Annotated in this window: 108 protein-coding genes and 1 pseudogene (2 of these 109 only partly in view); 38 read left to right on the top strand and 71 right to left on the bottom strand. The window is 46.1% G+C overall.

Annotated elements, in window-relative coordinates; translation table 11 throughout:
- The 3 genes in view from ACH59B_RS12095 to ACH59B_RS12085 are tightly spaced (at most 28 nt apart) and all read left to right on the top strand, a layout consistent with a single transcriptional unit that may run on beyond the window.
- Positions 1-1,184, top strand: partial view of a spore germination protein gene (locus ACH59B_RS12095; protein ID WP_404303854.1) — the 3' portion only. The gene continues 436 nt to the left of window position 1, outside the view; the window shows 1,184 of its 1,620 coding nt (coding positions 437-1,620); its start codon lies off the left edge, out of view; the stop codon is at positions 1,182-1,184.
- A gap of 9 nt (positions 1,185-1,193) precedes the next feature.
- Positions 1,194-2,396, top strand: a complete 1,203-nt coding sequence (locus ACH59B_RS12090) for a Ger(x)C family spore germination protein (protein ID WP_404303852.1) — start codon at positions 1,194-1,196, stop codon at positions 2,394-2,396.
- A gap of 28 nt (positions 2,397-2,424) precedes the next feature.
- Positions 2,425-3,531, top strand: coding sequence for a GerAB/ArcD/ProY family transporter (locus ACH59B_RS12085; protein ID WP_039277267.1), 1,107 nt, complete (start codon positions 2,425-2,427; stop codon positions 3,529-3,531).
- Between the two features lie 125 nt (positions 3,532-3,656).
- On the opposite strand, the gene ACH59B_RS12080 is transcribed toward ACH59B_RS12085, so the two are convergent.
- The 15 genes from ACH59B_RS12080 to ACH59B_RS12010 form a co-directional block, all read right to left on the bottom strand.
- Positions 3,657-4,337 (bottom strand): DUF421 domain-containing protein, encoded by a 681-nt coding sequence (locus ACH59B_RS12080; RefSeq protein WP_039277265.1) that lies wholly within the window; start codon positions 4,335-4,337, stop codon positions 3,657-3,659.
- A gap of 181 nt (positions 4,338-4,518) precedes the next feature.
- A complete protein-coding gene (locus ACH59B_RS12075; protein WP_016819043.1) occupies positions 4,519-4,785 on the bottom strand; it encodes a metal-sensitive transcriptional regulator in 267 nt (88 codons plus the stop codon).
- 76 nt (positions 4,786-4,861) lie between these two features.
- Positions 4,862-5,377 carry a DsrE/DsrF/DrsH-like family protein gene (locus ACH59B_RS12070; RefSeq protein ID WP_031463503.1) on the bottom strand — a complete coding sequence of 172 codons (516 nt, stop codon included), beginning with the start codon at positions 5,375-5,377 and terminating at the stop codon, positions 4,862-4,864.
- Positions 5,374-5,964 (bottom strand): sulfurtransferase TusA family protein, encoded by a 591-nt coding sequence (locus tag ACH59B_RS12065; protein ID WP_102997278.1) that lies wholly within the window; start codon positions 5,962-5,964, stop codon positions 5,374-5,376. Before ACH59B_RS12065 ends, ACH59B_RS12070 begins: the two co-directional genes overlap by 4 nt.
- A gap of 210 nt (positions 5,965-6,174) precedes the next feature.
- The gene (locus ACH59B_RS12060) at positions 6,175-6,702 is read right to left on the bottom strand and encodes a TetR/AcrR family transcriptional regulator (protein WP_016819040.1); all 528 of its coding nucleotides are present in this window, start codon (positions 6,700-6,702) and stop codon (positions 6,175-6,177) included.
- 144 nt (positions 6,703-6,846) lie between these two features.
- Positions 6,847-7,635 carry a DUF4309 domain-containing protein gene (locus tag ACH59B_RS12055; protein WP_102997279.1) on the bottom strand — a complete coding sequence of 263 codons (789 nt, stop codon included), beginning with the start codon at positions 7,633-7,635 and terminating at the stop codon, positions 6,847-6,849.
- Positions 7,636-7,754: 119 nt separating this feature from the next.
- Positions 7,755-8,381 carry an HXXEE domain-containing protein gene (locus ACH59B_RS12050; RefSeq protein WP_016819038.1) on the bottom strand — a complete coding sequence of 209 codons (627 nt, stop codon included), beginning with the start codon at positions 8,379-8,381 and terminating at the stop codon, positions 7,755-7,757.
- An 18-nt stretch (positions 8,382-8,399) separates the two neighbouring features.
- Entirely contained in the window at positions 8,400-8,990 is a 591-nt protein-coding gene (locus ACH59B_RS12045) for a TetR/AcrR family transcriptional regulator (protein WP_285695538.1), read from the bottom strand.
- A 246-nt stretch (positions 8,991-9,236) separates the two neighbouring features.
- A complete protein-coding gene (locus ACH59B_RS12040) occupies positions 9,237-10,469 on the bottom strand; it encodes an aminopeptidase (RefSeq protein WP_029514312.1) in 1,233 nt (410 codons plus the stop codon).
- A gap of 47 nt (positions 10,470-10,516) precedes the next feature.
- Entirely contained in the window at positions 10,517-12,106 is a 1,590-nt protein-coding gene (locus ACH59B_RS12035; RefSeq protein WP_016819035.1) for an acyl-CoA synthetase, read from the bottom strand.
- Between the two features lie 177 nt (positions 12,107-12,283).
- Positions 12,284-13,387 carry a hypothetical protein gene (locus ACH59B_RS12030; protein WP_016819034.1) on the bottom strand — a complete coding sequence of 368 codons (1,104 nt, stop codon included), beginning with the start codon at positions 13,385-13,387 and terminating at the stop codon, positions 12,284-12,286.
- A gap of 197 nt (positions 13,388-13,584) precedes the next feature.
- Positions 13,585-15,612 (bottom strand): S9 family peptidase, encoded by a 2,028-nt coding sequence (locus tag ACH59B_RS12025; protein WP_045245173.1) that lies wholly within the window; start codon positions 15,610-15,612, stop codon positions 13,585-13,587.
- A gap of 319 nt (positions 15,613-15,931) precedes the next feature.
- Positions 15,932-16,480 carry a GNAT family N-acetyltransferase gene (locus tag ACH59B_RS12020; RefSeq protein WP_031463500.1) on the bottom strand — a complete coding sequence of 183 codons (549 nt, stop codon included), beginning with the start codon at positions 16,478-16,480 and terminating at the stop codon, positions 15,932-15,934.
- A gap of 285 nt (positions 16,481-16,765) precedes the next feature.
- Positions 16,766-17,269 carry a ferritin gene (locus tag ACH59B_RS12015; RefSeq protein ID WP_013371107.1) on the bottom strand — a complete coding sequence of 168 codons (504 nt, stop codon included), beginning with the start codon at positions 17,267-17,269 and terminating at the stop codon, positions 16,766-16,768.
- 136 nt (positions 17,270-17,405) lie between these two features.
- A complete protein-coding gene (locus tag ACH59B_RS12010; RefSeq protein ID WP_123797186.1) occupies positions 17,406-20,393 on the bottom strand; it encodes a glycoside hydrolase family 48 protein in 2,988 nt (995 codons plus the stop codon).
- A 277-nt stretch (positions 20,394-20,670) separates the two neighbouring features.
- On the opposite strand from ACH59B_RS12010, the gene ACH59B_RS12005 reads away from it, so the two are divergent.
- The gene (locus ACH59B_RS12005) at positions 20,671-21,039 is read left to right on the top strand and encodes a DUF423 domain-containing protein (RefSeq protein ID WP_045245174.1); all 369 of its coding nucleotides are present in this window, start codon (positions 20,671-20,673) and stop codon (positions 21,037-21,039) included.
- 81 nt (positions 21,040-21,120) lie between these two features.
- On the opposite strand, the gene ACH59B_RS12000 is transcribed toward ACH59B_RS12005, so the two are convergent.
- Both ACH59B_RS12000 and ACH59B_RS11995 read right to left on the bottom strand, forming a co-directional pair.
- Complete coding sequence (locus ACH59B_RS12000; RefSeq protein WP_290410490.1) at positions 21,121-21,978, bottom strand: sugar phosphate isomerase/epimerase; 858 nt, start codon at positions 21,976-21,978, stop codon at positions 21,121-21,123.
- 16 nt (positions 21,979-21,994) lie between these two features.
- Positions 21,995-22,729 (bottom strand): thioesterase II family protein, encoded by a 735-nt coding sequence (locus ACH59B_RS11995; RefSeq protein WP_404303844.1) that lies wholly within the window; start codon positions 22,727-22,729, stop codon positions 21,995-21,997.
- A gap of 224 nt (positions 22,730-22,953) precedes the next feature.
- Here ACH59B_RS11995 and ACH59B_RS11990 point away from each other — a divergent pair, with 224 nt between their 5' ends.
- The 3 genes from ACH59B_RS11990 (at position 22,954) to ACH59B_RS11980 (ending at position 27,296) form a co-directional block, all read left to right on the top strand.
- Positions 22,954-25,389, top strand: a complete 2,436-nt coding sequence (locus tag ACH59B_RS11990; protein ID WP_318301100.1) for a GH36-type glycosyl hydrolase domain-containing protein — start codon at positions 22,954-22,956, stop codon at positions 25,387-25,389.
- Between the two features lie 95 nt (positions 25,390-25,484).
- Positions 25,485-26,609 (top strand): GGDEF domain-containing protein, encoded by a 1,125-nt coding sequence (locus ACH59B_RS11985; RefSeq protein ID WP_017428555.1) that lies wholly within the window; start codon positions 25,485-25,487, stop codon positions 26,607-26,609.
- A 183-nt stretch (positions 26,610-26,792) separates the two neighbouring features.
- Positions 26,793-27,296 carry an NAD(P)H-dependent oxidoreductase gene (locus ACH59B_RS11980; protein ID WP_404303953.1) on the top strand — a complete coding sequence of 168 codons (504 nt, stop codon included), beginning with the start codon at positions 26,793-26,795 and terminating at the stop codon, positions 27,294-27,296.
- Positions 27,297-27,389: 93 nt separating this feature from the next.
- On the opposite strand, the gene ectB is transcribed toward ACH59B_RS11980, so the two are convergent.
- The gene (gene ectB / locus ACH59B_RS11975; RefSeq protein WP_017428553.1) at positions 27,390-28,652 is read right to left on the bottom strand and encodes a diaminobutyrate--2-oxoglutarate transaminase; all 1,263 of its coding nucleotides are present in this window, start codon (positions 28,650-28,652) and stop codon (positions 27,390-27,392) included.
- A 546-nt stretch (positions 28,653-29,198) separates the two neighbouring features.
- Here ectB and ACH59B_RS11970 point away from each other — a divergent pair.
- Positions 29,199-29,891, top strand: coding sequence for a response regulator transcription factor (locus ACH59B_RS11970; protein WP_045245179.1), 693 nt, complete (start codon positions 29,199-29,201; stop codon positions 29,889-29,891).
- A gap of 5 nt (positions 29,892-29,896) precedes the next feature.
- Here the strand turns inward: ACH59B_RS11970 and ACH59B_RS11965 are convergent, their stop codons facing one another.
- The 5 genes from ACH59B_RS11965 to ACH59B_RS11945 all read right to left on the bottom strand — a co-directional run bounded on the left by ACH59B_RS11965 (position 29,897) and on the right by ACH59B_RS11945 (position 38,981).
- On the bottom strand, positions 29,897-32,461 hold the full coding sequence (locus ACH59B_RS11965; protein ID WP_404303841.1) for a response regulator: 2,565 nt from the start codon (positions 32,459-32,461) through the stop codon (positions 29,897-29,899).
- A gap of 149 nt (positions 32,462-32,610) precedes the next feature.
- On the bottom strand, positions 32,611-34,611 hold the full coding sequence (locus ACH59B_RS11960) for a methyl-accepting chemotaxis protein (RefSeq protein WP_404303839.1): 2,001 nt from the start codon (positions 34,609-34,611) through the stop codon (positions 32,611-32,613).
- A 417-nt stretch (positions 34,612-35,028) separates the two neighbouring features.
- Positions 35,029-37,104 (bottom strand): thioredoxin domain-containing protein, encoded by a 2,076-nt coding sequence (locus ACH59B_RS11955; RefSeq protein WP_404303837.1) that lies wholly within the window; start codon positions 37,102-37,104, stop codon positions 35,029-35,031.
- 202 nt (positions 37,105-37,306) lie between these two features.
- Positions 37,307-38,311 (bottom strand): alpha/beta hydrolase, encoded by a 1,005-nt coding sequence (locus tag ACH59B_RS11950; protein ID WP_045245183.1) that lies wholly within the window; start codon positions 38,309-38,311, stop codon positions 37,307-37,309.
- Between the two features lie 400 nt (positions 38,312-38,711).
- Positions 38,712-38,981 carry a CD3324 family protein gene (locus ACH59B_RS11945; protein WP_025364821.1) on the bottom strand — a complete coding sequence of 90 codons (270 nt, stop codon included), beginning with the start codon at positions 38,979-38,981 and terminating at the stop codon, positions 38,712-38,714.
- Positions 38,982-39,323: 342 nt separating this feature from the next.
- Between ACH59B_RS11945 and ACH59B_RS11940 the strand changes: the two genes are divergently transcribed.
- Both ACH59B_RS11940 and map read left to right on the top strand, forming a co-directional pair.
- On the top strand, positions 39,324-40,046 hold the full coding sequence (locus tag ACH59B_RS11940) for a TetR/AcrR family transcriptional regulator (protein ID WP_404303835.1): 723 nt from the start codon (positions 39,324-39,326) through the stop codon (positions 40,044-40,046).
- 26 nt (positions 40,047-40,072) lie between these two features.
- Positions 40,073-40,819 (top strand): type I methionyl aminopeptidase, encoded by a 747-nt coding sequence (gene map / locus ACH59B_RS11935; RefSeq protein WP_404303833.1) that lies wholly within the window; start codon positions 40,073-40,075, stop codon positions 40,817-40,819.
- A gap of 218 nt (positions 40,820-41,037) precedes the next feature.
- On the opposite strand, the gene ACH59B_RS11930 is transcribed toward map, so the two are convergent.
- Positions 41,038-41,541 (bottom strand): hypothetical protein, encoded by a 504-nt coding sequence (locus ACH59B_RS11930; protein WP_404303831.1) that lies wholly within the window; start codon positions 41,539-41,541, stop codon positions 41,038-41,040.
- A gap of 295 nt (positions 41,542-41,836) precedes the next feature.
- Here ACH59B_RS11930 and ACH59B_RS11925 point away from each other — a divergent pair, with 295 nt between their 5' ends.
- Entirely contained in the window at positions 41,837-42,226 is a 390-nt protein-coding gene (locus ACH59B_RS11925) for a DUF4303 domain-containing protein (protein WP_404303829.1), read from the top strand.
- A 100-nt stretch (positions 42,227-42,326) separates the two neighbouring features.
- Here the strand turns inward: ACH59B_RS11925 and ACH59B_RS11920 are convergent.
- Positions 42,327-42,770, bottom strand: a pseudogene (locus ACH59B_RS11920) (alpha/beta hydrolase); the annotation flags it as partial.
- Between the two features lie 149 nt (positions 42,771-42,919).
- Positions 42,920-43,645: an RNA polymerase sigma factor gene (locus ACH59B_RS11915; RefSeq protein ID WP_404303827.1), complete on the bottom strand. Its 726-nt coding sequence runs from the start codon at positions 43,643-43,645 to the stop codon at positions 42,920-42,922.
- Positions 43,646-43,844: 199 nt separating this feature from the next.
- Here ACH59B_RS11915 and clpP point away from each other — a divergent pair, with 199 nt between their 5' ends.
- The 4 genes from clpP to ACH59B_RS11895 all read left to right on the top strand — a co-directional run bounded on the left by clpP (position 43,845) and on the right by ACH59B_RS11895 (position 46,457).
- The gene (gene clpP / locus ACH59B_RS11910; RefSeq protein WP_126666718.1) at positions 43,845-44,429 is read left to right on the top strand and encodes an ATP-dependent Clp endopeptidase proteolytic subunit ClpP; all 585 of its coding nucleotides are present in this window, start codon (positions 43,845-43,847) and stop codon (positions 44,427-44,429) included.
- 68 nt (positions 44,430-44,497) lie between these two features.
- The gene (locus ACH59B_RS11905) at positions 44,498-44,704 is read left to right on the top strand and encodes a hypothetical protein (RefSeq protein ID WP_044786524.1); all 207 of its coding nucleotides are present in this window, start codon (positions 44,498-44,500) and stop codon (positions 44,702-44,704) included.
- 116 nt (positions 44,705-44,820) lie between these two features.
- The gene (locus ACH59B_RS11900) at positions 44,821-45,486 is read left to right on the top strand and encodes an MBL fold metallo-hydrolase (protein WP_045245189.1); all 666 of its coding nucleotides are present in this window, start codon (positions 44,821-44,823) and stop codon (positions 45,484-45,486) included.
- 530 nt (positions 45,487-46,016) lie between these two features.
- On the top strand, positions 46,017-46,457 hold the full coding sequence (locus ACH59B_RS11895) for a hypothetical protein (protein WP_017428547.1): 441 nt from the start codon (positions 46,017-46,019) through the stop codon (positions 46,455-46,457).
- Between the two features lie 153 nt (positions 46,458-46,610).
- Here ACH59B_RS11895 and ACH59B_RS11890 read toward each other — a convergent pair whose 3' ends face one another.
- The 4 genes from ACH59B_RS11890 to ACH59B_RS11875 form a co-directional block, all read right to left on the bottom strand.
- Complete coding sequence (locus ACH59B_RS11890; protein WP_017428546.1) at positions 46,611-46,943, bottom strand: hypothetical protein; 333 nt, start codon at positions 46,941-46,943, stop codon at positions 46,611-46,613.
- 15 nt (positions 46,944-46,958) lie between these two features.
- Positions 46,959-48,179, bottom strand: coding sequence for a WXG100 family type VII secretion target (locus ACH59B_RS11885; protein WP_045245190.1), 1,221 nt, complete (start codon positions 48,177-48,179; stop codon positions 46,959-46,961).
- Between the two features lie 226 nt (positions 48,180-48,405).
- Positions 48,406-48,684, bottom strand: a complete 279-nt coding sequence (locus ACH59B_RS11880; protein ID WP_017428544.1) for a DUF6809 family protein — start codon at positions 48,682-48,684, stop codon at positions 48,406-48,408.
- 242 nt (positions 48,685-48,926) lie between these two features.
- A complete protein-coding gene (locus ACH59B_RS11875) occupies positions 48,927-49,769 on the bottom strand; it encodes an alpha/beta fold hydrolase (protein ID WP_025364815.1) in 843 nt (280 codons plus the stop codon).
- 790 nt (positions 49,770-50,559) lie between these two features.
- Between ACH59B_RS11875 and ACH59B_RS11870 the strand changes: the two genes are divergently transcribed.
- From ACH59B_RS11870 to ACH59B_RS11855, 4 genes are read left to right on the top strand one after another with little or no spacing between them, the layout of a single operon-like run.
- Positions 50,560-51,987, top strand: coding sequence for a spore germination protein (locus ACH59B_RS11870; RefSeq protein ID WP_045245191.1), 1,428 nt, complete (start codon positions 50,560-50,562; stop codon positions 51,985-51,987).
- 14 nt (positions 51,988-52,001) lie between these two features.
- The gene (locus tag ACH59B_RS11865; RefSeq protein ID WP_404303822.1) at positions 52,002-53,210 is read left to right on the top strand and encodes a Ger(x)C family spore germination protein; all 1,209 of its coding nucleotides are present in this window, start codon (positions 52,002-52,004) and stop codon (positions 53,208-53,210) included.
- Positions 53,211-53,216: 6 nt separating this feature from the next.
- Complete coding sequence (locus ACH59B_RS11860; RefSeq protein ID WP_045245193.1) at positions 53,217-53,444, top strand: hypothetical protein; 228 nt, start codon at positions 53,217-53,219, stop codon at positions 53,442-53,444.
- Positions 53,445-53,456: 12 nt separating this feature from the next.
- A complete protein-coding gene (locus ACH59B_RS11855) occupies positions 53,457-54,560 on the top strand; it encodes an endospore germination permease (RefSeq protein WP_045245194.1) in 1,104 nt (367 codons plus the stop codon).
- Positions 54,561-54,614: 54 nt separating this feature from the next.
- On the opposite strand, the gene ACH59B_RS11850 is transcribed toward ACH59B_RS11855, so the two are convergent.
- Both ACH59B_RS11850 and ACH59B_RS11845 read right to left on the bottom strand, forming a co-directional pair.
- Positions 54,615-55,307, bottom strand: coding sequence for a pseudouridine synthase (locus tag ACH59B_RS11850; RefSeq protein WP_249507453.1), 693 nt, complete (start codon positions 55,305-55,307; stop codon positions 54,615-54,617).
- Positions 55,308-55,447: 140 nt separating this feature from the next.
- Complete coding sequence (locus ACH59B_RS11845) at positions 55,448-55,639, bottom strand: DUF3934 family protein (RefSeq protein ID WP_045245195.1); 192 nt, start codon at positions 55,637-55,639, stop codon at positions 55,448-55,450.
- A gap of 358 nt (positions 55,640-55,997) precedes the next feature.
- On the opposite strand from ACH59B_RS11845, the gene ACH59B_RS11840 reads away from it, so the two are divergent.
- From ACH59B_RS11840 to ACH59B_RS11830, 3 genes are all read left to right on the top strand, one after another.
- Positions 55,998-56,486, top strand: a complete 489-nt coding sequence (locus ACH59B_RS11840) for a histidine phosphatase family protein (RefSeq protein WP_249507452.1) — start codon at positions 55,998-56,000, stop codon at positions 56,484-56,486.
- 28 nt (positions 56,487-56,514) lie between these two features.
- Positions 56,515-57,927: a hypothetical protein gene (locus tag ACH59B_RS11835; RefSeq protein WP_016818997.1), complete on the top strand. Its 1,413-nt coding sequence runs from the start codon at positions 56,515-56,517 to the stop codon at positions 57,925-57,927.
- Positions 57,928-58,126: 199 nt separating this feature from the next.
- A complete protein-coding gene (locus ACH59B_RS11830) occupies positions 58,127-58,555 on the top strand; it encodes a VOC family protein (RefSeq protein WP_090891185.1) in 429 nt (142 codons plus the stop codon).
- A 73-nt stretch (positions 58,556-58,628) separates the two neighbouring features.
- Here the strand turns inward: ACH59B_RS11830 and ACH59B_RS11825 are convergent, their stop codons facing one another.
- On the bottom strand, positions 58,629-59,012 hold the full coding sequence (locus ACH59B_RS11825) for a helix-turn-helix domain-containing protein (protein WP_017428532.1): 384 nt from the start codon (positions 59,010-59,012) through the stop codon (positions 58,629-58,631).
- A 231-nt stretch (positions 59,013-59,243) separates the two neighbouring features.
- On the opposite strand from ACH59B_RS11825, the gene ACH59B_RS11820 reads away from it, so the two are divergent.
- Positions 59,244-59,819, top strand: a complete 576-nt coding sequence (locus tag ACH59B_RS11820; RefSeq protein WP_044786541.1) for an NAD(P)H oxidoreductase — start codon at positions 59,244-59,246, stop codon at positions 59,817-59,819.
- 74 nt (positions 59,820-59,893) lie between these two features.
- Here the strand turns inward: ACH59B_RS11820 and ACH59B_RS11815 are convergent, their stop codons facing one another.
- The 4 genes from ACH59B_RS11815 to ACH59B_RS11800 all read right to left on the bottom strand — a co-directional run bounded on the left by ACH59B_RS11815 (position 59,894) and on the right by ACH59B_RS11800 (position 63,521).
- Positions 59,894-60,901 carry an iron ABC transporter permease gene (locus tag ACH59B_RS11815; RefSeq protein ID WP_126666726.1) on the bottom strand — a complete coding sequence of 336 codons (1,008 nt, stop codon included), beginning with the start codon at positions 60,899-60,901 and terminating at the stop codon, positions 59,894-59,896.
- A complete protein-coding gene (locus tag ACH59B_RS11810; RefSeq protein WP_016818992.1) occupies positions 60,898-61,923 on the bottom strand; it encodes an iron ABC transporter permease in 1,026 nt (341 codons plus the stop codon). Before ACH59B_RS11810 ends, ACH59B_RS11815 begins: the two co-directional genes overlap by 4 nt.
- A 33-nt stretch (positions 61,924-61,956) precedes the next feature.
- Positions 61,957-62,940 carry an ABC transporter substrate-binding protein gene (locus ACH59B_RS11805; RefSeq protein ID WP_404303817.1) on the bottom strand — a complete coding sequence of 328 codons (984 nt, stop codon included), beginning with the start codon at positions 62,938-62,940 and terminating at the stop codon, positions 61,957-61,959.
- A gap of 131 nt (positions 62,941-63,071) precedes the next feature.
- Positions 63,072-63,521: an immunity 63 family protein gene (locus tag ACH59B_RS11800; protein WP_016818990.1), complete on the bottom strand. Its 450-nt coding sequence runs from the start codon at positions 63,519-63,521 to the stop codon at positions 63,072-63,074.
- Positions 63,522-63,696: 175 nt separating this feature from the next.
- Between ACH59B_RS11800 and ACH59B_RS11795 the strand changes: the two genes are divergently transcribed.
- A complete protein-coding gene (locus ACH59B_RS11795) occupies positions 63,697-64,131 on the top strand; it encodes a hypothetical protein (RefSeq protein WP_044786547.1) in 435 nt (144 codons plus the stop codon).
- Between the two features lie 47 nt (positions 64,132-64,178).
- On the opposite strand, the gene ACH59B_RS11790 is transcribed toward ACH59B_RS11795, so the two are convergent.
- The 9 genes from ACH59B_RS11790 to ACH59B_RS11750 all read right to left on the bottom strand — a co-directional run bounded on the left by ACH59B_RS11790 (position 64,179) and on the right by ACH59B_RS11750 (position 74,380).
- Positions 64,179-65,099, bottom strand: coding sequence for an aminoglycoside phosphotransferase family protein (locus ACH59B_RS11790; protein ID WP_404303814.1), 921 nt, complete (start codon positions 65,097-65,099; stop codon positions 64,179-64,181).
- A 201-nt stretch (positions 65,100-65,300) separates the two neighbouring features.
- Complete coding sequence (locus tag ACH59B_RS11785) at positions 65,301-67,322, bottom strand: FAD-dependent oxidoreductase (RefSeq protein WP_123797176.1); 2,022 nt, start codon at positions 67,320-67,322, stop codon at positions 65,301-65,303.
- 288 nt (positions 67,323-67,610) lie between these two features.
- Positions 67,611-68,141: a hypothetical protein gene (locus ACH59B_RS11780; protein WP_123797175.1), complete on the bottom strand. Its 531-nt coding sequence runs from the start codon at positions 68,139-68,141 to the stop codon at positions 67,611-67,613.
- A 140-nt stretch (positions 68,142-68,281) separates the two neighbouring features.
- Positions 68,282-69,157 (bottom strand): N-carbamoylputrescine amidase, encoded by an 876-nt coding sequence (aguB, locus tag ACH59B_RS11775; protein WP_025364806.1) that lies wholly within the window; start codon positions 69,155-69,157, stop codon positions 68,282-68,284.
- 29 nt (positions 69,158-69,186) lie between these two features.
- On the bottom strand, positions 69,187-70,218 hold the full coding sequence (locus ACH59B_RS11770; protein WP_123797174.1) for an agmatine/peptidylarginine deiminase: 1,032 nt from the start codon (positions 70,216-70,218) through the stop codon (positions 69,187-69,189).
- Between the two features lie 116 nt (positions 70,219-70,334).
- The gene (gene yfcE / locus ACH59B_RS11765; RefSeq protein WP_025364804.1) at positions 70,335-70,886 is read right to left on the bottom strand and encodes a phosphodiesterase; all 552 of its coding nucleotides are present in this window, start codon (positions 70,884-70,886) and stop codon (positions 70,335-70,337) included.
- A gap of 166 nt (positions 70,887-71,052) precedes the next feature.
- Positions 71,053-71,640: a sugar O-acetyltransferase gene (locus ACH59B_RS11760; protein WP_025364803.1), complete on the bottom strand. Its 588-nt coding sequence runs from the start codon at positions 71,638-71,640 to the stop codon at positions 71,053-71,055.
- A gap of 156 nt (positions 71,641-71,796) precedes the next feature.
- The gene (locus ACH59B_RS11755; protein ID WP_025364802.1) at positions 71,797-73,212 is read right to left on the bottom strand and encodes a glycoside hydrolase family 1 protein; all 1,416 of its coding nucleotides are present in this window, start codon (positions 73,210-73,212) and stop codon (positions 71,797-71,799) included.
- 259 nt (positions 73,213-73,471) lie between these two features.
- Entirely contained in the window at positions 73,472-74,380 is a 909-nt protein-coding gene (locus tag ACH59B_RS11750) for an ROK family protein (protein WP_103042404.1), read from the bottom strand.
- A 319-nt stretch (positions 74,381-74,699) separates the two neighbouring features.
- On the opposite strand from ACH59B_RS11750, the gene ACH59B_RS11745 reads away from it, so the two are divergent.
- The 3 genes from ACH59B_RS11745 (at position 74,700) to ACH59B_RS11735 (ending at position 76,811) form a co-directional block, all read left to right on the top strand.
- Positions 74,700-75,035 carry a ribosomal protein L7/L12 gene (locus ACH59B_RS11745; RefSeq protein WP_103042656.1) on the top strand — a complete coding sequence of 112 codons (336 nt, stop codon included), beginning with the start codon at positions 74,700-74,702 and terminating at the stop codon, positions 75,033-75,035.
- A 16-nt stretch (positions 75,036-75,051) separates the two neighbouring features.
- On the top strand, positions 75,052-75,531 hold the full coding sequence (gene ybaK, locus ACH59B_RS11740) for a Cys-tRNA(Pro) deacylase (protein WP_016818974.1): 480 nt from the start codon (positions 75,052-75,054) through the stop codon (positions 75,529-75,531).
- Positions 75,532-75,620: 89 nt separating this feature from the next.
- Complete coding sequence (locus ACH59B_RS11735; protein WP_017428515.1) at positions 75,621-76,811, top strand: oxalate decarboxylase family bicupin; 1,191 nt, start codon at positions 75,621-75,623, stop codon at positions 76,809-76,811.
- 13 nt (positions 76,812-76,824) lie between these two features.
- Here the strand turns inward: ACH59B_RS11735 and ACH59B_RS11730 are convergent, their stop codons facing one another.
- The 4 genes from ACH59B_RS11730 to ACH59B_RS11715 form a co-directional block, all read right to left on the bottom strand.
- A complete protein-coding gene (locus tag ACH59B_RS11730; RefSeq protein WP_103042403.1) occupies positions 76,825-77,685 on the bottom strand; it encodes an NmrA family NAD(P)-binding protein in 861 nt (286 codons plus the stop codon).
- A 74-nt stretch (positions 77,686-77,759) separates the two neighbouring features.
- Entirely contained in the window at positions 77,760-78,188 is a 429-nt protein-coding gene (locus ACH59B_RS11725; RefSeq protein WP_090891206.1) for a nuclear transport factor 2 family protein, read from the bottom strand.
- A gap of 162 nt (positions 78,189-78,350) precedes the next feature.
- Complete coding sequence (locus tag ACH59B_RS11720) at positions 78,351-78,935, bottom strand: TetR/AcrR family transcriptional regulator (RefSeq protein WP_025364796.1); 585 nt, start codon at positions 78,933-78,935, stop codon at positions 78,351-78,353.
- A 169-nt stretch (positions 78,936-79,104) separates the two neighbouring features.
- Positions 79,105-79,824, bottom strand: coding sequence for a YebC/PmpR family DNA-binding transcriptional regulator (locus ACH59B_RS11715; protein WP_025364795.1), 720 nt, complete (start codon positions 79,822-79,824; stop codon positions 79,105-79,107).
- A 189-nt stretch (positions 79,825-80,013) separates the two neighbouring features.
- On the opposite strand from ACH59B_RS11715, the gene ACH59B_RS11710 reads away from it, so the two are divergent.
- A complete protein-coding gene (locus tag ACH59B_RS11710) occupies positions 80,014-80,778 on the top strand; it encodes a spermidine synthase (RefSeq protein ID WP_103042402.1) in 765 nt (254 codons plus the stop codon).
- Here ACH59B_RS11710 and ACH59B_RS11705 read toward each other — a convergent pair.
- The 4 genes from ACH59B_RS11705 to ACH59B_RS11690 form a co-directional block, all read right to left on the bottom strand.
- Positions 80,775-82,520: a proline--tRNA ligase gene (locus tag ACH59B_RS11705; protein ID WP_103042401.1), complete on the bottom strand. Its 1,746-nt coding sequence runs from the start codon at positions 82,518-82,520 to the stop codon at positions 80,775-80,777. The genes ACH59B_RS11710 and ACH59B_RS11705 overlap by 4 nt on opposite strands.
- A 323-nt stretch (positions 82,521-82,843) precedes the next feature.
- Positions 82,844-83,539, bottom strand: a complete 696-nt coding sequence (locus tag ACH59B_RS11700; RefSeq protein ID WP_025364793.1) for an adenylate kinase — start codon at positions 83,537-83,539, stop codon at positions 82,844-82,846.
- Positions 83,540-83,637: 98 nt separating this feature from the next.
- Positions 83,638-84,681, bottom strand: a complete 1,044-nt coding sequence (locus ACH59B_RS11695) for a carbohydrate kinase family protein (protein WP_277376350.1) — start codon at positions 84,679-84,681, stop codon at positions 83,638-83,640.
- A 238-nt stretch (positions 84,682-84,919) separates the two neighbouring features.
- On the bottom strand, positions 84,920-86,209 hold the full coding sequence (locus tag ACH59B_RS11690) for a glycoside hydrolase family 27 protein (protein ID WP_031463461.1): 1,290 nt from the start codon (positions 86,207-86,209) through the stop codon (positions 84,920-84,922).
- Positions 86,210-86,419: 210 nt separating this feature from the next.
- Here ACH59B_RS11690 and ACH59B_RS11685 point away from each other — a divergent pair, with 210 nt between their 5' ends.
- On the top strand, positions 86,420-87,313 hold the full coding sequence (locus ACH59B_RS11685; RefSeq protein WP_017428505.1) for a rhodanese-related sulfurtransferase: 894 nt from the start codon (positions 86,420-86,422) through the stop codon (positions 87,311-87,313).
- A 207-nt stretch (positions 87,314-87,520) separates the two neighbouring features.
- Positions 87,521-88,447: an AEC family transporter gene (locus ACH59B_RS11680; RefSeq protein WP_045245201.1), complete on the top strand. Its 927-nt coding sequence runs from the start codon at positions 87,521-87,523 to the stop codon at positions 88,445-88,447.
- A 16-nt stretch (positions 88,448-88,463) separates the two neighbouring features.
- Here the strand turns inward: ACH59B_RS11680 and ACH59B_RS11675 are convergent, their stop codons facing one another.
- The 3 genes from ACH59B_RS11675 to ACH59B_RS11665 all read right to left on the bottom strand — a co-directional run bounded on the left by ACH59B_RS11675 (position 88,464) and on the right by ACH59B_RS11665 (position 91,596).
- Positions 88,464-89,243: an ABC transporter ATP-binding protein gene (locus ACH59B_RS11675; protein WP_045245202.1), complete on the bottom strand. Its 780-nt coding sequence runs from the start codon at positions 89,241-89,243 to the stop codon at positions 88,464-88,466.
- A gap of 252 nt (positions 89,244-89,495) precedes the next feature.
- Positions 89,496-90,521: a cupin domain-containing protein gene (locus ACH59B_RS11670; RefSeq protein WP_045245203.1), complete on the bottom strand. Its 1,026-nt coding sequence runs from the start codon at positions 90,519-90,521 to the stop codon at positions 89,496-89,498.
- Between the two features lie 193 nt (positions 90,522-90,714).
- Complete coding sequence (locus ACH59B_RS11665; protein ID WP_016818959.1) at positions 90,715-91,596, bottom strand: YheC/YheD family protein; 882 nt, start codon at positions 91,594-91,596, stop codon at positions 90,715-90,717.
- 209 nt (positions 91,597-91,805) lie between these two features.
- On the opposite strand from ACH59B_RS11665, the gene ACH59B_RS11660 reads away from it, so the two are divergent.
- Both ACH59B_RS11660 and ACH59B_RS11655 read left to right on the top strand, forming a co-directional pair.
- Complete coding sequence (locus tag ACH59B_RS11660; RefSeq protein WP_016818958.1) at positions 91,806-92,642, top strand: DUF6492 family protein; 837 nt, start codon at positions 91,806-91,808, stop codon at positions 92,640-92,642.
- Between the two features lie 69 nt (positions 92,643-92,711).
- Positions 92,712-94,070, top strand: coding sequence for a sugar phosphate nucleotidyltransferase (locus tag ACH59B_RS11655; RefSeq protein WP_016818957.1), 1,359 nt, complete (start codon positions 92,712-92,714; stop codon positions 94,068-94,070).
- Between the two features lie 112 nt (positions 94,071-94,182).
- Here ACH59B_RS11655 and ACH59B_RS11650 read toward each other — a convergent pair whose 3' ends face one another.
- The gene (locus tag ACH59B_RS11650) at positions 94,183-94,908 is read right to left on the bottom strand and encodes a succinylglutamate desuccinylase/aspartoacylase family protein (RefSeq protein WP_016818956.1); all 726 of its coding nucleotides are present in this window, start codon (positions 94,906-94,908) and stop codon (positions 94,183-94,185) included.
- Between the two features lie 5 nt (positions 94,909-94,913).
- Positions 94,914-95,948: a glycosyltransferase gene (locus ACH59B_RS11645; protein WP_016818955.1), complete on the bottom strand. Its 1,035-nt coding sequence runs from the start codon at positions 95,946-95,948 to the stop codon at positions 94,914-94,916.
- Positions 95,949-96,301: 353 nt separating this feature from the next.
- On the opposite strand from ACH59B_RS11645, the gene ACH59B_RS11640 reads away from it, so the two are divergent.
- Positions 96,302-96,775 (top strand): C40 family peptidase, encoded by a 474-nt coding sequence (locus tag ACH59B_RS11640; RefSeq protein WP_016818954.1) that lies wholly within the window; start codon positions 96,302-96,304, stop codon positions 96,773-96,775.
- An 82-nt stretch (positions 96,776-96,857) separates the two neighbouring features.
- Here ACH59B_RS11640 and ACH59B_RS11635 read toward each other — a convergent pair whose 3' ends face one another.
- Complete coding sequence (locus tag ACH59B_RS11635) at positions 96,858-98,234, bottom strand: cell wall metabolism sensor histidine kinase WalK (protein ID WP_016818953.1); 1,377 nt, start codon at positions 98,232-98,234, stop codon at positions 96,858-96,860.
- Positions 98,231-98,944, bottom strand: coding sequence for a response regulator transcription factor (locus ACH59B_RS11630; protein WP_016818952.1), 714 nt, complete (start codon positions 98,942-98,944; stop codon positions 98,231-98,233). Before ACH59B_RS11630 ends, ACH59B_RS11635 begins: the two co-directional genes overlap by 4 nt.
- Before the next feature lie 147 nt (positions 98,945-99,091).
- On the opposite strand from ACH59B_RS11630, the gene ACH59B_RS11625 reads away from it, so the two are divergent.
- Positions 99,092-99,742, top strand: a complete 651-nt coding sequence (locus ACH59B_RS11625) for an undecaprenyl-diphosphatase (RefSeq protein ID WP_016818951.1) — start codon at positions 99,092-99,094, stop codon at positions 99,740-99,742.
- 37 nt (positions 99,743-99,779) lie between these two features.
- On the opposite strand, the gene ACH59B_RS11620 is transcribed toward ACH59B_RS11625, so the two are convergent.
- From ACH59B_RS11620 to nadA, 5 genes are all read right to left on the bottom strand, one after another.
- Positions 99,780-100,451 carry a phosphatase PAP2 family protein gene (locus tag ACH59B_RS11620; RefSeq protein WP_016818950.1) on the bottom strand — a complete coding sequence of 224 codons (672 nt, stop codon included), beginning with the start codon at positions 100,449-100,451 and terminating at the stop codon, positions 99,780-99,782.
- Between the two features lie 108 nt (positions 100,452-100,559).
- Positions 100,560-101,333, bottom strand: a complete 774-nt coding sequence (locus ACH59B_RS11615; protein ID WP_016818949.1) for a GNAT family N-acetyltransferase — start codon at positions 101,331-101,333, stop codon at positions 100,560-100,562.
- A gap of 190 nt (positions 101,334-101,523) precedes the next feature.
- A complete protein-coding gene (gene yidC / locus ACH59B_RS11610; RefSeq protein WP_016818947.1) occupies positions 101,524-102,357 on the bottom strand; it encodes a membrane protein insertase YidC in 834 nt (277 codons plus the stop codon).
- Positions 102,323-102,652, bottom strand: a complete 330-nt coding sequence (locus ACH59B_RS11605) for a hypothetical protein (RefSeq protein WP_228552613.1) — start codon at positions 102,650-102,652, stop codon at positions 102,323-102,325. The genes yidC and ACH59B_RS11605 overlap by 35 nt, the downstream gene beginning before the upstream one ends.
- 113 nt (positions 102,653-102,765) lie before the next feature.
- Positions 102,766-103,872, bottom strand: coding sequence for a quinolinate synthase NadA (nadA, locus tag ACH59B_RS11600; RefSeq protein WP_016818945.1), 1,107 nt, complete (start codon positions 103,870-103,872; stop codon positions 102,766-102,768).
- Between the two features lie 167 nt (positions 103,873-104,039).
- Between nadA and ACH59B_RS11595 the strand changes: the two genes are divergently transcribed.
- Together ACH59B_RS11595 and ACH59B_RS11590 are read left to right on the top strand one after the other, a co-directional pair.
- Positions 104,040-105,194, top strand: coding sequence for an IscS subfamily cysteine desulfurase (locus ACH59B_RS11595; RefSeq protein WP_016818944.1), 1,155 nt, complete (start codon positions 104,040-104,042; stop codon positions 105,192-105,194).
- Positions 105,191-105,730: a transcription repressor NadR gene (locus ACH59B_RS11590; RefSeq protein ID WP_016818943.1), complete on the top strand. Its 540-nt coding sequence runs from the start codon at positions 105,191-105,193 to the stop codon at positions 105,728-105,730. The genes ACH59B_RS11595 and ACH59B_RS11590 overlap by 4 nt, the downstream gene beginning before the upstream one ends.
- A gap of 130 nt (positions 105,731-105,860) precedes the next feature.
- On the opposite strand, the gene greA is transcribed toward ACH59B_RS11590, so the two are convergent.
- Positions 105,861-106,340 carry a transcription elongation factor GreA gene (gene greA / locus ACH59B_RS11585; RefSeq protein WP_016818942.1) on the bottom strand — a complete coding sequence of 160 codons (480 nt, stop codon included), beginning with the start codon at positions 106,338-106,340 and terminating at the stop codon, positions 105,861-105,863.
- Positions 106,341-106,709: 369 nt separating this feature from the next.
- On the opposite strand from greA, the gene ACH59B_RS11580 reads away from it, so the two are divergent.
- Complete coding sequence (locus ACH59B_RS11580; protein ID WP_025364774.1) at positions 106,710-107,057, top strand: hypothetical protein; 348 nt, start codon at positions 106,710-106,712, stop codon at positions 107,055-107,057.
- Positions 107,058-107,288: 231 nt separating this feature from the next.
- Here the strand turns inward: ACH59B_RS11580 and ACH59B_RS11575 are convergent, their stop codons facing one another.
- Both ACH59B_RS11575 and ACH59B_RS11570 read right to left on the bottom strand, forming a co-directional pair.
- Complete coding sequence (locus ACH59B_RS11575; RefSeq protein ID WP_404303800.1) at positions 107,289-110,324, bottom strand: chitinase N-terminal domain-containing protein; 3,036 nt, start codon at positions 110,322-110,324, stop codon at positions 107,289-107,291.
- Positions 110,325-110,425: 101 nt separating this feature from the next.
- Positions 110,426-112,327, bottom strand: coding sequence for a serine hydrolase (locus ACH59B_RS11570; RefSeq protein ID WP_039277231.1), 1,902 nt, complete (start codon positions 112,325-112,327; stop codon positions 110,426-110,428).
- Between the two features lie 102 nt (positions 112,328-112,429).
- Between ACH59B_RS11570 and ACH59B_RS11565 the strand changes: the two genes are divergently transcribed.
- Positions 112,430-112,570 (top strand): hypothetical protein, encoded by a 141-nt coding sequence (locus ACH59B_RS11565; protein ID WP_016818937.1) that lies wholly within the window; start codon positions 112,430-112,432, stop codon positions 112,568-112,570.
- A 22-nt stretch (positions 112,571-112,592) separates the two neighbouring features.
- Here ACH59B_RS11565 and ACH59B_RS11560 read toward each other — a convergent pair whose 3' ends face one another.
- Positions 112,593-123,773 carry an amino acid adenylation domain-containing protein gene (locus ACH59B_RS11560; RefSeq protein ID WP_404303797.1) on the bottom strand — a complete coding sequence of 3,727 codons (11,181 nt, stop codon included), beginning with the start codon at positions 123,771-123,773 and terminating at the stop codon, positions 112,593-112,595.
- A 165-nt stretch (positions 123,774-123,938) separates the two neighbouring features.
- Positions 123,939-162,329, bottom strand: the 3' portion of a protein-coding gene (locus tag ACH59B_RS11555) for a non-ribosomal peptide synthase/polyketide synthase (protein ID WP_404303795.1). 3,975 nt of this gene lie beyond the right edge of the window; the window shows 38,391 of its 42,366 coding nt (coding positions 3,976-42,366); the start codon falls outside the window, past its right edge; it ends in the stop codon at positions 123,939-123,941.

Below are 162,329 nucleotides of genomic sequence, written 5' to 3'. Positions count from 1 at the left end.
ATGCCCTGGCAGTTTCCATCGGCGGCGGAGTAAGACGAGCTATTCAGGAACCCAGTACTCAAACCGTAGTGCGGGGTCCTAAAGAAGGATTTACGGAGGATATCTCAACCAACATCACACTGATCAGAAGAAAATTGCGGACACCTGACCTTAAATTTGATAGTCATATTATTGGGCGATATACACAAACCAAAGTCATGTTAGCTTACATTGAAAATGTCGCTAATCCAGAAGTAATACAGGAAATTACAAAACGGCTTCAAATTATTGATACAGACAGCATACTTGAAAGTGGCTATATCGAAGAATTTATACAGGATGAACCACTTAGTCTCTTTCCCACCATGCTAAACTCAGAGCGTCCGGATGCAGTCGCAGGTAGCCTTTTAGACGGACAAGTAGCTGTTCTGGTTGATGGGACACCATTCGCTCTGATTGCACCTGTAACCTTCTTTAATTTCTTTCAAACGGCCGAAGACTACTACCAGAGATATGACATTTCAACTTTTTTAAGGGCTCTTCGTGTGGTATCTTTTCTAGTCTCATTGTTGCTTCCCTCTCTATTTATAGCCTTGACGACTTTCCAACAGGAAATGATCCCCACCACGCTGTTAATTACGCTGATGGCTCAACGGGAAGGAACTCCTTTTCCTGCATTATTGGAAGCTTTAATGATGGAATTGATGTTTGAAGTGATTCGTGAAGCAGGTGTGCGAATGCCACGGGTCATCGGACCAGCCGTCTCCATTGTAGGAGCTTTGGTTATCGGGCAGGCAGCGGTGCAAGCCGGACTGGTCTCAGGTGCAATGGTTATCGTTGTAGCCTTCACTGCTATATCGAACTTTGTCATCCCGTATTTTGGTATGGCTTCAGCAGTCAGGTTGTTGCGTTTTGCACTTATGCTACTGGCAGGGGCTCTGGGCTTATTCGGTATTTTGATAGGAATTATCCCCCTTCTTGTTCATCTTGTATCTCTCAAATCATTCGGAGTTGATTATTTTGTGCCCTACAGCCCCACCTTTAAATCTAATATGAAGGACCTTATCATCAGAGCTCCGTGGTGGGCTATGAAAACCAGACCTAGCGAAAAAACAGGACATAACCAGACAAGACAGGCAGCTCACCAATACCCTGCTAGTTCGGATGAAATCAAAAATAATGACAAGTCTGATACCCAAAAATAGGAGAGATCAATGGTGCGGCAATTAAGAGTTAGTTATGTTCTGTTTATTGCAGGATTATTACTTACAGGGTGCGTAGATCGTACAGAATTGAACGAATTAGCCATCACAACAGCAACTGGAATTGATGGACATAAAGGCGACTGGATCAATACCTATCAAATTATAATTCCATCAGCCATGACGACTGGATCAGGTGGTTCTTCCACCGGGGCATCGCAAAGCGCTGTACATACCTTTTCTACACATGGAAAAACATTGAGAGAGACCGTTATGAAGAGTAGCCTGGAATACCCACGTAAACTATATTTCGCCCAAAATAATATACTCGTTATTGGAAAAAAAGCAGCAGAACAAGGCATTGAAGAGATTATTGATATTTACCTCCGCAACCTTGATTCACGAGAAACTGTAAAAGTATTCATTGCCAACGGAGAGGCTCGTGATTTTTTGAGAAAGCTTGTACCACCAGAGAAAATTCCTGGTCAAGCTTTAGAAAAGATTATAGAAAGAGATAGCAAATTAGGATCGATTTACCCCGCAATATCCATGTATGAATTTATTTCGAAAATTAGCTCCGATAGTGGTGCAGCCGGAGTTCCAGAAATATCTCTTGAGGGTTCCGAGCCGGAGAAACTAGACTCTGTTGATGTTTTCAAGGAAACCTCCGCTAAAAGTAAACTCAAGTTATCAGGCTTAAGCCTTTTTCAGAAAGACAAGAGAGTCGGCTTCCTAAATGAAAAGGAAAGTATAGGGGTTTCATGGTTAAACAACCAGATTAAAAATACCACTGTAAACTATGTGGATGGGAATGTTACGTCCGCTTTCCTCATCCGGAAAGCCAAGGTTAAGGTTACGCCAATCAAGAATTTAAATCATTATTACCTAAACGTTGACGTTAAAGCTACCGGTGATCTTCTGTCAGCCTCTTCGCAAAGAGAAATGAAAGATATGCAAAGTATACATCAATTGCAGATGCAAGCAGCGGAAATAATCAAATTGCAAATTCAGGAAAGCTGGAAAGCCTTACAGCAAAAGAATATCGACCTTATTGGTATTGGAAATAAAATTCATCACAAGTATCCAAAAGACTGGAAAAAGATAAAAGAGACGTGGCCTAGGGAGTTAGCAAACATGGATATAAAAATAGATGTAAAAATGAAGCTTGCGCGTCCAGGATTATTCGAAAAATCTTTTAACGAACTGTTGAAATGAAATAAACAGGGAGAGGTGAATTGAAGTAATGCGTCAAAATACAATTCGAGTATCCGAGCTGATTATTTGTATGTCTTTGTTTGAAGTTGGAAGTACAACTTTGTTTTTAATGGGGGCTGAAGCAAAGCAAGATGCTTGGTTAGTTATGTTGATAGGAGCATTAGCAGGACTACTTCTGCTAATGCTCCATCTTGCAATTCACCATCAATATCCTGAATTAGATTTGTTCATGTTGTTTCGCCGTTACACTGGGAAATATGTGGGTACACTCATCAACTTACTCTTTGTGATGTATTTTACATATGAAGCTTCTCGGAACATACGCGATTTAGGCGAGGTGACAGTAATGACTTTGCTCCGTCAAACACCCTTGTGGATCATCATCTTGATCACAATCGTGGTTGTATCCAACACTGTTCGTTACGGCTACAAAGCATTGTTCTTATTTTGCTTGTTTCTTTTCCCTTTTTTTGTACTTGGATACGCCATAATTAGTATATTAATTCCGACAACTGGTCTCTTTCACTTGGAAAATTCCCTTCCGGTTTTAGAGGAAGGATGGAAACCCATATTTAAAGCCGCTATTCCTGAGGTGATCTCCTTTCCATTCGGACAAACTGTGTTATTTCTTGTATTTTATCCGCTTGCACATAAAGGGCGGAATCTCACAAAACCCGTTTCCTTTGCCTATATCATGACCGCACTTGCTCTAACATTTGTTAATCAATTGGAAATTTTTGTTCTCGGACCCAAGATCGCCGCAAATAGCACACTTCCTCTTTTGGAAGCCGTTCAGTTGATTGAATTAGCAGACGTGTTCGAACGAATGGATGCCCTTTTCACCTTGCTTCTTTTTCTTGGCTTGATCATCAAAATGTCTTTATTTTTTAATGGTGCTGTGATAGGACTAGAAAAAATAACCGGAGTCGGATTTAAAAAATGGATTCTTCCCCTTGCAGCACTTATTTATGGTCTTTCTTTTTTGTCCCCTAACTATACGCATCACATGGTAATCGGTCGAAAAATTATAATTAATTCCTGGTTTCCTATTTTTCAAATCTTCCTCCCTTTGTTACTATTTGTGGTTATTGTCATCAAAAAAAGAAAAAAGACAAATAAACAGTCCTCTTCATAAGGATACGGTAGTTCAATACTCCGAAGTTATGCCTCTATCTCAGCAGCTACACCATACACGGTAAGAAGCGCTGAACTATAGTATGTCTATCATTCAAGTATTCAGCCTCTTTTATTGTGCTTTTTCTATTTCATCGGCACGATGTGAAGTGTCCCATCCCCGCTGAACTCTGCATAGGCAATCTCGTCGATACTATCATATCCCTGCTCTCGCACCTTTACTTTAATCTGTTCAATATCGATTGACTTCCCACGCATAGATTCATTTAGCAACCTTCCCTTATCAATGACAGTAACAGAAAAAAGGTCAGGCTGTGCAACTATTCCCATATCCTGAGCAGCAGGTGGCTCGTATTCGGGTTTGCGCATGACTGACAATGAGCCGTTCGTCTCTAGAGTGGCGTACCAGACCTCACGCAGAGAAAAAATATTTTGCTGGCGTAGCATGGAGAGTAGCTGTGTAAATTCTATATCATATTTCTCCAGCATTTTTTGATTAACCTGCCCTTTATCTACGAGCAGCACTGTTCGACCTTCTGCCATATATCCAAATTTCACAAAATGGGTCGTCGCTTTCTCGAAAAAGTAGGCCAGCGCGCACCATAGTGCTAGAGCAAACAAAAGATGCCAGATCGTCACCTTATCGTCATATAACGTATTCCCTACAATTTCGCTTAATACCAATGAGGTCAGAAAATCGAGCGGTGTTAACTGGCTGAGTGTTTTTCGACCTGTAATAAAAGTAATAAGCCATAGGCCAAAAAAGCTGATGATCAATTTGACACCAATTGTGACAAATACCTCCATACATATACCCTCCGAAAGAAGTTATTTCTCTTATGGGTTATTTACACTCGTATACTTCTGTATAAACAGAGGCTTATTCCATTCCTAAAGTTGTCCGAAAAAAAGCCCGCCGCCAGATATAGGCAGCGAACTTTTTTAATTACGGCTATTATATATTCTTTGTTTTCGTGTATTCACATAATTATCTACTTTTCACCAGCAGCTGAATTGCTTCTTTAACCAGCTTATCTGTATCTCCTCCAGCTTCTCGCTCTTCCAATATACAACGTTGCAGATTTTCTGCTACAATTTGGGCTATTGCTTTATCTGATGCGTTGCGTACAGCTGATAGCTGGCTGACTACATCCTTGCACGACTTTCCCTCATCCATTAAACGAAGCACCCCACGCACCTGGCCCTCAATCCTCCTCAAGCGCGTTTTCAGTTCATCACTGTAATTGTAATCCATAAGTAATGCACTCCTTTTCTGACTTACCATATACACGTATAGGTATATTATAAACCAAAAAAGTAAATAGAATACCCTAAATAAATAGATTCACCTTCCCCTGTGAAGCATCCCCCAAGTAGGCGGCCACTCCAGCATACTCCAGACCATCTATTAGCTCTGCTTGCTGCAGTCCTAATAGATCCATTGTCATGGTACAAGCAACGAGCTTGATGCCCTGCTCTCGTGCCAACTCTATAAGCTGCGGCAAGGAAAGCGCATTGTGCTTTTTCATGACATGCTTGATCATCTGTGGACCGAGTCCGGCAAAATTCATTTTGGATAGCCCAAGCTTTTTGGGTCCACGAGGCATGATCCAGCCAAAGGCTTTTTCGAGCATTCCTTTATTGGAGCGTATGAGTTCATCCTTACGCAATATATTTAGTCCCCAAAATGTAAAGAAAATAGTTACTTCATGATCATATGCCGCCGCTCCATTCGCAATAATGAATGCAGCAAGTGCCTTATCCAGCTCGCCGCTGAATAATATAATCGTTGTTTTGGGCTGAGCTTGCTCTTGATTCTCTGCATAAGTTTCTGCTGCTGTACTCATATAGAATCGCTCCCCATTGTTTCTCCTGCCCAGTCGGATATGCCTGAAAGCACAGATTTGACGTTTTTAGCTCCTTTGTCTGCCAACAAGCGGCAGGCCCTTTCACTGCGTGCTCCAGCTTGGCAGATCACTGCGATTTCATCTTCCAGATTCAGCTCAGCGAGTCTGCTCTCCAGTTCGCCAAGAGGGATATGTTTAGATCCAGGGATCTGTTTAAGCGCGAATTCGGCGGGTTCACGAACATCGAGCAAAATGAAGTTCTCTTTTAAAGAACATTTTGCTTGTAGCTCTTCATGGCTTATCGTAGAAGAAAATATTTGCTCCTTCTTCACTTCAGCCGGATTTGCTTTGCGTAAATAATGTCGCATGACATCTCCTTCTTGGAGAGTGCCCAAATATTGATGTCCAGTGTTTTTAGCCCAGCTCTGAAAATCGGCTAATGAACCTTTGTCAGTCGCTTGAACCTCCATAATCTTTCCGGGAACGAGGTCATTCATAGCCTTTTTTGTTTTTACAATAGGCATAGGACAAGCTAGCCCTTTGCAATCAAGAATATGATCTGCTTGGATATTGTTAGTTGATGACATTCTATAACCTCCGCCTGTTTTTTGAGGGGGATTAGTTTAGCAAAATCCCCTAATACATATACCCCTATGGGTATTAGAATAACGAGACTCACTTCCCTTGTCAACCTAGTTAGCTTCTTTCGCTCAGAAACTAACGAATTTATGCCTTGTACTAACTAAAAGCAAACAAAAAAAGCCGCACAAAAGCGCGACTCTACTGCATACATAAAATTAATCGTCTATTTTCATCAGTTCTGGTAGATCCAGCGACATCGAAATATTACATAGCATTCCTCTGGCCAGAAAAAGCATCGTTTTTTCCATCGCATGTTCGATATCTGCCTGCCGGAAAGCGTTATAAACTGTCGTATGAATTTCACGAAATCCTTGCTGCATAACACTTACAATTACATCCTCACGGATCGTCTGCGCCTGCATTTGTAAGAGTATTTCATTGCGATAGTCCATCATAATTTGCGAATAGGCTGCAATCAGTTCTTGCTCTAACTGCTCAGACGAAGCCGAATGAATAACCTGGTGAAAAGAGTCTATGATGCGTGCAAATGAAACCTTCAACGCTTCAATAAGCAAAGCTTCCTTGGTAGCAAAAAAGCGGAAAACATAGGGCTGAGAAATATTCGCCCGTTCCGCAACTTTGGCTGTTGTAGCTCGGTAGTAACCCATTTCCGCAAAGACTTCGATAGCAGCAGATATGATTTCCTTTTGGCGATTTATTGATGTTGATGTAGCTTTAGCCATATTTTCTCATCCTTTGTTTATCACATTTTCCTAGTAGTGATTAATCAATTACTAAATAGTATAAATGTCACACTCTAAAAATGCAATGAACCAGAAAAGTCGCCTCCCTAATCATGATGGAAACGACTCTTTTGGCACACTCCATTATGGCGTCATCGTGTTAAAGTAAAACCGAACATAATTGACCTTTTGCGTTTTGGTTTGATAAGAAAATACTAAATAATAACTAAGATCTGACGTGTTGTTGATCGTATAATTAGCTTCTGCTGTGCCGGATGTGTCTTTAGAGGTGTCAATTGTTTCTGTGGGCTGGCCTAGTTCGCTAATAACATGTTTAATAAGCAACTTCTTATATTGTGGATCGTAAGAAGTAATTTCTGTAACTTTGTCACTTCCATCCAGTATGAGATCTGTATGATATTTAGCGTAACTTCTCATAGGGCCTGTAGAACCAGAATCGGATTCCCCCCATAGCTCGAACAACAGATCGCTGCTCGTTCCTAGACCAAGACCTTTAGGCAGATGAGGCAACGTCCCCTGCTTGGCTACGCTCATTATAGCAGTCGCGGAGCCGTGTTTACTGTCAGGTGTGGCTGTACTACTAGCAGGTTTCTGCTGTGTCGAGGTTAAACCTTGATCAGACTTTTTTCCAGTATTCTTGGAATTTTCTGCATCCGCACTAGGCTTACTGATATCTGTATTCGTCTTGTTATTGGGAGTATCTTGCTCATTTGCATTGATGTCTGTATTCTGATCTGTTGAATTACTGGCAGATGGTGTGGCTGATTTTGTTGTAGATGGAGCAATTGAGCTTGCTTCTCCACTATTGCCGCATCCTGTCATTACAGCAAAACCGATTGCTAATAAAGCGCTGGTAGTGACTAGCTTGCAAGCTAACTTTTTACGATTGCGAGATTGATGTATAGGTTTCATTATGAGATCACTCTTTCCTTGTTCTTGAGTACAAACCAAGTGTAACTGAACCTCGTTTCGAGAATACCTCTACTTGTATCCAACTTGTAAACAATAGCGTTATAAATTTCTAATACATCCTACCTGCGATCGTAAGCGCCTAGCTGTTGTTTAGAAAAGGCGTAAGGGGAGTCACTCTTCTTCAACCATATATTCCCTTTCACAATAAAAATGTATATAGCAAAAACAAAGTAGATTGTGCCTGCAATCCAGTCTATTGCCGTAGGAATGTCTCGCTTTACAATTTCATGGATATACCAGATTCCGACAGGGACATGCAGGAGAACTGCCGTACACAAACCGGGATTATATACAGTTTTTGCTTTGAGATTGACAACAATTCCGTGCCAGATGACCTGAAAAAATCCCATCAAAACAGGTGCGAGTCCAAGCCAGATTACGTGGGGAAACCAGACGGGGAGTAGATAAAATACATAGGCAATTGCCACATTAATGATCATCGCTGATTGAGTGTTCAAGGGGTAATGATCCGGGGCTTCACTTTTAAACAAAACATTGTTAAATAAACCCGCAAAATATCCGGGCCAGCGGTATTCTTCAAATTGGTGAAACAAAATAGCCACAAAGCTTAACCACAGTATGCCTGATAGATCCGATAAGATGGCTGAATTCATAAGCAAAACAATACATACAGCCACTCCAATGATGCCTCCTGCATCTTGCCAATATTTTCTCAAAAAATCCATGGCATTCACCCCTAAGGTTTATTTTTGATCAAAATATCTTTCAAACAGCAGGTTTAATTGTTCCTCTATTGTAGGCATTTCCACAACTGCTCCAGATTCAAGAATCGGACTCATCAGTGCAGGCAGAAAAATGGCTCCGAATATTTGCAGCATCATAGCTAACAACCGCTCTGGCTGTTGCTCACCTGTTAGCTCCTTGATTGTGTTCTGGACCTTTGGAAACCCCATTATGTTTAAAAATCTTCCGTATTCCTGTTGAGATGTAAAGGGCGTGCTGCCCATCACAATAATTCGTGACAGTAGCTCTGGATATTGGCGAATGACCTGTAAATAGTTAAGTAAAAATTGTTTCAGTCTATCTTGCGGGGACATCGCTGTATTGTCCAAAACAGAAAATGTGTGCTGAAAGCTGTTTAGGATCACTTCAATAGCTTCGCTGAGCAAATTTTCTTTGGAGCCAAAATAATAATTAACTAGAGAAATATTAGTACCAGACAGGTCAGCAATTTTTCGGATTGTAACCGCCTCGAAACCTTTCTTTTGGATAAACTCCAGCGTAGACTGTAGAATTTTTTCTTTGGTCTGTTGTTTTTTGTCTGGGTGACTCATCTTTTTCCTCCTCCTGTTTAGTTTAATCCTAAAGGACAAATGAAACGGACTACTTTAAGCAAAACAACAATTTAAGCAAAAATTAAAACGATATTTAAAACAATGTTTAAATTATTGTTTGAACTTAGCTTAGCACTTTACATTTCACAAAACAAGTAAAGATATGAGAATTAGGCTATGAAAAAACCCGCAAAACGAATCAGGTCGTTTGCGGGTTGAGTGAAGTGAGATTAAGAAAAGACTAAACTAAATTGCCCAATTTCCTTTACGGAACACAGCCTCTGTGCTTCCGTCTTGCAGTTCACCATCAATATCCAGCTCGGCTGAGCCGATCATAAAGTCAACATGAGTCAGGCTGACATTGGCACCGTTCTGGAGTAACTCCTCCCGGTTCATTTGTGTCCCATTTTCGATATTAAATGGATACGCACTGCCTAGGGCCAAGTGACAGGAGGCATTTTCGTCGATACCTGTATTATAAAAGATGCGATTGAGATTGGAAATCGGTGAATCGTGCGGCACCAGGGCAACTTCTCCCAGATAGCAGGCCCCTTCATCTGTAGCGAGCAAATGAGTGAGATGCTGCTCGCCGGATTCTGCTGTATATTCGGTGACCTTACCGTCCTTAAAGGTAAACGTAATGCGATCTACCAGTTGCCCATTTAAATTAAGCGGCATGGTACTTGTGATGTGGCCATTGACACCTGTACGCTTAGGCATTGTGAACACTTCTTCTGTCGGCATATTTGCCACAGTATAAATTCCTTGGGCGTTTTCGCCGCCACCACCACGCCAAATATGTCTTTCGGCCAATTCAATTTTCAAATCTGTTCCTGGTGCACGATAATGGAGGCTTTTATAGTTTTTATGATTCAGCTTGTTTTGTAGCTGTTCGAGATTGTTTAAATGTCCCTGCCAATTTTGAATTGGATCGGAGCCGTCTACACGATTCATTTGGAAAATCGTATCCCACATGACACGAATTCGGTCCTCTTCTGCTATATCGGCAAATACTTTATCTGCCCAAGCCTTCGTCGGCGCTTTAATCAGGCACCAGCTAATCTTAGCATTCCGCGTATAGTGAGCATAACCTTCTCTCGCCGTAGCCGCCGCCTTTGTTGCGCGTGAAACGTGTTCCGGGTCAATACCTTGATATAAATCCGGGTTCGGCACTTTAATCGTTAGCGTAGCTCCACCCTCTTCGGCGAATTTCTCCATCATGTCTGCCTTCCAAGCAGGGTAGTAATCAAAGCTGGCTTCGTCACCATGTTCAAAACGACTGCGTGTAATGGAATCGTCCTCAAACTCTACTTGCACATATTTAGCGCCTGCTTCATAGGCTTTGCTGACAATCAGGCGTGTAAACTCAACAGTTTCCAGTGGTGCAGTTACCAACAACGCCTGTCCTGGCTGAATGTTGACCCCTACTCTTACGACCAGTTCTGCGTATTGCTCCAACAATGATTCAAATGTACTCATTTTTCCACGCTCCTGTTTCGTTTTAATAATATTGAATGGCTTCATCACTACAGTGCAGATTGCTTCTCCAAATCACGCAGCTCCACTCTCCGTATTTTTCCTGAGCTGGTTTTAGGGAGTTCCTGAATAAATTCTATTTTTCGTGGATATTTGTAAGGTGCCGTCCATGTTTTCACATGATGTTGCAGTTCCTTTACTAACTCCGGTGATCCTTCTACCCCGGCTTTGAGCACGATGAAAGCTTTCACAACATGTCCACGGATTTCATCCGGGCTGGCTACCGCTGCACATTCCTGCACAGAATCATGCTTCATCAGCGCTTCTTCTACTTCAAAAGGACCAATGGTATATCCAGAACTGATAATGATATCATCACCGCGTCCTTCAAACCAAAAATATCCATCCTCGTCCTTTCGAGCCCGGTCTCCTGTAACAAAATAATCTCCATGCACACTAGCTAATTTGCGTTCTGGATCATGATAATACGTATGAAACAATGCCGGCAGATCAGCACGCACTGCAATATCGCCCACTTGCCCTGGAGCCAGCGGAATACCATCCTCGTCTACGACCTCAACAAGTCCCGGTGCAATGGATTTGCCCATCGAGCCTGTGCGCAGAGGTGTGTCTCTTAGATTTCCAATAATTAACGTACTCTCGGTTTGGCCGTAGCCATCACGAATCGTAATGTTGAACTGCTCCTGAAACTTGTTGATAACCTCCTGATTGAGCGGCTCCCCCGCAGAAACTGCGCTGCGCAATAGGGATAGATCGTATTGATCCAAACCATCCATTTTTGCCATAATTCGATATTCAGTTGGCGTACAACATAACACTTGGACTCCGTATTGCTGCAGCAACTGCAAATAACGACCCGGACGGAACGAACCATTATATACGAATCCAGTCGCCCCATTTCCCAGTACCGATAAAAACGGACTCCAAATCCATTTTTGCCAGCCAGGTGCGGCTGTGGCCCATACTATGTCTGAAGCTTGAATGTCCAACCATGGTGATGTTATCCGCAGATGGGCATATCCCCAGCCATGGCTATGTACAACAGCTTTAGGATTTCCTGTGGTACCCGAAGTATAGGCCAGAATGGCCATGTCGTCACGGTGTGTCTTCACAGCTTCAAAAATATCTTCTTGTCCTTCCATCAGCTCATCCAGCACAAGCCAACCAGGTGCATTTGCTGTGTGGTCCCCGGGGACTACAATGCGGTGAGCCAAAGCAGGCAAATCATCACTTATTTTATCTACTTCACCTGTTACTCCGGTCCAGGCAATGACTGCACGCGCTTCCGAATGGCGAAGGCGATATGCAATATCCTTGGCCCGCAGCATTTCTGAAGATGGGATGACAGCAAGCCCCAGCTTCAAGCATGCCAGATAAATGACATATGCAATAATACGCCGTGGTACTACGACCAGAACTCTATCTCCTTTGTTAAATCCCAGACTTGCAAGTCCACCAGCCAGCCGATTTGCCTTTTTCAACAGCTCTCCGTAGGTGATTTCTTCGTATTCCCCTGTCTCACTTAACCACTTGAGTGCGGTCTTACCAGCCTCATGGTGTTCCATTTCCGAAGTCATATTGTAATATTCAGGCGCAAGCCATTGTTGCTGATCAGTCAAGTTATACCTTCCCCTTTATACATAAGATAAGAGCAACTTCCTTTATGTAGTATAACACGTCTTAGTACCAGGTTCTAATACCAGAATTAATTTATTTGGAAAAAAATAAAATTTGTAAAACAAACGACAAAAAGAAAGAGCCTGAATACAGACTCTTTTCTTTACTATTATTGTAATCTACAACTCAATGTCTACCACTGTAGAAGCCGCTTCCTGCCCGTTTACGAGCAGCACAATTCGGTGCGCTCCCGCATAATGACGACGAGTTGTCAGGTCTGCGAACCGGTGTGTTCGTGTACCCGTTAGACGGGTTCCTCCAGGAACCGTTTTGTCAGAAAGCAAAAACAGTTTGCGTGAAACTTGTCCTCTCGCCTTTACAAAGTCGATGCCATATTCGATGCGAACTCGTACAGGTTCACCTTCTCGAAGCTGAAGCACATAGCTCAGTTCACTGTGATCCCCGATCTTTAATACGGCAGGGTCTGTGGTGAAAGAGGCTGCTGTGACCAGCGGCACCCCATCCGTATCATCCGCATAGCCGAACATGGCCATCACTTCAGGGATGGATTTGCGAATCAGGGATCGACAGCCATGACGCACAATCCAGTCGGTATCAGGATGTGCGCCCTTCCACCGTTGAGCCGTTGCGATGACAATATCGGGATGATCCTTGGCAATATCGTTCAGGTTGTTGGCTACACTTTTACGTACATACAATGATGGATCGGTCTTCAGCAGTTCTAATACAGCCAATACCGGAGCAGGATCACGTTTGAAGACAGGCAGCGCCTGTCCCCAAGGCAGCCGTGGACGACAACCTTCGCTGGCAAGACGGCGGACGTGTTCACTGGGGTGTCCCGCCCAGGTCATCATCTGCCGCATCATCCGTTCTGGTTCACGCAGGAGGAAGGATCTCACAGCGAACTCCGCAGAGGATTTTGATGTAAATCGCTCCAGTGCATTCATGGACAGGTCCCAATGCTCTTCTCCCTGCCCATATACCTCTACGAAATCAGGGAAAAACAAGTACGGAAATCCGCTACAGTACTCATCAATGGCAAATAATATAGAAAGAGCTTCTTCATAACTACTGGGCAAAAACGCCCCTAATGTTAACGAAATACGCCGTATTCGTTCTTTTAGCTCCAGTTCTCCCCATTTTTTATCCATAACTTGATGGATAAATCCGTCAATGTCGAACGGACTGTATGCAGCCTGTACTCTTTCACCGAATAGACGAAGGAATTCCTCCGTGTACATATTTTTTAAGGGTTCAGCCATTGTATATCTCCTTTTAAATATGAATGTAAGCAAGAAGCGATGAACGAACAATATCTTCGTATATGATAACCATAAATCGTGACCCAGCACCAGCACTAAATGGGGTTAAGAGAATGGATATAAGACACATTAAAAAATGCCAAGTCCTAAGATTAGGACCTGACATTTTTCCATAAACACTACAAATCGAATGAGACTTATATTTTGTGTTGGACAAACCAGTCGGTAATGCGTTGCAGTCGTTCCACGCGAAGCTGTGGGTGCCCTTTACGTGAAAGCTCGTGACTCGAAGCTGGGAAACGGACAAATTGGGTGGGCTTTCCCAAACGACGCAATGCTGTAAACAACTGCTCTCCCTGCTCAATAGGGCAACGTAGATCCTGTTCTCCATGTAATATGAGCAGCGGTGTATTGATTTGCTGTACATAAGCCAACGGGGACTGCCTCCACAAAAGCTCGAAATCATCCCATGGATTCCCGCCAACTTCATCTTCCGTAAACGAGTATCCTATGTCACTCACCCCATACATTGACAGCCAGTTAGATATGGAACGCTGGGTCACAGCTGCGCGGAAACGATCCGTATGCCCGACAATCCAGTTTGTCATAAAGCCACCATAGCTGCCTCCCGTGACACCCAGTCTTTCTGGATCGATGAATGGGAATTTGCGTATAGCCTCGTCCACGGCGCTCAGTAGATCGGTGTAATCACGTCCGCCGTAATCTCCAAGGACAACATTGGTAAAAGACTGTCCATACCCTCGACTTCCTCCCGGGTTCGTATAGATGACTACATACCCCCGAGCCGCCAGCAACTGAAACTCATGAAAAAAGGAATTGGAATACATGGCATGGGGACCGCCGTGAATTTCCAAAATGGCAGGACAAGCCTCCCCCTCCTTAAAACCAGCAGGCTTCATCACCCATCCCTGCACGCGTCGACCATCCTCGACCTCCGTCCAGAAGCTCTCAGGCGCACTGATCTCAATCTCATCAAGCAGAGCATCATTCACTCGTGTTAGCCGTTCCTCGGTCCCTGAATGGATCGCAATCCGAAACAAATCGCCTGGTAAAGCGACATTGGTGGAAGCAGCAATGATATGCTGCTCATCCGAAGTAAACTCGAATTGGTAAATTTCCCGTTCTCCTTGGGTTAAAATTTTAAAAGTTCCATCAAGCGAAAACTGATATACGTGCACATTTCCTTCAATGGTTACCAGCGTATACAGGGATTGACTGTCCGCACTGAAGCGTGGTGGTCCTACATGAAGATGTGAACGCATGTCGCTCATACCCGCATTACCGAGGTGAGCATCAAGCGTCTCACTAACACATACTGCCGTCCCGCCACTGGAGGGAACCGTATACAGTCGAGTCTGAGTAGCGCCTTTGGCATGACGATCATGACCGTAAAAGGCAATCAATGTACCATCGGGAGAGAATGCAGCGCTCTCGATTTGAAGCTCGGAATGAGTCAGCTTAAACGGTACTGTCGCATTGCTATTAGAAGTCGCAGGAGCTACCGTAAACAAATCACTTTGCTTGCGTAAATCCGTATCCTCTTTGGAATGCTCCGCTATTCTAGCGACAAATAAAATCTGTTGGCCATTCGGTGACCAGACAGGCTCCGCGACATCATAAGCGCCGGATGTCAATTGAACCGTGTGCCCTGAAGTCACATCAGTTACATACAAGTGATCACGAGTATCATCCCACAGCCCATAGCCGTCGGATTTAGCTTTTGTTCGATTAACCACTCGTCCCTCAAGCTGTGTCTCCTGCTTTCCTGCGTCGCATGTAGGAGTTGACTGGTTCTCAGCAGTTTTAGCTACAAACGATATGTAGGCTCCATCCGGCGACCAGGCTAATGAACGAACATTGTTCCCTACGTGCGTAAGTTGTCGAGCTTCCCCCCCGCGTGCTGGAATAATCCATACCTGACGCTTGCCGTCTGTCGAACGGAGAAAAGCAAGTTGTGACCCGTCCGGTGACCAGACAGGTGTTTCATCTTTCGGTCCATATGTAAAGGGTATTGGAGTTTTACCTTCGAACGGCAACAGCCAAATAGCCGAGTTGTAGTCTGTCCGTTCTTTATTAATATACTGCTCTACGTAAGCAATTTCGCCACTCGTGGGATGAACAGCTGGATCGCTAACCCAGTGAAATCGATATAAATCCTCAGCTGTTATACGGCGTTTGGTTGTGCCAGATTGCGAGTTGCTCAAATAAATTCCTCCTTAATATTGTAGATTTGTACAACTTCACATTCAATTAATCCGATTAATTTTATATGAATTTAATAAATATACAATTACGTTACTCTTTTTATGTATCTCTGTCAATTTGTCCAAAACTCAAAGAACCCTCTCTCAGTCATAATGACTCGAAAACACCGCTGCTTCGGTTGCTTTCTTGAGAGAAGGTCATATCTGTTATCGTTCTTCTGTACCGTACGCATTAAAGCCAAGTTCCTCTGCAGGCACAGCCTGCCTGACGATATTTTGGAATTTCTGCTGTGAACTCAGGCTTCTCCAGTGATCGTGTCTAATTTCGGTTAGCAGTCTCGGCTTCATTCTTTTCATGGATGTAGGTGGAGAATAATTCAGGATTCACTACTTTACGCAGTAAATGCATCGTCCCGTCTCCTGTTCCATGGTCAAAAGCATGGATACGTTCATATCCCCAACGCTCGTACATGGATAATAAATAGGGATGTTTTTCCGCAGTGGCTAATGTCACTGCAGGAGCTCCAACCTGATCACGAATAATCGTTTGTTCTACCCAGTTCAGCAGTTTTTTTCCATATCCTTTGCCCTGAGCAGCCGGATCTACGGCAAACCACATCACAAACGGAAGATCGGTTATAAAATTAAGGGCTCTATTTTTTAAATGACTAACGGTAGCCTGGATGACACCATCGACTTCCAGCACATAGCAATCATTATTTTTAATGTTTTCTTGAATGAGAGCGACGTCTGCCTGAGCGGCAGGCCATTTAAGCTCCAACTGCCGAATTGTTTCATACGCCTCATACGTTATATACTGCAATCTTTCTGCATCCTCTTGACGTGCCAGACGATAGATCTCGCTCATAGTTCCCCGCCTCCCTATAGTATTGTAATAATGTGCATAATTTTTTTCAACTAATCCTATATTTTTAATCAGAAATGAAAGTTAACATAACTGTAGCATGCTCACCATTCAGCGACAAATTAATTTTTTCTATACCTTCATTTAAAATAACAATATCCCTTGAGGGTTGGAAAGTCCGCAATTCAAATAAAAGCAAAAAAGCCCGAAAGCCGGGCTCCTTTACTTTCTAGACCAATAGAATGCTGTCCCTGACTCTGGGGCATTCAAACCAACCTGTACGCTGTGTTATTCCGCAGGGGCAACAAAGCTGCGTTTGGCAAACTCGCTGTCCAGCATATAAAAGGCATTGCTGTCTCTTTCAATGCGCTTAAGCTTCTGGATAACACTATCGAACAGAGCTTCCTCTTCGACTTGCTCATCAATAAACCATTTCAAGAAATGGATCGTTGCATGCTCTCGTGCATCGAGGGCCAAGTCAGCCAAATGATAAAATTTTTGTGTGTTTTGCTGCTCATGCTTGTAGCCATGCTCAAATACGTCCAGCATGGAATCGTAGCTATTTTTGGGCTCCGGTAATGCTGCCAATGTAGCGCGTCCTCGACGGTCGTTAATGTATCTATACAGTTTCATGGCATGAAACCGTTCCTCCTCTGCTTGTACCAGGAAGAAGTTTGCAAACCCATCCAGACTTTCACTAGAGCAATATGCAGCCATCGCGAGATATACGTGAGCGGAGTAAAATTCAAAGTTCATTTGCTCATTCAGAGCCTGTGCCAAATTGTCATTCATGTCTTAGGTCACCTCGGTCAGATATGTAATGATGTAACGTTCTTAGTGTACCATGAATTTGATCACAAAAAAACGGACGGAAGTGAATTCAGACACACTCACGTTCCGCCCGCCTTGCTCAACATTTAGTTCACAATCAAGGCTCCAGACCCCAGACACGTTTGTCGTTTATATACAAAGGTGTTTTGTCCCAATCTGTATAAGAGGTCTTGGTTGCATCATAGGAAAAATCGTCACTTTCGTTATAGTTGCTCCAATCCGTCTTGTTCATGCGAATCTGAATATCCCCCGTGTTTTCCCCTGCTGCCAGACTTCCCGCACCGGCTCCAAAGGAGATCTCCAAATAATAATCTGCCCCAGTTACGGCCTTATCCAGTTTCACAAACCGTCCCTGAACATTGCCGCTGCCCAATTGTGCATAATCACAGTGAAACTCCTGCCCCTTATCGCCATCTACAGTATAGTAGTATCTCAGCTTGACGTTTTTCAGATCAAGAGCCTCTTTACCCTTGTTTACGACACGGAAGAGTGGTCGAATCTGGTTATCTCCCGGGTTGGTGTCGCCCACACGGTATTGGGCAATTACATCTCCCTTCGCCGGAATCGGGGCTGCTGTTGGCTTGGCGCTGACCTCAGCAGAATCCGGGCTGGTTCCTAAGGAATTTGTTGCACTTGTTACATAATAATAAGTGGTTTCATTCACCACCCCTGTATCCTTGTAAGTGGCGTCAGTTACCGTTGCTACCGTGGTATACGGGCCACCACTGGTTGTGGAGCGCTTAACCGTGTAGCTATCAGCACCTGTCGCTTTGCTCCAGGTTAGTGTAACTTGTGCATCTCCTGCACTCGCCTTTACATTTGCCGGAGCTTTGGGAGCTGTAGGTTCGGCTGGTCCACTACCATTAATCAGACGGTCATACTCTGCATAAGCAGTTGCCATATCTACTTGGGACCAGAAACGGTGATACGTAAATTCTGGCGCACCTTTATCCCATTTTTTGGTCTGTTTGTTCCATGAAGTCGTGTATTTGTCTTTAAGATAGGACCATTGCGGATCTTTAGTGATATTAGGGCGGATGTCGCTATAGCTGGAATACGTACCATTCCCGCCCTTGGACGGATCAGACGGTGTAGCGTCTGTGCCTGGGATCGTGTTGCCTTGCCCAGTCTTACCACTCCATCCGCTCGGGATATATACTTCTTTAGTAAAATAACGATAATAATCCTCACGCGCTTCCTTCGTTGTAATTCCTATGCCGTCGTTATAGCCCCATGCTGCATCAAGCAAGGCTTTGGACAGATCTTTGGCTTCCTTGCCTAACTCGGTGTAGTCTCCTTTTTCAGCTTTTGTTCCGGCAGCGAAGAAGGTTAGCGCTTTCACATAACTGCCCAGCACTCCTGCATCCTGTCCTGGACTTTTGGTTACGACATGAAGATTGGCATTTCCTTTATGATTGGCAAATCCGCTCCAGGTTTCAGGCTTTCCACTCCATTCCAGATTGCTCGGCAGCCAGAACTCACCTTTAGCCGCTGTAGTGGCTACCTTCGGATTTTTGCCACCCAGAATACGCTTGCCTTGTGCATCCAAATAGTAACCCTGCGCATCAGTTACAGGCCGTTCGTTGGCAAATACATAACTCTTGGACCAAGCGATCCAGTTTTCCGTCACTTGTTTAGCCATTTTAAACTGCTCCGACGAAGTGTCACCTTTCTTGGCCAAAATATAGTACAGCTCCGCTATCCGCTCGACAGGCCAAGCCTGCATGCCAAACCAGTTGTTGGACGGTGGATCTTGATATACAGGAGCCCCTGTATAAGCCATGCCATAAAAAGTGCTCGTACCAGATGGATACGCCTTGTAGGCACCATCCCAGCTATTCGTTGCTCCACCTGCAATGGCCCCCTCATCAGATTGCAGCCAAGTGTAAAATTCCAATTGGCGCTTGAGCGAGGTCGCCCAATCCTGTCCTGCCGTAGGTGAATTTGGGATCAATCCGCTATCCTTATCCGATAATGCATATGCAGCAACGACATTCTGGTAGCCCTGATGCGCATGGCTGGCACCAATCCGCCAAGCCCAGTTGCCGCTTTGGCCCAGTCCGCCGCCCCAAGCCGTATACCATGCCATTAGATAAAGACTGGCATCCTTGCCCGTGCCAGCAATCGGACTTCCATTGGAAGCGCTCCCTACTTTCTGGAAGTATTTATCGTACATGCCGTAACGCAAGAAGTCTCCCATCTTTTTCGCTTTGTCCAAATATACCTGGTTGTCATAACCGAGTTCTTTTGCCCAGTACATGGCTTGAACCGCCCGTGCGTCCGCATCCGTGGCATTCGTGTAGCGCCATTGCTGTGCAGGAGCATTATTTTCCTTGGTGAACAGGCTCATGAAGCCTTCATTAGGCTTGCCAAACTTGTGATTATCCTGCGATGGATGCGGTACAGCCTCCCAGACCGATTCCTGTTCCCCGCGCTGGAAGGTGTTCACATAGGTCGCCGTATGTGACGGATTCAGCAGATTGCCAAAACCGTACCAATTGTCTACATCCAGCAGCCAATGCATCAGGTAGGTCTGATTGTTGCCATAGGTTGCCTTCAGCTCAGAGTTCAGCGGGTCCTTGCCAGCACCATACTGACCACTCAGACGGCTTGGGTACTGATCCGGCTGTGGATATTCTGCAGCATAAGTGGCAGGGCTGTTCGGATTATAGTTACTCATTGTAGGCTGCTCTTCCTTACCGTCACCCTCATTAACAGGAATGATATATTTCTCCATGTTGTCCCATGCCGATTCCAAATGACCCCAATCCCCGGTATAATGACCATAGAGAACTTCTAGCCACATCCAATAGCTGTATGCTTCCGAGGTCGTTAAGTGTCCATAGTCAGGCGCCTCACTCATAAGTGTTTCAACGGAATGATAAGGGATACCTTCTTTAGAAAAGTAACCGCTAGCTGGGTCCTTCAGTTGTTTATACATTTGCAAAAAGCGTGTTGATTCAGGGGTTGCGGCTGATGCACGGTCGGGTTCGGCCTGAAATAAACCCAAGCTTAACGGAAGTACCAAAATGGCTGACATGACCATAGAGACAGATTTTCTGAACACAGATTTTCTACTGATCACTTTTGCATTCATCCTCTCCATTATCAATATTGGCTTTACTCAAAATTTGGTTCCAAAAAACGACAGCACAAAAAGACAGCGCCATCACCTCACTTTCCCGTTATAAAGGTGGAGGACACGCTGTCCATAGCTCCAAATGCTTCACATTGGCCCTGGCAAGAATATACCACACTAGTCGCCAAATGAGAGTCGAAAAATTCTATATGTTTAGAGTTGCACAAGGAAAATTGACGAAATCGATAGGAATCGGTACTATTTCACAAGGAGGCGTTAAAACATGAAAGTGTTGCTGTTGCTTGGCTGTATTGTGATGTTTTTAGCTGTAGCTCTGGGAGCATTCGGGGCGCATGCGTTGAAAAAAAGACTTTCCGCAGACATGATGAGCATATTCCAGACAGGAATTCAATATCAAATTGCTCACGGTTTGGGTTTGTTGCTGCTGGGAGTTCTTGCAGGCAACATTGCCCATTCTTCTCTTATTGTAACCGCAGGTTGGGTTATGCTGGTGGGCATTCTTCTGTTTTCCGGCAGTCTGTATGTTCTTAGTGTGTCTGGTGTGAAAAAGCTTGGAGCCGTCACCCCGATTGGCGGGCTGGCTTTTTTGGCAAGCTGGGTCATTGTGATTGTGGCGGTAATACAAGGCTAAACAAATAAACAGAGACTTGGAAAAGTAGGCGCTTCCAAGTCTCCTGAATCATGGTCGAATTATTGATGAATATGAACGCGTCTATGATTTCATTTGCACTTGCTGTGCTTTCTGAGCCGCGATCCGATGACCTTCGATATAGCGTTTGGATTGAGCCATTTCATGCTCCTGAGCAGCTTCCATAATAATATGGACCCCTGGCTTGTACTGCTCCAGCAGTTCCATATATAGAGCATAGTTCATGTCACCAAAACCCGGCGGTACGGTCTCGATCTCACCTGATGATGACAAACGTCGGTCTTTGGCATGTGCTGCGATAATCCGAGGTCCTAGCAGCTGAAAAGCTTCGCGGATGATCTCATCCTGTCGCGCCAGGTTTTCCGTTTTTAGCAAATTACCCGGATCAATCACAACACCAATGTGTGAAGACGGTACTTCCTCCAGAAAGGTAGCTAGCTCTGCTGCTGTTCCGACCAAATGATCGTTAGCAGCCTCTAATCCTACAAATACGCCCCACTTCTCCGCCTCATCTGCTAATTCTCGCACAACTTCTTTTACAACTCTCCAGTCTCGCTCCGAATAAGGGGTCCCATCCTCATTGCGTCCGACTTCAGCTGCAACCATTGGTGCTCCTAACAGACTTGCGTATCGGATCAGCTCTTTGAAACGCTCTACATTTTCACGTAACAATTCCTCATCCTGTACAAAAAAATGCAAATAGCACCCGAGCACTGATATGGATACTCCGTACTTACGAAATTCCTCAGCGATAGACAATGCTAATCCCGGATTGAACTTGCCAGGTTTATTAAAATCGACATCACTGATCGCTCTCCACGGAGCGAGCTGAACATGAGTAAAGCCCGCTTCACCTACCTTTGCAGCCAACTCGCGATAAGGCAACTTGCCAAACAAATGTGCCAATACACCTACTGTCACTAAAAATCACCTCTTTTTATTTTTGTATTCTACTAATCGCCGTACTCAGCTCCAAGGACTCATTGATGATTTCTGTAATTCGTTCTACTTCATCATGAATAAAGAAGTGTCCTTCCTCAAAGGTAAACACACGAAATTGCTGATCCGTATGCTGTGCCCACGCCTCTGCATCTTGTAGGGCCACCGTGTTATCAGTCAGTCCTGTCAAGGCGGTGATAGGGCAATGTAAAGGCGTGGCTTTGCTCATATACTTATACATCTCGACTGCTTTGAAATCTGCTCTTAATACTGGCATAAAATAGTCATACAATTCCTGATTGTCAAAAATGGCTTCCGAAAGTTGCCCATACCTCTGCAAATGCGTTCTGAATTGATCTGCAGGCAGATCATGTAACCACGGGAGATTTCTTGGGATATGCGGTGCCCGTCCACCCGAAACAAATAGATGAGCCGGCTGGCCATATCCTCCAGCCACCAGCTTATAATACAGCTCGAATGCAATCATCGTACCCATGCTGTGACCGTATATGGCATAAGAATCACCAGGGGCTAACTCATGGCTGATTTGATGCAGCAGATCCTCGCTCATCTCCTCAATACTATCCTTAAGCGGTTCCCCAGAACGAATACCTCTGCCCGCCAATTCCAAAGGGACAAGTTTAATCTGTGGAAGCAGCAGCTTTTTCCATTTGAAGCTGACTGATGCCGATCCGCCTGCATATGGGATGAAAAATAATGTGATAGGTACCATTCTTGCAACCTCCTGTGTTGCGGAATTCTAACTTTTTTATTTTAGCACAAAAAGGTATATTTACCCATTTCAAATATTTTGCAAATTCGAAAAAGAGGGTTGACGAATTCAAGCACATTTTGCATAAAGCAGGAAATGTCTTTCTTAAGGAAGAACTGCTGTATGTTTGAATATAATCATGTGTTGGGTCTTTTATTTTTCCAATTTGAGAGGAGTCCTGCGCCATGAAGTATGGTTTCTTCGATGATGCCAACCAAGAATATGTCATCACCACCCCTCAAACTCCGTATCCCTGGATTAATTATTTAGGTAATGAACGATTTTTTGGACTCATCTCCAATACAGGCGGCGGCTATGCATTTTATCGAGATGCTCGCTTACGTCGCTTAACACGTTACCGGTACAACAATATTCCTGTCGATAACGGTGGTCGCTATTTTTATATTTATGCTGATGGAGATTATTGGACTCCGGGCTGGATGCCGGTTAAAAGGGACCTGGAGCAGTATGAATGTCGTCATGGACTTGGATATACCTCAATTATGGGGGAACGCAGAGGGATTCGGGCTACGCAACTAGCTTTTGTGCCCCTATCTTTTGACGGCGAGGTCCACCAGGTCAAGCTTCAGAACACATCGTTACAAACTAAAAAGATCAAACTCTTTTCATTCGTCGAATTCTGCCTGTGGAACGCCTATGACGATATGACCAATTTTCAGCGTAACTTGAACACAGGCGAAGTTGAAATACAGGACTCTGTCATTTATCACAAGACAGAATACCGTGAGCGCCGCAATCATTATGCTTTTTTCTCTGCGAATCGTCCGCTGGCGGGCTATGACACAGACCGTGAAGCTTTTTTGGGTCTCTACAACGGACTGGATCAGCCCCACACCATCACCGCAGGGCAAGCGTCTAACTCGATAGCCAGCGGCTGGTCCCCTATCGGATCGCATTGCATTGAGATTACACTGGAGCCGGGCGAAGAAACAAGCTGTAACTTTGTACTCGGATATGTGGAAAACCCAGAGGAAGAAAAATGGGAGTCCCCCGGTATTATTAACAAAAAACAGGCTCATGCTATGATCGCGCAATTTGCGGATGAAACCGATGTGGACCGTGCGTTAAGTGAGCTGCGAAGTTATTGGAACAATCTGCTGTCTAAGTACACCCTTCAAAGTCACGATGACAAGCTGAACCGAATGGTGAACATATGGAACCCGTATCAATGTATGGTTACATTCAATATGTCACGTTCGGCTTCGTATTTTGAATCCGGTATTGGACGTGGTATGGGTTTTCGGGATTCAAATCAAGACTTGCTCGGCTTCGTCCACCAAATACCGGAGCGGGCAAGGGAACGGATTATCGACATCGCTTCTACTCAATTTGAAAATGGCGGGGCATATCATCAGTACCAACCGTTAACCAAAAAAGGAAATCACGAGGTTGGCGGTGGCTTTAACGACGATCCGCTGTGGCTTATTGTCGGTACCTCAGCATATATCAAAGAAACCGGAGACTTTGGCATACTGGATGAACAAGTTCCCTTTGACGGGAATATAGATCGTGCCGCTTCGCTGTTTGAACATTTGAAGCGTTCTTTTTATCATGTTGTAGACAATCTCGGTCCGCATGGTCTTCCGCTCATTGGTCGGGCTGACTGGAACGACTGTCTGAATCTCAACTGTTTTTCTGCTACACCAGATGAGTCCTATCAGACGACACAGAATTTGGAAGGCCGCATAGCCGAATCTGTGTTTATCGCCGGACTATTCGTGTATACTGGACCGGATTTTATTGAGCTTTGCAAGCGCAGAGGTTTGAATGAAGAAGCAGTCACCGCTCAAGGACATGTGGATCGTATGCGGACAGCCACATTGGAGCATGGGTTTGACGGGGAATGGTTCTTGCGTGCGTACGACCATTATGGTAACAAAATAGGGAGCAAGGATTGTGAGGAAGGGCAAATTTTCATAGAGCCTCAAGGCTTCTGTGTAATGGCAGGAATTGGCATTGAAGAAGGCCTGGCTCATAAAGCTCTCGACTCTACACGTGATCGGCTGGAAACTCCCTACGGCATTGTACTACAACATCCGCCTTATTCCCGCTACTATATTAATCTGGGTGAAATCTCTTCTTACCCTCCTGGGTATAAGGAAAATGCAGGTATTTTCTGTCACAATAACCCCTGGATTATGATGGCAGAAGCTGTCATAGGACGCGGTGATCGCGCTTTCGAGCTGTATAGCAAAATTGCTCCCGCTTATCTAGAGGACATCAGCGACATTCATCGTACCGAGCCATATGTGTATGCTCAAATGATTGCGGGCAAGGATGCGGTTCGTGAAGGTGAAGCCAAAAATTCCTGGCTAACGGGTACTGCGGCTTGGAATTTTATAGCTATTACTCAATCCATCCTCGGTATTCAGCCGGAATGGGACGGCCTGCGTATTGATCCGTGCATCCCCAAATCCTGGGGAGAATTCACAGTCACCCGTGTCTTCCGAGGCGACACCTATGTGATTCATATCACGAATCCACAGCACGTCTCCAAAGGTGTAGCTACAGTTACCGTAGATGGCACTGTTCTAACGAATAATATTCTGCCGGTTGCAGGAGATGGAACTATTCACCAGGTAAAAGTGTTACTGGGCTAACGAGTTCGTGCCCTTCAAAAAAATTAGCTTCAACTTCACCACATAGTATCTTATAATACGAGAATGGCTATAGATACATTAAGTGTGGTGACATCATGAACAAGACAAAACGGCTTACTCAAACCATGGATTACAGAACAAAGCAAGCCCGCTGGGTGCGCAAAATGTTATTACTTTACTGGATGATTATAACCGTACATTTTATCGTCCAGCTGGGCAGCTACTTATTCCTTGATTATCCCGCTTCGCCTTATGAATTTTACGTTGGGGTCCTTATTGTTCCCACACTAATCATGAGTGGATCCAACTTACTTGCAGAACTGGCACATTTTAAATTTAACAGGTATTCTTTTGTGATTCTGTTTATGGCAAGCACCGTCATTTGTTGGATGATTATTCGCCTTAACTATGACATTCGGATTATTCCAGCGTTGTGCTTGTTGCCTATTTTCTCTTCAATCTTGTTCTTCAATCGTCGCTTAATATGGCTTTCTTTTGTATTGCAAGTGATCGTCTTCTTTCTATTGCTAGCAATAGATGGATCATTCCGCAGCTATTTGTCAGACTTTGATATCGTGGCGATTCCGACATTTTTGATTATGTCCACCTTTATTGCCCTCATTATTCAGGCCAGCGGCCGCGATTTGTTAGTGGATTTATACAAAACAAAGCGTGCTCAGCAGGAATTAATGATCAGTAACGCGATTATTAGTAAAATGTCCATGACTGATGGTTTAACGAAGCTATACAATCATTTGTCTTTCCAAAACTTTTATGAAAAAGCACTGGAATATGCCGAACAAGGCGCGATCATCCATCTGGCGTTAGTGGATATTGATAATTTCAAGAAGATCAATGACACTTACGGGCATCAGTTTGGAGATAAAATTTTGGAAGGCATCTCGCAAATTATTACAGAGCAGATTACAGCAAATGACATTCCGGCCCGCTATGGCGGTGAGGAGTTTGCTATTTTGATGTTCGAGCATACTTTTGAGGAAGCTTATCAGATTGTAGAGAACATTCGGCGTGAAGTGGAGAAAATGACCTTTCAGGAGAAAATGCAAATCGTTTCTGTAACCGTAAGCATTGGATTAAAAAGCTATACCGAGGATATGAACAAAGACAAAGATGTATTTTTCCAGGAGACAGACGACTATTTGTATCAAGCCAAGCGCTCCGGTAAAAATAAAATTGTTGCTCTTAACCATATCGCTTAATGTAAAAATGCATTTAATGCAACTCCGGCATATAGTTGTCGGAGTTTTTTTGTATGTAGAAACTTAAAATTGAGAAGAGTTGACAATTTTATGGATTGCAAACTAAAATGGTTACACGCGGAATGGTTATTTACTTACGAAAAATAAGCTTTAAGGAGATGGTTTTACACGTCAACACTCGTTATTGTTGTTCACCCTGATCTTGCAGAGTCTCGCGTTAACAAAAGATGGATGCAAGAACTCAAGAAGCAATCCAGTGTGACCGTTCACAACCTGTATGAAGTATATCCGGATGAGCAAATCAACGTTGCCCATGAGCAAAAACTGCTAGAGCAGCATGATCGTATCGTTCTGCAATTCCCTTTTTACTGGTATAGCAGTCCTCCCCTGCTGAAAAAATGGCTGGATAAGGTTTTAACCTACGGCTGGGCTTATGGAAGCGAAGGTGACAAGCTACAGGGCAAAGAGTTGTTGATCGCCTTGTCTGCTGCCAGCGTGGAGGAAAACTATCAACATGACGGAAGAAACAGATATACGATCGAAGAGCTGTTGAGACCTTTTGAAGCTACAGGCCTTCTGATTGGTGTCAAATTGCTCCCTTATTTCGTGCAGTATGGTGCCGGAGTTTTGACAGATGAGCAGTTGGAGCAATCTGCACAAAAATACGTGCAGGCGGTTATTTCTTAATTTACACAAAATACCCCTTGGAAGGTGCCCACACCTGCTTGCCCTACAGCAGACGTTGGCTCCAACCAAGGGGCTTTGCTGATAGAATTACATTTACAGCGTAACCAAGTTACTCGTTACCTGAGCCATGCTTTCTTTAATAATATTGCAGCCCTTGCTCAAGTTCTCCATACTTATCGTTAACGCTGGCATAATTTTAAGTACCGTATCGTTACGCCCAGCTCGCTCAATAATAAGCCCCTTACTAAAGCAGAGAGTTGCAACCTCCTTGGCGAAAGCTTCTCCCAGATGGGTCACATCAATTCCCCAGATCAGTCCCAAGCCGCGAATTTCAATAAGTGGATCCATTGTTTGGATATGTTCACGCAAGAACTGCTGAACAAAAGCTTCTTTTTCCTTCACTTGGGCTTCCAACCCAACCGTGTCTCTGAACTCCAGCGCTGCCTTTGCTCCGACAAACGCTAGCTGATTTCCACGGAAGGTGCCGTTATGTTCACCAGGACTCCAAATATCCAGTTCTGGCTTAAGCAGCAACAAGGACATTGGCAGACCGTATCCACTGATCGACTTGGACAAGACAACCATATCAGGCACAATGCCTGCTCGCTCAAACGAGAAGAACGAACCAACTCGGCCGCAACCGACCTGAATATCGTCAGCAATGAGCAAGATATCATGATCATCGCAAAGCTGTCGCAAATCACGCAGCCATTCGTTATCTGCAATATTAATACCGCCTTCAGCCTGTATCGTTTCCAAAATAATCGCAGCAGGCTTCTCCACACCGGAATGAGTGTCTGTTAAAAGCTGTTCCATGTACAAAATGGTATCCATTCCGTTAAATGTGCTGTTATAAGGTATAAAGGTAACATTATTCAGTGGGACTCCTGCGCTCTCTCGCATGGAGTTATTGCTGGTAATCGATAAACTACCGAGCGACATACCGTGGAACGCGCCCATAAAAGCAAAAACACCATTTCTTTTTTTTACCTTACGCGCAAGTTTCAGTGCTGCTTCCACCGCATTGGTTCCCGTCGGTCCGCAAAATTGAAGCTTATAATTCAAGCCCTTAGGCCGGAGAATACGCTCGGAAAAAGACTCTATAAACTCTTGCTTGGCCGTGGTGTACATATCCAGACCATGCATGATCCGATCGGAGGTTAAATAATCTAGTAACCGGTTTTTCATAAAGTCATTATTGTGCCCATAATTTAAAGCCCCTGCACCGGCGAAAAAGTCAATATATCCCTCTCCTGCCTCCGTGTACAAAACATCGTTTTTCGCTTTGTTGAAAACAACTGGAAAACTCCTGCAATAAGACCTTACATTGGACTCCAGTGTTTCGAATGTGTTCATAAATATTCGTCCTCCCGCTGACCTGATTTTTGAAAAATACAAGCATGGAAAGCAAAAAAAGTGTAAATATGTAATCTAAAATGAGTAGACAGTCTGAATTCACAATGGGATATCCACACCATAAAATCTTGAGTACGATCACAAGAACATATAGAGTACAAAAGAATACAACAGAGATGCACATTGAGAGTAAGATGAATAGAAGATTAAATAGTGGGGTTTTCTAAGAGGTCTGTCAGAGGATGTCAACTCCTATGTAATAAAATACCATAATTTTCATTAAAGTCAATGCATGTTTCTGAGATCTTTTGTTAATTTATTGTAATTTTAGGACATTTCCTTGCAGTATATTGTTAAATAAATATGAAATATGACGTAATATAGTAATAAATCTCAAAAATAGTACATTTTCATATCAAATAGATATATCTAGATCGTCCGGAGACTGGATTTCCATAATAAAGCTGAGCTTTTGACAGACTGACCAAAGGAGTTTACTCTATCAAAAGAACTTGCTAAATTTAAAAATAGATAAGGAAACACATCATGTCTAATGTTTTAATTATTGAAGATGATAATATGCTGGGTGACACTCTCTCCTTATATTTAACAGGGGAAGGCTACGACGTTACACGAGTGGAACAAGCGACTGAGGGTATTGCCCGACTCGATAGGGTACAGCCCGATATTATTTTACTAGATCTGTTGCTTCCAGATTTGGATGGCGTGAATCCCTGCCCACTGATACGCAAGCATACGGACGTACCAATCATCGTGATTTCTACAGAAAACGACATTTCAGAGCGCATTCGTACACTTACGTTGGGAGCAGATGATTATATTTGCAAGCCTTTTAGTATGCAAGAGCTCAAAGCACGGATCGAAGCTCTTTTCCGTCGGATCAAAATCACACGCTTGCAAGGAAGAGGCATTTCACCTGTAGCTGAACCTGAAACAGGCATTACTTTGGATCTGGCGAGAAGAATGGTTACCGTTAATGGTCAGATGGTAGAGATGACCTATTCGGAATTTGAGCTAATGAAGCTCTTTTATACGAACCGAGGAATTGTATTTAGTAGATATGCCTTGATTCAGGCTCTCCGTGGCACAGACTCCTTTATTAATGAGAGGGCAGTGGACGTACATATTAACCATTTACGTAGAAAGATCGAAAAAGACCCCAAGAAACCGCAATTGATTAAGACCATTTGGGGAATCGGTTACAAATTTATGCAATAACGCAGCTAGATCCAGGGAATGGATGATTTAATTTGATTAATCTCCTTTTGAACCCTACTCAGTTGCTCTCTCCAGTCTGGATACAGCTCTCCCCCTGAGGTTTCATTGCTGCGCTTCAATGCTTTCTCCAGCTTTATCACCTTTGCCAGCAGCTCAGTCGCGCACAGATTCCCCGTTCCTCCCTTCAGCGAGTGAATTAATCGAAGAGCAGAAGATAACTGACCATTGTCCATTTTTCTCACAACTCTTCTATCAAGATACTGGTATTCCTGTATCCATTTATGTAGGGCAAATTGAAAAATATACACCTTGCCATCCATACCGGCTATCGCTTTCTCCGCGTGAATACCATGTAATTCTTGCAGCCAAGCTAAATGAATCCAGCTATTTAACATTCTTGTTGCGGTTAATTCATGTACAGGCTTGAGCAGCACATCATTAATGCCTGCACGTAGACAAACCTCCTGCTCAGGCTGCACAGCATCCGCGGTAAAAGCGATAATGGGGAGTCTGTTAAAAGCTCTGTTTCTTCGAATATGTCTGGCCGTCTCAAAACCATCCATTTCCGGCATATGCAGATCAAGCAGCACTATATCCCATGAGCACCGCTCCAGTAATTCTATAACTTCTCTTCCATTTGTGACTATCGTTACCTCAAAACCACGCTCTGCCAAAAACTCAGTGATCACAACTTGGCTAATCTCGTTATCCTCTGCTATGAGGATTTGATATTTTTGTGTTGAGATCCCAACTTCATATTGGAGGTCCATTGTTGCAACAGCTTCCAGACTATGATTATCTACAGACACTGGCTTTTCCTGCTCAGGTCTCAAGCGGAGCACCTCCAGAAGAGCGCTCCGGGTTACTGGCTTAGACAAAAAGGCATTCACCCCCTGCCCTGTAGCTTCAGCGGCTACTTCTTCCAACTGGAACACGGTTGTAAGCCCAATGACCTGAGTCATTTGCTTATCCAGTATATGAAGCCAATGCCTGCGTGATTCAAGCTCTCTAAAGTCTTCCATCCCCATATCAATCATAACCAAATCAAAATGTTCACCCTTTTGAAAAGCGTCTGAATATTCCTGTAAGCATGAAACGGTGAGTGTTTGTAGCCCCAAATCTTGCAGTAGTTCGTTCAGGCTGTGGCTCACCAGTTCATGCTGTGCAATGATTAAGGCTTTGCCGTTGACTGGTTTTTCCAGCTGTGTGCTTCTCGCATTAAAATCCCCTATTTCAAGTTCCACATTAAAGTAAAATTGACTGTACTCTCCTAAACGGCTTTTCACTTCTACGCTACCGCCCATAGCTTCAGCCAATTGCTTGCTAATAGCCAAACCCAGCCCGGAACCCCCATATCTGTGGGTTGATGTACTCACTTGTGTAAAAGGGACGAATAGCTTGTCCATTCCGGTCTTGGAAATGCCTATGCCCGTATCTTCTACCATAAAAGAGACACTCACTCGTCCGTCCTGCTGGCCTACCATTTTTACCTGTAACAATACATGTCCCTGGTCCGTGAACTTAATGGCGTTGGTCAGAAGATTTAAAAGCACCTGTTCCATTCGAAGCGGATCTCCCTTGAACCTTTTAGGTAATTTCGGGTCCACTATGAAAACGATCTCTACTTTTTTATGTTCCAGCAAAATCCCAACGGTATCTGCGAGATGCCGAAGCATGTTTTCCAGCTCAAATTCCACCTTTTCCAGTTCTACCCTACGGGCCTCCATTTTAGAAAAATCCAAGACATTATTGAGCATGGACAAAAGAGTACGCGAGGAGGCGAGCAGCTTATGGAGGTAATCATTCTGAACGTCAGTCAGTTGAGTCTTACTCAACAGCTTTGAGAGGCCAATGATGCCATTCAGCGGCGTTCGAATTTCGTGGCTCATATGAGCTAGAAAAATACTTTTCGCATGGTTAGATTCACTCATCTCCTTTCTTTTCTGCTCGGAAGCTTTATACTCCGTAATATCCAATACATGACCGATGACATATCTGGTGAGCCCCTCGTCCCTGACAGGATGCAAGGTAATTAAAGCTGAATATTCCCAAAACTCCAATTCAAATACGGTCCGATCACCGAACCAAGCCTGTTTGTAGTATTCGGTAAGCTGCTCCAGTGTTTCAAAGGAAAGCTCCAAAATATCCCCGATACGTTTCACACGCTCCCATTTATTGAAATTGACTTGCAGATTCAGACCCATGCGCTCCAGCAATTCACCATCAAGCAGCATATAATAAAATTCATCCCCCCTTTTCTCCAGCCTGAAGGTAAAGCCAGGTTGAACTCGAAGTAAAGTTAGCAGATCATGATTTTTGTCAATCGAACGCTGTCCATTTGTATACCTGGCGGGGATTAGAGCCTGCCCAAACAGAGTCATGAACAATAGACCAATCCCTATTTCCAACCCGCAGGTCAGCAGTGTTCCATCACTTATGCCAAAATATAAGAACAGAACTCCTGCCAGCCCGTATAAGACGCCCGTGAACGCCTGACGAATGAGCTGACGCTTAAAAATCAAAACTAATAATAATATCACGATCGTATATAGCAACAAATCTCGAACCAAGTGTTCGTCCTCCTTGTAATCTCCCATACGTTGCGAGAAGCTGTATCGGAAATATAAAAAAACTCAGGACAGATTCCTTATGCCATTAGGCTTAAAGAACTGTCCCGAGCATTCATTGTACTATAGATTCCATAAGGTTCAAGCTCGTTTTAATATTTGAAACGACTGATCATCACCTTCAAATCAGCAGCCATATTGGAAAGCAATTGAGCAGAGGCTGAAATTTCCTCCATGGAAGCCAATTGCTCTTCTGAGGAGGCGGCCACTTCTTCAGATGTAGCGGCATTACCGGTTGCAATCGTCGCCAGCTCATTGGCTGTCGCTGCAATCTCTTGTACACTGGCTGAGATTTGCTGGGCTATCGAAGCAACCTCCTCTACCTGAGGCGTGGTCTCTCGAATGCCTTCCATCGCATGATTCAGCTTCACAATGGTCGCTTTGGAAATCTGTAGCCCGTCCTTCACCTCAGTCGTAACCCTATCCATCGTCTCCACCGTAGTTTCGGTTTCATGTTGAATTTCGCCAATCAAGTTGGCAATCTGGGTGGCAGAACTCTGAGACTGTTCTGCCAGCTTACGCACCTCATCCGCGACGATGGCAAAGCCTTTACCATGATCACCTGCTCTAGCTGCCTCAATAGCTGCATTCAACGCCAACAGGTTCGTCTGATTGGAGATATCGCCAATGACCTTCGTAATTTCTCCAATTTCATGAGAGCGGGCTTGCAAGGTTTGAATCATCCGGTTGGAACGCTCTACTGACTCGTGAATAGAATTCATCTGCTCGCCTGTCTGCTCTACAGATTTTCGTCCTTCCTCAGCTTGCAAGGCAGATTGTCTGGCCAGATCCGCTACTGAAGTCGAGCGTTCAGCGATTCGAGTGATTCCATGTGCTATTTCATCCAGTGCCACCGAGTTATTTTCCAGCCCCGTAGTCTGCTTCTCCGCACCGCTAGCAATTTCTTGCACAGCCTGGGATACCTGCTCACTTGCAGCGCTGGTTTGTTCCGCACTTATCGTCAGCTCATTCGAAGAAAGAGCGACGTGATCCGCACTGTTTCCTACGTTCTGAATAACGGATCGCAAGTTGTGCTGCATATTCTGAAAAGCTGCTCCTAATTCTCCAATCTCGTCTTTGCTCATGACTTGAATGTCCTGTGTCAGATCCCCGGCACTCACATTTTCCGCCTGTTCTTTAAGTTTTAAAATCGGTTTAATGATGGAACGGATTAGGAAATAAACAATAATAACACCAATCACAAGACAACCGGCAATAGTAAGCAAAGTGCTGAACAAAATCGGCTGAGCTGCTTCATCAACTTCAGATAAATATAGCGTTCCGCCTATCTTCCAGCCTGTCAGCTTATTGGTCGCATAGTTCATATACTTGGGCTGACCTTCATATTCATATTCGTATTCACCTGTGTCGCTCTGAAACATGCGTGATTCAATATCTGTAATTTTGGCGCCTGCTGCCTTCGTTGGATGAACAATGTAAGTATGGTTGCTATCCAGCAATATGGCATAACCTTCATGACCTACTTTAATATTGTTCAATGTCTCTTTAATACCACTAATTTTCAGGTCAATACCAATAACACCGGATCCATCTGTCGTTGCTCTCGACACCGTAACCGTCATCTGCTTTGAGTCTGCCGAAAGATAAGGTGAACTAATCGCTGTCTTTGTATTTCCCTTTATCGCTTCATCATACCAAGGTCTAATACGTGGGTCATAATTATCTGGTAATTGCTTTGGTGGATAGGTTGTAAGTTTAGCGTCTTTCGTACCATAATAGATGGATTCTGCTTCTGGGTGAAGTGCAGCATATTGCTTAAACAACTCTTTCAGTTTAGCCGCTTGTTCCTCGGTCTCTACCCGATTGCCTTTTAGTCTTTCTGCAAAATATTCTGCATCATGTAGCTTGGGTTCAATAGTACTATCAATAATAAAATTAGTACGAATTATAGCCTGCTCGGCACTTTCTTCGATCTGGTTTCGAATCTGCTGACTAGCGCTCTCAAACGAAAGAGCCCCCACAATCATGGATGGTATGATCAGAAAGGCAATAAAGGCCACCATTAGCTTTGTTTTAAAATTTTTGCTGAGTACCCTTGTTATCTTCCATTTTTCCCTTGAAAACTTCTTCATTACTTAGCATCTCCATTTCATCGCTTGAATTTCGTAACCTATGGTGAGCCGCTTTTTGTCTTGTCTATGATGGCAGTCACCCGACAGATTCCCTTTCACGTTTTTTCACATCTCCTGCTGAAATGCTTGGATATAAAAAGATATAAACACGCTATTGGATATAAAAAGATATAAACACGCTAGTTGAATAGGTATATGTACTTATTTTTGAGCGCCACAAGGCTGAACGGAACCGGTTCTTTGATATAATATACCTAAAAATTATTAAAAAAAATGCAATGTAGATGTTAAGAAAATGTTAGTTTCACTACACTATACCTACCTCTTTACATAAAATAATCCCCTTGAAGGTGGCACACATAAGGTCATTGATCGAAAATCACCATATGCTCCACCCGCAAGGGGATTAAATTCGCTTTATTCTATTCTATCCAGCATAGCCTTAAGGTCGTCGATATGGGTGACAGGTGCCTGACAGGCAAAATGTTCACATACATATACGGCTGGTTTGCCATCCACAAGATCGTAATCATGGATATAAGGAGCTATTTCTGCAATCTCCGGCTGTCCTTTATCCTTAAAAATAACAACCATATTTGGCCTAAAACCAGCTTGAACCTCCTGAACGAACTGGGCAGTCTGCGGATCATTCCTTTGACCTACAATGACAATCTCACTCGTCTTTCCCGTCGCATACAACAACGCGCTGAGCAGCGCTGAGTGGCCTGAGGGGTAATGAGCAACCATCCCGCCAAAAGCCTTAAACTGCTTGACAGCATAGTCTTCCAATCGAGTTTCCCCCGTTAGCCGCGCAAGTCGCACAAAATTATGGGCCGCAATGCTGTTACCCGACGGAATCGCACCATCATAAATTTCTTTGGGTCTGGATATCAATTGTTCGCTATCTGATCCGGTAAAGAATAACCCGTCCCGTTCTTCATCCCAAAAAAGATCAATCATATTCTGATTAAGCGTCAGTGCCCGCTGCAGATATTGTACATCGAAGGTCGCCTGGTACAACTCAATCAACCCACACACATAAAAAGCATAATCATCTACGTAGCCGAGGTAAGCTGCCTGACCATCCCGATACCGTGCCAATAGGCGTCCGTCTTCCCGTCTCAAATGGTTCCACAAGAACGTCTCTGCCTTTCGAGCTTGCTCTGTATATCTGGTATCTCCAAAAGCTTGCCCCGCCTTGGCCAAAGCAGCAATCATCAACCCGTTCCACGAGGTCAAAATCTTGTCATCCTTCTGAGGATGAACCCGCTGCTCCCTGGCAGTAAACAGCTTGTCCTTTAGCTCACTGACCCGCTGCTCCAGTTCTGGCTCGGTCAAGTCATGCTTGTTCCCGTAGGCTTCTAAATTGATATCAATCAGGTTTGGAATGTTGTGACCTTCAAAATTACCGTAAGGTGTGATTCCGTACAAGTCGTTGAAAAAAGAGGCATCCTCATCGCCCAATACAGCCTTTATCTCAGAGTCGCTCCAGACGTAAAATCTACCCTCTTCTCCTTCAGAATCCGCGTCCTCTGCCGAATAAAAGGCACCACCTACATCCGTCATGTCTCTTGCGATATATGTAAAAATTTGTTCAGTGATTTGTCGATACAGTCTCTTGCCTGTCACCTGCCAAGCCTCTGTATACGTGATGGCCAACAAAGCATTGTCATACAGCATTTTTTCAAAATGCGGCACCAACCATTTCTCGTCCACTGAGTACCTTGAGAATCCCATGCCTACATGGTCGTAGATTCCGCCCCGTGACATCGCATCCAGCGTCTTCTCTACCATTTCCAATGCCTGTTGATTCCCCGTATGTTGTGCATATCGCAGCAGAAAAGACAAGTTATGTGGAGAGGGAAACTTCGGCGCTTCTCCGAAGCCACCATATTCATGATCGAAGGTGTGGCTGTATTCATGGAAAGCTTTATTCAAGCACTGCTCATCCAGTTCACCGCGATAACCTGCAAGCAAGTCCTGTCGTTCATGCTCGGTAAGTACCTGCTCACTCAGCTCCATCAGCTCATCCGGCTGTTCTTTCCAGCGGATTCCCACCTTACCCAGCAACTCCAAAAGTCCGACACGCCCAAACTTCTGCTCCTTGGGCAAATACGTACCCGCAAAAAAAGGCTTCTGATCCGGCGTCATCAAAATCGTCAGCGGCCAGCCCCCATGCCCCGTCATCGTCTCACAGATAGACATATAGATATGATCCACATCCGGACGTTCCTCTCGATCCACTTTAATGGATACGTAATCCCGGTTTAATACCTCAGCTACCTCTTCATCCTCGAAAGATTCTCTCTCCATTACATGGCACCAATGACAAGTTGAATAGCCAATCGACAAGAAAATAGGCTTGTTATCACGCTTAGCAATTTCAAAAGCTTCATCTGACCAAGGGAACCAGTTTACCGGATTGTAAGCATGTTGTAATAGGTACGGTGAATTTTCTTTGGCTAATCTATTCGGTTTGCTGCTCGTTGACATGGGGCATCACCACTTCCGTAGTTGGATTTTATGCTTGGTATTATTTTACCCTAAATGGGTGGTAAAAGTCGGAAGAACAGAAAAAAGATAATGACTCTCAACCGAATCTATCAATAAATTATTTATTCAGATCATAAGTAGGTATGAAAAAGCACCGTCGGATATTCTCCAACAGTGCTTTGTTTACTGCAATCGTACCTTATTAGCCTTTAGCATTATACTCATTAGCGTTTATATCAAATATGTTCAGAGCTTTCAGTAAGGCGTGTTCACTTGTTCTGGTCCCTTCTTTTGAAAAATGCGCATCTGGAAAAGCGGGAGACATATGATGGTATCCGGGATAAACATGTAATTCCACTAAGACACCATCAAAGACCAGTTGTTTAGCAAAAGATAAGGCTTCATCAATAAATAAATCAACGGTACCTATATTTATATAAGTCGGTGGTAACCCGGCCAATGACTTTGCACGGGCTGGCACATAATACTCACTTACCTCCTCAGAACCCGGTTCAATCCCCAATACAGATTTCCAGCCAAAATAATTACTTTGTTTTGTCCAAATAAACTCTCCTGCGTATGGATGCTCCGGCGCGATACTTGTGCGGTCATCTAGCATTGGCCTCATTAATCTTAGATGATGGATTTCGAATTCCTTCTGATCGCGAATGTACAAAGCTAAGCCAGCCGCCAAACCACCACCAGCGCTACTGCCCCCGACGGCAACTTTCTGAGTATCTATCTCTAACTCTTCCGCATGTTCAATACACCATTTTAGGCCCGAATAACAATCCTGTAACTGACTTGGCTGTACATGCTCTGGCGCTAGGCGATAGTACACAGATACACAACAGAAACCTTGTTCTGCAGCAAGAGCTGCATTAGCAGGACGATCCACGACTGGACTTCCTAAGACCATCCCGCCTCCGTGTATGGAATAATACAGAGGCATCTTATTATGCTTTGATTGTTTAGGCTTAATGATTTCTATTTGAATATCTGGACCACTAAAATAACTTGGCACAACCTTTTTTTCCAATGTAACAGGGAACATCTGCGTTACATCTAATGGTTGCATCATTTGAGATTGGTTTTTACGTGCTTCCATTAGTGTAGATTTGGTAAGATCGGTTGTTGGTATTAAATCAACTGACCTGATAATTTCTGGATCAATCAGATATCTACTTCTACTTTTTTGCTCCCCCATGGTAGTCGTTCCCCCACTTTCTTGTTTCAGTGACAATGAATCAACACATGTTTCCCTTCATTTATTCAGAATCGGCACCGTTCCAAATCCGTTGTTGCTGTCGTTTATATTCATATTTTAAAGATTAAAATAAGCTTTATAAATGAAAACAACGAGTTAGAATCATTTTCGACATAAAAACAATAATGAAAAAATGAGGTGCAATCCAATCTTTTGCCAAACAAAAAAACGTGACCGGATTGGTTTTTCACCGCGATCATCCGGTCACGCCCTAAGTCCATCATGTTATGAGGCCAAAATTAAATTTATTGACGCGAGTATAGCATCACGCTACTTTGCAAATTAGGTGTTTTTTTGTTCACTTCATAGGGTATCGATCGATATTCACTGGTGTATCCCTCTACTTTTTATGTGAATACACAATTTTCTTAATGGTTTCGGTAGAGAGAAAAAACTCCTTAGCTAATTGCTCAATACTGCTACGATTTTGAAAAGCATTTCTGATCGCGGCATTTCGCTGTTCAAGCAACCTTCTCCCGCCACTCAAACTGCCCCAATCCATATATTCCGTTTTTGGCTTAGGAATATACAGAGTCTCTCCTTGAACATATTTTTGAATTTCCATAATTAGTTTTTGAGGTAAAACTTTTGTAGCATTCGTATATCTCAATTTTGCTCGCTCCTTATTTTGATTTTTTAAAATAAGGTGCAAAGCCAAAAATATTAAAAAAGCTTGTTCAGCGTTAAAAAATTGTTTCGCCCCATACAAAGTAACGCTTTCTCAATAATTGGCTTTGCATGAGTGTAAGAAGTCACAGACAATCCCAATAGATTCTCCATCAGTAGGCACCCCCTTTTACTTCGCAAGTATAGCATAACTCTGCTCACCTGATCTTCATCCATTTACGAGGTGCTGTCGGGACGCTTTTTTTGCTCGACTCTTGTTATTCGTAAGCCGATGTTTTATATTGACATAAGAGTAGGTCAAAAACAAAAGAGGTGAACGGACGAGATGTCTCCACGAACGAAGGAACAAAACGAAGAGATCCGGCTGCGGCGACTGGCACAAATCCGGAAAGCCACTGCCGATGTGTTTTTGAATAAAGGGCCTTTACTGGAAATCCGTGATGTGGCCGTGCAGGCGGGACTCGGCTATGGCACGGTATACCATTATTACGGCAATAAGGGTGATCTGCTCCACGATCTGCTATGGGACGCGTTGGAGCGGTCCGGGGGATGGTTGGAGGCCCCGCGTGCTTCGGCTTCGGGGCAGGCGCCGGCGCGCGGGCATTTCGGCTTGGCTGTGGCGGCAGATATCGGGAACACGTCTGCCGCGGATTCCCAAAGCAAAAGCCGCGAAACGGCCGCTGCCGCAGAGCTTGGCCCCGTCGCCGCCGCCGGCGTCCGGCTGCTGCAGCTTTGGGCGGAGGACCACGCCCTGTACCTGCTGCATAAGCTGGCCGGTGAGGGCTTTGCCTCGCTGCCTGAAGCGCGCTCGGCCCCACTCTCGGCCGCTTTTCGCCGGGAGGTGCTCGCGCCGCTTGCCGCTTTGCTGGAGACTGGGCGTGCGGTGGACGAGGTTGCCGCTTCCGGCGAAAATGCGGCAGAGTCGCCGTATCGGCTACACCACGCGGAAATGCTGCTGGCCGCCTTGGTCGGCTGCGCCTCGCTTTCGCTTCGTCGCGGAAAGCTGCACGAGGAGGCCAGGGATATCGCCCGGTTTTTAAAATTATAGAATGGATAAGGAGCGAATCATCAAAAATGATCATTTTAAAATCACCAAGAGAAATCGAAGAAATGAGACCGGCGAGCCAGATCGTTGCGGACTGCTACCGCGAGGTGGTTAAACTGATCGAGCCTGGGATCACCACCCGGGAAATCAATGACTTTGTTGCCAGACATATCACCAAGCTGGGCGGCAAGCAGTTTACAAAAGGATACAACGGTTTCCCTGCCGAAACCTGCATTTCTGTCAACGATGTGGTGGCCCACGGCATTCCTTCGAACCAGGTGCTTATGGACGGCGACTTGCTGAAGCTCGATATCGTCGTGGAATACGGCGGATGGTTCGGCGATTCGTGCTGGTGCTATGCGGTGGGCAATATCCGACCGGAGGCGCAAAAATTAATGAGGGTGACAAAGGAATGCTTGGATCTGGGGATCGCCCGAGCACTCCCCGGAGGACGGCTCGGCGACATAACGTCGGCGATTCAACAGCATGCGGAAGCAAACGGGTTTTCGGTCGTACGCGATCTGCTCGCGCACGGGATCGGGCGGAGCCTGCACGAGGAGCCGAGCTACGAGCATATCGGCATAGCTGGTAAAGGCATTCGGTTAAAGGAAGGCATGGTGTTTACCATTGAACCGATGATCAACGAAGGTACGTTCCGTATTACGATCGACGACGATCAATGGACGGCGAGAACGGCCGACGGCAAGTTGTCGGCACAATATGAACATACGATCGCAGTTACACAGGACGGCCCACTGATTTTAACGGCCCAGTAAGAATAAAGACAAACAGTCGGGAATGCGTCATTTTAGAAAATAAGTCGCTAACCCGGCCTGCTTGACCTAACGATAGTTCGTAATCCGAAACGCGAAAAAGCGCTGGTCCAGCCTGGGACCAGCGCTTTTTTACATGGTTTGTAACTTTACCGATTGACGAAAAACCACATTGTTATGCGTTTTTTTAATTACATTATTTTTAATCAATCTACTAGTTATTACGGATTTACACTCCCTGCTTGGCTAGCCTGTCTTGCGTGTATTTTTTTCATTGCAAATCTTGCTATGGGCTGAGCAACCAATAGCTCAATCCAAAATGCTACACCAAAATTTCTAAACCAACTATGAAAGAAGTTCTGAAAAGGTTCTAGGCTTATTTGTTTCGTACCCACCCAAGTTCCTATAATGGTTAGAAGAATAGATAAGACCGTGACATTCAATAAAGTATTCAATAATACTCTAGCATTAAATCCATCTGTTTGTCCTACGAGTTTTGGTAACACTTTACCCACTAATGGTCCAGCAACCAATCTTACTAACAAAACAACGATAATCCACATAAACGGAATAATCTTTAGCGTTTCTAAATAATTTTCTGTACTAAAGCCGCATTCCAGGCCCATAATAATCGGGGCGATCGTGTTTACTGAAATAATTGAAATAATCAATAAAAATAATATACCTTCTTTTGCGTTTTGAGGCAGTCTTTCTTCCTTATACATGTTGTTTCCCTCCGAAATAAAAATATTTCAGATGGTAGACGTATCATGCGACATATATTTTTGGTCATTAAAACTAGTACCAATATCTCTACACACTGATCTAACAATTATAGCAATTTTCTTAAAACAAAGTAAGGATTTTCAAAACATTTTTTCTGAGTGACATTCGTTGACTATGAAGATCCTTGACTGTCTCTACAGAAATAAAAAGAGAATAACAGTAGGCTGCACTGCATCGAGCTAATGATGTAAAATATAAACAAGCATAAAACTCACAAAGGAGTATATGAACCAGATGAACAATTTTCTGAATGAATTTGAGGAAAGACATGTCACAAACATGAAAGCCGAAGGCCTGTGCGACAACAAGGAAGATGAAAATTATTACAGATGGGGATTAAGCGAATATCAATATGGCGATACAACACATCTCAATCATATTAGCAAATTTCTGTATGCAACCGAAAATGTGTTGGATTATAAAGATGAAATGATAAAAATTATGGCCAAGGTAGTTAAAGAAACCGACGATGTACTTTTTACTCAATTCGGCCAATCCAAAGAAGATATTATTTTTTTCGTGTCCATGACGGATGATGATATGGCCGAGGAACTGGAAGATCAATCTGTAATGCAGATGACAAATGCCAATTTAGTTGATGGCTTCTTGCATCGTTATCAATAGAAGTCATTTGAAGCAACTCACGAACAGGCATCTCCTCCCTATTTTCTTTTCACCAATTATATGGGAAGTAGTGAGATCAACTCCTTGCTTCCCATGATACTTATTTTGCGGTTACATGTTCTTTCAACCACTGTCTATAAAATTGCAGTTGCTCTTTGGTGTGAAAATAATGCTTTCCATGTTCCATCACTTTTAACTGGCAATGAAATCGGCTTGCAAACGTGTATATAACATCATATTCAGACAAGTCATCTTCAGAGCCATAAAGAATGGCAGTTGGCTTATTCCATGTATCAATTGGATGTGTTTTAACATAGCAATAATAATCCCAATCAAGTGTTTGCCCAATGGGTGTAGATATTTCTTTTTCAACTTTTAATTTATCGTCGCTAACACTGAACCATGTCATCATATTTTTGATTATTCTCTCCATATCTAGCACCGGAGAAAGAAACAGACATTGTCTAAGTGGGAAATGATTATAAGCAAGCAAACTAAAATACGCACCCATGCTACAAGCGAAAACACTAATGTCATCCCATTGTCACCACCCCACAAAATTGCCGGGATGCCCTCTATTATCAATTTTTGCTTCATCATTACTTTATCCTCGCTTAATACAGCCTGTTGTTGTCTTCCTTATCAAAATATTCTTTGTGGTTCTATCCTATGATACTACGATGATGAGAGAAACTACGCCGCCATCATACTTAAGGTATCGAAATTCGTTTGTTTTGCTGAGGTGTGACTCCAGAGCAACTTATTATTGACGATACCGATCATCACATCTGGCTCCATGACATCCTGATAAGAGAGCATAACCAATGTTGCAATATCTCCCATCTGATATGCAGCTGTCAACGCTCTTAGAAAAGTTTTCGATTTTTCACTTTCCGGTAAAGATAATTCTCCTTTGAGGAGTTCCTCCTGAACTGCTCCTAACGATTTTCGTGCCCGATGAAGTGCAACTTTTACCGCTCCCTCTGTTGTGCCCAGTATGTCGGATGTTTCACTAATCGAAAATGCGAACACATCTCGCAGCAGGAAGACAGTTCTCTGAAGCGGTGATAGATGATTCATTAAGGACTGCAACGCTATCTCAATTTCAAAAGCTCCATGATCCGCTTCAGTCACTTTTGCTTGTTCCCTATTCAATATCCGAGTGAAGACTGCTTTTCTCCGTATCTCATCAATCCAGGTGTTTTTAGCAATCCGCAGCAGAAGCGCTTTGGGATTGGTATGTTCGAAATTGTTTAACTTTCCTAATGCTTTTACCCAAGTATTCTGAGCCAATTCTTCCGCATCCCAATTTGATTCCGTAAGCGACAGACAGTAACGCTTCAGGACCGCCTGTAATTCGTCAAAGTTGTGGATGTTCACTGAATTGTCTGTCATCTGTATAGAATCATCTATGTTCATAGGCCTTCTCCTCCACAGTCATATTCTGCCCTCTGCTAAAGCAAAACCATTTGCTACCTTCATTGTAAACGAATTAGGGGTTGTAGAAGTTACACCATATACGCAAATCGTTTTTCTAAAAAAAACTCCGTATCTTTTTACAGTCTGGGTTCGTTTACAAGAAGAAATCAATTGAACCAAGAAAATGGGGGTATACAAAATGAGTGTTTATGTTCCTTATGTTGTTGAGCAAACCGCTCAAGGTGAACGATCATACGATATCTATTCCAGACTGTTAAAGGATCGCATTGTGTTTGTAGGAGCAGCCATCGACGATCAATTAGCCAACAGCATTATTGCTCAATTATTGTTTCTAGCGGCAGAAGATCCGGAAAAAGAAATCTACATGTACATCAACAGCCCGGGTGGCTCTACTTCCGCAGGATTTGCCATTTATGATACGATGCAGTACATCAAACCCGAGGTGCATACGATATGTACTGGATTTGCTGCTTCGTTTGGCGCGATCCTCTTGCTGGCTGGCACCAAAGGGAAACGTTCGGCACTACCGAATAGTGAAATTATGATCCATCAGCCGCACGGCGGCGCACAAGGGCAGGCCAGCGATATTGCGATCAGCGCCAAAAGAATTTTATTAACTCGTGAAAAGGCAACCCATGTCACAGCTGAACGGACTGGGCAACCTTTGGAAAAAGTCGAGAAAGACATGGACCGGGATTTTTTCATGTCTGCTCAGGAAGCACTGGAGTATGGCATCATCGATCAAGTGATAACTTCTTTGTAGAGTATGCACAAGACTTAATGATCCCCTGCTCTGGCCAAGAAACTACAAGAAAAATACGAGGTGATTTCATGTTAGCAAGTTTGCAAGGCAAGGAAGTAACTATTCATTTCATTGACGGAACATGTGCAAGCGACGGGGTATTGGACCAGATTGACGACAAGTATGTTAAATACCTTACGCAATATCAGACGCTTGTTATTCCTATTACGTCCATTCGCACCGTAACCATTGATATTAAAGAAAGACAACCTTACAGAGTTGGATTCGCCCCATAAATCTACCATAGTATCACAGGTAATCGCCGATCCCACAAGTTTAAGCCATCCTTCCATGATTTGTGGAATCGGCAACCCGCATGGGTGAAAATTTCATTTTACGGAGGCATGGTATTATGGAAATCTCAAAGGGAGTGGAAATGCTTCAACTAGATTTTCATGGGAACAGGATTCATCCTATTCTGTTGTGGGATCGAGAAATGGCAGTGTTAGTAGATACAGGATTTCCAGGACAAATCGAAGATTTACGCATGGCTATGGAAAAGGTAGGCGCGTCGTTTGGCAAACTAAAAGCTGTGATTTTGACACATCAGGATGTGGATCATATAGGTTGTCTTCCTGAGATTTTGCAGGAGTGTGGCAACAATATTACAGTATATGCGCATGAGCTGGATAAGCCGTATATTCAAGGGGAACTCCCTCTTTTAAAAGATGGTCACCTTGAGAATCCCCCGAAGGGCAGAGTGGACAATACCTTAATAGATGGTCAGGAACTGCCGTTTTGCGGAACAATTCGAGTCATCCATACGCCTGGGCATACCCCTGGTCATATCAGCCTTTATTTGAAGCAAAGTAAGATTCTCATTGCTGGTGATTCGATGTACAGCGAAAACGGGATTCTCAGAGGAATTCATGCTCCGACTACACCTAATATAAGTGAAGCTCGACTCTCATTGAAAAAGTACTTGGATCTCGACATTGCATCGGTGGTTTGTTATCACGGGGGATTAAGTAATGTAGAAGTTAATGACCAGCTATTAGGACTTAGCAAAGGATTATAAAATTTACTCTTAGTTACGATATCAAAACTGGATTCCCTTGTAGATCGAAAGGGTCCGGTTTTTTCAGTTATGTGAGATGCCTCCATGTAGCGACTATCACAAAAATTCAATAAGAATTAATGATTGCTGCTTCCGTTGGCGGTGAACAATACTATTAAGAAAATTTATATGGTTCAATTCTTTCTAGATCTTTCATAATACAACAAATTGATTAACCCTCGAAACTGTAAATACAAGACCCCACTTTAACGAGATCGGAAGATACTGAATTTCCAATGCATATGCCAATATTTTTCTTCTCAGCTATTGAAGTTGAAATTTGAGCTAACGCTTAACTCAATCAGGCGAGGTTCTGGAACTCGGGTGTGGTACAGGATTGACAACCATTCACTTATCAAAATAGGGATACATATAACAGGTACTGATATTTCTTCATCAATGCTTGAATATGCGCGGGTTAAAGCTCAAGGTTTGCCTGTGGATTTTATTGAAGCTGGTGCTCGTACATTCGATCCGAAAAGCGTTTTTCCATGATATATTCGACAGAAAATGCATTCCAGGCATTTTTGAGCGATGAGGGTCAACGAGCCTCACTCGAAACCGCCTACAAGCACCTAGAGCCAAATGGGTTGTTTGTTTTTGAAACCCGAACCCCCTTGAAAGTATATTTATCCAATCAAGAGGAAAGCATCTGGGGAAATTTTATCGATAAGGATGGAATTAAAGTCAAGGTTTCTGGGACACAGTTGTATGATTCAAGTAACCAGATCATGCACTGGGCGACGTTTCGTGATTGGGGATCGAAGAAAACAACTTCTCGAATTGCATGTCGCTTTACTGATAATGACACGCTTCAGCGTTTATTAACGAGCCCCGGCTTTTGTATCGAAAATCAATATTCGGACTGGGATAAAACACCGTTCACGCCTTTATCTCCTTCTATCATTAGTGTTTGTCGAAAAAAACATTGAGCCCAGAATGAATAATCCCGGGACGTTCATCCCAAGTGTTCGCCGACTGCGCGTATGCACCAATATTTCCTAATATCAAAAACTTATTTCTCCTCAGCGTTCGAGGTGAAATAAGTTTTGAACTGAGTACATTTATCTAGATGAACAGGAGACTTACCACTCGACTTCTTCAAACAGACGGAAAAGCATCTTTTTTTCGAATTCATCTAAAATTTCAAAACCAGTTATCTCATCTTCTTTTTCTCCAAGTTTTATCATAGTAGCGATTGCTAAGTCTCCCACCTTATAGGTACCTAAAAGCTTATCTTGAGGTTCCCTTTTTAAAGACAATTCATTTAATTTTTTTAATATTTCCTCTGCACGAATGCCTTCTTTTCCGATATGTGTCATTGCATGATATAAAACTATGGGGTTTTTTTCTTCTAGCAAATTTTCTAACTCATCTATTGAACATTTTCCTTCTTCTAATTTTTTTACTATATTCATTTTATTCCTCCTGAATTATTTTAAATGACTTGTTAGTAATTTTCTTTCTTGAATATAATTTTCAAATAACATATTTGCAATATCATTACGTCCCAAATCTTCGGCAATTTTTATTTCTCTCATATATGCATTTAATTCCATTTTCACACGATTTATTGTTTGAAAATGGTAACTCATTCCGGGGAATCCATGCTTTGAATCGTCCAGGTAATGAGTATACTCATGAATTAATGCTCCTATAGAAGCGTCTTCATCTATTATTAGTTGGCCGGGCCCACCTTTGCTAGGGGAATAAGCCATTGTGTTGCCTTTATATATAACTTCTACTCCCTCTGAATGTAATTCGTCAATAATTTTATTCCATTCTTGTGGATGTGACTCTCTTCCGGGTCCAATAACTTCTTTTAAAGGATCATCGGGATTTTTTCTAAATTCTTCACCAATATCTCTATAAAACTCTCTTCCAAGAGCAGGGTGCTGTTCACTATCTTTTAAGATATTGCTCGTACTTTTAGCGCCTTCATACTTAACGGATCCCTCCAAAAGATTTTTGGGCTTAATCAGTGCTTTGGTCGACGTAGAACCTATCATCAATCCTGCTGTACCAATCATATTAGCCCAGTGTTCCTTTGACCACGCATTGGTAGGATTGAATGCACCCTGAATCATGCCTGTTACTCCAAATGTACCGAAATTGAGCATGTCATTCCATGAATCGTTTTGTTTGGCTGCTCGTTCCATGTACCCTTGATACATTCCTTTTGGAATACCGTACGTCATATAATCCATGAAGCTCCAGAATGAATCAAATTTTTTCTCATATCGTTCTGAATTAGCTACTACAAAATCCTGACCAAGCTCTGCTAAAGTATCCGCCGATTTTTGGAAAGCATTTCGAGTATCTGGAGCAGGAACAGAACATGAATTAGGTGGAGGTGGTAAACAACTGGCGTCAATATTACCTGTTTCCAATAAATCAGTTAATCTAAACTTATCTGCATGATGGCGCAATTCTTTTGCAATAGAATCTGTAAGTGTAACAAATTCATTCATATTCTTCTGGGATGTTTGAAATCTGTAATAGAATTGCTCCTTCGTTATGCCCTCCCAGAATCGTTCCATAAACGAGATATGCTGCGATAACTTACTATTCATCTGCATCACCGTTTGCAGCGCAAGCTCAAACTTCTTAGAGACAGCTATAAGATGTTCGGGTGTCACTTTAATGGTTGTCATAATGTACCTCATTTTGAGTTCGTTAGGACATAATACCATTATTCTAATTTATGGAAAACCTGCTTCATTCCTAATTGTTATAAGAATCAGAAGACTTATTCCCTATGACCTCTGACTTATATTTATTCAAATACTTCTCTTTTGCTGTCCATTCCTAAAATACATCTTACTTAAGTTATATGATTCACCTTATAAAAATAAGCCGATACATTGAAAGCTCGATCTCTTAGTTTCGGTAGTTTATCCCATCAATTATTTCAATTATCGTCAAAGCCCCTGCTTTGTACCCTGAAATATAATCTGAGGCAGATAATATAGAAATCAGTACATCATTTAAATCGGATAGTTCTTCGATTAATTCGTAATCTTGTTCCGACAATTTTGCTTTTAATGCTTTCATAGAAGCGGATATTTTCTGATGAACTAGCTCAAGCTCAGGGTTTTTAGGTTTGGTTCGTTCGCTTGGGTACCATTTTCCATAGTATAAATCCTCCAAGATACTCATATATTCATCTTCTTCTCCCTTTTAATAAGATTTTGTGTAAATTCCAGAATCGTAGATGCATTTTGTTCCCTGAAAATAGAATATCCCATTGTAATGTCAATAATGATGATTTAGCGAATATATCACTAGAAACCATTAAAAAGCCCTACCCCGTAGGATAGAGCTCTACTTTTCTAATGACAACTTTGACAAAGTTGCATTTTCTACTCTAATTATCTGATCTAATTGTTCGGGTGATTAAACTAATTTGGCATCGAAGTGTGTTTTGAAATTGAATCGATAATTAAATCCCAGTCGTCATAGTGAATCTCATGTCCGGCACCTTCCAATGCTAGTAAAAACGCACCCGGAATTTCGTTAGCAAGATGTATTCCGTGTTCATAAGGGATAATCGGATCTTCAGTACCGTGTATAACCAGTGTAGGAACGTTTATTTCCCCTGTCCTAGCCAAATAGGATTCTCCACCTGACAGCATTGCGTGATTATTCATACTAGCCATATTATTGCTTCTTTTCCATTCTTCTTTTGCCAATTGATAAACCTTATTCTCATCGAAGGAATGCTTTGAACCTACTAGAATTCTTGATCTACCCACCACAAAATCAACCACCGATTGTTCGTTCGTCCAATCTATTGCTTCCATATTCGAGAAATAGTCCATAACCTTTTCCTCCATCGGTGGAAGATCGGGAGCAAAATTGGACGTGGCTAAAAGAGTCACCGTTAATACTCTGTCTGGATGTCGTAGAGCTATCATCTGAGTCAGCATTCCGCCCATAGACATCCCTACGATATGCGCTTGTTCAATCTTATAAGCATCCAAAACTCGAATCGCATCATCTGCCATGTCTTCAAAAGTATAGTCTGGTTGACCCGGTTCATAAGTTGTAGAACGTCCGACATCTCGGTTATCGTAACGAACGACAAAACGACCTGTATCAGCTAAACGCTGGCAGAATTCTTCCTCCCACCAGATCAGTGAGGATTGAGCGCCCATAATCAGTAATATTGCTGGGTGAACTCGCTCGCCGAAACTCTCACTACAGATTTCTATTCCATCGCTTTTTATAAGTAGTTCATTCATGTAGAATTCCTCCCCTCAATGATATATAACAAAAAAACACCGAATATTACCTTCATCACTTATCCTCATTAAGTACTTCCAGTGCCTCTCCCTTAGACAGACAGGAATTACCGATCTACTCGGTCGCTAGTTTAAGATATTTTGTTGCAAGAAATTTAGAAAATCTCTTTGCATAGAGCCAAGCGTAAGAATTTTTTTGATTATCCTGAACCTACTGTGCTGGCCTTTGATTTTAAATGACCATATTGCAGAAGACAGGTGTCCAGAATGATATTTTTGTTCCTGTAAATCAGCTATTTCATATTCAACTTTTTGTACTACTTTTGTGGAAAATAGATTGAGGAAAAGGATAATAATCCTATCATTATTTAAGAGTAATATGGCTCGACTTGTATAAGCCGAAAAGCTCTGTGGAGTTGAATAGCAGATGAGCATGTCAGATTCTCTATAAGGTTCTGCTAGCTTGTCGATCAATTTTTTTGTAATGAATAGCATGATCAAATCCCTCTCTATCTGGATGTTTAAATGAATTGACAGTAAAGAATATCCGTCAAAAATATTATACTACACAAGTAAACTATTCCAAAAAAAGATAGTCATCTGTAGCCTGTTTGAATAATTGGATGAATTGAAATTTGGATAAATTAAGCTCTTTGCATAGTATTATTGCAGGTATTGTATCCTCCACCGTTAAAGATGTTATTAATCTTAACGACAACGAATAAAATCATGGATTATTGTGGTATTATTTCGGATTATTGTTAATACTACGAATCTGAGGAGGGTAATAATGAAGTTACATACCAAATTTTCAAGACAATTATGCCGGAATATCGAGCTCATTTGTGACTTCATGGGAAACAGTTCGGATTTTGTTGTTCGTGAAATCACAGCTGGCCATAAACACGCCGCTCTTTTTTATTTGGACGGCATGACTGACATGCAAAAGGTACAGGACAACGTGATCCGTCCGTTGCATGATCGTGTCTCCTCTGATGAGATTACTTTATCGTTATTGAAAAACGCAATTTTGGACATTGGTGAAGCAAGCTTTACTCAAAACTTTGAAGATGCCTTGGAACAGATTCTCTCGGGTGGTCTTCTCCTACTACTGGACGATATGGATGAAGGTCTGGTCATTTCTTTGCCTGGATGGGAAGAACGCAGCATTTCGGACTCGAAGACACAGCCAGTGGTCAGAGGTCCGCAAGAAGCGTTTACAGAAACTTTACGTACGAATACGACTATGGTTCGTCGAAGGGTGAAGGATACAAGAGTACGTCTTACTGCGGTAAAAGTTGGCGAAAAAACTAAGACCGATATATCTGTCATGTATTTACATGGAGTCGCTGACCCAAAAAAGGTGCAGGACATGATATCCAAGTTAAAGAACATGCAAGTAGAAGGTGTGCTTGAAAGCGAATATTTGGAAGAATGTCTCCATGAAGATAAGCAATTCACGATATTTCCACTCTTTTATAATTCTGATCGCCCAGACTCCATTGCAGCAGGAATCATGGAGGGGAAAATTGCAATATTTGTGGATGGATCTCCCTTCGCCATCCTTGCACCTGCGGTGTTTGCAGATTTCCTCCAATCCGCAGAAGATTATTATCAGTCCTATGTTTACGGTAGTATCATTCGAATATTAAGGTACATCTGCCTAACAATCTGTATGTTGGCTCCGGCCATTTATGTCGCATTAACGACATTCCATCAGGATATGATTCCAACAGTTTTATTATTAAGCTTATCTGCGCAACGTGAAGGAGTTCCATTCCCAGCATTTATTGAGGCGATGATCATGGAAGTGGTTTTTGAAATTCTGAGGGAGGCAGGTCTCCGTATGCCACGGACGGTCGGTCAAGCCGTTTCTATTGTCGGGTCCATCGTGATTGGCCAGGCAGCTGTAGAAGCAAACATCGTTTCGGCTGTTATGGTCATTGTTGTTGCAATAACTGCCATTTCGAGCTTTGTCATTCCCTCGTACACCTTTGCTATTCCAATTCGGATATTACGTTTCGCTTTCATAGGCATAGCCGCTATGTTTGGTGTGTACGGATTGACTGTTGGTATTCTCATGCTCTTTGTGCATCTAAATGGGCTCCATTCATTCGGTGTACCGTATTTGAGTCCCTTTGCCAATTACAAATCGTCGGAGCAGAGGGACGCCATATTGCGTTTTCCATATAAAACTAAAAAACAACGCAAAAACTAAAGGAGTAGACCATCATGAACTCGTACCGATCCACCATTTTATTAATGTTTATGTGCATCTGGCTAATGGTGTTTCTTACGGGTTGCTGGAACAGTAAGGAATTGAGCGCAATTTCCGTCGTGATGGCTCTGGGCATTGACGCAGTTGATGACCAATATGAAGTCAGTTTACAAGTGGTTGACCCATCGAAAATGTCTCAGAATTCCCCCATGGAACGGACGCCAACGATCGTTTTTTCCAAACGCGCCGATACCATATTTGAAGCTATTCGAAAATTAACAACAGAATCGTCCCGAAAAATGTATATGTCTCACTTAAAATTTGTAATTTTTGATGAAAAAACAGCAAAAAAAGGAATCAAGGAGCCGCTGGACTTTCTATTCCGTGACCATGAAGTTCGGCCTGATTTCTATTTGGCCGTTGTCAGAGAAAACTCAGCAAAGGAGGCCGTTACTTTTGTAGCTCCAACCGAGGTCTTGCCTGCAATGGATATGTATAAGGCATTAAAGAACTCTGAAAAAGCATGGGCTCCAACTTCCGCAGTCAATGTAAAAGATCTTTTGCAGAAATTTACGAAGGATGGCATTGAACCAGTTCTCACCGGTATTCGACTGACAAACCTAGAAAAAGGTCTAACTATTGATAATGTGACAAAGTCGCCCCAACATGTTAAATATTTTTTCACTGGAATTGGTGTTTTCAAGGGCGATCGACTTATCGATTGGATGGATGATTCGCAAAGTAAAGCCTTTACCTATATATCCAACCGTGTTTCCAGTACCGTAGCTTCCATCAATTGTCCGAATTCCAAAGGAAAATTTGTTGTTGAAGTAATCCGTTCCAAAGTAAAAATACGCCCAGAAATAATAGACCATGATCCACACATTACTCTGATTGTGGATACAGAATCCAATATTGGAACGGTCTCGTGCAAGGCCGACCTTAAAAATGAAGAGACATTTAGAGATTTTCAAAAATCAGCTAAAGAGCATCTGGAACAGTCTTTGAAGGGAGGCATTCGAAACGCACAACAAATGGGTTCCGATATATTCGGGTTTGGAGAAGCTTTTCACCGCAAGTTCCCGCATGAATGGCATAGATGGAAAGAGGATTGGCCACAAAAATTCCAAACTCTTAAAGTGGATATTCAGCTCAATTATCGTTTAGTTCGGTTCGGAGACATTACCAGTCCAATTGATATGGGAATACACAATCAGGAGTGAGTACATATGCTTTATGTTATTCTCGTAACTTCCATTTTAGCATCGTTGTATGAGTTTAAAAAATTTAAAGAGAAACAATACGTACGTGAAATTGTATTCAGCTCAATATTGTTGATTATAGGCATCATATTGATTATCCTACGGATCGTCAGCATTAAACTGCCGACTCCACTGACGGGCATTCAAATCCTATTTCAACCGATAAGCCGGTTACTTACAGAAATGTTATCTTAAGGAGGTATTGGGGTGAATTCCAACTTGACCGTTCGACAAGCTATTATGTGGTTTGCATTATACCAAATAGGAAGCGCATATCTGGTACTCCCAGCGGCAATTACCGCTACCGCTAAACAAGATGCCTGGCTCTCCATCCCAGTCTCCTTAGGGTTTCATCTGTTATTGATACCTTTATATGCCTCCATTGCTAGGCAAATACAGGGAAAATCTTTCGTAGAGCATCTCCGTTGCCTCTTCGGTCCTGTTTTGGGCGGGACGATCAGCATCGTTTTCATTTTTTTCTTTCCCTTTCTTGTGTTCATTATGACGCTTCGAAATCTGGGCGACTTTATTACGATAGCTATTATGCCTGAAACTCCCCCCGACGCGATATATTTCATCATGCTAATAGTCATTTATTTCGCCGTTCGATCAGGACCTGCTGTAATTGGCCGTTGTGCGGAAATCCTGTTTTTTTTCCTTCTTGTTCTGTATCTTTTGGTCAGGATTACCCTTCTTCCTGAGAGCAACATAGATAATGTGCTCCCTATTTTTGAGTATGGTTTAAACCCTATCGTTCTCGCTTCGTTCAATTTGTTTGCCTTTCCCTATCTTGAGGCATTTCTGTATCTTTTTTTCGCACAGTACATCCCTGATCCAAAAAAGTGGAGAAAGACAGTGATAACATGTGCTTTGATTAGCGGCGGCATGTATTTTTTCATGGTTCTACAAATAATCGCAGTGATGAGTGAAGGTGTTGTATCTAATTTGACGTTTCCTACTTTTTTTATTAACCGAACAATCAGTAGCGGAGAGTTTCTTCAACGGTTTGAAATTTTTGTTGCCGTGTTTTGGTTTGTCACCATTTTTTTCCGACTCGCACTGCTTTTATATGTGTCAGCGCAAGGGCTTGCAAATGCTTTTAGCCTGCGGAGCGCTAACTCTCTCTTAATTCCTCTGATCCTAATTGCAATGGCAATGGTTCGTTCTATCTGGCCAAACATGCAGTTTATAACCATGTTTTTTTCAGTATGGCCTTTTTACGCCATGATTTTCGGTATTGTGTTTCCTATTGTGTTATGGCTGATGGGCAAGGTAGGCGGCTCGTTGAAATTACGTAAAAAGTATCACTAAAGTTGCGTTGGCTGTATAAACATACGGTCCTCAAATAAACTTTTGTTGTACTCATTATTGCAATTTAGCAAGAAGTAGCTCCAGTTCCTCCTTCTCAAGATGTCTCCATTGCCCACGTTCCAGATGATCCAAGGTAATATTCATAATTCGAACACGTTCCAGCTTTAGCACCCTGTAGCCCAAAGCCTTGCACATTCTACGAATTTGCAGATTCAATCCCTGTGTCAAAATAATACGAAACTCGTATTCGCTTATATGTTCAACCTTACACGGTTTGGTAATGACGTTCAATATTTCAACGCCGCGAGACATGGTCTGTGTAAATTCATCTGTAACAGGCTTGTCTACCCTCACCACGTATTCCTTCTCATGACCATGCTCGGAACGCATCATTTGGTTGACAATGCTTCCATCGTTGGTTAATAAAATGAGTCCCTCTGACGCCTTATCCAGTCTGCCAATGGCAAAAATACGTGAAGGATAATTGATATAACGAATAATATTGCCCTTCACTTGCTCCGCTGCCGTACGTACAATGCCGATAGGCTTATTTAATGCCAAATATACGGGTTTACTACGGTTAACTGGGATAGTTTCCCCATCAATTAACACGATGTCCTGTGGCTCTACTTCCGCACCCGCTTCACATACGCTACCATTAATTGTAATCCGCCCTGCTGCAATCAGCCTGTTCGTTTCCCGACGTGAGCAGAATCCTGTCTCACTAATGTACTTGTTAATTCGCATGATTCACTTCCTTTACATTGTAGTATCAGATTTATAGATAACTATAGAGAGTAGATCTGTATTGTTTTATTAAAAAAACATCTGATTACATATGCATAATCAGATGTTCGACTTTGAAAACAACCCTATACATGCTCGGCTTACTTACTTCTGCCGCCTCGATTCCCATTTGGCTTGGCAGCAGCGCCTTTTGCAGCTCCGGTCGCTGTATTTCCCGGCGCACTTGCAGCAGCGCTTTTCCGCCTTACTGGCTTCGCTGTTTTGTTCCAGCGTGTCCAGCCTTTACTTCCCGTACCTCTGCCGGTTCCGCCACCCTTACTTTTTCCACCCATATTATAATCACTCCATGACTAGTCGTTCAGATTTAACTAAGCTATCATACCATTACTTTGAACATAATGCCTGTTTGTTTTGAAAACAGAAGCAATGAATTGAAAATATTTATGTATACCAGTCCTGATCTACTATAAATCTGCGATAAGTAGCTTTACCGTTTGTTATAGTTGTATTTTTTTGGATTTTTAGATTTTAACTTCGCAAAAATTAGGTGTCAAAAAAAGGACAGCATAATCATGTGAAAGCTCACACATGTTAGTCTCTGGGCGAAAAAAATGTTTACTTAAATTCCTTTAAAGGATAATTTTATCCGAAGAATGAGGGTGTTAAATAAGTACTGATGTAAAGTTATATGTGGCTCGCCACGGTATTGGAACTGGTAATGAGCCAGATGCTCCACTCAGTTCAGATGGCTTTAATCAGGCGGAACAGTTAGCTGATTTTCTGTCCCAAATGAAAGATTTACATGTAGACCGTTTGATTTCAAGTCCATATACGCGAGCCTGGCAGACTGCGGAATTCATCGAAGAAAGATTAAAAATCAAACTTGGTCCACCTGGAAACCGCCTTAGAGAGCAAGGAGTAAGAGGCGTTACCGAAGAGGAATCGGATGAAATGGTTATCGCCCGGGTCACTTCCCTAACGGAAGAATTGCTGAAAAACGATCAACACACCTTTCTGTTGGTCACCCATCGCTTGATCCTAACACTTCTGTTGCATCACTATGCTCCAGATTTTGTTCTGGAGGAAATAACAAATCCGGATCTCTATCTTTTAACGTTTCGTGATGGAAAGTGCCAGGTGAAGCGTTTGTGGAATACGATGCAGCCTGTTGTAGTTTAATTCAAAAAAACTGGGAGGTAAACTAATTATGCAAGGAATGCTGGAAAGAAATCGCATCACTACTGTTACCAAACCGGATGTATCCAACATGTCTCTTTGTATCGAAAATGTGAAGAAGGCTGTGCTCTCCAATCTTCAGGGACCATCAGATCCTACAGACTATCATCAACTGATGGGAAGACTCCACGCGGCCAAAGCCAAGCTGCCTAAAATATATCAAGAAACGGTTGCAAGTCCGTTTATTAAAGAACTGGACGAGCTCGGGCAACAAGGCTTCACTGAAATTTTAATTCAGGACCCAAGCAGAACTAGAGCTGCCGGACTCATGCTGGATATTGCTCAGAGCATTTTGCAAAATGGAGAAGGCTACAATGTCCTCGCGACCGATGCTTTTCAGGAAATTGTGAGCGACCTGTATGACGGTTTTCTTAGCGCAGAAGATCGCCAAGGAATAAAAGAACCAGATCTCAGTATCATTCCAGCTCTTGTAAAATGGGGAGCGCCGGAAAATGGCCCATACACATGGCCCGCTGACGCCACAGCCGCATTTAAAGTGCAAGCAGCTATAGTTAGCCTTCCTCCTGCACATGCGACAAACGGTCTAATGGCTTGGTCCAGTATCCCGCATGAAGTATGTGGTCATGATATTTTGCATGCTGATCTGGGTCTACTTCAAGAGTTGGCCAATGTGGTCAGAAACAGATTAAACAGCGAAAATATTGGACAAGGGCTACCGGACTACTGGGCTTCTCGCATTGATGAAACCGCGTCTGATGTATTGGGTGTCCTAAATTTGGGACCAGCAGCTGCCATTGGTTTAGTCGGTTATTTTCGGGGTATGAATGCCGCGTTTTCCGGCAGAGCTCAACTTCGAAATGAGGGACCTGCCCGTGATCCACACGCCGCAGATATTTTACGGGGATACTTGGGTGCCTACGCCACTGCACTGTTGGAATTTGACCAAGCTGGAGCATGGGCGGAAATCATTGAATCGGAAACCGACAAGGATTTGTCCAATATTAAACTTAACGGCAGAGCTATCGACGCTAACACAGCAAAACGTTCTGCACGTATTGTGGCAGAATCCATAATGAAGACTAAACTTATAAGCCTCGAAAACCACAGTCTGGATGAAATCCAGAACTGGAGAAACGAGGATGAGAGCGTCGCCGCACATTTACGAACCTTGCTGCAAACTACAGGTTCGCTTACTGACGAGCACCGTTCCGGCTTCTACGCTGCGCATGTGGTAGCTGCTGCTATCACCGAGGGTCTTTCTCGCGAAGCGGATCTGCAAGTTATATTTAATCGGATGATATCGCTGTTAAAGCTGATGCACGACACCAATCCTGCTTGGGGACCACTTTTCGTACAGCATCCCGGCGACATTTCACGTCATCTGCTCTATCATCCAGCCTCTCCAAACTTGATTTCCATCTAGCCAATCCATAATCATAACCCGCAAAAAGTTTGTTTAAGGGCAAGCATCCTTTTTGCGGGTTACTTTCCTTTAAAAGACGCTCCCCCCTTAACGGCTACGTGTTAGGATGTCAGCAAGAGTGTATTTTTGCTTGTGCACAGGTTAATAATGAAAATAAGAAATTAGCCTGTAAAAAATCAGCCAAAAGGGAATGACGCAGATGTCAGTTGATGTTTATCTTAACTTTAATGGAAACTGTCGCGAGGCAGCAGAATTTTACGCACATGCTTTTGGAACTGAGAAACCAAAGATCATGACGTTCGGGGAAGCACCGCCCAACCCCGATTATCCTCTACCAGAAGAAGCCAAAAATCTGGTCATGCATACGCGGCTTCAAATTGATGGAAGTAATGTGATGTTTTCAGACGTTTTTCCTGGTATGCCTTTTGTTGCGGGAAACAACATCAGCCTCGCCATCGTCAATAAGGACGAGGAGAGAATTCGTTCATACTTTCACAAATTAAAAGAAGGCGCGACCGTAAACATGGAGCTTCAAGAAACATTCTGGAGCAAATGCTACGGTAGCCTTAAAGATAAGTTTGGAATTGAATGGCAATTAAGCTATGATAACGAAATGACCGGCAGATAGGCCTTTTATATTGTCATACGACAGTGGAGCCTTCGCAAGCTTTTCTGATTGAATGCTTTGTGAGGGCTTCATATCAATCGCAGCCTTGAAATTCTTCCAAAACCTTGGATTTGTCTCCATGGATCTTATCCAGGTGATTCTCTCCCCAATAGCATAAATGGTCTAGTGCGGGTTTTAATCCCCAGCCGTACTGCGTTAACTCATACTCCACTTTAGGTGGGATTTCATTATAAACCTCTCGTGTAACAATCTCATCCTTTTCCAGGTTTCTGAGCTGAGTGGTCAGCATTTTTTGAGTAATGCCAGGCATTAACCGACGAAACTCAGACGATCGTTTCCGTCCTGTCATCAGATGGTAGATAATTAAAGGCTTCCATTTTCCTCCCATTACCTCTAAAGCTGCTTCCACTCCAACTTGATACTTCTTTTGAACCCTATTTTTGGTCGGTTCATTCATTCCTTTATCCTCCTTTAGAAGGCTACGTTTGCTAAAAACAACCCATCACTTCAATTCGTGACTCAGGTCAATTTAGGTAATCTACCTAGGGCACTTCCATGTTCCTATGGCACCTGTATTATCCTATAGAACGTAAAAGTGCGTACTTCCAGATTATTTTCCTAATGTTTATAATAGCAGCAAGCATGGAGCATGCCTAGAAGTTAGCCTATTGAGAAAGGTAGTGAAAACATGAAAGTACTAGTCGTTGTTTCACACCCAAGAAAAGATTCCCTGACCTTTAAGGTTGCCGGTCGTTTCGTACAAGGTCTTGTCGATGCGGGCCACGATTATGAGATATTGGATTTGCATGGGATCGGTTTTGATCCTGTTTTAAAAGGAGTAGATGAACCGGATTGGTCCGTTGCGGAGCAGTCTTTTTCCCCTGAAGTAGAAATGGAAATAAGGCGGTTGAAGGAGCATGATGCGTTGGCATTTATTTTTCCACTTTGGTGGTGGCATTTGCCAGCTATGCTGAAGGGTTATATTGACCGTGTATGGAACAATGGGTTTGCGTACGGTTCGAATTACCTTCATCATCAGCATATCTTGTGGATTGGCTTGGCTGGCGTTTCGAAAGAACAGCTGAAAAAGCGTAACTATGATGAAATGATTACTCATTTGCTGAATGTGGGTATTGCAGATTATTGCGGTGTTTCCAACTCCAAGGTTGAATTCTTAGATGAGACTCTGGGTTCAAATTCTGCTCATTATGAAATATTGCTGGACCAAGCTTATCGCTTGGGTCTGAATTATGCCAAGGATTAGGCTTTATTTACAAGCCGCTAACCCATCCATAATTTCCATGGAAGTGGGTTAGCGTTTTTTTCATTCATTAAACATTAACTGGCCTTCGACAACAAATAGAGAAAATAAGGGGTAACCAAGATAGTGATTATGATTCCGGTTGGAATATCAGCACCAAAACTGATCGTGCGTGTAAGGGTATCAGCAATCAATATAACGAGCGAGCCAACCAATGCAGTAGTAGGTAACAGCAGCTTATGATTGGGTCCTACCAACCTGCGAGCCAGATGGGGACTAACCATGCCCACAAAAAAGAAATTCCCACCAAGTGCCACGCTACCAGAAGCCAGAGCCACTGCTGCGATCGTCAAGCCGATAAATTCCCTTTTAATGGCTACGCCGAGCCCCGATGCTGTCTGATTGCCCAAATTCAGCGTATTGAGTGTGTTAGACCTGTAAAAAACGTAAAGGCTGATGATCAGCACCCAGGGGAGCAGCACCATAATATAGCTCCAGTCATCCCCCCAAAGATCTCCAGCCTGCCAACGCAGAGCAAAATCATACTGTTGCTTGTCTAATCGGAGCGTCAGTAGCAGCGCCAATGCGCTGTAGCCACTCCCCATAGCAACACCCGTTAAAATTAGGCCTGTAGGTGAAATGTCTCTTCCCCGCCTAAAAGCAAACATAAAAATCAAAAATGCTGCTGTGAGCCCGCCTGCAAAAGCCAGCCCTGGAAGAATAATAGGCGATAGTAATCCCTCACTAGCGAACAGCGTAATATATAAAAGCACGAATAACCCCGAGCCCGAGCTGATGCCTAGTGTCCCTGGACTGGCCATGTCGTTTTTGAGCAAGCTTTGCATAATACAACCCGATATCCCCATGCCAATACCCACTAATACGGAAAGCACAATACGTGGCAGTCGAAATTCAAATACGATCAGATTCTGCTTGCTCGTTCCTTCGCCGATGATGACCTTGAAAACTTCAAGTGGGGACAGATTCATTTTCCCGACATTCATGCTGAGTACAGCAACCAGCAGTGTCAACACGGTTAACAGTAAAATAATGCTTATACCCCTGCTATTGCGGGACAGATTCAACTAAACTCCCTCCTTTGCTTGCGCACAAGGTAGAGAAAATAGGGTACGCCGACCAAAGCAAAAATAATGCCTAGCGGCGTTTCATGAGGGCGATTAATCATTCGACCCAGCAAATCTGCTGCCAGTAGAAACACTGCTCCATACAACGCTGAGGCGGGAATAATATATCGATAATCTGTACCGACCAGATAGCGTATAATATGTGGCACGATCAAACCTACAAACCCAACAGGACCGACTACAATAACCGATAACCCCGTTAAAATTAATACGATTAAGGTTGAAAATAGCTTGATTCTATTCGCTCGAATTCCTAGGCCTGATGCCACCTCCTCTCCAAAGCTCAAGATCGTAATGGAGGGAGACAGGGCGATAGCACAGACCAAGCCCACTACAAATAGTGGTGAAATGAAAGCCAGTTCACTCCACTTGGCACTGGCTGTACCACCAGCAGACCAATAATCAAGTGCTTGACCAATCTCATACTTAATTGCGAGAAAAGTGCTGAACGCACCAAAGAGCATAGAGATGGACATTCCTGCTAGCACTAAGCGCTGAGGCGTCATCCCCCGTTTGCCTATAGACGCGATGTAGTACGTAATTCCTGTGGTGGTTGCTGCGCCCAAGCAAGAATACAGCATGGTTTCACCATAGGTGCGCCCTGGCAAAAAGGCCATACATAGCGCAATAGCAAATGTCGAGCCTGAGCTTATACCAATGAGTCCCGAGTCGGCCAATGGATTGCGAGTCGTTCCCTGCATGATCGCCCCGCACACAGCTAGGCTACACCCAACTATGATGTCCGCCACAGTGCGTGGAAAACGCAATGTATGAATAATTTGGTGTTCCGTAATATTGGGATCAAATTGAAATACAGCCCCCCATGCCAGCTTCAAGCTCATTTCCGAAGCACCAAAGGTGATGGATGCTGCGGAAACTATCATGAGCAGAAACACGCCCACAATCATGTAGCTTACAAAATGAAATATTCCTTTTTTATTTCGTTCTTTGTGAGTAGACATTGATTACACCCTTAGCTGGTCAATTATGCATCATTACTTCGTTTGTTCCAGTAATTTGCCAATAATATAATCTAGCTGTCCTGTCATACTAGCAACGTCCGAATAGTAGAACAGTCCTGCATATTTTGCTGGAATTTCGATGATGTGCCCATTTTTGACGGCTGGAATACTGCTCCAGATTTTGGTTTTCGCATATTCGGATTCTTTGCCTTCCTGCTTAAACCACAGGACATAATCGCCAAAGTATTCAGCAGCTACCTCATAGGATAAAGAACCTCTCCCCTCTCCAGAATTTTTAACCAATGTGTTGAGCTTTTCCGGTTTGTGAAGTCCTAGATAATCGTAAATTAACGTTCCTCCACGTGAGCCTGTTTCATAATATATTCCGTAGGAGCCACTGCCCCAGTCCTCAAAAATGCTAAACGTTTTGTCCTTGAATATGTCGGAATTTAGTTTTTCTTTGGCCTCACTCAACTTGCTTTCAAACTGTGAAATCACTTTATCCGCTTCTGCTTCATGTCCTGTGGCCTGACCAAGGAATTTCATCCGTTCCACAGACGTCATCTTACCCTCAGGTATTACAAGAACAGGTGCAATTTTGGACAGCTTATCATAATCTTTTGTATCATATGTAATGATGAGATCAGGATCGTACTTCATAATTTCCTCGGTCTCCCATTTTTCAATAACAGGAATCCCGTTAAACTTATCGTAAAAAGGCATGGTTTCTTGTTTCCAACCAAATACCGCAGCTGGCTTGATTCCCAGCGTGAATACATCGCCAATATACCAGTTCACCACTACCCGTTGGGGGTTAGCGGGCACCTTTACATCTCCTTTTATCGTAGAGACTGTACGTGTACCAGACTCACTGCTTGCCTCTTCCTTCGCCGAAGATGCAGGTTGAGCAGATGAATCTGAGGAACTGCCAGCATTTCCACACCCTGAAATAACGAAGATTATTACGAATAATGCACACAAAATCATGTAAAATTTCTTGCTCATCATATAATGCATGTTGTAAATTCTCCTTTAACATATTGTAATTGTAGAGCATACTTAAAATTAATGATATTGATAATCATTATCACTAATATAAAATTGTAAATTTCTCCTCCAAGATTGTCAACTGTTTCTTTAAGTTTTAGTTACTTTAATGGATTTTCCAACGTTGCCCTTCTATTCGCTTCATGCCATTCCTGATAGATTCCTCCAATTTCATAAAATGCTTTATTTATTGCAGTTGTCAGCTCCTTCATGATCTCCTTGGTATATTTTAGATGAGTATTTCGGTTATCTACTTTATATTTACGAAGCAGATTTAGGTGAGCAATGATATGAATCGTATCTTCGATGATCCAATACATCACATCCTCTACATCTTTCGTAAGCTTATTTAGCATCTGTACGCCTCTTTCATACATTTGGAGCGTGTATCCCTGTTTGCCAACTTTCACATGCGGACTCAGATCATCATAAAAACCTGTACGGAAAGGTCGGCTTACATATTGCTCATACTGTTCTTCGTACATCGAAGTTTGTTCGAGCAGCTTAACGGTCATTTCTATGATTTCTTGTTCATTGTATATTTTTCTCATCCTATTTCATCTTCCTTTTCTATACTAAAATTTAAGTCATCATCATATTAGGTTATAAGTAATGCAATAAAATACTAAACTATTTTTTTACCAACCATTAACAATTCTTTTTACTGCAAACGATAATTAGAATAGAGGGATTTTCCTCGATATTTTAATTGAAGGGGACAGGCAAATGAATAAAGTATGGGCGAAAGCATCGGCTATTTTATTGGTAGTGGTATCCCTAATCTTCAATGGAACGTACGCGCTCGCAGCTTCAGCAACATCCACGTATATCGTTACGTTTCAGCAAGCAACCCTGGTCTCGAATGACCATGTAGGCAACGATTGGGCCATCGCTGCCCAGGTGGCTGGTCAGTCCATTAGTGAAGGTAACAGCGTAAAAGTAAAAGCCAAGTCGGGTAGCAGCATTAAGCTGTATGCTTACGCTGAGGAACAAGACAAAATTCCTGATGTAGGCGAAATCACGAAAAATGTAAAGGTCTCTTCGGTTTCTTCCAAAGGTTCTACCGTTAAGTTAAGAGTCACTATTACTGAAAATCGTGGACGATACTCAGGTCATCAAGCCGTTTGGGAATTCACCTATAAGATTAAGAAACAATCATAAAGCACTATAAATAGACCGTCACTCTCAGGAGCGGCGGTCTCCATATTTTACAAGTCAGGACAACTAGGTAGATACCATTTCGGGATATAGTTTTGAAAGTAATCATATGCCTCCAAAACCTCTTCAGCTCGTTTTACCATATCGTCTACCTCTTCTTTGCCAAATGGAATGGCCCAGGGAATCGATGAAAGCTGATTGCTTGCAATATACAGTGCCATTAATCTAAAAAATAAATCCGGTACATCATTATGGAAATAACCGTGAATACGACCTGAAGCAAATAATGGGCTTAATCCTGCACACCAGGTAATACGGTTGAATTCTTCCCAGGGATCACCATAATCCAGCCTATTAAAATCAATGATCCCCAGTTCACCAGATGGGGTAACCACCATATTTCCGACGTGATAATCCCCGTGCTGAAATGTCTGGGGGCGATTTTCTAATAGATGACGGTTTTGCTCAATAAAGCTTATCGTTTGGTCTGCTCCCTTTAAAGCAATACCGCATGACTCAAAGTTTCTAATATATCTATTGATTTTGGCATTATAATGTTCAGCCCATGGGACCAGGTCCTGCTCTGCATGAATCTCATGCAATTTAGCCAATACCTCTCCCGCCTGAAACCCGAGTTGATACTGCTGTTCGGCGTTTAAGGATGGGATAACACCTTCAGCATCTTCCCCGTTGACCCAGGTAAATAAAGAGTATACCGACTGTCCGTTGTTGCATATCCCAAAATCAAGCGGACGGGACATTAGAATATTATCTATATGATGCAGCTTTTTTACGGATTCAAATTCTCGCTGTTTCTTGTCATATTGGGCGATATCCGAAATTCTCAATAGTAACTCCCTACCGTCAGCGGTTTGAATATGATACTTGTTGTCACTGGACCAGCCCTTATGTATTTCTTGCACGTTGCTCCATGCACTGGCACCTGGTATTTCCCTCAAGAGTTGACTCACGCTCGCATCCCTCCACGCTAATAATAGCCTTGCTTGCTATGCCTTCCATAGTTTACCTTCAAAATGAGGAAGGAATCAATCTTCTTGCCAGCATAAACCCAAATAAAAAGGCTGAAAAGACAAATTGTCTCTTCAACCGGATTATAAAATGAGTTGTTACATAAATACCCATCATAATTACCTATCACATATACCCTCAATTTAGTAAGCATAGGAAAACTCATTTTTAAATTCGTCTACTCGTTGAATGGTTTTCAGAATATTCCGACCTTCACGGGTACCATCAATAATACGACGCGCTTGTTTGCTGTCTCCGATGTTTACAACTTCCACTTGATGCTCTTTTCCATATTGAAGCAAGCTATCCATCAGCGGAGTGTATGAACGCATACCCAAACATACGAATCCGAGATCAAAAGGAATCTCAAACACCTGTTCTCCACGCTTTACTTTGAAACGGTCGCTGCACACTTCCGTCAAAGCTGTCTCTGTATGGACGTTCACTTCTCGTTCCTCCACCATTTTCATCATTGAAATGCGGGTAATCATATCCAGGTCCTTACCCAATATAGGCATCATTTCAATGATAGAAACTTCTTTAGCCCCGCGCTCTGCATAATATTCTACAACATCCAGTCCCACGGCTCCGCCACCCACTACAGCAATACGTTTGCCTTCAAACTCTTGAAAGTTCTCCACTTTGTTCAACAGATCAAAGATAGAAAATACTTTTGTACCCGGTTTTCCTAGTTGATCGTGCAGACCTGCAATCGGTGGAAGCAGCGGTTTGGCCCCCGTTGCATTAACAATAATATCAGGGTTCAGAGCACTAATCATCGTCAGATCTGCTCGTGTGCCTGTGACAATATTCAGATTGGTTAATTGCTTGGTGCGCTGAATCAGATAATCTGGGAAGTCATTGATGCGCGTTTTGTCTGGTAAGCGTGCAATATCACGCGCAAGGCCACCCAGTTCTGCCTTTTCTTCAAAGAGGGTTACTTGGCAGCCTACCTCAGCCGCTGTACAGGCCGCTTCCATTCCCGCGGTACCCCCACCGATCACAACGACTTGGACATTGTTTCTAACTCGTTGTTTCCGGTATTCAGCTTCCTTGAACAAATCTGGATTTACCGTACAGCAAATTGGTTTACTTTTGGAGATACGGTGATCGGCACAACCAATGTTGCAGGAGATGCATTTTCTAAGCAAATGCTCGTAGCCGTTTTGCACTTTGAGTACCCAGTTCGGTTCTGCGATCAAGCCTCTGCCCATTGCCAGAAGATCAGCGTCACCTCTTTCCAATATGTCCTGCGCAGCCTGTGGGCTCCGTATATTACCTGAGGTCATCGTGACCTTTCCGAATTTATCTTTTACTGCTTTAGCCATATAAGAGCGCCAACCATCTGGCAGGTTCATCCCGTCTATCTGGTACTGAATGGAATCATTTAGAGCTGCAGAAACGTTCAAAATATCTACCTCATCATTGAGATACTCCAGTAACTCCAGTGTATCTTCCAAGGTATTCCCACCTTCTGTAAACTCCTCCGCACTAAAACGTAAGCAAATGGGGAAGAATGGACCCACCACTGAACGAATTTCATCAATGACTAATCTGGCAAAACGAGTACGGTTTTCTGCGCTGCCGCCAAATTCATCCGTACGTTTATTGTACATCGGCGAAAGAAACTGACTCAGCAAGTAGGAATGTCCCGCGTGAATTTCAACACAGTCAAATCCTGCTCGCTGTGCTCTTCCCGCTGCTTCTCCGTATTTACGCACAATGGCATAAATTTCTTCTTTTTGCAAAGGTCTTGGAATCGCTCCACCCTTTTTAGAAGGAATATTCGAAGAAGAAACGGGTTGAACTCCGTTCAGTCGTCCAGCATAAGCCGAAGCACCCGCATGGTTAATTTGTACAGAAACACATGCTCCGTAAGAGTGCAGAGCTTCTGTTAATCTAAACAGTCCAGGAATAAACTGATCATTATCCATCCGCAGCTGGGTTGTTCCGTTCGTGCCCATTGGGAAATCCAAACAAACATTTTCTACTGTAATCAGGCCGGTCCCCCCTTTGGCCCGTTGTACGTAATAGTCAATATGATCCTGAACAAAGCTTCCATCCATGGCAGCAAAGTTGGTTCCCATCGGGGGCATTACAATCCGATTCTTCAAGGTCATACGCCGTATGGTCAGAGGTTCAAATATCGCAGGATAGTGGTTCATAGTTCTTCCTCCTTGCAGTTTTGCAAATTTCATTCATTTTCAAGTTTCATTACATAACTCATATATGTGATTTTTTTCACTTTAAAGAATATCGAAGTTTTATTGAGTACGATCATTCCTTATGACTTGATTTTATATTATTCGATCTATAAATTCTAATGCTATTTTATACGCTGAATCATAGTTTCAGTCTATAGATAAAATATAGTCCTACATAAAAAAAGGAACCATCCTTTAAGAAATGTTCCTTTCAGCTCAAACCCAAATCATACTTTATTCGTTATTCACCTATGTATCCGTTCTTTTGAAACCGTAGGGCCTACGCTCCAATATACCTTCCCTAACATATCTGTCCAACAGTTCACACATTGTAGCATATCCATTTTTGCTAAATGAAGGTGTGTAGGCTTTGGCTTTAGGAGAGGTGTTCAGATATTGAAGGAAGAATCCCTCATCTATCACCTGCGTATCGTAAATATAAGCTTCAATCGATGTATGCCGTTCTGGGTGATGCTCCCCAATATTCACAAACAGACAATGATCACCATGTAAATCAGCTGACCATATTCCATCTATAATCAAGTCTGTTTCTCCTTGTTCCAGCCATTCAAACTGAGTTGGGAACGGAACGTACTCAGAAGGTCTCATTTGATGGGTTTCGGTAGCCATTCGTTCACATAAACGCTGCGCAGATAGCGTGTACTCGTCCCAAAAGCCCAAAATAGCCATATCTCTTGCGCGCGAGTATCCCCATTCTTGATTTTCTTCTGTCGAAGTTTTGAACTGTGCTAACGATTGGTTTATCCTCTTATGCTTCATTGCTGTTCTCCTTCCTCCGATCTATCACAAGATGTACTCCCATTTAGAAACCAAAAATCCCCCGCTCGAAAAGCCGTGTGAGTTCAAAAAAGAAACATCACGGCTTAACGGCAAGGGAAATATATCTATCTGTATACAGATTATACTTTTAGATCACCATCATAGGTGGCAATCATTTTGTATAGTTCGGGACGACGGTCACGGAAAATGCCCCATTCGATCCGCCCTACTTCCAGCTCGTCCAGATCAAATTCAGCGGTAAGCACTTCCTCATCGGTACGACCAGCCTCTGCCAACTTATTCCCTTGAGGGCCAGCGATAAAGGATGAGCCGTAGAAATTGATGCTGGATTCTTCATCGGTTTCCTTTCCGATACGGTTGGAAGCAATGACTGGAATCAGATTGGAAGCTGCATGACCTAGCATGCAAGTCTGCCAGTGATCCTTAGAGTCAATGGAGGAATCTTGTGGTTCTGAACCAATCGCTGTCGGGTAAAATAAAATTTCTGCGCCCATAAGCGCCATACAGCGGGCCGCCTCAGGATACCATTGATCCCAGCACACGCCTACTCCGATTTTGGCATAACGTGTATTCCACACTTTAAAACCGGTGTCGCCCGGATTAAAATAAAACTTTTCCTCATACCCAGGGCCGTCCGGGATGTGGCTTTTGCGGTATTTACCTAACACTTCACCATCTGCATCAATAACAGCAAGACTGTTGTAACGAGCATAGTTCTTCTTCTCGTAGAAGCTGATTGGCAGCACAACCTGCAATTCCTTGGCAATCTTCTTGAAATGGTTAACCGCTTTGTTGTGCTCCAACTCAGTTGCATATACATAATAATCAGACTTTTCCTTCTGGCAGAAGTATGGAGTTTCGAACAATTCCTGCAGCAAAATAATTTGCGCACCTTGGGCTGCCGCTTCACGTACCAACTTCTCTGCTTTGCTGATATTTTCTTCGATATTGGTAGAACAGCTCATTTGAGTTGCTGCCACTTTTACTTTTCTCACCTTAGTCCTCCTTATAAATGTTGTATCGTTCAACGCTTTACAGCAGGCATCTGCTGGGTTGTACAGTGTACGTTACCGCCTTCACGGATAACTGCCATACCATCTACAGTGCGGATCTTGCGATTCGGGAATACTTTTGACAGCACTTGCTGGGCTGCAAGATCACTCTCAGCAGCAGTTCCGCCAAACACAGGCAAAATAATGCCGCCATTCACAAAGTAGAAGTTAATATAGCTCAGTGTCAGTCGGCTGTCTTCATAATCCACACGCGGCGGTTGGCCGATTTGAATCACTTCCAGCTTACGACCTTTGGCATCCGTTGCTTGCTCTAGAATACGCAGATTTTCCTGCGTGATTTCATAATTTTCATCCTCAGGATCATCACATACTTGCATAATGACCTTGCCAGGAGCAGCGAAGCAAGCAATATTGTCCACATGACCATCCGTTTCGTCGCCACTGAGTCCACGTTTTAGCCAGATAATTTTCTCGGCACCTGTATATTCGCATACGTACCGTTCTATTTCTTCTCGGCTTAATTCCGGATTACGGTTGGGATTGAGCAAGCACTCTTCGGTTGTAATTAGAGTACCTTCGCCATCTACATGCAGTGAGCCGCCTTCCATTACAAGCGGTGCATCTAACCGCGGAACTCCAAGTTTGTCCAGTATTTGCGGCGCAACCTGGTCATCCAGATCCCAGGGAGCATATTTGCCGCCCCAAGCATTAAACTTCCAGTTAATACCTGCCAACTGACCCTGCTCATCCGTCAGAAAAGTTGGACCGTTATCACGTAGCCACGCATCGCTGTGCTCTATCGGTAACAGTTCTACCCGTTCCCCGAGCTCAAGCGCTTTAACGCTCTCCAGATCATCTGGATTTACGACTACGGTAACTGGTTCAAATTCCGCCATAGCACTTACGATTTCGGCATAACCCTTACATACCTCGGCATGCATATCGGGGTAAACCATTGAAGATTTTACAGGCCAGGAAATATACGTACGTTCATGTGGCGCCCATTCAGGCGGCATCTTATAATGTGAATCCTTAATTTGCATGTATTGAAACTCTCTTTCTTTTCAGAATGTAGACTCCGCTCCTATCATACAATAATATGATCTTTGTCTCAATCGAAGCGGAAAAGTTTTAATAATTTACATTGAAATTTGAGAAATTACTTTGAAAAGGTGATTGCTTTCACCGTACTGCCATCAAAATCCTTCACGGTAAATTGTGCTCCCTCCAGCACACCATAAGAGGATGGATAGTTTTCTTTTGGCAATGCGATTGAACCAGGGTTCAGTACAAAGACCCCATTTTCCACATCTGCTACCGGAATATGAGTGTGTCCTTGAATGAATACATCACCCGCTTCAAGTGGCGGTAAATTTCCGATACTAAAACCATGTCCATGCGTGATATAGATTCGCCGTCCTTCATGGTACAGTAAAGCATAATCACCCATCATCGGAAAATCCAGCAACATCTGATCCACTTCTGCATCGCAATTCCCGCGTACCGACACCGCAATGTGAGATTTGTACTTGTTCAGCATAGAAGCCACTTCCGCTGGGTTATATCCTTCCGGTAACGGATTTCGCGGTCCATGATACATGTAATCTCCAAGCAAGACAAGACGGTCAGCTTTCTCCTCCTTGAATTTTACCAGTGCCAATTGCAACCAGTACAGCGAGCCATGAATATCTGATATAAACATTAATTTCATAGTTTTTCCTTCCTTTCTGAATAGGCCATAGTAATTTGGAAATATTCCTCTTACGTTCATTATTACATTATTCCCTGAACAAATCTGTGCAAAAATGTTTCTTTACGTTGGGTAGTTCTCTGTAAAGACGCAAAACTACAGTTCCAAATGAACTGTAGTTTTATGGTTAATTTCTTATATACTTGTGCTTGTCATCTTCGGTAATTTTACGGATGACCTTACAAGGGTTTCCTGCGGCAATCACACCAGAAGGAACATCTTTGGTAACAATGCTTCCTGCACCAATAATTGAATTATCCCCTATCGTGACGCCCGCCAGAACGCAAACATTACCACCGATCCAAACATTATTGCCCACAGTAATTGGAAATACAATTTCCAACCCTTCATTACGTTGTTCTACATCAAGAGGATGACCCGCAGTATAAAATCCGCAGTTAGGAGCAACAAATACATTATCACCGAACACTATTTTTGCCCCATCAAGCATGACTGTATTGTGATTACTATAAAAATTTTCACCGATTTCAATATTATACCCATAGTCACACACAAAAGGCTGCTCGATCAAGAATCTATCCGTTGTCTTTCCTAGTAAAGTTTTGATGAGTGTTTCTCGTTCTTCCATATTTCTAGGATGGAGCTGATTATATTCGTAGCAGAGTCCTTTAGCGTATAAACGTTCCTCAATCAACTCTTCATCATAATTAGCATTGTACAGGAGTCCTAATTGTGATTTTTCTTTTTCTGTCATCGCTTGTCCACACTCCGTTTATGTAGTTAGATTCTCGTGGTAAATGACGCTCATAAAAAAATTGGCGACCGCTTCCCCCATAATAAAGCAGAGGCGGTCGCCACGTAAAAAACATCATTATGTTTTTTATAATTTAGTTACTGGTTTATTTATAAATTAGCGTTTCAAGCTTCCACCGTTTGTGGCAATAACCTCTTTGTACCAGTGGAACGATTTTTTCCGGTATCTTTCAAGTGTACCGCTGCCATCATCATGACGGTCAACATAAATGTAACCATAACGTTTTTTAAGCTGAGCAGTCGACGCGCTGACAAGGTCGATACAGCCCCAAGATGTATAGCCCAGAACCTCTACTCCATCTTCAATCGCTTCCCCAACTTGAACCAAATGATCATTCAGATAGTTGATCCGGTAGTCATCTTCAACCGTTTTTTCACCTTTTTCATTGGTGATAAGCTCGTCCACAGCGCCCAGACCATTTTCAACGATGAACAGTGGTTTTTGGAAGCGATCATAGAATGTATTCAGCACATACCGCAGACCTTGAGGATCAATTTGCCAGCCCCACTCACTTGCCTCGAGATGCGGATTGCTCACCCCACCGAGGATGTTACCTTCACCTTTGACTTTTTTAGCTTCGTCTGCAGTCTCACAAGTACTCATGTAATAGCTGAACGAGATAAAATCAACCGTATGCTTCAGATCTTCAGCATCACCTGGCTCAAAATGAATAGAGATTCCGTTTTCTTTGAAGAAACGTTTCATGTAACCTGGATATTGACCTCTTGCATGAATATCGGCAAATGCCATGTTTCTGTGATCAAATTCCATTGCTGCAATTACATCGTCTGGATTAGGTGTCAGCGGATAAGTAGGCATACTCAGTACCATACAACCAATTTTGAAATCAGGATTAATCTGATGACCGATTTTTACCGCTCTTGCACTCGCTACCAGCTCATGGTGAATCGCTTGATAAAGATCTTGTTCACTAAGTTGATCTTTTGGTGTGCTAATCCCGCCACTCATGAAGGGTGCTTCAAGAATGGAGTTAATTTCATTGAATGTCAACCAGTATTTCACTTTATCTTTGTAGCGATTAAATACAGTTGTTGCATAGCGCTCATAGAAATCAACAAGCTTACGGTTTACCCAACCATCGTATTCTCTGGACAAATGTAGAGGTGTTTCATAGTGAGATAATGTAACGAGTGGCTCAATGCCATATTTATGAAGTTCATCAAACAAATCATCATAAAATTGCAAGCCTTGTTCATTAGGTTCCAACTCGTCACCTTTAGGGAAGATACGTGACCAAGCTATGGAAGTACGGAACACTTTAAAGCCCATTTCTGCAAAAAGTTTGATATCTTCTTTATAATGATGGTAAAAATCAATACCAATCAACTTCATATTATCTTCTGTTGGTACATCCGTAACCGGCCCCCAACCACCACGAGGAGTTACATCCTGAATGGACCAGCCTTTTCCGTCTTCTTGATAAGCGCCTTCGAGCTGATTAGCAGCAACTGCTCCGCCCCACAGGAAATCTTTTGGAAACTGAGTACTCATATTTTCTCCGCCTTTGCTGATGTTTTTTCATTAACTAGGACATAAACACGTTACCTCTACGCTAATGTTTATAAAGTACTTCTAATTGAATCTTAAGGTTTGTAACGCGTTTCATGTCAAGTATTATTTTAAAAACTTGCAGAGTCTATAATCGTATTATCTCCAATACTTACTTCCATATTTATAACAACGTCCCCACCCATTTATCCGTTAATTACCAATTGTAACTGGGTGAGCTATTCTTCAAAGCGGAAGGCCTCTATTTTCTTTTTTCCACCAATTGTAAATTGTAGGTCAGGCTTTCAAGGGTAACTGAAATCAACCCATACATGTATTCATCGTGCGTATCGTTTTTTACAAAAATCTCAGGCATATGTTCTTTGGGTACATCTTTAAGACAGCCGTTATAAATATCATCCAACAGTGCTGGCTTAGATAACTCTCCAGTCAAAGCGATCGATACAGGGTCTATAATCGCAATAATGGATGTTATCGTTTTGATCGCCAAAGGAACAAATTCCTGTGTGCTATTTAACTGTTTAAGCTGTTCCTCTCTCGTTATGCCAAAGGGTAAAAAGGAAACTTCCCCAGCAAATTTGGTATTTCCTTTTAACAAATGTCCATCGACAATAAAACCCGCTCCCGGAAAATTATCCTTGGGAAACGTAACAATAGCGAAGGTTTTGTCCTCATCATAATTTTGCATGTTATAAAATCCATAGACGGTCAGATGCATATCATTTTCAATGGTGACTTCTAACCCGTATTTATCTTGAAGGCGTGGTCCTACAGGGACTCCTATCAGCAGATCAAGATCACAGACATCAATAACCCCTTGATGAACAACCCCCGGAATGCCAATACCAACGGCTTTGACGTTTCCATAGGTATGAATTAGCTCTCCGACTTGGACATCTATGACTTCATAATCAATATGCGGCACAACGGATGTATTCTCTGCGATAATATCGCCAAGCATATTGGCCACAGCATAAGTAAGAGAATGTACTCCTCCTTCTGTTTTCACAGTTAAACAAATAATATAGGAATAATCAGCGTTATATTTGTACCGTCTAGCCGGGCGACCGCCACTCGACTCTTCCAATTCCATCTCTAATACTTCTCCGGTTTGAAGAAGCTCATTCAGAATATTCCCACAGGTTGCCACACTAAGTCCTGTAATACTGGCTATAGACGACTTGGTTGCAAATTCCTTGGATTTCAGTGTGTTTTTAACTAGCTCTACATTAATTCGTTTGACCCGAATGGTATTATTGGAGACTGGTTGTATTTGAATACACCCCTTTTGAAGTGATTATTAAAAGGTTAATAATAAGCTGTAATATAACGCCCGGTCTGCAATAAGTCAATTTGCACAACCCGTACGCAAGAATATGATTCTCCATTCGATTAGTCGATCATCATGATATACTATGGATAAGAGACAAAAATTTAGTGATAAAACTAACAAGAAAAGGGAGATTCTATTGGCAACTAGCGAATATGTAGCAATCATTGCGTTGATCCTCTCCGTCATACTTTTGTTCAAAGTCTACCGTCTTCAATCTCGACTTAATGACCTGAAATCCGATGTGGAGCGTCTTGAGAACCGTTCAGGACCAACGGAAACATCGATGTCAATTACAATTACTCCCCCTCCTCCACATTTCCTAGACGCAGAAGCTTCAAAAGAAATCAATCAAAGGCTGCTTCTACTGATCAGGGAAGGAAATAAGATTCAAGCCATAAAAGAGTTAAGAACTGCTAAGGATCTTTCTCTTAAGGATGCAAAAGATTATGTAGATCATTTGGAAAAACTTTAAGAAAGGAAGAATTAAAATGAGTGTCAGCAAAACAAACGCCATGCGCATATTAGACGGGCAACACATCCACTACAATATTTTGAGTTATGACCATCAAGATGGAAAAATAGACGGTATGAACGTAGCCGAAAAGATCCAAAGAGCACCGGAATCCGTTTTCAAAACCTTGGTTGCACATAGCAAACAAAATCTGTTTGTTTTTGTGATTCCTGTACATAAAGAGCTTGATCTCAAAAAGGCTGCCAAATCTGCGGGAGAGAAAAAAATTGAAATGCTTCCTGTTAAGGAGTTGCAAAAGCATACAGGATATATTCGCGGTGGCTGCTCTCCCATAGGAATGAAAAAGCTCTACCCCACTTATATCGACCAGCCCGCAGTTGAACTGGAAACGATCGTTGTAAGCGGCGGGAAAATTGGAACTCAGCTGGAACTGAGTCCGCACGATTTGGCTCAAATCATTCAAGCACAGTTTACAGATCTATCGCACACGGTATAAAACTCATCATGTCATCATAAAATCTTTATGCGTATTTTCTCTTAATCCTATGCTTCATCATGCTTCAACCTAGAGAGGAAGATCAAATGATGCATAATGATTGCTCAAAGAAAGTCGGAATCCCCCAACCCATCAGAAGTGATGGTGCAGGGGGCATCGACAAGGGTCCACGTGATGTGATGAGGGATTTACAAAATCCGGATATGCTGGTTCCTCCCGTAACGGACAATGGTCTCATACCGAATATGCGGTTTTCTTTTTCAGATGCTCATATGCAGCTTAATCATGGTGGGTGGTCAAGAGAAGTTACAGTAAGGGAATTACCCATTGCCACAACTCTTGCCGGAGTGAATATGAGTTTGACACCGGGCGGTGTCCGTGAGCTTCACTGGCATCAGCAGGCAGAATGGTCTTATATGCTGTTAGGAAGTGCACGTATTACAGCAGTTGACCAAGATGGACGTAATTTTATTGCTGATGTGGGCCCAGGCGATCTCTGGTACTTTCCACCGGGCATCCCGCATTCTATACAAGGCCTTGAAGAAGGCTGTGAGTTTTTGCTGGTTTTCGATGATGGCAGTTTTTCCGATCTGAACACCTTATCCATCTCAGATTGGTTCGCCCATACTCCCAAAGAGGTGCTTTCTGCAAATTTCGGGATTCCAGAAACCGATTTTGCAGCCATTCCTCAAGACCAAGTCTACATCTATCAGGATTCCGTTCCCGGTTCAATCCAAAGTCAAGCGGTTCCTTCTCCCTATGGGACGTTGCCCCTATCCTTTAAGCATGAATTACTAGCTCAGCCCCCGATCAAAACACCAGGCGGAAGCGTACGGATCGTCGACTCCTCCAATTTTCCGATTTCCAAAACTATCGCAGCTGCCCTGGTTGAGATTGAACCCGGAGCCATGCGAGAGATGCACTGGCACCCCAATAATGATGAATGGCAATACTACCTTGCAGGGCAAGGACGGATGACTGTCTTTGGCGGTAATGGTGCAGCACGTACATTTGATTTTAGGGCCGGGGATGTTGGATATGTGCCTTTTGCTTATGGTCATTACATTCAAAATACTGGCTCCAGCACACTATGGTTTCTTGAAATGTTTAAAAGTGACCGTTTTGCAGATGTGTCCTTAAATCAATGGATGGCTCTTACGCCTACAGAACTGATTCAAAGTAATTTACACGTTGGTTCTGATGTAATCTCTAATTTACGAAAGGTCAAATGGCCCGTCGTCAAGTATCCTGGTTACTCTTATGACCCTAAAAATAAATAAAGGAATCACTTCGTCATGATGTCTTCCAGCTGTTTCCGTGGCTCAGGACAAACTGCTCAAATGAGACCGGACAGCGTCCAGTGACAAGCTTAACGGTATCAGTCACTTGGTCTTCACTTCCGTTTTCACGTATCCTTCTATCCAATCCTGCCAGCATATCTGCATATTCTTCAGGCATTCCAGCGCGAACCATGCCCGCTTTCAACTCTTCATCAGACAAAGAGATATGCTGGATCGGTTGGACTGTTGATTTCCCAATAATTTCAGCCACTTCGTTATATGTTAGTGTTTGAGGTCCAGTGATGACATGAGCTGTGTTGTGTGGTTTATCGTCAATAAGAGCCCTCACTCCCACTTCTGCAATGTCATCTGCACTTACGAAGCCTATTCTCCCGTTTTGGGTTGCACTATAAATGGCCTTGTTGTTTTTGATCGTTTCCACATGCTGGCCTTCTGTGAAATTCTCCATAAAGTAGGATGGCTGTAATACAGCCCACTCTGGAGCTAATCTACGAAGTGCTTGATGCACAGGTCCAAATACTGGCCCGTCCTCAGGCACAGATGCGCTGCCTAAAAGCACGAATCTTTGAACTCCTTCTCTCAAGGCCCTCTCAATAAAAGGAATCATCACTTTGGCGGGATTGACGTCCAACACAGGTACTACCAAATAAATTTTATCTACATTCATCAGCGCCTGTGTATGTGTTGATTCATCATACCAATCAAAATATACATAATCTGTCCCTTCCCAATTGCCGGGCTTAGTACGCCCTGCCAAACGTACTGGATACTGAAGTTGCGTAAGTTTGGCAGCTACACGACTGCCTGTTTTGCCGTTTGCCCCTGTAATCAACGTTATATTTCTGTCTTTCATAAAATTCAACTCCTATTTAAATTTTTTATCTTAGTCTAGATTTTCATATCCCCATGAGGCTTGAACTTTTTCATTCATGATTCCAGGGCTTCAAGAGCTACCAAAGGGTTCCAGTAATCTTTGTAGTGAGTAATTTTTCCGTTCTTCAACTTAATAACAGAAATGTAGGTTTGATTATACGGTTTACCTGTGCTCACAGCCTGCGCCTCACAGGCAAATTCGGCCACGAATAAATCCGGGTCCGTTGTCGTATGGATAATTGGTGAAGAGAAATCCTGAATCCGAAGCATATTAGGAAATTCCTTAATATACTCGTAAATCGCTGCTTTGCCTTGAAGCATTTGTGCAAAATGCTTAGGCGCATAAGGGAACTCGAAAACAGCGTGATCATCAAATAATGAAATCCATTGCTCCATATTTTCTTCTAACATGTTGCTCATAAATTTATGCATGACTGCTTGCGCTTGCTGTTTTGCTTTGTCGGTATTCGGATTGATTGTCATGGTAGACACCTCGCATAATTATTTTTAGTTCCTGCTTAAAACAAATTCAAGACAGAAATTAAACATAAGAATTCTAGATTGATCAGTCTATAATACTTAAAAAAATTTGACTAATCGGTCTAGAATATTCAAAAAATAAACGCTATTAAGCGTTCATAAAGATCACTCCAAAATCGACAGCGTCGTACGCACAATATCTCTAAGCACCTCAGGGCTTGCGCCTGTCTTGGCGGTAAATGTCAGCGATAGTCGGGCATGATTTAGAAATCTGGCGATTGACAACAGTTCAGATTCCGTAGCATGAATCTCCCCCTCACTTTGGGCGCGGACTAGGGCGTTGTAGAAAGCAAGTTCAAGCTTTTCTGTGTTTTCAGTAATAAAAGCTTTGATCTCATGATGATGCGGAGCCTGTTCAATAGCACTGTTCATAATAAAGCATTCCTTCGACAGCCTCTTATCCATCAGGACTCTAACAGATTCATTAAAAATCATCGCTATTGCATCCTTAATGCTCCCAGGTTGACTGAGCAGATGTACTACAGCTTCGGTTTTGTCACGTATGTAAAGCTGAATAGCCGAAAAAAACAAATCATATTTCGTGCCGTAGGTATCATAAAGACTCTGCCGCGCTATACCCAGCTGATCCAGTAAAATGGTCAGAGAAGTTCCCTCATACCCATGCTCTCCAAATACAGCCATAGCTTTTCGCAGAACACTTTCAGTATCAAATTCTTTAGCTCTTCCCAAACCTCATGTTCACCTCCTTGCTTATGATTATAATTTTTACAGACTGATCAGTCAAGAAAATAAAATTGATTTTATATAATTTTATTCACAAAAAACCATCGTACCGAAATACGATGGTTTAGGAATGTTTATTTTATCCAAACGCTCAGGTGTAAATGATGCAATCCGACTATTCCTCAGAGTCTACGTTATGGTAAACCTGCTGAACATCCTCCAAATCTTCTAATGCATCAATCAATTTATCAAATTGAGCCTGTGCATCTTCTGGAAGAGTAATATCATTTTGGGCAAGCATGGTGAGCTCGGCAACGGTAAACTCCGTTACTCCTGCCTGCTTGAAAGCTTCCTGAACAGCATGGAATTGGTCAGGTTCTGCATATACGATGACAGCTTCATCTTCTTCGATGATGTCACGAACCTCGACATCTGCCTCCATCAACAGCTCCAGCACTTCATCTGGAGTTTTACCCACCAGACCAATAACTGCTGTTGAATCAAACATATAGGCTACAGATCCGCTCACGCCCAGGCTACCGCCATTTTTAGTAAAAGCAGAACGCACATCTGATGCTGTACGGTTTACGTTATTGGTCAGTGCATCTACAATGACCATGGAACCGTTCGGTCCGAAACCTTCATAACGAAGCTCTACGTAGTTTTCATCGCCAGCACCTTTTGCTTTTTCAATAGCACGGTCAATGATCGCTTTCGGTACATTGTACGTTTTTGCACGTTCTAACACGACTCTTAGGACCCGATTGGATTCAGGATCAGGCTCGCCCTGTTTGGCTGCCACATAAATTTCCACGCCAAATTTAGCATATATACGACTCGTATTAGCATCCTTGGATGCCTTCTTTTCTTTAATGTTATTCCACTTACGTCCCATAATATCCCGCTCTCTTCCTGTATGAATATACACAACGAACTTCATTATATCCTTGTATATTATATCTCCTAAAGGACATACGAACAAGTTCAAACACTCCGTTATGGAAAAATAAACAATTCTGCCTACAATCCTCCTCATCTATGGACAACAATCCTATGAATGTCTAAGATGAGGAGGAAGTCTGACTTGAAGGAGATTATTCACTTGGATGTCTTATATAAAAAGTTGAGCAATAACCATGAAATCACGGTATATGAAACCACGGAGCTGTATGGTGAAAAGGGGTTATTTCGTGTGATGGAATTTTCAAATGCGGCTGTCCAAGGTGCGCTAGATTTGAATCATCCGCAACGCATTCTGTTCGAATATCCCAGAGCAATCATCCATCTTATGGAGCTGAACGATCCGTCATTTGAAGACGTGTTTGTTATCGGGCATGGTATAGGCACGATTGCGGGTCACTTTACAGATAAACGCTTTAAGATTGCCGAGCTGGATTCGCAAGTGGTAGAATTCAGCCGAACATTCTTTGGGTACGACCAGAACAATGTGACTATTGGCGATGGACGTCGCATCCTGGAGAAGGAGACCCCGGATGCTTATGACTATATTATATTGGACGCCTTCACGGAGCAGGGTACACCCTTGCATTTAGTATCCTGGGAATTTTTCAAGATGGCTAAAGAAAAGCTGGATTCCGAAGGATCGCTAATTATGAATGTAATGGGCAAAAGTGAACACGATCATCTAGTCCATGCCATTCACACAACGTTGTGTGAAGAATTCGCCTATGTCACAACATTCTCTCTACCATCGGAAGGCGTTGCCGACATTCAAAATATCATTATGATAGGTCGAGACAAGCCCATTCGTTTTCAGGCACGTCAGATGGCGGACTTTCATGAGATTACACTTGGAGAAGGTCATATTCTGCGGGATACAGATGCTTAGTGTTGTATGAGACTCAATATTCTTCTCTCTATATCATGGATATGAATCGACTCTTTGTTGCTGTTTCTTCGCTCTACGAATTCTACTTTTCCGTGTTCAGCATCTTTACCAACGACGATGCGCACGGGAATACCTACTAAATCTGAATCTTTAAATTTAACTCCTGGACGTTCGTCACGATCATCTAGAAGAACCTCTATACCGCGATCCTGTAGTTGGCTGTATAGCTCCTCGGCTATTTGCATCTGAAGCCTGTCTTTCACTGAAATCGGAATGATATGAACCTGAAACGGAGCCAGTGCGTGGGGCCATATCATTCCGTTCTGGTCATGATTCTGCTCTACAATGGCGGACAGGATTCGGGAAATGCCAATACCATAGCAGCCCATAATCATCGCTTGATCGGTTCCGGACGCATCTAGAAAGGTCGCCCCTAGCTTCTCACTGTACTTGGTGCCCAGTTTGAATACGTGTCCAATCTCAATTCCACGGTGGAGTTCCAATTTCCCTTCGTCACATCGAGGACATCTATCCCCTTCTATAACATTGCGCAAGTCTGCCACATGCCGAAGATCCATATCACGCCTTGGATTCACATGCCGATAATGGTAGTCCTGCTCGTTCGCGCCTGCAAGACCTCTGGACATCTGAACAACGGCGTAATCCACCCACACAGGGATTGTCAAGCCGCATGGGCCTATGGACCCGGGTGGGGTTCCAGTCACCTTTGTGACGGTGTCTGCATTTGCTATTTCGAATTTTTCACTACTTAAAATTTGTTTGACTTTTACTTCGTTGACCTCATGATCTCCCCTGACAACTACAGCAATAGGTTGATCGTTAGCCATATAAATCAATGTTTTGATGATTTCTTGGAGCTCTATGTGAAGGGTATCAACCAGTTGTTCTATGGTCCGCAGACCTGGAGTATACAGTTTTTCCATTTCATCTGTATCGATAGAAGGATGGCTGTCATGTTCATTTTCATCGGAGACAGAAGATATTCCTATGCTCCCCGTAGAACGTGGCTCTGCCTTTTCAAGATTGGCAGCATAATCACAGCAGGTACACGCCACTATGGTATCCTCTCCTATATCAGCCAGCGCCATAAATTCGTGGGTTTCACCTTCACCACCAATAGCACCAGCATCTGCTTCGACGGCGCGAAAATTCAGACTGCAGCGGGTGAAAATACGTTGATATGCCTGGAACATGGCCCAATAAGTGTGATCTAGTCCCTCCCAATTGGCATCAAACGAATAGGCATCCTTCATCAAAAATTCTCTGCTGCGAAGCAACCCAAACCGAGGACGTCGTTCATCCCGAAACTTGGTTTGAATTTGATACAGTGTTACAGGCAATTTCCGATAGGAATTCACTTCATTTCGTATTAAAGACGTAATGACCTCTTCATGTGTAGGCCCTAATGCAAACTCCCGATCATGTCGATCTTGCAGACGCATCAGCTCTGAACCGTACACATCGTATCTCCCCGATTCTTGCCACAGTTCCGTTGGCTGTAATACAGGCATCAGCAATTCTCCAGCTCCTGCACGATCCATCTCATCTCGTACAATTTGTTCCACTTTTCTGAGTACCCGTCTGCCCAGTGGCATATAGGTATACATTCCAGCCGCCAATTGGTGGATAAATCCTGCCCGCAGCATAAGCTGATGACTAATCACTTCGGCCTCTGCAGGTGCTTCACGCAAGGTTGTCAGTAATAATTGGCTTTGGCGCATGTGTGGCTTCCTCCTTGTAAGAACGATAAAATGTACGCAAAAAAGACACATCCGTCAGGGACGAATGTGTCGTGGTACCACCCTTCATTTGACCGTAACCATATTCGGTACGGTCCTTCTTTAGATAACGGCATCTGGCCGGTAACGGTTTATCTTACGCACCGCTACAGCTCGCAAGGCAGGAAAACGTTCATTCGCGGCGAGAAACCTTTCAGCCCATGGGTTTCTTCTCTGTACAGCGGGCAATTGAACCTTTGATCCTTGGTCTACACTATTCCTATATATTACAATTTTCACCACTTTACACGAAACGCAGATTCAAGTCAAGGAGATAATTGTCTATCTGGGCTCAGCCAAGGACATGAACGATATTTAGATTTTAAGATAATCAAATTCCTTTCATTACCATATTGCAAAATGAGCGGCCAGATTTTAGGACGGATACGCCTGCGAAAACCTAGAACAAATCGGACAAACCGAGGTGAAATATCCCAAATACGAACGGCTTCTTGCTCTACTCCTTTGGGTAGCTCCTTGGAAAATAAAAAACGGTTAAGCGAACGCGTGATAACACCTGATATCGCCTCAATCGTGCTGACATCCATTACGATGATTGTGTCGGAACGCTGGAGTCGCTCGGTAAAATAACGTTCATGATAATTCCCTTCGATAATCCACTCTTCCCCTTGCAGGACTTCACCCAGCTGTTTATGAAATTGTTTGTCTGTGCTCCGCTTCCACTCCGGTCCCCAATACAAATCATCCAACGAAATATACGGCAAATGAGTCCACATCGACAGTCGTTTGGCCAAAAAAGTCTTGCCGCTCCCCGGTGAGCCTATTATGATAATACGTTTAGCATGCTGCACAGCTAGAAGCTCGTCACTCACTTCCCCACGTAAGGTTAGCGTTGAATAGATCAGTCGATATAGAAATCCTACTGCCAAAGCCCCTCCCTTTAAAAGCAAATAAAGAAGAAACAGCGGCAGAAAAACAATAGCGTATTTCACACTGTCCATCAGACAACCTGCCCCTTTTATACATTCAATATTTGAGTTCATTACATCTGTGAAGCTCTAAATACACGCTGTTGTAGGTTAAGTGTTCTCTTCTTTACTTATGTATTTTTCTTTTTAAAATACACACCCTTAAAAAATACAAAATTTTGCGAATGTGTGCCATACAACTCCTGGAACCTAGAATGGAGTTTATTCACAGAAATGGTGTCTGAGACTGTCCTATCCGTTTGTATGGTTAAGTCGACACAACTGATTCCAAACTGGCACACTTGCTCCATAGGATAACCTTGGGTAATTCCATAAATCATCCCGGCAATAAAAGCGTCATCTGCGCCTGTGACATCAATGACCTGTTGAACTGGAGGGATAGGGATTTGTCCATGAGTTCCATCCTGAGAAGCAAACAACACATGCTCAGCACTGCAGATAATAATGACATTTTGAACCCCTAGTTTGTGAAAAACTCGAGCTGCGTCCAATATCTGCTGGTCATCTTTAAGTTCCAGTCCCAAATAAGCTTCAGCCTCTTCCGGTTGGCATACTAGCCATTCCACCCCATGTAAATTTCGGGGAAGCTTTCTCATCTTGGAAGCTGACACCGATGAAACGACAAGGGGAACCTGATGTTCCTGACAGACATGTATGGTGGCCGCTATTACGTTCATAGAGAAATTAGTGTCCAGCAGAACAAGTCGGGACGAGGCGATTAAAGGAATATTTTCAAAAATTACTGAAGGACGAATCTGATCATAAATCTCCATTTCTGCTGTCGCTACAATCATCTCACCATGCTCGTTTAGCAAGGCAGTATAAACGCCAGTTGACGACTCACCTTTGACTTGAAGAGGAATCACATGCATGTAACGGCTAGACTGTTCGATGATAAATTCGCCTTCCGCATCATCTCCAACTGCGGTTAGCAGGCTGACCCGTCGGCTCAACCTCCCTAAATTTTCAGCTACATTCCGTGCTACCCCACCGCAAGATTGCAGCCTAGTGCTGCTCGGATTGGAGGTGTGAAGCTGAAATGTACCCTTAACCATGATTTTACGATCCAGATTTGCCCCTCCTATACACAGTATTTGTTCACTAGAGGGCCAAGGCTCGTCCTGTTCATTTTTGTGAATTTTTTTTAATTTCATCATTTGACTCCTTTCTCGACTCTATTCGGCTAGAATGATTTAAATTTGTGCAGAAATAGGCACTCTATAAACCTAACATGTTCTAAATGTCAAATTCCCAAGAATCATGTCGAGTCCGTTAAAATATCAAAAAGTTACACATGCTAAAAAAGTCACCTCATCGTAAAGATACCCTCCACTTTACGATAAGATGACTAGAACTGAACTTGCAGCTTAGATCCTTCTTCCTAGCATCCTGTTATTTTATAGAGAATAGAGCAGCTCCATGAGGGGGTAAATCTGCGGACAGTTCCTGCACTATAACACCTAAATCCACATGGTTCCACAAGTCTCTGGCACTTGCCTGCCCTTCAATTCCAAGCTCCTGTAGGGATACACGGACTGTTGAAGCTTCATCTCCAACATTAAATAAAGCCGCATATACGTGACCTTCCTCATTGTGAGAAGTCCAAACGATATGTTCATCCTTTCTGTAGACCTGTCGCGCATTCACACCGTTGTGATGAACATCGAGCACTTCTTTGTTCGTCAGCAATGAAAGTGTCCATGCGTCATTATCACGCAGTTCTCCTCCGAACATCAGTGGAGACCGGAAAATGCTCCATAAGGTCATCATCGTCAGCTGCTCATCCTTCGTAAAGCGTGTCCAACGATCATGACTGCCGGAATCTACTGAATCTACCGAACGAATTCCCAGATGCCCCAGTGGCAACATGTCGCAATCCGGCCAGTGACCTGGACCTACATGTCCCGCCCATTTCTCGCAACGCTCGAACATACCATGCAGTAAAGGCCATACATCCCAGAAATCATCAGTCATACGCCACATATTCGCATTTGCGATTAAATCAGATGCATGTTCCAGCGGTGCGGGACCAGGCGAAAGACTTAACACCATCGGACGTCCGCATTGGGCGATAGCCCGCTTAATCAATTCGATTTCCGCCAAATGAATACCATAGAGACGTGATGCAGCAATGTCATCTACTTTGACAAAATCGACACCCCATTCCGCATACAGGTCAAACAAAGAATTATAATACTCCTGTGCGCCTTCCTTGGATGCATCTACCCCATACATATCTGTGTTCCAAGGACAAATAGAGTTAGGATGTGCAATTTGTCTGGCCGTAGCTGTAGTTCCCAAAATCGGGGTATCCTGATGAACCGCCTGTCTAGAGATGCCCCTCATAATATGTATCCCGAATTTCAATCCCAAACTATGCACATATTCTGCAAGAGCATGGAACCCACGACCGTCTGCTGCCGAAGGGAACCGATTCACCGCTGGAATCAGACGTGAAAATGAATCCATTTCCAATGGAACAAATGGTCGGTACTGTGAAGATACTGCTCCCGACTCATACCATTGAATATCCACCACTACATATTCCCATCCATACTCCTTCAGGTGCTCCGCTATATATTGAGCATTTCCCCGTACTTCCTCTTCCCTTACTGCTGCGCCATAGCAATCCCAGCTATTCCATCCCATAGGTGGTGTATGCGCTGTCAAAAGATGTTCCATTGAATTCATCCTTTCATCTGTTAGGCCTCAACCTGTTACCGCAAATCTCATCAACCCCACAATACCATTATAATGTAACCCCTTACTTTTGTCGCTCGTCATCTTTTTCATTTCCACTTTTTATACATTTATGTTGACTAACTTAAAGAATGTGGTACATTTAAACTTGCTTGTTAAAAAACTTTGACTTGAATCAGAGGGTGATTTTACATGTGTGAACATGCTTATCGAATTTTGTTGTTTTACAAATATGTCAATATTGAAGATCCTGCCACCTTTACGGCAGAGCATCTGGCTTACTGCAAAGAGCTGGGCGTCAAGGGAAGAATCTTGATTGCTGAGGAAGGAATCAACGGAACACTGTCCGGTACAGTAGAGCAAACGGAGCAGTATATCCGTGATTTGCGCGCCAATCCGAAATTCCACGATATCGTTATTAAAATAGATGAGTCTGACGGTCATGCGTTCAAGAAAATATTTGTACGTCATCGCCAGGAACTGGTTACGCTACGTCATGAGGACGAGCTGGACCCTAATGTAATTAGCGGCAAGCGTCTGTCACCAAAGGAGTTTTATGAACAGCTTCAAGATGAAGATGTCGTGGTTCTGGACGGTCGTAACGACTACGAATATGACATCGGTCATTTCCGCGGAGCCATTCGCCCCGAAGTTGAATCGTTCCGTGAATTTCCACAATGGATTCGCGATAATATGACTCAATTTAAGGATAAAAAAATCCTGACATACTGTACTGGAGGTATTCGTTGCGAAAAGCTGTCCGGTCTGCTGATTAAAGAAGGCTTTGACGATGTAGGCCAGTTGGATGGCGGCATTGTGACTTACAGCAAGGACCCTGAAGTACAAGGGCGTTTGTTTGACGGTAAATGCTATGTGTTTGACGAACGGATTTCGGTTCGGATCAACCATACGGATGAAGACGTTATTGTCGGTCAATGCTATCACTGTGAAACGCCAAACGATCATTATATTAACTGCCCGGTCTGCAATCTCCAACATATCGTGTGCCCAGACTGCGAAGAACAGCATCAACACTATTGCTCTGACGAATGCCGAACCAAAGCAAAAACTATGGCTTCTGCTTAAACCATTAGAATACTCGGTTTCACATAAAAGGGATGTTCCTACTAGCCGTTCAACATGGCTGTGGACATCCCTTTTGTTGTTCTCAGAATAAGTGCGTTAACCTTCATAGTATATACCTATAACCTTAATTGTTTATCCATCTTGGACGGACTCAAAAGTAGCACCTTATAATGGAAAATGTCATTACAGAAAGGATGGGTGGAATTCATGATTCAAATCGTACTTTCAACTCTTTTATCCGTTATCGTTCCGCTGTCCATTCCGGTGATTGCCGGATTTTTACTCGGCAAATTCATGAAGCTGGAAACAAAACCGCTCTCGACTTTGTACTTATATTTTTTAAGTCCTGCCATGATTCTGGACACACTGCTCAAAGCGCAGCTTTCCTGGCATGATGTGACACAGACAGCCGCTTTTTCATTACTCAACCTGCTGCTATTGTGGGGAATTGCACAATTAGCAGGAAAAATCTTTGGGCTGAGCGCCCCGGAAACGGCTGGGCTCACCTTAATCTCCACACTGACCAATAGTGCAAATTATGGGTTGCCGCTCATTTTACTTGCCTTTGGGCAGCTTGGTCTTGATAAAGCCTCTGTATATGTCGTCATCCAAATGATTATGGTCAATACTATTGGCGTTTATTTTGCAGCCCGCTCTGAATTTTCTGTTCAAAGTGCCGTGAAGTCGGTATTTTCTCTCCCTGCAATTTATGCGGCTCTTCTCGCACTGGGACTTCGAGCACTGGATTGGCATCTGCCCTCCGGCATTCAATCGAGCGTCTCAATGATTGCAGCTGCTTATTCTCCGGTTGTGCTGGCGATTCTGGGTACCCAAATGGCTTATGTGAAAATACTCAAGCTGGAGCCATCTATTAAAAAAGCCAGCTACGCAGGACTAACAATCCGACTTCTGCTTTCCCCGCTCGCGGCTTGTCTTGCCATGCTGATACTGGGAATTTCAGGTCTTTTGTTCTCCGTTCTCTTCATTCTGGCCTCCATGCCAGTGGCTGTGAATGCAGTCATTTTAGCCGAAAAATTTAATGCATCGCCAAAACTGGTCTCCACCTGCATCCTGTGGAGCACGCTTGCCTCATTCCTGGTTCTGCCCATTCTGATTATGCTGGTAGCAGGTTAGACGGACAAAAGGCTCTCTACACCATAGAGAGCCATGCACGATCCTGTCTCCAGTCTACTTGCACAGACGTTTCAAAAAAAGTACTAAGCGTTTCACTGCTCAGGATATCAGTCGTTTTACCTTTGGCAAACACCGTACCCCGGCGAATCAGAATCGTATGTGTGTACATCGGTAAAATTTCTTCAATATGGTGTGTAACATACAATAAATTGGGAGAACCCGGCGTCTCGGACAGCTGACGAACGCTATCCAATAATGCTTCTCTAGAGAAAAAATCCAACCCGTTGCACGCCTCGTCCAAAATCAACAGCTTGGGCGAGGCCATTAACGCGCGAGCAATAAGCACTTTTTGCTTTTCTCCCTGTGAGCATCCCTGATACAACCGATCGACGAGATGAGCACAGCCCAGTTGGCTCATAAGCTGAACGGCCTGTTCATAATCTATATCCGTCGTCTGGTCATACAGTCCAATGGAGGCAAATTTACCGCTGATGACGACATCCTGTGTACGCTGGCTTCCATTAATCCTTTCCTGTAAAGAGGAACTGACCCAACCAATAGATTTGCGCAATTCCCTCAGATCTACATCCCCAAAAGTATGACCCAATACACTGACACTACCTGTGGTTGGCCATATGTAGCCATTAATCATATTGAGCATCGTTGTTTTGCCTGATCCATTCAAGCCGAGTACAGCCCAATGCTCTCCCTCAGATACCTGCCAATTGATTTGATCCAGTATGGTACGGTTATCTCTCTTCCAGCTTACATTGTTAAGCTCAATGACAGAATTCATGGCTGTACATCCCTTCTATACATCGTATCATCAGATGTTTATAGGCGTAATAATATATCACGTTTGCTACGTTAATCTTCACTTTCGTATAAGAATAGCACAGGGTTGCAGGTTGTTCAATTTTAAATTCACTATATTGCTTTCTACAAAACTAATAGTAATAGAATCAAGTTCAATAGCCCGCTTAGGCTAACTTGGAATAAGGTAGTCTAAGCGGGCATTTTAGTTGTTTTAAGATTTAAGATTTAAGATTTAAGATTTCGGAGTGATGAAGACCGATTTATGAGGTAGTTTATGCGCTATTTCTCGAGGAAGGCTCAGATTCGTTGCCAATACATCAACAGGGTTGCCAGCCATCCACTCACTCAAATCAATGGCCTCGTAATGACCACTGTTAAAACCAATCAAAATACGGCATACGTCCGATCCGGTATTTTTAATATAATGCCCGGCTCCCATAGGTACATACCCTACATCTCCGGCCTCAAACTGCTCTGTCACTGCATTCCCTTCTGCCAGAAATACAGTCATTTCTGCTTTGCCGTCCAAATAGTACTGCCATTCATCCGCATTGGGATGCCAGTGCATTTCTCGCAATCCGCCCGGCTCCAGTCCAATTACAGATCCGGCCATCGTCGAAGAAATAGGAAAATCTTCTACTGTAACGGTCCGCTGAGTCCCTCCACCCGGTGCCAATCTGGGCTGTTTGGCCATTAAAGGATAGCGGTGTTTAGTAATCAGATCAGAAGAAATGCGCGGATATGCATCATGAGATGCGGTAGATGGGATAGGCCCTTTTGCAAAATAAGCTTCCTTCTTTGGCAAAAGAGCGAGCTCGTCGGCTGCAAATCCGAGATTCTGCATGACAACATCTGCGGGAGTCTGAGCGATAAAATCAGTAATGCTGAACGTATGGTCCTCCGAAAAATCACCATTATCGAAAATCAGGATAAAATGACACTCTCCAGGACCAAGACCTTGAATGGAGTGACCATAACCACGCGGGAAATACCATACATCACCGGGGTTAAAAATATCGACATAGGAAGTACCGTCTGGATGGATAACAGTTGTCCGACAGGAACCGCTAATCACATAGGCCCATTCAGCTGCATTGGCATGCCAGTGAAGCTCGCGCATTCCACCCGGCTCCAGACGCATCGAAACCCCTGCTATTCCTTCTGATACAGGGAAATCATGGACTGAAGCCCCACGTGTGATACCCCCTGGCCCGGTTCTGGGTTCCTTTTTCTCCAAAGCATACTTAAATGATTTCATCGCGATTCCTCCTTAAAATCATTCTTCCCATATGTCTTTATTCACTTATTGATGCTGTGCAGGTCTATTATATACTTTTAATGTTAAAAAGATCAAATTTGTCCATTTTTTTCATCAAACTATGTCCGAATCGCCCCCTCGCGGTTAGGATTAGGGTAAATAGGCAAGAGAAAAAGGATGAATCATAAACAATTCATCCTTTTTTTGATTTAGTTTCTTTAATTGATTTAGTTTCTTTATTTGTATGATCAGCTTTATTTGCATGTTTATCTTTATTCTTGTCGTTATTCTTCTTATCCTTGCTTGGGACTATAACTTTCTTTTTTTCATTAGCCAGTCGCCAATAGCTTAATACTTTTCGGTACATAGACTTATCTGTCAATTGGTTAAAAATGTATGGGTCTGGCTTCGTGTTCACCTCAATGATCCACGGGATAAAGCGATGATCCAATCCAATGTCCACACCAATTTGCCGGAAATTCGGATATGTTTTTTGTAGTTGTGTGGCAATGGTAATCCCCAGTTCATTGAGCTTCTTAACCAGCTCAGCCTGCTTACTTTGCGATAAATGGGATTTCAGTAGCTGTTCCAAGGCCATCGGCTTACCACCACTATGATAATTGGTCACGATTTTACGGGGATGGCCCAAGCGTCCAATAATTCCGGTAGATTCCCATGTCCCTTTTGCATTACGCTGCACCATGACCCGGATATCAAAATAACGATTTTGATGGCGCAGTAAATGAATTCCCTTTTGAATGAGATAACTTTTTTTACCCATGTGTTTCGATAGGCTGGTAATCAGTGCATCCAACTGTTTGAATTCCAGACGTTTTTCCTCATATTGGTAGGCGAAGCGCTGACCTGCCTCCTGTTCGACTTTCATCACACCTTTGCCAAAGGTACCTCGATCAGGCTTTACATAGACCATCCCATACTTCTCCAACATTGATTTCACAGTTATTTTGCTGTATTTACGGGTTTCAGGTACAAAAGGCTTGATACTGCCATGCTGGAGCAACAATTGGGTTTTATGCCATTTGCTACGCAACGCCTGCGCTTGTGAAGAATTCACTTGCCCCTCTCCTCTCTACTCTCAGGGTAGAACGCTCCTGTTAAAAAAGATCAATCTATCGTATGCGCCAAAACCCCATTCGAAGCTCCATTCGCCCTCTTCTACACAGAATTAGACAGTTGGCCTTGCCCGGTCGAAAGCGCCTGTCCAGGCATACAATAATATGAGATACCGGTAGCGTATATTTACACGTATAGGGAGTGAATAACATGTCTGCGCAATCCGATGGGCTACAGAAGGGTTCCCTCTCAATCGATGTTCTAATCCCCGCAATTGAAAAAGATCTGGCTACACTACCACTAGTAATTGACAGTCTGCGCCGTCACGTGCAGCACCGAATTGCAACCATCTATATCGTTTCACCGCAAAGCACCAAACTTCGCCGTCTATGTGCAAACAAAAAGTGTACATTTATAGACGAAAAAACGGTGTTGCCCATCACTAAAAAGCATATTCATTACGGAACAACGCGCTGGGATCGCTCAGGCTGGCTGTATCAGCAATTGCTCAAAATGAATGGCGACAAAATCAGTAAATCGTCTTTTTTTCTCGTCATAGATGCGGACACCATTTTGATTCGTCCACATACGTTCCGTAAAGACGGAAAAACAATTTTTTACTATCGCAGCTGGAGTCAACCTGAGTATTTTCGAACTTACCGTAAGCTGATGGGTGCTAAAGCTCCCTCACCAAAGTCCTTTGTCACTCACTATATGCTTTTTGAAAAAACACGGCTCACCCAGCTCAAGCAAGTTATTGAGGCCAAGCATGGGAAACCTTGGTACAACGCCATTATTCAAAGTATAGACCGGACAAAACAGTTTGGATTTTCCGAATATGAAACGTATGCCAACTATCTATACAGCAATCAGCCCTCTCGGATGATTTTGCGCAAGTCATTAAATAAAGCGCTTCATAGTCGTGCTTCTTCGCTGTCACAAAAACAATTGGATATCTATGCCCAAAGCTACCGCTCCTTATCTTTTCATCAACGCAAAGTGTACCAGCTAGCTCCACAAACAAGGATTCAATCTTCATTGAAATAGTTCCTAAAATAGAAAATCCCGCAATTGTTGATGCAATCTAATGGATTTGCATTGAAGGAGGAAACGTCTGTGCGCATCGTATTGTTATGCGGTGGTGCCGGAAAACGGCTGTGGCCATTATCCAATGATATTCGGTCAAAGCTGTTTCTCCGGTTGTTGCCCGCTCCTGACGGGCAGCAGGAATCTATGCTCGGCCGGGTGTATCGTCAGCTTACCTTAGCCGGACTAGATTCCTCTGCCCTGCTTCTGGCTCATCGGAGTCAGGTAAATCTAGCCTTTCGCCATACAGAAGGTCGTCTGCCTGTTCTTGGCGAGCCGGCTAAACGGGGAACCTTCACAGCTGCTGCACTCGCTGCTGCTTATTTTCACACAAGAGGCATGGGGCTGGATGAAGTTCTCTGTATTGCTCCAGCAGATATGTTTGCAGGCGACGACTTCTTCCACAGCATAGCAGCGCTCTCCGGTCTATTGCTCGAGAGCGGAGCCGATCTAGCTATGCTTGGGACAAGGCCTACCCATGCCTCAGACCAATATGGCTATGTCGTTCCGGGTCTGCAAATGAGGCAGGAAGGGAAATCGGCTTATGCACAAGTTGCTCGCTTCACTGAAAAGCCGGATCTCTCTGGGGCGCAGCAGCTTATTAACCAAGGCGCACTGTGGAACTGCGGTATTTATGCTTTTACGTTACGATATATGCTGTCCTGTATGGAGCAAAGTCAATTGCCGCTGAACGATAAAGAACTGTGCGCAATGTATGATACCCTCCCGGTTCGCAGTTTCGATGAGGAGATTGCGGAGCGTACTGAACGGGCCGTTGTCCTGCCTTACGAGGGCGAATGGCACGACATCGGCAACTGGCAGACCTTAACAGAGCAGCTAGGAAGCCGAGTGATCGGGCGTGGACAAATCAGTGGTCAAACTCACGGCACACACATCGTCAATGAGCTGCCCTATCCACTTCATGTCATTGGTGTGGAGGATATTATTGCTGCTGCAAGCCTTGACGGTATTCTCATTGCATCCAAAAGCCATGCCCACGCGATCAAGGAACAGCTAGGCAAACTCCAACTTCACCCCATGCATGGTGAAACCTCTTGGGGCAGTTACCGGGTGCTGGACGAATTTGAGCACCGAAGTCCAAATGACATATTAGCTATACGACTAACGGTGTTGCCGGATCATCGCTTGAATGGACGTATTCACGGCAGCGGACTTAAAGTATGGACGATCGTATCCGGTCGGGGAGAGGTTATGCTGAACGGAGAACGCTTTGCTGCGGCAAGCGGCTCTGTATTTAGCATTCCGGTCGATACGTATCACACGATCCGCGCCGATCTGGATTCAAAACTGGAACTAATCGAGGTTCGCCTAGGTAACAGTTTGGTGAGCGCCTTCTATAAATCCGATTCCTGCAACACGGAGTTATAACATCTAAACAGATCGATTTCTGCACGAAGATCACACATCAAAAAAATCGCTCTTGAGCAAGGTGAGTAACATCCTTTGCTCATGAAGCGATTTTTTTTTGTAATATTACATCTCATAAGGAAACCGTTCTAACCTTGCCAGATAAATAAACCTTGTTGGCCTTAATCATCCCGGCCTCTCTTAAAAAGTGCTGCACGATCTTCATCTGATAGTGTATGCGTTCTTTCTGGGGCAGGCTCCACCCTGTTTCCACGGTTACCGCACGTGCCCCTAAAATACGGGCTGCAGCGGTACGAGAGGAACCTGGGAGCTCATGCAACCGCATGTTGAAATGGCGGTCTTTCACCTTGATCGAGCGATTCATTCGCTTAATAATCCGGCGCGTCGTGGGAATTATCGGGTTGCCCTTATTGGAGATCAGCGTTTGGCCAAGCACCTTGGCATCCTTTTGTGATAATCCATTCGCCTCATGCAAGTCAAGATACCAATCAGGGTGATGCTTTTGTAATAATTTGAATAGAGCAGTGGAAAGCGGTTGTGTTGCCGCCTGCTTTTTCCGGCGCGGAAAGGTTCGATTCAGATCCGGTTTTCCTCTAATCTGCTTGCGGTAAGCCTTTTGATTCACAATTGGCACAATAATAAGCTTACCATGGCTGAATCTCAGCTTTTGCTCATTCAAAAGCTTTACCAGTTTCTCAGCCGCACGTATACTTGCTATTTCATTACCATGTATGCCTGCAACCACCATCGCACACGGACCTTGTTGTCCCTCTATGGCTACATAATAAGGTGTCGCCCAAGAAGAGCCCTTTCCAAGCATATATCGTTTGACCTGCATCCCCTTCACCTCCGTATAGGCTTTCGGTGTCCTCTCTTCTGTTCTCGCCGACGAATGATTTCACGGTATAGTCTCAAGTAGTTGCTAGTCATCTGTTTGTTGGTAAATCTTTGGCTAACATACAATCGAAGCTGCGCGGGTGACGGGTAATTCTTTTGCTGTGCCTTTCGTGCCATTTGTCCAACTGATTTGCAAATCAACTGCGGAAAGCCTAATAGCACCTCGGGAACAGAGCCATTTTTTAATGCCAGCACCGGTGTTCCACAAGCCATAGCCTCTACCATTACAAGTCCGAACGGTTCTTCCCACAGTGATGGAAACAACAGACACTCTGCATGTTTCAGAAGCTTCTGTTTCCGATCACCCCCAACTGGTCCCACATAGCGTATATTCGGATTGCGCTGAATTCGTGTCTGAATCTCTCGGCGAAAAAATACAGGGGCTTTGATGGGACCCGCAATAAGCAGTCTTTTTCCTGTTCGCTCTGCAACCTGAATGGCCTGCAATACACCTTTATCCGGTATAATTCTGCCCATGAACAGCAAGTAGCTGCGCTTCTCACTGCTGAACTCGTATTCATGCGTGTTGATGCCGTTATAGATATAAAATCCTTTGCCCCCGCCCATCAGCTGACGTGCTCGTTTACTGACATATACCGGGTTTTTACCGTGTCTTCTCACTGGAAGATGAACGGTACACAATGATGAGCAGGGCAGCTTCCTACGCGCTACAGCAGAACGAAAGGTATGGTCATGAATGATATGTGTGCCGGAAGGCATATGCCGAAGTACATATTGGGGGATCTGACTATGTTTCAAACCCTTGGGATAAGTAATCAACCGCGCGCTGCTCCTGCTCCCACGGGCGGCAAAAAGAGATACATGATGCCCTCGTCTCACTAATTCCTCTGTTAATTCATGCACGACCTTTTCCGTTCCGCCCTTGATGGAGGGAACAGGCTGTGCATCGGGATAGTTGGATATGACCTGCACAATGTTTAAAGGTCGGTTTTTGAATGCTTTGCTCTGCTTTGAAGCCATACGAATTCCCCTTCCTGACCGGAAATACGGTGTGATCTTTACGATGTCAACGGGAATCTGAGCATACTCCCGTGCAGGTTATAAATTGTAGTATATAGGTATGTATGTTTTGCATGATTGCTTGTGCCAATCGTCTGCAAGTCGCTTTTTGTCATACGAGCCTAGTCATAAGGGGGAGTTATTTAATTTGTCAAGCTAAAGTTAAGGAGAAAATTCTCATCGTTTTCTAATAAAGCAGTGCAAAACGTTGGGGTAACAGGATTGTAACCATGAGTGGTAAATTCCGGATATTTTATTTGTGTTATTGTCATTTCAGGACATCAACACAATACGAATAACGGAGGAAATTATATATGAAACGTACTTCTAAAAAATTGTGGATGGGTATTTGCTTTACGATGACTTTGGCACTGAGCGCTGGAAGCTTCGTTGTTGGACCAGACACCACTCATGCCGCTTCGACAAGTAAAGCTGATCGGATTATCTCAAAAGGCTCCCAGTATATGGGCGTCCGTTATGAACATGGAGCTCCAGCTGGCAGTACAAGCTCTTTTGATTGCTCTTCGTTCACTCAGTATGTTTTTGCACAAAATGGAATCAAGCTTCCACGTTCGTCCAAACAGCAGTCAACTGTGGGCACTTATGTACCGCGTAGTCAGCTTAAAAAAGGCGATTTAGTCTTTTTCTATGCGCCAATTCATCATGTAGCCATTTACATGGGAGACGGGAAAATTCTGCATACGTTTGGTAAAGGCGGCGTAACGGTTACCAATCTAAATTCGGGATGGTGGAGCTCCCATTACACAACAGCACGTCGTGTCCTTTAGGATCATTCTGGATGATCTCCCATCCACCGAATGCATAACTTACAAATAACATTAAAAAGGCTGTTCCTTTGAGTAGAGATGTCTACTGGAGGGACAGCCTTTCCTGTTGTTTTTGAGGCAGCGTAACGATGACATCCGTCCCTTCGCCTTCTGCGCTTTCCATGCGTATCGTACCCTGGTGAGCATCTGTTATTGCCTTGGCAATCGGTAACCCAAGCCCGGTTCCTCCGGTTTTACGATGTCTGGAGCTGTCTACCCGATAAAATCGTTCAAAGACACGCTTGATCTCACTCTCAGGAATGCCAATTCCGTAATCCTTAACGCGGAGGTGGACATCTTTTTCATCTGTAGATAACCATATTTCGATTTCTTCCGAGCTATACTTTAACGCATTATCCAGCAAGATGACTAGTAACTGCTTGATTTTTGCAAGATTAGCATCCAGCCAAATTTCCTTCTCTTCTGTAAAAATAGAAATTTGGCGCTCATGTACAGGCTTGAGATGTGCTACCACCTGTTGACAACAACCGACTAGCTCTACCCGCTCATACGGTTCGGAATCTTGCTGCTGTGAGGAGGCCAATGTCAGCAATTGCTGCGTCATCGTACGCATTCGCTGAGTTTCTTCATAGATCGATTCAATCGATTCCTTACGTATGTCCTCGTCACGCGTACCCCACCGCCGCAGCATGTTGGCATAGCCCTCAATAATCATCAATGTCGTATTCAGTTCATGTGAGGCGTCGGAAACAAACTGCTGCTGGCTCTGAAAGCTTTCTTCCAATCTCTCCATCATTCGATTAAAAGTAGCGGTCATTTGGGATAATTCATCTTGATTAGGACTGCCAGCAGGAATTTTTTTGAATTTCAAGCTTCTTTCGATTTCCTGCATCGTTTGAATACTACTGGCAATGGGCAGCAATATCGCATTTGCCAAAATCGTGCTGCCCACCAGACTGAGCAACATAGCTCCAACAGTCGATGTGATAAGAATTGTATTTAAGATATCGAGATTGTTTTCGAGGGCATCCCATTTTTCTACGATCTCCAGTGTCCCCTTTTGATTACCTTCTGGTGAAAGCACTGGAAGATGGATAATCAGGATTTTATGATCCTGTAGATCCGTTAGTTGAGAGCTTTGAGAAAGGTTAAAATGTATATCGTTCAGCTTAAAGCGGGACTGACGGCTTACTTCATACAAAAGACGAGATTGCTGATCAAATACCCTCAGAATGGTGTCCGCAGAAAGTTCATCTTTCAACTTGGACCCCCAAGCATTTTTCAGAATCATCGTAGCTCCTGTTTCGGCAATGATTTCGGTCCATTTATTTTGTAGCACTTCTCTTTCATTACGAGTAGCAATTTTGACAAATAATAGATGAACCGTGACGTCCACAAACAGGAGAATCGTCATCACTAAAATAGAACTAAGCAGGGTAATTTTGGTCCGCAGCTTCAATGCTCTTCCTCCCGGATACAGTACCCAACACCGCGAACGGTTTTAATCAGTTTCTTTTTGTATCCATGATCAATTTTTTTGCGAACATACCGGATATATACATCTACCACATTCGTATCACCGACAAAATCAAACCCCCACACATCCTGAATCATTTGATCCCGATGCAATACCTGATTTTTGTGCTCCATCAGATAGAGAAGCAGATCAAATTCTTTGGGCGTAAGTTCGATACGTTTTCCTTCCCTTACCACGGACCGCGTCTTGGGTTCCAACACCAGGCTATCGACTTGAAGTTTGGACTGCTGCTTTTCCTCTTTTTGCGAAGTAGTAGCTGCCGGCTCCAACTGATTTCTCATACTGGCCCGCATCCGCGCTAATAATTCCTCAATTTCAAAGGGCTTTGTAATGTAATCATTAGCTCCTTCATCCAGACCTGAAACTTTTTCAGGAGTCGTGTTACGTGCAGTGACCATAATTACCGGGGTATGATTGTCCACTTTTCGAATCTGCTTCAGAACCTCGACACCGTTCATCTCGGGCAGCATCACATCCAGTATGATAATATCCCATGTAAGGGATAGTGCTTTTTCCAATCCTTCTTTTCCCGTCTGTGCAATTTCAACCGCATATCCTTCGTGGGATAACTCCAGTTGAAGCAATCTGGATATCTTCACTTCATCATCAATGACCAGCACCGACTTTTCCATTGCAAAACCACCTATTTTTTATAGAGAAAACTAATAAGCAATGCACATACCATTCATTTTTTATTTGATTTTAAGCTTTTATCCGTATAGTCGCTCTATAATATAACTTTGTAATTTAATTTTTTGAGGTTAAGGAGTAATTTATTCATGTTAATTAATGTAGACTTTGCTTTGTTTCACTGGATCAATGAATTGGCTAATCACCTCGCCTTTTTGAATGGAACTATGCGTTTCTTGGCGCAATATGCACCGTATTTATTTGGAGTGGCTTTACTGCTATACTGGTTCACCTTTAAAATGCCGCATCGGATGATGGTTTTAGAAGCCGTTATAACGGTTTGTATCGGTTTTACAATTAGCTGGTGTCTTGGACATTTGTTTTACAGAGATCGGCCTTTTGTCGGACACTCTGTCATTCAGCTGATTCATCATGATCCCAATGCTTCATTTCCGAGTAACCATGCACTTGGAGCTTTTGCTTTGGCAGCAATTCTATGGCTTCATCATCAAAAATATCGTGTCCTCTGGATTGTCTTGGCTGTGCTTATTGCGATATCCCGCGTATGGACCGGTGTGCATTATCCTTCAGATATTTTGGCAGGGGTGCTCATTGGGGCAGGTTGCGCAGTTGGTGTTCACAAATTCATTCGCAGTCGGAAGCTTCCAGGCATCTTCATCCAAGCAGCTATTATTTTTTATGAAAAATGGGAGCAGAAGCTAGGAATAAAGCATGTAGAACAGACGAGAACAAAGATGACCCAATCTACTTCCTCTGTGCAAATAAAAAGCAGACGCTAATGCGTCTGCTTTTTTAGCCTCATGATTTATGCACTCATTATGCAGTCGATTTGGTACGAAGTGGTAGCATTCGTTCTTCATACCGCTGGTAGAACCAAATGCAAGCCGCCATCCAGCAACCACTCATGAAATAGCCACCCACAACGTCACTCGGATAATGAACACCCAAATAAATGCGGCTTGTCCCGATCGTTACAATTAGTAGGCTACTGAGCACAACAAGAAGGATACGACCTATCCTGGAAGGAACGTGCTTCCACAATAAAAACGTCAGCGCCGCATACATACTGAAAGCGGTCATGGAATGTCCGCTTGGAAAGCTATATCCATTCGCTTCGATAATACGGTTGATTTCAGGCCTCGCACGCCGAAATAGCATTTTTAGTACCGTATTCAACAGCACTGATCCCAGCACAGCAACCGCTAAAAAAAGTAATTCTCGTCGGTGTCCCAATACACTATAGAGCACGAACATGGCAATTAAAATGATGATTACCACTGGAAGCCCGCTGCCGATAATAGTGAAACATTTCATAAGACGTGTCATGAAAGGCGATTCCAGTTGTCCAATAGCCGTAATGATCTTGTGGTCAAAATGCCGTACTTGCTGGTCGCTAACCCATAATGCGATTAAGCCAAAACCAAGGGCACATACTATACATGTAAGTAGAGCCACGGAAATCGGTAGCTTTGTATATATTTGCTTCATTTTTTAGAGGTCCTCCATGAAATTCATCCCGTGATCAAACAAAATGCAGCATTCACATCGTCCATGTATTTACTTTACCCACTTTTCTTGTATCATTTCATAAAAAGATTAGCTTTTAGAATAAAGCATGGTTAGCTTTTTGGCAAAAGAACGAGGAGTCATCCTGTGATATGAAATCAATTCCCCATTACAGATCACGTGAAATACGCCATACGGTGTCGGAGACAGTTCCATGAGTTGTGAACGATCTCGTATATCAATAATCTCTGGTTGTATCCCCACAGTCTCAGCTGCTTCAATCGCATTGTGCGTGGCTATTTCCAGATAAGGGCATTGATGAGTTCGTAAAATGGTTAAGCCTTCACTAAAACGATCCAGACGTTGAACCCAATTATTAGGAAAATAAGGATCTGAATGCTCTTGATTAAACCTATAAACATACAACTGAAAAGAATATGGAGCATCCTCCACATGCCGAAATCCGTTTTTCAGAAAAATTTCGGGACCTGGCGCCCAGGAGGTATCTATATTTGTAACGACTGCCACTCCCTTCTTCCCCAACGTAATAGCATCTTGAATGCAGCGTTGAATAAGCTGTGAGCCTAATCCCAAGCCGGTTACAGCAATCCAGATACAATGAATTACTAGATATCCATCCGCATAAACAGCTCTCCATGCTTGTTCACCCGATGCATACTCTATAAATCCTGCTGGTTTATTGTCTTTTCTCAATTGTATGTAAGTCAAACTTTGAGTGAATTCTTTTTCTGTCCAATTTAGTTTTTGTACATATCCCGGTGCTTTTTGCATGCTTCTCATGCAAAAACAGCCGTCTTCCCTTATTTGATTTTCATACCATTCAATGGTTGTTGAATTTTCCATTTAGTCTCTCCTAACTTTATGAATATTGATATAAGGATTTCATAATGATTACAAAACCGCAAGCGAAATATAGTGAAAAAAACAGCACAAAAAAAGACACCACTCAAGCCTTATTGGCTCGAATGGCATCTGTCATTGCATGTGAGACACTGCTAACACAATTCTATGTCAAACAAATAGCATCTTCTTATTAGGTTGGCGTGACTTCACCAAGTTTAATCTTATTCTCTGCTTCTTCAATTGGATAGCGTTTGCGGAACCACAGCGATTGAAGCAGCAAAAAGGTGCCGCTTACGGTCCAATATAAAGGCATGGCCGCAGGAGCGTTGAAGGAAAAGACCGCCATCATAATCGGTGAAAGATAACCCATAATAGCAAATTGCTTGCGCTGGTCAGCCGTCATCTGTTGCTGAGAAAGCTTAGCCTGTGCCAAGTATACAACTGCGACGACAATTGCCAGAATCCAATCCGGCTGTCCGAGCCGGAACCATAAGAAGGAATGAGACGCCAACTCCGGCGTGAGTCGGATGGCAGTATACATACCGCTTAAAATCGGGAGCTGAATGAGAATAGGCAGACAACCGATATTGAGCGGATTGAATTGATGCTCTTTGTACAGCGCCATCATTTCCTGCTGCATACTCTGCTGGCTGGTGGTATCTTTTTTATTCTCATACTTCTTTTTAATTCGGTCCAAGTCGGGCTGCATAGCGCTCATCTTGCGCTTCATACCCTGCTGGGCACGCGTTTGACGCATCATTAGCGGCAATAAGGCCAGACGGACAATGAATGTCAAAGTCATGATCGCCAGCCCAAAACTTCCACCAAACCATTCCGCCAAATGCTGAATGAGCCAAGAAAGTGGGAATACCACGTAATGATTAAAAAAACCAGGTGTCTGTGCATTAATCTCCGCAGCATTCGCACCACAACCAGACAGCAGCATGACCACTGCCAACGCTACGATTAAACCCAATATCCGTTCTTGTTTACCCCAAAAAGTGAATCCCTTGAATCGTTTCATATGTTCCTCCTCGTTGATTGGCTGTGCCATTTCTCAACAAGGGGGAACAATCGGAAGCATCTTCATCTGGCGCTTCCTTCCGCCGAATGTGACGTGCTAGCCGGACAGGCATGTCCTGTCCGCGGGCAGACATCGGCATCAGTGGAGAAGCATGCGAGCGAACGGGGCCGCCTTCGACCCAGCATTCAGCTACGCTGCCATGCAAATGAGCAAGATACGTATATGTCACTGTGCACAGCAAGCCGATCGTAAGCAAATAGGGGAGTAGGTCCTGAAGCTCAAACAAGGGATTCACCTCCTTCGGTATGTTGCTACAATTATAGCACGAAACCGGACAATCGACTAATCTTTAAATAGAGATAGAGGTCGGATTACACAAGAAAGTACGCTCTACGTAACGGTAAAAACTTAACGTATAGCAAGCATACGATTCAGTGCCTGTACAGCGTCCTGTCTGATCTGAGCATCCACCCGAATTACGCCTACAGGCTCTCCCCGATCAATCTGTTCCATTGCCCACAGCAAATGCGGAAGATCGATCCGGTTCATGGTCAGACAAGGACACATATCGGGATTGAGCGATTCAATCTGCTGTTCAGGGTACTGCTGTCTAATTCGTTGCACGAGATTCATCTCTGTGCCAACGGCCCAACGGGTTCCCGGCTCTGCCGCACGGATCGTATCGATGATGAATTTGGTGGAGCCAGCACAATCTGCGAGTTGTACAACCTCATAAGAGCATTCGGGATGAACGATGACTCGGATATTTTTATCGCGTTCACGGACGTTGCGAATATGATCTACCGTAAACTTTTCATGAACTGAACAATGCCCTTTCCATAGAACGATTTTTACGGTTGCCGGGTTTCGTTCAGTCTCCAACTGATCGGTCATAGGATTCCATACAGCCATTTCATCCAGCGGAATTCCAAGATCATGGGCTGTATTGCGTCCCAAATGTTGATCCGGCAAAAATAAAATACGTTCCTTTTGTTTCAGTGCCCAGTCTAGCACCTGCTTGGCATTCGAAGAAGTCACGGTAGCCCCGCCATGCTGTCCTACAAAGGCTTTAATCTCTGCTGTGGAATTTACATATGTTAACGGAATGATCGTATCACCAACCAACTCCTGCAAATGCTTCCACGCTCGTTCCGTCTGCTCCATATTCGCCATATCTGCCATTGAGCAGCCTGCGCGCATATCCGGCAGAACAACGGTTTGCCGGTCGGTAGTCAGCATATCCGCTGTCTCCGCCATAAAATGAACCCCGCAAAACACAATAAACTCCGCTTCCTGATTTTGTGCCGCCATTTGAGCAAGCTGTAGAGAATCTCCTGTTATATCAGCAAATTGGATAACCTCGTCTTTCTGATAGTGATGGCCCGGAATGAGCAGCTTTGAGCCCCATTTTTGTTTCAGCTCGGCTACGCGTTGCTCCATGTCAGCAACCGTCAGTGTTTTATAATGCTCTGGCATAAGTCCACGATTTCCTTGTAAAACGTCTAGCATAGACATTAGATTCCCTCCATATCGTTGCGGCTGACTGTCCCTCGCTCACAAATAGATAACCGCTATGTGTACAAAACATATTTACATGTGTCTTGACACCTATATTTACACATGCCTACAATAATCTCAAGAGTTTTTGGAATGGAATTATTTTTAAGTGGGGAGGATTTGCTGTGATTTACCTGGACTACGCCGCTTCCACACCCATGTGTGACGAAGCTTTGCATATATATAGCGTAATGAATAAGGAAATGTTCGGAAATGCCAGCAGCCTCCATGATGCAGGCGGTCAAGCAGCCTACACACTAGATTACAGCAGGCAACGAATGGCAAAAATGATTGGCGGGCAAAAGGAAGGCATCTATTTTACATCAGGGGGCACAGAATCCAATATGGTGGTCGTGCAATCAATCCTGAACGGGCTGCCGCCAGACAAAAAGCATTGGATTATGAGCGCTTTGGAACATCACTCGATGTACAATCTTGCTACTTTGCTAGAACATCAGGGCTATGAGCTAACTATTATACAACCGGATCGGGAAGGACGAATAACCCGTGAAGTTCTTGTACCCCATCTTAGAGACAACACCGGGCTTGTATCAATACAACACGCCAATTCGGAGACAGGGCTGATTCAGGATCTTGCTGCCTTGTCTCCCCTGCTCCACGAACGTGGTATTATGTTGCACAGTGATGCGGTACAAACATTTGGGAATGTTCACATAGATGTAGAAGCCATGGGAGTGGATGCACTCTCTATATCAAGCCATAAAGTATATGGCCCCAAAGGTGTCGGTGCTGCATATCTCAGACCCGGAACCCCATGGCGTCCGGTGTATCCTGATACACTGCATGAAAACGGATTTCGTCCTGGTACAGTTAATGTTCCTGGGATTGCAGCCTTTGTCGCAGCGGCAGAAATGATGACGGAACAGATGGAGATGCATCAGGAGCGATATGCTACCCTGCGAAGATACTTTATTACGAAAATTCAGGAAAGATCCATTCCATTACGTTGGGTCGTAGAGGAAAGCGAAAAAAAAGCAGTGCTTCATCATATTGTAGGATGTTTTTTTCACGGTTACGAGGGACAATATGTTATGCTGGAATGTAATCGCAGCGGTGTCTGTATATCTACCGGAAGCGCATGTGCCGCCGGACATCACGATCCTTCACCTGCCTTACAGGCACTTGGAGCATCTGAACGTGAAGCCTTACAATTTATCCGTATTTCTTTCGGCAGGACAACCACCATCGAGGAATTGAATGTACTGGTAGATATTTTGACAGACCTGACGCATCGACAAGAAAGGAGCTTATCCCGTTGACTGAATCTTTAAAACGGTCAGGTACGGATCGCCGCGAACAGCTGCTATTGTGGCTCAAAAGCGAGTCACCGCTGACCGGGAGCGAGCTGGCACGCAGGTCCTCCGTTTCCAGACAAGTAATTGTACAAGATATTTCCCTGTTAAAAGCAAGCCAAGAGCCTATACTTGCAACGAGTCAAGGATACATTTATATGGAACCTGCGGCTCAAGCCGCTCCCTTAGCCTCTCGTATTATTGTGTGTAATCACCGACCTGAACAAACAGAAGAAGAATTAAAGCTAATTGTAGACTACGGTGTCAGTGTGCAGGATGTTATAGTTGAGCATCCAGTATATGGAGATCTGACTGCTCCAATACGGGTCGGAACTCGCAAAGAAGTGGACGATTTTATACGTAAGATCAGCTCCACCCAAGCCACGTATTTGTCCCAGCTGACCGGAGGCATCCACCTGCATACCTTGCATGCTTCGGATGAAGATAAAATTAATGATGCCTGTGCTGCATTGGAGCAAGCCGGCTTCCTAATGACAGATTGATCTTAATACGATAGCAAAGCAATAAAAATCCTTTCCAGTTTGTGGAGTGCAAATGCACTCCGCAGGGATGGTATGTAAATAGCGAGAAATGAAAAATCCCGGCCCCCTTATAAAGGGAATCGGGAATGGACTAAGCGAGCTTAATTTCTAGCAACTCATATTTGATTACAGCCATAGGTGCATCGACATGAATGATACTGCCCACTTCTTTCCCCAAAAGTGCCTTACCTAAAGGACTCTCATAGGAAATTTTGTTGTCCAGAACATCTGCCTCCGCAGGACTTACAACTTTGTATTCCACCTTCTCCGAAAATTCGATGTCATTCAGAATAACAGTAGAACCGATACTGACCGTTTTAAGATCCAGATTACTTTCATCCACTATCCGAGCTTTGGTCAACATTTTTTCCAAGACCATGATTCGTGTTTCCATAAACGCCTGATCGTCCTTGGCTGAGTGATATTCACTATTTTCCTTCAGATCTCCATAGCTGATGGCCAACTTGAGGCGTTCGGCTAGCTCCTTGCGTTTTACTGTCTTCAGTTCCTTGAGCTCTTCCTCCAGCTTGGCTAATCCCTCTTTAGTTAACAATACTTCTTCATTCGACATGGTCTTATTTCAACTCCTATTTCAGCACTTTGCATAATTCAAGTTCAATACTCGAAGGTACAATATATACGAGCTAAACCGTTAGGGTCCATCTATTGCTAATTGGATAAAGCTCCTGGAATTGATGCAAAATGCTCATTTAGCTTGCTTTATTGTAGTTTACTCTAAATTGGACCAACATGCGAAAAGAAATTCAGGAAATAGCAATCAGCTACCTTCGACCACTGTGATCCATATGGTAACCAAAGCTTTCTTGTTCGCATATCGTATGATCATAACGTATTTTAATGAGCACGTGCAGTGCCACTGCCCTTGTCCCAAATTTCATGCAAATCAGGCAGGAGCAGTGTATGGCGGGAGGAAGATTCAATGGCTTCCTTAGGAAAGAATGGCAATGGGAACGGGAATCGCAAATCCAAATCCCCCCCTAACGGTCAAAAGAAAAATGGATTAAACAGTAATTCGGCTATCTTTTCAGCACTTCAAGGAAAAAATGTAGAGATCCTAGTCGCAGCCCTCCTACTAACAGGAAAACTAAACGTCGATTCCGTGACTTTATACAGACAAGCAACATTATTTTTAGGACTCACAGGAAAATACAAAACATTAGCATCTGCCCCTACTAATGTCGATAATATGGTGAAATTTTTAAATGATAACGGCAATATGACGTTGGATCAGGTGATACAAGCCTTTTCGCAGAAAATAAATAATTAACAGGTGGCGAAAGGAGATAGTTGTGGTGAGTGAGTTTGATGGAGAATCTTTTGCAGAGTTTATCATTATTGTGATTCTAGTTGCCATGATCTTCTATGGCTCCTCAGATATAGAGGGACTTTCCGCTTCGCCAACCCAATCCTAAAATGCTAATTCCCGCAAAAAAGAGCATCTATAGACTCTCGCGAGGTCAATAGATGCTCTTCCTTTTTAACGGCTCATTATTTCGAATTAACGTTCCTTCACTTCTACACTTATGGTTTGACTGGAAACCTCTCCTGCAGCATTGACTAACTCGGCCCGATACTCATATGTACCCGGCTTTTGATTTTGGATGTTGGTCACAGCACTTTGGGCCTGCGGACTTTGGCTCGACAGAACCTGCGTGTCGATCAGCTCTCCATTTTCATACAGGTTGTATTGGGTTGCATTCGTACCCCACCACATGTTCATTGTCAGGGTATAGTTACCGTCACCATCCCAATTGTTATGAGACAACACCGGTATGCCAGGAGTAGCATCGGTCACTTCGACAGTTAACGGGTCGCTAACCGTTTTACCGGAAGCGTTGATCAGCTCAGCAGTATACGTGTAGGTTCCATTGCTCTTGCCTGTAACAGAAATGACTGCATGCTGTGCTTCAGGGGAAGCCGCTTGCAACGATTGGGTTGCAATCAGCTTGTCATTTTCATACAACTTGAGTTCATCACCATTCGTGCCCCACCACAGATTCATGGTGATGTTGTAGTCTCCATCCTTCAGTCCGGTGTCCTGACCGTTATCATGAGACAGCACCGGTTTACCCGGCACTTCACCTACAGTGTTTTTCTCGACTCTAACGGTTACTGGATTGGATACGACCGTTTTACCGTCCAAGGTGACGCTCGCTGTAATCTCGGCGCTCCCCTCTTTTAGGGCCCGAAGCTCTCCATACGTATCCAGTGCAACGGATTCATGGCTGCTGATATACTGAACAGAGGCATTACTTAAATCAGCTTGGCTGCCATCTGTGAGCGTACCCTTGAGATGTGTGGCTGCTGTATCCCCAACGTTAAATGTTGTTTGATCCAGTGAAAGCTCTACTTCCTGCAAAGCTGCGCCTGTCTGAGCTGAAAAATCATCTAGCCCGCGCGGCTTTAACTGATAATTTCCTTTGAAAACCGCCGAAATTCCCTTCAGCTTCACTTGCTGTCCTTCTTGATACGGAAAAGATGTCCGTGTTAAGCCTGTACGTGCATCAACTCGCACATGATGGCTAACCTCACCCGCTACTGCATCAAATTCAAACGAACCTACAGGAGTTGCATCTATTATATTACGAATAATGGCAGTAGGAAGCTCAACCAGCTGTCCTTGATTCGCATCGCTGAGCTCGGTGACTTGCACAGCTTGCGGAAGTTGTCCTTCTCCCGTTTTTTCAATAGCCACTGCATCAGTCAACTCGACTTCACCATTGTACAGTGCCAAACTTGCTGTAATCTTTACTCGATCACCTTGGTGAAAGCCGCTTTGGTTTTGATATACATAAATGCCGCCACTTTCATCCTGCATGTAAAAGGCTTGACCGCCAAAAGCCCCTGGTTCTGTCGTCACAACTCCCTCCAAGGTCACAACTTTGCCAGCCGAAAGAGTTCGTGCTTCTGCGACACTGATACGAGCCGGAATTGTATTGCCTTCCTCAGGCAACGGCTGGGCTGGGACATCTGCCAGCACGACCGATTGGGTCAGCAGGTTGCTGCCATTTTGTCTCAGCCTAAGATTAGCTGCACCGCTGGTACCCGGCTTGATCCGCACCGTCAGGTCCCTATAGGCATGCCCCTTGCTGTCGGATTCCAGACTAAATGTTCCGCTATAACCGTAAGAAGTCGGCCAGCTTCCATCCGGATTTTGAATCTGGGCTACTTGATTGCCGCCCGCTACATAAATACCTGCACTGAATCCGCTAATCGTACTATGGGGAGCCAGTTGGTCGGCAACTATGCGAATTTGAAAAGGCTGTGCATTCGGTAGTTGCTCCTGCCGAACGATGCTGTACACAGGCTGCGCACTGGCTGTAAGTCCGCCATAGGAGCCGGCCTTGAACGTTCGCTGATCCCACCATTTGTAGCCGGCTGCAGGAGCGGACCAAGGCTCGGCTTGCGGTTCCGTGGAAGCCTGAGGAGCTTCAAAAGACAGCAATGCCGTCGGCTGATCTAGCTGTAAGTTTTTTACATCCGACAGGCTGGTATACTCCTCCTTCTTGGACAACCAATCGACGATATTGACCAGTAACACAGCGTCATCCTGCTCCTTAAAGCCGTCATACGTTGTCTTCTTGGTTCCTGTCTCTTCACGCAGATATTTCGGCGTTGCATCTTCAACAGGAGATGAATCCCCAATAAAAGCAGCTTTGCCTAGACCTACTTTTGCTACAGCTGCATAAGGTCCTTCCGCTATACCACCTCCGTTATAAACGCCCTGATCTACTGCATTCCCCCAAGCCTGATTGGTTTTAGGCAGATATACGATCCCCTTGGCTTTGGTCGGGTCAATAATCGCCAATGTTGATCCTGCGTGCATTGCCACATTACTCACTCCTGCTGTAATGTCGAACGCCTGGGCAGGTTCAACAATCTGATTAGCCGTGATATCGCCTAATGCATTGTAGCGAAAGCGTATACCAAACTGGTTACCCAGCCAATCTGAGCTAACCACGCCCTGCATCGCTGCCGAGCCTTTTTCTTCCTCACTCATTCCCTTTGCAGGGTCTTCCCATGCACCACGACGGTACCCATTGATACTTTCCGATCCGTCCCAGCGATTCTTGTTGCGGTCGGCGTTATAATGATCACCAATGAAAAAAATGCTATTGCCTGCTTTAACATACTGTTCCATTGCGGCCTGTTCGCTTTGTTTAAAAGGGATATTGGGCTCCGCTGTCACAAATACATCATAATTCTTTAAATCATTATAAGTAATAGGTGTAGATTGGCGAAGTTCATGAACATCGTAGCCATTGTTTGCAAGGGCTTGGCCAAAATCTGAAAATCCACCATCAATCACCCAATCTGCTGCGCCGGCTGTCTGTCCATGTGTATTATCGAACAACACTTTTTTACCAGCGTTTTCGTTGACCACTTTGGCTGCAATGAAAGGGGCCGGGTCTGCCGGGCCTTCTGCGCGTGCCGGTTGCATGCCGCCCACAACACCGGCGTACAACGATAAAGTGAAAACCATAGCTGTTGCGTATTTGAAGCTGCGGGATGTAAAACGACGAAAGATTCCCATTCTATTCCTCCTGTTAATTGGTTTAAGGCCCCTCTCAGAGGGGCACTAAATATAAATGTTAGCATTCATTTATGTGCGGACATGCGTTGTTTTGTAAATCTTTAGGAATAATGAAAAGGAAGGAAATTCCAATAAAAAAGATAGGCTGTATGCAGCAAAGTGAGTATCGCAAATACAATTTTCCCGGCAGCCCGGACTCTTTTTTCCCCTGTAATCAGCTTGGTGCCATTCACGATCAATACCCACACGGCAATGAGTGCTGAAATGAGCGGCAGCGTGCAAATTCCCCAGATATACCAGGCGGAATAGCCATACACCATCTGATTGTTACCATAGACGACCTGTACCCCGAGAAAAATCGTATTTAGTAACGCGATGTATGCCAGGTTGGACGAAATGTGATTATTCGTTTTGCGGATAACTCTGATCACATATCTTATGATCCATATCAGTAGGGTTGTGACGAAAAATAAGGATGCGGCTGCATAGCTGACGAGTAGCGTCCAGGTACGGTGCCAAAGTGTCGTCTGCTTCATGGTCTTACTATCCGGGGCAATCATCATCCACGTACCCTTTTCCTGATACAGCAAAATTTTAAGCTGGCCCCCCTTTTCCACAAACAGCCCATCACCTGCTGCTTGAAAAACTTTGTCTGTTGCTTCATTCTGATCCGGGTATTTTCCTTTAACAATTAGCGTATGATCATCTTGAATATGAACGGTGTATTTAATGCTTCCCAGTATCCGAATCCATTTTCCCCACCCATGAACAGGAGTAGTATCCACCTGATATACGCCCTCGATCTCTGGCGAAAGCTTCACTTGCGTGACAGAACGAGCCAGTGACTGAGAAGCGGCCTGCGGCTTTGCGGGCAGCATTTGAGCTATCGTATTGATGACTTTTCCATGAAGCAGGGTGTCTGTGTCAGCTGAATTGATGGTCACAAAAATACCGATCTTTTGGGATGGAATCAGTACCATTTCGGAAATAAAATCATCAATTTCTCCAGTAGCCCACAACATGGGTACTCCCGTCTTCAGTTGACCACGGAAAAATCCGTAGCCCAAGCCATCCAGACGGGCATCCGCTGCAAATTGCTGTGCATGCATCACTTTTACCGTTTGTGGCTGGAGTACCGCTTTGCCCTCATACTCTCCTTGGTTTAAATGAGTGATCAGATAGTGGGAAAATTCGTTGGGTGTGACGTTCAACGCTCCTGCTCCCGGCAGATTGATATACGATAAGGGTTGTTTCACATAAGCTCCATGCTTCCACTGATACGATTGCGCCAATTCTGGATGATTTAATGGCAACTCCAGTGTCGCGCTGGGCATATTCATAGGCTGGAATAGATGTGTACGAAAGTAATCATTCAGTCCCTGACCGGTTACTTGCTCCACGATATTACCGATCAGACCGAAGGCGACATTACTGTATTCATACTGAATTCCAGGTTTGCGGATAGGTGGCTGATTTTGAAAATACGTGCTGAGATACTGCTCTGTAGGTAAAACGCCTGCGCGAGTTGAGCTGTTAATGTCGTATATCGCTTCATCTAATCCCGCAGTATGTGTCAGAAGCTGATGCAGATTAAAAGGATGATTTTGGTATTGCGAAGCTTTATAGCTGTGGAGATAGCTGTTCACGTCTTCATTCAAATCAAGCTTGTTTTGCTCGACCAGTTGCATTGTGGCACTTGCACTAAATGATTTGGTTAGCGAGCCAACACGAACAATGGTCTTTGCCGGGTCGAATACCATTTTCCGCTCCAGGTCTGCATATCCATATCCTTTACTAAAAAGAATTTGGTCTTCCTGGGTCACAACGACGGCCGCTCCCGGAATATGCAATTTTTCCAATTCTGTACTCATGATATCGTCCACTGCTTTTTCCACTGAATTAGGTGTTATACTATCTGCTGCCCATGCTGAATTAATGAGCAGATTCCAAAGAAACAACGTTGTTAAGAATGCGGATAGGTAGCCAATACCTCTATTCTTCATATTGAAGTACCCTCCTTACCTATGAAGTTGATTTCATGATTTAAACCGTGCGGTGATTGCATAGCGGAGCAGATATTTACACTCCGTATGGGAGCCATCAGCATGGCGCTATGGAATCATCGCACTTCCCTCGCGGGAGTGCGCATGATAAAGCGAATCCTGATCGAATCGCGTAAGCAGAAGGCTTCTTACCTGTTCGATCAGGATTCATACATTACAGATAAAATTAGTAATTCCAGTTAGTTAAATCATCGAATGTAAGTTTTCAAGAATTATGATGGGCCAATCCTTGTGTCTCGTCTTTGCCCATGTTCCGGGTTATCTTGTGTATTGTGGCACGGATACATTTTACATTTTCTTCGATAAATCCGGGTTCCAGCAGTTCATAATGATTACCAATCAAGCTATGCTCTTCATAGCTTCCTTGTGTAGCATCTTTCCATAAAAGTTTATTATCTCCTGTGCCCTTCACCGTTTCCGATCCAGCGGCAACAAAGCCATGAATATTCGCCTGAACATTTTCTGTGTTCACAAGCTGGTTGCCATACACCGCATAAGCGATCATTTTACGCTGGTACGTTTCATTCAACAGCTCACGATAGGATTCGGGAACCTGTTCCAGCATGGCATGAATTTCCTGCTCTGTTTCTTCATCTGTGAAAGGCAGAGCTTCTGCCCTTTTGACCGAATCGAGCATTAAAATATCGGATACAGTATGACCTTGGTGCTCCAGTGTGCCGGCAACCTTATGCGCCAGATTCCCACCTATAGAATAACCAAGCAGCACATACGGACCTTGCGCCTGCGTGCTGATGATTAAATCAACATATCGTGCCAACATTGCCTGCTCATCCGTAACATCATCTACGAACTCTAATCCATACACAACTGCATCTTGGTCCAGTTGTTTTGCAAGCTCTGCGAACGACAGTCCGTATCCAAGCATAGGAGGAAAGCAGAAGATGGAAACCGGACCGTGTTCATTCAACCGAATGATTGGACTATCGACCTTGTAGTCCAGATCGGCTTTCAATAATGTGAGCGCCTGCTCTTCTATGGTCGGGAACTCCAGAACACTACGGATGGGCAGCTCAATATCTGTAGCAAGACGAACTTTGCGTATAAGCTCCAGTACTTTCAAGGAATGTCCACCCAACGTGAAAAAGTCATCGTGGATTCCCACTTGCGGGATTTCAAGCACCTCCTGCCAAATAGCTGCCAGCAACTGCTCCACATCGGTTCGTGGTGCGACATATTCTATCCCCGTGTGCAATGCTTTGTCCGGCACAGGTAAAGCTTTACGGTCAATTTTGCCGTTAGTCGTTAGTGGAAACCGATCCAGCTGTACAAAAGCGGACGGAATCATATAGCTCGGCAGACTGGCCGACATCACAGTTCGAAGCTCACGGATGGTCAGCTGTTCATCGGCAGTGAAGTAAGCACATAATTGCTGCTGACCTGCTCCATCCCGCAAAGCGATAACAACGCTATCCCGTACAGAAGGTACACTTGCCAGTCTCGTCTCCACCTCGCCCAGCTCAATCCGGTAACCGCGAATTTTAACCTGTTGATCAATCCGTCCAGCGTATTCCAGTATGCCGTCTTCACGCCAGCGAACAAGGTCCCCAGTACAGTACAGGCGATCTCCGTCCACCCACGGATTAGCAAGAAATCTCTCAGCCGTCAGTTCAGGACGATTCAAATAACCACGCGCAACTCCGTCTCCACCAACAACCAGCTCACCCCAGGCTCCGACCGGTTGCAAGTTAAATGATGAGTCCACAACATACGCCGTCGAATTGCAAATGGGACGTCCGATTGGCACAGAATCCAGCTGTTCTTCCGTAATGTGATATGTCGTCGAAAAGGTTGTATTTTCCGTTGGTCCATAGCCATTAATGATGTTCATATGCGGATTATCGCGCAGGACCCGGTTAATATGGGGTGCAGACAAAACATCACCACCAACCAACAAATACTTCACATCACCAAAAAGTTTACTATCCTGCTGCGAAAGCTGATTAAATAATGGTGTGGTCAGCCACATCATGTTGACGTGATGATCCTGTATCGTCTCTTTCATCTTGGCTGCGTCCAAAAGATCATCCTTATGCAAGAGAACAAGCTGACCGCCGTTCAGCAGTGCACCCCAAATTTCAAATGTAGATACATCAAATACAAACGCACATGTCTGCAGCATTCGGGTTGATTCATCAAATGGGACATAATCCGTATTGCGGACGAGACGCACAACACTTCGGTGCTCAACTACGACACCCTTAGGCTTACCTGTTGAGCCTGAGGTATAAATGACATAAGCGGCATGATTACTCGCTCCATCTATACCCGGATTGGAAGCATCTGCACTGTACGACTTATCATCATTCAGATTGACAATCTGTCCGTCAAAATAGCACCGATCCAATAAATCCTGCTGAGCCAACAGTAGCTTGGCTCCCGAGTCCTCTAGCATATAACGGATACGATCCTCTGGATATTGAGAATCTATCGGCACATACGCGCCTCCAGCCTTCAAAATGGCAAGTGTTCCCGTAATCATATCCAACGAGCGCTCCGTCAAAATGCCAACAGGTTCATCAGGTTTGACCCCTGCATCCCGCAGTGTACGCGCTAATCGATTGGCTGTCTCATTGAGCTCCCGATAGGTCAATGTTTGATGACCCAAAGCTACGGCAATATGATCTGGTGTGCGTTCTGCCTGCTCCTCAAACAGTTTATGAATCGTCTGATTGTCTGGATATGCAGAGGAAGTGTCATTAAACTCTCCAGTAATTTGCTGTTTTTCCGCCGCTGTAACCAGTTCCAGCTCTTCTACGCGAACATTTGGGTTAAGCAAAGTTTGCTCCAACAGGTTCACAAAATGTCCATGCAGACGCTCAATGTCTGTTTGATCATAATTTAACGCATTATACATAAAACGAATCTTCACGCATTCTCCCGGCATTACAACTACATTCAGATCATAGTTGGTCTGCTCAAGAGCTACCACGTTGGAAATCGGGGAAAGTTCCTGCCCATCAATTTCCATCTCCTCGACCTGCTCATCCACCGGATAATTTTCAAACACCATAATATGGTTAATTAAATCCTGTTTCTGGTCAGTCAATGCCTGAATTTCAAACAGTGGGTACGTATCATACGCATGAGAAGCCAGCGCCTGTTCCTGCGTTTTCTTCATAACTTCTGCAAAAGATTCCCCTGCCTCACTAAGGATGCGAACGGGAATGGTATTAATGAACAAGCCGATAATACCCTCGACTCCGATAATATCCGATGGACGGCCTGAGACGACACTACCAAATACGACATCACAGTGGTTGTTATATTTTTGTAGCACAATTCCCCATACGGTTTGTAATAACGTATTCATGGTTACCTGATATCGCTTAGCCGTCTCCTCCACCCGGAGGGTAAGCTCACGCTCCAAAACCGTCACCCAATCACTAGCTGTATAGCCTCCACTCTTGCGGCCGGATTTTACAGCTGGTAGTGCTGTTTGCTGCTCATACCCGGATAAATAGCTGCTCCAGTAATCAGTTGCCGCCTTGCGATCCTGTGCTTCCAGCCATTCAATAAAGCGGCTGTACGGCACTGCCGGTGCCAGCTCTGGCACTCTGCCCTCCTGAAGCGCTGCATAGCTCTCAAACACTTCTTTATTTATTAGGGACAGACACCAGCCGTCCATGACGATATGATGGAAGCTCCACACAATATGGTAACTGTCTTCCCCGGTGCGCAAAATCGCTATACGCATCAGGACATCCCGACGCAGATCAAATCCCCTTGCTTTATCTTCCAACTTGAAGTTCTTCAGCCAAATGCCCCTTGTATCGCTATCCAACTCGCGTAAATCTTCGTAATAGAAGCCACAATCCCGATTTCGGTAGACCACCTGCAACGGCTCCGTATCCCGGCCGAAATAAAAATGTGTACGTAGCGCCTCGTGTCGCCGAACCAGCATATTCAGGCTTTCTGCAAAATTCCCGATGTCCATCCGACCCCGCATATCATAAGAAACCTGCTCAAAATACGCGTCATTCGCGGCTGCTTGACTATCAAGCTGGCTGTGAAACAACATCCCTTTCTGCATCGGGGTTAGTGCATATACATTGTCGATCTCACCCGCAGCGCCCATTTCAGATAACAGGCTGTCCAAGCCCTCCACACTCATTCCTTTATAGGAAATATCACTTGGGGTCAGCTCTGGGTGTTCTTTATGGGTGCAATGTGTCAAAATTTCGCGCAAGCTCGATTCCAGTAATCTCGCCAATCGCTCAATCGTCTCTGGTCGGTAGCTGGTACGGCTATAGCTAATTGTCAGCCCCAACTGACCTCCCGAAATGATGCCGCCAAAATCCAGTGTATATGTCCGAGCCATGGTCGGGCTAAGTGGCATCCCCCCCTCATATGGGGATGACTGCAAGTCGTTTCCTTTCATATCCTGATCGAACTGTCCCAAATAGTTAAAACTAATTTCAGGAGCTGTCGTAAATATGGCTGAAGGTCCCTCCGATGCCTGTGTCTGACGGTCGAATAAATATTTCAGTGCGCCGTAGCCGATCCCTTTTTGCGGGATACTGCGCAGTCCTTCCTTCACATGTTTGATTCGCTGTGAAAGAGCAGTCTCTTCTGGCATATCGAGTAAAACAGGATATTGGCTTGTAAACCACCCTATCGTCCGGGTAATATCCACCTCTGATAAAATGGGTTCACGTCCATGTCCCTCTAGATTTATCAGGAAACGATCATTTCCGCTCCATGCCTGTAACGCCATTCCTACCGCAGTCAGCAACAGGTCATTAATTTCTGTACGGTAGGCACGATTGGCCTGCTTGAGCAGTTGCTCTGTCTCTGCATTTGTCCATAAAGCAGTAACCGACTCACTATCGCCAATCAATGGCTTATCGTGCTCGTTATGTCCGTAATCCTGCGGCAAAGGAGCCAGTTCCGCTTGTGCAAGCTCCTCCCAATACGCCCGCTCACGTTCCATGGCCGGACTGTTGGCATAGGCGTGCAGCTTTTCGGCCCACGTTTGGAACGAATCCGTCTTGTGAGGTAACTGAATCACCTGCTCACCCTTGGAGGCTTGCTCATAAGCTGTCGCCAAGTCCTCAAATAAGATGCGCCAGGACACTCCATCTACCACCAAATGATGAATTGCGACCAGCAGATGATCCCCATCCGGGCAACGGAACAGGCCGAGCCTCATCAACGGCCCTTCGCTTAGAGAAATACCAGATTGAATTTCATTGCATTTGGCTTCAATTATCTTCGCCAAGTTCCCTTCAATAGCATCACTGTTCCTATAGTCAAAGCACTCCAAATGGTACGGTTCGCCTTCATCTACACCTCGGTTCCATGCTGTATATCCGTTCTCCGACGACCGAAAAATCATACGCAATGCATCATGATGCGTTGTAATCTGATGGAGCGCCTGCCGAAGTGCCTGTTCGTCATAGCCTTCCTGCCGATAGAGCATGACCGATTGGTTGAAATAGTGTGGTTCACCTGTTGGCTGTTCAAAGAACCAGCGCTGAATCGGTGTAAGCACAACATTTCCGGTAACCTCGCCCTGCTCGGCTACTCGGTTAACTGGCTGAATATAAGTACTTAGATCCGCAATTGTCGGGTATTTAAACAAGTCTTTCATTTCCAGCTTGTATCCAGCCTGAAACAAGCGAGACGATACTTGAATGGCCTTGATGGAGTCGCCACCCAAATGGAAGAAGTTATCCTGTATCCCAACCTTCTGAATACCTAGGATGGCGCCCCAAGCCGCAGCCAGTGCTTGTTGAACATCCGTTTCAGGTGCCACATAATCCATGCCTGTATCGAGATTATGCTCAGGCAGAGGTAGTGCCCTGCGGTCTACTTTGCCATTTAGCGTCAAAGGCAGTCTGGAAAGACGTACAAAGTAAGAAGGCACCATATAGCTCGGCAGATCCTGTGATAGAGCGTTACGTAAGTCACTAGCGCTTAGTTCGCTGTCTGTTACAAAATAGGCACACAGCTGCTTTTGCCCGTGATCGTCCTGCCGTACTATCACAACCGATTCCTTCACACCTGCAATCGTGGACAAACGGGTTTCAACTTCACCCAGTTCGATGCGGTAGCCGCGAATTTTGACCTGCTCATCCATTCTTCCCTTGTACTCCAGTACGCCATCAGCACGCCAACGCACCAAATCCCCTGTACGATAGCAATATTCTCCAGGCCGGAATGGACTTTCAATAAACTTTTCTGCCGTAAGCTCAGGCCGATTCAGATACCCGAGTGCCACGCCATCGCCACCGAGAAATAGTTCGCCCCATGCCCCCACAGGCTGCAATTTTAACGAACGATTGACCACATAAACGGTGGAATGATTAATCGGACGGCCAATGGGAACACCTTGAGTTTGCGGTTCCATAATTTCATAGGTGGTGGAAAAGGTTGTGTTCTCCGTCGGCCCATAAACATTACTCAATCGAAGGTGCGGGTACTCCTTCAGCACGCGGTTAGCGTGTGGTACGGACATCACATCACCACCCACGAGCAATTCCTTCAGGGATGCAAACACTTCAATGTCTTGCTGTGAATGCTGATTAAATAAAGCCGTGGTCATGAACATGGTGTTAATCCGATACTTATTCATCGCCTGTTTGAACTTGGCAGCATCCAAAATAGTGTCATGATTTACTACATATAATTGGCCACCGTTCAGCAGCGTTCCCCAGATTTCAAATGTGGAGGCATCGAATACAACTGCACCCATTTGCAGCATACGCGTATTTTCGTCAAGCGTGGCGTAGCTAGTGCTCCTCACCAATCGTACGACATTACGGTGATTGACCATAACGCCTTTCGGCTTGCCTGTCGTACCAGAGGTGTATATGACATGCGAAAGATCTAAGGCAGATCCCCCATTTGAAATGGCATCTGATCCATGGGTATGAGTGTAGCCTTCAAATTCGCTGCTCCATAGTTGCGCATCGCTCAAATCGATGACTGGAATACCTGGTTCAAAAGAAACCTGCTCACGTCGCTGTGACAGTAACAGCTCGGCACCGGAATCCTCTAGTAAATATCGGATGCGCTCTTCCGGATACTCGGGATCAATAGGAACGTAAGCCCCCCCTGCCTTCAAAATAGCCAGCATGCCCACGACCATTTCAATGGAACGCTCAGCCACTATCCCTACTCGCTGTATCTGAGTTCCGGACCCGTGCCGTATCCCATGGGAAGTAAGGATGCATGCCAAACGATCGGAACGCTCATTCAGCTCGCGATAAGTGAGCTGTGTGTCCGCAAAGGTGATCGCTAGTCGATCTGGCGACTGTGCAACCTGTTCCTCGAACAGCACATGCATTAATTGATCCCGTGGATACGGAGAGTCTGCTGCTGTAGTGCTGAATTGCTTCACCAGCTGCTCTTTTTCTTGAGTCGAAACCATTTCTATAGCCGCAAGAGCGATCTCCGGCTGTTCGATAACCACATTGATTAGCTGCTGTAAATGTACAGCCAGTCGTTCGATGGTTTCGCGTTTGTACAAACGGGTTCCGTATTGAAAACCGCAGGCAATTTGTTCCCCATCCTCCTGCGCGAACAGACTTAGATCAAATTTAGCCGTCGTTTGTTCACTTGGATAAGGTGCTAATTGCAGCTCTGCCAGCTGCTGCTCTGTTTGTTCCAGGTTTTGTAGAGCAAACATGGTATCAAATAACGGATTGCGGCTTAAATCTCGATCCACACCCAGCTTTTCTACCAGCTCTTCGAACGGATAATCCTGATGTTCAAAAGCCTTTAACGCGTTATCCTTGACCTCCAGCACATAATCGCGGAATGTTTTCCCGCCTTCCGGATAATTACGGATTGCCAGTGTATTGACGAACATACCGATCAGATTGCCAAGATCAGCATGAGGCCGTCCCGCGATTGGTGAACCGACAATGATATCCTCCTGCCCGCTGTATTGGCTAAGCAAAGTCGTATAGGCAGCCAACAGCACCATATATAAAGTCGATTCGGTCTGCATCGCAATGCTTTTTAATCCTTCGCTTTGCCGTTGATCGAGCGTAAATTCCAGTACATCCCCTTCAAAGCTTCTCACCGCCGGACGTGGATAATCAGTCGGAATATCCAGCACAGGCAGCTCTCCTGCGAAGGTATTGAGCCAGTAGTCTTCCTGTTCTTGATAGCGTTCACTTTGTTGCTGCTCCCGCTGCCAAGCAGCGTAGTCCTTATACTGAATACGCAGCGACGGAAGCGTATCCCCTGCATATAAGTGGATGAAGTCCTGAATCAATACATTTATAGAGGTGCCGTCAGAAATGATGTGATGCATATCCAACAGCAAAATATGATGCTCTGGACTAATTTCAATCAGACCAGCCCGGAACAGCGGAGCCTGCTCAAGATTGAATGGCTGGACAAAGCCATGCACCAGCTCATCTGTCTCCCTCTGGTCAGCTCCGGGGGCATGAATCAACTCCACGCGAAAAGAAACCTCGTTATGTACTCGCTGGACAGGTTCACCATTCATGGTCTCAAAGCTCGTTCGCAATGTTTCATGGCGGTCAATAAGCTGACGGAACGCATTATCCAGTGCCTTATGATCAAGTGAACCGATCAGTGTCAGGGCTCCGGGTATGTTATAGCTAATTCCCGCTCCATCAAGCTGATTGAGAATATACATCCGTTTTTGGGCCGAAGATACCGCATAAAATGGCTTATTCTCCGAAACAGGGATGGATTCATAGGTGGTTTGCTCCAGTGCTTCAATAACCTGCGCAAACTGTTCGATGGTTGGGTGCTGGAATAGATCCTTTAGCTGCACATTTTTATGCAATTGCTTATGGATGAGTGATATGACATGTGTCGCCCGCAGGGAATGTCCTCCTGCTTCAAAAAAGTTATCCTTAATGCCAATACATTCAATTTCAAGCACTTCTTTCCAGATGCTGACCAGTTGTGCTTGTAATTGATTTTGAGGAGGTACATATTCTGCGCCTGAGCTTATGCCTCCCTCGGGTCGCGGCAACGCCCGGCGATCCACCTTGCCATTAGGTGTCAAGGGTAATTGTTCCAGCTGTACAAAATACGACGGCACCATATAACTTGGTAGTTCTCGGTTCAAAGCACTGCGAAGCTCACTTAACTGTACATCCGCATGGGTTACCACATAAGCGCAGAGCTGCTTTTGCCCCTGCTCATCCTCCCGTGCAATCACAACTGCTTCTCGGACTGCCTCCAGCTTCAACAGCTGCGCTTCCACCTCGCCCAATTCAATCCGATAGCCCCGGATTTTCACTTGTGCGTCGATCCGCCCTTTGTATTCCAGCGTTCCGTCCGCATTCCACCGCACCAGGTCCCCTGTTCGATAGCAGCGTTCGCCGTTACGAAACGGACTGTTGATGAACTTTTCGCTTGTCAGGTCCGGGCGGTTGCAGTATCCACGAGCCACCCCGTCACCGCCAACGAGCAGTTCTCCCCACGCTCCAATCGGCTGAAGCTGCATCGAACGGTCCACGACATATGCCGTTGAGTTATGGATCGGGCTGCCAATGGGCACGGCTTCTGATTGGACGCCAGTAATGGCATGCGTAGTAGAAAAGGTCGTATTTTCTGTAGGACCATAGCCGTTAATGATCCGCAGGTTCGGATGAGCCTTCAGTACCCGGTTAATATGCGGTACGGACAGCACATCGCCACCGACCAGCAACTCCCGTATTCCCTCGAACAGTTCCAAATCCTGCTGGGAAAGCTGATTAAAGAGCGGCGCGGTCAGCCACATCGTGGTAATGCCATGATTACGGACAGCTGCCTTAAGTCTAGGTGCGTCCAAAATGACATCCTGGCTCACCAGTACCAGCTGTCCACCGTTCAATAGCGCCCCCCAAATTTCGAAGGTAGACGCGTCAAAGACAACAGACCCGGTCTGCAAAATGCGCGTGTCCGCATCCAAGTGTGCATAGTTTGTATTTTTCACCAAACGCACGACATTGCGATGCTCCACCATAACGCCTTTGGGCTGGCCTGTTGTACCAGAAGTGTACATAATGTAAGCCAAACGATCAGCTGCGTAAACCGGATGTATTGGTTTAGCATGTTCTGATTGCGTAGCTTCTGTTGGGGTGGTTGTAGTAGAAGCAAGTTCGGAACTGGCGGAAATAGAGTAAAACGGATTTAGGCAGTCCACGTATGCCATATCAGCCATATCCGTATTTGTTCCATGATCATTCGGCAAGATTGGATCGTAACGATCTGCATCATCCGTTCCATAAATCGCGGCATCACTCAGGTCAAGCACCATTCCCTTAAAATCAGTGGGCCGATGTTCTATTTTCTGCACAAGTAGTATTTCGGCACCGGAATCCTCCAGCAAATAGCGCACGCGCTCGTCCGGGTATTCGGAGTCAATCGGAACATACACCCCGCCCGCTTTAAGAATCGCGAGCATACCTACGATCATCTCTATCGATCGTTCAGCTATAATGCCGACCGTCTGCTCGGTGTGAATTCCTTGCTTACGTAAAGAATGAGCCAGTCGGTTAGCCTTTTCATTTAATTCTCCATAGGTCAGGCTATCTTGTCCGGATACTACTGCCACCTGGTGTGGTACCTGCTTCGCCTGCATCTCGAACAATTCATGAATGGACGCATGACTTGGATAATCCACAACTGTATCGTTAAAGGTATGAACCAGCTGCTCTACTTCTTGCTCTGATAGCACTTGTGCTGTGCAAATCTCCAGCTCAGGCTGATGCAAAACAACGGTGTACAGCCGTATTAGTTGCTCAACAAAGCGTTCAATCGTCATCTGGTCATAACGGTCGCTACTGTATGTCACATTCAGGGAAACCACTGCATTTTCCCATTGAAATTGAAGATCCAGTTCAGATTGCACATGATTCATAAAATAAGAAGTGTGGATATTTTGCAGGGATGCAGTGGTGTGAATAAGAGGCTTATCGTTCTCGTTACGTGGAATTTCAAGCCCCTCGGTATAGTTCCAAAAGGGAATATTTTGGTGTTCAATTGCTTCGCTGACAGAAGTTTTGATTTGAGACAGCAAGGTTTTGAAGGTTGTCGAGGAATCCAGCGTGTTTTTCAGTAAAATCAGATGGTTAATCGGCTTTGCAGTACTGTTGCCAGACTTGGCTACTGGAATGCCCAGCAGCACACTTTCCTCACCTGTGTATTTATGCAATAAGCTCTCAACTCCAGCCAGCAAAACCATAAACACGGCCCATGGAGCTCCACCTGTTATAGATGATATTCTTTGGGAAATTTCAGATGGAAATGTGAGCGTGTACGTAAGAAAATTAGAACTCGTTGCAGCTGTATCCTTGGACACATGATTGGTGTATGGCAAGCAGGTGATATGATCCTCAGATTCCAGCTTATGACTCCAGTAGTTTTTTTCCTTCTCAAATAAGGCTTTCAATGACATCCCTCCTGCTTCATGGGGTCTGTACCCCTGTTGGAATGGTGCGTTGTTACGTAATTGAGCAATGTGTCGGAAAAATAATACTTTGCAGGCAAGGGCAGTCGGACAAGCCGCCGCCCTCTGCGCATGCAAAGTGAAATCATTTCTTTTTAGAAAACTGATTTAGAAAATAAAGTCGATGGAATCTGGCGAGAAGCCTTCCGGCTGCTCGCTCGAGTTCACCTGAATATCGCTTAATAGCAAATCTGGATTAGCTCCAACCTGGGACAGGATCGCTATCAAATCTCCGGTTAATCGTTCAATAGCATCTGCGCCAAACAGCTTTGTGCAATATTCGAAGGAACCCTTGATCTGCCCGTCTTCATCACTCACGGACAAGGTCAAATCGAATTTGGAAATACGATGTTCCTGAACATACGGATTAAAGGACAGTGTTTCAAGCTGCGCTTCCTGTGACTCCGTATTTTGCAGTACAAACATGGTGTCAAACAACGGATTACGGCTTGCATCCCGCGCTACATCCAGCTTTTCCACCAACTCCTCAAGCGGATAATCCTGATGCTCGAAGGCTTGCAGCGTACGTTCTCGGGCTTCCAGCAGGTAGCTGTGGAACGTTTGGTTGCCCTGCGGCTGGTGCCGGATGGCTAGTGTATTAACGAACATGCCGATCAGTGGCTCCAGTTCAGGCAACAAGCGGCCTGCTACCGGCGTACCGATGATCAGATCATCCTGACCGCTGTATTTGGACAGTAGGATGGTATAGGCACTCAGTAGCACCATGTACAGCGTACTTCCGGTCTGTACCGCAATTCGGCGCAGTTGCTCGGATACATTCGGGTCCACTGTAAATTCATACATTGCTCCCTCGAAGCTGCGAGCAGCAGGTCTAGGATAAGCAATCGGCAGATCCAGTACAGGCAACTCTCCGGCTAAATGCTCCAGCCAGAACTGTTCCCGGCGTTGGTATGATTCACGCTGCATTTCATGCTGCTGCCACACGGCATAGTCCTTGTACTGAATGGGCAGCGGCGCCAAGGCCTGTCCCTCGTACAGTTGTCCCAGCTCCTGCACGATATTGTTAGACGACACACCGTCTGAAATAATATGGTGCATGTCGTACATCAGGAGATGACGTTCGGGTCCGGTTTGAATGAGACGGACACGCAGCAGAGGTGCCTGCTGAAGATCGAAGCTGCGTACAAAAGACTCGATATAGGCTTCGGCTTCGGACTCATGGGCCTGCAGGCGCTCTACTGCAAACGCCACCTGATCGTAAACCCGCTGAACAACCTCGCCGTCCACCATTTCGAAGGAAGTTCGCAGCGTTTCATGGCGGGCTATTAACTGACGGAACGCATCCTCCAGTCGATCTGCCTGAAGCGGCCCCTCCACGACTAATACACCCGGCATATTGTAGCTGACATCCCCACCGTCCAGATGGCTCAAAATATACAGTCGTTTTTGAGCCGAGGAAGCAGGATAGTAAGACTGTTTGGCAGCTGCAGGGATCACCGTATAGGTGTCTGTGCCCTGCGCGGTGATCAGTTGGGCTTGCTGCTCAATCGTAAAGTGCTGGAACACCTCACGCAGTGTAATTCGGCTGCCCAGTTCCTGATGGATTTTGGCCACCAGCGTCGTGGCCCGCAGGGAGTGTCCACCCATATCGAAGAATGAGTCGGTGACTCCTACGCTGGACAGCTTCAAGACATCCTGCCAGATTTGGGCTAGCTTGGCCTCCAGTGGCGTCCGCGGTGCCACATACTCTAGGCCTCCTTCAAGGCGTGCTTCCGGTGCTGGCAATGCCTTCCGGTCGATTTTCCCGTTTGGCGTCAGCGGGAAACGATCCAGCTGTACCACATACGTCGGGATCATGTAATCCGGCAGCTTCGGCTGCAGCGCATTCCGTAGTTCTGGTAGACTTAGCGACTCCGAAGCTACGATATAGGCACACAGATCCTTGTGCCCGTCTTCATTTTCCCATGCTGTGACTACAGCTTTCTGAATGCCGTCCACGGTCAGCAGCTGTGCTTCCACCTCGCCCAGCTCGATCCGATACCCGCGAATTTTGACCTGATGGTCGATCCGGCCTAAATACTCGATACTGCCATCCGGCAGCCACCGTGCCAGGTCGCCTGTCCGGTACATCCGGTTTGCGTAAGTGCTGTCCGCTGGATCAGCGGCCGTCGCCTCAGCAAACGGATTCGGGACAAACTTCTCAGCCGTCAGTTCCGGCAGGTTGAGGTATCCTCGTGCGATACCTGCCCCTCCGATATAGAGTTCACCCGCGATCCCCATCGGTACCAGCTGTTGTCGAGTGTTCAAGATGTACACAGCCTGGTTGGCTATCGGCGTTCCGATGGATACCGTGTGCTCCCCTTTTTCCAGCAGTACATTCAGCGACTCTACATCTTCAATCGTATAGGCGGTTGCATCTACGGTCGCTTCGGTCGGGCCATACACGTTCGTAATGACCGGATGATACCCGGACCATTTGTGCAGGAACACATGGACCAACTGCACGGATAAGGCTTCGCCCCCGATCAGGTAATGCTTCACATCCGGCGCTTCTGTCACATTGACGCTTTCGTTCAAAATATGCAGATGCGCTGGTGTGCCGTCCGACAGATCAATCCGGTGCATGCGATAGTACGCAATCAAATGCTCCCCGCTCAGGCTGACGTCACGGGATACCACATGCAGGGTATGACCTAGCAGCAAGCTGGCAAAGATTTGCTTCACCGAAGCGTCAAATACAAATGCGGACAGCCATGCGATGTGAAGCGGCTGATCATACCGACTGTATACTCGCTCATACAGAGCATCTACCAGATTGCCGACACTGCCTTGCTCAATCATAACCCCTTTCGGCTGACCGGTTGTACCTGACGTGTAAATCATATAGGCCAGGTTATGCAGGCCGGCGACAGGGATCAGGTTGCTCGCATCCTGTGCTCCCCATTGAGCTTGAACGTCCTCATCGTCAAGAACGATAGCTTCTACTGTGGATGGCAAGCTCAACGAAAGGTTGGCGGCTCTGCTGGTGATCACGACCTTGGCCCCACTGTCTTGAAGCATGTAGTCGATACGCTCCTGTGGATACATCGTATCCATTGGCACATACGCGCCTCCGGCCTTCAGTACTCCCAGAATGCCCACCAGAAGATCCGCAGAACGTTCCAGCAGTACGCCTACCGGTTGATCTGCTTCAACACCTTTCGCCCGTAACACACGGGCCAACCGGTTCGCCTGCTCATTCAGCTCAGCGTAGGTTAGACCTATGTCCCCAGATACAACGGCTATCCGCTCAGGGCTGTTTTTCGCTTGCTCTTCAAAACGCTCGCTGAGCGACAGACCTTGGAGTGTTCCACGCACGCTGTGCGCGTTCGGATCATTGAACACCTCCAGAATCTGTTCGGTTTCTTCGGTCGTAATCAGTTCCAGCTCACCCAGCTTCGCATCCGGGTTTGCCGCCACGGCTTCGGCTAAGCGAATAAAGTGACGTGTCATCCGTTCAACGGTTTCCCGTTGATACAACGCAGTTGCATACTGCAATCCGAACTGGATGCCTGCCTCTTCCTCTCTGGCTTCCAGCGTGAAGTCAAACTTCGCTGGTGTTTGCTCCAAGCCGTATGGACGGAAGCTCAGGTCTGCCAGTTGCAGCTCGCCTTCCTCCGTCGTTTGCAGGGTAAACATCGTATCGAACAGCGGATGGCGACTCATATCCCGCTTCACATTCAGCTTTTCCACCAATTCCTCAAATGGATAGTCCTGATGTTCGTAGGCTTGCAGGGCCCGAACCTTCACTTCTTCCACGTAGCTACGGAAGGTATGTTCCGCTGTCGGATAGTTTCGCAATGCCAACGTACCGACGAACATCCCGAGGATTGGCTCCAAATCGGCATGCGGTCGTCCGGCAATCGGCGTGCCGACAACGATGTCCTCTTGGCCACTATATTGATGCAAGAGTGCGGTGTATGCCGCCAGCAGCACCATATATAGGGTAGAGCCTGTGTGCGCCGCCAGTTCCTTCAGGCGTTCGCTCACTTCGCGTTCCAGCCCAAACACCACGGTATCGCCTGCCGTACTTCGTATCGACGGACGGGCAAAGTCTGTCGGTAAATCCAGCACAGGCAGTTCCCCCCGGAAGGTGTCCAGCCAGTAGGCTTCCTGACGCTGCATCCATTCCTGATGGACCTCGCTTTGTTGCCATACGGCATAGTCTTTGTACTGTATCCGCAGTGGCGCTAGCTGTTCACCGTCATACAAGCGGACAAATTCTTCAGTCAGTACCCCCATCGACACGCCATCCGAAACGATGTGGTGCATGTCGAGCATGAGTACATGCTGCGGTTCCTGCCCTGCTCCTGATACGCCTAGATCTACCAAGCCTACCCGCAGCAGTGGTGCAGCTTGTAGATCAAACGGACGGACAAAGCAACTCACCAGCTCTTGTACTTCCTTATTGACCTTCGTGTCTGTATCCGTAGTTGCACCCTCTGCCTGTACCTTCGTAAATTCGACCTCGAACGGTACGGTGTCCTCAATAGACTGCATTGGCTCGCTGTCCACCAGTTCAAAGCGGGTACGCAAGGACGCATGACGGGCGATCAGTTGACGGAATACGTCCTCCACTCGCTTCACGTCCAGCGGACCGCTCACTTGCAGCACCGATGGCATGTTGTAGTTCACATCCTGCGGATCGAACTGATGCAACACATACAGTCGTTTTTGCGCTGAGGACAAGGGATAGAAGCTGCGCTCTTCCGTTACTGGAATGGACGCATATGTTACTTGATCCAACTGTTCCAGTACGACTGCCAGTTGCTCAATCGTTGGTGCTTCAAAAATACTGCGCAGGGGAAGCGGCTTGTTCAGTTCCTTGTGAATCTTCGAGGCCAGTGTGGTCGCCCGCAGCGAGTGTCCGCCAATCTCGAAGAAGTTTTCCTTCACACCGACCTGAGTGAGACCTAGTACATCCTGCCAAATTTGCGCCAGTTTCACTTCCACCCACGTTCGCGGTGCGACATAGTCGGCTCCGGTTTGCAGGCTGCCTTCTGGTGCTGGCAGGGCCTTGCGGTCGATTTTACCGTTCGGTGTCAGCGGCATTTGCTCCAACTGTACCAAGAAAGAAGGCACCATGTAGTTTGGCAGCTCCTCACCCAGTAAACTGCGCAGTTCACCAGCGCCTACTTCTCTTTCAGCGACATAGTACGCCACCAGTTGATTTTGTCCCTGCTCGTCCGCTTGGGCCAGGACGATGACCTCTTGTACGTCCTCCACTTTCAATATTTGTGCCTCGACTTCGCCCAGCTCAATCCGGTAACCCCGGATCTTTACTTGATGGTCAATCCGGCCCAAGTATTCGATGTTTCCGTCTGGCATCCATCTTGCCAAGTCGCCTGTGCGGTACATCCGCTCATATCCGGCTTCGCCAGCCGCAAACGGATTCGGTACAAATTTCTCCGCCGTCAGCTCTGGACGATCCAGGTAACCACGTGCCAGACCCGGACCAGACACGCACAGTTCACCCGCTACGCCTACCGGAGCCAAATGCCCGTGTACATCTACCATGTATACCCGATGATTCGGCACAGGACGTCCAATGGAAATAAGCTGTCCTGCTCTCTCATCCTTGGATACCGGCCAGATGGATGTCGCTACCGAGTTCTCGGTTGGACCATAGCCATTGTAGTACGCCACCTGATCCTTCCACTTGTATACCAGCTCTGTTGAAGCGGCTGAACCCGCAGTGACCAGAATACGCAGATTTGGCATCCGCTGCGGCTCCAGATACACCGCATAGGTAGGCGGCAAAGCTGCCACCGTGATGTGGTGATCCGCCATATATTGTTCAAACCGTTCGTAGTCCAAAATCGTCTCTGACGTTGGCACGTATAACGTGGCTCCGCAGAATAGAGCTTGGAAGATTTCCCAGCAAGCCGCATCAAACGAGTAGCTGGCGAACAGCAACATATGATCTGAGGTACTGATCTCGAATTCCTGATCAAAATACGTTTTCAGATTGCATAGCCCGTGATGCTCTAGCATAACGCCCTTCGGCTGCCCCGTTGTCCCCGATGTATAGATCACATACGCCAGATCGTTCGGACCGGACAACGACTCCAGGTTAGAACCATCCTCGTGATACACACTTTGTGCTCCATCTAGCACCAGCACGTGACCGTCGAAAGCTACTTTGTCCACCAGATGACCTTGAGTTAACAACAGCTTCGCTCCCGAGTCATCCAGCATATAGCGGATACGCTCTTCCGGATAGGTTGGATCGATAGGTACATATGCGCCTCCGGCTTTCAAAATGCCTAACATACCCACGATCATGTCTATCGAGCGTTCGGTCATCAGACCCACCAAACGATCTTTTGTCACGCCTTGAATGCGCAAGGTACGAGCCAGACGATTCGCGCGTTCATTCAGCTCGCGATAAGTCAACTGCTCTCCTTCGAAGTACAACGCTGGCTGCTCTGGTGTGTGCGCCGTTTGTGTCTCAAACAGACCATGGATCGTTTGCTCGCTTGGATACTCGGCGGCTGTATCTCCCCATACGCTGAGAATTTGCTCGCGTTCCTGCTCGCTTAACACATCCAGTTCCTGCACCCGAATGTCCGGATTCGCTACCACTTGTTCCAGTAGCTGTATTAAATGGCCCTGAGTCCGTTCCACGGCTTCCCGATCAAATATTTTTGTATTATATTCAAATCGGATTTTCATCGCTTCCTGCGGCATGACGACCAGATTGAAATCATAGTTCGTTTGTTCAATCATACCTGCATTGCTGATTACAAAATCCGACGCTGCACCTTCGCCAAGCTGCTCGACCTGCTCCTCCACCGGATAGTTTTCAAACACAATAATGTGGTTGATCAGCTCTTGCTTTTGCTCGGTCAAGGCTTGAATTTCATACAGCGGATACGTTTCATAATCTTGAGAAGCCAGCGCCTGCTGCTGATTCGTTCTAATCAGGTCGGCAAAGGTGTCCTCAGCTCCACTGCGGATACGTACGGGAATGGTGTTAATGAACAAGCCCACCATATTTTCGATCCCCGGAATATCAGCCGGACGACCCGACACGACACCGCCAAATACGGCATCATCACTACCGTTGTACTTTTGAAGCAGTAAGCCCCAGGCTGTTTGCAGTAATGTATTCGGGGTCACGTGGTACTGCTTGGCTACCATTTCCAGGCGTCCTGTCAAATCCTTACCTAGATCGCACAGCACATGCTCAAATTGTGCACCGTCCGCTTTCGTGCCGACTTTTCCGGTTGGAATCGACGTTTGTTGATCATAGCCCAGCAAATAATCTTTCCAGTATGAGGCTGCTGCTTCTACATCCTGGGCTTCAAGCCACTCAATATACTGACTGTATGGAGTCACCGGGGCGAGCTTTGGTTCTCTATGTTCTACGGCTGCAAAATAAGCCTCAAACACCTCATCCGTTACCAACGCCACACACCAGCCGTCCATTAGGATGTGATGAGAGCTCCACACAAAGTAATAATCCTCATCACCTGTCCGTAAAATCGCCACGCGCATCAACGCATCCCGGGACAAATCGAATCCGGCTGCCTTGTCCTGGCGAATAAATTCCTTTACATACGCGTCACGTTCCTGATCATCCAAATGACGCAAATCTTCATAGCTGAAACCAACATACTTGCGCCGGAAAATCACCTGCACGGGCTCATCCTGCCAGCCGCTAATGAAATTAGCTCTAAAGATCTCATGCCGCTGCGCCAAATGATTCAAGCTATCTTGGAAAATATCTGCCTGGAAGCGACCACGCAAGTCAAAGGTCGTTTGTTCAAAATAAGCCCCTGACGCTGCATCCATCAGGCTATGGAACAACATGCCTTTTTGCATCGGTGTCAAGGCATATACATTTTCCAGTTCCCCGATGTCACGAGTCCGCTCTACTAACTGATCCAGCTCGGCCAAGGTTACATGTTTAAGCTTGACATCGCTTGGCGTCAGCTCCTGCTGTTTGCGACCCGCGCAATGTGCGATGATGTCCTGCAGGCTGGTTCTGAGCGCTTCGGCTAGCTGCTCCATCGTTTCCTTGCGATATTCCTGATGGCTGTAGCTGATCGTCAATTGCAATTGACCTTCTGAAATCAGTCCGTTCAGATCCAGCGTGTGCGATCTGGCTGCATGTGCGCTCAGCTCGGCACCGCTAGCGTAAGGAGACACGCCAATGGATTGATTTTGCATATCCTGATCAAATTGTCCCAAATAGTTAAAGCTGATTTCAGGTTCGGTTACAAAACGCTCTTGCTCACATGCTGCGGACAGGTATCTCAGCATACCGTAGCCAATACCCTTTTGCGGAATCCGGCGTAGCCCTTCTTTCACCTGTTTGATGCGCTGTGAAAGGTCTTGCCCCGCGTTCATATCCAGCACAACCGGGAATTGGGTCGTAAACCAGCCCACGGTGCGCGTAATATCCAGCTCTGGCAGAATGGATTCCCGTCCATGGCCTTCCAGGTTGACGAGCACTCGTTCAATCCCCGCCCAGCGATGAATAGCCAGGCCGAGTGCGGTCAGCAGCAAATCATTCATATCCGTGTTGTAGGCACGATGTGCTTGTTTTAACAGCTGCTCCGTTTCTTGAGCTGTCCACGTGACTGTCATGAGCTCGCTGTCTTTATTCAAGGAATGAGAAGGGGATTCGTCTTTTGGAAGCGGCTCATACACACCTTGTTCTACTTCTTGCCAGAAGGCGAGCTCTGCTGCCATTTCTGGGCCGTTCGCATAGTGAGACTGTCCCTCAGCCCAGGTACGGAACGAATCCGTTTTGTGCGGAAGACGAGTCGGTTGTCCGTTCAATGCTTGTTCGTAGGCTGTCGTAAGATCCTCGAACAAAATGCGCCAAGAAACGGTATCTACTACTAAGTGATGAATAGCTATCAGCAAATGATCTCCATCTGGGCAATGGAACAGCCCCAGCTTCATCAGCGGTCCTTCGCTTAAATGAATCCCCGCCTGAATTTCATTTACTTTGGCCTCAATCGCCGCAGACACTTCCGACTCATGGCTGAAGTCTATGCGTTCCAGCGTATACAGCTCACCCTCGCCAATGGCGCGGTTCCAGGCTTCATACCCGTGTTCGGTAGGACGGAAAACGATCCGCAGTGCATCGTGATGGCTAACGATGTGGTCCATCGCTGTGCGCAGTGCCGCTTCATCAAAACCATCCTTGCTATGCAGCATGATGGACTGGTTGTGATGATGAGCATCCGCCAGGTTTTGCTCCAAGAACCAGTGTTGAACGGGTGTCAGCTTCACCGCGCCCACCACTTCGCTTTGATCCGCCAATCGGGTAACGGATTGGACTTTCGGCGCCAATGCAGACACCGTTGGATGGCTGAACAGGTCTTTCATCTCCAGTCGATAGCCTGCTTGTAGCAAGCGGGACGATACTTGCAGCGCTTTGATCGAATCGCCGCCCAGCTCGAAGAAGTTATCCTGCGTGCCTACGGCCTCCACGCCGAGCACTGCGGCCCATACCGCAGCCAATACTTGCTCCACCTTCGTACGCGGGGCTACATAGGCTGCTCCCGTATGGATGCTGCCTTCCGGTTCCGGCAAGGCCTTACGGTCAATTTTGCCGTTGCTGGTCAGCGGGATCGTCTCCAGTCGCATCAGCCGTGCTGGCACCATGTGCGCTGGCAGTCCGGCTTCCAGCGTGGCCTGTACTTCCTCGATCCGCAGCTCGGTTTCTCCCGTGATGTATCCGCACAAATACTTGTGTCCACGCTCGTCCGTCCGGTCGATGACTACGGCTTGACGCACACCCGGTACCCGCTGGATCGCCGTTTCAATCTCGCCCAGCTCGATCCGATAGCCCCGGATTTTGACTTGATAGTCCATCCGGCCGATAAAGTCCACATTGCCGTCTGGCATCCACCGCGCCAAATCGCCGGTGCGATACAAACGTTCACCCGGTACGTACGGGTTCGCTACGAATTTCTCGGCTGTCAGGTCCGCACGGTTCAGGTACCCCCGTGCGACCCCGATGCCGCCGATGCACAACTCGCCCAGTACACCGATCGGTACCGGATTCAGCTGGCTGTCCACGATGTAGAAGCGTGCGTTCAGCCACGCCTGTCCAATCGGCACATTCCCGCTGCTTGGCAGTTTCGACAGCTCTTCATCGTAGAAGCTGGAGTCAATCGCCGCTTCCGTGACGCCATAGCTGTTGATGATACGGATATCTGCGCCAAACCGTTCTTGCAGCACTCGGTAGTCCGTCACGCTGCAGCTGTCTGAGCTCGTAATCAGCAGCTCCAGACTGCTCATGTCCAGCCCGTGTTCATGCACATGCTGCATAAACGGTACGATCAGGGCTGGAGTCGATTCGAACACGGTAATCTGATAATCACGAATCCAGCCGTACAGACGGCTTGGATCAATCCGATCCTCTTTCGGACAGATGACCATCGTGCCGCCGTTATAAAGCGTCCGTGCAATATCGCCGACGAACACGTCGAAGGAGAAGCTGGCCAGTTGCAGCAGTCGTACCGGGAACTGGTTCAGACGGTAATCCCGGCGATACGCCGCAGCCGTATTGACCAAGCTGCGATGCTCGATCATGACGCCCTTCGGACGTCCCGTTGTCCCGGACGTATAGATCACATACGCCAGATCCTGCGGCTCGTTGATGTGATCGACGTCTGTGACATCTCCGGTATACAGCGACTCATCGTCTAATGCTAGTACGGTGTGCAGACGCAGCCCTGTTGCTGGCTCGGATGCTGCTTCGCGGTCAGGTGGCGAATCTGATTTCAAGCTTACGCCTTCACTCAGGTGGTCTCTTTCCATCAATTCAGCACCAGCCGCTGTTTCCAATTCACCCTCAGTCTGCCCTCCGCCCAAGGCCTGTTGGCTTTCCTCCAGCCACACCTGGGCACGGTCCTGCAAACTGGTTTGAGTCAACAGCACCGTCGCACCGCTGTCCTCCAGCATGAAACGAATCCGTTCGGACGGATAGTCTGCATCCAGCGGCACATAGGCGCCTCCAGCCTTCCATACCGCTAGTACGCCGACCAACATGTCTACCGAACGTTCACTCAAAATACCGACAATCGACTCGCGTCCAATGCCTTCTTTTCGCAGTCTGCGCGTCAATTGGTTCGCACGCTCGTTCAGCTGGCGGTACGTAAGCTGCTGCTCCTCGTACACCACCGCCACATGATCTGGCACAAGCTGTGCCTGTTCTTCCACATAGGCATGGAATAAGACTTCTGCTTCAGCCGCAACCTCCGATACGCCTACATCTCCAAAACCATAGAGGATTTGTGCCTTCTCCTCGACAGTTACCATATCCAGAGCTGCCAGTGGCTGCTGTGGATGAAGTGTAATCGCACGTACGAGTTCAGTAAAATGCTGTGCAAAGCGTGCGATGGTCTCCGGCTTGTACAGCGCCGTGCTGTATTCCAAACTGCACAGAATACCTTCTGGCTGCTCTACGGCATCCAAGGTCAGATCAAATTTGGACGTAGGATTGTCCGTCGGATACGGCTTGAAGGCCAGACCTTCCAGCTCGAACTCCTGCTGCTCAAATGTTTTCAGCTCAAACATCGTGTCAAACAGCGCATTCCGGCTCGTATCCCGCGTTAAATTCAGCTTTTCAACCAACTCTTCAAACGGATATTCCTGATGCTCATACGCACGGAGCGCGTGCTCTTTGACCTCTTGCAGGTAATCCAGGAACGTTTTGTCGCCACACGGATAATTGCGGATCGCCAGCGTGTTGAGGAATACGCCTACCAGGCTGCCCAGTTCCGCATGTGGTCTTCCGGCAATCGGCGTGCCGACGATGATGTCCTCTTGACCCGTGTATTTATGCAAGAGCGTGCTATACGCTGCCAGCAACACCATGTACAAGGTGGAGCCGGTTTGTGCGGCCAGCTGTTTCAACTGCTCACTGTCCTCCATACGGATCGCAAACTCAAATCGAGTCCCTTCCAGACGCTGTACAGCAGGTCTTGTAAAATCCGTTGGCATATCCAGCGCCGGGATTTCACCAGACATGGTTTTCAGCCAATAGCTTTCTTGCGCACGCAGACGTTCACTTTGCATATCTGCATGCTGCCAAACGGCATAATCCTTGTACTGAATCCGCAGTGGCGGCAGTTCCTGGCCTTCATACAATTGAGAGAACTCCTGCACGATAATGCTTTCCGTCACGCCATCCGAAATAATATGGTGCATGTCATAGAGCATAACGTGACGCTGCGGTCCATTTTCGATCAACTGAACCCGCAGCAACGGGGCTTGTGCGAGATCAAATTCACGTACAAAGTCCTGTGCGTACTGCGGTGTCTCTTCTTCACTTGCTTGCACATATTCCACGCTGAATGGAGCGCTGGATTCAATCCGCTGAATCACCTCACCATCCACCATATTGAATCGGGTTCGGAGGGCTTCATGACGGGCAATCAGTTGGCGGAAGGCTTGTTCCAGTCTTTTTTTATCCAAGGAACCTTCGATAATCAAAGCTCCTGGCATGTTGTAGCTAACCTCTCCACCTTCCAGGTGACTCAGAACGTACATCCGTTTTTGTGCCGAGGAAACGGGGTAATATTCGCGCTCCTCTGCAACAGGTATGGATACATACGTTTGCTGGGTCTGATCTTCACCCATCACCTGTACCAATTGCTCAATCGTCGGATATTGGAAAATATCTCGCAAGGCCAGCTTGTGATTCAGCTCCTGATGGATTTTCGCCATCAGTGTAGTAGCACGCAGCGAATGTCCTCCCACTTCAAAGAAGTTATCCTGGATGCCTATTTGGTGATGATTCAGAACGCTTTGCCAAATACGGACCAGCTGCTCTTCCAGCTCTGTGCGCGGCGCCACGTACTTCGTGCCTCCTTCGAGACGTGTTTCTGGCGCTGGCAACGCTTTGCGATCAATTTTTCCGTTTGGTGTCAGCGGGAAACGATCCAGGGGTACGACGTAGGTCGGGATCATATAGCCCGGCAGTTTGGGCTGCAGTGTGCTGCGCAGCTCCGGCAAATTCAGCGCCTCCGAGGCTACGACATACGCACACAGATCTTTGTCTCCGTCTTCGTTTTCCCAGGCGGTGACGATGGCTTTCTCAATGCCAGCCACAGTCAGCAGCTGCGCTTCCACCTCGCCCAGTTCGATCCGGAAGCCCCGGATTTTGACCTGATCATCTATCCGGCCGATAAAGTCCACATGGCCGTCTGGCATCCACCGCGCCAAGTCGCCGGTACGATACAGTCGTTCACCCGGCACGTACGGGTTCGCTACGAATTTCTCCGCCGTCAGGTCCGTACGGTTCAGGTACCCCCGTGCCACACCAGCACCGCCAATGCACAGCTCGCCCAGTACGCCGATCGGCACTGGATTCAGCTGGCTGTCCACAATGTAGAAGCGTGCGTTCAGCCACGCCTGACCAATCGGCACATGGCCGCTACTTGGCAGCTTCGACAGCTCTTCGTCATAGAAGCTGGAGTCAATCGTCGCTTCCGTAACACCGTAGCTGTTGATGATACGGATATCTGCGCCAAACCGTTCTTGCAGCACTCGGTAGTCCGTCACGCTGCAGCTGTCTGAGCTCGTGATGAGCAGCTCTAGACTACTCATATCTAGTACGTGTTCATGCACATGCTGCATAAACGGTACGATCAAAGCTGGAGTCGATTCGAACACCGTAATTTGATAATCACGAATCCATCCGTGGAGACGGCTAAAATCAATCCGGTCGTCTTTCGGACAGATGACCATCGTGCCCCCGTTATAGAGTGTCCGCGCAATATCGCCGACGAACACGTCGAAGGAGAAGCTGGCCAGTTGTAGCAGTCGTACCGGGAATTCGCTCAGGCGGTAATCCCGGCGATACGCTGCAGCCGTATTCACCAAGCTGCGATGTTCGATCATGACACCTTTTGGACGTCCGGTTGTCCCCGACGTGTAGATCACATACGCCAGATCCTGCGGTTCGTTAATATGATCGACGTCTGTCGTATCTCCGGTGTACAGTGACTCATTGTCCAATGCCAGTACGGTGTGCAGACGCAGCCCTGTTGCTGGCTCGGAGGCTGCTTCGCGGTCAGGTGGCGAATCTGATTTCAAGCTTACGCCTTCACTCAGGTTGTCCCTTTCCATCATTTCAGCACCAGCTGCTGTTTCCAATTCACCCTCAGTCTGCCCTCCGGCCAAGGCCTGTTGGCTTTCCTCCAGCCATACCTGGGCACGCTCTTGCAATCTCGTTTGGGTCAACAGTACCATCGCACCGCTGTCCTCCAGCATGAAACGAATCCGTTCGGATGGATAGTCTGCATCCAGCGGCACATAGGCGCCTCCAGCCTTCCACACCGCTAGTACGCCGACCAGCATGTCCACTGAGCGTTCACTCAAAATGCCGACAATCGATTCGCGTCCAATGCCTTCCTTTCGCAATTTACGCGCCAATTGGTTTGCACGCTCGTTCAGTTTGCGGTACGTCAGCTGTTGCTCCTCGTACACCACCGCTACGTGATCTGGTACAAGCTGGGCCTGTTCTTCCACAAAGGCATGGAACAGGGCTCCTGCTTCAACAGCATCAGCACCTAGTACTCCTACATTTCCAAATCCATCGATGATGTGTGCCTTTTCCTCGGCGGTTACCATATTCAAAACTGCCAGGGGCTGCTGTGGATGATAGGCAATAGCTCGAACGATTTCCGCAAAATGCTGTGCCAATCGCGTCATGGTCTCCGGCTTATACAGCGCCGTGCTGTATTCCAGACTGCACAGAATACCTTCTGGCTGCTCTATGGTCTCCAAGCTCAGATCAAACTTGGCCGTATGATTGTCCAGTGGATAGGAGCTCAAGGTCAGACCTTTCAGCTCGAACTCCTGCTGCTCCATTGTTTTCAGCTCAAACATCGTGTCAAACAGCGCATTCCGGCTCGTATCCCGCGTTACATTCAGTTTTTCAACCAGTTCTTCAAACGGATAGTCCTGATGCTCATACGCACGGAGCGCATGCTCTTTGACCTCCTGCAGATAATTCAGGAACGATTTGTCGCTGGACGGATAATTGCGCATCGCCAGCGTGTTGATGAATACACCGACCAGACTCTCCAGTTCGGCATGCGGTCTTCCGGCAATCGGTGTGCCAACGACGATGTCCTCTTGGCCTGTGTATTTGTGTAAGAGCGTGGTGTACGCCGCCAGCAACACCATATACAGAGTAGCGCCGGTTTGTGCCGCCAGTTCTTTCACGCGTTCACTAACCTCACGTCCCAGTGCAAATTCGATCGTATCCCCTGCCGTACTCTGCACCGCAGGGCGGGCAAAGTCAGTAGAGAGATCCAGTACAGGTAGTTCACCTTGGAAGGTGTCAAGCCAGTACGCTTCCTGACGCTGCATCCATTCCTGGTGGGCTTCGCTTTGCTGCCATACGGCATAATCCTTGTACTGAATCCGCAATGGCGCTAGCTCTTCACCGCCATACAAGCGGACAAATTCGTCGGTCAGGACCTCTAGGGACACCCCATCCGAGACGATATGGTGCATGTCAAGCATAAGCAGATGTTGAGCTTCCTGCTCTACTCCCTGAGCGCCCAGATCCACCAAGCCTACCCGCAGCAGCGGCGCAGCTTTGAGATCAAACGGACGGACAAAGCGACTCACCAGCTGTTGTGCTTCCTTGCTGACCATCATATTCGCAGTCGCACCCTCTGCCTGTACCTTCGTATATTCCACCTCGAACGGTACAGCGTCCTCAATCCATTGCATTGGCTCGCTGTCGATCAGCTCAAAGCGAGTACGCAAGGTCGCATGGCGGGCGATCAGTTGACGGAATACGTTCTCTACTCGTTTCACATTCAGCGGACCGCTCACTTGCAGCACCGACGGCATGTTGTAATTCACATCCTGCGGGTCGAACTGATGCAGCACATACAGTCGCTTTTGTGCCGAGGACAGTGGGTAGAAACTACGCTCCTCCGTCACCGGAATGGACGCATACGCCACCTGATCCAAACCTTCCAGAACGGCTGCCAGCTGCTCAATCGTTGGGGCTTCAAAAATGCTGCGCAGTGGAAGTGGCTTGTTCAGCTCTTGGTGAATCTTCGAGGCCAGTGTCGTCGCCCGCAGCGAGTGTCCACCCATCTCAAAGAAGTTTTCCTTCACGCCGACCTGTGCCAGGCCCAGCACATCCTGCCAAATTTGTGTCAGCTTCACTTCCACCCACGTCCGCGGTGCAACATAGTCGGCTCCGCTTTGCAGGCTGCCTTCCGGTGCCGGCAGGACCTTGCGGTCAATTTTGCCATTGGGACTCAGCGGCATTTGCTCCAGCTGTACAAAGTACGATGGCACCATGTAGCTTGGCAGCTCTCCGCCCAGCTCACTTCTCAGCTCTCTGGCACTGATTTCTTGCCCCGCGACATAGTACGCCACCATTTGTTTTTGGCCCGTTTCATCCGCACGAGCCATGACCACCGCTTCTCGTACCGATTCCACTTGGAGTAGCTGCGTTTCGACCTCGCCCAGCTCAATTCGGTACCCCCGGATTTTCACCTGATGGTCAATCCGGCCTAAGTATTCAATGTTGCCGTCTGGCATCCATCTCGCCAAATCGCCAGTGCGGTACATCCGTTCATACCCAGCTTCCCCGCCGGCAAACGGATCTTTCACAAATTTCTCGGCCGTCAGTTCCGGACGGTTCAGATAGCCTCGGGCTACGCCGACACCGCCGATGCACAGCTCCCCTGCCACCCCAATCGGCTGCAATTGCTCCGTGCCTTCCTTCACGATGTACAGACGGATATTTTGAATCGGTTTTCCGATCGGGATCACCGCATATGCCTCATCCGGCTCGCAATCGAAGTACGATACGTCCACCGTTGCTTCGGTTGGGCCATACAGGTTGACCAGCTTCGCTCCGGCCAGGCTCGATACGAGCCGCTGGAACCGGGCCACATGCTGTGGCGGCAACGCTTCACCACTGGCAAAGACATGGCGCAGCGTGCCCAGCTTCGCTTGCATCACTTCCCGCGGCTGCTGCTCCACATACTCCAGGAACGCATGCAGCATGGCGGGTACAAAGTGCATCGTGCTCACACCGTCGCGGGCAATCGTGTCCACGATGTCTTCCGGGTTCTTTTCCCCGCCAACCGGCAACAGGCTTACCTTCGAGCCGACCATTGACCACCAGAACAGCTCCCACACCGACACGTCGAAGGTGAAGGCGGTCTTTTGCAGGATCGTATCTGCCGCCCTCAAGCCATAACGATTATGCATCCAAAAAATCCGGTTCAGCACGGAATGGTGCTCCACCATCACGCCCTTCGGTTTTCCGGTCGAACCGGAGGTATAAATGACATAGGCAACATGATGCGGTCCAGCTAGGGGCTCCAGATTTGAGCCGTCTTCGTGGTAAATATTCTTGCCATCTTGCTCTTGACGATCCAGCACCAGCACCTGACCATCGAAACTCACCAAGGCTTGCTCCGCCAGATGCGATTGTGTCAGCACCAGCTTCGCGCCCGAGTCCTCCAGCATAAAGCGGATACGATCGGCCGGATATTCCGGATCAATCGGCACATAGGCTCCGCCGGCCTTCAAGATCGCGTAGATGCCTACGATCATGTCCAGTGAACGGTGGACCAGAATGCCCACGGGCTGATCCGGTCCAACCCCTTCCACACGCAAGGTGCGTGCGAGTCGGTTGGCTCGCTCGTTCAGCTCACGGTAGGTCAACGATTCCGCTCCGCACAACACCGCCACTTGCTCCGGTGTGTTTTTGGCCTGCTGCTCAAACAGACTGCTTAGCGTCTGATCCTGCGGATAGGCTGCCGCCGTATCTCCCCACACCTGAACGATCTGTGCCTGCTCTTCCGCTGTCACTAGTTCCAGCTCATTCACACGGATATGCGGATTGTCAATAATTTGCTCGATGACATGCAGTACATGTCCCTGCATCCGCTCGATCGTAGACCGATCGTACACATTCGCGTTGTATCTGAACATGATCCGGAAGGTTTCATCTGGCATCACAATCAAGTCCAGATCATAGTTCGTTTGCTCGACAACCTCTACATTCGTAATGTCAAACGCGGATGGACGAACTTCACCCAGCTGCTCGACTTGCTCCTCGACCGGATAGTTCTCAAACACCATAATGTGGTTAATTAGATGCTGCTTCTGCTCGGTCAGCGCCTGTATTTCATACAGCGGGAAGCTGTCATATACGCCTGAAGCCAGCGCCTGCTCCTGCGTTTTGCGCATGATGTCCACAAACGTGGCATTTCGCTCACTTTGGATCCGCACTGGGATGGTATTAATGAACAGGCCGATCATATGCTCTACACCCGGAATAGCCGTCGGACGTCCAGATACGACACTACCGAATACAACATCCTCGTTGTTATTATATTGCTGCAAAATAAGGCCCCACACGCTCTGCATCAGCGTATTAATTGTGACCTGCTGCTGCTTTGCAATCCGGTACATGGCTTCGCTCCACGTTGGATCCAGCTCTACCGTTATTTTTTCAGAAACATATTTGCTGGTATCGCTTGTTGTCGTAGACAGAACACTTTCGCTGCTATCCGCCACTTGGTCTTTCAATGAAGTATCCGCTCCAGGTAACAACGTCTGCTGTTCAAAGCCCGCCAAATAACTGCTCCAATACTCTTTTGCCGCACGTTCATCTTGACGCTCTAGCCATTCGATATATTGGCCATACGGTGTAATCGGAGCAAGCTCCGGCTGTTTCTGCTCCAGCAGCGCAAAGTACGTACCAAACACCTCGCCCGTAACAAGCGATAAGCACCAGCCGTCCATGACAATGTGATGGAAGCTCCAGACCAAGTGATACGTTTCTTCATCGGTCTGCAACACTTGTACGCGCATCAGTGCATCCGTACCGAGATTGAAGCCTCTCGCCTGATCCTCCTGCTTAAACGTCTGGATATATGCCTGTTGCTCCGCTTTCGGCATGTTGCGTATATCCTCGAAGGAAAGATCGCTATTTTTATGACGGAACACGATTTGCAATGGCTCCAGACCGTGTCCTGTCTCAAATTGATGGAAATTCGTCCGCAGCGCTTCATGACGCTGTGTCAGCAGATCCAGACTCTTACGGAAAATAGCAACATCAAAGCTACCTTTTTGATCAAACGACGCTTGCTGGAAGTATGCGCCTGAGTCCGGCTCCATCAGACTATGGAACAGCATCCCCTTCTGCATGGGAGAAAGAGCATACACATTTTCCAGTTCGCCCACAGAAGCCGTTTGCTCCGTCAATTGCTCCAGCTGCTCCAGTGTCAAGCCTTTGAACAAGACATCGCTTGGCGTTAGCTCACTCCGCTCTTGGGAGGCACAATGCTTGATGACTTCCTGCAAGCTTTCCTGCAATAGCCGGGCAAACTTCTCTACGTTTTGCTGTTGGTATACATGGCTGTCATAACGAATTTCCAGGGTCAGCACGCCTGCTGTAATCATGCCGTTCACATTCAGCGGCTGCTCCAGTACGGTGCGGTCACTCAACGGCTCTCCACCTGGATGTGAAGACAGCGTGATCTCCCCATTTTCCAAGTCCTGATCAAATTGTCCCAAATAGTTAAAGCTGATCTCAGGCTGCAGGCTCCAGGAAGAGGTAGCATCATCCTGTGACATATACTTCAACATACCGTAGCCAATGCCCTTATGCGGTACATGCCGCAGGTCCTCTTTTACCCGTTTGATGCGCTGCCCTACTTCTGATGTTCCATCCACATCCAGCAGCACCGGATACTGACTCGTAAACCAGCCCACGGTACGTGTGATGTCGATATCGGGAACAATAGCTTCCCGGCCATGGCCCTCCAGATTGACCAGCACTCGCTCCTGCCCGCTCCAGTTGTACAATGCGGTACCGAGTGCGGTTAACAGCAGATCATTGACCTCGGTGTGGTATGCACGATGTGCTTCCTGCAGTAGCAGTCGGGTGTCCTGTTCGCTCCACGCCACGCTCACCGTCTCACTGTCTCTGACCACAAAATGCTGTCCTGCCGCTCTTTCTTGATCCTTAGGTAGCGATGCGACTTCCGCGTGGGCAAGACGCTCCCAATATTCGCGTTCTTTGTCGATGGCCGGACTGTTGGCATATTGAGACAAACGTTCTGCCCAAGTGGAGAACGAGTCCGTTTTATATGGCAAGCGAATCGCTTCTCCCCGAGCGGCCTGCTCATATCCAGTCGCAAAATCCTCAAACACAATCCGCCATGAAATGCCGTCTACAACCAAATGGTGAATGGCAATCAGTAAATGATCTCCATCCATGCAGCGGAAAAGTCCCAACTTCACCAGTGGTCCTTCGTCTAGACGAATGGAGCTTTGAATGGCATTGGTTTTCGTTTCAATGGTTGCTGTCACCTCTGCAAGGGTTGGCATATCTGTCAAATCCACAACGTCCAGATGATACAGCTCGCCTTCATTCAAACCGCGATTCCACGCTTCATAGCCCTGTTCGGTCTGACGGAAGACCATACGCAGCGCATCATGATGCTCCGTCAACTTGGTCACCGTGTGATGCAATGCGGCTTCATCGAAGCCTTCTGCTCGATGCAGCATCACCGACTGGTTGAAATAATGCGGCTCTGCCGAGGCTTGTCCAAAGAACCACTGCTGGATCGGGGTCAGCTTGACGCTGCCTGATATCTCGCCCTGATCGGTCGTACGGCTAACTTTTTGTACACGACCGCTCAGCAGCGAAATGGACGGATATTGGAACAAATCCTTCATATCCAGCTTGTAGCCCGCTTGCAGTAAGCGGGACGATACCTGGATCGCTTTGATCGAATCGCCGCCGAGGTCAAAGAAATTATCCAAAATCCCGATTCTCTTCGCTCCTAAGACAGACTGCCAAATCGAAACCAACGTCTGCTCCAGCGCTGTGCGCGGCTCTACATAATCCGCTCCGCTTTGCAGGCCGCCTTCCGGTGCTGGCAGGGCCTTGCGATCGATTTTGCCGTTCGGTGTTAGCGGCATCTGCTCCAACTGGATGAAGTACGAAGGCACCATGTAGTTGGGCAGCTCCTCACCCAGCAAGCTGCGCAGCTCACCCGCGCTGACGTCTCTTTCAGCGACATAGTACGCCACCAGTTGGTTTTGTCCCTGCTCGTCCGCTTGGGCCAGGACGATGACCTCTTGCACATTTTCCACTTTCAATATTTGTGCTTCGACCTCGCCCAGTTCGATCCGGTAGCCCCGGATTTTCACCTGATGGTCGATCCGGCCCAAATATTCAATGTTGCCGTCTGGCATCCATCTTGCCAAGTCCCCCGTACGGTACATTCGTTCATAGCCGGCTTCACCGGCTGCAAACGGGTTCGGTACAAATTTCTCCGCCGTCAGTTCTGAACGATCCAGGTAACCACGCGCCAGACCCGGACCAGACACGCACAGCTCACCTGCTACGCCGACCGGAGCCAAATGTCCATGCACATCCAGCATGTACACCCGGTGATTCGGCATAGGACGACCGATGGAAATGAGTTGGCCTGCCCTTTCATCCTCGGATACCGGCCAGATGGACGTTGCCACCGAGTTTTCGGTTGGACCGTAGCCATTGTAGTACGCCACTTGATCCTTCCACTTGTATACCAATTCTGTGGAAGAGGCTGAGCCCGCGGTGAACAAAATACGCAGGTTTGGCATCCGCTCCGGCTCCAGGTACACCGCATAGGTCGGCGGCAAAGCGGCCACCGTAATCCGGTGATCGGCCATATACTGCTCAAACCGTTCGTAGTTCAAAATCGTCTCTGTCGTTGGCACGTATAACGTGGCGCCGCAGAACAAAGCTTGGAAGATTTCCCAGCAAGCTGCATCAAACGAGTAGCTGGCGAACAGCAGTGCATGATCCGACGTACGGATCTTGAGCGTCTGATCAAAATACGTTTTCAGATTGCACAGCCCATGGTGCTCCAGCATCACGCCCTTCGGCTGCCCCGTCGTCCCTGACGTATAAATCACATACGCCAAATCGTTTGAACCGGACCCCGGCTCCAGGTTGGAGCCATCCTCGTGATACACACTTTGTGCTCCATCCAGCACCAGCACTTGACCATCGATAACTGCTTTGTCCACCAGATGGCTTTGTGTCAACAGCAGCCTCGCACCCGAGTCGTCCAGCATATAGCGGATACGTTCTTCCGGGTAGGTTGGATCGATAGGTACATAGGCGCCTCCGGCTTTTAAAATCCCGAAGATCCCCACAAGCATGTCCACCGACCGTTCGGTCATCAAACCCACCAAACGATCCTTCGTCACGCCTTGACTGCGCAAGGTACGAGCCAGACGATTGGCGCGTTCATTCAGCTCGCGATAAGTCAACTGCTCTCCTTCAAAGAACAAGGCTGTTTGCTCCGGTGTCTGCGCCGTTTGCGCCTCGAACAAGCCGTGAATCGTTTGCTCGTTTGGATAGGTTGCCGCTGTATTGCCCCAGACCTCAACGATTTGCTCGCGCTCCTGCACCGTAACCATATCCAGCTCATGTACACGGATGTCCGGATTGGCTGTCACCTGCTCCAGCAGCTGTACCAGATGACCTCGAATGTGCTCTACACTTTCCCGTTCAAAGGCCAGGGCATTATACCCAAAGCTCATGTGAATGGTATTCCCCGGCAGCACTACCACGTTAAAGTCATAGTTGGTCTGCTCGACAGACTCGGCTCCTGTGATGGTGAAGCTGGCCGCCTCACCGCTACCTAATTGCTCGATTTGTTCCTCGACCGGATAGTTCTCAAAAATAAGAATATGATTAATCAAATCCTGCTTAAGCTCTGACAGCCCCTGAATTTCATACAGCGGATACGTATCATACACATGGGAAGCAATCGATTGCTCCTGGGTTTGCTTCATCACGTCGGAGAATAGATTGTCCACTTGACTACGGATACGCACCGGAATCGTATTGATAAACAGACCAATGATGTGCTCCACATTCGGAATGTCTGCCGGACGTCCAGATACCACGCTGCCAAACACGACATCATCGGTGCCATTATATTTTTGCAGCAAAAGGCCCCAAACGGTCTGCATCAACGTATTGATGGTGACCTGATAACGCTTGGCTATACGCTGAATACCAGCGGTTAGCTCTACGCCCAAATCAAAATCCAGACGCTCCGCCTGATACCCTGTTTTGCCCTGAATTTTTGCCTGTGGCAAACGGGACTGCTCCTCATATCCTTCCAGCACCTTGCTCCAGTAGCTGGATGCGGCCTGACGATCCTGCTGCTCCAGCCATTCGATATATTGACTGTACGGCGTGACAGGGGCCAGTTCCGGTTGTTTATGGGCCAGGATCGCAAAATAACTCGCAAACACTTCATTTGTCACCAGCGACAAGCACCAGCCGTCCATCACGATATGATGGAAGCTCCATACAAAACGGTACGTATCCTCACCTATGTGCAATACAGCAACACGCATCAAAGCGTCTTGTGCCAGATCAAAGCCTCTTTGCTTGTCTTTATGTGTAAATTCGAGGATGTACTCGTTTTGCTGCTCTTCCTCCATATCCCGCAGATCCTCAACATACAGTTCACTGCGCTTATTCCGGTACACGACCTGAAGCGGTTCATCCTTCCAGCCACTGTAGAAGTTCGTACGCAGTACCGTATGCCGCTGCACCAAGACATCCAGACTGGCCGCAAATGCAGCAATATTAAAATGCCCTCGCAGATTAAAGGATGCCTGTTCAAAATACGCTCCCGATTGCGAATCCATCAGATTGTAAAAGAGCATCCCCTTTTGCATTGGCGTCAGTACGTATACATTTTCCAGCTCACCAATATGTGCCGCCTGTTCCGCAATCTGCTCCAGCTCTCCCGTCGTCAGACCTTTGAAGGACACATCACTTGGCGTCAGTTCCGGTTGTTCCTGAGCGGTGCAATGCGCAATGATCTCTTGCAAAGCGGATTGCAGCAGTCTCGCCACACGCTCCAGCGTTTCTTTACGATACTGCTTACGGCTGTAAGCAATTGTCAAACGCAGTGTGCTTTCCGAGATCATCGCGTTTAAATCCAGCGTGTACGGCAAGCGGGAATGGGCATCCTCTGTCTCCCCTGCATGGTAGGACGACAACGTGATTCCACTGTTTTGCAGATCCTGATCCACCTGCCCCAAATAGTTAAAGCTGATTTCCGGTTCTGCAATCGCACACGATTCACCTGATCCGAACGTAGGGGACAAGTAGCGCCAAATGCCATAGGTCAGCCCTTTATGCGGAATCCGGCGCAAGCCTTCCTTCGTTTCTTTAATCCGCTGAGCCAGTGTCATTTCCTTGCCGGTCTCCAGCAGCACTGGATACAAGCTCGTAAACCAGCCTACGGTACGTGTAATATTCACCTCTGGCAGGATCGCTTCCCGGCCATGGCCCTCCAGGTTCACCAGCACCTGGCCTGCACCTGTCCAGTGGTGCACCGCCAGTCCCAGCGCGGTCAGCAGCAAATCATTGACCTCGGTGTTATAGGCGCGATGGGCCTGCTTTAACAGCTGCTGCGTTTCAGCTTCGGTCCACTCTACCGTCAGCACTTCGCTGTCTGCGTTTAAGGAGCCCTCGTAGGCAAAATCCTTAGGCAGCGGCGTAGCTTCCGCTTTGGCCTGTTCCAGCTGTTTCCAGTACATGTCCTCTGCTGCCGCCTCTGGACGGTTGGCGTAAGAGGATAACTCCCGTGCCCAAGTTTGGAAGGAATCTGTTTTATACGGCAATCGTACGGGCTCGCCCTGGATCGCCTGCTCGTAGCCTGTCGAGAAATCTTCGAACAGAATCCGCCACGACACTCCGTCCACCACCAAGTGGTGAATGGCGATCAGCAGATGGTCGCCCTCAGTGGTTCGGAACCATCCCAGCTTCACCAACGGTCCTGCGGACAGGTCCATGCTGCTTTGGATTTCCGTTGCCTTCACTTCCAGCGCTTCCGCATAAGCGGACTGTTCACGGTAGTCCACTGTTTCCAGCGTATACAGCGTGCCTTCCTCTACAGCCCGTGTCCAAGCCGTATAACCATTGGAAGTCTGACGGAATACCGTACGCAGCGCATCATGATGCTTCACGAGGTGATCCAACACTTGACGAATCGCCGTCTCGTCAAAGCCCTCGGCGCGATAGAGCATGACCGCTTGATTAAAGTGCTGTGGACGCTCGCGCTCCTGCGCAAAGAACCAATGCTGGATCGGAAGTAGCGTCGTTTCCCCGCTCACTTCTTCTTGATCTGCCATACGACGGACCTCATGCATATGCGGTGCCAGGGCTGCAACTGTCGGATATTGGAACAAATCCTTCATGTCCAGCTTATAGCCGGCCTGGAACGCACGGGATGCGATTTGGATGGCTTTGATCGAATCGCCGCCCAGATCAAAGAAATTGTCCAATATACCGACCGTCTGTAGTCCCAGCACGGACTGCCAGACCGCGACCAGCGCGCGTTCTTGCGCCGTACGCGGCTCTGCATAGTCGGCTCCGGTTTGCAGGCTGCCTTCCGGTGCCGGCAATGCCTTGCGGTCGATTTTGCCATTAGGGCTCAGCGGCATTTGCTCCAGCTGTACAAAGTAGGACGGTACCATGTAGCTTGGCAGCTCCCGGCCCAGCTCACTTCTCAGCTCGCTCGCTCCTAGCTCTTGCTCCGCAACATAGTAGGCCACCATTTGTTTTTGGCCCGTTTCATCCGTACGAGCCATGACCACCGCTTCTCGTACCGATTCCACTTGGAGCAGCTGCGTTTCGACCTCGCCTAGTTCAATCCGGTACCCCCGGATTTTCACCTGATGGTCGATCCGGCCCAGATACTCAATGTTCCCGTCCGGCATCCATCTCGCCAAATCGCCGGTGCGGTACATCCGTTCATAGCCTGCTTCCCCGCCAGCAAACGGATCTTTCACAAATTTCTCGGCCGTCAGCTCCGGACGGTTCAGGTAACCGCGGGCTACGCCGACACCACCAATACACAGTTCCCCTGCAACCCCAATCGGCTGCAATTGCTCCGTGCCTTCCTTCACAATGTACAGACGGATATTCTGAATCGGTTTCCCGATCGGAATCACTGCATATTCCTCATCCGGCTCGCAATCAAAGTACGATACGTCCACCGTCGCTTCGGTTGGTCCATACAGGTTGACCAGCTTCGCTCCGGCCAGGCTCGACACGAGCCGCTGGAACCGGGCCACATGCTGTGGCGGCAACGCTTCACCACTGGCAAAGACATGGCGCAGCGTGCCCAGCTTCGCTTGCATTACTTCTCGTGGCTGCTGCTCCACATACTCCAGGAATGCACGCAGCATAGCGGGTACAAAGTGCATTGTAGTCACGCCGTCGCGGGCAATCGTGTCCACGATGTCTTCCGGGTTCTTTTCCCCGCCCACGGACAACAGGCTTACCTTCGAGCCGACCATTGACCACCAGAACAGCTCCCACACCGACACGTCGAAGGTGAAGGCGGTCTTTTGCAGAATCGTATCTTCCGCACTCAAGCCGTAGCGATTATGCATCCACAAAATCCGGTTCAGCACGGAATGGTGCTCCACCATCACGCCCTTCGGTTTTCCCGTGGAGCCAGAGGTATAAATGACATAGGCAACATGATGCGGTCCAGCTAGGGGCTCCAGATTTGAGCCGTCTTCGTGGTAAATGTGCTTGCCATCTTGCTCCTGACGATCCAGTACCAGCACTTGGCCGTCAAAACTCAGCGAGGCTTGCTCCGCCAGATGCGCTTGCGTCAGCACCAGCTTCGCTCCCGAGTCCTCCAGCATAAAGCGGATACGATCGGCCGGATATTCCGGATCAATCGGCACATAGGCTCCGCCGGCCTTCAGGATCGCGTAGATGCCTACGATCATGTCTAATGAACGGTGGACCAGAATGCCCACAGGCTGATCCGGCTGAACCCCTTGCGCACGCAACGTCCGCGCTAAACGGTTGGCTCGTTCGTTCAGCTCCGCGTAGGTCAACGAATCCGCTCCGCACAACACCGCCACTTGCTCCGGTGTATTCGCTGCCTGCTGCTCGAACAGTGCACTTAGCGTTTGGTCCTGCGGATAAGCTGCCGCTGTATCTCCCCACACCTGAACGATCTGTGCCTGCTCTTCCGCTGTCACCAATGCCAGCTCATTCACACGGATATACGGATTGTCTACGATTTGCCCGATGACGTGGTTGATATGACCATAGATACGCTCCATTGCAGACCGGTTATACACCAGCGCATTGTACTCAAGCAGAATAGAGATATCTTCATCAGGCACGACAATCAGGTTAAAATTGTAGTTGGTTTGCTCTGCAAGTTCCACATTGGCAATAGAGAAGCCTGTTTGTGCCTCTGCTTCGCCGGAACCGCCCATCTGCTTCTTCATTTGCTGCCCGATGGGGTAGTTTTCAAAAACCATGATGTGATGAATCAGGTCTTGTTTTTGTTCAGTCCGTGCCTGAATGTCGTAGAGCGGGAACGTGTCATAGACACTGGAGGCCAAAGCCTGTTCCTGTGTACGCTGCAATACGTCAGCAAATGTGGCATCCGGTGCACTGCATATGCGTACCGGAATCGTGTTGATAAACAAACCGATCATGTGCTCCACACCTGGAATTTCTGCCGGACGACCGGATACCACACTACCAAACACAACATCCTGATGATTATTGTATTTCTGTAAAATAACGCCCCAAACGCTTTGCAGCAATGTGTTAATCGTGACATGCTGTTGTTTGGCCATTTGGTTTAATGCGGCACTTCGTTCTTTACCCAACATCAATGGCAGCTTTTCCAAAACATAGCCGGGATTCGAACTGTTACCGCTTCTGTTTGTGTCGTCATCCTGTTCTGCTACAGAAACTTGCGCATTCTCACTAGGCAACAAGGTTTGCTGCTCAAAACCTGCCAAATAGTCACTCCAATAACGAGATGCTTCCTGTGCATCTTGGTGTTCCAACCATTCGATATAGTCACTATACGGCTTGACAGGTGCAAGCTCTGGCTGCTTGTTCTCCAGCAAGGCAAAATATGCACTAAATACTTCGTCCGTCATTAGTGACAGGCACCAGCCGTCCATCACAATATGGTGGAAGCTCCATACAAAACGGTATGAGCGATCGCCCGTGCGGAAAACAGCTACGCGCATAAGCGTATCCTCGCTTAGATCAAAGCCTCTGGCTTTATCCTGAGACACAAATTCAGCTACAGTCTGTTCACACCCTCTGACATCTTCATAACGGAAGCTCGAATCTTTATGACGATAGACGATTTGTAAGGGTTGACCATGCCAGCCACTGTAGAAATTCGTCCGTAATATAGCGTGGCGACTAACCAGCAGCTTTAGGCTTTCCTGGAATATGGACGGTGTAAAGTGGCCCTCAAGGTCAAAGGTTGCCTGCTCAAAATACACGCCGGTTTCTGCATTCATCAAATTATGGAACAGCATTCCCTTTTGCATGGGGGTCAGTGGGTACACATTTTCCAATTCCCCAACCGTCTTGGTCTGTTCCTTAATCGTATCGAATTGCTCCAGGGTCAGACCCTTGAACAGTACATCACTTGGAGTCAATTCGGCCTGCTCCCGTGTCACACAATGCTCGATCACTTCAAGCAGATTGGATTTCAACAGATCAGCCAGCATTTGGACCGTATCTTTACGGAAGGCTTTGCCGTTATACCGAATGTCGAGTTCCAGGATGCCGTTCGTGACGATTCCGCTCACATCGAGCGCATATTTCATCTTCGTCCGGTCACTCACGACCGATCCCATCGAGTAAGGAGACATGCGGATATCGCTGTTTGGCAAGTCTTGATCAAACTGTCCGAGATAGTTAAAGCTTACTTGTGGCTCGGCAAAAGCTTGATGTTGACCAAGGTTCAGTACATCTACTTGCTGAATCGCTTGACCAGATTCACTCAAATATCTCCAGATTCCGTAGCCCATTCCCTTATTCGGAATCTGACGCAGGCTCTCTTTGACCTGTTTGATTCGATCCGACAAAGCATGACCACGACCGATATCCAGCAGCACCGGATATGGACTCGTAAACCAGCCTACCGTACGAGAAATGTCCGTATCCGGCAAAATGTTCTCACGTCCGTGTCCCTCTAGGTTGATCAGGCTACGTTCATGACCGGTCCACGTGTACAGCATCATGCCTAGTGCAGTCAGCAGCAAATCGTTCACTTCCGTGTTGTACGCGCGGTGTGCTTGCTTCAATAGTGTTCCTGTCTCTTCTTCCGTAAGCTGGAAGACCACGGTATCCGTGTCAGCCAAGGTAAACGGTTCGGCCTCCGCTTGATCCTCAGGCAAACGTACTTGGTCAGCCAAAGCAGCAGCGTTCCATTGCTCCCAGTAGGCGTATTCGCTGTCCATGGCTACGCTATTCGCATAGACGGAAAGTTTTTGTGACCAGGAACGGAATGAATCTGTTTTGTCTGGTAACTGGAGCGTCTCTTCACGGATGGCCTGTTCATAGGCTACAGCCAGATCCTCGAATAAAATACGCCATGATACCCCGTCCACGACCAAATGGTGAATCGCCATCAGGAGATGATCCCCATCTGCACAGTGGAACAAACCAGCCTTCAACAGCGGCCCTTCATGCAGTTGGATACTGCTTTGAATTTCACTGGCTTTCGCCTCAATAGCTGCGCTGAGCATGGCTTCATCCGTCAAGTTCGTAAAGTCCACCACATCCAGGTGATACAGCTCACCTTCCTGTACTCCGCGGTTCCAGGCTTCATAGCCTTGCTCGGTCTTGCTGAACACCATCCGCAGTGCATCATGGTGCGCTGTGAGTTTGCCAAGTGCCTGACGCAAAGCGGACTCATCAAAACCCTGCTCCCGGTGCAGCATCACCGCCTGATTAAAGTGATGTACGTCTACTTGCTCCTGGGCAAAGAACCAATGCTGGATGGGAGACAAAGTTGTTTCCTCGCTCACTTCTCCCTGATCTACCCTACGACTTACCTCGTGCATATGCGGTGCCAGTGTTGCGACGGTTGGGTAGCGGAACAAATCTTTCATGTCCAGCTTGTAGCCTGCCTGGAACGCACGCGATACGATTTGAATCGCCTTGATCGAATCGCCGCCCAGGTCAAAGAAATTGTCCAAAATCCCGACAGTTGCCACGCCTAGGACGGACTGCCAGATCGCTACGAGTGCTCGTTCGGCTACCGTACGTGGCGCTACATACTCCGCACCGCTGTGCAGACTACCTTCCGGTGCTGGCAGGGACTTGCGGTCGATTTTGCCGTTCGGTGTCAGCGGCATCTGCTCCAACCAGATGAAATACGACGGCACCATATAGCTGGGCAGCGCTTGTCCCAGCTTTTGTCTCAGCTCATTAGCTCCAAGCTCTTGACTTGCCACGTAGTACGCCACTAACAATGTTTGACCTGTTTCGTCCGTGCGGGCCATGATGACTGCTTCTTGTACGGACTCCACCTGCAGCAGCTGCGATTCGATCTCGCCCAGTTCGATCCGGTAGCCCCGGATTTTAATCTGGTGATCCATCCGCCCCAAATATTCAATGTTACCGTCCGGCATCCATCTCGCCAAATCGCCTGTACGATACATTCGCTCATGGCCTGCCTTGCCACCAGCGAACGGATGATTTACAAATTTCTCGGCCGTCAGTTCTTCACGTTTCCAGTACCCGCGGGCCAGTCCTTCCCCTCCAATACATAATTCACCCGGCACACCGACGGGCTGCAATTCCCCATTCGCATTCATGATATATATTTGGGTATTCGCGATAGGACGTCCGATGTTAATTTGTTGAGCATGGGTCAGTTCCTGTACGGTCGACCACACCGTCGTTTCTGTAGGTCCGTACATGTTATAAATCCGGGGACCGTTTATTTCTTGCAGTGCTGCAAGCAGCTTGGACGGCAGGGCTTCGCCCCCCACCATTATAGCCTTCACGCCTTGCAGCGCGCGGGAGCCTGCTTCATGACCCAGCAGCATTTGCAACCGGGACGGCGTCATTTGCAGCATTTCAATATGATGATAAGCAATCAATTCACCCAGCGCCTGAGGATTCACCTGATGCTGGTGGTCGCCAAGCACCACCGTCATTCCACCCAACAGGGGCAGGATGGTCTCCAAGACGAAAATATCGAATGAAATGGTCGTCAGTGACAACATCGTTTGGCTCGTTTCAAAGTCAATGACTCCGCGCATCCCGGTAATAAAGTTGAGGACCGAGCTATGCTGGAGCATAACTCCTTTCGGATTACCAGTCGAACCAGAGGTATAGATGACGTAAGCCAAATGCTCTGGGCGGGCAACCGATTCCAGGTTACTGCTTTCTCCCTGATACAATGCCGCATCCTCAAGAAATAGGGCATTGGCGTGGCAATGGTGCTCTTCTGCCAAATCACGACGGGTCAGAAGCACTGCGGCCTCGCTGTCTTCCAGCATGTATTGAATACGAGAGGACGGAAATTCGGGATCAATTGGCACATAAGCTCCGCCTGCTTTTAGCACGGCCAGCAGACCCACGATCATTTCCACGGAGCGCTGCACCATCAGACCGACCAGTTTGTCAGGTCCTACTCCCTGTGCTTGAAGCACTCGTGCCAGCGAATTCGCCCGTTCATTCAGCTCCCGATACGTCAGACGCTGATGTCCAAATACCAATGCCACCTGATCCGGCGTACACTCCACCTGCTCCTCGAACAGCTGATGGATCGTCTGATGAGACGGAAATGCACAAGCGGTATCATTAAAGGCCGCTGTAATTTGCTGTTTTTCCGCTGCTGTGAGTAGTTCCAGCTCTTCCACCCGAACATGCGGGTTGAGCGAAATTTGCTCCAAGAGACGCGCAAAATGTCCATACAGGCGCTCAATACCTGCTTGATCAAAGCTGAGCGTGTTATACATAAAACGAATCTTGATGCCTTCACCTGGCATCACGACAACGTTCAGATCGTAGTTGGTTTCCTCTGTAGACACCACATTTGAAATTGTGAAGGGATCCTGTCCATCACTGCCCAGTTGCTCTACCTGCTGCTCCACCGGGTAATTTTCAAATATCATAATATGGTTGATTAAATCCTGCTTCTGCTCGGTCAGCGCTTGAATTTCATACAGCGGGAACGCATCGTAGGCATTGGAAGCCAGCGCCTGCCGCTGTGTTCGTTTCATCAGCTCAACAAAGCTTTCGCCTGGTTCAGACTGCACACGCACTGGAATTGTATTGATAAATAGCCCGATCATGTGCTCCACACCTGGAATATCCCCTGGACGGCCGGATACAACACTGCCGAACACGACATCCGTACTGTTGTTATACTTCTGCAACAGAACGCCCCATACGGTCTGAATCAGCGTGTTGATCGTCACCTGATTTTGCTTCGCCACCCGTTCGATCTGGGCAACCAGCTCTGGCTGGAATTCGCAATCCAGATCTTCAGCGATATATTCCCCGTCTTGCATCGATTTCGGCTGTGCTTTTTGCTGCGGAAGCGTAATTTGCTGCTCATAGTCCGCCAGATACCCACGCCAGTATTGCAGGGCTGCCTCACGGTCCTGACGTTCCAGCCATTCGATAAAACGACTGAACGGCGTGACAGGCTCCAGCACTGGCTCATCACCCGCACGCAGTGCCAGATAGCTACCGAATACTTCCTGTGTCATAAAGGACAAGCACCAGCCATCCATCAAAATGTGATGGAAGCTCCAGATAAAGTGATACGTTTCATCCCCGGTTTGCAGGATCGAGATACGAAGGAGTGCATCCTCTGCGAGATTAAATCCCTTCGCTTTATCGGCAAGGGTAAAAGCCTCCACACGCGCCTTTCGTTCCTCTTTTTCTAGTCCGCGCAGGTCTTCATAATATAATTGTCCGCTGCGATGGCGGAAGACGACCTGTACAGGCTCGTCCTTCCATGAACTGATAAAGTTCGTCCGCAGGGCCTCATGACGCTGTACGAGCAAATCCAAGCTCTTACCGAAAGTAACCACATCGAAGCGCCCATTCAACTCAAAGGATGCCTGCTCAAAATAAGCCGCCGAATTCTCATCCATCAGGCTGAAAAAGAGCATACCCTTTTGCATCGGTGTCAAAGCATATACATTTTCCAGCTCGCCCAGATCTCGCGTATCTTCCACCAATTGCTCCAGTTCGTCTAGCGTTACCTGTTTTAACAGCACATCACTTGGGGTCAGCACCGTTCTTTCTTGGGTGACACAATGATGAATGACCTCACGCAAGCCAGATGCCAGCAGCTCTCCCAGCCGCTCCATCGTTTCATGACGGAACTGTGTTGTGCCGTAGCGGATCGTGAACACCAACTCGCCATCTTCGATTAATCCGTTGATATCCAGCGCAAAATCCATAGTCGCGTTCGTGCTGACAGGCACACCAATGGAATAGGATGAAGGCTGTAAATCGTTGCCTTTATAATCCTGATCGAATTGGCCTAAATAGTTAAAACTGATCTCAGGCTGAGTCTCTAACTGCACGCCTGCTTTCTCCAGCACATTTAGATCCGACAGGTAGCGTAAAATCCCATAGCCGATGCCTTTTTGCGGAATATGACGCAGCCCTTCTTTGGTCCGCTTGATCAGGCGAGCAGTATGTCCCCCTTCTCCCAGACTTCCATCCAGGACAACCGGGAATTGGCTCGTAAACCAGCCGACCGTGCGCGTAATATCCACATCCGGCACAATGGCTTCCCGTCCATGGCCCTCCAAGTTGATCAGCACTCGTTCAGAACCCGACCAGTCATAGACGGCTTTTCCGAGCGCGGCTAGCAACAGGTCATTCATTTCCGTGTTGTACGCGCGATGAGCTTGTTTGAGCAACTGCTCAGTTTCCTGCTTCGTCCAGCGGACCGTCACCACCTCACTGTCTCCCAGCCGTGCCTTGTCATTCGCAAAATCCTTCGGCAAAGGCTTCGCGAGGCTTGCTTCGGCTTGTTCGATATGCTGCCAGTAGGCCAGCTCCCGCTCCATCGCCGCACTGTTGGCATAGGCTGACAGTTGTTTGGCCCATACCTGGAACGAATCTGTTTTATGCGGCAGCCGAATAGCTGTGCCGGTTTGACCTGCAACTGCCTGCTCATAACCAGATGCCAAATCCTCCAGCAAAATACGCCACGATACACCGTCCACCACCAAATGATGAATGACGATTAATACATGGTCGCCCTCAGCGCAATGGAACAGACCGAGCTTCACCAGCGGACCCGCGCTCAAATGAATGCTGGCTTGAATTTCACTCGCCTTGGCTTCGATAGCGCTGGATTCGTCTTCCACTCTGCTGAAATCTACAATGTCCAGCGTGTATAGCTCGCCTTCCTCTACACTGCGGTTCCAAGCGGCATAACCCTGCTCCGTCTCACGGAATACCGTGCGCAGTGCGTCATGATGCTGGACCATACGGTCCATCGTACGGCGTAGCGCGTCGACGTCAAAGCCCCCAGCTCGGTACAGCATCATCGCCTGGTTGCTGTGGTGCAGATCAGCCGGCTGCTGCTCGAAGAACCAGCGCTGAATAGGTGTCAGTTCCACCTGGCCTACTGCCTCTTCCTGACTGGCCATCTTGCCATCTGTACGAAGCAACGGACTGAGTGCCGCTACCGTCGGATGGCTGAAGAGGTCTTTCATGTTCAGTCGATAACCTGCCTGCAGCAAGCGGGAGGATACTTGCAAGGCTTTGATCGAATCGCCGCCCAGCTCGAAGAAGTTATCCTGCGTGCCTACGGCATCCATGCCAAGCACTGCGGCCCATACCGCAGCCAGTACCTGCTCCACCGTAGTACGCGGTGCCACATAGGCTGCTCCCGTATGGATGCTGCCTTCCGGTTCCGGCAAAGCCTTGCGGTCGATTTTGCCGTTGCTGGTCAGCGGGATCGTCTCCAGTCGCATCAGGCGTGCAGGCACCATGTGCGCTGGCAGTCCGGCTTCCAGCTCTGCTTGTACTTCCTCGATCCGCAGCTCGGCTTCTCCCGTGATGTATCCGCACAAATACTTGTGTCCACGCTCGTCCGTCCGGTCGATGACTACAGCTTGTCGCACACCTGGTACCCGCTGAATTACGGTTTCTATCTCGCCCAGCTCGATCCGATATCCCCGGATTTTGACTTGATAGTCCATCCGGCCGATAAAGTCTACATTGCCGTCTGGCATCCACCGCGCCAAATCGCCGGTGCGATACAAACGTTCACCCGGTACGTACGGGTTCGCTACGAATTTCTCGGCCGTCAGGTCCGCACGGTTCAGGTATCCCCGTGCGACCCCGGCACCGCCAATGCATAGCTCACCCAGTACGCCGATCGGCACTGGATTCAGTTGGCTGTCTACGATGTAGAAACGGGCGTTCAGCCATGCCTGACCAATCGGCACATTCCCGCTGCTTGGCAGCTTTGACAGCTCTTCGTCGTAGAAGCTGGAGTCAATCGCCGCTTCCGTGACGCCATAGCTGTTGATGATGCGGATGTCCGCACCAAACCGTTCTTGCAGCACTCGGTAGTCCGTCACGCTACAGCTATCTGAGCTCGTGATCAGCAGTTCCAGACTGCTCATGTCCAGTCCGTGCTCGTACACATGCTGCATAAACGATACGATCAAGGCTGGAGTCGATTCGAACACGGTAATCTGATAATCACGAATCCAGCCATATAGACGGCTTGGATCAATCCGGTCGTCTTTCGGACAGATGACCATCGTGCCGCCGTTATAGAGCGTCCGTGCAATATCGCCGACGAACACGTCGAAGGAGAAGCTCGCCAGTTGCAGCAGACGTACCGGGAACTGGTTCAGACGGTAATCCCGGCGATAGGCCGCAGCCGTGTTCACCAAGCTGCGATGCTCGATCATGACGCCTTTTGGACGCCCCGTTGTACCGGACGTATAGATCACATACGCCAAGTCTTGCGGCTCGTTGATACGTTCAATATCCGTGGTATCCCCGGTGTACAGCGACTCATCGTCAAGTGCCAATACAGTACGCAGACGCAGCCCAGTTACCGGTTCAGATGCTGCTTCGCTGTCAGACTTCGAATCTGCTTTCAAGCTCAAACTTTCGTTCCGGTTGTCTCTTTCCATCATTTCAACGCCAGCCGCTGTTTCCAGTTCGCCCTCGCTCTTTCCTTCGCCCATAGCCCATTGGCTTTCCTCCAGCCAACCCTGTGCGCGCTCCTGCAAGCCGATTTGCGTGAGCAGCACCGTCGCACCGCTGTCCTCCAGCATGAAACGAATGCGATCGGACGGATAGTCTGCATCCAGCGGCACATATGCACCTCCGGACTTCCATACCGCTAGTACGCCGACCAGCATGTCTACCGAACGCTCGCTCAAGATGCCGACAATCGATTCGCATCCAATGCCCTCATTCCGCAATCTACGGGCAAGCTGGTTCCCACGCTCGTTCAACTCGCGGTACGTAAGCTGCCGCTCCTCGTATACAACGGCCACGTGATCCGGCACAAGCTGCGCTTGTTCTTCCACATAGGCGTGGAACAACAATTCCGATTCCTTTTCATCACTCCATGCAGCTACGCCTACGGATCCAAAACCATCGATGATGTTCGCTTTTTCCGCAGCAGTCACCAGCTCAAGCTCGTCCACCAGCGCATCTGGTCTGTGAATCGCTTCTTCAATCATATGCAGCAAATGCTCACGGATTTGCTCTACAGCTGTACGTTCCAACACCTGCGCGTTGTACTCCAAATGGACATGGATTTCATCGCCTGGCACCACGGTGATGTTGAAATCATAGTTTGTTTGCTCTGACATGGAAGCATTGGCAATCGTAAAGCCATTGTTCCCGCGGCTACCCATCTGCTCCATGCGCTGTTCCACGGGGTAGTTTTCAAACACGATAATATGGTTCACCAGGTCCTGCTTCTGCTCGGTCAGGGCCTGAATTTCATATAACGGATAGGTTTCATAGGCACGGGAAGCCAGTGCCTGCTCCTGAATCTGCTTCATCAGCCCAGCAAATGTCATCTCTTTCTCACTGTGAATCCGTACAGGAACGGTGTTAATGAACAACCCAATCATTTTATCGATGCCCGGAATATCTGCTGATCTGCCGGAGACGACACTGCCAAATACCACATCCCGACTGTTGTTATACCGCTGTAGCACAACGCCCCACGCTGCTTGCAGGAGTGTGTTGACCGTCACTTGCTTTTGCTTAACCAGCTTGTTCATCCGCTCCGTCACTTCACGGCCCAGTGTAAATGAAAGCTTGTCCGCTTCATATGCTTTTGCGTGACCGTCCAGCTGTTTGACCTGCGGCAATACGGTCTGCTGCTCAAAACCTGCAAAATAATCACGCCAGAACCGTTCTGCCTCCGCGTTGTCCTGTCGATCCAGCCATTCAATATATTCACTGTATGGCGTTACCGGGGCAAGCTCCGGCTTGCGGTCTTCAAGGATGGAAAAGTACGTATGAAACGCTTCCCCGACAACCAGGAACAAGCACCAGCCGTCCATCAAAATATGATGGAAGCTCCATACAAAACGGTACGACTCCTCACCTGTACGTAAAATAGACACCCGCATCAGCTCGTCGGAGCTGAAATGAAAGCCTGCCGCTTTGTCACGTTCAGCAAAATCAGCAAGGTATGCGGCCTGCTCTCCTGGTTCCATCGAACGCACATCTTCAAACCGGAATCCAGCCGCTTTATGGCGGTACACCACCTGTAAAGGCTGCTCATTCCAGCCACTATAAAAATTTGTTCTGAATATTTGATGGCGCTCCACCAACTGGTTTAGGCTTTCGGCAAAAGCCTCCACTTGAAAGTGGCCTTGCAGATCAAATGTCGCCTGCTCAAAGTACGCCCCGGATTGCGGCTCCATGAAGCCGTGGAACAGGATGCCTTTTTGCATAGGGGTTAACGAATAAATGTTTTCCAGTTCTCCCGCAGCAGCCGTCTGCTCTACAATATGATCCAGCTCTACAGCCGTCAGTCCTTGGAAGGACAAGTCGCTTGGGGTCAGCTCCGGCAACTCTTTGGCCACACAGTGAGCCAACACCTCGCGCAAGCTCTCCTGCAGCAGATCAGCCAGTTTTTTAATCGATTTTTTCATAAACATTTTGTTGCTGTAGCTGATCGTCAGTTCCAGGGCACCGTCCGTGATCATGCCGTTGATATCCAGAGCATACCGCTTGGTCAACGTGTCACTCATGGAAGCTCCGACGGAATAAGGAGACATGCGGAATGCATTCTGCTTCAAATCCTGATCGAATTGGCCGAGATAGTTAAAGCTGATTTCCGGCTCGGCCACAAAAGTGGCTTCTTCTGCCCTGTCAGCAAGATATCTCAAAATTCCGTATCCAATCCCTTTATGCGGCAAACGGCGTAGCCCTTCCTTGACGTTCTTGACACGCTGTCCCACATTCCGGTCCTCGCCCATATCCAGGACCACTGGAAATTGGCTGGTAAACCAACCGACGGTGCGCGTAATATCCATATCCGGCAAAATGGCTTCCCGTCCATGCCCCTCCAGATTCACAAGCACCTGACCGATGCCTGCCCACTCCTGAACGGCTGTACCCAGAGCTGTGAGCAGCAGGTCGTTTGCTTCTGTACTGTAGGCCCG

It is taken from the genome of Paenibacillus sp. DP01 (assembly GCF_044784315.1).
Lineage (GTDB): Bacteria > Bacillota > Bacilli > Paenibacillales > Paenibacillaceae > Paenibacillus > Paenibacillus polymyxa.
Note: the sequence above shows the minus strand (reverse complement) of the source record. Positions and strands in the feature narration are given on the sequence as shown.

Coding starts and splice junctions, on each gene's coding strand:
- ACH59B_RS12090 (WP_404303852.1), top strand. CDS start 1,194: ATGGTGCGGCAATTAAGAGTTAGTTATGTTCTGTTTATTGCAGGATTA.
- ACH59B_RS12085 (WP_039277267.1), top strand. CDS start 2,425: ATGCGTCAAAATACAATTCGAGTATCCGAGCTGATTATTTGTATGTCT.
- ACH59B_RS12080 (WP_039277265.1), bottom strand. CDS start 4,337: ATGGAGGTATTTGTCACAATTGGTGTCAAATTGATCATCAGCTTTTTT.
- ACH59B_RS12075 (WP_016819043.1), bottom strand. CDS start 4,785: ATGGATTACAATTACAGTGATGAACTGAAAACGCGCTTGAGGAGGATT.
- ACH59B_RS12070 (WP_031463503.1), bottom strand. CDS start 5,377: ATGAGTACAGCAGCAGAAACTTATGCAGAGAATCAAGAGCAAGCTCAG.
- ACH59B_RS12065 (WP_102997278.1), bottom strand. CDS start 5,964: ATGTCATCAACTAACAATATCCAAGCAGATCATATTCTTGATTGCAAA.
- ACH59B_RS12060 (WP_016819040.1), bottom strand. CDS start 6,702: ATGGCTAAAGCTACATCAACATCAATAAATCGCCAAAAGGAAATCATA.
- ACH59B_RS12055 (WP_102997279.1), bottom strand. CDS start 7,635: ATGAAACCTATACATCAATCTCGCAATCGTAAAAAGTTAGCTTGCAAG.
- ACH59B_RS12050 (WP_016819038.1), bottom strand. CDS start 8,381: ATGGATTTTTTGAGAAAATATTGGCAAGATGCAGGAGGCATCATTGGA.
- ACH59B_RS12045 (WP_285695538.1), bottom strand. CDS start 8,990: ATGAGTCACCCAGACAAAAAACAACAGACCAAAGAAAAAATTCTACAG.
- ACH59B_RS12040 (WP_029514312.1), bottom strand. CDS start 10,469: ATGAGTACATTTGAATCATTGTTGGAGCAATACGCAGAACTGGTCGTA.
- ACH59B_RS12030 (WP_016819034.1), bottom strand. CDS start 13,387: ATGGCTGAACCCTTAAAAAATATGTACACGGAGGAATTCCTTCGTCTA.
- ACH59B_RS12020 (WP_031463500.1), bottom strand. CDS start 16,480: ATGAGCGAGATCTATCGTCTGGCACGTCAAGAGGATGCAGAAAGATTG.
- ACH59B_RS12015 (WP_013371107.1), bottom strand. CDS start 17,269: ATGAATGACAATTTGGCACAGGCTCTGAATGAGCAAATGAACTTTGAA.
- ACH59B_RS12005 (WP_045245174.1), top strand. CDS start 20,671: ATGAAAGTGTTGCTGTTGCTTGGCTGTATTGTGATGTTTTTAGCTGTA.
- ACH59B_RS11995 (WP_404303844.1), bottom strand. CDS start 22,729: ATGGTACCTATCACATTATTTTTCATCCCATATGCAGGCGGATCGGCA.
- ACH59B_RS11990 (WP_318301100.1), top strand. CDS start 22,954: ATGAAGTATGGTTTCTTCGATGATGCCAACCAAGAATATGTCATCACC.
- ACH59B_RS11985 (WP_017428555.1), top strand. CDS start 25,485: ATGAACAAGACAAAACGGCTTACTCAAACCATGGATTACAGAACAAAG.
- ectB (WP_017428553.1), bottom strand. CDS start 28,652: ATGAACACATTCGAAACACTGGAGTCCAATGTAAGGTCTTATTGCAGG.
- ACH59B_RS11970 (WP_045245179.1), top strand. CDS start 29,199: ATGTCTAATGTTTTAATTATTGAAGATGATAATATGCTGGGTGACACT.
- ACH59B_RS11960 (WP_404303839.1), bottom strand. CDS start 34,611: ATGAAGAAGTTTTCAAGGGAAAAATGGAAGATAACAAGGGTACTCAGC.
- ACH59B_RS11955 (WP_404303837.1), bottom strand. CDS start 37,104: ATGTCAACGAGCAGCAAACCGAATAGATTAGCCAAAGAAAATTCACCG.
- ACH59B_RS11950 (WP_045245183.1), bottom strand. CDS start 38,311: ATGGGGGAGCAAAAAAGTAGAAGTAGATATCTGATTGATCCAGAAATT.
- ACH59B_RS11940 (WP_404303835.1), top strand. CDS start 39,324: ATGTCTCCACGAACGAAGGAACAAAACGAAGAGATCCGGCTGCGGCGA.
- map (WP_404303833.1), top strand. CDS start 40,073: ATGATCATTTTAAAATCACCAAGAGAAATCGAAGAAATGAGACCGGCG.
- ACH59B_RS11930 (WP_404303831.1), bottom strand. CDS start 41,541: ATGTATAAGGAAGAAAGACTGCCTCAAAACGCAAAAGAAGGTATATTA.
- ACH59B_RS11925 (WP_404303829.1), top strand. CDS start 41,837: ATGAACAATTTTCTGAATGAATTTGAGGAAAGACATGTCACAAACATG.
- ACH59B_RS11915 (WP_404303827.1), bottom strand. CDS start 43,645: ATGAACATAGATGATTCTATACAGATGACAGACAATTCAGTGAACATC.
- clpP (WP_126666718.1), top strand. CDS start 43,845: ATGAGTGTTTATGTTCCTTATGTTGTTGAGCAAACCGCTCAAGGTGAA.
- ACH59B_RS11905 (WP_044786524.1), top strand. CDS start 44,498: ATGTTAGCAAGTTTGCAAGGCAAGGAAGTAACTATTCATTTCATTGAC.
- ACH59B_RS11900 (WP_045245189.1), top strand. CDS start 44,821: ATGGAAATCTCAAAGGGAGTGGAAATGCTTCAACTAGATTTTCATGGG.
- ACH59B_RS11895 (WP_017428547.1), top strand. CDS start 46,017: ATGATATATTCGACAGAAAATGCATTCCAGGCATTTTTGAGCGATGAG.
- ACH59B_RS11890 (WP_017428546.1), bottom strand. CDS start 46,943: ATGAATATAGTAAAAAAATTAGAAGAAGGAAAATGTTCAATAGATGAG.
- ACH59B_RS11885 (WP_045245190.1), bottom strand. CDS start 48,179: ATGACAACCATTAAAGTGACACCCGAACATCTTATAGCTGTCTCTAAG.
- ACH59B_RS11880 (WP_017428544.1), bottom strand. CDS start 48,684: ATGAGTATCTTGGAGGATTTATACTATGGAAAATGGTACCCAAGCGAA.
- ACH59B_RS11875 (WP_025364815.1), bottom strand. CDS start 49,769: ATGAATGAACTACTTATAAAAAGCGATGGAATAGAAATCTGTAGTGAG.
- ACH59B_RS11870 (WP_045245191.1), top strand. CDS start 50,560: ATGAAGTTACATACCAAATTTTCAAGACAATTATGCCGGAATATCGAG.
- ACH59B_RS11865 (WP_404303822.1), top strand. CDS start 52,002: ATGAACTCGTACCGATCCACCATTTTATTAATGTTTATGTGCATCTGG.
- ACH59B_RS11860 (WP_045245193.1), top strand. CDS start 53,217: ATGCTTTATGTTATTCTCGTAACTTCCATTTTAGCATCGTTGTATGAG.
- ACH59B_RS11850 (WP_249507453.1), bottom strand. CDS start 55,307: ATGCGAATTAACAAGTACATTAGTGAGACAGGATTCTGCTCACGTCGG.
- ACH59B_RS11845 (WP_045245195.1), bottom strand. CDS start 55,639: ATGGGTGGAAAAAGTAAGGGTGGCGGAACCGGCAGAGGTACGGGAAGT.
- ACH59B_RS11835 (WP_016818997.1), top strand. CDS start 56,515: ATGCAAGGAATGCTGGAAAGAAATCGCATCACTACTGTTACCAAACCG.
- ACH59B_RS11830 (WP_090891185.1), top strand. CDS start 58,127: ATGTCAGTTGATGTTTATCTTAACTTTAATGGAAACTGTCGCGAGGCA.
- ACH59B_RS11825 (WP_017428532.1), bottom strand. CDS start 59,012: ATGAATGAACCGACCAAAAATAGGGTTCAAAAGAAGTATCAAGTTGGA.
- ACH59B_RS11820 (WP_044786541.1), top strand. CDS start 59,244: ATGAAAGTACTAGTCGTTGTTTCACACCCAAGAAAAGATTCCCTGACC.
- ACH59B_RS11810 (WP_016818992.1), bottom strand. CDS start 61,923: ATGTCTACTCACAAAGAACGAAATAAAAAAGGAATATTTCATTTTGTA.
- ACH59B_RS11805 (WP_404303817.1), bottom strand. CDS start 62,940: ATGCATTATATGATGAGCAAGAAATTTTACATGATTTTGTGTGCATTA.
- ACH59B_RS11800 (WP_016818990.1), bottom strand. CDS start 63,521: ATGAGAAAAATATACAATGAACAAGAAATCATAGAAATGACCGTTAAG.
- ACH59B_RS11795 (WP_044786547.1), top strand. CDS start 63,697: ATGAATAAAGTATGGGCGAAAGCATCGGCTATTTTATTGGTAGTGGTA.
- ACH59B_RS11785 (WP_123797176.1), bottom strand. CDS start 67,322: ATGAACCACTATCCTGCGATATTTGAACCTCTGACCATACGGCGTATG.
- ACH59B_RS11780 (WP_123797175.1), bottom strand. CDS start 68,141: ATGAAGCATAAGAGGATAAACCAATCGTTAGCACAGTTCAAAACTTCG.
- ACH59B_RS11770 (WP_123797174.1), bottom strand. CDS start 70,218: ATGCAAATTAAGGATTCACATTATAAGATGCCGCCTGAATGGGCGCCA.
- yfcE (WP_025364804.1), bottom strand. CDS start 70,886: ATGAAATTAATGTTTATATCAGATATTCATGGCTCGCTGTACTGGTTG.
- ACH59B_RS11760 (WP_025364803.1), bottom strand. CDS start 71,640: ATGACAGAAAAAGAAAAATCACAATTAGGACTCCTGTACAATGCTAAT.
- ACH59B_RS11755 (WP_025364802.1), bottom strand. CDS start 73,212: ATGAGTACTCAGTTTCCAAAAGATTTCCTGTGGGGCGGAGCAGTTGCT.
- ybaK (WP_016818974.1), top strand. CDS start 75,052: ATGAGTGTCAGCAAAACAAACGCCATGCGCATATTAGACGGGCAACAC.
- ACH59B_RS11735 (WP_017428515.1), top strand. CDS start 75,621: ATGCATAATGATTGCTCAAAGAAAGTCGGAATCCCCCAACCCATCAGA.
- ACH59B_RS11730 (WP_103042403.1), bottom strand. CDS start 77,685: ATGAAAGACAGAAATATAACGTTGATTACAGGGGCAAACGGCAAAACA.
- ACH59B_RS11725 (WP_090891206.1), bottom strand. CDS start 78,188: ATGACAATCAATCCGAATACCGACAAAGCAAAACAGCAAGCGCAAGCA.
- ACH59B_RS11715 (WP_025364795.1), bottom strand. CDS start 79,824: ATGGGACGTAAGTGGAATAACATTAAAGAAAAGAAGGCATCCAAGGAT.
- ACH59B_RS11705 (WP_103042401.1), bottom strand. CDS start 82,520: ATGCGCCAAAGCCAATTATTACTGACAACCTTGCGTGAAGCACCTGCA.
- ACH59B_RS11700 (WP_025364793.1), bottom strand. CDS start 83,539: ATGGACAGTGTGAAATACGCTATTGTTTTTCTGCCGCTGTTTCTTCTT.
- ACH59B_RS11695 (WP_277376350.1), bottom strand. CDS start 84,681: ATGAAATTAAAAAAAATTCACAAAAATGAACAGGACGAGCCTTGGCCC.
- ACH59B_RS11690 (WP_031463461.1), bottom strand. CDS start 86,209: ATGGAACATCTTTTGACAGCGCATACACCACCTATGGGATGGAATAGC.
- ACH59B_RS11685 (WP_017428505.1), top strand. CDS start 86,420: ATGTGTGAACATGCTTATCGAATTTTGTTGTTTTACAAATATGTCAAT.
- ACH59B_RS11680 (WP_045245201.1), top strand. CDS start 87,521: ATGATTCAAATCGTACTTTCAACTCTTTTATCCGTTATCGTTCCGCTG.
- ACH59B_RS11675 (WP_045245202.1), bottom strand. CDS start 89,243: ATGAATTCTGTCATTGAGCTTAACAATGTAAGCTGGAAGAGAGATAAC.
- ACH59B_RS11670 (WP_045245203.1), bottom strand. CDS start 90,521: ATGAAATCATTTAAGTATGCTTTGGAGAAAAAGGAACCCAGAACCGGG.
- ACH59B_RS11660 (WP_016818958.1), top strand. CDS start 91,806: ATGTCTGCGCAATCCGATGGGCTACAGAAGGGTTCCCTCTCAATCGAT.
- ACH59B_RS11650 (WP_016818956.1), bottom strand. CDS start 94,908: ATGCAGGTCAAACGATATATGCTTGGAAAGGGCTCTTCTTGGGCGACA.
- ACH59B_RS11645 (WP_016818955.1), bottom strand. CDS start 95,948: ATGGCTTCAAAGCAGAGCAAAGCATTCAAAAACCGACCTTTAAACATT.
- ACH59B_RS11640 (WP_016818954.1), top strand. CDS start 96,302: ATGAAACGTACTTCTAAAAAATTGTGGATGGGTATTTGCTTTACGATG.
- ACH59B_RS11630 (WP_016818952.1), bottom strand. CDS start 98,944: ATGGAAAAGTCGGTGCTGGTCATTGATGATGAAGTGAAGATATCCAGA.
- ACH59B_RS11625 (WP_016818951.1), top strand. CDS start 99,092: ATGTTAATTAATGTAGACTTTGCTTTGTTTCACTGGATCAATGAATTG.
- ACH59B_RS11620 (WP_016818950.1), bottom strand. CDS start 100,451: ATGAAGCAAATATATACAAAGCTACCGATTTCCGTGGCTCTACTTACA.
- ACH59B_RS11615 (WP_016818949.1), bottom strand. CDS start 101,333: ATGGAAAATTCAACAACCATTGAATGGTATGAAAATCAAATAAGGGAA.
- yidC (WP_016818947.1), bottom strand. CDS start 102,357: ATGAAACGATTCAAGGGATTCACTTTTTGGGGTAAACAAGAACGGATA.
- nadA (WP_016818945.1), bottom strand. CDS start 103,872: ATGTCTATGCTAGACGTTTTACAAGGAAATCGTGGACTTATGCCAGAG.
- greA (WP_016818942.1), bottom strand. CDS start 106,340: ATGTCGAATGAAGAAGTATTGTTAACTAAAGAGGGATTAGCCAAGCTG.
- ACH59B_RS11580 (WP_025364774.1), top strand. CDS start 106,710: ATGGCTTCCTTAGGAAAGAATGGCAATGGGAACGGGAATCGCAAATCC.
- ACH59B_RS11575 (WP_404303800.1), bottom strand. CDS start 110,324: ATGGGAATCTTTCGTCGTTTTACATCCCGCAGCTTCAAATACGCAACA.
- ACH59B_RS11570 (WP_039277231.1), bottom strand. CDS start 112,327: ATGAAGAATAGAGGTATTGGCTACCTATCCGCATTCTTAACAACGTTG.
- ACH59B_RS11565 (WP_016818937.1), top strand. CDS start 112,430: ATGGCGCTATGGAATCATCGCACTTCCCTCGCGGGAGTGCGCATGATA.